We start from the raw sequence: 193,049 nt of genomic DNA, 5'->3' as shown, positions 1-193,049 counted from the left end.
CGAAAGCGAGTCTGAACAGGGCGTTCAGTTCGTCGCATTAGACCCGAAACCGAGTGATCTAGCCATGAGCAGGTTGAAGGTAAGGTAACACTTACTGGAGGACCGAACCCATAACTGTTGCAATAGTTCGGGATGACTTGTGGCTAGGGGTGAAAGGCCAATCAAACTCGGAAATAGCTGGTTCTCCGCGAAATCTATTTAGGTAGAGCGTCGACCGAATACCCCAGGGGGTAGAGCACTGGATGGGCTAGGGGTCCTCACCGGATTACCAAACCTAACCAAACTCCGAATACCTGGGAGTACTAGTCGGCAGACACACGGCGGGTGCTAACGTCCGTCGTGAAAAGGGAAACAACCCTGACCTACAGCTAAGGTCCCCAAGTTATGGCTAAGTGGGAAAGGATGTGAGGATCCCAAAACAACCAGGATGTTGGCTTAGAAGCAGCCATCATTTAAAGAAAGCGTAACAGCTCACTGGTCTAAATAAGGGTCTTTGCGCCGAAAATGTAACGGGGCTAAAGCCATGCACCGAAGCTTAGGGTTTGGTCCGCAAGGGCCAAGCGGTAGCGGAGCGTTCTGTAAGCTGACGAAGCCATACCCGTGAGGGGTGGTGGAGGTATCAGAAGTGCGAATGCTGACATGAGTAACGTAAGGGGAGTGAGAGACTCCCCCGCCGAAAGACCAAGGGTTCCTGCTTAAAGCTAATCTGAGCAGGGTTAGCCGGCCCCTAAGACGAGGCGGAAACGCGTAGTCGATGGGAACCACGTTAATATTCGTGGGCTTGGAGGTAGTGACGGATCGCACAAGTTGTCCAATCTTATCGGATTGAACGGGCAGCGGAGCGGTTCCAGGAAATAGCTCCTCCTTATAAACCGTACCCGAAACCGACACTGGTGGTCAGGTAGAGTATACCAAGGCGCTTGAGAGAACTATGCTGAAGGAACTCGGCAAATTGCACGCGTAACTTCGGAAGAAGCGTGACCCTTTTCTACGCAAGTAGAGGAGGGTGGCACAGACCAGGGGGTAGCGACTGTTTATCAAAAACACAGGGCTCTGCGAAGTCGCAAGACGACGTATAGGGTCTGACGCCTGCCCGGTGCTGGAAGGTTAAGAGGAGGGGTGCAAGCTCTGAATCGAAGCCCCAGTAAACGGCGGCCGTAACTATAACGGTCCTAAGGTAGCGAAATTCCTTGTCGGGTAAGTTCCGACCTGCACGAATGGCGTAACGACTTCCCCGCTGTCTCCAGCATAGACTCAGTGAAATTGAATTCCCCGTGAAGATGCGGGGTTCCTGCGGTTAGACGGAAAGACCCCGTGCACCTTTACTATAGCTTTACATTGGCATTCGTAGTGGCATGTGTAGGATAGGTGGTAGGCTTTGAAACCTGGGCGCCAGCTCAGGTGGAGCCACCCTTGAAATACCACCCTTATTACTATGGATGTCTAACCGCGGCCCGTTATCCGGGTCCGGGACAATGTATGGTGGGTAGTTTGACTGGGGCGGTCGCCTCCTAAAGAGTAACGGAGGCGCGCGATGGTGGGCTCAGAACGGTCGGAAATCGTTCGCTGAGTGCAATGGCATAAGCCTGCCTGACTGCGAGACTGACAAGTCGAGCAGAGACGAAAGTCGGTCATAGTGATCCGGTGGTCCCGCGTGGAAGGGCCATCGCTCAACGGATAAAAGGTACGCCGGGGATAACAGGCTGATGACCCCCAAGAGTCCATATCGACGGGGTTGTTTGGCACCTCGATGTCGACTCATCGCATCCTGGGGCTGGAGCAGGTCCCAAGGGTATGGCTGTTCGCCATTTAAAGCGGTACGTGAGTTGGGTTCAGAACGTCGTGAGACAGTTCGGTCCCTATCTGCCGTGGGTGTAGGAATATTGAAAGGATCTGTCCCTAGTACGAGAGGACCGGGATGGACGGATCTCTGGTGGACCTGTTGTGGCGCCAGCCGCATAGCAGGGTAGCTATATCCGGACGGGATAACCGCTGAAGGCATCTAAGCGGGAAACCCACCTTAAAACGAGTATTCCCTGAGAACCGTGGAAGACGACCACGTTGATAGGCCGGGTGTGGAAGAGCGGCAACGCTTGAAGCTTACCGGTACTAATAGTTCGATCGGCTTGATCGTTCTCATTCCTTATGCTCATCGTGAACACGATGATCTGACCAGCGCTCACGCATGAGCGGCCCTTAACAGGGCCTATGCTCCGCGAGGGCGCCGGAAAACCGGCGACGCGCAGTCGCGCTTGCGGACTTTGTCCGTTAGCTAGACACAAACGTCGCCTTGGCACGAAAAAACAGCTTCTCGATATAACGTGCGTTTTGCCGACCTGGTGGTTATGGCGGAGCGGCTGCACCCGATCCCATTCCGAACTCGGCCGTGAAACGCTCCAGCGCTGATGGTACTTCGTCTCAAGACGCGGGAGAGTAGGTCGCTGCCAGGTCTGCAAAACGCACGTTGAACTCTCATCCGCAAACCGGATGAAACTGAATCTTCTCTCTACGAAAAGGCCCGCCAAGGGATCACGGGCCGCGCAAGCGGCCCTTTCATTTGGTCAGCCATATACCTATCTGTAAGCCATCCTGTTCATAGGCCCAGGCTTACGTCCAGATAAGCAAGCAAACGCTTGCTTCAGATCCGGAGCAGGCAAGAGCTTGCCCTGGAGAGTCCGGAGCAAGCAAGAGCTTGCCCTGGAGGTGACGCGGGGTGGAGCAGCCCGGTAGCTCGTCAGGCTCATAACCTGAAGGTCACAGGTTCAAATCCTGTCCCCGCAACCAACAAAAAAAGCCCGCTTCACGCGGGCTTTTTGCGTTCGGACCGTGATCGATGGCGACGACCGGCTATTCAACGATCGAGGAGGGCAGCAAGGCTGGCGTGCTCGACTTTATTGACAGGTCCGCGAACCGGGGGGTGATGCCGCCTCGGCGCATTTCGGCGAGAGCTACACGTCGAGCATTGGGAGTTCGCCAGCCCGTCATGGCAAGCGATCTGCACGACAACAGCATGATTCGAGCCGCGGAGAGATCGTCGTGCGAAGGCGCGAACCGTTGATTTAAACAACCCGCGCCTTGCCGAAGCTTTTCGTCGCGGGCCGCGTCAGCCAGCTCGCCGCAATGACGCCTGGAAGGCCAGCGAGGTCCAGCTGTTGCTCGAGGCGAGATGGCAATAGAGCAGCGCAAGCGCGCCGGATTTCCTGAGATCAAGAAACGCCTCGTCGCTCAATTTGTTGAAGGCCGGCTCGTCGATCACCTGAAAGTCGGTGAGGTTGAGGGTCTCGCCGCCCTCCAGCGTCACCTTGCTCTGCCGCGGCGCGAACAGGCCGTGCGCGTCGATCTTGTCGATCATGGCGCGAGTCGCATTGAAGTCGGTCTGGAACTGGCTGCAGAAGGCGAGCGCCTGCTTCGAGGCCTCGGCCGGCTCGTTGCCGTCGAAGAAGGCCGCGGTCTCGTCGCTGTCCTTGGACGAAGGCATCTGCTCGACGACGCGTTCGCTGGCACGGTCGATGCACAACGTCAGGCGGCCGGTCGTTTTCGATTCATCGGCGAGGATGAAGGGGTAACGGCGGACATAGGCGGGAATGTAATGCGGCTCCGCCCATTTGCCGTCGGCGCCTACGAACAGGTTCTGGTCCTGGCGCAGACCGGTGATGATGACAGGCGCCTTGGCGTCGCCAATGAAAACGATCGGATAGGAGCGCATCGCCGCGGGCATTTCCGATGCGACGACGGGGATGGCGTGCGCGGTGCGGGCAAAGGAGAAATCGGCCCGCGCCGTAAGGCCGAGTGAGCCGTGCCGCAGCGGATTGAGCGCCTCGGGTTTTTTGTAGAACAGCGGCAGCGCGTTGGTCGCGGTGCTTCCGGCCGGGGCCGTGTCTGTTTTCGCGTCAGTCATCCCTAGTGTTCTCCTCTTATACCATTCCGGTTTAGGCCAGTGGCTGCCGGTGCGCAACGCGTTGACGGCTGCTTCACCCTACGTGGCCAAGATAAATCTATCTGTTTGTTTGATCGTGCTCTTTTGTACTTCTGGAGATCGAGCTCTATAGACAGCACGCCATGAAGCGGCGAGATTGGCTGACGGGATAGACATCTCAAGAGAGCCGTCTGAAAGACAGACGAACCAGGGCAGGCGCATGGCATCGCTTTCGGATTTCGAGCAGGGGCAGAGCTTTTCCGTCGAAGCCGGCGGTCAGACGCTCACGATGGAACTGAGCGCGGTGCAGCCCATTGCCAACAGCCCGCGCGACGGCGGTGGCTTCACGCTGCTGTTCAGGGGGCCGCGCGACGCGGCGCTGCCGCAGGCTATCTATCGGTTCAACGGCAAAAGCGGCGCCCATGAGATCTTCATCGTGCCGATCGCTGCCGATGAGGCAGGGCGGCTTTACGAGGCGGTATTCAACTGATTTTTTTCGACCGGATCGGCCACGGGGACGCTCCGGCCATCAGGGCGATTTGGCAGCGCGGCGGCTCGACATATGATCGACTATATCGAGATTGCGGACGTATTTGACGGAGCGGCGTGTAGCGCACTGTGCGCGGAAATTCGGGCGGCCGTGGGCCGTCCGGCCGGCCTGCTGGGGCGTGCCGACCAGAAGATGGCATGGCCGGAGATCCGAAAGACCGTGCGCGCCGATGTTTCGCAGGCCACTGAAGAGCGAGTGAGTGCCCTGTTGGCGCAGCAGAAGGCGGCTCTGGAGCGGCATTTCGGGCTGCTGCTCGGCCAGGTCGAGAAACCTCAGTTCCTTCACTATCGGCAAGGCGATTTCTTTGTGCCGCACCAGGATGGCAACACGCCGCTCATTCACGACGAGTCGCGGTTCCGAAAGATCTCGGCGGTGATCTTTCTCAACCGTCAATCGGACAACCCTTCGCCAAAAAGCTATGCAGGCGGCTCGCTGGTCCTGCATGGGCCTTACAGCGGCCCGGGCCTGCGCGTTGCCATGCCCGCGTTGCCGGGCTCTCTCGTCGCCTTTCGTTCGGAAACGACGCATGAAGTCACCCCGGTCACGCGCAACGAACGTTTCACCATCGTCTCCTGGTATCGCGGCACGTGACGACCGGCACGGCCCTTACGGCGAACGGATCATCAGGTCGTAGAGGCCCTTGTCCTCGGCAACGGTGAAGCCGAGGCGTTTGTAGAGCCGCCGCGCTGGATTGTTCTTCTCGACATGGATCGAGACCGACTTGCCGACGGCGGCGGCCTCATCGATGAGATCGGCGAGCAACGCACCGCCAGACCCCTTGCCGCGATGCGCCGGCAGGAAGGCGATATCTATGATGCAATGCTCGCTCGCCGAGCGCTCGATATACAGGCGACCGATATCTTGCCTTGCCTGCTCGATCACCAGCCAGTCGGCGTTGGGATAGTATTTCTGGTAATGCGCGTGCTGCGCTTGAAACTGCATGTCGAGGAACGCCGTTTTCTGCGCATCGCTCCACGGCGTGACGGCAAGTTCTTCGGCGCGGGTCGAGGCGTAGAGCGCCGACAGGAACGGCAGATCGGCGTCCGCCATCGGGCGGAACGTCAGATCAATCCGCGCCGCGCGCACCCAGCAAAATATAACAGGCCCGTTGTCCACAATCGGAAGCTGGATCATGGAGTGGCGCTTACGGACGCGCCGGATAAACGCCTTGCATGGCAATGATGAACGTCATCGCCAGATAGGGAGGCAGGTTGTTGTGAGGCAACGTACTGCCCGCCATGCTCAGTGCCTGGGGGTCCATCTGGACCAGATTTTGCGAAGTGTTGTTCTGATACAGCGTTCCGCCCCCCGACTTCCCCAGAACAACCGCATCGGTAAGAGTTCCCTGGGCGCCACTCTCGGTGGACATCGCGACAAAATGATTATGTTGCGGCATTTCCGTTTGCAGAAGGGTGATGGACGTTTCGCCACCCGTCTCGCCGAGAAACCGCTCCGACAAGCCATTGCCCTGTCCTTGCCCCATGGGCGCGGAGCCAGCCATATTCGGCAACGCGAAGGTCGACTTGCCGTCGCCGCCGTAAACTGTGCCCAGCAGCGAAAACAGCGCCGTATTCTGCGAGATTGGCAGGAGCTGGCCATCGCAGGTCGCCCACCCCGTCGGGGCGAAATCTCCGGCAAAAATTCGAATTTCGGCGACGAACGGATTGGTCATGGCAAGTCTCTAGCTTTGCTGGGGGAAGATGCCAAATAGCGAGATGATGAAACTGACGGCGAGGAACGGCACCATATTGTCGTGAGGCTGGCTGCCGCCGGCCGGCGAAATGGCTCCGGCGGCCATGTTGCCATCAGGTGCGATACCCACATAGGGCGTCAGCAGGCTCGATGTCGCCAGGACACCGCCGGACGGACCCGGATTCTTGGCGATATTCGACGAACCGGTCCAGGTATGGGAATGGTTCGGCATTTGTTGGGTTGAAACAGTGACGGATTCGACCCCGCCCAGTTCTCCGATGATATAGGTCTGGCTGACCAGCGGGCCCTTGCCAGCATGGACGGGGATGCGGGATGCGAGGTTGGGCAGGGCGAATGTTTCCTCCCCGTCGCCGCCATAGGTCGTACCGATCAGATTGAACAAGGTTTCGTTCTCGGAGATCGGCATCAACTGGCCTTGGCAGAACGCCCAGCCATTCGGAGGGAAATTGCCACCGAACATCCTGATCTCGCCGACAAAAGGTTGGCTCATCGAAGCGTCCTCTTAATTTCGCGACGGGAATATGCCTTGCAGGGCAATGATGAAATTCAAGACGAGATAGGGCGATCTGTTCTCATGCGGCTGGCCGCCACCGACGAAAGTGATGTTTTCCTTCGCCATAGCCACCGCGCTGCCAGGCGGCTGATAGATCGGGCTGGCGTTCGCCCCCAACAGCGCGCCGGATGGATTGTTGACGTTGCCGGCAGTGTTCGATGCGTTGACGAAATGGTTGTGTGTCGGCATTTCGCCGAGCGTGAGCGTGTGAAACTCTTCGCCGCCCTGGCCGCCGACAATTGCACCAATAGGGCCGCCCGTATGAACCGGCGCACGTCCCCTCATATCCGGAAGGGCAAAATTTGTCTGGCCGTTGCCGCCGTACCTGGTGCCAAGAAGTGAGAACAATGGCTGGTTCTGGTTAAGCGGCAACAACTGGCCGTTACAAAATGCCCAGCCGCGCGGTGCATAGTTCCAGGAAATGATCTTGACTTCACCTAAATAAGGCTCACTCATCCCCGTTCCCTCCGTTGGCCGCTTACTGTCTGAATTCTTGTATTATGCCTAAGTAAGACAACAAGTCGATATCAAATTCATAAAATATATTTGCTAGGACGAAATCCAAGGTTGCTGACTACGGTGTCGCGGCAGGCAGCAGTGGCAGCGGCTGGTTGAAGAACGTCCGGGTGTCCGTCAGTGCCGTTGCCCCGCCATTGACGGTTTCGATACCGGCCTCGCTCGCCTGCGGTACGTTGATCGTGCCGTCGGCGCCGCCGAGGCCGTCCGCGAGGAAGCGGATGGCATTGGCGTTGTTGACGTTGGTGATGGTGTTGGCATGAACGTCGGCATTGATGATAGCGCCGGCAAATGTGGCGGTGACCGTGATGCCGCGGCTGTCGGCATTGTCGCGAATGGTGTTGTTGGTGACCGTCGCGTGCACGGTGCCCGGCTGCACGAGCTGCGTGATCGAGACGCTGTCGCCACCGCTTATGCCGTTGACGCCGATGCTCTGGATAATGTTGTTGTCGATCAGCACCTTGGCGACGCCGAGGCTTTCATGCCCAACCCTGATGCCGTTGCCGGTTCGCGATCCCGAGGTTGCTACGCCTTGCGTACCGATGACGTTGTTGGCGATTGTGCCGTCAAGCGTCCGTGCGAGGTCGCCGCTGCTGAACACGTTGATGGCCGTCGAGTCGCTGTTGGTGACGGTGTTGTTCCGGACGGTGAAATTCAGATTGCCGCCCGTGCCGGCGCCGGAATTGCTGCTCTGGGTAAGGTTGATGCCGTTGTTCAGATTGTTGAATAGATTTCCCGTGGTCTCGCCGATGTGAGCGTTGACGGTGCCGTCATTGGCAATGACGAACAGACCGGTTCCAGGGATGACTCCCGGTCCGGGATAGGCGTTGTTGCCGGTGAAGGTTGCGCCGTCGACGGTCAGCGTCATCGTCGGCGCGCCGGCGACACCGGCGCCGTCCGCCTCGAAGATGAAGTCGCTGCCGGCATTGTTCGAGGCGCCGTTGTTCGAGAACGTGCCGCCGCTCACCACCAGGTTCGCCAACGTGCCGCCGGAATTGATGACCTGCACGTTATGGGTGAATGAGTTGGAGACCGTGAGGTTGGTGAACGTGGTGACGTGCGAGGCGTTGCCGGTAAGTTCGTTGAACAGGATTCCGGACTCGGTGTTGGCATCGGCATTGCTGTTCAGGGTCAGACCGTTGAGCACCACACCGTTGACGCGCAGGCCCTTTATGCCGTTGCCCGCATTGTCGCTGATAATCATGTTGCTCAGGCTGACATCCTGAGTGTCGGTCAGGCTGACGCCATCGCCGGTCGAGTTCTGGATCGTGCCGCCGCTGCCCCCCGTCGCGCCGGTGCCGGTCACCACCAGATTGCCGCTGGTGCCGGTGTTGTTGAGCACGATGCCGTTGGCTGCACCATTGGACGCAATGCTCCTGAACGTCACGTCGCCGGCGCCGATCGTCGTGTTGGCGACATTAAGCGCCGTGCCCGTGCCGGACGCGATGGTGTTGCCGGTGCCCTGCACCGTCACCGTGCCGCCGCCGGTGGCATTGAAACCGGCGCCGCTGGTGGTGGCGATGACCAGCCCGCCATTGGTGAAGTTGATCGTCGCACCGGTATTGTCGCTCAGGCTGACGCCAGCCGCCGTGGTCGAGGTGATCGACTTCGACGCGCCGGAGAAGGTGATGATGCCGGCGACATTGTCGTCCAGCAGGAGGCCGATCTGGCCCGCCGCATTATGCGTGATGTTGCCCGACAGGGTGATGTTGCCGGCGGTCAGGGCGCGATCCTGGATGTTGACCGCCTGGCCGGTGCTGCCGCTGGTGATCGCGCCGGCATAGGTGAAGGCCGCCGTGCCGCCGCTGTTGGCGGTGCCTAGGCCATCGCCGATACGGATCACGGCGCTTGTTCCGCCCACCAGCGCGCCGGTGCCGAGGTCGATCGCTCCCGAACCGGTGACGGTATCGAGGATGACGGCGCTGGTGCCGCCGGCGCCTTTGTTCGTGGAAGCGAAGGTCACGCCGCCCGCCGCGATGGCAACGCTGTCAAGGTTGACCGCGACGCCGCTGCCGGTCGAAATCGTGTTGCCCGAGCCGATAACGGTCACGGTGCCAGTACCGTTGCTCGTGGCGTTGAAGCCGGTGCCGGAGGTGGTGGTGATGGCTAGGCCGCCGCCGGTGAAGTTGACCGCGGTGTTGGTGTTCGCCGTCAGGTCGACGGCATTGTTGGCTCCGGTGGTCAGTATCTTGCTGGCGCCGGAGAAGTTGATCGTGCCGCCGGTGTTGGCGTTGACGAGGATCCCGTTGGCCACGCCGCCGGTGGCGCTGAGAGTGCCCGACAATGTCGTGGTGCCGGCGGTGCGGGTGGAGATGCTGACGACGTTTCCGGCCGTGGTCTTGGTGACCGAGCCGGCATAGCTGACATTGGCCGAGCCGCCGGTGACCAGGAAGGCCGCGCCGGTCGCGCCGCCGAGCGCACCGGAGCCGAGGCTGACAGTGCCGGCGCCGGTGACATTGGTCAGCGACACGTTGTTGGTTCCGCCGGTCGAATTGGTCGAGGTGAAATTGATGCCGGTGGTGGTGGCGATGCCGTTGAGGTTGACCGCCTGCGCGGAAGTGGAGCTCACCGTGCCGGTCGTCACATTGACCGTGCCGCCATTGATGGCGCTGAATCCGGTGGTGCCGTTGGTGACGATGTCGAGGTTTGCGAAGCTGACGGTCGAGGCCGTGGCGCCGTTGTTGATTGCGACTGCGGTGCCGGTCATCGGCGTCGTGGTGCCGAGATCGACCGTACCGGTGAAGCTCACCGTATTGGCCGCCGTCGCGCCGGAAATACTAATGCCGCTGGCAGCGCCATTGGCGATCACCGAGCCGGCGAAGGTGAAACTGCCGCCAGCGCGGGTCGAGATCGTGGCCGCCGCGCCCGACGTGCTGATGATAGAGCTGGCGCCGTCGAAGCTGATCACCGCGTTGCCGCCGGTCACCGAAAGGCCGCTGCCGCCCGATATGTCGACATTGGTACCGGCAATCGTGCCGCCAGCGCCCGACGCGCCACCGAAGGCGATGCCGGTTCCGGTCGCCGCCGTGGTGATGTTGACGTTGGTCAGCGTCGTCGTGCCGGTGGTGTTGTCGAGTTTGAAAGCAATGCCGGTGGCGCCGGTGCTGGTGACGTTGGTGATGGTGGTGTTGGACGCGTTCAGCCACACATCGCTGGCGTTGCCGGAGAAAGTAACGTTGTTGATCGTCGTGCTGTTTGACGGCGTGATCTCGATACCCTGCGTGGCGAAATTGCTGATGGTCATGTTGCTGATGACGGTATTCGCAGCACCCGCGCCATTGTCCTTGACGCCACGCGCGGCACCCGCCGGGCTGCCATTCAGGATGAAGCCGTCGATGATGTTGCCGCTGGCGCCGAGCGTGATGACATTGTTGCCGGCGCTCGTCGTCAGCGTCGCGGCGCCATTGGGCGTCTGGTCGATGATCGAGATGCTGTTGCTGGCGAGCTGGATGGTGGAGGGCACCGTCAGCGCCAGATTGATGTTGCCGTTGCCGAAGCCGCGCACCTGCTCGCCGGTGGCGAGAGCCAGCGTGTCGTTGCCATTGCTGCCTGCCGCGGTGATGGTGCCGCCATCGTTGACGAGAACCAGAATGTCCGTCGCCACGGCTGCTGCTTCGGCGGTGGCCAGCGTCGCGAGATTGTTCTGGTCGCGACCGCTGCCGTCACCGGTCGCGGACGCGCCGACGAAATAGACCTTGCCGACTCCGAAGCCCAGGCCGGGAGCCGACTGGAAGTTCACATCCTGGAAATTGTAGGTGCCGGCAACCGGCGCACTGGATGCGTCGATGCCTACATTGGCGCCGATGGTCGAGAGCTGGTCGGTCGCCGATTCGCCGTCGCCATAGGTGAAAGCGAGGTTGGTGGCGCTGTTGAGGAACACGCCGGTGTTGACGCCGGCAATGCTGGAGCTGGCGCCGCCGACAACGGCATCGCCGAGGCGTACCGTCTGGCCGCCAGTGGTGCCACGCAGGTCGACGCCCATCGAGGTGCCGGCGGCGGCGGCATTGGTGACATCGAAGTCATTGGCCGTCACCGCCGCATTGATGGTGGCACCGTTGAGGTCGAAGGCCACGCCCGTGGTGCTGTTCAGGCCGATGTCGAGATCGTTGAAGGACAGCGCCGCGCCAAGCGTGCCGGAAACATCGACACCACGCGTGGTGATGCCTTGCAGGTTGACCGTGCCGAGAATGATGGCCCCGCCGCCGGACGAGGCGATATTGGTCAGCGAGATGCCGGTTGCGGCGGCAGTGGCCGAAACACTGTCGAAATTCATGCCCGCAGCGCCAATCGTAACGCCATTGAGGTTCAACGCGGTGCCGCCGGCCGTCGTGGTGATGCTGTTGTCGCTGAGGAGCGCGCCGACGCTGACCGTGCCACCGCCGCTGGCGTTGAAGCCCGTGCCGGAGGTGGTGGTAATCACCAGGCCACCCGTATCGAAGTTGATCGTCGCGCCGGTGTTGGTCGTCAAGTCGACCGCCGTATTGGCGCCAGTGGTCAGCGTCTTCGTGCCACCGCTGAGAGTGATGGTCCCGCCGGAGTTGCCGTGGACATAGATACCATTGTCGAAACCGCCGGTGGCGCTGAGCGCGCCGGACAGTGTGACCGAACCGCCGGTGACGCCGGAGATGTCGACGATCTTGCCGGCGGTGGTCTTGGTGACGGAGCCGCCATAGCTGAGGGTCGCAGCACTGCCATTGAGCAGGAATGCGACGCCCGAAGCGCCGCTCAATGCGCCGGATCCGAGGCTGACTGTTCCGGTGACATTGGCCAGGCCAACATTGTTGGTGCCGCCGCCCGACGAGGTCGAGTCAAGCGCAATGGTGGCGGCGACGTTGGTGAGGCTGATCGACTGACCGCTGGTCGAATTTACCGTCTGGGCTGCAGCGGAAGCGGTGATGCCCATCGTGCCGCCGGTGCCCACGATGGCCGTGCCGGTCGTGGTGTCGATGGTCACACCGCCGGTGAAGCTTGTCGTGCCGCCGCTCTGCGACAGGCCGACGCCGCTCGTCGTATCGATGTTGGCGAGGCCGGTGACGTTGACCGTGCCTGATACCACATGGATGCCGTCGCCGGCCGTGGCGGTGTTGTTGACCGTCACCGCGCCGAAGGTGAACGTACCGGTGTTGGCGCCGGTGACGTCTATGCCGAAGCTGCTGGTGCCGGTGATGGTGGTGGCGCCGCTGACCGTGACGGTGGCGTCAACGCCATTGAAGGCGATGCCGTTGACGCCACCGTAGGCGGTGATGCTGTCGAACTGGATATCGCCGGATACACCGGATAGCGTCAGGCCATAACCGCCGACGCCATTGGTGCTTGTGCCGGCGACGAAGGCGCCGCCGTCGACCTGGTCGATGCCGACAGTCGCTGGAACGGCATCGAAGGTTACACCGCTCACCCCAAAGCCGCCGGTTTCGCCATTGTTGCCCAGAAGCGTGATGTCGGAGAAGGCGCTGACCTTCATCAGCCCGGCGCCGACCGTGCCGTCAACCTTGGCAATGTCGCCGCCGGTTGCCGACAGGATCAGGTTCGACAGTGCGATCTGGCTGGCAGCGGCGCCGTCGGTAAGCGACAGGGCGCCACCGGTGCCGCCGGCGATCGTGGCGCGGCGCAGGATAAGATCGGTGATGTTGGTGCCGGAGATGCCAAGGCCCGCACCGGTGTTCTGCACGATGACGTTTTCGATGCCGGCCTTGCCGGAGAAATCGATAGTGTTGCCGCTCGCGGTCGTCAGCGTCGCCAGCACGCTATCGACATTGGACCCTGCCGTGATGACGGTCGAGGCATTGATGCCGCTGAAGCTGAAATTGCCGCCGAGGCCGCCGCCGACGGCGCCCAGCGGCGCGGTATCGATGGAATCGCCGGCCTTGAGGCCGATCAGGATCTGGCCGTCGGCAAGGTTGAGCGTGTTGTTGCCGCCGCCATTCTGCTGAGCCTGCATCATGTCGATGAGGTTGCTGGTGCCGTTCTGCGACGTGTCGACAAGGATGACAACCGAGGCGCCCGACGCTTCCGCGCCGGCAATCGAGCCCGGATTGGCGGCGGTGCCGTCGCCGTCGCCGTCCTGGTCGACATAATAGGTGGTCGGTCCCTGGGCCTCGGAGAGGTCGCCGATGAAACCGCCGTTGGCGCCGTCGACATCCTGGAAATTATAGGTGCCGCCGACCGGGAAAACGCCGGTGGAACTGAGGATGTCGATTGCCTTGACCGTCGACAGCTTGTCGACCGCGCTTTCGCCGTCGCCATAGATCAAGTTGATCGCCGTCGTCGGGGTGAACTGGAAGCCGATGCCGGGTCCGGCGCCGGCGCCGCCGATGGTGGAGGATGCGCCGGCCGTGTTCGGATCGCCGAGCTGGATGGTGCCGGTGCCGGTGGTGTTGGACAGGTTGACGGCGGTGGTGCCGGTCGAGGAAGCACTGGTGAGCGTGAAACCGCCAGTCGTGAAGATGCTGTTGACGACTGCATCGGCGAAGGTGATGCCGGTCGAATTGTCGCCGGGCATGGCGATGGTCAGGCTGGCGAAGTTTACCGTCGAGCCGAGCGTGCCGGAAATGTCGACGCCGGTCGAGGTGATGCCTTGCAGGTTCACCGTGCCGAGATTGAGCGTGCCGCCGCTGACATTGTTGAGCGAAACGCCGGTCGCCGCTCCATTGACCGAGATGGAGCTGAAATTGATGCCGCCGGCGCCGACCGTCGCGTTGTCGAGGTTGAGCGCGGTGCCTGTCGTCGTGGTTATCGAGTTGCCCGTGCCGCTGACGCTGACCGTGCCGGCGCCGAAAGTGCTGGCGGTGAAGCCGGCGCCGCTCGAGGTGGTGATGACCAGGCCGCCATTGGTGAAGTTGAGCGTGCCCATGCCCTGGGTCGGGCTGATGCTGGGCAACTTGACGATCGCGTCGTTGGTGCCGCTGCTGGTGTTGAAGATCTTCGACGCACCGGAGAAGGTGGCCGTCCCGTTAGACGATCCGTCAAACCGCACGCCGATGCCCGTGCCGGTATGATCGATCGTGCTTGAAATATTGTAGACGCCGTTGGCGTTGCCGGTGAAGACGAAGGCCGCCGTACCAATGCCAGTTGCTGCCGTAGTCGAAACGACCGAACCGCTCATGTTGAGCTCGCTCCAGTCGGCCACGGCCTGCACGACCATGCCGGTGTCGACCTTGATCGAGCCGTTGTAGTTCAGCGTGGCGTGAATGAGGTCGTTACCGCCGCTGACGGCGATAGCCGCACCGGTGGTGCTTGTCGTCGCGCCGATGCTGGCGACGCCGCCATTGCCGCCAACGTTGATGATTCCTGCCTGCAGGCCGTTCGTGACAATGCCGGCTTCCCCACCGTCGATGGTCAGGGTGGAGCCGGCGACGTTGGCGATGTTTATGGTGCCCACTTGCGGGCCGCCGATATCAAACCCTCGGTAGCTGACGTCGAGATCGGTCGTGCCGGTGAAATTCACCGCACCGGTGCCGAGCAGGGCGTTCAGCGAGGCGCCCATGTAGCCGGTATCTTTCAGGCCGCCAATGTTGACGTCGCCCGCCAGATTGGACCCTGTCAGCAAGACGCCGGCAGCGTCCGATGTCGATACGGCCGAGACGCTGTCGAAGGTGACGCCGGCGACGCCGACGTCGGCGAAGACAATGAACAGACCATTGCCGCCGGAGGCGATCTTGTTGCCGGTGCCGGACACGCTGACGGTGCCGCCGAAGGCGGCGCCGAAGCCTTCTCCGGTCGTTGTCGTTATATCCAGGCCGCCATTGGTGAAGTTGATCGTGCCGTCCGTGTTGTCATACGGGACGATGGCGGAGAGGGGGCCTGTGTAGCCGATCTGTACAGCTGTCGTCGCGCCAGAGCTTATCTTCTTGCTGCTTCCCGAGAAGGTGACGGTCGCCGCCGTGCCGTTGGCGATGCCACCGATGAAGATCTGGCCGCCATCGGCTGCGTTGCCGTCGGTCAGATTGCCCGACACCGTCACCGAGCCGCCGGTCAGTTCCTGGATCGAGACGGCGGCACCGGTGCCGTTGCTGGCGATGGTGCCGGCATAGGAGATGATTGCATTGCCGCCGCTCTGATCGGCCGCCGAGCCGACATTGAAGGCTGTACCCGAACCGGTGTTGGTCAGCGTGCCGGTGCCGAGCGCGACCGTACCGGTCAGATGCTGCAGGTCGACACCGCTGCCGGAATTGAAGCTGGCGCTTGTCGAGGCGAAATTGATGTTGGCCGCAATGCCGTCGAGCGCCACCGCTCCCGCATTGGTGGCATTGATCGTTCCGGTCGTGACGTTGACCGAGCCGCCTCCGGTTGCAGTGAACGCCGTTGCGGCGTCCGTGGTGATGTCGACATCGGCGAAGGTGATTGTGGCGCCGGTGTTGTTGGTCAGCGATACGCCGCTGCCGCCGATCGTCGCCTTGTCCGTGAAGTTGACCAAGCCGCCGGTGCGGTTGGCGATTGCGATGCCGCCACCGGTCAGCGTGCCGGGCGTCGCGCTGTTGGGCAAGGTGCCGCGGGTGACCGTAATGTTGCCGTTGCCGCCGTCGACATCGAGCAGCGTGCCGGCAACGTTGATATTGTTGTTGATAATCGACAGGTTGCCGGTGAGGCCGTCGACGTTGAACGCCGTCTGGCCGGCAGCGACATTGCTGACGGTGACGCCTTCGATAACGATGCCGCCGGAATTGTTGAAGCCACCCACGCTCTGGTCGATGGCGAACACCGAGCCGCTGCCGCCGCTGTAGTCGAAGGCGGTGTTGCGCACCTGATTGCTGCCGAGCAGATGAAGGGTGTCGCCCGTGCTCTTGACCACGCCCTCATCGCCGGTGACATTGCCGCCGGTGGCGCCGAGATTGCCCTGCACATTGACCGGCTGGAACGTACCGGAGGTGAGGATGGAATTGCCGTTGCCGAAACCGGTGATCGACTGTCCCGAATCGAGCGTGAACGGCGTCGCGCTGAGGTCGACGATGCCGACAAAGGCGAAGGTCTGCGTGCCAACCATGGCATCGGCCTGGGCGGCCGTCACGGTGGTGACATCGGCGCTCAGCCCGTTCGTGCCCGCGTGAATAGTGCCGCCTGTCTGCGAGATCATGACGACCCCGCCGACAGTTACCGCCAGTTGGGCATCGCCGGTGAAGACGACATCGTCGAAGTCGTAGTTGCCGAGCGCCGGATCCAGCCCGATCGTATTGACAGTGTAGCCGCCGGTTGCGGCGGTGATGAAGGATTCCAGCCCATCGGCGGAATTGCCGTCGCCGAAGGTGAAGTTGGCGTTGGCCGACGTGGCCGTGGTGCCGCCTGACGACAATTCGACACCGACGCCGACATTGTCGATCTTGGAGCCCTGCAGGAAGGTGATCGTCTTGTTGCCGGTCGTCGACGACAGGTCGATGCCGCGCGAGGTCAGGTCGCCGGTGCCGGTAATGCTGGTCAGCCCGAAATCGGCTGTCGTTGACGAGCCGCTGAAGTCAATGCCCGTCCGGTTCAGCCCTTCGCCGAGCAACACCGTCGTCGTACCGAAACTGACGTCGTTGTTTGTGCCGCTGAAGTTGATGCCCGCGCTGCCATCGGCAGAACCGATGACAACGATGGTGGGGCCAGAGAATGTGACTGACCCGGTATTCCCCCCAATATCGATGCCGTTGAGGCCCGGCGCACCGATTTCCGCATAGCCGAAGCTGACGGCGCCGGTGTTGCCGTTGAGCGCGATGCCATTGCCAAGCACCTGGCTGATGAGCACGTCGCCGCTGAAGCCGACCGTTGCCGTGCTGCCGCTGATCGAGATGCCGTCGCCGGTGGTGCTGCCGATCGTCGTCGGGCCGGTAACGCTGACGCTGCCGCTGACGCCCGAAAGGCTGACGCCGGTTGTGCCGCCGACGTGGCCGATGTTGGAGAGCGTGACACCGAGCCCGATATTCGACGCCGTAAAGGCGGATGTGGTGTTGTTGTTGACGGTACCGCCGTCGATCGAAAGCGAGCCGGTGCCAGTTGACGTGGCCTGGACGCCGCTGCCGCCATTGCTGGTCGCGTTGAGCGTCTGGAAGCTGGTGATGGCATTGCTGTTGATCAGCAAGCCGTCGCCGGCATTATCCGACACCGTCGTCGTGCCGGTGAAATTGTAGGTGCCGTCGCCCTGGATCGACAGCCCAGCGCCGCCATTACCGGTCGAGCTCAGATTGCTGCCGGAAACGTCGTTGGCGCCATCGAACAGCACGCCATTGAGGGCGGTCCCCGACACGTTCATGCCGGTCAGCACGACGCCGGTAATGCCGCTGCCATGGATGCCGTTGGCGGTACCGCCGGAGATGTTGAAGTCCTGGAGCGAGGTATTGTTGGCCAGCGTGACGACGTCGCCGCTGCCCGAAGCGGTCAGCGTTGCGGCACCGGCCGCATCCGAGATGGTGCTGCCGTGATCGACGTTGTCGCCGGTCACATTGATCGGCAGGCCGCCGAGCGAGAAGGTGCGGCCGTTGCCGAAAGAGGCCAGGGTCTGCCCCGCTTCGAGCGTAAAGCCGTCGGTGTCGTCGATGACACCGCGATTGACCAGCACGAAAATCGCGGTGCCGTCGGTATTGTTGTCGGCGTCGGTGATCGAAGCCAGGTCCGAAAGCGAGGTACCGTCGCCTGTGCCGCCTGCGGCGACAAAGATCAGCTGCGTCTGGTCGAACAGTTGCGGCCCGTTGAACGTCGCCGTGCCGAATGCGTATTGGCCCGAACCGGAATTGAGGCCGCGTGCGTCGAGCGAGGCGAGGTTGCCGCCGATCGAGCCGCCACCGAAGGTGAATTGGGCGTTGGCGGTGTCGGCCGGCGAGCCGGCAATGCCGAGCCGCATGCCGGTGCCGACATTGGCGATGATGCCGCCATTGGTAATGATGATCGTGCCGCCGTTGGTCTGGACAAGGTCGATGCCGATGGACGTCGTGCCGCCGGTGCCGTTTATGTTCAGCGACTGCGCCGTGAAATTGGTCTGGCTGTTCGAGAAGTCGAGGCCGATGCCGGAGCCGAGCCCGGAGATGATGATGTTGCCGGCGATGACGGACGCATTGACGCCGGTAAACACCATGCCGTCGGTGCCGGGATTGATGATGTCGATGTCGCCGAAGCGGATCGCGGCCGGCGAATCCGTGATCGCGATGGCCGGTCCGGTCGTGTTCGAGATCGTCGTCGCGCCGTTGACGGTGAAGCTGCCCGAAAGATTCTCGAGCACGACGCCCGATGCGCCGCCGGTCTGGGTGATCGAATCCAGCACGATATGGGCGGTGATCGGATCGATGAAGACACCGACCCCGTCGTCGCCGAGCGCCTTGTTGCCCGACACCTGGCCGCCGGTGATGGTGATCGAGCCGGCGATCCCGGTGCCCTTCACGGTAATGCCGGCATCGTTGTTGTCGAGCGCGTTGAGGGTGGCGAAAGTGTAGGTGCCGTGGCCGGTTATATCCAGGCCGTCGTCGCCATTGCCCTGCAGCAGCGTCGTGCCGGTGAAGTTATAGGTGCCGTCGCCTTCGATATGCAGTCCGTCGAGGCCGTTGCCGGTCGCGGTGAAGTTCGAGCCATTGACGCCGGTCGATGTGCCGGTGAAGTCGGCGCCGTGGCCGCCGGTGCCGGTGACCTTGACGTTGGTCAGCGTGGCGCCGGCGATGTTGTTGCCGAAGATGCCGTCCTTGCCGCCGGTGATGGTGATACCGCTCAGCGTGTTGCCATTGGCGAGCGTCAGGACGTTGTTGGCGGGGTTAGTGCCCTGGATGGTGCCGTTGGAGCCGCCGAAATTGTAGGTGCCGATGCTGCCGTCGGCGAGCCGCGCCTGGACACCGCCGCCACCGCCGATAACGGTCTGTCCGTTGGCGAGCGTCACGCCGGCTGTCGTAATGTTGCCCTTGCCGCCCAGCGCGACGACGACGCCGTTAGCGCCGGCGCCGGCGACTGCATTGTCGAGCGTGGTCGGGTCGCCGATCGTGCCGAGGCCGAGCGCGTCGTTGTCACCATCGGCAAAGAAGAACTGGCCGAATGCCGTGTTGGTGGCGGCATTGATCGCCACCCGCGTCGACGTGCCGGTAACTTTGTCCTGGCTCTCGATGCGAACGCCGATGTCGCCGCGTACGCGCTCGTTGACGCGTTTGCGCAGGCCGGGGCTGACCGGATAGACCGGCTCGGCGCCGTCATCGGCCGAAGACGAGCCCTTGTCGAAAGCGTTGAGCGGCACCGTCAGCCGGATGCTGCCGGCGAACTGGGTGTCATCGCGGTTGTCGTTGCGCACCTCGCCGGTGAAGGTCAGCGACGTGCCTTTGCCGATGACGTCGCCGATCGAATATTCCAGGCCGGCCTTGGCGCCGGTGATGCTGCCGTCGTCGCCGTCGGGATCGCCGAAATGGTAGGCGCCGACATCGAAACGCAGTGAATGGTTCTCGGGCAGGTTGAGCGGCACCTGAACGCCGACCTCGCCCTCGATGCCCCAGGCCGCGTAATCGCGGTGGGCGATGGCCGATATCTGCTCGATCAGCTGATGACCGACCAGCGACAGGCTCGACTCTTGCCCGGCCGTGCTGCGGTCGCCGCTGATCGGCAGATAGACGTTTACGTGCGCATCGTATTTTGAGGTGATGGCCTCGAGGCCGAGCCTCGAGGCGACGAACTGGTGACTGTCGTGGTTCTGGATGTTGAGATAGGCGTAGCCGCCGATCATCAGATCCGGATTCACGATGCGGCGAACGCCGAGGCCGACGTCCTGGCCGAAGCCGTCGTCGAAATCGTATTTCGAGCGCACATCGAGAAAGAGAACGGATTCGAGGTTCTGCTTCAGCGGCAGGAAACCCTCGATCGCCGTGTTGCCGCCATTGTTGTTGGCGCCGATGATGGCGCGGACCTGCGGCTGCCACAGTCCGGTGTCGCCGGCATGGGCGGCTATGCCGGAAAGGGCAAGTGCCAGAGTGGACAACGCAGTCGTCTTCCAGAGATGCCTGGAGAAACCTGACCGGCGATACTTGCTATTCGCCCGGAAGCTTCTTCCGTGCGTCGCCATGTCATTGATCTGCCGAGTTTTCTCGGTCGTCTCCATCCCTTGCGAACCCCGACGAGTACACGCTCCGTCGCTAATACTATCCGAATCCCAGTGTATAGCGAGCATGATTGTTTGCTTTACACGTACAAGATTTCAAAGTTGTTTATTGTGACAATTCAGCAACAGTAATTTAGCCCGAGCTCATGTACCGTATTGGCTTCCCCGCCAGGCTCGGCTGTTGTATCAACGCGCTCGGCGAAACCCTGACACGACGAGGATCGGGTGGCTTCATTGCTGAGAACCGTTTGTGGCCGGGCCGCCTGGGTCGGCGCGCTATGGCTGGTCGTGACGGCAGGGTCGGCGCTTGCCGAAGAGCCGAAGTCAACCACATCTGCCGAGACCAAGCCTGCAGAAGGCAATCCGTGGGCGCTAAACTGCGCCAGCGGATCGGCCGGCATCGAGCTTCAATGCCAGGTCTCCCAAAACCTTACCGAGGCCAAGACGGGGCAGCGCGTTCTTACCGTTACGGTTCGCCGCGACAACGGCAATGGCAACCTCGCCATGCTGCTGGCCTTGCCGCACGGGCTGTTCCTGCCTTCCGGCGCCTCGTACCAGATCGACCAGGGGCAGAAGACGACCATTGCCATCCAGACCAGCGACCAGAACGGCGCCTATGCCGCGACCCCTTTGTCGGCGGACCTCGTCAAGGCGATGAAATCGGGAACCAACCTGAACATCGGCATGGAGTCGGTGACGCGCAAGCCGGTGACCATTCCGGTCTCGCTTGCCGGATTCACTGCCGCGATCGACAAGCTTCAAGCGTTGAAATAGCCGGCCTATCTCGGCAGATGCGTAAGCATCAGCTTACGTTTTGGACTGGCCGGACTCACACGTGCTTGCGGCCGCCTGTCTCGCGGAACCAGCTGTCGGGGTAAGGATACCACCAGTCCTGGATCGCCGGTCTGTGGTCGATGATGACCATCTTGGAGCGTCGGAAGGCGTCGAGTCCCTGGCGTCCCAGCTCGCGGCCAAGGCCTGATGCCTTCCAGCCGCCGAAGGGCAAGGCGTCATTGTCGATCAGCGGGTTGTTGACCCAGACCATGCCGGCCTCGAGCCGCTCGGCCGCCTCATGCGCCTCGGCGAGGTCGGTGGTGAACACCGAGGCGCCGAGGCCGAACGGGCTGTCATTGGCAAGCCGGATCGCCTCGTCGAAATCCTTGACGCGGCAGATCGCGGCGACCGGTCCGAAACACTCTTCGCGCACGATCGCCATATCGGGGGTGACGCCGGTCAGGATCGTTGGCTCGTAGAACCAGCCAGTGTTGTGCGCCGGCGGAATGCGCCCGCCGGCAACGGCTATAGCGCCGTTGCTGATAGCGTCATCGACCAGCCGCATCACTTTCGCCCGGGCGGCTTCGCTGACCAGCGGGCCGATCTCGGTCTTGTCCATGCCATTGCCGATGCGCAGCGCCCGCGTCTTCTCGGCGAACAGCTCGACGAAGCGATCGTGAACCGAGTCGACGACAAAGAAGCGTTCGGCCGAGGTGCAGACCTGGCCGGTCAGGTGGAAGGCGGCGGTGACGCTGCCGGCAGCCGCCACGTCGAGCGGCGCGTGCTCGCTGATGATCAGCGGATCGCTGCCGCCGGCTTCGATGACGCAAGGCTTCATGCGCTCGGCGCAGGCGACTGCCACGGCTTTGCCGGCGGCGACCGAGCCGGTGAAGGCGACAGCGTGGATGCGTTCGGAGGCGATCAGCGCCTGCGCGGTGGCGGCCGTGCCAGGCAGGCAGGCGACCAGCCCTTCCGGCAGTGAACGGAACATCGTCATGTAGTCCAGCGTCGACAGCGTCGTCGCTTCGGCCGGCTTGATGACGCAGCCGTTGCCGGCGGCAAGCGAGGCCGCGACGGTCCAGCACATCAGCAGGATCGGGAAGTTGTAAGGCATGATGTGCACGGAGACGCCATACGGCTCGTACCGCGCATACTGGAACGACCCGGCCTGCGTCGTACCGGCGATCTTGCCGGCGTCGTCGCGCGCCATCTCGGCATAGTAGCGGAAGATCGGCGCGCAATTGGCGATCTCGCCGATCGCTTCGGGATAGGGCTTGCCCATCTCGCGCACCATCAGCTCGGCGCAGCGCGTGAAGTCCGCCGCCTCGATGGCGTTGGCGACCGCATGCAGATGCTTTGCCCGGCTCTTGGCATCGAGCTGCTTCCAGGCGGCTTGTGCCGTGGTTGCGGCACACAGCACCGCATCGACCTCACCGTCCGTTGCGGCGGAGATCGAGCCGACGGTCTCCAGCGTCGCCGGATCGATCACCGGTTTTGCCGTGCCGGTCATCGGCCGGTAGTCCGGATTGACGAAGAAAGCCGGCCGTTCAGCGGAGAATTGCATGGTCGTCCTTTCAGGTCCGCTCAGCGGATCATGTAGACCTTCTTGATGGTCTCATGGACGGTGCAGACGCCTTTCCAATTCTGAGGAAAGAACGCCGCCGTGTCCGGCTCGATCTGGATGACCTCGCCCGATTCGTGCACATAGGTGCAGCGGCCCTCGAGGAAGTGGCAGAACTCGTCGCGGGTGACATGGCAGTGCCATTTGCCGGGGGTGCAGACCCACAGGCCGCATTCCGAACGGCCCTCCGGCCCCTTGTAGAGCAGCTTGCCCGAGGTGTGGGACACGCCCTCGATCATGGTCGGGATGACGCCCCAGTCGACGAGGTCGGTGATGGCAAGCGGGGATTGCATGATGGGCGTGGTCATGGCGATTTCCTTTAAAAAAGTGCTCAGCGGCACATGAAGGCCTTGGTCAGTGTTTGCGTGATGGTGGAGGTGCCGGCCCAGCCGGCGGGGAAGAACACCAGCATGCCGGCCTCGACCGGGATCTCTTCGCCATTCTCGCGGACATAGGTCCCGCGGCCCGACAGGAAATGGCAGAACTCGTCGGCGGCAAAGGTAACCTTGCGGCTGCCTGGCGTGCACGACCACAGGCCGCATTCGCTTGAGCCGTCCGGGTTCTGCGAGAGGATCCTGCCCGAGGCGCGCGGCGAGCCGGCAAGCGTGTTGCTGCCCCCGCCCCAGTCCTCCAGTTTCACGGTCGAGGCCTTTGGCCAGTGCGGTGTCGGCATATTGGGAAGCTCCGTTGCTGTTCAAGCCAGCATGTAGACGTTGCGCATGGTCTCATGCACGGTGCATTCGCCTGTCCAGCCGGCAGGGAACATGACCACGGTCCCGGCTGCGACTTCTACCACCTCCCCGGCATCCGACCGGTACGTCGCGCGGCCGGCGACGAAATGGCACAATTCGTCGCGCGGAATCGAGAGCCGCCAGCGGCCGGGCGTGCAGACCCAGATGCCGGATTCCGGCTGGTTGTTGGGTCCTTTGTGGACAAGCCTGCCGGTCGAGTGCGACGCGCCGTCCAGCGCGTCGGACTGGGCGCCCCAGTCGACGAGGTCGGTGCGGGTGGAGGCTTGGTAGAGATGCGGGGCGGAGGAGGTCACAGCAGCGCCTCCAGCAGCCCGGCTGCCTTCTCAGGCCCGTTCTGGGCCTGCATCTGCGCCGAGGTCTTCGCCAGCCTGATCTTCATCTTGGGGTCAGTCAGGCAGGCTTCGATCCTGCTGATCAGCTGGGCGTCGCTCCAGTCATAGCGCGGCATGCCGAAGCCGTGGCCGGTTTCCTGGACGCGGGTGGCGTTGTCGTGGCCGTCCCAGACATAGGGCATGATGATGGCCGGCTTGCCGAAATAGAGGCACTCTGTGAACGAGTTGTTGCCGCCATGGTGGATTACGGCATCGACCTGCGGGATGACTGAAGGCTGCGGAAACCAGCTCTCGACGACGACGTTGTCCGGCACATCCGTGTACAGGTCCTTGTAGCCGCCGACATTGACCAGCGCGCGGTAACAGGTCTTGCCCAGTGTTGCGATTATGCGCTTCAACAAATCGACATCGCCGGCGCCGAGGCTGCCGAAGGAGACATAGAGCAGCGGCCCGTCATTGTTCTCGGCGAAGGTCGGCACGGCGTATGGCTTTTCCTGCCGCACGCAGCCTTCGAGATACTGGAATTTCGTCGTATCAAGCGGATGGCGGCGTTTGAACTTTGCCGCTTCGGGATAGAGCAGCAGATTGAGATAGGGCGATGTCTCGAAGAACTGACCGACCGGGTATGGCGCTTCATTGTTTGCGGTGAGGAAGGCGTTGAAGTCGTCGTGGATGGGCTTGATCACCGCATTGAAATGATCGCGATAGCGCTGGTGGCCCACATGGTCGTTCTCGCCGCAACCGGAGAGATGCGGCGGGATGTCCTCATCCTCGATCTCGTTTTCCGAGCAGGAGATGACGCGCACCCAAGGCTTGCCGAACTGTTTGATGGCCGGAAACAGGATGACATTGTCGACGCAAATGACATCAGGCTTGATGGCGGCCAGGACTCGCGGCAAATCCTTCTGCGCCCATTTGGCGCTGTCGACGATCGCGGTCCAGCAATCCTTCACGTAATTGTCGACCTGATCGTAGGGCGATTTGCGGAAGTTCGGGATGTGGCCGTTGATGAAGTCTTCCCAGAATTTCGCCATCTGCTCGGGCGGCATCGGCTCCGACAGGTTCACCGGATGCGCTTCGAAGCCGTAACCCTTGTAGACATCGACAAAGCCGGGGTCGGACAGGAACACTGCCTTATGGCCGCGCGCCTCGACGGCTTGCGCGATGCCGACCGAATTGAGCGCCGGGCCGTAGGCCGCTTCGGGAAAAAACGCGATCGTCTTCTGCGCCATCAAGCTCTCCTATTCCTGAAAAATTCTGACATCGGCGGCGTCCCAGCCGAGTTCGACCTGGTCGCCCGACGAGACCGGCCGGCGGTCGGCGGCATCGGCGGTGACGCGCACCAGGAACGGTTTTGGCGACAGAGGCGTGCGGATATGCAGCTGCAGGTCCAGCCCGTGATAGGCCAGCGCCTCGACCGTGCCGGCGGTGTGGTTGGCGGTCTCGGGTGACGGGAACAGCCGGATGCGCTCGGGTCGCACCGAAGCGACAGCGGAAGCGCCGGGTGTGAGCTTGGCGGGAACCTTGCCGGTGATGCGCGCGCCGTTCGCGGCGATCACGCCATCCGCAGACACCTTGCCCGGTACGAAATTCATCACGCCGATGAAGTCGGCGACGAAACGGTCGGTGGGATGCTCGTAGATCGCGTGCGGCGTGTCGCATTGCAGCAGCTGGCCGTCCTTGAGCACCGCCATGCGGTCGGCCATGACGAGTGACTCTTCCTGGTCGTGGGTGACGATGACGAAGGTGATGCCGACTTCGTGCTGCAGGCGCTTCAGCTCCATCTGCATGGCGCCGCGCAGTTTCTTGTCCAGCGCGCCCAGCGGTTCGTCGAGCAGCAGCAACCGAGGCCGTTTGACCAGCGCGCGGGCGAGCGCGACGCGCTGCTTCTGGCCACCCGACAATTGCTCAGGCTTACGGTCGGCGAAGGGGACAAGCTCGGTGGTGGCCAGAATGGCCTCGACGCGGGAACGGATTTCAGCTTTCGGCAAGCGCTCCATCTCCAACCCGTAGGAGACATTGGCGCGCACGCTCATATGCGGGAACAGCGCGTAGGACTGGAACATCAGATTGACCGGCCGCTTGTTGGGCGGGGTCCGGGCGATGTCCTTGCCATCGAGCAGTATGCGGCCGTCGGTTGGCGTCTCGAAGCCGGCCAGCATGCGCAGCAGCGTGGTCTTGCCGCAGCCGGAGGGTCCAAGCAGCGCGAAGAACTCGTTTTCGCGGATGTCGAGCGAGATGCCGTCGACGGCGGTGACCCGGCCGAACTTCTTCGAAACGTTATCAATGGCCAGCAGCGTGCGCGGTTCGCTCATTGGCCGATGATCCCACGGTTGAGCCGCTGCGACAGGGTCAGCGCGGTGATGGATACCGCCATGACGATGGTCGCCAGCGCGTTGATCTCCGGCGTGATGCCGAAGCGGATCATGGCGTAGATCTGCATCGGCAGCGTCGTCGAGGCGCGGCCGGCACCGGCGGTGAAGAAGGCGATGATGAACTCGTCGACCGAGAGCGTGAAGGCAAGCAGAGCGCCGGCAATCACTGCCGGCGCGATGACCGGCAATGTCACACGCCGGAAGGTGGTCAGAGCCGAGGCGCCGAGGTCGGCGGAGGCCTCGACGATCGACCAGTCGAAACTCTTTAGCCTTGCGCGCACCACCGAGCAGACGAAGGCGAGGTTGAAGACGACATGGGCGAGGATGATGGTGTGCAGGCCCATGGTCAGGTTTAGCATGGAGAAGAACGACAGCAGAGCGATCGCCAGGACGATGTCGGGGATGATCATCGGTGCGAAGATCAGCGCCTCGAGACCCCTGCCGTATTGCCGGCGCATCTCGATGCCGATGGCCAGCAGCGTGCCGAGCAGCGTGGCGATGGCCGTGGAGACCAACGCCACGATCAGCGTGTTGAGCGCAGCGGAAAGGATGGCGGAATTGCCGGCCAGCGAGGCATACCATTTCAGCGAAAAGCCCGACCATGCCGTCGGCAATCCGCCTTCGTTGAAGGACAGCGCCACCAGCACGGCGATCGGGATGTAGAGGAAGGCGAAGACGAGGGTGAGGATCGTACGCATGCCGAGCGTACGGGTGAAGGAATGGGTCATCGCCGGCCTCCGACAATTGGAGGGCAAGCGAACGACCAGAGTCCTTCTCCCTGTTCGCGGGTAGAAGCTACCGGCAGGCAGACGGGGGGCAGCGTTGAGCGTCGCAAAGGTTGACGCCGCCCCTCATCCGCCCCTTCGGGGCACCTTCTCCCGGTGAACGGGGAGAAGGCAAGAATTGCGCGGCGCTCAGCCATAGGCGTCACCCCTTGCCTCAGCCGCACGCCCCGCGGCGCGGTCGGCGGCGAGCGCCTGCGCCATCAGCACCAGAAGCATGATGGCGATCAGCGCCATGGCGAGCGCTGCGCCGAACGGCCAGTCATTAGCAGTCAGGAACTGGTCGTAGACGAGGTTGCCGATCATCTGGAAGCGGCCGCCACCGAGCAGCGCCGGGGTGACAAAATTGCCGATCGACAGCACAAAGACGAAGACAGCACCCGCAGCGATGCCGGGCACGGTCAGCGGCAGGATGACACGTCGGAAGGTGGTGGCAGCGGAGGCGCCGAGATCGCGTGAGGCCTCGGCCAGTTCCGGGTTGAGGCGTGACAGCGGCGCGTAGCAGGCGAGGATGACGAAGGGCAGATAGTTGTAGACGAGGCCTGCGATGACCGAGCCTTCGGTATAGAGCATCGAGGGCGGTTCGCCGGTGTAGCCGAACCAGCGCAAGAGCTGGGTGATCAGGCCTTCGCGGTTCAGCAGCACGATCCAGGCATAGGTGCGGATCAGGTAGTTGGACCAGAACGGCAGCACGGCGAAAAACAGGAACACCGGCTGCCACCGGCGCGGGGCGGCCGCGATCGCATAGGCGGCGGCATAGCCGATCACCACCGCGATCAGGGTCGCGGTGCCGGCGATACGCGCCGATTTGAGTAAGATGCCGGCATAGAGCGGGTCGAAGACCAACCCGAAATTTTCCAGCGTCAAAGTGTAGTCGATGCCGCCATAGACGCCGCGCCGGAAGAAGGCGAGCGCCAGCACCAGGGCGCATGGGATAACCATCAGCGCGGTCAGCCAGACCAGCGCCGGGGCCATCAGCAGAGAGGAACGAAGTCGGGTCTGGGACAATTTCTCGGGTACCGCTCAGGGCCGGCGGCAGAAGTGCTGCCGGCCGTGAAGTCTGCGCCGCTTACTGCGCGGCCTTGATCTCGCTGACGATCTTGGAATAGTCGCGCTGGGCTTCGCCGACGTCACGCAACTGCTCGAACTTGACGAGATCGGCCACCGGCATCGCCATGTTGGGGAATTTGGCCAGGAAGTCGGCCGGCAGGCTTTCCATCGCCGGCTTGTTCGGCACCTTGTAGTCGATGTTCTGCGCCGCCCAGGCGTGGTTCTTGGCGTCGAGCATGAAGTTGATGAACTTGAAGGCGTCGTCCTTGTGCTCGGACGCCTTCATCACCACCATCGTGTCGACCCACAGGTCCGAACCTTCTTTAGGGATGACGTATTTGATCTCCGGCTTGTCGGCGATGCCGTAATTGCACCAGCCGTCCCAGGCCTGCACCATCAGCGCCTCGCCGGAAACCAGCTTGGAATAGAAGGTGGTGTCGTCATAGGCGAGCAGGGTCTTCTTGGCGGAGATCAGGAGGTCCTTGACCTCGGCCATCTTGGCCGGGTCGGTCTCGTTGACCGAATAGCCCTTGTCGAGCTGCCCGGCGGCCAGCAGCCAGCGATCAGTCGCCAGCATGGTGGTCTTGCCCTTCATCTCGTCGGAAGGGGCGAGCAGGTCGCTCCAGCTCGTGGGCGCCGTCTTGACAAGGTCAGAGCGGTAGCAGAGGCCCGTCGTGCCCCAGGTGTAAGGCACGGAGAAAGCGTTGCCGGCATCGTGCGGCAGCTTGGTCGCTTCGGGATAGAGGTTGGCGAGGTTGGGGATCTTGGCATGGTCGATCGGCTCGGTCAGGCCAAGCTTGTTTAATACTTCGGCGAAGGGCGAGGAGACGAAGACCACGTCATAGCCCTTGCCGCCGGCGGCAATCAGCTTGCCCATGATCTCTTCATTGGTGGCGTGCACCACCACTTCGCCGGCAACGCCGGTGGCGGTCTTGAAAGCGGCCATGGCGTCGGGTGCCATGTACCCATCCCAGTTCGAAATAACGAGGTCGGCTGCGGCGGCCGGCCCCGAGAGCGTCAGGGCGAGACCGAGAGCGATTGAGGATGTATTGAGCGCACGGCGCCGCAGGCTGGTAGCGGTCATGGCAGTCTCCCATTCGGTTTGATCGTCGAAATCATTTGCCGGACCAAGGCCGGCGACGCGCGCGCCTGCCTCGATCCTGTTCCCTCGGTCTTTTCTCGCCGATTGTGCCGACAGTACTATTGCAGAAAAAAGTACGTCAATCCATAATCTGTCAACCGACGGAGGAATTTGGCCGATTGTCCCTGTTCCGGCGATCAGCCAGACCAATGCGCCACATTCGCATTCGAGAAAAGTCATGCAAGCCGTAGCCAGACGACCTCGCACCAACCATCTCGATCTGGCGCAGCGCATCCTGGATGTGGCGCGGCAGCGTGGCTTCGAGCCTGGCGCCCGCCTGCCCGAACAGCAGATCGCCTCGCTGTGCAATGTCTCGCGCACGCCCGTACGCGCCGCACTCGGCCTGCTCGCGGAACGGGGCGTGGTGCGCTGGGAGGCCGACAGCGGTTATCATCTGACGGTCGACCTCGCCGCCCAGCCCGCCATTGCCGCCGAACTACCCAGTGCGGAGGAAGACGAGCTCGCCGAAGCCATCCTGCGCGACCGCTCGGCGCGACGGTTGGACCAGACGGTGACCATCGCGGGGCTGATGCGACGCTACGACGCTGATCGCAAGACGGTACTAAAAGCACTTAACAAACTGACCGACGAGAATCTTCTGGATCGTGCGCCTGGGCAATCCTGGTTGTTTCGCCGCGCGCCGGACGATCCGGAGGCGCAAGGCGAAAGCTACGAGTTCCGCCTGGTGCTGGAGCCGGCGGCCATCCTGACGCCAGGCTTTCGGCTGGACGGGGCGCGGGCAGCAATGTTGCGGCAAGGCATGGAAGCGCTTGCAGCGCTGCCGGACGAGACATTCGACACGCGCGAGTTCCAGCGGCTGGACATGGATTTTCATGGCATGATCGCCGAGGGCTGCGCCAACCGTTTTGTGTCGGATGCATTGGCCGATCATCTCCGCCTGCGCCGGCTGCCGGGCATCTATTCCGGCGTCAACGTGTTTCGGCTGCGGCAATCGTTGCGCGAACACTCGGGCATACTCGACTATCTTGAAAGCCGGCAGTATGGGGTGGCTGCCGATCTGCTTCGCATCCACCTGCGGCTCTCCCGCAGCCAGCGACCGCAAGCAGCCAGCCGCGGAGCTCCCGCACTGTTCAGCATGATCAGCCGGCCGGATTGAAGAGGAATAATTGACGCGTAAAGCCAGCCCGACCATCGCGCTGTTTCCCGAAGCCAGTTTCGGCGCCGCGTTGAATTGCGTCGGTATCGCACAGGCATTGCGCGCACGGGGCGCTCGCCCCGTCTTCATCTGCCATGCCGGCTTCTCCGGCGTCTTTACCGACTATGGCTTCCAGGAATACCATCTGCCGACGGATGAGCCGCTGAGCGACAGCGACCGCCAGAGCTATTGGCAGGCCTTCGTGCGCCGGCACCTGCCGCATTTCCGGCTGAGCCCGATCGACCAGCTCGAGACCTATGTCGCGCCGACCTGGCAAGCGATCGTCGACACCGCCGTCAACGCCGAGGCGCCGCTGCGCCAATTGCTGGCGCGGCTGAAGCCGGACGCGGTGGTGCTCGACAACGTCATCATGTTCCCGGCGATCGCCGCCGCCGGCTGCCCGTGGGTGCGCGTCGTCTCCTGTGCCGAGACGGAACTGCCGGATGCCGAGGTGCCGCCCTATCTCTCGGGGATGGGTGCCGACGACCCGCAACGTGCGGCGTTCGAAGCGCGCTATCTCGCGGCCTCCGCACCCGCGCATGAGCGCTTCAACCGTTTTCGTGCGGATGCCGGCCTGGCGCCGTTGCCCAAGGGCCTGTTCCTCGAGACATCACCCGACCTCAATCTGCTGCTGACGCCAGCGATCGTACGGCGTGAGCGGGCCGAGCCGCTCGACCCCAAACGCTTTGTCTATCTCGAAGGCTGCGTGCGTTCGGAAGGGCCATTCGAGGTGCCGGTGTTTCCGCGCAATGGCGGCCCGCTGGTCTATGTCAGCTTCGGCAGCCTCGGCGCGATGGATGTCGGGCTGATCGAGCGCATGCTCGCCGTCTTCGACAGGCTGCCGGCGCGCTTCATCGTCAATGCCGGCGGCCTGCGCGACGCCTATCGCGCGGTGCCGGACAATGTCTATCTCGACGCCTGGTTTCCGCAGCCTTCGGTGGTGGCGAAGTCGGACCTGTTCATCCACCATGGCGGCAACAACAGCTTTTGCGAGGCGCTGCGCTTCGGCGTGCCGTCGCTGATCATGCCCTATTGCTGGGACGGTCACGACAATGCGCAACGCGCGGGAGAGACAGGTGTCGGCGACCATATCGGCCGCGACGCCTGGACGGAAGGGGGATTGGAGAGAGCCATTCTCGGCCTGCTGGCCGACGATGCGATGCGCGCCCGCCTCAGGGACAATGCTGCCAAGATGGCGCTGACCCCTGGAACGGATGTGGCCGCGCAAGCCATACTCTCTCTCATAGGTACGTGAACCAAAATGCAGGACAAAAATACCAACACCGCTCTCTTCACCGGCAACGATCCCAAGGCCTGGCTCGCCCAGCACGGCATCACGGAGGTCGAGTGCCTGGTGCCCGACATGAATGGCGTGCTGCGCGGCAAGGCGCTGCCGACGGTGAAATTCCTCAAGGCGCTGGAAGACCGCGCACTCTACCTGCCGAGCAGCGCTTTCCTGGTCAGCATCGATGGCCGCTACTCCGGTTCCATCGACGAAGGCTTTGCCTATCAAGACCCGGATATGCGCATGGTGCCTGATATGTCGACGCTGTGCCTGGCGCCGGGCGGTGGCGTCGGCAAAGCCTATGTCTTCGCCGACGCCTTCCACATGCAAGGCAAGCCCTGGATGGCCTCGCCACGACATGTGCTGCGCGCCGTGCTCGATCTCTACCGGAAGCGCGGTTGGCGCGCGGTGGTGGCGCCGGAAATCGAATTCTATCTGACCGCGCCCAATCCGAATCCCGACCAGCCGCTGACGGCACCGGTTGGCGCCAATGGCCGCGCCGAGGGCTCGCAGCATCCCTATGACATGGTGGCGCTGGAAGAATTCGAGCCGGTGATAAGGCGCGTCTATGATTATGCCGCAGCCGCCGGCCTGCCGCTCGACACGCTGATCCATGAGTCCGGCACCGCGCAGCTGGAGATCAATCTCTTGCACGGCGACGCGGTGCCGCTCGCCGACCAGGTGCTGCTGTTCAAGCGGCTGACTCGCCAAGCGGCGCAACAGAGCGGCATGCACGCGACCTTCATGGCCAAGCCGATCGCGGCGCAGGCGGGAAGCTCGATGCATCTGCACATGTCTGTCGTCGATGAAACGACAGGCGCCGCGCTGTTTGCCGACAGAGATGATGCAGACACCGAAATGTTCGGCCATTTCATCGGCGGCCTGCAGAGATATGTGCCCGAGATCATGCCGCTGTTCGCACCCAACGTGAACTCGTTCCGCCGCATCCGGCCGAACCACAGCGCACCGGCCAACATCGAATGGTCGCATGACAACCGCTCTTGCGGCCTGCGCGTGCCGGCAGGTGGCCGCGCCGCCCGGCGGGTAGAGAACCGCTTGCCGGGAGCGGATTGCAATCCCTATCTGGCGATCGCCGGTTCGCTGCTTGCCGGCTATCTCGGCGTCGAGCAGAAGCTGGCGCGCTCGGCTGAGGCCTCGGGCAATGCCTACAAGATCAAAAGCACGCTGCCGAAAACGATGGAGGAGGCGCTTGATCGTTTCATTGCTTGCGAGCCGGTGCGGGCATTGCTCGGCGAGGATTTTTTCCAGACCTATCTGCGCGTCAAGAGCGTCGAACTCGACCTGTTCCAAAGCGTGGTGACGAGTTGGGAACGCGACCATTTGCTGCTGAAGGTGTGATCATGGCCTCCGGCTCAACGGGTTTCAATTCGGGCCTCGATATCGGCAAATCCTACTATGTCGCCACCGCCAATCCGGCGCCGGACCATCCGGCGCTGGTGGGAGATGTCGGCGCCGATCTGGTGGTGGTCGGCGGCGGCTGCACCGGCCTGTCGGCCGCCCTTCATGCCGCCGAGCGCGGCCTGAAGGTGGTGCTGCTCGAAGGCGGCAAGATCGGCTGGGGCGCGTCGGGCCGCAATGGCGGCCAGATGATCCCCGGCCTGCGCAAAGGCGCCAAGGGGCTGGTCAAGCTCTACGGCCCCGAGCGGGCGAAGGCGCTGTTCGACCTCGCCTTCGAGGCGCGGGGCCTGGTGCTCGACATCATCGAGCGCCACACCATCGACTGCGATCTGCGGCTGACCGGCCATCTCGTCGGTGCCGTTAATGGCTCCGACCTCAGGGATCTCGAAGACGAGGCCAAATGCCTCGAGAGCGTGATGAAGTTCCACGACGTCGAGATCCTGTCGGCGGCGCAGGCACGCGGCAAGGTGGACACGCCCTATCATGGCGCCATGTATGAGCCGCTTGGCGGCCATATGCATCCGCTGAACTACACGCTCGGGCTTGCCCGAGCAGCCGTGGCCGCCGGCGTCACCATTCATGAGAATTCGGTGGCGGTGAAGCTGGAGCTGGAACCATCGATCCGGGTCTCGACATCGAAGGGTTCGGTACGGGCCAAGCATGTCGTATTGGCGGGCGATGCGCTGCTCAATGGGCTGGAGCCACGCGTCAACAGCCGTATCATGCCGGTCGGCAACTACATCGTCGCCACCGAGCCGTTGGAGGGTAAACGCAATGTCATCCCGGCCAATGTGGCGGTGTCCGACACACGCTTCGTCGTCAACTACTACCGCATGTCGGCGGACGGACGCCTGCTGTTCGGTGGCGGCGAGCGTTACACGCCGTCGCCGCCGGCCGACATCGCCGGCTTCGTGCGGCCGCATATGGAAGCCACTTTCCCGCAATTGAAGGGCTGCCGTATCGACCATGCCTGGGGCGGGCTGGTGTCGGTGACGACATCGCGGCTGCCGCATGTCGGGCACTATGGCGAGGTCTATTTCGCGCATGGCTATTCCGGCAAGGGCGTCATCCTGTCGACGCTGTCGGGCAAACTGCTCGCCGAAGCGATCACCGGTGATGCCTCACGGCTCGATCTGTTCTCGACGCTGATGCCGATGCCGTTCCCGGGTGGAACCGCGCTACGCGGTCCGCTCTATGTGCTGGGGATGTTGTGGTACGCGATGCGCGACCGCATCAAGCATTGAAGGCTGCGGCCGGCGGGCGCGAAATCATTGGAGGCGATTGCATGCGTGATTTTCAGTTCCCCGGCCGCTCGCCGGTTCGCGCGACAGAAGCGATGGGGGCGACATCGCATCCGCTGGCGACGCTGGCCGCCATCGACATGCTGCGCTCCGGCGGCAATGCCATGGATGCCGCTGTCTGCGCTGCGGCGGTGCAAGGCGTCGTCGAGCCGCAATCGACCGGCATCGGCGGCGACTGTTTTGTGCTCTACAGTCCCAAAGGCGAGGGCGATGTTCTCGCTTTCAACGGCTCGGGGCGTTCGCCCGCTGCGGCAACCGCCGAATGGTATCTGGAGCGGGGGCATAGCGAACTGCCTGCGGCCGGACCGCATGCCGTCACCATACCAGGCGCCATCGATGCATGGTGCCGGCTACTCGAGGACCACGGAAAAAAGGGCATCGACGCCGCGCTGGCGCCAGCCATTCGCTATGCCGAACAAGGCTATGTCGTTTATGATCGCGTCGCCTTCGACTGGGCCGACGAGGTCGCCCTGCTCTCAGCCGATGAACATGCCGCGCGCATCTTCCTGCCGGAGGGCAGGGCGCCGCAGGCGGGCGATCTGCACCGCCAACCGCAACTGGCGGAAACCTTGCGCGTCGTCTCGAGCCAAGGTCGCGCCGGCTTCTATGAAGGCGCGGTCGCCGAGGACCTGGTAGCGCGTCTTCGCGCGCTGGGCGGGCTGCATGCATTGGAGGATTTCGCCGAGACCCAAGGCGACTACGTCAAGTCAGTGAAGACATCCTATCGCGGCCACGACATCCACCAGATGCCGCCGAACAATCAGGGCATGACGGCGCTGATCATGCTCAATGTGCTTTCCGGCTTTGCGCTTAACTCGCTGGAGCCGAACAGCGCCGAGCGGCTGCATCTCGAGATCGAAGCCGGCCGGCTTGCCTATCAGGACCGCGACACTTTCATCGGCGACCAGGATTTCGTTGATGTCCCCGTCGAGAAACTGTTGTCGGCAGCGTATGCGGAGCGGCTGCGCGCCGCCATCGATCCGGCCCTCGCCATGACGCATCTGCCGCGGCTTGAGCTGTCGCGCAGCGACACCGTCTATATCTCCGTGGTCGACCGCGACCGCAATTCGGTCAGCTTCATCAACTCGACCTTCGGTTCCTTCGGCAGCGGCGTCGTCGGTCCCAAGACAGGCGTCGTGCTGCAGAATCGCGGCAGCAGTTTTCGCCTCACGGAAGGCCATCCAAATCGTATCGCGCCGCGAAAGCGACCGATGCACACCATCATGCCTGGCATGGCGACGCGAGGGGGTAAGGTGGTGATGCCGTTCGGGGTGATGGGCGGCGGCTACCAGCCGTTCGGCCATGTCCATCTGCTGACCAACATGATCGATTTCGGGATGGACCCGCAGCAGGCACTGGATGCGCCACGGGTGTTCTACAAGGACAATGCCGTGCTGGCCGAGCGCGGGATTCCGGCTGAGGCGATCGCCGGCCTGCGTCAGCGCGGCCATCAGGTTTCGATCGCCGAGGAGCCGCATGGCGGCGGCCAGTTGGTGCTGATCGATTGGGAAAAGGGCACGCTCACCGGTGCCTCCGATCCGCGCAAGGACGGTTGTGCGCTGGGCTACTGATCTGCGTTGCTGGAATGCGCATTCAGAACCAGATCAGCCAGACAAGCTGCAGGATTACCAGTGCAATGGCGTCCCAGAAGATGAGTTCGCCCATCGAGAACCAGCGCCGCGACCGGTTGAAGCTGTAGAACAGCCACCCGACCAAGGCTGCGGCGGCCAGCGGCACCAAAGCGAGCAGCGTGCTCACGGCAGTCGCGCTCCCGACACCGCATCGAAGGTGTGCAGCGCCGCCGGCGGAAAGTGTAGATAAAGCGGCTGGCCGGGATCGAAAGCGCGATCGACATTCACGGTCCTGACGATCAGCGCGTTGGCCTCGCTCGTGGCGAAGATCAGCACGTCCGGCTCGACCGGTTCGACGACGTCGACGGCAAACAGGATGGCATCGCCGGCAGTCGCGTCGACAAGCTGGATCTGCTCGGGGCGAATGCCGAGCACGATGGGACCATCAGGCTTTCCCGGAAGCGGGCAAGTGAAACCTCTGGCGTGGAAGACGCCGGCGCGGACATCGCCATCGAACGTGTTCATCGCTGGACGGCCGATGAATTCAGCGATGAAGCGATTGGCAGGCCGCCGATAAATCTCGCGCGGGTCGTCGTACTGGATCAGTGCGCCTTCGCGCAACACCGCGACCCTGGTCGCCAGCGTCATCGCCTCTTCCTGGTCGTGTGTGACGAAGACGAAGGTCTTTTTCAGCTCGCGATGCAGACGCTTCAGCTCGGTGCGCATGTGGAGCCGCAACAAGGCGTCGAGATTGGACAGCGGCTCATCCATCAGACAGAGGCTAGGTTGCCAGACCAGGGCGCGGGCCACAGCGACGCGCTGCGCCTGGCCGCCCGACAATTGCGAAGGGCGGCGGTCGAGGTAACGGGTGATTTCGAGCAGCTCGGCCATGGCGCGGACGCAGCGGTCGAGCTCGGCAGCCGGCATCTTTCGGATGCGCAAGGGATAGGCGATGTTCTCGTAGACGCTCTTATGGCTGTAGAGCGCATAGTTCTGGAACACCATGCCCATGCCGCGCAGGCGCGGCGGCAGGTCGGTGACATCGAGGCCCTCGACCATGATGCGCCCGGCCGTGGGACGTTCAAGGCCGGCAAGCAGCCGGCAGGCTGTCGTCTTGCCGGAACCAGAGGGCCCGAGCAGAACCAGGAATTCGCCGGGCTCGAAAGCAAGGTCGAGCGCCTGCAGCGCCACCGTCCCGTCCGGGAAGGCCTTGGTGACGCCGTCGAAAACAATTGCCATGCAAGGATCCCTTCAACCCTTGACCGCGCCGAAGGTGAGGCCGCGCACGAGCTGTTTCTGGACAAGGAAAGTGAAAAGCACGATCGGCAGCGTCGCCACGATGGCGACCGCCGCGACTTGGCCCCATAGCGTGCCATGCGGCGTCACCAGTCCGGGTATGCCGACGGTCAGCGGCCGCCCGTCGAAAGCGACGAGGATGAAGGCATAGAGGAACTCGTTCCACGACAGGATGAAGCAGAGCACGGCCGTCGCGCCGATGCCGGGCGCGGCCAGCGGCGCGACGACGAAAAAGAATGCGCCGAGCCGCGAGCGGCCGTCCATCATCGCGGCTTCGTCGATCTCCCTGGGGATTTCGGCGAAGAAGCCGCGCATCATCCAGACGACGAGCGACAGGTTGAAGGAGGTGTGGGCGATCACCACGGCGTAGATGGTGTCGATCAGGCCGAGCGAGGTGAAGAACAGGAACAGCGGCACGGCGATCGAGATCGGCGGTGCCATGCGCGTCGTCAGGAAGAAGAAGAACAGGTCTTCCCTGCCGGGAAAATCCGAGCGGGCAAAGCCATAGGCCGCTGGCGCGCCGATGACGATGCAGAGTATGGTCGACGACACCGAGATCAGCACCGAGTTGATTGCCAGCGGCCAGTATTCCTTGTCGATGAAGACGGCGGGATAGTTGGCAAGCGTCGGCGAAAAAATCCATTTCGGCACAGAAGACAGAAGATCGACGCGGTTCTTGAACGACGCCAGCACCATCCAGACATAAGGCGTCAGCGCCACCACGACGGCGACGAGCAACACCGCCCAGGCAAAGCTTTTCCAGGCGCGGTTGGTGGATTGATCGATCATCGCCGCGCCCTCAAAACGCCGCCGCCTGCTTGCGGCTCGACCAGTAGACGGCCTTGTAAAAGACGGAGCACAGGATCAGCACGACGAGATAGATCATGAAGGCGACCGCGGCGCCGTAGCCGAGGTCCCAGTTGCGGAAGTTGACGCGGTAGGCGTAGATCGACACCAGTTCGGTCAGCGTTCCCGGACCGCCGCCGGTCATCAGGAAAACCTTGTCGAACTCCTTGAAGGCATCGATGCCGCGCAGCAATAGCACCAGCGCGATGACGGGCCGCAGCAGCGGCAGCATGACATCGCAAAAGATCTGAAACGGTTTTGCGCCATCCATCATCGCCGCCTCGAACGGCGCGCGCGGCAGGCTCATCATCCCGGCGAGCATGATCAGGGTGACGAAAGGCGTCCACTGCCAGACATCGATGGCGACGATGGTCGGAAACACCAGGTCGGGTGCCGAAAGCACCGCCGAATTCTGCGCCAGCAGGCCAACCTTGCGCATGTAGAAGGTGAGCATGCCGAAATCGCCCTGCAACAGCAGCCGCCAGATCAGCCCGACGGCGACCGGCGCGATCATCATCGGGATGAGCAGCAGTGTGGTGAGAAGCCGCTGGCTGGCGACGAAGCGGAAGATCAGGAAGGCCAGCGCCAAGCCGAGCAGGAATTCGAGGCCGACGGCGATGATGACGAATTTCAGCGTCAGCAGGAACGATGCCCAGAAGAATGGGTCGTTGCGCATCAGCTTGCGGAAATTGTCGAAACCGACGAAGGCGCCCGCATGGCTGGCGTCGGCGAAGCTGAGGTCGGTCAGCGCGGTGTAGACCATGTAGTAGAACGGGCCGACCAGGAAGACGACGACGAGCAGCGTCGCGGGCAGCATCAAGAGCGGTCCCACCCCACGGTCGAGAAGCGGCATTCCGCGCAGCGATGGAGTGCGGTTCGTCACGGGCGTTTCCTGCGGACAAGAACGGCTACCCGCTTGTGCGGGTAGCCTCTGCGCGACATCTCAAGGCCTATCGTGCCGGATAGGTCATTGGTGCGCAAGAACCGAGCAATGTCGAGATGTCGGTGGCGGCGGTGTCGAGGGCGGCCTGAGCCTCCTTCTCGCCGGCGAGGTAGGACGACAGTTCCCGCACCAGTATGTCGGTCATCTCGGCCGATTGCGGCAGCGTCGCCTTCGGCACCGCATGCTCGTTGGCCTCCATGGAAGCCTTGGCATAGGGCAGCTTCTGCACCTCCGCCGAAGCATAGACATCGGGACGGCCTGAAGCGCCGCCATTGAGATGCTGCTCGAGCTGGCGGTCATAGCCCATCATCCACTGGACGAAGAGGAAGGCGGCCTGTGGGTTCTTCGAATAGATAGGGATGAGATAGGTCCAGCCTTCGACCTGGCCGATCTTGCCGCCTTCGCCTTGCGGCACGAGATCGAAGCCGACCTTGCCGACGACGGTGGAGGCGGTTGTGTCGACCGACACGGCATAGGTGGCGTCGTTCCACATGATCAGCTCGGCGACCTTGGCTTGCTGCATCAGCGCCATGACATCGTCCCAGAAATAGTTGAGGCTGTCCGGCGGGGAGAATTGCAACAGGCTCTTGTAATATTCGAGCGAGGCGACGGCCTTGGGGCTGTTGACGATGACCGGGCCGCAGGCCGAGCCGCTCTTCACGTCGAGCACGTCGCCGCCGAAGGAATAAAGGAAATTGAGCCACTCATACCACAGTGCCTCATGGCGCTTGCCCTGCAGGGCGGTGCCGTAAAAACCCTGGTCGGGGCGATAGAACCATTCGGCGATATCGCGGTATTGCTTCCAGTCCTTGGCGGGAGCGAGGTCGTAGCCATACTTGGCCTTGAAGCCTGCCTGCTCCTTGGGATCGGCGAGCAGGTCCGAGCGATACCACATGAACATGTTGAGCACTGTGAAGGGGAAGCCGTACTCCTTGCCGTCATACCAGGAGATTTCGTGCCAGGCGGTCTGGTAGAGCTGCTTCTCCGGCTCGAAGCTCGGATCGCGCAAAGCCGGGTCGGCCATCATCTTGGCGATTTCGACCAGATGGTTGTTGGTGGCGAACTTGCCGAGTTCGCGATGCGGCTGGATGATGACGTCGTAGCGGCCGCGGTGCGAGTTGAGATCGAGCTGCACCTTGTTGACGGCTTCCGAGTGCTCGTACATCTCGACTTCGACATGGATGCCGGTCTGTTTTTCAAACTCCGGCGCCATCTTCTTCAGCGCTTCGAGCGGCGGCAGCGCCTCGCCGACCATGCGGATGGTCTGGCCTCTATAGGGTTTCGACGCCTCTTTCAGATCCCACGCGGCCGCTTGTGTCACTTGCCACGTCAGGGGCCACACAAATACGGCTGCGACGAGCAGTCTGGACGCGGTACGTCTCAGCGGCTTGAGCATTCTTCCCTCTCCCTAGAAGTCGTGCCTGGCGGGCCGGCGCCCGTTCTGTCATAAAATGTGTGGTACTGCAAATCAAAATGTGGCACCTTGCAACAAATGGTTGGGAGGTGTTAACAGACCGGCAGCAAACCGGCTTTCCCGACCAGGCGAGGGACCTTTCGAATGGACTTCATCTTCATGCTGACGCGCCACGATCGCACGGTCGAGGACTGTCTCGACCTGGTCGATTTGATTGAGCCGGTCGGCCTGAAGCATGTCGGCTTCAAGGATATTGGCGTCGCGCCGGATGTGCTGCGCAAGCTCGCTGTCGCCATTGGGCGGACAGGCGCCACTACTTACATGGAAGTTGTCTCGACGACGGCGGAGGCCTGCCTCAATTCTGCACGCGTCGCCAGGGATCTCGGCATCCAGCGCCTGCTCGGTGGAACCCAGGTCGACGAGATCATGGCGCTGCTGGAGGGGAGCGGCACGGAATACTACCCTTTTCCGGGCCGGCCGGTCGGCCATCCAACCAAGCTCGGCGGCTCGGCCGAGGACGTCGAGGCCGACTGCCGGGCCTTCGCCGAGAAGGGTTGTGCAGGATGCGACATCCTCGCCTATCGCGCCACCGAGGCCGACCCGGCCGAACTGGTACGCGCAGCCCGGCGCGGGCTTGGTCCGTCGCGGCATCTGATCGTCGCCGGCGCCGTGGCATCAGCCGATCGGATCAAGGCGATCAAGCTGGCCGGCGCCAACGCTTTTACCATTGGCACAGCGGTGTTCGACGGTTCCTATTCGCCGACGAAAGGTTCTATCCTCTCGCAACTGCGGGATGTTCTCGCGGATTGCGAGCGTGTCTAATGCCAGTCATCGGCATCGATCTCGGCACACAAAGCCTCAAGGCGATCGTTGTCGACGACGAATTGCGGCTGCGTGGCGAGGCCGCTGTGTTGTACCAGCCGGCCTTCCCGGCGCCCGGCTGGGCCGAACAGAATCCGGCGCTGTGGCTCGCCGCGCTCAAGCCGGCCATTGCCGGCGCGCTCGACAAGGCTGGGCTTGCACCGTCCGATATCAAGGGCATTGCCATTGCCGGCCAGCTCGACGGCTGCGTCGCGGTCGACGACAGCGGTGAGGCGCTGGCTCCCTGCATCATCTGGATGGACCGGCGGGCGGCAGGAGAGATCGCCGGCATCGATCCGGACTTCATCCGTGAGCGCACCGGTCTCGTTCTGGACGCCACTCATATGGCGGCGAAAATCCGCTGGGCCGCGCGCAACCTGCCCGAAGCGCGCCGGGTGGCGCTCTGGCATCAACCGGTATCGTTCGTGGTCGCGGCGCTGTGCGGTCGTGCCGTCATCGATCACGCGCTGGCCTCGACGACCATGCTCTATGGGCTGAAGGAGCACAACTATGCCGGCGATCTGCTGGCGGCCTTCGACATCGATGCAGATAAATTGCCCGGCATCGACGATGCATCTGAGATCGCCGGCGCCTTGACCCACGCCGGCGCCGAGCTCACCGGTCTGCCTGTGGGCACGCCGCTGGCGGTCGGCACCGGCGATGATTTTTCGGCCGCCATAGGCGCCGGGGTTGTCGTGCCCGGTGTCGTCGCCTGCAATCTCGGCACGGCCGAAGTGGTCGGCGCGGTGTCCGGCACGCTTCGCCTCGACCCCGGCGGCCTGGTCGAGACCCATGGCTTTCTCGGCAACGGCTATTTCATCTCCAATCCCGGATGGCTCTCGGGCGGCGCGGTGACGTGGTTTCTAACAACCTTCGGCGTCGATTCGCCGGCGGCGATGTCGGAACTGGCGGCGACGGTGGTTGCCGGCAGCGACGATTTGCTGTTCTTGCCCGCGTTGTCCGGTGCCATGGCGCCGCGCTGGATCGCCGAAGCGCGTGCCGCTTTCTACGGCCTGACATCCTTCCACGGCAAAGCCGCTTGTGCTCGTGCCGTGCTGGAGGGCTGTGCCTTTGCCATGCGCGACGTGGTCGACCGGCTGGACGATCTCGATATCGCGACGGATCGCATCCGGCTCTCAGGCGGTGGCGCGCGCAGCCGGGTGTGGGGGCAAATCCGGGCCGATGTCAGCGGCAGGCCGGTCGAGATCGCGGGTGCGGCCGATGCCTCGCCGATCGGTGCGGCAATCCTTGCCGCCGCGGCCGTCGGCCTTACCTCCTCAGTGCAGCAGGCGGCTGAAAGGCTGGCCGGCCACGTCGAGACGATCGACCCTGATCCTTCCGCCAAGGCCGCCTACGACAGAAGTTACCGCCGGTATCGCACCTTGTTCGATGCCCTGACCCCGCTTCATGCTGACTGACCGGACTGCATCCTATGTCCAGACAAATGCTCGATCGCCTTATTGCCGGCACGCTGCCTGACCCGGACAGCCAGGGAATGCTGTCGGTGCCGCTGAAGACCATCGTCATAGGGCGCGGTCTCGGCGACGAAGCCGATGCGCTGGTCGAGCCACTGCCGCTCGGCCGCAGGCTCGCCGTTGTCATGGATCCCGACACAAGGCTGGCGCTCGGCGAGAGAGTGTCGATTGCGCTGCGCGGCTCCAGCGATGTCGACAAGATCATCCTGCCGCGCCATCCGCATCCCGACATGGACGCCGTGCGATCGGTGATCGCCCGCACGAAAGACGCCAGCGGCCTAGTCGCGGTCGGATCGGGCTCGATCAATGACATCACCAAATATGCCGCCCATCTGACCCAAAAGCCCTATGCGGTGTTCGGCACCGCGCCGTCGATGAACGGCTACACCTCGGTGTCTGCGGCAATCACAGAGGACGGCCTGAAGAAATCGCTGACGGCGAGCCTGCCGGTCGGTGTCTTCCTCGATCTCGATGTCATGGCGCGGGCGCCGCACCGGCTGATCGCTGCCGGCTTCGGCGATTCGATGGCGCGGTCGACCGCGCAGACCGATTGGCTGATGGCGCATCTGTTGCTCGGCACGCCCTACCGGGAGGCGCCGTTCATGCTTCTGGCCGAGGACGAGGAGGCGCTTATCGCCAAAGCCGGCGAACTCGGGACCGGCGACCTTGAGGCGATGGAAGTGCTGGTGCGCACGCTGGTCATGTCAGGCCTTGGCATGACTTTGTGCGGCGGCTCCTATCCGGCCAGTCAGGGCGAACATCTCATCGCCCACTATATCGACATGCGGGGCCAGGGATTGCCCGAGGCGCATCACGGCGAGCACATAGCGGTGACGACGTTGACGATGGCGCGGCTGCAGGAACGCGTGCTGGCGCTGCGGGAGCTGCAGCTCGCGCCGTCCGCCGATACGCCAGACCGCTTCATCGAAATCTTCGGCGAAACGCTCGGACGTTCCTGCTGGGCGGCATTCAAGCCCAAGCTGCTGGACCGCGAACAGGCGGACGCTGTCAATACCATGCTGGCCAGGCAGTGGCGCTCGCATCGCGAAAGGCTGCTGCGGGTGGCACGCCCGGCTCGCGAGATCGCGGCAGCACTGCGTGCCGCCGGCGCCCCAACCACGCCGCAAGAGGTCGCCATACCGGCTGGCTTCTACGACGAGGCGGTCGCCAATGCGCGGCTGATCCGCGACAGGTTCACCATGCTCGACGTCGCTGCTGCCTCGCTCGAAACGGTTGCGGCGGGAGCCTGAGCGGGTGCTGCGTCCGCTTGCCGACTTCACCGCGCTAGACCGGCGCAACATCGCCGTCGTTCTGACCGATATCGACGACACCTTGACCGACAAGGGACGGCTGCCGGCAAAAGCCTATGCGGCGCTCGAGCGGCTGAAGCAGGCCGGATTCATTGTCGCGCCGGTTACCGGCCGCCCTGCCGGCTGGTGCGACCTGATCGCCCGGCAATGGCCGGTGGACGGCGTGATCGGCGAGAACGGCGCCTTCTATTTCCGCTACGACGACGCCAAAAAGCGGATTGTTCGCCACTACGCCAAGAGCGCTGCCGAACGGCAGGCCGATGCCGCGCGCCTCAAGGAGATCGAGCAAACCGTTCTGCGCGAAGTTCCGGGTGCGGCGGTCGCGGCCGACCAGGCCTATCGCGAGGCCGATCTGGCGATCGATTTTTGCGAGGACGTGGCGCCGCTGCCCAAAACCGAGGTTCTGAAGATCGTCGGCATCTTCCAGCGCTACGGCGCGACGGCGAAAATCTCGTCCATCCACGTCAATGGCTGGTTCGGCAAATACGACAAACTGTCGACAAGCCGGCTATTCTTGCGGGACTGTTTCGGTATAGATATCGACCACGACAAGGACAGCATTGTCTTCGTCGGCGATAGTCCAAACGATGCGCCAATGTTCGGCTTCTTCCCCAACAGCGTCGGCGTCGCTAATGTGCTGGACTTCGCCGGCGAGCTTCCGGCGTCTCCCGCCTTCGTCACAAGCGGGCGCGGCGCGAAGGGATTTGCCGAGTTTGGCGACGCGCTGATTGCTGCAAAGGGAATGGAATAGTCATGGACCAAGGCCGACTGACGAAGAAGGAGCGGCACGCGCTTATCCTTTCGGAAGTGCGCCGGTCGGCGTCGATACGCATCTCCAAGCTCGCACGGCGCATCGGCGTCGCCGGCGAGACCATCCGCCGCGATCTCATCGAACTCGGCGATGCCGGGCTGATCAACCGCACCTATGGCGGTGCGACGATCTCGCTGGTGACATCAGAACCGGTGATTTCGGAGCGTGGCCTGACCCTGATCGAGGAGCGCGCCCGCATCGGCCGCGGCGCGGCAAGCCTTGTCGAGAAGGGCCAGATCGTGATGATCGATGGCGGTTCGACCACCTATGAGGTGGCGCGCAACCTTTCGCAGCTGAAGCGCGACCTGACTATCATCACCAATTCCACCGGCGTGGCCTCGGTGGCGGGCGCCAATCCGACCTTTCGGGTGCTGCTCTGCCCCGGGACCTATGATAGCCGGGAAGGCAGCGTGTTGGGCGAAGACACCGTCGAGTTCCTGCGCCGCTACAATGCCGACGTCGCCATTATCGGCGCATCGGGGATAAGCGCCGATGGTCCGAGCGACATGATCTCGGGCGCCGCGGCCGTTAAACGCGCAATGATATCGCGTTCACTGTCGGCGGTGCTGGTGGTGACCCACGACAAGTTTGGCCGCAGCAGTCTGGAACGCATCTGCGGGCTCGGTGACATTGCCGATATCGTCACCGACAGCGAACCGAAGGCCGACCTGCGCACTGCTGCCGAACAGGCGGGCACGGAGCTGCATGTGTTTGCCGCCGACTGATCAGCATTGGCTATCCGGCGGCATCCCGGTTGGTCAGCGCGATGTGGCAGCAGCCGGGGCCGTGGCCCGGCGTCCAGGTGACATTGTCGAAGCGCACGCCCGTTGCCTCGAACAGACCACGGTCGAAAGCGCCGGCGATGCGGCAGAGCGTGGCGAGTTTTTCATCACCGACACCGGCCTCGACCCAGGCGTCCTTCAGCGGACAACGCTTCACCTTGAAGGCGATGTGGTCCGGCCCGCGCTCGACATCGGTCGGATACATCAGGCCGCGATCCGGGCTGACGGCCAAAAATGCCTCGCCGATGGCCGGCGCGTCGTTAGGTCCGAAACGGGCGAAGGCGGCCGCCGCCACCTCCTTGCCGCGCTGCTCGATGGTGCGGATCATGATCGCCTCGGCCTTTTCCGCGCCGAGTTCGCCGGTCAGCTCGTCGAGAAACAGACGGTAGAGATCGGCGCGGTTACGGAAGGCGGAATCGAGTTCGAGCGACAGTTTTTCGGCTCTGGCTTCTGGTTCGGTCATGGTACCTGCCTGCTGCTTTTGTTCAATCTTGGCGCCGCCGCAACCAGCGCCTTGCCGATTGCCGATTGCGGCGCGTCGATTACGTTGCGGGCGTCGCCGCTCTCGGCGATCCGCCCGGCGTCGAGAAGAACGACGCGGTGGGCGATGGCCCGCACCACGCCGAGGTCATGGGAAATAAAGAGATAGGCGATCCGTTCCCTGACCTGCAGGTCGAGCAGCAACTCAAGGATCTGTCCGCGGACCGAAACGTCGAGCGCCGACACCGCCTCGTCGAGCACGATCAGCGACGGTTTGGTCGCGATGGCTCGGGCGATGGCGACGCGCTGGCGCTGGCCGCCGGAGATTTCGTGAATGGCGCGCGGGGCGAGATCGGCTGCCAGCCCGACGCGATCCAGCAAGGCAGCAATGCGGGCCGGCCTCTCGGCGCGGGAAGCGATGGCATGGATGCGCAAGGGATCGTCAAGCACGCGAGCCACCGTGGCGCGCGGGTTGAACGCGGCGAGCGGATCCTGGAACACCATTTGCAGGCGCGCGCGCTTGGTGCGCAGGGCCGCACCCTTCAAGAGCAGAAAGTCATCGCCTTCGAATTGGACGGTGCCGGCGTCGGGCTCGATCAACCTAAGCACCAGCCGCGCGATCGTCGACTTGCCGCTGCCGGAGGGCCCGGCCAGCGCCAGCGTCTCGCCGGGTTCGATGGCGAAGGAGACACCGTCGACGGCCGCGATGGCCTTGCCGCCACGACGGTATCGCTTGGTAAGACCGGAGACGGTGAGCAAGTTCATGCCGGCGCCCGTCGTAGCAGCGGATCGGCGTCGAGGCCGAGATGGGCGTCGAGCAGCGTTCGCGTATAGGCATGGCGCGGGGCGTTTATGATTTGCTCCGTCGGGCCGAGTTCGATCAGTTCGGCGTTCCGGAATACAGCGATACGCTCTGCGAGTTCGGCGGCCAGCGCGATGTCGTGGCTGATGAACAGCAGCGTCATGCCGTCCTCCGCCACCAGTTGCCGAATGAGGCTGACGATTTCGGCTTGCACAATGGTGTCCAGCGCGCTGGTCGCCTCATCGGCGATCAGCAGTTTCGGACCGGCTGCAATGGCCGCGGCAACAGCAACGCGCTGCTTCTGGCCGCCGGAGAGCTGGTGCGGGAAAGCACGCATGGCGGTTTGTGGGTCGGGCAGCCGGACACGTTGGAGCAGGGTTTTGGCTTTGGCGTAAGCTTGTGGCCAGTCGAGGCCGAGGTGGGTGCGGGCGACTTCGGCGATCTGTTTGCCGACGGTCATGACGGGGTCGAGGCTGGCGGAGGGGTCCTGGAAGACGAAACCAATGTCGCGACCGGGAAGGGGGAGCGTACTGGGTTCGGCTAATTTGAGAGGTCGGCGTTCCGTCACACCCCCCTCTGTCCTGCCGGACATCTCCCCCGCAAGGGGGAGATTGCTCTCTCATCTCCGCCTTCGCCAACCACGAACGTTGCCGAAGGGAAGCCGTCGGCAAAGCTGCTGATCTCCCCCCTTGCGGGGGAGATGTCCGGCAGGACAGAGGGGGGTGGGAAGGATCGCGGCGCCTGAAATTGCCACTTGACATGCCCTTCAATCTTGGCGCTCGCCGGCAGCAGTCCAGCCACCGCCAGCGCCAGCGTGCTCTTGCCCGAACCGCTTTCGCCAATGATCGCCAGCCGCTCGCCGGCAATAACATCCAGGCTGACCCCCTTCAGCGCCGTCACCTCGCTGCCATCTCGCCGATAGCGCACTGACAGATCGCGTATCTCAGCCAGTGCGGTCACGACAGGCTCCTCCGCACCGCCGTCGTTTCGACCACGCCTTCGCCGGTGAGATAGACGCCAAGCACGGTCAGCACCAAGGCGATGCCCGGAACGATCGACAGAAAGGGCGCGGTGCGCAGCACAGTGCGGCCCTCGGCGATCATGCCGCCCCAAGTGACGCGATTGGGGTCGCCGAGACCGAGGAAGGACAGCGCTGCCTCGGTGAGGATCGCGGCGGCCACGATCACCGAGGACAAGGCCAGCACCGGCGGCAACGCGTTGGGCAACACCTCGCGAAAAGCGATCTCAAGCGGATGCATGCCGATGACGCGGGCGCCGGCGACGTAATCGCGCTCGCGGATCGACAGCACTTCGGCGCGCGCTACACGCGCCGGTCCGGTCCAGGCGCCAAGCGCTATTGCCGTGACGACGACGCCGAGCGACGGCCCGACGACGCTGACGAAGGCCAGCGCCAGGAGAAAACTCGGCACGGTCTGGAAGGCATCGGTGATGCGCATCAGCCCCTCGTCCACAAGGCCGCCGGCAAAGCCGGCCAGCGTGCCGACGACCGCGCCGATGAAGAGTGCCGCCGCTGCCGCCGCCAGGCCGACCGCCAGCGAGGTGCGGGCGCCGTGGAACAATTCGGCCAGCACGTCACGGCCGAGCCGGTCGGTGCCGAGCGGCAGCGACCAGTCCTGGAAGGGCGGCAGCAGTGCTGGTCCGGCAATGGCCTGCGGGTCGCCGGGGAAGAGCAGCGACGCAAACAGCGCCATGGCGAACAGAAGCGCCAGGATGATCGCGCCGGCGACCGCTTCCGGCCGGCGCAGGAACCGCGGCAGCGCGCTCACGCGCTGGCCTCGCCGGCGCCGACGCGCGGGTCGAGGAAGGCGTAGGCGATGTCGACGGCAAGGTTGACGGCAATGACGAGGACGGCGCTGGTGAGGATGATGCCGAGCAGCAGCGGCGTGTCGCGCGAAGCGACCGCTTCCTGCGCCAGCCGGCCGAGCCCGGGCACGGCAAAGACGCTTTCGATGACGACGCTGCCGCCCAGCATCTGCGCCGATTGCAGGCCGAGCATGGTGACCAGCGGCAAGAGCGCGTTGCGGGCGACATGGGCGAGCACGATGCGGCGGCGTGACAGCCCCCTGGCGCGGGCGGCGAGCACAAAATCCTGCCGCCACGCCTCGGCCATGCCGGCGCGCATCATGCGCAGATAGAGCGCGAGATAGATGAAGCCGAGCGCGGAAACCGGCAGGACGAGGTGGACGGCGATATCGGTGGCGCGGGCAAGCCCGGTCTTGTCCGAGGCGAGCGTCTCGATGCCGCCGATCGGCAGCCAGCGCAGGTCGACGGCAAAGACGACGATCAGCACCAGGCCAAGCCAGAAACCCGGCACGGCATAAAGCGCCAGCGAGCCGATCGACAGGAAGCGGTCGCGAAAGCTGCCGGGTCTGGCGCCGGCGTAGATGCCGAGCGCCGAGCCCAAACCGAAGGAGAGCGCGGTGGCGGTCACCATCAGGAGCAGTGTCGTCGGCAGGCGTTCCAGGATAACATCGCGAATTGGCCGCGAGAAGGTAACGGACTGGCCGAGGTCGAAATGCAGCAGCGCCCAGAGATAGTTCGCGAGCCGTGTCAGCTCGGACTGGTCGAGGCCCCAGCGATGACGCAGCAATTCGATCATGCCGGCGTCGCCGCCGGTCGAGACGATGTAGGCGTCGACCGCGTCACCGGGGGCAGCTTCCAGGAGGAGGAATGTGCCGATGATGACGATCAGCAGCACGAAGATGCTGCCGACGAGGCGACGGCGGATGAGGGTGAGGGCGCGGGTCATGGCTGCCTTACCCTCCCCCTTGTGGGGAGGGTCGATCCGCGAAGCGGAGCGGGGTGGGGGTTCTCGTAGGGCGCTACCCCCACCCCGTCGAGCGGCTGCCGCTGCGCAGCAACCGCTCGCCGACCCTCCCCACAAGGGGGAGGGTGAAGGTTGGCGCTATCCGGCAGGACAGAACAGAGGCGTGAAGGAACTCTCATCCCTGATGATGAGCATTCGTCCAACCGATGCGCAAGCATGCCGGGCTGATCGCTAGCCAGCCAGATAGGTGTCCGCCCAGTTCGACACCGCCCATCGCGGGTTGTTGGCGATGTTGCCCACGGTATCGCGCGCGACGCTGATGAAGCTCCATTCGGCGACGTTGATCAGCGGCAGGTCCGCCGCGACCTGTTTCTGGAATTCCTTGTAGAGGTCGGTGCGCGCTGACGTATCCAGCGTCTCCGAAGCCTTGGCGATCAGCGCGTCGAGCGCGGCGTTCTTGTAGCCGCCCTGGTTGGAGAACGGCACGCCGTCGGGAATGCCGCTCTGCACCAGGATGGTGGTCGAGATCGCCGGGTCGCCGCGGAACACCGGCGGGCCGACGGCGAGGTCGAAGGCGTGGTCGGTGTAGACGGCCTTGATGTGCGCGGCCGAGTCGTTGTTGACGATCACGGCGTCGATGCCGATTGCCGCCAGCGCCTGGCGCAGATAGTCGCCGAACTGTTTTGTTTCGTTGAAATAGGGTGCCGGCAAAAGCTTGAGCGCAAACCGCTTGCCATCATCGGCCTTGGTGTAGCCGGCCTCATCGAGCAGGGCGTTGGCCTTGGCGACGTCGAAGGGATAGGTCGGCACGTCGGCGGTGTAGAATTGCGGGTCGTTCTTCGGCACCGGACCGGTAGCGGTGGCGGCATAGCCGAGGAACACCGTCTTGACGACGAAATCCTTGTCGATGGCATGCGCGATCGCCTGGCGCACCTTCACGTCGGCCAGTTCCTTGCGGCGATGGTTGATCTCGACGACGAGTTGATAGGTCAGCCCCTCATAGCCCTTGGAGATGACCTTCAGGCCCGGCACTTTCGAGATGCGGTCGAGGTCGGCCAGTGGCACGGCGGAGAAGGCGGCGAGCTGGATCTCTTCGGCCTCGAGTGCGGCCGCGGCGGACGTGCGGTCCGGCAGCACCTGATAGATGATCTCGTCGAGATAGGGCTCGTCCTTGCCCCAATAGTTCGCATTCCTTGTCAGCTTGTAATATTGGCCGGCCTTGTACTCGCCGAACTTGAACGGGCCGGTGCCGATGGGGGCATTGTTGGCCGGGTTGTCCTCGATCTTGCCGACTTCGTAGATATGTTTCGGCACCACGCTGCTCAGCGCCGGCAAGGCATTGCGTATCAGCTGGAACGGGGTCGGTTTGGCGAATTTGAACACGGCGGTGAGATCGTCGGGGGTGTCGACGCTGGCCAGATCCTTGAACACGGTGCGGCCGAGATTCTGCAGCGGCTTCCATATCTGCAGCGCCGAGAAGGCGACGTCGGCCGAGGTGAACGGCTTGCCGTCATGCCATTTGACGCCATCGCGCAGTTTGAAGGTTACCGAGAGCCCGTCGGCAGCACCTTCCCAGGAGAGCGCCAAGCGGGGCTCGAGCCCGTCCTTGCCGTCGAACGAGGCTTCGGCCAGCGTCTCGACAATCTTGCTGGAGATGAAGAAAACGCCGTTGGAGGCGACGATTGCCGGGTTGAGATTGCGCGGCTCGGAATCGGCGGCGAGCACCAGCCGGCCACCTTTCTTCGGCGTCTGCGCCCAGCTGAATGTGGGCAGGGCGGTGGAGGCCAGCAGCAAAGCTGAGCCGCCAAGCAGCGTGCGTCTGGAAATATCTGACATGACCGAACTCCGTCCTCTCCGCGACCAGATGGGCGCACCCCTCGAAGCTGGCGGCACCCGCATCCTCGCGGCGATTATGGCCCTTGCCAAGGGTTTCGCCAGAGACGGAATTGGCGCATCCTTGCTTGGCTTTGAAATTTTCGTCCTCTGGACCAGTTTTAGAGGTGGCCCTTTCATTCTGGTATTCTGGTAGGACCAGATTGCCTAAATGTGCAGCAATGACGAGTGGTGACAGCCTGCCGAAGCAATCTAACCTGTTTCTGGCTGGACCAGAGTTAACGAAATGGTGCAGATTTGATCGAAGCCAAGGGATTGGACGCAGTACGGCCGGCGATCCCACTGATATCAGGGAGAGAAAGATGAACATCGCCCCGGGCAAGAGCGCCGTCAGCAATATCCCGTTCGACCAGGCAAGGGTCGACCGGCTGATGGAGGAAGCCGGCATCGATGTGCTGCTGGCGACGTCCAAGCACAACACGCAGTATCTGCTTGGCGGCTATAGGTTCATCTTCTTTGCCGCCATGGATGCGATCGGCCATAGCCGTTACCTGCCTATCGTCCTCTATGAAAAGGGCGGGCCCGATCATGCCGCCTATATCGGCAACCGCATGGAAGGCGCCGAGCACCAGAACAACCCGTTCTGGACGCCGACGCTGCATGCCGCCTGCTGGGGCACGCTCGATGGTGCCAATCTTGCGGTCGAGCACATCAGCAAGATCGGCAAGGCCGGCGCCCGCCTCGGCATCGAGCCGGCCTTCCTGCCGTCGGACGCCTATGCGCTGATCCGCAAGGCGTTGCCGGATGCCAGGCTGATCGACGCGACCGGCATGCTGGAGAGCATGCGCGCCATCAAGACGGACGCCGAGCTGGAAAAGCTGCGTATTGCCTCCGAGCTGATCACGGATTCCATGCTGGCGACCATCCAGTGGGCGCATGAAGGCACGACCAAGGCGGAGATCATCGAGCATCTGCGGCGCGAAGAAACCAATCGCGGCGCGCATTTCGAATATTGCCTGCTGACGTTGGGCGCCAGCCACAACCGCGCGGCGTCACCGCAGGCGTGGAAAAAGGGCGAGGTGCTGTCGATCGATTCCGGCGGCAATTATCACGGCTATATTGGCGACCTCTGCCGCATGGGCATTTTGGGCGAGCCGGATGCCGAGCTGGAAGATCTGTTGGCCGAGGTCGAGACGGTGCAGCAGGCGGCGTTCTCGAAGGTGAGGGCAGGCACCATCGGCGGCGATATGATTTCGCACGCGGAGGGCGTGCTGAAGGCGTCGAAGGTCGCGCCCTATACGGATTTCTTCGCCCATGGCATGGGGCTGATCACGCATGAGGCTCCGTTCCTGATGACCAACCATCCGGTGACCTATGAAGGCACCTATGCCGCCAAGCCGCTGGAGACAAGCATGGTGCTGTCGGTGGAGACGACCATGCTTCACCCGACGCGGGGGTTCATCAAGCTGGAGGATACGCTGGCGGTGACGGATGCGGGGTATGTGATGTTTGGGGATCGGGCACGGGGGTGGAATAGAGGTGGGATAGCCTAGCTCGGCGCTACCCCCTCACCCGGATTGCCATCCGAATTGCGAAGGGCAATTCGGGGCTATCCGACCTCTCCCCGAGGGGAGAGGAGTTTGCGCCGGCGCTGGCTTCTGCCTCTTCTCCCCTCGGGCAGAAGGTGGCCGCGAAGCGGCCGGATGAAGGGGGCCTTTCGCGATTACTTCCCCGCCGGGATCAACCTGAAATCCGGCAACTCCCGCAGCACCAGTTCGGGTCCGGCCGGCGAATAGACGACGAAGAGCTGCATCGGCCCATCGCCCGTGTTCAGTGTCGAATGGAAACGGCTTTCCGGCACATAGATGGTGCAGCCGGGGCCGACCTTGGCGACGACCGGATTGCCCTCCTCGTCCTCCACCATCTGCTCGCCATTGCCTGAGATGACGAAGATGATCTCTTCCGCGCCGGGATGGTTGTGGCGCGTGTGGCCCTTGCCTGACGGCAGGTCGACGACGCCGCCGGAAAAGCGCGTCGCGCCATTTACTTCCGGCGCGACTGTCAGCGACAGCTTGCCCCAGTCAAAGCCGAAGGCGCTCACGTCCTTCGGGTATACGAACACCTTGCTCTTGTCGGCCATGATCTCATCCCTTCTTTTTCTTCTGGTCGTGCAGCGTGACGGCCTTGAAATCCGCCGTCTGCCTGGCGATCGCGGCTTCAGCCGGCAGCCGTTCCATCGAACTCGCGCCATAAAAGCCATGCAGGCCCTTGCAGCGGTCGAGGATGTATCTCGCGTCGTCCGGCATGGAGATCGGTCCGCCATGGCAAAGCAGGATGACATCCTTGCGCACCGATCGCGCCGCGTTGGCGATGGCGTCGATCTCGACCACGCAGTCGTCGAGCGACTTGGCCGACGTGGCTCCGATCGAGCCGCCGGTCGTCACCCCCATATGGGCAACGACGATGTCGGCGCCGGCTTTTGTCATGGCGCGCGCCTCGTCGGGGTTGAAGACATAGGGCGTGGTCAGAAGATCGAGCTTGTGCGCCTCGGCGATCATGTCGACCTCCAGCCCGAAGTCCATGCCGGTTTCCTCAAAACTCTGGCGCATGCTGCCATCGAACAGGCCGATGGTCGGGAAATTCTGCACGCCGGAAAAGCCCATCGTCTTCAGCTCGGCAAGCAGCAGCGGCATGATGACGAAGGGATCGGTGCCGTTGACGCCGGCCAGCACCGGCGTCTTTTTGACCACCGGCAGCACCTCATAGGCCATTTCCTTGACGATCTCGTTGGCGTTGCCATAGGCGAGCAGGCCGGCAGCCGAGCCGCGCCCGGCCATGCGGTAGCGGCCGGAATTGTAGATGATGATGAGGTCGATGCCGCCGGCTTCCTCGGCCTTGGCCGACAGGCCGGTGCCGGCGCCGCCCCCGACGATGGGCACGCCGTCGGCGATCATCGCCTTGAACTTCTTCAATATGTCTTTGCGCGGTATTGCGGGCATTTGTTGGCTCTCACTATCTGGCGATGTCGAGGAAGGCCGCGGTTGCGGCTTTGGCAAATTCCGGATCGTTGATGTGCAACGGCAGGCGTGTGACGCGGCGCGCGGCGTTCGGCTTGATGGTGCGCTCGACGGCATCGAACAGCACGGCGTCGGCTTCGGGGTCGAAGAAGGCGCCGCCCTCGATGTCGAGTGCCGAGACGCCTTTTTCGGGGATCAGGAAATGCACAGGGCCCTCGCAGCGAGCGAGCCTGGTGCCGATCCACTCGCCTATACCGCGGCATTCGTCCACCGTGGTGCGCATCAGTGTGACGTTGGGATTGTGTTCGTAGAACAGCCGGCCCCTAAACTTCTCGGGAATGGTCGGCGGCGCCCAGAAATTGACCATGTCCAGCGCGCCGACCGAGCCTACATAGGGCAGCTTGGTGCGGGCGATGGCGCCGAAGCGGTCCTCCGTCGCAGGCAGCACGCCGCCGAACAGCAGGTCGCAGACTTCCGTCGTGGTGATGTCGATGACGCCGGCGAGCAGGCCCGAGTCCGCGAGCTTCTCCATCGAGCGGCCGCCGGTGCCGGTGGCGTGGAAAACCATGCAGTCATAGTTGGCGCGCAACTGATCCGCGATGGCGGTCACGCAAGGCGTGGTGACGCCGAACATGGTGAGCCCGAGTGCCGGCTTGCCGGTGGCAGTCGGCGCCGGCTTTGTGGCCATGCCGGCGATCGCTTGCGCCGCGTTGTGCAGCACCGTGCGGGAGAGCCGGTTCAGTCCCGCCATATCGGTGACCGATGGCATCATGATGATGTCGGAGACGTCGACATAGGGCGCGGTGTCGCCGGAGGCGAGCGTCGAGACCATGATCTTGGGCAGCCCAAGCGGCAGGGCGCGCATGCCAGCAGTGATGATCGACGTGCCGCCGCCGCCCCCAATGCCGATCACGCCTGATATGTCGTCGCGCGACTGAATGAAACCGGTGAAGGCGGCGCCCATGCCGGCCACTGCCGTGCCGCGATCATCGATGCCGAGCACGCCACTGGCTCCACCCGGATGATGCGCCGCGACCTCGCTGGCCGGGATATCGACCGGCACGGTGGCACCGCGCGTTCCGATGTCGACGCGGGCAACCGAACTGCCGGTGGCGGCAATAGCATCGGCCAGGAAGGCAAGTTCCTCGCCCTTGGTGTCGGCTGTGCCCACCACGTAGATGCGCTTCATCGCGTTTCTCCCGTCACCGGCCGACCGGCGCCGGACCGCCTGTCGCCCTTTGCCGGCCTTTCGGTGGGCAAAGGTCATTGCAATTTTTTGAGACGCGCGTATCGTATTGACATGGATGTCTCACGTCAACAAGCCGCTGGGAGCGACGACGCCAACGAGGCTGCCGAACGCGGCCCACGGGCCCGCACAAAACGGCTGATGCTGAAGACGGCGACGCGGCTGATGCAGGCGGGCGTCACCCCGTCGGTCAGCGAAGTCGCGGAGGCGGCGCAAGTGTCGCGCGCCACCGCCTATCGCTATTTCCCCAGCCAGGCAGCCCTGGTGCAGGCGGTGGTTGACGAGGGGCTTGGGCCGATCCTGACCTGGCAATCGACGTCCATCGATGCCGGGCGGCGCGTTGCCGAATTGTTCGATACCGCCATGCCGCGCATCGAAGCTTTCGAGGCAACTTTCAAGGCAGCGCTGAAACTGTCGCTCGACCAATGGGCGCAGCGGCAGGCGGGCACGCTGGGCGGCGAGCCGCAATTCACGCGCGGACATCGCGTCCAGCTGCTGAAGGATGCCATCGCACCGCTCAAGGGCCGGCTGCCGCCGCGCGAGTTCAAGCGCCTGGCCCAGGCGCTGTCGATGATGTTCGGCGTCGAAGTGCTGATCGTGCTGAAGGATATATGGGGGCTCGATAGCCGCGGCATGCGGTCGGTCGCGCAATGGGCGGCGGGCGCCCTTGTGCGCGCCGCGGTGGCGGAATCAACGGCTGAAACCGATGCGGTCCGGCCAGAGGCGTTGGCGAAATAGCGCCAATCTGGTTCGACCAGATTTGGATGCGCACTATTGATGTTAACCGGGATGGCGGTGCCGAAACAAGGCTCTCCTATATCAACGAGTAGGAAAATTCAGGGAAAACAGTCGGATACATGAAGAATCCGGTTATGCAAGGTCCGGTGGTGGTCCAAGAAAGAGCTTGACGGCTATCCAAAATTGGTAATACCAGATCAGGACAGAAAAAGCGGATCGAAAGTGAGAGCTGCGATCCAGTTTCCGGCAAAGCGAGGAGGCTTGGAACCGGAAAGGTGCGATCTCGGGAGGAACTACCAGGCCGGCTTCACCGCCGGCTAGCATGACAAGGTAGAATGCGCACAAGGGAGGAAATCATTATGCGCAAGACAATGACCAGCCTGCTTGCTGGTATCGGCTTAGTACTTGCCTGCGGAACGTCCGTCTACGCGCAGGACAAGGAGCTCACCATCTTTTGGGCGGAATGGGATCCGGCCAATTATCTGCAGGAACTCGGCAACGAGTACGAGAAGGAAACCGGCGTCAAGATCACGGTGGAAACCACGCCCTGGTCCGACTTCCAGACCAAGGCTTTCACCGAGTTCAACGCCCATGGCGACGCCTATGATATGGTCGTCGGCGACTCGCAATGGCTCGGCGCCGGCTCGACCGGCGGCCACTATGTCGACCTGACCGACTTCTTCAACAAGCACAAGCTTGGCGAAGTGATGGCGCCGGCAACGGTGAAATATTACGCCGAGTATCCGGGCGGCAGCAGCAAGTACTGGGCGATCCCGCTCGAAGGCGACGCTGTCGGCTGGTCCTATCGCAAGGACTGGTTCGAGGACCCGAAGGAAAAGGAAGCCTTCAAGGCCAAGTACGGCTACGATCTCGACGTGCCGAAGGATTTCAAGGCGCTGCGCGACATCGCGGAGTTCTTCTACCGGCCGGATCAGAAGCGATACGGCATCGCCATCTACACCGACAATTCCTATGACGCGATGGCGATGGGCTTCGAAAACGCGCTGTTCTCCTTCGGCGGCGAACTGGGTGACTACAAGACCTACAAGGTCGACGGCTTCATCAACTCCGACAAGGCAATCGCCGCACTCGACGCCTACAAGGAACTCTACACGTTCACGCCTCCGGGCTGGGCCAAGTCGTTCTTCGTGGAGGACAATCAGGCGATCACCGAAAACCTGGCCGCGATGAGCATGAACTACTTCGCGTTCTTCCCCTCGCTGATCAACGAGGCGTCGAACCCGAACGCCAAGAACACCGGCTTCTTCGCCAATCCTCCAGGCCCGAACGGCGATCAGTTCGCCGCACTCGGCGGTCAGGGCATCTCGATCGTTTCCTACTCCAAGAAGCAGGAAGAGGCGACGAAGTTCCTTGAATGGTTCATCAAGGACGAGACCCAGAAGAAGTGGGCGGCGCTCGGCGGCTACACCTGCAGCGCCGCCGTGCTCAAGTCGGAGGAGTTCCAGAACGCCACGCCGTACAACAAGGCCTTCTACGAGACCATGTTCAAGGTGAAGGACTTCTGGGCGGTGCCGGAATATGCCGAGCTGCTGCAGCAGCTCAACCAGCGCGTCTATCCCTACATGATCGGCGGCGAAGGCACCGCCAAGGAAACGCTGGACGCCCTCGCAGGCGACTGGAACGCGACGTTCAAGAAATACGGCCGCGGCCAATAAGCAGCTTTTCTCGCGGAGGAGGCATCCGTGCCTCCTCCGTTCTTTTTTCCGAAACGGGAGCAGGGTCTTGGCGACCACGATGATCACCACGCTGGACACTTCCTCGCGGGCCGCTGCACGCGGCTTGAGCGACATGTCGATCCGCAACCTCTTCATAATCCCGACGATCCTGTTCCTGATCGTCTTCAACATTTTCCCGCTGATCTATTCGCTGGGCTATTCCTTCACCGATTTCCGCGCGTCGACCAACGCGCCGGCGAATTTCGTCGGGCTGCAGAATTATCGCGACCTGCTCAACGACCCTTATGTCTGGTCCAACTTCGCCATCACCGCGAAGTACGTCATCATCTCGGTCGCGGGTCAGCTGCTCGTCGGCTTCGGCGTGGCCATGCTGCTCAACCGGGATATTCCCCTCAAGGGTCTCATCACAACGCTGCTGCTGCTGCCGATGATGCTGTCGATGGCCGTCGTCGGTCTGTTCTGGAAACTGCTCTATGATCCGTCATGGGGGGTCATCAACTATGCGCTTGGCCTCGGCAATTTCGAGTGGCTGGCCGACCCCAAGATGGCGCTCTATGCGGTTGCGCTAACCGACATCTGGATGTGGTCGCCCTTCGTCATGCTGTTGTCGCTGGCCGGTCTTTCAGCGGTGCCGAAGCATCTCTACGAAGCAGCGGCGATCGACCGCGCCGGACCGTTCTACACCTTCTTCCGCATCACGCTGCCGCTGGTCGCGCCGATCCTGATGATCGCGGTCATCTTCCGCACCATGGAAGCGTTCAAGACCTTCGACCTCGCCTATATCCTGACCAGCCAGCCGACGGCCGAGCTGATCTCGATCCGGCTGTACAAGATGGCGTTCCAGGAATGGCAGACCGGGCGCTCCTGCGCGCTCGCCTACATCGTGCTGATCATGGTGCTGGCCATCACCAACATCTACGTCAAGTACCTCAACAAGGTGAAGGAGCGCTGAGATGGCCGCCGTCCGCACTTCTTCCGAAATAGGCTTCAATCGCGTCGCCATCGTCGCCGTCCTTTTGGTGACGATCATCTTCCTGGCGCCGATCTACTGGATCGCCTCGACGGCGTTCAAGCCGCGCAACCTTGCCACGACCATCCCGCCGACGGTGGTGTTCCAGCCCGAGATATCGCCGTTCGTCAAGCTGTTCACCAAGCGCTCGCAGATGCGCAACCCGCCGTCGCCGGAAGAGTATGCGGCGGCACCCTGGTGGGAACGTGTCGTCTTCGATGGCGGTGAAAAGATCGTGCGCGACGGCAAGGGCCAGGTGCAATGGTCGGGCTATCCGAGCCGCTTCATGAACTCGCTGATCATTGCCATCACCTCGACGGTGCTGGCTGTCGGCATGGGTACCTTCACCGCCTACGGCTTCTCGCGCTTCAAGGTGAAGGGGGAGGCGGATCTGCTCTTCTTCATCCTGTCGACGCGCATGCTGCCGCCGGTGGTGGTCGCGATCCCGATGTTCCTGATGTACCGGGCCGTCGGCCTCAACGATTCCCATATCGGGCTGATCATCCTTTATACCGCCTTCAACCTGTCCTTTTCGGTGTGGCTGATGAAGGGGTTCATGGACGAGATCCCGAAGGAGTATGAAGAGGCAGCGCTGGTCGACGGCTACACCCGCATGGAAGCCTTCTTCAAGATCGTGCTGCCGGAGGCCGCCACCGGCATTGCCGCGACCGCGGTTTTCTGCTTCATCACGGCGTGGAACGAGTATGCCTTCGCGCTGATCATGACCAACCGCCGCGCCCAGACGGCGCCGCCCTTCATCCCCAGCCAGGTCGGCGCCGGCCTGCCCGACTGGACGGTGATCGCCGCCGGAACCTTCCTGTTCCTGCTGCCGGTCGCAATCTTCACCTTCCTGCTCCGCAACCATTTGCTGCGCGGCATGTCCTTCGGAGCGATCCGCAAATGAGCTTTCGAGCCACCAACCAGAAATATCTCGAACCGGGGTCTCAGGTGCTGATGGTCCTCGGCATCATCGCGCTTTGCCAGCCGTGGAACCTGCTGCTGCACAGCTATGGCGTGACCATCATCCTGATCGGCCTGATCGGCTTCAACATCACCTCGAAGATCGCGCCGGCGGAGAAGGCCGGTACCGGCCAGGTGCGCAATCCGGGAGCAGAGCATTGACCCAGATTGAGCTTCGCGGCGTCCAGAAATTCTTCGGTGCGGTCCAGGTCATCAAGGACCTCAACCTCAAGATCGACGACAACGAGTTCATCGTGCTGCTCGGTCAGTCGGGTTGCGGCAAGACGACGACATTGAGGGCGGTTGCCGGGCTGGAGACGATCGACGGCGGTGACATCCTCATCGACGGCAAGCCGGTGCAACACCTCAAGGCCGCCGACCGCGACATCGCCATGGTGTTCCAGTCGTTCTCGCTCTACCCGCATATGAGCGTCTATGAGAACATTGCTTTTCCCTTGCGCGCGACGCGCAAGAGCAAGGCCGAGATCGATAGCGAGGTGCGCTCGGTCGCCAAGACGCTGCAGATCACGGAACTGCTGGCCAAGAAGCCGTCGGCGCTGTCGGGCGGCGACATGCAGCGTGTGGCCATCGGCCGGGCTCTGGTGCGGCGGCCGAAGGCGATGCTGATGGACGAGCCGATCGGCGCCCTCGACGCCAAGCTGCGCGAAGAGATGCGGGCCGAGATCAAGCGGCTGCACATCAAACAGGGCTCGACCACCATCTATGTCACGCACGACCAGATCGAGGCGATGAGCCTCGCCGACCGCATCGTGATCATGCATGAGGGCGTGCTGCAGCAGGTCGGTTCGCCTGACGAGGTCTATTCGCATCCGGCCAATCTGTTCGTGGCGCAGTTCGTCGGCAGCCCGGTGATGAACGTCGCCGATGCGGCGATCGCCGAGACCGCATCGGCGGCCTCGGTCACCGTCGGTGGCGCTGCCGCCGGCTTCGAATTTCCGCGCACGCTTTTGTCCAAGCTCAACGGCCATGCCGGCGGCCAGCTGGCGCTCGGCATCCGGCCCGAAGGCGTGCTGGTGCGCCATGAAGCAGCGGAGGGTTTCTTGCCGGTCGAGACACAGATCGTCGAGCCGCTCGGCTCGTTCGACATTGTCGATCTCAAGGTCGGCTCCAAGATGCTGCGCGCGCGCACCAAGAGCGGCTTCGTCGGCGGCCCGGGCGAAAAGGTCTTCGCCAGGATCGATCCGACGCAAGCACATTTCTTCGACACGGCAAGCGGCAAGTCGCTTGAGGTGAGGCTCTGATGGCTCATATCCAGCTCAAGAATATTTCCAAGAGCTTCGGCAACCACACCGCACTGACCGGGCTCGATCTCGAGATCGCCGATGGCGAGTTCTTCGTGCTGCTCGGCGAGACCGGCGCCGGCAAGACGACGACGCTGCGCATGATCGCGGGTCTGGAAAAGCCGACCGAGGGTCAGGTGTTCATCAACGGCGTCGACGTCGCCGACTGGGGTGCGGCCGAGCGCGACGTGGCGCTGGTGCTTCAGCAATATTCGCTCTATCCGCGCTATACGGTCCGCGAAAATCTCGAATTCCCGCTGAAGCCGAAGATCCGTCGGCTGCCGGATGCCGAGATCAAGGACCGTGTTGCACGAGCGGCCAAGACACTGCGGATCGAACATCTGCTCGACCGCAAGACCGACCGCCTTTCAGGCGGCGAAATGCAGCGCGTCTCTATCGGGCGCGCCATCGTGCGCAAGCCGCGCGTGTTCCTGATGGACGAACCGCTGTCGGCGCTCGACGCCAAGCTGCGCGAGGCGCTGCGCACGGAACTGAAGAACCTGCAGATCCAGCTCGGCGCCACCTTTCTGTTCGTCACTCACGACCAGATCGAGGCGATGTCGATGGGCGACAAGGTGGGCGTGCTCAACCATGGCCGCATCATCCAGACCGGCACGCCGCACGAGATCTACAACAATCCGCGCGATACCTATGTGGCCAGCTTCGTCGGCTCGCCGCCGATGAACCTGATCGATGGCAAGCTGGTCAACGGCCGCGCGGTGATGGCGCCGCTGAATTTCGAACTGCCTTTCTCTGGGGGTGCCAAGGCGGGCGGTGCGACCGACGGTCGCCCGCTCGTCTTCGGTATTCGACCTGAGGATGTGTATCTTGAAAGCGGTGCGCCGGTCGAGGCACGCGTCCACGATGTCGAGAACCATGGCGTGGAAAAGATCCTGACTCTGCGGGTCGGCGACACGACGCTGCGCGCCACGGTGCCGGCCAGAACCGATGTCCAGATCGAGCAGCCGGTGCGCTTTGCCTGGAATCAGGACAAGGTGGTGCTGTTCGACAAGGGCAGCGGCGTGAGCTTGCGGCACGCCAGCTAGTTGCGGTCGAACGACGGCGCCGCCTGACTATTTCTGGAAGTAGGTCTCGTAAGGCGTATCGTTGATCAGAAGGATCACGCACTCCGTCTCCGAGAGGCAGGCGTCGTCGTGCATCTCGTTGGCCTTCTGGGTCCAGTAGGATCCCGGCGGCAATTTGACCTTCGTCGCTTCGCCGCCGTCCATTTGCCAATGCGCCCACAGTCCCTTGATGACCACCGCGCGATAGTCGGCGGTGTGCGCATGAACCGGCGCGCGCCAGTTGCCGGGAACTTTCAGCAAGGTGCCCGCCGGGCCTTTGGCCCGGTCACCCCACAACGGGCCAAGGCGATGCGGCTGGTCTGGCACTTCGGCGACATAGGGGAACTTGTCGGCCGGGAGATAGCTGTCCTCGAGGGCAAAGGCGCGAGCGGGAAAGACGCAAGAAACGGCGAGCGCCAGAAACGCGCCGTCTTCGGCGGCCTGGTGGTCGACAATGCCGGTGTGGCCAGCGCCTTCGCCTCCTTGTGGCGCTGCGACCTTGCTGGCGGCGATCGTTGTGTTCGCGCGCGGCCCTAAGCGCGTCGAATAGCCGATAGCCATCCTTGGCTAAAGCAGCGGGCCCGAGAACTATCAAGGTTTTCGGGGCGTTGCTTTTGTGGTGAGAGGCCACCGTAGGGTCAGACCGCGCGGCCGTCGAAGTCGAAGACCGGCAGGCCGGTGGGATCGAAATCGGCGACGCAGTTGAGGTTGATGTAGGCGCTGCGTTCGTTGCCCTGACTGACATCCTCGGCGAAGGGATGGATGCCGCAGGTCCGGCAGAAGCGATGCGCCAACACGTGATTGTTGAACGTATAGGTGCCGAGATCATCGCCCCATGCGAGCACCTTCAGGCTGTCATGCGGGATGGCGCATAACAGCACGCCCTTGCGCCTGCACATCGAACAATTGCACCGCACGGCGCCGGTCAGTTCGGCTTTGAATTCGAACGCTACCTTGCCGCAGTGGCAGCTGCCTTTGTACAGCATCAGTCTCTTCCTATCGTTGGCAGGTGCAAAGGCACGCTGTCCGGGTTATTCCTTCCGCTGACCTAGCGGCCCATATGCCTTAAAGACGCTCCACCTTGACGGAATCCGACATCGACATGCAATCAATCCGCGATCGTCTCGAGATCATCCTGTCACGTCTTGCCAATTGCGCGGCAGGCGAGAAGGTGTTCACCAAACTCTATGCCGAGGCGGCGCGCGCAGCGGCCGAGGCCACCGATGCGCGCAAGAAGGCCGGCGTATCGCTCGGGCCGCTCGACGGCGCCATCATCTCGATCAAGGATCTGTTCGATGTCGCCGGTGAATCGACCACGGCCGGTTCGCTGATGTTGAGGGACACCGCGCCCCGTCGGCACGACGCTGCGGTCGTCAACCGTCTGCGCCAGGCCGGCGCCGTCATCATCGGCAAGACCAACATGACCGAATTCGCCTTCACCGCCATCGGCGACAACATGCACTACGGCACACCGGGCAATGCCGCCGACACCAGCCGCATTCCGGGCGGTTCGTCGTCGGGCGCCGCCGTGTCCGTTGGCGAGGGGACGAGCGACATTTCCATCGGCTCCGACACCGGCGGTTCGGTGCGCATCCCGGCATCGCTGAACGGCGTCGTCGGTTTCAAGCCGACGGCGCGGCGCGTGCCGCTGACTGGTGCCTATCCCCTTTCCGCGACGCTGGATTCGATCGGGCCGCTGGCGCTGAGTGTTGCTGCGTGTGCCCTGGCTGACGCCGCGATGACGGGCGAGCAGATGCCGCAACTGCCCCTGCCGTTAGCGCTTGCCGGGCTTCGTGTCGGCATTCCGCGCGGCCTGCTTTTCGAAGACACGGAAACGGAGATTGCCGCCGCGTTCGATCGCAGCCTTGCCGGGATCGAGCAGGCAGGCGCGTGGCTCACGGACATTTCGATCGACGACCTCATTGCCGATCTGCGCCTGGCCACCAAACGCGGCTCGATCGCGGCCATGGAAGGTGCTGAAATCCATGCCGACTGGCTGGCGACGGGCGCATCGGTGCCGGTCGATCCCCATGTCAGCGGGCCGCTGTCGCGGGCGGCGGCCATACCGACGCCGGTTTATATCAGGGCAATGCGTCGTCGCGCGGCACTGTGCATAGCCATGGACGAGCGGTTGGGTTCGGTCGATGTGCTGGCTCTGCCGACCACGCCGGTGACAGCGCCGACTATCGTTTCGATGGCCGAGGATACGGCTCTGCGTGAACGCACCGAAGGTCTGCTGCTGCGCAATACCCAGGTCGCCAACCAGTTCGACCTCTGCGCGATCTCGCTGCCGATGCCCGGCATGACGCTGCCGGCCGGACTGATGCTGGTGGCGCGCAATGGCCACGACCACCATCTGCTGCGCATCGCGGCTGAAGTCGAGCGGCTGCTCCGATAGGCAGCGAGCCGTAGGTCGGCAGTCAACGTGCCGCGCAGCGCTTGCGCTCGCTTTTCTTGGAGGAGCGTTCGATTTTGGTAACGACCAGCATCGGCGGATCGTTCGGCTGGCCGCGATGCTGGATCGATCCTCGGACGACGAGTTTTCCAGCATAAAGCTTGTCGGAGAGGTCAGGTGCCGATCTGTCCAGCGGCGGCAATTCCGTAGTGTTGAGCTCCACGCCTTTAACGACATTGCCGGTGGTCAGATCCAGCGCATTGCCTGACGGGCAGGGCGCCATCATGCAGACGATCCCATTGCTGCAATAGACATAATCGCTGCTTTGTGCCGCCGCGAGCGAAGGTAAGGCCACGATCGACGACACTGCGAGAACCAGAGATGCGAAGCGAAAACCGGACATGGTTCACGCGTCCGCCGGGAACCGTCTGCGGTAATGCTCGACCACGTCGGGATTGCGCAGATTGACAGGCAGCCGGTTGGCCAGCACCAGCAAGGTCTCGCCGGCCGCGCCCACGCCCATGCGCATCATCGATTGCTCGGTGATCCCCGCCATATGCGGGGTGACGATGACATTGTCGAAACCGAAATAGGGATGGTTTGCCGGCAGCGGCTGGGTGGCAAAGACGTCGAGTGCGGCGCCGCCGATCCGGTCTTGGCGCAAGGCCTCGATCAGCGCCTCGTCATCGATCACCGGCCCGCGCGAAATGTTGATCAAAAGCGCTTCCGGCTTCATGCGGGCAATGCGTTCGCGGCTGATCAGTCCGCGCGTTTCCGGCGTCAGCGGGCAGCAGAGCACGATGATGTCGCTCTGTTCGACCAGCGCATCGATCGACAGGAAGCCGATCCTGTCGGGTGCCGGCTGCATGCTGCGGGTCGTCGCCACGACGTCGAGGCCGAAGCCGTGCGCGGCGATATGGGCGACCGCCTGACCGATGGCGCCGAAGCCGATGATGCCGATGGTCTTGCCGGCAAGCTCGCTGGCATGGCTGGCGTGGTCGCGGCCGGCATTCCAGCCCTTGGCGCGCAAGTCGCGGTCGACCGAACGGAAGCGCCGAAGCAGGGCAAGGGCCGCGAACATCACATATTCGGCGACCGAACGCGCATTGACCGCCGGCACGTTGGCGACCAGCACGCCGGCCGCGGCCGCGGCCTCCATGGGCACCATGTCGAGCCCGGCACCGTGGCGGACCGCTGCTCTGAGTTTCGTGGCGTTTTCGAACAGCGACGGCGGCAGCGGTGCGCGAACGATGATGACGTCGGCATGCTTCGCCTCGGCGGTCAGCGTTGCCGCATCGAGCGCTGAGGCGACGACGAGTTCGCCGGCGCCCGCCAGCATGGCGGAGGCACGCGGGTGCAGCGTGTGCGTCGACAGGATTCTGGGCATGGGGCTCTCGCTAGTCGCAATTCTCAAAGGAAAGCGCCGCGCGCTTTTCCCAGAAAAACCGTTTCACACCTTTCCTGGAATTGCACTAGACCTTCTCAAGTGCCAGGCTTTGCGCTTGCGCCTCCCGGCCCTCGATGATCCCCTTCCAGTAGCTTTCCGCGCCTTGCAGGTGGGCGCTCATCAGCGCCTGGGCGAGATTGCCGTCGCGACGCAGCAGCGCCTCGTAGATCTGGATATGCTCGGCATGCGAGCGCACTGAGCGCTCGGGATCGTTGAAGTAGATCGGCAGCCGCTGCTCGCCCATCAGGTAATAGACACTGCAGATATTGTGGAAGACGCCGTTCTTGGTCGCCCGCACGATTTCGAGGTGGAATTCGCGGTCTTCCTTGGCGAGGCCTTCGCCGGCGGCGATGCACTCCTCCGAGGCTTTCAGGATCTCCCGCAGGCGTTCGAAATTCTCTTCGGTGGCACGCGAACAGGCAAGTTCGGCGGCCTTGATCTCGTGGATCTTGCGCAGTTCGACGGTTTCGTAGATCTGCACCGGATCGAGCGGCAGGCCCGCGCGGGCGAAAAGAGCCAAGGCTTCTACACTGGCCTGCCTGGTGTCGACATAGATGCCGGATTTGGCGCGGCGCTCGACGATGCGCATGGCCTCCAGAATGGCCAGCGCTTCGCGGATCTGGCCGCGGCTGACGACGAAATGCTCCGCCAGTTCGCGCTCCGAAGGCGTGCGGCCGGTCTCCTTGTCCGAATGGGCGAAGAGATAGGCGGCGAGCTCGGCGAGAAGGTTCTTTTCTTTCATCGTCAACCGCGTTGCGCGTGCGCCTCCAGGAACCGCTCCGAAATGGTGAATCCCAGACCCGGCTTTTCAGGGATCGCTATCATACCGTCCCTTGCTTCGACAGTCTCTTCGATAAGATCGTGGATCATCGGGTTGGCGCCGAGCGAATATTCGACGGTAAAACTGGCAGGCGAGGCCGCACAAACATGCAGGCCGGCGAAGAAGCATGGCGCGCCGGCCCACAGATGCGGGGCAAAGCGCAGATTGAAGGCACTGGCGATGGTGCCGATCTTCATCGCCTCGCTGATACCGCCGCAAAAGGCCGGATCCGGCTGGAAGATGTCGGCGGATTTCAGCACCGCGAGATCGCGGAAGGCGTAGCGCGTCGCTTCGCTTTCGCCGGTGGCGATCGGGATCGAGCCCGAGGCGCGCACCTCGGCCATACCAGCCTTGTCGTCGGCGATAACAGGCTCCTCGAACCAGGCGAGGTCGAGATCGCTGGCCAGGCTGATGAAGCGCTTGGCCTCGGCCACCGTATAGGTGCCATGCGCGTCGACCATCAACTCGACGTCAGGACCGAGCGCCTGCCGTGCGGCGCGGACGCGGGCGGCGGAAATGTGCGGGGCGCCGTCCATGGCGCCGACGCGCATCTTCAGCGCCTTGAAGCCGCCTTTGGCGATGTAGGATTTGAGCTGCTCGCCGATAGCCTCGGCGGCAGCCCAGCCGCCGGAGGCGTAGGCCGGCATGCGGTCGAGCTTGCGGCCGCCGATGAGCCGCCACACCGGCTGTCCCAACGACTTGCCCAGAATATCCCAGAGCGCGATATCGACGGCGCTGATTGCCGCAATGCTCATGCCGCGCCGCGCCAGCTGCGGCATGGCATGGCCGGCGCGCGCGGCACTGTCATGGCGCACGCCGTTGTAGAGCATCTCCCAGATCATGCCGATGTCGGCGGGGTCGCGGCCGATCAGCTGCGGCCCGACCTCGTGATTCAGCATGTAGACCAGCGCACCATAGCTGCCGGCGCTGCCGGCGGCGTTCTTGCCCTCGCCCCAGCCGATCAGCCCGTCGTCAGTCTCAATGCGCAGGATGGCGGCGTCGAACGTCGTCACCTGGCCAAAGTCGCTGCGATGCTGCTTCGCGGCCTCAATCGGCACGCGGACCCACCACGCCTGGACCGTTTTGATGCGCATCCCGATCGGCTACTTGATCAGCGGCAGCAGCGTTTCGGCCGTGATGCGCATCTGGTCGGTGTAGAATTTCTCCGTCAGCACGCTGGAGCCGTGATCCTGGATGAACTTCAGCTGTTCGGGAGAAATGTCGACCGGATTCCGGTCGACCATGTCGGGATAGGGCGCGGCGGGTGTGCGGTCGACGGGCGCGACGAATTCGTTGGTCAGCGCGCCGTCATAGCCGACTTCCTTCAGCGTCTGCACGATCCGTGGCCAATCGATCTGGCCAAGGCCGGCGGCAAAGCGGTTGTTGTCGGCGACGTGGAAGTCGAACAGCCGTTTGCCGACCTGACGGATCGCGTCATGGACGTTAAATTCTTCCATATGGATGTGATAGGCGTCGAGGCAGACGCCGCATTCGGGGCTCACCGCATCGGCCAGGGCCAACGCCTGCGCGCCGCGGTTGAACAAATAGGTCTCGAAGCGGTTGAGCGGCTCGACCGCGATCTTGACGCCGACCTTCTTGGCATGGGTGAAGCATTCGCGGGTGGCGTCGACCACCCACTTCCATTCCTCTTCCTCGGTGCCGTCCGGCACCACTTTGCCGACGGTCGCGGGCACCAGCGTTATGATCTCGCCATCAAGTTCGCTGACCATGGTCAGCACGTCCTTGACGTACTGCACCGAGCGTTCGCGCTGGCCCTGGTCCCTGGCGGCAAGGTTGCGTTCGCCCAGCATCAGCGTCACCGACCCCCAGCAGCGGATGCCGTATTCTTTCAGCAGCGCGCGGGTCTCCTTGGTCTTGTATTGCTCGGGCTCGCCGGAAATCTCGATCGACTCGTAGCCGAATTTCTTGATGCGCTTCAGCGTCACCTCCAACGGTTCCGCGCGCATCCAGTTGTGCGTCGAAAGATGCATGGTCTATCCTTCCCAGAATTCGTCTGTGCCAGTTCGCCTGCGATGCGCCCCACAAGGCGCGTCGCGTGTTTCCTCCCCAAGGCGCTCCAGCGTTTTTGCGCAACTGGTTCGACCAATTGGGCCCTAATGGAGGTCTACAGCAATTTTTGTCGCGCGGCAAGAACCGCCGCCATGCGATATCGGCATCTGTGTACCGTATTGATTATGCTGGTATATATCGCCAAAAATGGAATGCCCTGGCAGCTTTGCGCGTGAGTCAAATGGCTTGACCCATTTTCGGTATTTGGTAATACCAGAATGCCGATACGAGAATGCACATCACGAGAGACCAAAGAGGCTGGCCCTGCTTTCATCAGACGCTATGCTTGGTCCTTGGAAAAATGAATTGGGAGGATGCCGATGCCGTCGACAATGAAGGGTCCGGGGCTGTTTCTGGCGCAGTTCGCGGGGGATACCGCGCCGTTCAATTCGCTGGCCTCGATCACCAAATGGGCGGCCGGTCTCGGTTACAAGGGCGTGCAGATCCCGACCTGGGATGCACGCCTGTTCGACCTCAAGAAGGCGGCATCTTCCAAGACCTATTGCGACGAGGTGAAAGGCATCTGCGCGGATGCCGGCGTCGAGATCACCGAACTGTCGACGCATCTTCAAGGGCAGCTGGTGGCGGTGCACCCGGCCTATGATGCCCAGTTCGACGGCTTTGCACCGCCTGCGGTGCACAACAACCCCAAGGCCAGGCAGAAATGGGCGGTCGAACAGATGGAGTTCGGCGCCAAGGCCTCGAAGAATCTTGGCCTGAAAGCCTCGGTGACGTTTTCCGGCGCCCTAGCTTTCCCGTACCTCTATCCCTGGCCACAGCGGCCGGCCGGGCTGATCGAGGAGGCCTTCGCCGAGCTCGGCACACGCTGGAAGCCGATCCTGGACGTCTATGACGAAAACGGCGTCGATGTCGGCTATGAGATCCATCCTGGCGAGGACATCTTCGACGGCGCAACCTTCGAGATGTTCCTGGATGCGGTTGGCGGTCACAAGCGCTGCAACATCAACTACGACCCGTCGCATTTCCTTTTGCAGCAGCTCGACTATCTCGAATTCATCGACATCTATCACGAGCGGATCAAGGCCTTCCATGCCAAGGATGCCGAGTTCAATCCGACGGGGCGGCAAGGCGTCTATTCCGGCTATCAGAGCTGGACCAATCGCGCGGGGCGATTCCGCTCGCTTGGCGACGGGCAGGTCGATTTCGGCGGCATCTTCTCCAAGCTTACCCAGTATGGCTACGATTCCTGGGCGGTGCTCGAGTGGGAGTGTTGCCTCAAGCATCCGGAGGACGGCGCGGCCGAAGGCGCGCCCTTCATCCAGCACCACATTATCCGGGTGACGGAAAAGGCCTTTGATGATTTCGCCGGCGGCACCACCGACAAGAAGATGCTGCGCGCCATGATGGGTATTTGACACAAGCAGGAGAAAGACATGGTCGGCGCATCGAAGTCGGAAGCGGGGGGCGGCCCGATCCGCTATGGTATGGTCGGCGGCGGCCAAGGCGCCTTCATCGGCGCGGTGCACCGGATCGCGGCGCGCATGGACAATGACTTCGTGCTGGTGGCCGGCGCCCTGTCGGCCAATCCCGAGCGCGCCAAGGCTTCCGCCGCCGAACTCGGTCTCGACCCGGCGCGCAGCTACGCCTCCTATGCCGAGATGGCCAAGGCCGAGGCCAAGCGCCCGGACGGCATCGAGGCGGTGGCGATCGTCACCCCCAACAATGTGCACGTGCCGGCGGCCAAGGTCTTCCTCGAGGCGGGCATCCACGTCATCTGCGACAAGCCGCTGGCGACGACTTTGGCCGAGGCCAAGAAGCTCGCGGCGATAGTCGAGAAGACCGGCAAGGTGTTCGTGCTGACGCACAATTACACGGCCTATCCGATGGTCCGCCAGGCGCGCGAGATGGTGGCCAAGGGCCAGCTTGGCGACATCCGCATCGTGCAATCCGAGTACCCGCAGGATTGGCTGACCGAAGACCTTGCCGCCACCGGCCAGAAGCAGGCGGCGTGGCGCTCCGACCCCAAGCAGGCGGGCGCGGGCGGCGCGCTCGGCGACATCGGCACCCATGCCTACAATCTGGCGCGGTTCGTCTCGGGTCTGGAACTCGATTCCCTGTCGGCCGATCTCGACGCTTTCGTGCCGGGGCGGCTGCTCGACGACAATGTCAATGTCATGCTGCGCTTCAAGCCGGTCGGCAAGGTGCATCCGGCCAAGGGCATGATCTGGGCAAGCCAGGTGGCGCCCGGCCACGAGAACGGGCTGAAGCTGCGCATCTATGGCTCGAAAGGCGGGCTGGAATGGGTGCAGGCCGATCCGAACTATCTCTGGTACACGCCGTTCGGCCAGCCCAAGCAGCTGCTCACCCGCAACGGCGCCGGCGCGCTGCCGGTTGCGGCACGCGTCAGCCGCGTTCCGTCTGGCCATCCGGAAGGCTATCTCGAAGGCTTCGCCAACATCTACCAGGAGGCGGCGCGCGCGATCCGCGCGGCACGCAAGAAGGGCGGCAGACCGGGCAAGGACGTGGTGTTCCCGACCTTCCAGGACGGCGTCGAAGGTATGGCGTTCATCGAGGCCTGCGTGAAGTCGTCGAAGAAGAACGGGGCGTGGACGAAACTTTAGGGAGCGCCGGCGCCAAGTCTCTTCTCCCTTCGGGGAGAAGGTGGCCGCGAAGCGGCCGAATGAGGGCGCATGGTGCGAGGTGCGAAAGAAACCAGCGCGCCGTCAAATGGGGAGGGGCTGTCGATGAAAATCGGCATGTGCATGTTTTTGTGGACGACTTCCGTGTCTAAGAAACACGAGCCGTTGCTGCGCGACATCAAGGCGACCGGCTTCGACGGCGTCGAGATACCGATCTTCTCAGGCACGCCAGAGGACTACAAGAAGCTTGGCGATCTGCTCGACCGCATCGGGTTGGAGCGCACGGCTGTTACGGCGATGGGCGACCCGGCGATGAATCTGATTTCGCCGGATGCCGTGACCCGCAAGGCCGGCATCGGCTACATGAAATGGGCGATCGATTGCGCCCAGGCGCTCGGCGCGAGTACGCTGAGCGGGCCGCTGCATTCGACGCTCGGCGCCTTCTCCGGCAGCGGGCCGACCGCTGCCGAGAAGAAGCGCTCGATCGCCTCGCAGCGCGCCATTGGCGATCATGCCGGCAAGCGGAACGTTACCATCGGGTTGGAGGCGCTCAACCGTTTCGAGTGCTATCTGCTGAACACGATGGCCGATCTGTCCGAGCACGTCGATGCCATCGACCGGCCGCACATCAAGGCGATGTACGACACCTTCCACGCCAATATCGAGGAAGCCGACCCGATCGGCGCCTATACGAAGCACCGCAGGAATGTCGTGCACATCCACCTTTCGGAGAACGATCGCGGCGTGCCGGGACGCGGGAACATTCCGTGGAAAGAGACTTTCGCGGCCATCCGCAAGAGCGGCTATGACGACTGGCTGACGATCGAGGCGTTTGGCAGGTCGCTGAAGGATCTGGCGGCGGCGACCAAGGTGTGGCGGGATTTTTCCGAGACGCCGGAGGCAGTTTATCGCGAGGGATACAGGCATATCAGGGATGGGTGGAAGCGGGCGGCTTAGCCGCGCCGCCCAAGGAGTGCTGCGTTCCTTCACACCCCCCTCTGTCCGGCAGGACAGAGGGGGGTGCTGTCCCTCGCACGTCACCCCTCCTCGGCCTGCATCCTGTTGTAATCAGGTCCGGCTGAGCCGGCGTCTCAGGAAATTCGAGATGTTGTCGAACACAAACACGACGAGCAGGATCAGCAGCACCATGTAGAAGACGTTGGCCCAGTTGGAATTGGTGCGCATGGCTTCCCAGAGTTTCAGGCCGATGCCGCCAGCGCCGACGGCGCCGATGATGGTGGCGCCTCTTGTGTTGGATTCCCACTGGTAGAGCGTCTGGCTGATGAAGACCGGGATCACTTCCGGCATGACCCCATAGCGCTGCACCAGCAGGCCGTTGGCGCCGGTCGACTTGATGCCCTCGCGCGGTTTGTCGTCGATGTTTTCCAGGCTTTCCGAATAGATTTTGCCGAGCGTGCCTATTTCGGTGAAGAAGATCGCGGCGCTGCCGGCGAGCGGTCCCGGGCCGAAGGCGCGGGTGAAGAACAGCGCCCAGATCAGCATGTCGACCGATCGCATGAAATCGAAGAAGCGCTTGAGCACCTGGCCGAACAATCCGCTCGGCGTGATGTTGCGGGCGGCGAAGAAGGCGAGCGGGAAGGCGACGAGGCCGCCGAGCAACGTGCCGAGAAAGGCCATGACGATGGTCTGCAGCAGTTTCGTCCAGACGTCGCCATGCTGCCACTCCGCATTGTTCCAGATGTTGTCGCCGGCGAGCGCGAGGTTCGAGGTGCCAGGCTTAAGTTCCGGTCCGGACCAGATCAGCGAGATCACTTCACTGGCCGATTTGCCGAAGAAGGGCGAGCGCGTGTCGAAGACGAAATTTGCCCAGCCGAGGAAGCGCTTGCGGACCTTGACGCGATCGACGGTGACGCGCACTTCGCCGACAAAGCCCATCCTGGCGACGATCTCGTCGTCATGCGCGGTGATCCAGCCAGGCACCGGACCTGTAATTACCGGCTTACCGCTGGTCAGCGCCACCGGCACCGTCTCGCCATTGGCGACGATCGTCGCTTTGGTCTTGTCGAAGGTGACGGACCTGGCCGCGCCATCGATCAGGACGGTGAAGGTGCCATCCGCGTTCTTGACAACCCAGTCGGGATCTGGGTTCTCGCCGAGTGCTGAAAACCGCGGGTATTTCGGCGTGATTTCGGGCTGGTCGAGGCGGAATTCAGGCTGCAGATCGTTGCTGATCCATTGCGTCAGGAAGAGCGGCAGGCGCTCCCAATGCGAGTCGCGCATCACCTGCGGCAGGTTGAAAAACCACAAGGCGTAAACGAGGTAGAGCAGGATGCCGCCGAACAGGAACAGCGGCGCGAAGCGCTTGTAGGCCGGCCGCCGAAAGATTTGCGGATAGCGTTCCTCGATCGACTGGACCTGATCAGTGGTCAAAGCGGTCATTTAAGCGCTCATCAGAAAAGCTTGCTCGCCGACCAGCTTGCGGCGCAGCCAGGCGGAGAACTGGTCGACGATGAAGATCGTCGTGAACAACAGCAGCACCAACGCCACCGTCTTGGCGCCGAAGCCGCGCGAGATCGACAGCTTCAATTCCTCGCCGATGCCGCCGCCGCCGACGGCGCCGATGATGGTCGACGCCCGCACGTTGATCTCGACGCGCAGCAATGTGTAGGACATGAAGTTGGGCAGCACCTGCGGCAGGTCGGCGAAGCGCACGCGCTCGAACCAGTTGCCGCCGACCGCCCTCAGGCCTTCCTCGGCGCGCATGTCGATGTTCTCGTTGATCTCGTAGAACAGCTTGCCCAGCGCGCCGATCGAATGCAGTCCGATGGCGATGATGGCGGCAATCGGGCCGGTCGAGACGATGGCCGCGAACAGGCCGGCAATGACGATCTCGGGAAAGGCGCGCAGCAATTCCATGAAGCGCTTGACGACGAGCCGCAGCACCGGATGCGGCGTCAGGTTGCGCGCGGCGATGAAGGAAAACGGCACGGCGAAGATGAAGCCGATGAAGGTCGAGACCAGCGCCACGTTGAGTGTGGTCAGCATCAGCTCGAAATATTCGGGGATGTAGAAGCCGCCCCAGACATAGACGCGGCCGAGCGGGAAGTTGAACTCCTGGGTGCCGGTGTCATGCGGCGAGGCGATGTCGAACAGCGCCCGCCAGACGTCGTTCCAGTCCTTCGGGATCAGCCAGCTGAGGAAGTCGAATATATGCGGCAGCCGGTCCCAGAAGTGACCGGCATTGGCCTCGTCGGCGAACCACATGCTCGACAGCGTCGCCGCCAGCAGCAGGCCGATGCCGAGGATGGTATAAAGCCGCCGCAACGATATCTGGCGCTGCCAGGCGTTGGCTACCTGCAGGGTCGCGTTGGAGCGGGCTGTTGCTGAGATGGTCATGATCGGGACATGCAAAAAGGGCGGCGTTTTTCACGTCGCCCTTTCTGATTTTGCCGTCAGCCGCCGATGGCTGCCTTACGGGCTTCGACGATGACGTTGTAGAAGTCAGGCTTGACCGGGACGTAACCGGTGAAGTCGCCGCCTTCGACGCCTTCGAAACAGGCCTTGTCCTTCTTCGGCAGGTCGGTGAAGAAGGCGGCAAGCTTGGCGGTCATGTCGTCGCCGAGCGCGGTGCGCACGACCAGCGGGCCGTTCGGGATCAGGCCCGAGCGCCAGACTTCGACGAAGTCGTTGGGGTCGACGGCGCCCTTGGCGGTGACCTTGTGGAAGGTGCCGGAGGTGTAGCCGTTCTTGAAGTCGCCGATGCCGGAGGAATCGTCAACCGCAACGTCGACCTTGCCGTCGCGAACGGCGAGGATGTTGTTTTCATGGCCGCCATTGAACTGGGTCGAGGCGAAGTAGGCGTCGTTCGAGGCGCCGGTGTCCTTCGGGATCTGGGTCAGCGGGATCAGGTAGCCCGAGGTCGAGTCCGGATCGGCGTAGCCGAGCTTCTTGCCCTTGGCCGACTTGATGTCGGTAATGCCCGAAGACTTCAGCGCCAGGCCGATGGAATAATAGCCGGTGGCGCCGTCGGTCTGCTGGGTGGTGAGGATCGGGGTGACCGCCTTCGGGTCCTTGATGTAGACGCTGGCGTAGCCGGAAGCGCCGAGTTCGGCGAAGTCGAGCGTGCCGCCGAGCAGGCCCTGGATGACGCCGTCATAGTCGGCGGCGGGGAACAGCGAGACCTTTTCGAAGCCGAATTCGGTCTTCAGGTGATCGGCCAGGCACTGATAGTTGCGCAGGCGGTCGGTTTCGTTCTCTCCGCCGAGGATGCCGACGCGGAATTCCTTGAGGTCGGCCGCATGCGCGGCGCTGGTTGTCATGGCGAGGGCCGAAACGGCGCCGAATACCATCTTCCTGAACATTTGATGTCTCTCCTGTAAGTTCCGGCCCCGCGCCGGCAGCGTTCTTGATTTTTGCAAGTGCCCTTGACGCGGGCGGTCGATCCAGTGCGGCTCAGTTTTGGTCCATGATCTTTTCCGAAAACCGGTATCCACTTTTCGGGATCATGGATCAGTACCCGGGGAATGCGGGCTCGAGCGGGCTGGCGGATGCGGCGATCTTTTGCTTGTAGGCGATGCTGGTCGAGGTGATGGCCTCGGAGATATCGACGCCGTTGCCGTCGGCGCCATAGACCAGGCGCACGGCCTCGCGGTTGAGCGCTTCCGGCGGACCGTCGAAGACGATCTTGCCGGCAGCCATGCCGATGATGCGGTTGCAATAGGTGCGGGCGGTGTCCAGCGTGTGCAGATTGGTGACGACGGTGATGCCTTCGCGCAGGTTGATGTCCTGCAGCGAGTCCATCACCACCTTGGCGTTGAGCGGGTCGAGCGAAGCGATCGGCTCATCGGCGAGCAGCACCTTGGGCTGCTGCATCATGGCGCGGGCAATGGCGACGCGCTGCTGCTGGCCGCCAGACAGCGTGCCGGCTGGCTGCAGTGCGGTGCGGGCGATGTCGAGGCGCTCGAGTGCTGCAATCGCCTCGGCGCATTCGGCGCGGGTAAACATGCCGAGCAGGTTGGAAAAGGTCGAGCGATGATTGAGACGGCCGAGCAGCACATTGGTCAGCACATCGAGGCGCGGCACCAGGTTGAACTGCTGGAAGATCATGGCGCAGTCGCGCTGCCAGCGTCGCAGCGGCGAGCCACGCAGCCGCGAGACCTCGGCACCGTCAAAAAAAATCGATCCCTGGCTGGGGTCGATGAGACGGTTGATCATGCGAAGGAGGGTGGATTTGCCGGCGCCGGAACGACCGATGATGCCGACCATCTGGCCCTGCGGGATCGACAGGTCGATGGCGCTGACGGCGGTGTTCTTGCCAAATCGGCGCGAGACGCCGCGGATTTCGAGCGTGGCAGGGGTCGACAACATCGAAGAGTTCCAGACCTGAATTGATCGCCTGGTTCTCGCCTAGCGCAGCGACATGAACCTGCCATGTCATCAAGATGTCAGTTTTGTTACGCTCCACAGCCGTGCGCCAAGTGGGGGTGATCGCACCCGATCAGGCGCCGTATTTCTCGAGGAACGCTTCTGCCTCGAGTACGCGAAAATCGTCGAGCGCGGCGCGCAGCCTGGCGTGGTCCCAGTCCCACCAGGCGAGCGCCTGGTAGCGTTCGGCCGTGCGGCGATCGAAACGCTCGCGGATCGGCTTGGCTGGCACCCCGCCAACGATGGTGTAGGGCGCGACATCCTTCGACACCACAGCGCCGGCGCCTACGGCAGCACCATCGCCGACGGTGACGCCGGGCAGGATGGTCGAGCCGTGGCCGAGCCAGGTGTCGTGGCCGATGGAGACGCGTTTGGCGCGGCGCTGGGCGAAGAATTCTGTTTCGTGCTCGGCGTCGTCCCAATAGTCGGAGGCGCGATAGGTGAAGTGATGCAGCGTCGGCCGCCAGGTCGGGTGGTTTGTGGCGTTGATGCGCACGGCGGCGGCTATGTTGGAGAACTTGCCGATGGTCGCGCACCAGACGACGCAGTCCTGCATGATGTAGGAATAGTCGCCGAGGATGCTTTCGGACACGCGGCTGCGGTCGGCGATCTCTGTCCAGCGCCCCAATGTCGAGTTCTCGACCTGCGCCGTGGCGTGGACCAACGGCGCTTCCGATAGTTTCCTGCTCATGCAGCGATTTTTCCGGCGGCGAAAGAGGTCACGTCGATGATGCGATCGGCGACGGCGTCACGCACATCCGGGTCATGGAAGATGCCGAGCAAGGCGACACCGCCGGCCTTCTTGGCGGCGATCAACGCAACCACAACGTCGCGGTTTTTCGAATCGAGCGAAGCTGTCGGCTCGTCGAGCAGCAAGACCGGATGCTCGGTGATGAAGCCGCGCGCGATATTGACGCGCTGCTGCTCACCGCCCGAGAAAGTCGCCGGCGGCAGCGCCCAGAGCTTTTCCGGCAAATTGAGCTGCCCCAGCAAGGTGCGTGCTTTTTTCCGCGCGCTCTCGCGGTCCTCGCCGCGTTCGACCAGCGGCTCGGCGACCACGTCGAGCGCGGAGACGCGCGGCACGGTGCGCAGGAACTGGCTGACATAGCCGATCGTCTGGCGGCGCACGGAAAGCACCGTGCGCGGGCTGGCGATGGCGAGATCGATCAGGCCACCCTCATGCTGAACGATGATCTGGCCTTCATCGACGGCATAATTGCCATAGAGCATTTTCAGGATCGAGCTTTTGCCGGCGCCGGAAGGCCCGCCGAGCACGGCGCATTCACCGGCCCGGATCGAGAATGAGACGCCGGCGACAACCGGCAATCTGATGCCGTCGCGCAGATGCATGGTGAAGCTTTTGGCGACGCCGGAAACAACGAGGGGCGTCGGCATCAGAAGGTTCTCCAATCGTTGTTCGTCCGCGGGCCAACACCCCCCTCTGCCTTGCCAGGCGTCTCCCCCTCAAGGGGGGAGATTGGCTGTCGCGTTCGACTTCGCCATTCTTCTGCATCGTAGAAGGGGCGGGACATAAAAGCTGCTGATCTCCCCCCTTGAGGGGGAGATGGCCGGCAGGCCAGAGGGGGGTGCCTTGGCGCCATCTTCACACCTGTAGAATCGAGGAAACAAGCAATTGCGTGTAAGGCGCGCGGGGATCGTCGAGCACGCGATCCGTCAGGCCGCTTTCGACGACACGGCCGTCTTTCATCACCATCATACGCTGCGACAGAAGCCGGGCGACGGCGAGATCGTGGGTGACGACGATGGCCGCCAGGCCGAGATCGGTGACCAACCCGCGCAGCAAATCGAGCAGGCGCGCCTGCACCGAGACGTCGAGGCCGCCGGTCGGCTCGTCCATGAACACCAGCCTCGGTCCGGTGACGAGGTTGCGGGCGATTTGCAGGCGCTGGCGCATGCCGCCGGAAAAGGCGCGCGGCTCGTCGTCGATGCGGTCCTCGTCGATCTCGACGCGCGACAGCCAGTCGACGGCAGTGGCGCGGATCTTGCCGTAATGGCGGTCACCGACCGCCATTAGCCGCTCGCCGACATTGGCGCCGGCAGACACCGTCATGCGCAAGCCGTCGGCGGGGTTCTGATGAACAAAGCCCCATTCGGTGCGCATCAGGAAGCGGCACTCGGCCTCGCTCATACGGTAGAGTTCGCGGAACTGGCCGTCGCGCATGCGGTAGCTGGCGGTGCCAGAAGATGGTAGCAGCCGCGTCGACAGGCAGTTGAGCAGCGTCGTCTTGCCGGAGCCGGATTCGCCGACGACGGCCAGAACCTCACCCGGCCACAGGTCGAAGGTGACATTCTCGCAGCCGACGCGCGAGCCGTAGAATTTGGACAGTTCGGAGACGCGCAGCAGTGGGTCGCCGGTCATTCTGCTGGCCTCATCTTTCCTGCGGTAACATGGCTTTCAGCCGCAAGGTGGCCGCGATGTCCTTCGGCGCGCCGCTTCTCGCAATGGTCGGTGTCGGAGCAGACGAACATGTGGTCGCCATGGTCGTCGAGGATGACCTCGTCGAGATAGACATTTTCCGCCGCGCACAGCGCACAGGGCAGGTCGAAGGTCTGGACCTCGAAGGGATGATCCTCGAAGTCGAGGCTGACGACATCGGTGAAGGGCGGCACGGCATAGATGCGCTTTTCGCGCCCGGCTCCGAACAGTTGCAGGGCCGGCGAACGGTGCATTTTGGGGTTGTCGAATTTCGGCGTCGGCGAGGGGTCCATGACATAGCGGCCCTCGACCTTGACCGGATAGGCATAGGTGGTGGCGATGCGGCCGTGTTTGGCAATGTCCTCGTAGAGCTTCACATGCATCAGGCCGTATTCCTCGAGCGCATGCATTTTGCGCGTTTCGGTTTCGCGCGGCTCGAGGAAGCGCAACGGCTCGGGTATCGGCACTTGGTAGACTAGAACTTGGCCGGCGCTCAGCGGGTGTTCCGGGACGCGATGGCGGGTCTGGATGATGGTGGCGCTGGCGGTATCGGTCGTCACCGCGACGTTGGCTACCTTCTTGAAGAAGGCGCGGATCGAGACGGCATTGGTGGTGTCGTCGGCGCCCTGGTCGATGACTTTCAGCACATCGTCCGGCCCGATAATCGAGGCGGTGACCTGCACGCCGCCAGTGCCCCAGCCATAGGGCATCGGCATTTCGCGCGAAGCGAAGGGAACCTGATAGCCAGGGATGGCGATGCCCTTGAGGATCGCCCGGCGGATCATCCTTTTGGTCTGCTCGTCGAGATAGGCGAAGTTGTAGGTGGCGATGTCGGTCATGGCGATCAAATCCACTCCCTGCTATTGCATTGACGCCCAGAAAACGGAAATAAAGGCGAAGTCGAATGACTCAGACCGGTTGGATCCAGATTGCAATTCTGCTTCTGGCGTTTGTCTGCGTGGTCGGTTTTGTACCTCGGCGCTTGTTTCTGCCTGCTTCCAGAGATGGCGCGCATGTCACAGGCGGAAACGGCAGCTACGTCGGCGGGCATAGCAGCCATTCCCATGACGGCGGCAACGGGGATGGCGGCAACGGGGGTGGCGGCAATGGCGGGGGCGATTAGGCTCATTCGGCCGCCTCCCGCTTCTCTTCCACCTTTGCAGGGTTCTCTCGAGCTTCGTATTCGGCGCGCATGCGGCGCACCAAATCGAGCTCGGCCTGGAAGTCGACATAGTGCGGCAGCTTCAAATGCTCCACGAAGCCGGTCGCCTGAACATTGTCGGAGTGCGAGATGACGAACTCCTCGTCCTGCGCGGCGGCGACGACATCTTCGCCGAGTTCCGTTGCGCGCAGCGCGCGGTCGCACAGCGCCATGGCCATCGCCTTGCGCTCGCTTTGGCCGAAGACCAGTCCGTAGCCGCGGGTGAATTGCGGCGGCGCCTTGGCCGAGCCCTTGAACTGGTTGACCATCTGGCATTCGGTGACGCGGACCTTGCCGAGCAGCACGGCGAAGGGCAGTTCCGGCACGTCGAGTTCCAGCTCGACCTCGCCGATACGCACCTCGCCGACAAAGGGGTGGTTGCGGGCATAGCCGCGCTGGGTGGAATAGCCGAGCGCCAGCAGAAACCCTTCATCGCCGCGTGACAGCGCCTGCAGGCGGATGTCGCGCGCCATCGGAAACTCAAGCGGCTCGCGGGTGATGTCGCCGGGGACATGGTCCTGCGGCATGTCGCCATCCGGCTCAATCAGCCCTTCGCGGGCGAGGATCGTCGAAACGCGCGGCATGGCCTGCGTTTCCGTCTCGCGCTGGAGCGGTTCGGCGACATCGGCGCCGGCGGCGAGTTCCGGGTCGAGCAGGCGGTGGGTGTAGTCGAAGGTAGGCCCAAGCAGCTGGCCGCCGGGCAAATCCTTGTAGGTCGCCGACACGCGCCGCTCGACCAGCATGGCGCCGGTGTCGATGGCGTTGGTGTAGCCGAAGCGCGGCAGTGTGGTGCGGTAGGCGCGCACCAGGAAGATCGCCTCGATCATGTCGCCGCGCGCCTGGACTATGGCGAGCGCCGCCAGTTCCCGGTCGTAGAGCGATCCTTCGCTCATCACCCGGTCGACGCCGAGCGCCAGCTGTTCCACGATCTGGTCGAGGCGCAGCGCCGGCACCGAACGGTCGCCGCGACGGCGGTCCGCAAGCAGGCTGTGGGCATTGGCGATTGCGACTTCGCCGCCTTTTGCCGCGACATACATTTATGCCTCCATCGTATTGATTCGCGTCGTGCGCGGCAGGCAGGCGATACCGTCGGGCGCCGCCAGGAGGATGTCGACGCCGCGCGGAAAGCGCTGGCTGTTCTGCTTCCACTGTTCGACGAAATGACGCGGCATCTGTGCCGGCGCGATCGCGGCAGAGACTTCGATGCCAGGACCTTCGAGCAACAGCGGCGCGCCCGAGACGAGATTGCTGACCTGCAGGATCAGTGTCGTCGAGCGGTCGGGATAGTCCTGCGTGCCTTGCGAAAAGCCGTCGAGAGCAGCCATCTCGGCCGGGTTGGCGATCAAGGCGAAATGCGCATCGGCCGGCGTGTTGGCAAGTGGCGCGCCGGTGCGGAAACCGAGCCAGGATTTGACTGCCGCGGACGCCTGCAAGGCAGGGTCGAGCCAGAGCGGGGTGTCGTTGTCGCATAGCGAAAGCGCGATGGCGCCGGCGGTTGCCGACAGCGGCGCCGGCGGCCGGGCGAAGGCCGGCAGAGGCTGCACGCTGCCCGGCCGCGCCATGGCGTCCATGATTGCGCGGAAGACGGTCTGGGCGTTGAACACCGGATCGGCGAAACCGCCGTCGATCGATTGAGCTGCGATGTCCATCAGTCTTCTCCGCGCACCATGGTGAAGAAATCCACTTTCGTTGCCGCCGTCTCGGCGCGGCGCTTTTCGCGCGCTTCGCCTTGGGCGGCACGCAGCGGCGCCACCAGCGCGGTTTCGACCGTCCTGCGCTGCGCCGGGTCCTGCCAGAGCGCGTCGGCGATTGCGGCCAGCCTGGCCTTCTTCCTGTCGCGGCCAAGCATGTAGCTGTGGCCGACCTGTCCGGAAGGGAGCCGAACTGTGGCGCGGGTGACCGTCGCTTCACCGACATTGAAGGGTGCGCCGCCGCCGCCGATGCGACCACGCACGGTGACCAGACCGGTTTCCGGGCCACGCAGAAGCTCGGCCTCGGAGGTCAGGCCGGCCTCGTTCCAGAGCCGGGCGATGTCGTCGCCGTTAGCCTGCGCCAGCGTTGCCATGACGTCTTTGCGCTCGGCCTGTTCCCGCGCTTCCTGTCCTCGCATTGGGTTACTCCCTGACCATATAAAATTTGTCTAGTGATATAGACAACTATACAAATTATACCTATTATCTAACCCGTGTCCATGACGGGTGGATGACAGGGGCTGGAGCGGGGGGGAAATGGTGGCTCAAAAGAGCGCGAGCAGCATCGAACGCCGCAGTGGCGTCTCGCTCTGGCGGCAGATCGCCGACCAGATCCTGCATTCGATTGCGTCCGGCGATTTCGCCGAGAATGCCGCGCTGCCGCCGGAGATGGCGCTGGCCGAACGCTACGGCGTCAACCGCCACACGGTGCGCAGCGCCATATCGGCCCTGGTACAGGACGGTGTGCTGCGGGCCGAGCAGGGACGCGGCACTTTCGTGTTGTCGCGCAAGCGGCTGTCCTATCCGATCGGCGCGCGCACGCGTTTTTCGACGGGCCTGCAGGGACAGACTTCGGAACGGCATATCGTGCTGCTCTCGTCCGTAGTTGAATCGGCCAGCCAGCGCGTCGCCGACGGCCTCGGCCTTGCCAGGGGCACCGAGGTGATCCGGCTGGAGACGCGCGGCGAAGCCGATGGACGGCCGGTGTCCCGCGCCGCCAGCTGGTACGAAGCAAAGCGCTTCGCCGGCATCGATGCCGTGATGGCGGAGACCGGTTCGATAACCGCCTCGCTCCGGCGTTTCGGCATCGACGATTATCTCCGGCAATCGACGGTTCTGTCGGCGCGTCACGCCGACGCCGCCGACCTTGCCGATCTCGATTTGCAGCCCGGCGCCATCGTGCTGGTCGCGGTCGCCGTCAACGTCACACCGGACGGCCAGCCGATCCAGTTCGCCGAAACGCGGTTTCCGGCGGAGCGGGTGGAGCTGAAGCTGTCGGCGCTGTAGGGAGCGTCGAGACTCATGCGACATCAGACCAACTCGGTCGCGCTCACTTGTCAGCGGCTTGACGTTTGAGGACCGCCTTCCCCCACTCCGTCTCGGCTTCGCCGAGCCACCTCTCCCCCCTCCGGAGGGAGAGGAAGGGCTGTCCGAACCGGATAGATAGGTAACAGAATGGACCGATAGCATGGGTGACAGTTTTCTTGTCCGCCGGAGGACCGGCGATGGTTTGGCGAGAGACTGGCATCATGGACGAGCGGCTACGGTTTGTTGTGGAGTGTCTTTCTGGGGATGAGACGATGGTTGCGCTTTGTGCGGCCTACGGGATCTCACGCAAGAACGGCTACAAATGGCTAGGACGCTATCGGACGTTTGGGCCTGAGGGTTTGCACGACCTGCCGCGAGCCCCGCTCAATCATGGCCGGGCGACAGCTCAGGATCTGGTTGAGCGGATTGTGGCGGCCAAGGAGCTGCATCCGCTCTGGGGTCCAAAGAAGATCGTGGCACGGCTCAGGCGCACGGCTCCCGAGTTCATGTGGCCTTCAGCCTCGACGGTCGGCGCGATCCTTGCGCGGCATGGGCTTGTCCGCGCCCGCAAGCGACCCCGCCTGCGGGCCTGCGGCAATGGACCCTGGCCACAGCCGCAAGAACCGAACGCGGTGTGGACTGGCGATCACAAGGGCTGGTTCCGGACCCGCGACGGCTGGCGTTGCGAACCCTTGACGGTGATGGATGCGTCGAGCCGCTTCTTCTGGCGCTCGAAGCGACGGGGTCGACGGCCGATAGCGAAGCCTGGCCGGTGTTCGAACGGCTGTTTGAAGAGCATGGCCTGCCGGATCGCTTCAAAAGCGACAATGGCCCGCCCTTCGCATCGGCCGGCGTCACCGGGCTGACGCCGCTTGTCGTGCGCTTCATCAAGCTCGGCATCACGCTGGAGCGGATCGCACCCGGCAGGCCACAGCAGAACGGACGTCACGAGCGCTTTCACCTGACCATGCTGCCGATGGCCGAGGCACCGGAAGCCGACCGAACGGCACAGGGCCAGGCCTTCGAGACCTTCCGCCACAGCTACAATGAGGAACGTCCCCATGAGGCGCTGGGCATGGATACGCCCGCCCAGCACTACCGGTCCTCACAGCGCGCCATGCCCAGGACACCACCCGAGCCCGTCTATCCGGCCGAGGCCTCGGTCCGCCGCGTGCGCCACAATGGCGAGATCCGATGGAATGGCGGCTTCATATATGTCTCGCAAGCGCTGGCGGGCGAACCGGTCGCTGCGTTGGAGACCGAAGACGGACAATGGACACTCTCATTCCATGCCCACCCGCTCGGCATCATCGACACACGGCATATGAAGCTTGTCCGCCGCAGCGCCGCGCCAACCAATCCGCTTGGCGCTGCGGCCGACGCATAGGGGGAGAGAAGTGTCATCTATGTATCCGGTTCAAAGTGTTACCCATCTATCGGCTGGACAAGCCGCCTTGCCAAGCTCGCGCCTTTCCTCTCCCCCGTCGATCGGGGGAGAGGTGTCGAGCGAAGCTCGACGGAGTGGGGGTCGACCTGCGCAGGGCATGGTCAATTCCGGCCGGGTTCACCGCCTGCCATGTTAAGAACCCACCTCGATCACCGCCTTGATCAGCCCGGATTTCTCATGCGCCCATCTTGCGAGATCGCGCGGCGTTCCGGCCAGTGTCGTGCGGTGGGTGACAAGTTTCGCCAGCGGCACCGCGCCGTTGCGGATGGAGGCGGCGACGTGGTCGAAATCGACTTTCAGCGCGTTGCGGCTGCCGATCAATGTCATTTCGCGCTTGTGGAATTCCGGATCGGAAAAGACGATGTCGTCCTTGACGACGCTGACCAGCACGAGCGTGCCACCATGCGCGACATGGGCGAAGGCCGACTGCACCGAGGCGGTGTTGCCGGTGGCGTCGAAGACGACGTCGAACCCTTCGCCGCCGGTTGCGTCGCGCACCAGTTCGGCTGCCGCTTTTTGTGAACCGTCGAGCGTGGCGAAGCCGAGTTCGCCTTTTGCAAAATCCAGCCGCTCCGTGCTCATGTCGAGCAGGCTGACATCGAGCCCGGCGATGCGCGCAAACAGCGCTGCGCCAAGGCCGATCGGCCCGGCGCCGATGACCAGCGTGCGGGCGCCTGGTTCGGCGCGAGCGCGCCGCACGGCATGCGCGCCGATGGCGAGGAATTCCACCGCCGCCGCATCGGCCAGCGATAAGCCGTTTGCCGGATAAAGATTCCGTGCCGGCACCAGGATCTGCTCGGCCATGGCGCCGTCGCGATGCACGCCAAGCACTTCGATCCTGACGCAGCAATTCGGCTTGCCGTGTCGGCAGGCGATGCATTTTCCGCAAGCGAGATAGGGATTGATGATGACGGGCTCGCCCACGGCAAGGTCGACATCTTCGCCGGTCTCGACGACGGTGCCCGACACTTCGTGGCCCATGATGCGGGGATAGGCGAGGAACGGGTGCTTGCCTTCGAAGATGTGGTAGTCGGTGCCGCAGATGCCGACATGGCTGACGGCGACCAGCGCCCAGCCGGCAGGCGGCGCTCCTGGCGCCGGCCGGTCTTCCAGGACAAGCTCGCCGGGCGAGCGGCAGACAACAGCTTTCATTCGGCAATTCCAGTGTTCAAAAAGGCGCCGGTCCGTTGTTGAGCGGACCGACACGGAAGGTCAGGGAGAATTACTTGCCGCGACGGCGCAGCCCGTCGAAATAGACGATGATTATGATCAGCGCGCCGGTGATGATGCGCTGCCAGAACGAGTTGACGTTGAGCAGATTGGCGCCGTTGTTGATGGTGGCCAGGATGAAGGCGCCGAGCAGCGGGCCATGCACCGAGCCGACGGCGCCGAACAGCGAAGTGCCGCCGATCACCGATGAGGCGATCGCCTGCAACTCCCAACCTTCCGCCTGGGTAGGGTTGCCGATGCCGATGCGCGCCGCCAGCAGCACGCCGACGAAGGCCGCGCATAGGCCCGACAGCGTGTAGGCCATGTAGATGGTGCGCTGGACATTGACGCCCGAGAGGCGCGAGGCCTCGGCATTGGATCCCACAGAGAAGAGATAGCGGCCCCAGCGGCTGTGGTGCAGGAAGATGTAGGCCGGGATACCGACCAGGATCACCATCCAGAACAGATTGGGGATGCCGACAAAGGAACTGCGCGAGAACGCGGTGAAGCTGTCGCTGTTGATGTTGATCGAATTGCCGTTGGTCATCAACAGGCCGATGCCGCGCAACGAGGTCAGCGTCGCCAGCGTGATGATGAAGGGCGGCAGGCCCATCTTGACGATGCCGAAGCCATGGAACAGTCCGATGGCAACGCCGACCAGCAGCGTCACCAGAATGCCGACCCAGATCGGGAAGCCGGCATTGATCATCATGGCGACAATGACGGTGGCGAAGCCGACCACGGCGCCGACCGAGAGGTCGATGCCGCCGGTGATGATGACGAAGGTCTGGCCGACCGCCATGATGGCGATCATCGAGCCCTGCCGCAAAAGATTGGCGATGTTGTTGGAGGAGGCGAAGCTCGGCGTCGCCACCGACAGCACGATCCAGAGCAGAACCAGCAACGCCAGAAGCGTCAGCCCGAACAGGACGTTGTAGTTCCGTTTCGGTTTTTCGATCGCGACGGTTTCGATGCTCATGGTTCCTCCCGTTTCTTGTTTTGTCAGCCGATCGCCTGCGTCAGCACGTCTTCGTGGCTGGCGGCGCGAAAGCCATGGCTGGCGACCAGTTTGCCGCGCCGGAACACGTGCAGCGTATCGGCGAGCTCGTAAACCTCGGGCAGATAGGACGAGATCAGGATGATGCCGGCGCCCTTGGACAACAGTTCCCCGAACAGGCGGTAGATCTCGGCCTTGGTGCCGACATCGACGCCGACCGTAGGCTCGTCGAAGATGAACAGCTTAGCGCCGTGCGCCAGCCATTTGCCGATAACGATCTTCTGCTGGTTGCCGCCGGACAGGCTGGAGGCCAGGGCGCCGCGTGTTGGCGTTTTGATGCGGAGGCCGGCGATCTGGCGATCGGCTTCAGCCTTTTCCTTCGTGTTCGAAATCAGCAGGTTGTTGGAGATGCGCTTGTAGATCGGCAGGTTGAGGTTGAGGCCGACCGGCAGGTTCAGGCACAGGCCCTGGTCGCGGCGGCTTTCCGGCGCCAGCGCCATGCCGAGCTTGATCGCGTCGTGCTCGGAATTGATCAGCACCGGTTTGCCTTGCCAGCGGATCTGGCCGGCCGACTTCTTGTGGCGGCCATAGAGCGTGGTGACAAACTCGCTGCGGCCGGCGCCGATCAGGCCATAGAGCCCGACGATCTCGCCGGCACGCACTGTTATCGAGACGTCTTCGAAGCCCTTGCCCGACAGGTTTTTCGCTTCAACGATCACGGCACCGGGGGTGAAATGCTCCTTGTGGTAGACTTGCTCGATCGAGCGGTTGATCATCATCTTGACCAGCTCGGCGTCATTGGTCTCGGCAATGTTGCGGGTGCCGACCAGCGTGCCGTCGCGCAGCACCGAGACGCGATCGGCGAGTTCGAACACCTCTTCCATGCGATGGCTGATGTAGATGATGGTGACGCCTTCGCCCTTGAGCCTGCGGATCAGCGTGAACAGCTGGTCGGCTTCCTTGCGGGTGAGATAGGCGGTCGGCTCGTCGAAAATCAGGAACTTGGTGCCGCGCACGGTGGCGCGGGCGGCGGCGATCAGCTGCTGCTGGCCGATGGTGAGGTCACCCAGCATGACATGCGCCGGCAGGTCGAAGCCGAGACCGTCGATGATCTTCTGCGCTTCCTTGACCATGGCGCGCTGCTGCAGGATGCCGAAGCGCGAATTCTCCTCGCCGAGGAACATGTTGGCGGCGACGGTGAGATGGCGGCAGAGCACGACCTCCTGATGCACGGCGTTGATGCCCAGCGCCATCGCCTCGTGCGGGGTTGCCAGTGCTGCCGGTTTGCCCTCCCAGATGACATCGCCGGAGGTGCGCGGCATGACGCCGGTCAGAAGCTTGATCAAGGTGGATTTGCCGGCGCCGTTCTCGCCGACGATGGCGTGGATCTCACCTGCCTTGAAGGCAAGGTGAACGGGCTTCAACGCATGCGTGCCGGGATAGCGCTTTTCCAGTCCGTGCAGTTCGAGGATCGTCCTGCCGGGCGCTAGCGTTGGGGCCGGGTGCAGTTCCTGCGCCGTGGGCGTCATGACAATCCTCCCAGGTTGGCCTTACGGTTGGCACGTCGCGATGCAGTCAGCCACATCGCCGAGGTAATTCAAGCCGGTGGATATTCAAGCCGGTATCGAATGTTTCCGGGGCGCGAGGCCCCGGAAACGATTTTTGCCTGACGGGCTCAGAGCTTCGGGTTGAGCAGGGCGTCGATCTTGGGGTCTTTCATGTTTGCCTTGGTCACCAGGTTGGCGCCGGTGTCGACATTGGCCTCGACCTTCTCGCCCTTCGAGGCGGCGAGCGCGGTCTTGATGCCGTCATAGCCCATCCGGTACGGATCCTGGACGACGAGCGCGGAAATGACGCCGTCATTGAGGAACTTGATCAGCTTCTCATCGCTGTCGAAGCCGACCAGCGCCAGCTTGCCGCCAAGGTTGTTCTCGGCGACTGCCTGACCGACGCCCTGCGCCATGATCAGGTTGGACGCGAAGATGCCCTTGAGGTTCGGGTTGGCGGTGATCAGGTCGGTGGCGATGTTGAGACCGGTCGTTGCCTGGCCGTCGGCATATTTGTCCGCGACGAGCTTGAGCCCCGGATATTTCGCGGCCAGCTGCTCGGTGAAGCCCTGCTTGCGCTGCTCCAGCGAACCGGCGCCCGGCGCGTTGGTGATCAGGGCGACGTCGCCCTCGATCTTGCCGCCATTGGCTTCGCCGATGGCTGCTGCAAGACCGTCAGCGGCGACGCGTCCGCCCTGCACATTGTCGGTGGTCAGGAACGAGGTGAACGCCTTGGAGTCGGCGCCGGAGTCGATGCCGATGACCTTGACCTTGCTGGCCGCTTCATCGATCGGCTTGCCAAGCGCCTTGAATTCGGTCGGCGCGATGACGATCGCGGCCGGGTTGCCGGCGACGGCATTCTCGAGGATCGAGACCTGGCCGTTGACGTCGGTTTCAGCCTGGGCGCCGAGTTCGGGTACGTTGACGCCGAGATCCTTGCCGGCCTTGCGGGCGCCGGCCAGGACGATCTGCCAATAGAAGGACGTGGTGTCCTTGACGATGATCGGAATGGTCACGTCCGCCGCCGAAGCCGGCGCCGTGTGCAGCGTGCCGGCAAGCATCGAGGCGGCAGCTAGTGCCATCAGTGAGCGGCGGTTGAGAATGCTGGTCACGAATTTCATTAGGAATCCTCCCTAGATCGCCCGGTGAAGGTTACGGAAGCTCCATTTGGATAGGCGCGGCCCAAACAGAACTTTATCAATAAAAAACAGTTGCCGCTTTTTGATAGTGCATCGGTCCGGCCGACGCAAGCGGTGTTTCATATCGGCCTGCGCATGGCTTGGCGGGGAAACCTCCCTGCCGATCCTCAGTGCCACGTCCAGACGCTCCCGATCCTCCTTGATCATCATGGAATATTAATTCCACCGTCGAGTCAATATGGAATATTCATTCCTTCTTGAGAACCGTGATTGTGGCGTTTCGTCAGCCGAGCTCCTGCACGATGGTGTAGGGAGCGTAGCGGGCGAATTCCGCTTGCGGCACCTGGACGTCGAACAGGTCGAGGTTGCGCGTCAGGTTGGCAGGCTTGGCCGTTCCGGTCAGCACGCTGGCCACGACAGGCTCCTGCAGCGGAAACTGCAATGCAGCCGCCGCCAGCGGATATCCGCCCTCATCAGCGATTTTCTCCATCGCGCCGACACGCTCGAGTATGTCCTGCGTCGCCGGCAGATAGTCGAAATGCGCACCGTGCACCGGTCCGGTCGCCAGGATGCCGGAGTTGAAGACGCCGCCGATGATCAGCGAAGTCTGTCGCTCACGACACAGCGGCAGCAACTCGGCTTCAGCCGAGCGGTCGAGCAGCGAATAGCGGCTGGCCAGCAGGATGCAGTCGAGCGGTGCTTCGCGCAGCACGTCGAGGCAGATCTGCACCTCGTTGACGCCGAGCCCATAGGCGGAAATTACACCCGACGTTTTAAGCTCGTCCAGCGCCTTCAAGCCGCCGTCCATCAGCTGGCGAAAGTGCAGCTTCGTCTTCTCGACGCCATGTGTGTAGGTGCCGATGTCGTGCACAAACAGGATGTCTATCCGGTTCAGCCCGAGCCGGGCATAGGAGAACTCGACCGAGCGCATGATGCCGTCATACGAGTAGTCGTAGTCGAGCGCGAAGGGCAGCGGGTCGACATAGGAATGATCGGGAACCTGGTCTTCCGGCACCGGGCGGAACAGCCGTCCGACCTTGGTCGACAGCACATAGGAATCCCGCGGCTTGTAGCGCAGGAAGTCGCCGGTCCGCCGCTCCGACAGGCCGAAGCCATAGAAGGGCGCGGTGTCGAAATAGCGCAGGCCGGCATCCCAGGCTGTCTGCAGCGTCTCCATCGCCGCTTCGCGCGGACAGGCCCGGTAGAGCCCGCCGATCGCCGCCCCGCCGAAGCTTATCTCGGTTACCTCGAGCGCAGTCGTGCCGATGCGGCGTTTGTCCATCCAAAGCCTCCCCTTGTGAGCCGTCGTTGCAGCCCGTTTTTTTTCGTCGGTGGTTAGAGCGTCGCGCCGAGGTGCCACGGCACGAACTCGTTGTCGCCGTAGCCGAACGCCTCGCTCTTGGTCTTGCGGCCCGATGCCGTCTCGACGATGAGTTCGAAGAGTTCCCGGCCCATGCCGGCGATGGTCTTCTCACCCGAAGCGATGACGCCGCAATTGACGTCCATGTCCTCTTCCATCTGGTGGTACATGGTCGAGTTGGTGGCGACCTTGATCGACGGCGTGGGCCGGCAGCCGAAGCAGGAGCCGCGGCCGGTGGTGAAGACGATGATGTTGGCGCCGCCCGCCACCTGACCGGTCGCCGAGACCGGGTCGTAACCGGGCGTGTCCATGAACACCAGGCCACTGCCGGTGACCTTTTCGGCATAACCGAAGACGCCGTTGAGCGGAGTCTGGCCGCCTTTGGCCACGGCGCCCAGCGACTTTTCCAGGATGGTGGTCAGGCCACCGCGCTTGTTGCCGGGCGAGGGGTTGTTGTCGATCGAGGCGCCGTGCTTGGCGACATGGTCCTCCCACCATTTGACGAAACCGTCGAGCTTCTTGGCGATCTCCGGCGTTGCCGCGCGATAGGCGAGCAGATGTTCGGCGCCATAGATCTCCGTCGTCTCCGACAGGATGCCGATGCCGCCGACGCCGGCCAGGATGTCGACCGCCGCTCCCAGCGCGGGATTGGCGGTGATGCCCGACATGCCGTCGGAACCGCCGCATTGCAGGCCGACGACGATCTCCGAGACCGGGATCGGCTCGCGCTGATACTGGCCGACTTCCTCGGCGATTTCGGCGAGCACGCCCATCGCCTTTGCGACCGATTTGCGCGAACCGCCGGCGTCCTGGATGTTGAAATGGCGTTTTCCCGCCGCCGCACCCTTCTGGCCGTAAAGGGTGAGCTGGTTGACCTCGCAGCCGAGGCCGACCATCAACGCGCCGCCGAAATTCGGATGGCGGGTGTAACCGGCGAGCGTGCGGTGTAGCACCATCATGCCGTCGCCGGTGCCGCTCATGCCGCAGCCCTGGCCATGGACGATCGGGACGAAGCCGTCGATCCCCGGATATTTCGGCAACAGCACGCGGTTGGCCTCGTCGGCAATGGCGTGGCAGACGGTGGCCGAGCAATTGACGCTGGCGATGATGCCGATGAAGTTGCGCGTGCCGGCACGGCCATCGGCGCGACGATAGCCCATGAATGTCCGGGCGCGGTCAGCTTCGGTGGCATGCTCCGCTTCGCTCGGCGGCACGACCGGCAGACGGCCGGACTCGAAGACCAGATTGTGCGAATGGACGTGGTCGCCGGGCGCGATGTCCTGGGTGGCGCGGCCGATGGCCTGGGCATACTTGACCACCGCCTCGCCGGCGGCGATAGGCTTGATCGCCACCTTGTGGCCGGGCTCGATCAAGGCCGTGGCGACGGCGCCGCCGGGCAGAGGGGTGCCGATCTCGATGCGGCCATTGGCGACCGCGACATTGTCGGCGGGGGACAGAAGAATGCTGTTCGAGGCGTTCACGGGCAGTTTCCTGGGTCTGTTCCTGGGGATGCGCGGATTGACACGCGTCTGTTTACATATAATGTCTTTTATCGTGAAAAAACATTTGTGCGTCAATTGTTTTTTCAGGAGGAGACCATGCGTCCGATGGACGCTTGGCTTGTGGGGACGGCGTCTTACACGCAGAGCGTTTTGCTTTGCCGGGTGAGCGCCAGGACATATGTGATATCGCGCTTCAAGCCAGCCACAGCAAGCGCCGGCGCGCAACGGGGCAGGGATGTCGAAGAGCAACAACGTCTACAAGGACGCTTACAACAGGGGTCTGCGGCTGCTCGATGAGACGCAGAGCCTGCCGTCGGAGCCGGAGCTGGGCACTTTGCTTGGCGTCAGCCGTACCACCGTGCGCACCATTCTGGCGCGCATGGAAGAGACCGGGCTGATCGCGTGGAACAAACGCAGCAAGACAGTGCTCAGGACGCCGAAGCCGGATGATTTCTTCCCCGAGGAGGAGACAGACACACTGGCCCAGATCATCGAGCGGTCGTTTATGCGCAGGTTGCTGGCCGGCGGTGCAGAGGCCGGCATGCAGATCAACGAGCTCGAACTGGCGCGCGAGATCGGCGTCGGGACCACCAGCGTGCGCGAGTTCCTGATCCGCTTCTCCCGCTTCGGCCTGATCGAGAAGCGGCGCAACAGCCACTGGGTGCTGAAAGGATTTACGCGAGCCTTCGCGCTCGAACTCACTGAAATCCGCGAGATGTTCGAGATACGCTCGGCGGCGGCCTTTGCCGCCTTGCCCGGGGATAGTCCGGTCTGGGCGGATCTCGACCGGCTGGAAGACGAGCACCGGCTTCTGGCCAGCGAAATCGCCATCCGCTTCAACGAATTCTCGGAGCTAGACGAGCGCTTCCACCGGCTGATCCACCGGGCGTCGCACAACCGCTTCATCGTCGATTTCTACGACGTCATCGCCATGATCTTTCACTACCACTACCAGTGGAACAAGGCGCAGGAGCGCGAGCGCAACGAAGTCGCGGTGAGCGAGCATCTCGCCTACATCGCGGCGCTGAAATCGCGCGATCTCGGCAAGGTCGACGCCGCCTGCCGCAAGCATCTGAAGTCGGCACGCCACACGCTGTTGACGTCGATCCCGGAAATCGGTCGGATTGCTTCTTAACGCGCCGCGTTGCCGCAGCGATGATTTGGCGATTTTCCGGCCGCGTGACGCATGCTAGGTATCCGCCGTTGCTGCGTGAAGAGGCAGATCCTTGAACTTCGGGCGTAAGAGATGGAGCATGATGGCCGCGTTTGTCGCGACCTGTGTGCTGCTGCTCCAGTCGACGCTCGGCGTGTTTGCCTTCGGCATTGCGCCGGATGCCTCGCAACTCGACGCTTTCGGCAATGTCATCTGCAGCCATGAGGGAGCGGTCAAGCTTCCCGGCGGCGATCCGCACCAGCAGCATATGCCGGCGTGCTGCATGCTCGGCTGCAGCATGGCCTCCGTCGCCTATGCGCCGCCGGCAGGCGTCGGCCTGGCGCCGGTCAGCCAGTCCTTGGAAACAGTCGCTTTTGCCCCGCCGGCAGTCAGGTATCCCGTCGTCACGCGCGAGCGCTCTCCGGCCAATCCGCGCGCGCCGCCGCTTGCGGGCTGAAAACCGCCGCTCGCTTTGCGTAACCTGCGCAGGCGATAATCATCCAATGACAAACACGTTCGCAGCCCGACAACGGCGCGACCTCATATTCATGGAGCCTACCCATGTCCCGTTTTCGTCATGCCGGCGCGTTGCACCGCAGCACCCGTTTATTCAGCACTATCGAGCAGCGTCTCGGCAGCGCCCTGTTCGCCTTTGCACTGTTGTTCGTCGGCTCCCATTCCGTCCTTGCGCATGAATTCAAGGCCGGTGACATCGAGATCGAGCATCCCTGGTCGCGCGCCACGCCGGCCGGCGCCAAGGTTGCCGGCGGCTATTTCACCATCGTCAACAAGGGCAGCGCGCCAGACCGGCTGCTATCGATTTCCTCCGACATTTCGGGCAAGGCCGAACTGCATGAAATGGGGGTGAAGGATGGCGTCATGACCATGCGCCCGGTCAGTGGTGGCCTGGATATCCCGGCGGGCGGCAAGGTCACGCTGGGTCCCGGCGCCTATCACGTGATGTTCATGGATCTGAAGCAGCCCCCTAAAGAAGGCCAGATGTTTGCCGCTACGCTGACTTTCGAGAGGGCCGGAACCGTGACCGTCGAGTTTGCCGTGCAAGCCATAGGCAGCGCGCCACCCCTGGAAGACAACGACTGACCAATTATTACCAATCAATTTTTTCGAGAGGGACCCATCATGAACAAGCATCATTTGCCGGCCGCTGCATTCCTCGTCCTGGGGACAAGTGCCGCCTTCGCCCATATCACGCTCGAAACACAGGAGGTTGCGGTCGGTTCGACCTACAAGGCCGTGCTGCGCGTGCCGCATGGCTGCGACGGCAAGGCGACGATTGCCGTGCGCGTGCAGATCCCGGAAGGGGTGATCGGGGTGAAGCCGATGCCCAAGCCCGGCTGGACGCTGCAGGTCAAGAAAGGCAAGTACGAGAAATCCTACCAGCTCTATGGCGAAGCGGTGACCTCGGGCGTCAAGGAAGTCGACTGGAGCGGCGGCAGCCTGCCGGATGAATTTTATGACGAGTTCGTCTTCCGCGGCACGTTGGCCGCCGATCTGCCGGCCGGGCAAAAACTCTATTTTCCGGTGGTGCAGGAATGCGATGGCGCCACCACGCGTTGGATAGAGATTCCGGCGGCTGGTCAGGATGAGGATGCGCTGGAAGATCCGGCGCCCGGCCTCAACCTGCTGCCGAAGAAATGATGCATTGGCGGCGCGCTGCTTCGAAGCGGCGCGCCACTGTTTTGGTGGATGGCATGAACGTGGCCTGTTTTCAGCGGATAGAACGGACAGCCGGCAGGTGCTTCGGCCTGCTGGCCGCGATCCTGCTGCTTGCCGTCCTTGCCACGCCAAACCAGGCCTTTGCCCATGCGGCGCTGATCAAGGCCGAGCCTGCCGACGGCGCGGTTCTGGAGCGAGCGCCGACGCAATTTTCGCTGACCTTCAGCGAGCCTGTGTCGCCGCTGGTGCTGACCTTGGTGCGGCCCGACGGTACGCCTGTCGCTTTGACCTCGTTTCGGTTGAGCGACCAAACGGTTGAGATCGACAATCCACAAAAGCTCGGGCCGGGCACCCATGTCTTGAGCTGGCGGGTGATTTCCGCTGATGGCCATCCGGTCGGCGGCTCGGTGCTGTTTTCCGTTGGCGCGCCAAGTGCGGCGCCGGCGGTGGGGGAAGCTGTCGATATAGATTTGCGGTCAGCGATCTGGACCGGCAAGGTTCTTCTCTACATCGGGCTTTTCCTCGGCATTGGCGGCGCCTTCGCGCTGACATGGCTGGCGCAAGGCCAGCGCTCAGGCCAGCGCTTCGTCATTGCCGCCATCCTGTGCGGGCTGGTCGCAGCACCCCTGTCGCTCGGGTTCCAGGGGCTGGACGCGCTGGGCGCGCCACTCGCCCGGCTGGCGCAACCGGTGGTCTGGCGGACGGCGCTTGGCACCAGCTTCGGCTGGACGGTGCTGATTTCGCTGGCGGCGCTCGGGCTTGGCCTGCTGTCGTTGGTCGGATCGCGTGCTGGCGCCAGGCCGTTGGCGCTCGCCGGGCTGGCCGGTGTGGGTGCAGCCCTTGCCGCCAGCGGCCATGCCAGTGCAGCCGAACCGCAATGGCTGACGCGGCCTATGGTGTTCCTGCATGGCGCCGGCATCGCTTTCTGGGCTGGAGCATTGCTGCCGCTCGGCCTGGCGTTGAGCAGCCAATCGGTGGAAACCGGGGCGTTCCTGCGGCGGTTTTCGCGCGCGATCATGCCCGTGGTGGTAGTGCTTGCCGCCGCCGGTGTGGTGCTCGCCATCATCCAGGTGCAGACACCGGCGGCACTGGTCAACACCGCCTATGGCCGGCTGCTGCTGATCAAGCTGGCGCTGCTGGTGTTTCTGTTCACGCTGGCGGCGGTCAATCGATGGCGGCTCACCGCCTTGGCCGAGGCCGGAGCGACGGAAGTGCGGCGACGGCTTAGCCGCTCGATCTCAGTCGAAATGCTGATCGTGCTCCTGATCTTCGGCGTTGCCGCCGGCTGGCGCTTCACGCCGCCGCCACGGGCCCTGGCAATCGCCGCGGCACAACCGACGTCGACCCATATCCACACTATGAAGGCGATGGCCGACATCGACATCACGCCCGGCCATACCGGGGAGGTCACCGCCTCCATCGTCATCATGACCGGCGATTTCGGCCCGCTCGACGCCAAGGAAGTGACGCTGGTGCTGTCCAAGCCCGATTCGGGGATCGAGCCGATCAAGCGTCCGGCGACCAAGCCAGGCGACGGCACCTGGCGCGTCGATAATCTCGTCATTCCGATTCCAGGCCGCTGGACGGCGCGGCTCGATATTCTGGTTTCGGATTTCGAAGTGGTAAAGATCGAAGCGCCGATCGATATCCGCGCCGAGTGATATTCAGCCCGCCTGCGAAGGGCGCTCAGCCGAGTTCCTGGGCTAACCCGATGAGATGCCCTTCCGGCCCGCGGATGTAGCAGAGCCGATACACGTCCTGGTAACGGACGACTTCACCGGCCAGCTGCGCGCCACGCTTGCGGAGCCTTTCCAGCGTGTCGTCGATGTCGTCCACGGTAAACATGACGCGCAGGTAGCCCAGGGCGTTGACCGGGGCGTTGCGGTGATCGGCGACGACAGTCGGCGTGAGGAAGCGGGAGAGCTCGAGCCGGCTATAGCCATCCGGTGAGCGCATCATGGCAATCTCGACGTGCTGATCGCCGAGCCCGGTGACACGTCCGGCCCACTCGCCTTCGATCGTCGCCCGCCCTTCCAGTTCGAGGCCGAGCTCGCAAAAGAAAGCAATCGTCTCGTCAAGGTCATCGACGACGATTCCGACATTGTCCATCCGTTTGACTGCCATAAGTTCAACCTAACGTCATATGTTCGATCGGCAAGGCGTCGCCTGGTCACCAACTGACCCTTCCTGACTCGGTCTGACACAACGCAGACGCAACACAATTCGGCGAGGCGGTTGACGTGGCGCGAAAGGCCCGTCAATCATCTCGCCGAAAAATGGGCATCCCGAAAAACGCGGCCTCAACAAAATCCGAAAGCAGGGAAGAAACGATGGAAAAAGCCGAAATAGGCCTGATCGGCCTTGGCACAATGGGCTCCAACCTCGCGCTCAACATTGCCGAGCACGGGCACCGCATCGCCGTCTTCAACCGCACCAAGGCGCGCACCGATGCCTTCCTCGAAGGCGCCGGTTCGCTCAGGGACATGGTGGTGCCCTGCTACAGCCTGGAGGAACTGGCAGCTGCGATCAAGCCGCCGCGCCCGGTCATCATCATGGTGCTGGCCGGCAAGCCGGTCGACGAACAGATCGAAGCGCTGCGCGGCGTGTTGTCTGACAACGATATCGTCATCGATGCCGGCAACGCCAATTTCCGCGATACGATGCGGCGCTTTTCGGAACTGTCGGGCTCAGGTCTCACCTTCATCGGCATGGGCGTATCCGGCGGCGAGGAAGGCGCGCGCCATGGACCGTCGATCATGGTCGGCGGCACCGAAGACTCGTGGAAGCGCGTCGAACGCGTGCTGACCGCGATCTCGGCCAAGTTCAAGGATGAACCGTGCGCTGCCTGGCTCGGCACAGACGGCGCCGGGCATTTCGTGAAAACCATCCACAACGGCATCGAATATGCCGACATGCAGATGATCGCCGAGATCTACGGTATCCTGCGTGACGGTCTCGGCATGGGGCCGAAGGAGATCGGCAAGGTCTTTGAGAACTGGAACAAGGGCCGGCTCGATTCGTATCTGATCGAGATCACCGCCAGGGTGCTGGCCGCCGACGATGCAAAGACCGGCAAGCCGGTGGTCGACATCATCCTCGACCGTGCCGGCCAGAAGGGCACCGGCAAATGGTCTGTCATCGAGGCGCAGCAGCTCGGCATTCCGGCGACGGCCATCGAGGCGGCGGTGGCGGCCCGCGTGCTGTCCTCGATCAAGGATGAGCGGCAGGCGGCCGAAAAAGCCTATGGCAATATCGGCGTCACCAAGATCTCCGGCGACAAGGCGGCATTTCTGAAAGATCTGGAGCTGGCGCTGCTCGCCGGCAAGATCGCCGCCTATGCACAAGGTTTCGCGGTGATGAGCGCCGCCTCGAAGGAGTTCAACTGGAACTTGCCGATGCCGACCATCGCCAAGATTTGGCGTGCCGGCTGTATCATCCGCTCGCAGATGCTCGACACCATGGCGGAAGCCTTCGGCTCGGGCGGCGCGTCCACCAACCTTTTGATGGCGCCGGCTTTCACCACCATGATGCAGGAGGCGCATCCGTCGCTTAGGCGCACCGTTGCCAAGGCATCGGAAGCAGGCTCGCCGGTGCCTGCACTGGCGTCGGCACTTGCCTATTTCGACAGCTACCGCCAGGGCCGCGGCACCTCGAACCTGATCCAGGCGCAGCGCGACTTCTTCGGCGCGCATGGCTTCGAGCGCATCGGCGAGCAGGGCGCTTTCCATGGGCCATGGGGCAGCGGCGCTGCCGGCTAGGGTCAGGTGAGGCGGACCTCTCAGGTCGTGCCAGTCAGCCCTGATACGCGACGACGTCGCCTGGCTTGACCACAGTCTGCAAAGAGCCAGGTGCCGCGCCGCCTATCCAGCCCAGCACGGCGCGGGCAAGCTCGGTGCCGGCGAGGCGGAAATCTTCGTTGACGATCAGCAACTCCCGGCGGAACAGATGCAGCAGTTCCGACGATTGCTTGGACACGACATCGACGTCGCGGCCGAGTTTCAGGCCGGCATCCTCGATGCCGGCGACGATGGCCAGCGTTGCTGCGGCGGCGCTGCTGACGAAACCGTCCGGCCTGACGTCGCGGCGCATCAACTGCGCGGTCCGCGTCCTGATCTGATCGATCGACTGGTCGATCGAAACAGCGTTGAACGGCACTTCGCTGGCGTCGACCTCGCTCAGTGCGTCGGCAAAGCCATTGACCGTGTGGTCGTAATAGGTGAGCCCGACCGGCGGCGCTACCAGCGCCAGCCGGCGCCGGCCGACGCTGGCCAGATGGCGCACCGCTTCGGCGGCGAAGGCGTAATTGTCGAAGTCGTGATAGGGGTGGACAAGCCCCATATCGGTGCGGCCATGCGTGGCAAAGGGTATGCCACGCTCCAGCATGTAGCGGGCGCGCGGATCGTTGGGCTGCGTGCGTGAGATGATGACGCCATCGGCCGAGCCGGACTCGACCAGATACTTTACCGGGTCCAGCGGATCCTGCGAGCGCGAGTAGGGCGTGACGATCAGGTGATAGGGTGTGTCGGCAATGACCTCCGAGACGCCGTAGATGATGTCCGAGACAAAGCTCATGATCTCGCGCTCGGTATTGAGCACGAGGCTGATAACATTGGTCTTGCCGGTCCGCAGGCGCACGCCGGCGCGGTTCGGCCGGTAGCCGATCTGCCTGGCGACGAGTTGAACCCGCCGCCTGGTCTCGGCGCCGATCTCGGGTGCATCCTTGAGCGCGCGCGAGACGGTGGTGACGCCGAGCCCGGTCATGAAGGCAAGCGTTTTCAGCGTCGGCCGCTCATGCGCCGACGCCTCGTCGTCCTTCTCCGTCTGGTCCCTGTCCATTCGTCCCGCCCCGTCAGGCGCATAGCAGCCGCCGGACCAGCCGACAATCGCTTCGATGACGATGTGGCACGGTTCTTCGCAGTCAGGCCTCAATATACTGAAACGTTACAGATTTCCAACATCGCAGCGCGTGGGTCTCTCAAGCCATGGTTTTGGCAGGGTTTTGGCGGCTAGAAACGTTGCGCGACAATCAGGTTCGAGACGGTTTTCTTGCGCTGCAGCATGATTTTGCAGCGCAGCACCCGGTTTTGCGCGGAGTTTGCCGGTTTGCACGCAACGAATTTGTTCGCGCCTCGAAAAAACATTCGAGCGCGTTTATCTCAGGGGTTGCACGCACCGCATAATTGCCGTATCGAAAATCTGTAACGTTTCAGATTCTGGGAGGAACCGAAATGCGCTATAGACTTTTGACCGCTGCCCTTGCCGCGACGGCCGCGCTTCAGCTTGCCGGCCCGGCGGCCGCCACCGACCTGGAAGTCACCCATTGGTGGACGTCGGGCGGCGAGGCGGCGGCGGTTGCGGAATTCGCGAAGGCTTTTGACGCGACCGGCAATCACTGGGTCGACGGCGCCATTGCCGGATCCGGCGGCACGGCACGGCCGATCATGATCAGCCGCATCACCGGCGGCGATCCGATGGGCGCCACCCAGTTCAATCACGGCCGGCAGGCCGAAGAACTGGTGCAGGCCGGCCTGATGCGCGACCTCACCGATGTCGCCACCAAGGGCAAGTGGACGGAAATCGTGCGGCCGAAGAGCCTGCTCGACAGCTGCACCATCGACGGCAAGATCTATTGCGTGCCGGTCAACATCCACTCCTGGCAGTGGTTGTGGCTGTCGAACGAAGCCTTCGAGAAGGCCGGCGTGCCGCTGCCGAAGGACTGGAATGAATTCGTGGCGGCAGCGCCCGCCCTGGAAAAGGCGGGCATCATCCCGCTCGCTGTCGGCGGACAGGCCTGGCAATCTTCCGGCGCCTTCGACGTGCTGCTGGCGGCGGTCGGCGGCACCGACGCGTTCCTCAAGGTCTACAAGGACAAGGATGCCAAGTTCGCCGCCGGGCCCGAGATCGCCAAGGTCTTCAAGGCCGCCGACGATGCCCGCAAGATGGCGAAGAACACCAATGTGCAGGACTGGAACCAGGCAACCAATCTCGTCATCACCGGCAAGGCCGGCGGCCAGATCATGGGTGACTGGGCGCAAGGCGAGTTCCAGGTTGCCGGCAAGGTCGCCGGCAAGGACTATGCCTGCCTGCCGGGCCTCGGTCTGAACGAAGTTATCGCCACCGGCGGCGACGCCTTCTATTTCCCGCTGCTCAAGGATGCCGACAAGTCCAAGGCGCAGGAGGTGTTGGCAGAGACGCTGCTCGACCCCAAGACTCAGGTCGCCTTCAATCTCAAGAAGGGCTCGCTGCCGGTGCGCGGTGACGTCGATCTCAATGCGGCGAACGACTGCATGAAGAAGGGTCTGGCCATCCTCGCCAAGGGCGCCGTCATCCCGTGGACGGACCAACTGCTTTCGCAGGATACCCAGAAGCAGAAGGAAGATCTCTTCGCCGAATTCTTCGCCAAGCCGGACCTGACCATCGAAGACGCGCAGAAGCGCTTCGCCGACCTCATCGCTTCGGCAGACTGACGTTGGAGGCAATACACCTCGCTCCCGGCCTTGCGAAAGCAGGGCCGGGATCGCACCGCCCTTACCCAGCCGGCTGACGAGATGAGCAAGAGCGAACGCCCCAACCCGCTGTTCCGCAACATCAATGCGAAGGTCGCCTCGATCCCGATGATCCTCACCGCGTCGGTGGTTTTCGTCGGCGGCACCGTCTGGACGGTGTTCTATTCCTTTACCAATTCGAAGCTGCTGCCACGGCTGAATTTCGCCGGGCTCGACCAGTATTACCGGCTGTGGGCGACGCCGCGCTGGCTGATCTCGATCGAGAACCTTTTGATCTACGGCGCGATCTCGCTCGTGTTCTCACTGGTCATCGGCTTCCTGCTTGCAGCGCTTCTCGACCAGAAGATCCGTTTCGAGGACACGTTCCGCACCATCTTCCTCTATCCGTTCGCGCTTTCCTTCATCGTCACCGGCCTGGTCTGGCAGTGGCTGCTCAATCCGGATTTCGGCATCCAGCATGTGGTGCGGGACCTCGGCTGGACGAGCTTCAACTTCGACCCGCTCTACAATTCCAGCATCGTCATCTACGGCATTTCGATTGCGGCGCTGTGGCAAGGCACCGGGCTCATCATGTGCCTGATGCTGGCCGGCCTGCGCGGCATCGACGAGGACATCTGGAAGGCAGCGCGGGTAGACGGGATCCCGATGTGGAAGACCTATCTGTTCATCGTCATCCCGATGATGCGGCCGGTTTTCATCACCACGCTGGTCATCATCGCGTCGGGCATCGTCAAGGTCTACGACCTCGTTGTCGCCCAGACCAGCGGCGGCCCCGGAATCGCCTCCGAAGTGCCGGCCAAATATGTCTATGACTACATGTTCTTCGCACAGAATCTTGGCCAGGGCTTTGCCGCCTCGACCATGATGCTGCTCTCGGTGGTGATCGTCGTCGTGCCGTGGGCCTACCTTGAATTTGGAGGCAGGAAGCGTGGCTGACCCGGCCGTCCCTTTGCCCGCCAGCGCGGGTGCCGCCGAGCGCGAAGCCTCCGGGCCGCGCGGGCCGAAGCCGCGGCATGTCTTCTCGCGCCGCAATATCTTCCTCTATGGCACGCTGATCGTGGTGGCGGTCTACTATCTGCTGCCGCTCTACGTGATGGTCGTAACCTCGCTCAAGGGCATGCCCGAGATACGGATGGGCAATATCTTCTCGCCGCCGCTCGAAATCACGTTCGAACCGTGGGTGAAGGCGTGGGCGACCGCCTGCACCGGCCTCAATTGCGACGGGCTTTCGCGCGGCTTCTGGAATTCGGTGCGCATCACCGTGCCGTCGGTGCTGCTGTCGATCGCGATCGCCTCGGTGAACGGCTATGCGCTCGCCAACTGGCGCTTCAAGGGCGCCGACACATTCTTCGTCATCCTGATCGTCGGCGCCTTCATCCCCTATCAGGTGATGATCTATCCGATCGTCATCATCCTGCGCGAGATCGGCCTCTACGGCAGCCTCAGCGGCCTGGTGATCGTCCATTCCATCTTCGGCATGCCGATCCTCACGCTTTTGTTCCGCAACTATTTTGCCTCGATGCCGGAAGAGCTGTTCAGGGCGGCACGGGTCGACGGCGCCGGCTTCTGGGGCATCTTCCTGCGGATCATGGCGCCGATGTCGCTGCCGATCTTCGTCGTCGCCATCATCCTGCAGGTGACCGGCATCTGGAACGACTTCCTGTTCGGCGTCGTCTACACCCGCCCCGACACCTATCCGATGACGGTGCAGCTCAACAACATCGTCAATTCGGTGCAAGGCGTGAAGGAGTACAACGTCAACATGGCCGCCACCATCCTGACCGGGCTCGTGCCGCTCATCGTCTACTTCATTTCCGGCAAGCTTTTCGTGCGCGGCATCGCCGCCGGTGCGGTGAAAGGGTGATGGCGATGATGGCAGCCAACGGCACCAGCGTTTCGATCCAGGACCTGTCCCTGAATTTCGGCTCTGTATCGGTGCTGCAGACCCTCAATCTCGAGGTCGCCGAGGGCGAGTTCATCGTGCTGCTCGGTCCTTCGGGCTGCGGCAAGTCGACCTTGCTCAACTGCATCGCCGGGCTGCTCGATATTTCCGAAGGCCGCATCTTCATCAAGGGCAAGAACGTCACCTGGGAAGAGCCCAAGGATCGCGGCATCGGCATGGTGTTCCAGTCCTATGCGCTCTATCCGCAAATGACGGTGGAGAAGAACCTGTCGTTCGGCCTGCGCGTTGCCGGCGTGCCTAGGGACGAGATCGCCAAGCGCATCGCCCGCGCCGCCGAGATCCTGCAGATCGAGCCGCTTTTGCAGCGCAAGCCCGCGGCCTTGTCCGGCGGCCAACGCCAGCGCGTGGCGATCGGGCGGGCGCTGGTGCGCGACGTCGACGTCTTCCTGTTCGACGAGCCACTATCCAATCTCGACGCCAAGCTGCGCTCGGAACTGCGCGTCGAAATCAAGCTTCTGCATCGCAAGCTGCAGAACACCATGATCTACGTCACCCACGACCAGATCGAGGCGATGACACTGGCCGATCGTATCGCGGTCATGCGCGGCGGCGTCATCCAGCAGCTCGACGCGCCGCAGACGATCTACAACCGGCCGGTCAACCGGTTTGTCGCCGGCTTCCTCGGCTCGCCGGCGATGAATTTCCTCGAAGGGGAGCTGGAAGCCGGTGCTGCTCCAGTGTTCAGGACCGACGGTGTTTCGGTGCCGCTCGACCGCTACACCTTTGACGGCACGGAGCGCCCGGCCGGCGCTTGCGTGCTGGGCATCCGGCCTGAACATATCGCTTTCGGTGACGCGGCGAAGTCGATGCCGTTTTCCGCCGGCGGTTCGGTCGAGATCGTCGAGCCGATGGGTTCCGACACGCTGGTGTGGACGAAGCTTGCCGGCCGCAACCTCTCCTTCCGCGTCGAGGCGGAACGGACGCTGCGCAGCGGCGATCCGATCCAGTTCGGTTTCGACCCGGCGCGCGCCTCGCTGTTCGACGCTGCGACCGGCAATCGCCTGTGACCCTCTAGAATCATCCGCAAACCATCCTCCCAAGAACGACCGAAACGATCCCCCGAAAACATCCCCAAGCCTTAACCACCCAAGAAACGGACAGAGACGATGAACTGGTCATTCCAACTCTACAGCGCCCGCAATTTCCAGCCGTGGGACGGCATCCTGAAAATGCTCGGCAAGCTCGGCTACAAGGAAGTCGAAGGTTTCGGCGGCGTCTATGACGACCCCACGGCGTTCCGCGCCGAACTCGACAAGAACGGGCTTTCGATGCCGACCGGACATTTCTCGATCGATGCGCTGGAGAATGATTTCGACGGGGTACGCAAAACAGCCGACGCACTCGGCATCACGCTCGTCATCTGTCCCTATCTGCTGGCCGAGCAGCGGCCGGCCGACGCTGCCGGCTGGCGCGGCTTTGGCGAGCGTCTGGCCAAGGTCGGCGAGACCGCAAAAAAAGCCGGCTACGGCTTTGCCTGGCACAACCATGATTTCGAGTTCAAGACACTCGCCGACGGCTCGGTGCCGCAGGATCACATCCTGTCGGCTGCGCCCGACATCGGCTGGGAGATGGACGTCGCCTGGGTAGTCCGCGGTGGCGTTGATCCGCTGCCGTGGATCGAAAAGCACGGCAAGCGCATCAGCGCCGTCCATGTCAAGGACATGGCCAAGTCAGGCGAAGGCCTTGACGAGGACGGCTGGGCGGATGTCGGCCACGGCACCATCGACTGGGCCGGCCTGATCAAGACACTTCGGGCGAAGAGCGCGGCCAAATATTACGTCATGGAACAGGACAACCCCAACGATATCGAGCGCTTCGCCAGCCGCTCGCTCGCATCCGTCAAGGCTTACTAGGAACAATCATCATGGCAAAGAAACTGGGTATCGGCGTCATCGGCTGCGGCAACATCTCGAAAGCGTATTTCTCGCTGGCGCCGCTGTTTCGCGGCATTGAGATGCGCGCCTGCGCCGACATCAACATGGACGCGGCCAAGGCACGGGCGAAGGAGTTCAAGCTGCGCGCCGAGACCGTCGAAGAACTGCTCAAGGATGACGAGATCGACATCGTCGTCAACCTCACCATCCCGGCGGTGCACTACGGGGTGTCGAAGCAGATCCTCGATGCCGGCAAGCACGTCTATTCGGAAAAGCCGTTCGTGCTGTCGGTCAAGGAAGGCCTCGACCTCAAGAGCCGGGCCGAGAAGAAAGGGCTGCGCATCGGTTCGGCTCCGGACACTTTCCTCGGCGGCGCGCACCAGCTGGTGCGCAACCTCATCGACACCGGCGCGCTCGGCAAGATCACCAGCGGCACCTGTCATGTGATGGGCCACGGCATGGAGCACTGGCACCCCAATCCCGATTTCTTCTTCCAGCCGGGCGCCGGGCCGGTGCTCGACATCGGGCCCTACTACATCACCAACCTGATCCAGCTGATCGGGCCGGTGAAGCAGGTGGCGGCCTTCGCGACGACGCCTGCCAAGGAACGCACGATCTCGTCGAAACCGCGCGCGGGCGAAAAAATCCCGGTGAACACGCCGACGACGATCCACGGCCTGCTGGAGTTCGAGAACGGCGCCGTGATCACGCTCAACACCAGCTGGGACGTCTGGGCGCATGGTCACGCGCCGATGGAACTCTATGGCGAGACGGGCACGGTGTTCGTGCCGGATCCGAATTTCTTCGGTGGCGACGTGCGCATAACCAAGGCGGCAAAACCGGTGAAGAAACTGCCGAAATGGCAGCATCCGTTCGGCGTGCCCAACGAAATGCACGGCCAGGGCATGATGGCCAACTACCGCACCGCAGGCCTTGCCGACATGGCGCTGGCGATCGCCGAGGGCCGGCCGCATCGTTGCTCGATGGAGCTCGCGCTGCATGCCGTCGATGTCATGACCGGCCTGTTGCGGTCGGGCGAGACCGGCAAGTTCGTCGCCATGCAGACCAGCTGCGAGCGGCCGGCTGCACTCGGCGTCAAGGACGCAAAAGGACTGTTGGCGAAGCAGAAATGAGGTAGAAGGGTGTCGGCGCGCTCGCGCCGACACCCATACAATCCAGGATCTGTACCCATGCGCTGGCAGCCGGCTGAACACCGCTATGAGAAAATGCTCTACAACAGATGTGGGCGATCCGGCCTGAAACTGCCGGCGATCTCGCTCGGCCTGTGGCACAATTTCGGCAACGACACGCCGCACAAGACCAAGCAGGCGATCGCGCGCAAGGCCTTCGATCTCGGCATCACCCATTTCGATCTCGCCAACAATTACGGCCCGCCGCCCGGCTCGGCCGAGATCGCCTTCGGCGAGATATTGCGCACCGACTTCGCCGGCTATCGGGACGAGCTGATCATCTCGACCAAGGCGGGCTATGAGATGTGGGCAGGGCCTTATGGCGAATGGGGCAGCCGCAAATATGTGCTGGCGAGCCTCGACCAGAGCCTGAAGCGGATGGGGCTCGACTATGTCGACATCTTCTATTCGCACCGCTTCGATCCGGATACGCCGCTTGAGGAAACGATGGGCGCTCTCGACCATGCGGTGCGTTCCGGCAAGGCGCTCTATGCCGGCATCTCGTCCTACAATTCGCAGCGCACGCGCGAGGCCGCCGACATATTGAAGCAGCTCGGTACGCCCTGCATCATCCATCAGCCGAGCTATTCGATGCTCAACCGCTGGGTCGAAGAGGACGGACTGCTCGATACGCTGGAAGGGCTCGGTGTCGGATCGATCGTGTTCTCGCCGCTGGCGCAAGGCATGCTGACCGACAAATATCTCGGCGGCATCCCCGAGGGTAGCCGCGCCAGCCAAGGCAAGTCGCTGCGGCCCGCCTTCATCAACGAAAAGACCATCGCTAACATCCAGGCGCTGAACGCGATCGCCGGCAAGCGTGGCCAGACGCTGGCGCAGATGGCGCTAGCCTGGGTGCTGCGCAAGGGCCGGGTCACCTCGGCGCTGATCGGCGCCAGCCGGCCCGAACAGGTCGAGGACTGCGTCGGCGCGCTCAAGGTGCTCGAGTTCAGCGATGCCGAGCTCGCCGAAATCGACACTTACGCACGCGAGTCCGACATCAATCTGTGGGCGGCGTCGGCCGAGCGCAAAGGCCCGCCGCGGAAGTAAGCGGAACAGCCGGCACCGGACATGAATCAAAACGGCGGGAAAGATCCCGCCGTTTTGCGTTTATCAAGCTTCGGGCCCGTTCAGGGCTTCTTGGCCGTGCCGAGACCGGCCTTGGGCGCCGCCGCGGCTGCGGGAGCCGGGGTCTTCATCTTGGCTTCGATCCAACCCGTATAGTTGGCCAATCGCGTGTAGATGCCATAGGCATTCTTGTGGCCGCAAGCGGCGGTGCCGTCGGACGGACCTTCGCCCCAGGAGACGACGCCGACCTGGACCGGACCGTTGGCGCCGGTCATGAACAGCGGACCGCCGCTGTCGCCGTTGCAGGCGTCGCGTTCGCCGCTGTCGGTGCCGGCGCAGATCATGTTCTTGGTCAGCGGATCCGACATATCGGCGGCGATCGCATTGGCGGCGGCATCGATGCCCTTTTCCGAATAACGCATCCGATGCGAGAGATCGCCAAGTGCCGCCTTCAGGTCATGCGCATAGATCGACTTGATGCCGCTGTTGCAGGCAGCGCTCGGCTCGAGATCGAGATCGGCCACCATCAGCGCGGTCGGGAAGGTGCCGTCCTGCATCTTGCCCCAGCCGATGACCGTGGTCTTGCCGCTGTCTGGCGTCGGCTCATTGGTGATCTTGATGACCGGCGCATCGGCGGGCTCCGCCAGCCGGAGCAGGCCGAGATCATTGTCCAGCGTCTGTTCGCTGTAGCCCTCGTTGACGATGACCTCGACCACCTTGTAGCGCTTGCCTTCGGTAAGATCGGTGGCGCCGGTCAGCACGGTCACCGTGTCGGGCGAAATCGGCCGGCCCTTGTCGTTGAGGCAGTGCGCCGCCGTCAGCACCCATTGCGGAGCAATCAGGCTGCCGCCGCAGAATTGCGCGTTCGGCTGCGAGGCCGGGCTGGGGTCCAGCCGGGCGCTGGTCAGCAGCGCCACCTGGAACGGATAGGCCCCTTTGTCGGCTTCCTTGCCGCCATAGACGCGGTCGGCCCCGTCGGGATTCTCGGCCTTGGCCTTGTCCCGGGATTCGGCGACGCGCTGCATCGGCGAGACCGCCGCTTCCGGCCTGGCGGCGTCGTCGGCTGCATAGAGCGCGTTGACGGCGGGGAAAGCGGCCGCGATCCCCAGCAGCGATGCAGCGGCAAGCGGCCTGAACCGATGGATAATGTTCACCTTGAAACCCTCCTGAGATGAAAAATGCCGAGCCATGCCGCCATGACGCATAACCAACAGAAGCGGTACCGGTACCTCGATCGCCTTCTGCCAGAACGAACGACATCCGCGCGGTCATAAAACCGAAATACGACTTTTGCTAATCGTGCCCCATCGGGCAGAGCCCACCCAAACCCTATAGCCCCCCACGGGCTACGTGGAAGCGATTTGTCATTGCCAATGTTGGATTATTTTAGGCAGTATATCGACGCGGGTGCGTTTGGCGGAGGGCTTTAACGAGGCCGCCCGGACCGATGATCCGATACGGGCGGGTAACCAAACTAATTTTTTAACTCCACCACGATCTCGACAATATTTCTGTATTTTGCTCCACTCCTTGCTGACTTTTGGGAGAGTCTCACCATGACGAAACTGACAAGCACTATCATTGCGTCCGCACTGCTATCCACCGCACTGTGGACGATGCCTGCCTTCGCCGCCGATCCCGGCTCAGCGAATGCCGGCAATGGCGAAAGCATGCGCGATCTCGGAACGGGCGACTACCAGCCCGGCCGTGCAAAGCCGATCGCGCCGCCGAAACTGACCGAAGATGAAGCCAGCCGGGCAGCGCCGCTGACCGACGAGGGCACGGCGGTCAAATCCTATGGCATCGTCGGACGTTCCGCCGATGGCAAGGACATCAAGATCGATGCCGGCGAGACGCTGAAGGACCTTGTCATCAAGGAACTGAATGCGCCCGCTAACGCACCAGCGGCCAACAAGACCGGGCTGACGGGCGGCGACGAAGCCGGCCGCCAGGTGTTCGGGGCCGACGACCGCGAGCAGATCAAGAACACCAAGACGTACCCGTTCACCGCGATCGGCTATATCGAAGGCAAAGCCAAGAGCGGTTACGGCAGCTGCTCGGGAACCCTGATCGGTCCGCGCACGGTGCTCACCGCGGCGCATTGCCTCTACAGCAATGAAGACAAGGCTTGGCTCGACGACGTCATCTTCGTGCCGTCGCTCAACGGCAACACCGCCGACGATGCACCGTTTGGCGCTTTCAGCTACGAGAGCGTCTATATCCTGCAGGGCTTCATCGACAATTATCAGGGTTACTACGGCTCGGTCATTCCGTGGGATCTCGGCATCATCACGCTGAAGCAGGATGTCGGCACCAATCTCGGCTGGCTGGGTTATGCCAACTATGAGAACCTCGGCGATTTCACCGCAAACATCGTTGGCTACCCCGGCGACAAGCCGATGGGAACGATGTGGAAGGCGACCTGCGAAGTGAAAGCCGAAAACGTCGGCGCGGAGTATTTCCAGTACGACTGCGACACCTATCCGGGATCGAGCGGCAGCTCGGTCTACGCCTATGATAATGGCGCCAAGCAGCGCGTCGTCACCGGCGTGAACGTGGCCGAAAGCCCCAACGCCAACACTGCGGTGCGCCTGAACGCCGCCAACGTGGCGTGGATCAACAGCCTGTACAAATAAGGCTGAATGATCTTTCGCCGGCAAACAGCGGCGATAACCAGCACTACCAAACCGGCGGCGGGACGTTCCTGCCGCCGGTTTTTTTTGTATCGAAACACCTCTCTTGCACTGTATTGCAGCGGTGCTTACGCTAGGCGATCCAAGGGGTTGGGTAAGATGGCGCGGGCAAGAATGATCTTCGGGGTCAAAGCGATGGCGGCTGCATCCATGCTGGCCGCACTGACATGCTTTTCCGCTATGGCCGATCAAGGCGGTGCCGCACCCGATGGCGCCTGGGCCGAGCGGGTGCAAATCCTCTATCAAAGCGAAACACGTTCGGTGCTGCGCAAGAATGTACGGGTCTGGGATTCCCACCCGGAATTGGGTCTTGATTTCACCTGGGAGCCGGCAGCCGGCGTGTCGCCGGACCGCACCGTCGCAGCCGACGGCACCGTCAACGGCAAGGGCAGGCTGGTCTGGCGCGTACGCGGCTCGGCGAGCTACGACCCCAAGACGATCTATTCCAGCTATTTCGGCGAGATCAGGAATGGCCGCCCCGAAGGACAAGGCCGGCTGGAGCTGCGTTCGGGCGAGATTCTCGACGGCCATTGGGTCGCCGGCCAGCTCGACGGCCATGCGATCCATGTCGATGCCGACGGCAATCGCTATGAAGGGCAATTCAGGGCCGGTGTGCCGAATGGCGAGGGCAGGCTGGAGACGAAGACAGGCAAGATATTCGTCGGCTCTTTTGCCGATGGGCTGAAGGATGGCAAGGGCCGCACCCGGTTGCCCGGCGGCACCGTCTACTGGTCGCAATGGGCGATGGGCAAGGAGATCGGCGGTGCGCGCCCCGACGTGCTGGCCGATGCCAGAGTGGGCGGGTTGCTCAAGGCGCAGACCGGCGGCGGTTCCGCCGACAAGGTCGAGATCGGCATTGCCGTCGACCAGCGCATGACGCAGCAGGCCGACATGCAGTACCAGCATCTGGTGCGCGACGAAGACATCGCGATCTATCCGGTGTCGGACCAGTACAATGATGCCTGGAACGGCACCGGAGAGATTCGTACCGGCAATGTCTATGAAGGCATGGACTGGGAGACGGCGCCGGCCTTCGCCGAAGTCGACCTCAAGACCACCGACCAGTCGAGGGTCAAGATCGACAGCCTGGAAATGAAGGTGGCCGCGAGCGAGGCCTACCGCAAGCCGATGCTGTCGATCAGCGAGCATTATGGCTGCGTCGGCTTCCGCCCCGACTTCTCGATCGTCAACAATGGCTGGGGCGACGTGAAAGACATGAAGATGTCGATCCAGTTCACCAGGACCGACGAGGAGGACAACGCGACCGGCGAGCCGAGCCGCACGTTCACGAAGGACATCGGCACTTTCGGCGACGGCGTCGACGTCTCGATCAAGAACGTGCTGATTGAAGCCGGCGTCGACACAACCACGCTCGAGACCGAGCGCTTCACTTGCCCGTCAAGGGACAGCCTGGATGTCTGCCGCGCCCAGGTGGCCAACAAGGTCAAGTTCGGCGACGTTGCCGATTACATCAGCGGCAGCGTCGAGAAAATGAGCGTGACCGGGATTGGCAAGCTCGATTATTCCTGGGCGGACGAACAGGGCGCTATCTACCAACAGAGCGAGCCGTTTCGCGTCATCGTCTCGCTGGTCAGCATCGAGGTTCCAGAATCGCTCGCCGAATGCGGCGATGGCGGCGGCGCGTCGCCCGAAGCGCTGCGCTACCAGAACATCGAATTTCCGATCGGCAAGACCGATTACAGCATCCCCATGCCGGTGCGCGGCAATAAGCATCTCAGCGCCTACACGGCACGGCTGAAAATGTGGTCGTCAATGTCGTCGATCCATCGCTTCAGCATCGCCGCCCATTTCGCCGATGGCAGCACACGGGAGAGCAAGCCGGCCACGTTCTTCTATTTCAGGCCGAAGCAGTCGCTGTTTGAAACCAGCACCAAGCCGGCGGTCTGCTATCTGCCGGAAGATATGCAAGGCTGTTGAGGTCCTGTCACGTCCTTTCGGGAATCGCGTTATTTCGAGCCCATCTCGAAATAATTGGGCAGCGGGATCAGCCTGGCAAAGATCGTGCCCTGGCTGAACACCCTGAGTTCCAGCATCGACCCGGACGATCGTTCGGCCTTCTGGTCGAACAGGAAATTGCCGAGCGAATAGATCTCCGCAACATCGCCGCCGCCGAGCGGAAGGATCGCCTCGCTCGATACATGCGGATGGCCGCCGACGATTGCCGTGACGCCGCGCAGCCGCATCTGGTCGGCAAGCATCTCCTCGCGCGGCGACGGCTCCGTCTTGTACTCGCGGCCCCAATGGACGAAGGCAATCACCGGCCGCTCGGCATTGTCGTGCAGCAGCCGGTCGAGCAAAGCAGGCGTCAGAAGGTCGGTGTTCCTGGAGCCGTTGGTATCAATGTCGGTCAGCCCGACCAGGTCGAGATCGGCAAGCGCCAGCGTCTCGCCCTGGCCGAAATGGGCGATGCCGGCGGCGTCCAGAGCGGCCAGCGTCTCGGCATAGCCTGACGGGCCGAGGTCATAGGCGTGATTGTTGGCAAGGCTGACAGCGGCGACATGCAATTTCTTCAGCATGCCGATGGCGAGATCGGTTGGCATCGCCAGCGTCATGTCGTCGATCGCTTCAGGGACGTTGGGCAGGATGACGCCTTCGAGATTGACGATCAGCGGCCGCGAGCGGGTCAGGGCCAGCACGCTGTCGACGATCTTCTCGGCAACACCGTCGCGGACCAGGATCCTCATCATGGCGCGACCGAAATTCACGTCGCCGGCGAAATAATAGAGCTTGTCGTCGGGACGGGCAGGATTGTTCAAGCCGGGGCCGAAGGCGCCGAACAGCGCCACGACATAGCTGGTGGTGCGCTCGACATAGTCGCCCGAATGCGCCTGCGAGTTCTCGTTGGCGACGACCAGGGGCGCAGCACCGAACAGTTCGCGCTGCAGCCTGGTCTGGATATAGAGCGCACCGACCGAATCGGCGTGATCCGGCTGGCGCAGCGCCGCGATGCCGTCGAGCGAACCGGCGGCGAGCATGTTCAGCGTCTGCTGGTCGAAACGCCTGGCTTCGTGCTGCGGCAGATAATGCGAGAAATCGGTGGATTCGATGATCAGCGTGTCCTTGTCGACGATCGCTTTCAGCGCCTGCGCCAGCCGGTCCCAGTCGCCGCGCTTCGCCTTGACCGACATCGCCACCGGCACGATGGTTGCCTCGGGAAAATAATGGTGCAGGAAGGGCAGCATGGCTTGAACGCCGTGCTCCTTGGCGAAGAGGCAGGAGTCCTCGACCATGTCGCTGTTCGCCTGGAGAAGGTGCAGGGCTGCCGTGTCGGCCAGGACCGGGCCAAGCACGGTGTCGAAGCCGCGCGTCGTGGTGGCGAAGAGTTTCTGCGTCTCGTGGAAATGGTCCGGTGACAGGATGACGATGCGCTTGTAGCGGAAGCCGGACGCGGCGTGGAAACCGAGTGCGACGAGATCTGCGACGAGCAGGTGGTGGGGGACTGTGATGCCGGTGAGGCGTTGGTTGGACGGCTCGATTCTGGCGACGGCGGCGATGGCGTCGGTGAAGAGTGTGGGGTCGGAGTAGAAGGACGGGAAGTTTGTGTCGCCGGGCGGGCAGGTGATGGGGGCGGCAGACGCTTGAAGCACTGAGAGGATAAGCAAGGCGGTGGCAAAGACCAGAATGCTGGTCCGTGCCCAGGCACCCCCCGCTGTCCTGCCGGACATCTCCCCCGCAAGGGGGGAGATTGGATGTCGCCTCGACTTTCGCCAATCATCAACCTTGAAAATAGATCTCCAACAATGAAGAGACCGATCTCCCCCCTTGAGGGGGAGATGTCCGGCAGGCGAGAGGGGGGTGCCTGGGTGCCGACCTCTCACGGCTCAGCCAGCACAATGTTCTCCACGCCGCCGACATAGTAGAACGGCTTCTGCTTGGACGCGGTCAGCCGCAGTACTTCGCGCGATATGTAGTCGGCGAGGCCGAACAGCGTCACGCCGCCGTCGGAGGTCTTGGCCCGGCCGCGCAGGCCTTCGAGGATCGAATAGGTGAAGACGCCATGGCCGAGGTCGGGCAGTTCGGCGGCGGTGTTGTTGGCAGCGGTGGCCGAGAAGACGACGATGCGTGCGTCCTGCGCGTCTTTTTCCAAGCGCGGGTTGAAGGCGTTGGCGGCGTGGCAGGTGTCGAGCAGCATGAAGCGCATGCCCTTGGCCCGCTCAACCGATTTCTGGATGTCGCCCCAGTCGACCAGCGAGGAGCGCTTCCAGCGGTCGGGATCCTGTTTGCGGCCGTCCGTGGGGATGAAATAATAGTCTTCGTCGATGTTGATGCCGTGACCGGCGACGAAAATGATGGTGGTGTCGTTCTCGCCGGGTTTGTCGAGGAAATCGGCGAGCTGGTCGTCGATCGTGTCGGAATCCGGCTCCAGGATGCTGTCGGCGCTGGCGACCTTGAACACGTCCTTGCCGGCATCGGGCGCCTCATCCAGCGCTTCGCGGTTGACCAGAACCAGCGTCTCCATCGCCGAGAACAAGGGCGCGGATTTCTGCGAGATCACCTTGAGGAATTCGGTAGCGTCGTCGACGGGATAGCGCAGATCGCAGGCGTGGCCGGCGCATGCATCGGTGAGGAAGGGATATTTGTCGACGCCGATCACGGCGACGTAGAGCTTGCCCTTGTTGGCGGGCTTTTCGGTTTTCCTGCCAAGTGCTGTGACACTGCGCTCGGTCAGATAGCCGAACTCGTTGGTGCCGGTGATGCGAATGGTATTTTCGCCATTCTCGACCGGCACTTCGACGATGATGCTCTTGCCGCCATCGGCCGAGCGTGCGGTGACATCGCCGACATTGCGGCTGTTCGACAGGATCGAAAATCCGGCGACATCGGCGCCGGCTTCCTGCACGCCCGAAATCTCGACGGCGACATAGCCCTCGCGGACGTTGCTCTGGTCGGCGGCAAGCTTGATGCCGAATTCCGGCGATTTGCGCTCGAGCAGCTTTTCCAGCTCGCGGTCGACGCCGGGGCGCATTTCCTGGACCGCCTGTTCGGCGCTGCGCAGGATGATGGCCCGGCGCACCATTTCCGGGCTCCAGAGATATTTCTTCAGCTGGCCGGCGCTGATGAAACGCCCTTCGTGGTCGCGACCCTGATTGACGTGCCAGCCTATCAACTTGTCGCCGTCGGCGGAGGAATAATAGTAGCCCTGCGGCATCCAGGCGATCCATTCGGAACCGGCGAAGAACATCGACACGATCAGTTTGTGGCTCTTCAAATTCCACAACCGCACGGTCTGGTCGGCGCTGCCGGTGACCAACAGCCCTTCCTTCTCGGCGGCAACCATGGCGTTGATCTCGCCGGTGTGGCCGGTGAATTCACCCGATACATCGGCGGCCGCGGTTTTGTATTCCAACAGCGTGCCGTCGCTGCCGCCGGTGATCAGGCCAAGCCCATTGCCGATCAGCGTGTAAGCCGAATGGACGAAGCCATCGGTGGCGGCATTCTCGATGCTGTGCATCACCTTTCCGCCGCTCGCGATTTCGAGCACGGCATTCTCCAGGCCGTCCTTGCCGCCGGGGGCAGCACGGAGCGACCACTCACCCTGTGCGAGTGCCGCGCGGGCATAGGCGCCCTGTTCCGCCAACGCCACCGGGTCTTCGAAGAACCGCTCGGCCGTCGGTAGTGCCAGTACCTTGTCCAGCGTGCCCTGCAGCTCGGGACAGGACACGCGTTCAGGGCAGGGGTTGGTGTTGCCCCAAGCGATGGAGCTGCTCGCCGCATCGATCCCGATCGCCGTCACCGGTTCGCCGACCCCTTGCAGCAGCGCCTTGCGCTCGCCGGTCATGGGGTTCCAGACCTGGATGGCGTTGCGGGTGCCGCCGGCTGTCGCCACCAGCGAGCCGTCGGCATTGCCGGCGCCAGCAAAGACCGTGCCGTCATGGCCGTTATAGTCGAGCAGTTGCTCGCCGCTGTCGGTATTCCAGACCACCGAGCGATGCTTGTCGGCGCAGTGGTAGCTGCAGGCCGCGACAAGCCGCGAACCCGTGGCGAAGCTCAGAGCGCCGATCTGGAAATCCTGCTTCGGCATGGCGCGGACGAATTTGCCCGTGCTGGCCTGCCAGAGCTGGACGTCGCCGTCCTTGCTGCCGGTGGCAAACAGGCTGCCATCCAATGACACGGCGAGTGCGGCGACGCCGACATCGCGCAGCGGTTCGGCCTCGGCGGGCAAGGCGATCTCCTCAGCCTTGGCGACATCCCAGAGCCTTATGCCATTGTCGGTGGTCGCTGCCGCCAGCCGGGTTCCCGCAGCGGCGAAGGCGAGCTTTTCCACACGCCAGGAATCGGCATCGAGTTTTTCCGCCAGCGTCCAGCCCGACGCGGATTTGTCGTCCGCCCGCCAGAGGTAGACGAAACCATCGCCACCGCCGGCGGCGAGCATGTTTCCGTGGGGTGAAAAGGCGACATCATAGATGGCATAGTCGGCGGCCTTGAGCACGGTTTTGATCTTGCCGGTGGCGAAATCGAACAGCCTGATATCGCCATAAGGGGGCTTGTCGCCGATGCCGGCGCCGAAATAACCGCCGGCGGCGATCGTCTTGCCGTCCGGCGACACGGCAATCGCAAAGACCTTGCCGTCATTGCCATTGCCAAGATAGCCGCGAATGGTGCGGAGCGTCACCCCGCTCTGCCAGTCCCAGATGCGGATGGTCTTGTCGTCAGATGCGGAGACCAGTTCCTCGCCGTCCGGCGTGAAGGCAAGGTCGGTGACCCTGGCGCTGTGGCCGCCGGTGTTGAGATCGAGATGGAAATCGAGGTCCTCGGCACGGGCGACCGACGCCAGCGCCAGAAGACCGAGCATGACCAGCCACCGGAAAGCACGCAGGGCATGGGAGCTGACCGGCACCTTGTTGCGCCGCTATTTGGAGTCGGCGGACGGCGGCGACCCGTGACGCACATAATTCTCGATCGCCTGGGCATAATTGGCGGAACCGGCCTTGCGTTCTTTTTCGATGTAGCCGGCAAAATAGCTCCAGAACGACACCGCATAGTCGCGGAAATAGGCATCGGCGACATCGCGCGAACAGAGCTTGCCCTCGACGCAGATGGAGAGACGATTGAGGAAATAGACGATGCGGTCGAAATTGTCGTTGAAATCGGCGATCGGCATGGTGCCGCCGCCGGCAGTCATCGCCTCGATGCCGATGCGTTGCCGGAAAACCTGTTCCTCGGTTGGCGACGGCGTGGCGCTGAGCAGATTGTCGTATTTGGCGTTGAGCGACGAGAGGCGCTCCTTGAGCGCGCGCTGCGCCTGCTGAAAATCCTTGCTTTCCCAAAGCTCGACCAGCGACATCGTCTGCTCGACGCGCTTCTGTTCCTGGTTTGCCAGAAACTGGAAGACCGAGAAGCCCAAGGTGAAGACGATCGCCAGGCGCACGGCGAGACCCGACCAGGCATAGATCAGCATGCGCCAGTCGCGGTCGGTGAACGGGTTGGCTTCCTTCTTGATCTCGTGACTGCTCGGCCACGGAAAGCCTTCGGTGGTTTCGGGCAAGGTCGCCGGCTTCTTGGCCGGTGCCGGCGCCGATGTGGCTGGCGATTTTTGCGTTGCAGTGCCCCCCGGCTTTTTCATCCGCAGCTGTCCAGTTGGATAATGGCGGTGGGATCGAGCACGATGCCGGGTGTCTCCAGCTTCTTTTTCAGGCAATCGAGCTGCGTGCGCGAAATCATGAACTGCACGTCCGGTTCGGCAGCCGCCTTGCTGGGTGACGGCAAGGGCTCGACCACGCCGCGCGAGGCGCAGCTGGAGAGATCGACGACAACGGCCGTGTTGCCGGTCTTGGCGATCTGGTCGTACTGGTCGAGAAAGCAGGTGGCGAGCTCGGAGTTGGTGACGATCTGCTTGGCGCACAGGCCGCAATTCTCGTCCGCCGAGGCGCTGGCAACCAGCAACAGGCTTCCGGCAAGGCCGGCCGTCGCTGCACGCCAGGAGAGCACGGGGATAGTCACTGATGTCCTCATCTGTTGCATTCAGCCGCGGCGCATAGAAGTGTCGCGAGCCGGGAATGTTCATATATCACGCCGGCAAGAGCCGGCGAAGCGATGTCAGGTCAGGCGCGGGGCACCGTCTCCATCGGGAAGATCATCACCGCGCCTTTGGGACCGCTCTTGTCGGCAAGCCGCATCACCGAGCGCGTCGCCGGCGCCATGCCGATGTCGGCCAGCATGTCGGAAAAACCAGGCGTTCCCGATGCGGCACGCGTCACGGCGCGCACGCCTTCCTGGGCAAGAAAGCTCAGATCCTCTTTCTCGCTCTGCGGCGGCGCCTCGGTCAGCACGGCAATCATGCGCTCCATGCCGAAGCTGGTGTCGGTGAAGGCGAGCAGCCCTTCCTTCAGGCCCTGATCGGCCTGCTGGTTGATCGGCGCCAGCCGCTCGGCGACGATATGGGTGATCGAATAGTCGCTGCCGATGTAGAGCACGTTGATGTCGACGAACTCGTCGGACCCGTTCTTGGCCGCAATGTGTACCTGATCGCCCGGCGAAACGCGCGGCACCGTCGAGGATTCGATCGGCTCCAGCACATCGCTGTCCTGGCGCTTGATCAGGAACTGGACGCTGACCTCGTCCGGCCGGTAGTCGGACGCCGCGGCGAGCCGCGACAGGCCGGTGGCGCGGAAGATCGTGGTCAGGTTCTTGGCTGTGTTTTCCGCAAGCTTGTCGCGGCCATCCTGATGGATGACGATGCGCGGCGGCTTGCTGCCGTCCTTCAAGCTGATGTCGCCGGACGCCGGCAGGAACCACAGCGCCGGTTCGTCGCTGGCGTTGGCGGCAGCGCCGTCCATGGATTTTTCGCGCAGCACCGCAAGCCGCAGATCGGCGCTCTTGCCGGGCTCGACCAGCGCGATGTGGAAGCCGGACTTCGGCTTCGCCACCAATTCGTCCAGAACCGAATTGACCAGCTCGGTTTCTTTATCGAGCCCTGCGGTCGGCGCCGGCTTTGCCACCAGCAGCTTGTAGTCGACTGCGAGTTCGGCAACGCGCGCATAGGCGCCGGCGGGCACCGCCGTCGGCGCAAGCGCCGGCTTGCCGTCGAATTCGACCGGTGCGAGCTGGCTTTCGAGGTTTTTTGCCAATTTCACTTCGAGATAGCCGACGGCGTCGGAGAGCTTCGACAGCGCCGAAGGCAAAATGGCGAGCTTGCTGCCGGGGGTCAGACCCTGCAGCAGCCCGGCGCCGATCGCGACATCGCCGTCCTTGACGGCAATCGGCCATTGCATGACGGCGTCGGTCTTGTCGGTGCCGAACACGCGGGCGTCCAGTTCGCCCTCGAACAGGGGCGTCGGCCTTGTGCGGCCGTCGGCCGAATATTGCTGCAGCACGGCCTGGCCGAGCTGGCGATAGGTGACGTTGGGGTTCTCGGCCAATATCGACAGGATGGTGAAGGTGAACAGGCCGAAGCGCGGCGCGTCGGGCGTGCCCTTGGGCAGCGGCATTTCCGGCGTCGTCTCGACCGTCTGCGCGGCATAGAAGGCGACCAGCTTGCCCCTGGCGATCGGCTCTGCGCCGGTCGGCGTCAGGTTGAAGGCCGGCTTGCGGCCGCCATTCTCGTCGAAACCGCGCGATGCGCTTGCCGAGATGTCGTCATAGGTCTTCACCGCCGCTGCTCTCGCCGCGTTGTCGCCGCCGACGAGGTCGGCGAACTCGACCTTGCGCTCCAGTTCGTCATCGACTTCCGCGGCGCGCGTCGCGGTGCCCGAATGGCAGCAGTCGAACACCACCCAGACAAAGGCGCCCTTGTCGCGGATGGCGTCGAGTGCGGCGCCGACCTCGTTGTCGACCAGCGCGTTCGGCACGCCCTCTTCGCGGTTGATCCATTTGTCGATATCGGACGGCAGGAAAATCTCGTCGAGGCCGTCGGTCTCGTCACCGGCCTTGGCTTGCGGCTGCTGGGCGCCGTGGCCCGACAGATGCAGATAGACGAAATCGTCGCGTTGCACCTTGCCGGCGAGGTCGGCAAGGGCGGCCTTGATCGCCGCATGCGTCGGCGGGCCGTTGGCGCCTTCGACGTCCTTGGCGAGCAGGATCACATTCTCGGCCGAGAACTTCACCGGATCGGGCGTGTTCTTCAGGAGATAGTCGCGCACCAGGCCGGCATCGTTCTTCGGCCCGATCAGCCAGTTCTTCTGCGGCAGGTTCGGATAGTCGGTGCAGGCAACCAGCAGCGCGTGATAGGTGCGCGAGGCGGCGAGAGCGCGGAACGAAACCGTACCGGCAGCCACAAGCGCCGACGTGCCGACGAGCAGCGTCCGTCGTGTCAGTTTGATCATAATTGCTTCCCCAAGCCCGATCGAATTTGCAAGTGCGGCACCTTTCGTCGCGAATTTTGTCAGTATTTTGAATGTGGTCGGTGCCGTCAATCGGCGGTGGTGGTCATGGTGTCGATGGCGATAACGGAAACAGTGGCAAAAAGCCTGCTTCATCGCTATCTCAAGAGAATTGAGACCGTCGCATGGCAGAAATGATTTGCGAGCGGCGCTGGATCAAACAGATGGAACGATGTCGTCCGAGAACCGCTCCACACTTTTCGGCATCATGCTCTAAACGATCGGAAAACGGGATCATGGCGGCAAGGGATGTGCTGACGAAGAATCAGCTGAGCGTGCTCGAAAAGCTCGAGGCCGCCAGCGGACCGCTCAGCGCCTATACGCTTCTCGACCAGCTGCGCGAGCGCGGTTTCCGCGCGCCGCTACAGGTTTACCGGGCGCTCGACAGCCTGGTGAAGTCAGGCTTCGTGCACCGGTTGGAAAGCCTCAACTCCTTCGTCGCCTGCGCCGAACCGCACGACCATACGCATTCGATGACAGCCTTCGCTATCTGCGACACATGCGGGCAGGTGATGGAGATGTCCGACCATGACGTCGACCATCGGCTGGACGAATGGGTGCGCTCGACCGGGTTTGCTGCGAAGAAGGCGGTGATCGAGTTTCGAGGGACGTGTGCCAAGTGCCTGGCTGAGGCTGCCTAACGTTTCGACGCTGGCGGGACAGCACCCCCTCTGTCCTGCCGGACATCTCCCCCGCAAGGGGGGAGATTGGCAGTTCAAGCGCTGCGCCCATTGCAGCAACGTCGGAGATTGGCGAAACCGGAAGTGGCGGCTGATCTCCCCCCTTGCGGGGGAGATGCCCGGCAGGGCAGAGGGGGGTGTGAAGGATCGCGGCGTATCCGGCGCTAATGCGCCTCGTCCCAGTTGTTCGCTGCGCGGGCATCGACATGCAGCGGCACCGACATCGAGATGGCCGGCATCGGCGCGTTCTCCATCACCCTGCGCACCACGGGGATCGTCGCCTCGACTTCCGCTTCAACCGTCTCGAAGATCAATTCGTCATGCACCTGCAAGAGCATGCGGGCGGACAGGCCGGCCTTTTCCAGCGCCTCGTCCATATGCACCATGGCGCGGCGGATGATATCGGCAGCGGTGCCTTGCAGCCTGGCGTTGATCGAGGCGCGCTCGTTGAAGGCACGGATCGACGGGTTTGACGACCGGATCTCAGGATAGTGGATGCGGCGGCCGAAGATGGTTTCGACGAAGCCATGCTCGCGGGCATAGGCTTTTGTTGCCTCGATATAGTCGCGGATGCCGGGGAAACGCTCGAAGTATTTCTTGATGTAGGCGCCGGCCTCCTCGCGCGGGATCGACAGCTGGTTGGCCAGCCCAAAGGCCGAGATGCCGTAGATGATGCCGAAATTGATCGCCTTGGCGCGGCGGCGCACTTCGGAAGGCATGCCTTCGACCGGCACGTTGAACATTTCCGAGGCGGTGATGGCGTGGATGTCGGCGCCATTGGCGAAGGCCTGCTTCAACTGCGGGATCTCGGCGACGTGGGCAAGCACGCGCAGTTCGATCTGGCTGTAGTCGGCCGAGACCAGTTTCTGGCCCTTGTCGGCGATGAAGGCCGTCCTGATCTTGCGTCCCTCCGCGGTGCGCACCGGGATGTTCTGCAGATTGGGATCGGAGGAGGACAGCCGGCCCGTCGTCGTTGCGGCCAGCGCATACGATGTGTGCACGCGCCTGGTGTCGGGATGGATGAAGCCGGGCAGCGCGTCGGTGTAGGTCGATTTCAGCTTGGTCAGCTGGCGCCAGTCGACGATCTTGCGCGGCAGTTCGTGGCCTTCGGCGGCGAGGTCTTCCAGAAGCTGCGCGGAGGTCGACCATTGCCCGGTCTTGGTCTTGGAGCCGCCGGGCAGGCCCATGCGGCCGAACAGGATGTCGCCGAGTTGCTTTGGCGACCCGATGTTGATGCGCTCGCCGACAAGGCCGTAGATCTCCTCCTCCAGCCGTGCAGCGCCTTGCGCCAGCTCGCCGGAGAGCCGCGACAGGATCTGGCGGTCGACCGAGATGCCGCGCTGTTCCATCCGCGCCAGCACCGGCACCAGCGGCCGTTCCAGCCGCTCATAGACCGAAACCAGGCCCTTGGCGGCAAGTCGCGGCTTCAGCACCTGCCATAGCCGCAGCGCTACGTCGGCATGGCCGGCGGCGTAGGCGGTCGCCCGGTCGATGTCGACCTGCTCGAACCCGACCGAGCTTCTGCCGGAACCGGCGAGATCCTTGAGCGGCGTCGTGGCATGGCCGAGCCATTTGTCGGCAAGCGAGGACAAAGTGTGGTGGCCGGTGCCGGCGTCGAGCACATAGGAAATCAACATCGTGTCGTCGAAGGGTGCGATATCGATGCCGTGGCGGCTCATGACGACGATGTCGTATTTGGCGTCCTGGGCGATCTTGAGCACCGATTTGTCTTCCAGCAACGGCTTCAGCAGCGCCAGCGCCTCGCGGACCGGAATCTGGTTCTCCAGCGTGCCGCCGCCGAGCAGGTCGCCAGCGCCGCTCTTGTGGGCGAGCGGCACATAGGCGGCGCGGCCGGGGCCGATCGCCAGGGAGAAACCGATGAGGTCGGCCAGCATCGGATCGGAAGACGTGGTTTCGGTGTCGAAGGCGACGGTTCCGGTCTCCTTGGCTTGGGCCAGCCAGGTCTTGAGCGTTGCCGTGTCGCGGATGGCGACATAGGCGGCAGGATCGATTTTGGCCGCGGCGGCCGTTTCCAGGCGAAGTGCGGCAAGCAGCGAAGGCGCGTCCCCGGCCCTTGCGGTTTCGGATTTGGCTTCATCCTGTGTTGCCGCAGGCACCGGTGTGCCGGAGCCGACATCGGGGCCGTGCGCGGTGTCGGCGCGCTCGACGGTGACGGCGACAGCCTGCACATCGCCGGCTTCGGTGCTGGTCGCCTCGGCCACACGGCGGGTCAGCGAGGTGAATTCCATGGTTTTGAGAAAGCCGATCAGCTTCGGCCCATCCGGCGCATGCAGCACGAAATCGTCGAGCCCGTCGGTCACCGGCACGTCGTTCTTCAGCGTCACCAGCTGGCGCGATATGCGCGCCTTGTCGGCATTGGCGATGATGGATTCGCGCCTCTTGTCCTGCTTGATCTCGCTGGCCCGGGCGAGCAGCCCGTCAAGGTCGCCGAACTGTTCCAGAAGCTGCGCCGCCGTTTTCGGCCCGATGCCGGGTACGCCCGGCACATTGTCGACGGAGTCGCCGGTCAGCGCCTGCAGGTCTATCATCTTTTCCGGCGGCACGCCCCATTTCTCGATGACTTCGGGGATGCCGATCTGGCGGTCCTTCATCGGGTCGTACATGCCGACCGTGGGTCCGACCAGCTGCATCAGATCCTTGTCAGAGGAGATGATAGTGGTGTCGCCGCCGGCCTCGCACGCCAGCCTGGCATAAGTGGCGATGAGGTCGTCGGCCTCGTAGCCTTCGATCTCGATGCAAGGCAGGTTGAAGGCCACGGTTGCCTGGCGGATCAGACCGAATTGCGGGATCAGGTCTTCGGGCGGTGCGTTGCGGTTGGCCTTGTATTCCGGGTAAAGATCGTTGCGGAAGGTTTTCGACGAATAATCGAAAATGACCGCTAAATGCGTCGGCACGATGCCTACATCGGTGTTGCGGGCGTCCTGCATCAGCTTCCACAACATGTTGCAGAAGCCGGAGACCGCGCCGACCGGCAGCCCATCGGATTTGCGGGTCAGCGGCGGCAGCGCATGATAGGCGCGAAAGATGTAGCCGGAGCCGTCGATAAGGAAGAGATGGTCGCCTTTTTTCATGCCGGCAGGGATAGCGCGGCAGGACGGCGCGGTCCATGGCAAAGGCGGGCTTCCAACAGGTGTTGCGGCGACATGCTGACAGAGCCTGCCTGCCGATAGGTCCTGCTGCTGTTTGCCTCGGCGCTCACGGCTATGTTACAAAAGTGTAATTTTTGTGCCCTTGAAACGCCACGATCCGAGACACAAATAAAGGTCATCGGCAGTTTTCGCCGAGTCCGGAGCAAGGCCCGTCCCCCGCCTATCCCGGACAATTGCGGCAGCCTATCCCCCCTCTCCGGGCTGCCGCATCGTTTCGAGTAAAAGACCGCCGTGGTTCCCCTCCACCACGGCGGTTCTTTTTTGCCTTCTGACAAGTGTTTACGGTCCGTGGTCCAACGATCGCGGGCTTTTCGTTTTGATGCGCTGCCTTTACGGTCCCGGCACCGAAAAGAAAGGCCCGCAGTAATGTCCACCATTTCCTCCGTCCTCGACCGTCTCGACAAAAATCTCGACCAGAGCCTGGAGCGCCTGTTCGGCCTGCTCCGCATCAAGTCGATCTCCACCGATTCAGACTATGCCGCCGACTGCCGCAAGGCCGCCGAATGGCTGGTGGCGGACCTCAAGCTGATCGGCTTCGACGCTTCGGTGCGCGACACGCCGGGACACCCGATGGTGGTTGCGCACCATGAAGGCCCCGCCGGTTCGCCGCATGTGCTGTTTTATGGCCATTACGACGTGCAGCCGGTCGATCCGATCGAGCTTTGGGAGAACGACCCGTTTGCGCCGGCGGTCAAGGAGATCGAGCCCGGTCACAAGGTAATCACCGGCCGTGGCTCGGCCGACGACAAGGGGCAGCTGATGACCTTCGTCGAGGCCTGCCGCGCCTGGAAGCAGGTGCATGGCAATCTGCCCTGCCGCATCACCATCCTGTTCGAGGGCGAGGAGGAGTCCGGTTCGCCGTCGCTGAAGCCGTTCCTCGAGGCCAATGCCGATGAGCTCAAGGCCGATTTCGCTCTGGTCTGCGACACCGGCATGTGGGACCGCGAAACGCCGTCGATCTGCGTTTCGCTGCGCGGAATGGTCGGCGAGGAGGTCACCGTCAAGGCCGCCGATCGCGACCTGCATTCGGGCCTCTATGGCGGCGCCGCCGCCAACCCGATCCGCATCCTGGCGAAAATCCTCGCCGACATCCATGACGAGAACGGCCACATCACCATTCCCGGCTTCTATGACGGGGTCGAGGAAACGCCGTCGCAGATCCTGAAATCATGGGAAACTCTGGGCGAGACCGCCGAAACCTTCCTCGGACCGATCGGCCTCTCGATCCCGTCGGGCGAAAAAGGCCGCTCGGTGATGGAACTGACCTGGGCGCGGCCGACGGCCGAGTTCAACGGCATCATCGGCGGCTACACCGGCAAGGGGTTCAAGACGGTGATCGCGGCGGAAGCGTCGTCGAAAATCTCCTTCCGCCTCGTCCACAAGCAGGACCCCGAGAAGATCCGCGCCGCGTTCCGGGAATTCGTCAAGGCGCGCATTCCCAGGGACTGTTCGGTCGAATTCCACCCGCATGGCGGCGGGCCGGCAATTCAGCTTTCCTACGACTCGCCATTCCTGGCCAAGGCCAAGACTGCGCTGTCGGATGAATGGCCGAAGCCAGCGGTGACGACCGGCAGCGGAGGCTCGATACCGGTGGTCGGCGACTTCCAGACCTATCTCGGCATGGAATCGCTGCTGGTCGGGTTCGGGCTCGACGACGACCGCATCCACTCGCCCAACGAGAAATACGAGCTGACCTCCTTCCACAAGGGCCAGCGCTCCTGGGCGCGCATTCTCGATGCGCTGACGCGCTGAGGAGGCTGGGAAGTTTTCTTGTTGATTTTTCAGCGGATCGCGGCGAGGACGAGTTACGCCGCGATCCGGAGACAACTATGCCCGACATCCGCTTCCACAAGAACGATCTGCCCGACCTCGCCCACTACAATGTCGACGCGGTGGCCATCGATACCGAGACGCTGGGGTTGAACCCGCACCGCGACCGGCTTTGCGTGGTGCAGATCTCGCCCGGCGATGGCTCGGCCGACGTGATCCAGATCGCGCCCGGCCAGAAGAAAGCGCCGAACCTCGTCAGCCTGCTCCGCAACCGCGGCATATCGAAACTGTTCCACTACGGCCGTTTCGACCTCGCCGTGCTGTACAATGCCTTCGGCGTCATGCCGGAGCCGGTGTTCTGCACCAAGATCGCCTCGCGGCTGACCCGCACCTATACCGACCGGCACGGCTTGAAGGACATCTGCTTCGAACTGCTTGGCGTCGGCCTGTCGAAGGCGCAGCAATCGTCGGACTGGGCGGCCGAGACCCTGTCGCCCGAACAGCTCGAATATGCCGCTTCCGACGTTCTCTATCTGCACCGTCTGCGCGAGGTGCTGGCTGGACGCCTGGCGCGGGACGGGCGCACCAAGGAAGCCGACGCCTGCTTCCGCTTCCTGCCGACGCGTGCCAAGCTCGATTTGATGGGTTGGGACGAAGAGGATATTTTTGCCCACAGCTGATGGCCTTCGGATAACGCTTCCGGCAGCCTTGCAACCAGACACGCGTCGTGGCGTTCTGTCGACTCAATGAGGGGGATGACGTGGCAGACCGCAAACCGATAGCGACCGCCCCGACGGATGGATCCAAGGTCACTGTTCTGTGGAAGGACGGCGCCGGCGTCGTCAGCGAATCCGTCGGGCAATATCGCGACGGCGCCTGGTGGGTCTACACCGACAGCGATACCCAGAAAAAGGTCGACCCGACCAGCTGGCGGCCAGTCTCCAGCGACGATGACGACGATCAATGAGCGCCGCTGGCGGGTGCAACTGCTTTCGCATAGCCTGAAGTCGTTGATATCGAGGCCGATTCGGGGCCTTCCGCTCCGTAGCCTCTCTTCCTGGAGGAACGCGTCATGGGCATCGAAAGCCTTCTCATCTTCATCATAATCGGCGCCATTGCCGGCTGGCTCGCCGGCCTCATCGTCTCGGGCTTCGGCTTCGGCCTCATCGGCAACATCGTCGTCGGCATTATCGGCGCCCTGATCGCCGGCTGGCTGTTTCCAAGGCTGGGCTTCGCAATCGGCGGCGGCATTCTGGCTGCCATCATCAACGCCACGATCGGCGCTGTCATCCTGCTGGTGCTGGTCAAGGTCTTGAAGCGAGCGTGACGCTCGATACGAAACGGAGCGCGCCATGAAACAGAACACCCTCTATCTCCTCATCGGCGCGCTCTTGGTCGTGGTCATTGCGCTAGGTATCTATGTCTATCACGAGCAGACCAAGCCAAAGGGCGTGGAGCTGAAGATCGACGACAAAGGCATTTCGATCCAGCAGAATTGATGATGTCCGCCTGCGGGTGGCGCTGATTTGTCATCCAGGCATTTTACGGCGATTTGGGAGTTGCCTTGTGCGAATATTTGCACATCGTGATTGACTTTCGTTTCCACTATGTGCAAAAATTTGCACATAGATTTGAGCCGAGAAATGAACGAAACCAACACCGCCAAAGTCAAGGGCCGGCTCGAGAGGGAGGGCTGGAAGAACGTCGGCGGCACGAAGCATGACAAGTACAAAAAGGACGGAATGCCGACGATCATGGTTCCTCGCCACAGGACTCTGACGCCGTTGGTAGCTCGGTCTATCGCCCAGGCGGCAGGTTGGGCCTAACGGCTTACAAAATCGGAATAAGGAAAGTTCTTAGATATGTCTCGCTATGTCGCACTCGTGGATGCTGCCGACGGCTTTGTCGGCGTCTCGTTTCCCGATGCTCCTGGCTGCGTCGCGCAGTCGGAAAGCCGGGACGAGGCTGTAAAGGACGCTATGGCCGCGTTGGCCGAATGGGTGGCTGAAGAAATCGCGGACGGCCGTAAAATCCCCACTCCTCGCAAAGTCGAGGCGCTTTTAGAAGATGCTGAGGTTCGAGCAGCGCTCGCCGCTGGCGCTATCTTGATGTCCGTGCCCTTGATCCGAGATGCCGGCCGTCCGGCCCGGGCCAATATCTCGTTGGATGCCGGTTTGCTCGCCGAGGCTGACGAAACAGCCAATCGGTTGGGGGTCACCCGATCGGCCTTTGTCGCCGCCGCGTTGCGAGACAAGATCCGTCAAACTGTTTGAACAGTGATCTCGGGCACCCGCCAAAGTACCGCGTTGCCGACGCCTGTTAGCCAGCGGCAGCGGATTTTAGAAATTCTTAAGGAATTTCAGAAGGGTGCATAAACCCTGCTTTAACGCGCCCTTAAACCGCCGCATCTACCCTCCAACCCGAGCGCCATTGATACCGGGAAGACAGCGCAACGCATGGCGAACCGCAGAGACAGTCGCGTCGAACCCAGCTTCGAGGGATCGCCAAAGGCGAAATCCGCGGCCGGTTTTTCGGTGAACGAGGAGGATCGGGTCGTGCCGGCCAATCGCAAATCATCTTCGGCGCGCAAAACCTCCAAGGCAAAATCATCGTCACGCGGCAAGCGCGGCAAACCCCGGCGCGGGCTGTTCGGCGTGATGGCCCGGATGTTCTACTGGTGCTTCGTGCTCTGCATCTGGGGCGGCATCGCGGTGGCCGGCATCGTCGTCTATTACGGCGCCAAGATGCCGGCGGCGACCACCTGGTCGATCCCCGACCGTGCGCCCAACATCAAGATCGTCTCGGTCGACGGGCAACTGCTTGCCAACCGCGGCATGAGCGGCGGCGAGGCGGTCGGCCTGCACGAAATGTCGCCCTACATTCCGGAAGCCGTCATCGCCATCGAGGACCGCCGCTTCTATTCGCATTTCGGCATCGACCCGATCGGCCTGTCACGCGCCATGGTGACCAATGTTCTGGGCCGGCGTTTCTCGCAGGGCGGCTCGACGCTGACCCAGCAACTGGCCAAGAACCTGTTCCTGAAGCCCGACCGCACGCTGGAGCGCAAGGTGCAGGAAGTGCTGCTGGCGCTGTGGCTGGAGCACAAGCATACCAAGGACCAGATCCTCGAAATGTACCTCAACCGGGTCTATTTCGGCTCCGGCGCCTATGGCGTCGAGGCGGCCTCGCGCCGCTATTTCGGCAAGAGCGCGCGCGACGTCACTCTGTCGGAGGCGGCCCTTCTCGCCGGCCTCTTGAAGGCGCCGTCGCGACTGTCGCCGGCGCGGGATCCGAAGGCGGCGGAGGAGCGTTCGCAGCTGGTGCTCGCCGCCATGCGCGACGAAGGCAAGATCAGCGCCAAGGAACTGGCCTCGGCGATGAGCGCGCCGGCAACGCGCGCGCCATCCTACTGGACCGGTTCGGAAAACTACGTCGCCGACACCATCATGGAAGAGCTGCCCGATTTGATCGGCGACGTGCGCAGCGACATCGTCGTCGACACCACCGTCGACCTCAACCTGCAGAAGCTCGCCGAAGAGTCGATCCGCCGGCTGATCGACGAGAGCGGCAAGAAGCTCAATGTCAGCCAGGGCGCGCTGGTCTCGATCGACAATTCCGGCGCCGTGCGCGCCATGGTCGGCGGCTACGACTATTCGACCAGCCAGTTCGACCGCGCCTCCGAAGCACGCCGTCAACCGGGCTCGGCCTTCAAGCCGTTCGTCTATATGGCCGCGCTGGAAGCTGGTCGCACGCCCGACAGCGTGCGCAACGACGCACCGATCAAGATCGGCAAGTGGACACCGGACAATTACGGCGGCAAGTATTTCGGCAAGGTGACGTTGGCGACCGCTTTGGCGAAGTCGCTGAATTCCGTCGCGGCACAGCTAACCATGGAGGTCGGCCCCGACGCGGTGGTCGAGGCGGCGCATCGCATGGGCATCCAATCCGATCTGATCGCCAACACCTCAATCGCGCTCGGCACCTCGGAAGTGACGCCGCTGGAGCTGACATCGGCCTATGTGCCGTTCGCCAATGGCGGCTACAAGCCCGACATCCATTTCATCCGCCGCATCACCACGACCGAAGGCAAGGTGCTCTATGACGACAATGGCGGCAGCGCGCCGCGCGTCGTCAAGCCGAACATTGTCGGCATGATGAACTCGATGATGACCGGCACGGTCGAGATCGGCACGGCGAAGAAGGCGGCCTTCGCCTGGCCGTCTGCCGGCAAGACCGGAACCAGCCAGAATTCGCGCGACGCCTGGTTCGTCGGTTACACCGCAAACCTCACCACCGGCGTGTGGTTCGGCAACGATGACGGCACGCCGATGAAGAAGGTCACCGGTGGCGCGCTGCCGGCACAGGCCTGGCACGAGTTCATGGTGGCCGCGCATGAAGGCGTGCCGGTCCGGCCGCTGCCCGGCACCTGGAAGTCGACGCCGCCCGACACCATCGTGCCCGACGATATTCCGTCAGTCGATAACAATCAGGCGGCGCCGTTGCCTGCCGTGGCCGTCAGCCGTTCTGAGCCTGCTGCCGCACCGGCACCTGCTGCTGTACCCGCACAAGCACCGGTCCGCCGTCCGGCCGAAACCGTCGATGCCGACGGTTTCAACATGCCGGGCGACGGCGGCACCACGGCCTCGATCAAGCATCCGGTACCGCCGGGCAGCGTCGGCGGCCCGACCAAGAAGCGGAAAACCTCAATCCTGGATATTCTCGGCGGCGGCTGAGCGGCTCGTCATTCTAGCTTCGAACCAAATGCGAGCTGGCAATCCGTTCCTCATATGAGAGCTGCGGTGACAATTCGGCCTCTCGCCACCTTCGCGGCATTCGGCTACATCTCCGGCCGGAGTGACAGACATGGCTGAGACCGACACCAGAAAAACCATCGTGCTGACCGGAGCCAGCCGCGGCATCGGACATGCCACGGTCAAGCGCTTTTCGCGTGAGGGCTGGCGGGTCATCACCTGTTCGCGCCAGGCTTTTGCCGAGGATTGCCCGTGGCCAGCCGGCCCAGAGGACCACATCAAGGTCGATCTCGCCGACCAGGAGGATGTCGGCATCGCCGTCTCGGAGATCCGTCACCGGCTGGAAGCGCATGGCGGGCAATTGCACGCGCTGGTCAACAATGCCGGCATTTCGCCGAAGCTCAAGGACGGCAACAGCCGCATGGATTCGATCGACACGCCGATGCATGTCTGGCGCGACGTGTTCCAGGTCAATTTCTTCGCGCCGATCATGCTCGCGCGGGGCCTCTTCAAGGAGCTTGCTGCAGCAAAAGGCTCGATCGTCAACGTCACCTCGATCGCCGGCACGCGCGTGCATCCTTTCGCCGGCACCGCCTATGCGACCTCGAAGGCGGCGCTCGGCTCGCTGACGCGCGAGATGGCGCATGATTTCGGCCCGCACGGCATCCGCGTCAATGCGATTGCGCCGGGCGAGATCGACACCGCGATTCTGTCGCCTGGCACCGACAAGATCGTCGAGACGATCCCACTCAGGCGCCTTGGCGCCACCTCGGAAGTCGCCGACATCATCTTCTTCCTGTGCTCGCAGCAGGCGTCCTATGTGACGGGCTCGGAAATCCACATCAATGGCGGCCAGCACGTCTGAGCGCTGACAGACTGCTCATTCGGCGATGGTGAGAACAGCCTTGCCGCTGAAGCTGCGCTGCCGCAAGGCGTCCAGGGCCTGGGCGATGTCTGTCCACGGCACGGTCATGGACACGCGGGTTTCCAGCTGGCCGGCCGCGACCAGAGCGAGCAGCGAGGCGATGTCCGCGCCAATGGCTGGACCGGATGTGTAGTAGGCGAAAGTCTGAAGCCCCGCTCCCTCATGGCCCGGAACGAATTGTCTGAAGCCAACCGGCGTGAGTTCGCCGCTGCTCGAACCGAACATGACGATGGTGCCGCGGGGGGCGACGCGTTCGATGGCATGGGCGAGGCTTTGGCCGCCGACCGACTCGGTGATCAGAGAGAATGGCCCTTCGGCCAGTTCGATCGACTCGACGACCTCGTGAGCACCAAGACCGCGGAGATCCTCGGCGTGCCGGGCGGCGGCGATTGCAGTCACCGCGGCGCCTTGCTCGCGGGCGAGCTGGATCTGGAAACGGCCGACCGCACCGCTCGCGCCGGTGATCAGGACCTGCTGTCCCGCGAGGTCGCCGCCATGGCGCAAGACCCTTAGGGCCGTCGTGCCCGCCACGGGAAGCGTGGCGGCGGAAACGAAGCTGACCTCGTCCGGGATGACGGCGAGGCGGTCGGTCGGAACGGCGACCCGTTGCGCCCAGCCGGCCTCGTCGACCAAAGCCACAACCCGGGCGCCGACGGCAGGCCCGGAGCCATCGGCTGCCGCCCGTTCGACAATCCCTGCGATGTCCTGGCCGGGTATCCAGCCTTTTGGGCGTATGGTGAGCAGGCGCAGTTCGCCGCGGTTCAACGAGGTTGCGTGGACGCAGACAAGCGCTTCGTTGGCGAGGGGTTGAGGTTCGTTGGCCTCGGCAAACGTCAGTCCGGTGGGGCTGTCGGGAGAGATGACGAGGGCGCGCATGGGAAGCCTTCCTGCCGGTTTGTGAAATGCCAGCCACGAACCAGAGCCTATCGACTTCCCGGATCAAAGAATTTAGCTATCATGGCGAATAGTCGCTAAAAGCCGTCAATCATGAGACAGCCTCTCCGCTACCCCTGGGCCAATTTCGACGTCGATGATGTGATCGCTCCTGCAATTGCGGTTCGCGTCGATGTCACCGAAACCAAAGCGGAAGTGGCGACCCATTGGCATCGGAAGGGCCAGCTCGTCTTCGCGCTCGGCGGTGGCGTCACCTGCCGCGTGCCCAGCGGTCTGTGGATGGTGCCGCCGCATTGCGGGGTGTGGATTCCCGGTGGCATGGGACACAGCAATATCGCCACCGCCAATGCGCGGATTTTCTTCGTCTATATCGAGCCGGGAGCCGCCGATCTGCCGGACCGCTGCTGCACGCTGTCGATCTCGCCATTGTTGCGCGAACTGATCATCGAGCTGGCCGATCGCGTGGAGGAGGATGAGGCGAGGGACGTGCTCCTGACCACGATCCTGCTCTCCGAACTGCCGCGCATGCCGGTTCAGCTATTGCATCTGCCGATCTCCGCCGAGCCGCGCTTGCGGCGGATCGCCGAGGCGCTGGCGCAAGACCCGGCCGACCGCAGCACGCTTGCCGAGTGGGCCAATCGCGTCGCGCTGAGTGAAAGCAGTCTTGCCCGTCTGGTGGTGAAGGAAACCGGCCTGAGCTTCGGCCGCTGGCGCCAGCAATTGCATCTGATCGTCGCCATAAGGGAGCTGGCCTCCGGTGCGAGTGTCCAGCAGGTTTCGGGCGATCTCGGCTACGCCTCCGTCACCGCCTTCATCACCATGTTCAAGAAGGCGCTTGGCAAGCCGCCGGCAAAGTATCTCGCCAGCGTCGCGCACAATGGCGGCTCCGCCTTCGTTGGATGATCGATGCGCCTGTGGCAAGCCTCAGGCCGGGGAGGGCTCAATGGCTTCGGGGCGCGGCATCGGCTTTTGCTCCAGCACTTCTTGCACGATGCCGCGGGCGATCTCGCGTTCGCCCATGATGACGGTGTCGGCGCCGAGGCCTTTGAGATGCTCGACCTCGGCATCGGAATGGGCCCTCGCTATGACGTTGATGCCGGGATTCGCGGCGCGTGCCCTGAGCACGATCTGCCCGGCCTCGAACGCGTTGGGGATGGCAAGGATCAATCGCCTGGCGCCCTGCGGATTGGCGGCGGCGAATACACCTGCATTGGCCGCGTTGCCGGAGACGATTTCGACGCCGTCGTCTCTCAGCCTCGCCAGCGTCTTGTCGGCGTCCTCGATGACCAGGAAGGACAGCGATGCCTGTTTCAGCGCCGCGCCGACCAGGCTGCCGACGCGGCCGTAGCCGATCAGGATGGTGTGGCCCGAAAGCGTTGTGCGTGGCGGTGGGCCATCCTCTTTTGCCGCGGCGGCCACCGAGGCCACTTGTCCGGGCTGCGTCGCCGGGCCGACCGGCTTGGCCTCTTCCGGTGGTGCTGCCTTGGCGCGCGCGTCCAGCCATGGCTTCATCCAGTCGAGGGCGAGGAACATCAGCGGATTGGCCAGGATCGACAGGATGGCGCCTGCCAGGATCAGGTCGCGTCCCTGTTGCGGCAACAGCTTCAGCCCGACGCCGAGCTCCGCCAGGATGAAGGAGAATTCGCCGATCTGCGCGAGGCTGGCCGAGATCATCAAGGCGGTTCCCAGCGGATAGCGGAAGGCGACGACGATGACGAAGGCGGCCAGCGACTTGCCGATGACGATGATGGCCAGCGTCGCCAGGATCGGCCAGCCATTGCTCATCAGGCTGAACGGATCGAACAGCATGCCGACCGAGACGAAGAACAGCACCGAGAAGGCGTCGCGCAGCGGCAGTGATTCCTCCGCCGCGCGGTGGCTGAGCTCGGATTCGCTCATGATCATGCCGGCGAAGAAGGCACCGAGCGCCAGCGAGACGCCGAACAGTTTGGCGGCGCCGAAGGCGACGCCGAGCGCGATCGCCAGCACCGCCAGCCGGAACAGTTCGCGCGAGCCGGTATGGGCGACGTAATGCAGGATCCACGGAATGACGCGGCGGCCAACCACCAGCATGACGATGACGAAGGCGACGACCTTGGCCAGCGTGAGGCCGACGACGCCCCAGATGCCGAAGCTGGCCGGCAGCGACAAAAGGCTCGCATGGTCATCGACCTGCGGCTGGCCGCCGAGCACGCCGGCCAACGCCGGCAAAAGCACCAGCGCCAGCACCATGGCGAGGTCCTCGACGATCAGCCAGCCGACGGCGATGCGGCCGCGCTCGGTCTCGATCAGCCGTCGCTCCTGCAACGCGCGCAACAGCACCACTGTGGACGCGACGGAAAGCGCTAGGCCGAAGACGAGGCCTGCGCCCATCGACCAGCCGAGCATCCAGGCAAGGCCGGCGCCCAGCGCGGTGGCAAAGCCGATCTGGACGATGGCGCCGGGTACGGCGATGGCGCGGACGGAGAGAAGATCCTTCAGCGAGAAATGCAGGCCGACGCCGAACATGAGCAGGATGACGCCGATTTCGGCCAGCTCATTGGCAAGACCGGCATCGGCGACGAAACCCGGCGTGTTCGGTCCAACCAGCACGCCGGCGACGAGATAGCCGACCAGCGGCGGGATGCGAAAACGGTTGGCGAGCGCCCCGAAGATGAATGCCAGCCCCAGACCGGCGACGATGGTGGCGATAAGGGGCGTGTCATGCGGCATTGTCTGTGGAGCGCCTTTCGGGAAATGTGGGGTGTGCGCCGCCCGCAGCCGCCGCCTTTGCAATATGGTGGAGGGGGTGCGGGCCACGCAACCCGCGAGACGTAAATTGGTGGCCAGAGGCGCCGAAAAACGAAAGGCGCGCGCAGCGAAAACGCTGCGCGCGCGAATGATCTATGAGATAGCGTCAGGCTGCCTGCTGCAGCATGGCCTCGATGTCGATCAGCGGGCGGTTGGTCAGTGTCTTTGGGATCTCCGCCTGCACCTTGTCGGTGACTTCCTTGTGCAATTTCTTGCGCATGGTGCCGAGCACCAGCGGCGGCGCGACCAGCACGATGTCGTCGAAGATGCCGTGATGGGCGAGCTTGTAGAGCCGGTCCGCGATCTCTTCGGCAAAGCGTTCCTTGCCCTGCCGGTGCCAGTCGGTTTCCTCAACCGCGCTGCGATGCACGGAGGGGCCGTCATTGTAGCGGCCGGGACTGTCGCTGCCTTGTTCGCGCGTTGCCGGATTGTCCTGGTTCATCTCCTGGAAGAGCTGCAGGTGCGGATAGAGATTGTCGCCCTCGTTCTTCAGGAACAGCGCTTTCTCGCCATCGGCCACCATGACCAGAAGGCCATGTTTCAGGTTGATCTTGCTCATTTGCGGGCTCCTGCTTGAAGGTTCAAATCCAGCCGACGATTGTCTGTTACGGCAGGGGCAGAACGCGTGGCGAAGCGGGAACGTTCCACTTCGTTCGCCGAGATCGCACGCAGCCATATCCAGCCCGATCTAACGTCCATCGGAGCAATGTCCGAGGTGACGGCTTTAATCTACTAAATTAGTAGAATTTAGAAAAAACAATTTTGCAGCTTGGCCGCCTGCCGGATAAAAGAGCCGCAGAACAAGGCCTGCGGCAGCAGCTTGAATCCGCCTGATATGCGGATGTGGAATATTTTTCTCTTGGCCCTTTGGCTTGCGGAAAACCGATTGCCTCCCGTCAGGGGATGCGCGAGTGGGTTCCTTCAGCTTTTTCGCGTCCGCGCCTAAAACTGCCGAATTGTTCCGGAATCTGTTCGTCATGCCGCACACCAATCCCAAGCTCACCGCGTTCCCGGTCTTCATGCGGGTCGAAGGCGAAGCCGTGGCCATCGTCGGCGGCGGAGGCGAAGCGTTGGCCAAGGCGCGGCTACTTGATCAGTCGAGTGCTGTGCTTCGCATCATTGCCGATGTTGCCGACGCCGAATTGCTGAGCTTCATCGCCACGACCGGCGCCATCCGTATCGACGCCCCCTACGACGCCGCGCATCTCGAAGGCGCGGTCCTGGTGTTTGCCGCCAGCGGCGACGAGACGCTCGACCGCCGCGTCGCCCACGATGCGCGCCGCCTTGGCATTCCGGTCAATGCCGTCGACCGGCCGGAGCTATGCGATTTCTTCACCCCGGCGCTGGTCAACCGCGCCCCGGTCGCCATCGCCATCGGCACGGAAGGCGCGGGTCCGGTGCTGGCGCAGATGCTGCGCAGCCGCATCGACCGCATGCTGTCGCCGTCGCTCGGGCCGCTGGCAGCGCTTGCCGCCTCGTTCCGGGGTGCCGCCGAAAAGCTGCTGCCGAAAGGCAACGCCCGCCGCCAGTTCTGGAGCAGTTTTTTCCAGGGTGCACCGGCGCGCGCCGTCGAAGCCGGCGAGCTTTCGCAGGCGCATGACGCCGCCGCCGATCTGTTGCTGTCGAAGGCTCCGGCTTCGGGCCATATCGCGTTGGTTGGCGCCGGGCCAGGTGCTGAGGATCTTCTGACGCTGCGCGCGCATCGGCTTTTGATGGAAGCCGACGTCATCGTCTATGACGCGCTGGTGCCGGAGGCGATCGTCGCCATGGGCCGCCGCGACGCCGAGCGGCTGCCGGTCGGAAAACGCAAGGGATGCCACACCAAGAGCCAGGCCGAGATCAATGCGCTGCTGGTCGATCTCGGCAGGCAGGGCAAGCGCGTCGTGCGGCTGAAGTCGGGCGACCCGCTCGTGTTCGGCCGCGCCGGCGAGGAGATGGCCGCACTGCGCGATGCCGGCATCGCCTATGATGTCGTCCCCGGCGTCACCGCCGCCTTTGCCGCCGCCGCCGACTTCGAGCTGCCGCTGACGCTGCGCGGCGTCTCCTCGTCGATGGTGTTCACCACCGGCCATGATCTGAAGGGCAATTCGCTGCCGGATTGGGCCAAGCTCGCCATTTCCGGCGCCACCGTCGCCGTCTATATGGGCCGCTCGGTCGCCGCCGAAGTCGCCGGACGACTGATCGAGGCCGGCCTGTCGCCGGACACGGCGGTTGCCGTGGTCGAGAATGCCAGCTTGCAGAACCGCCGCCGTTTCCACGGCACACTGGCCGATTTGCCGTCGCTGGAAGAGCGCGCCGATCTGGCCGGTCCGGTGATGACCATCATCGGCGACGCGGTTGCCGGCGCCAACTTTGAACGTTCCGAGCCGCTCGCGGCCCATAACTATGAGGGCGCCGCCAACGCGGCCGACGCAGAGGTCGAGCCATGAAGATACTGACCGCAAACCGCCTCTCCGACGGCATCGCCGTCTGGTACGCCGATGGCGGCTGGGCCGAGACGGTCGACCATGCCGACCTTGCCCATGACCAAGCGGCAGAGGACAGGCTGGAAGCAATCGGCGCCAAGGCCAACGCCAACAATCAGGTTGTCGACGTCAATCTGATCGACGTTGAAGTCATCAATGGCGTCGTCGTGCCGGTACGCTTGCGCGAAAAGATCCGCGCCGCCGGCCCGACCATCCGGGAAGATCTGGGCAAGCAGGCTGCGCGGGCAGCGTAACAAAATACGGGCGGACGCGCCCTGAAAGACGAAACATGTACCGCTACGATGAGTTCGACCACGATTTTGTCCAGGCCCGCGTCGCCGAGTTCAGCGACCAGGTCGAACGCCGGCTGTCCGGCGAGATCACCGAGGATCAGTTCCGGCCGCTGCGGCTGATGAACGGCGTCTACCTGCAGCTGCACGCCTACATGCTGCGCATCGCGGTGCCCTATGGCACGCTGAACAGCGCGCAACTGCGCATGCTCGGCCACATCGCGCGCAAATACGACAAGGGCTACGGCCACTTCACCACGCGCCAGAACATCCAGTTCAACTGGCCGGCGCTGTCCGACATTCCGGCGATCCTGGCCGATCTCGCCAGCGTCGAGATGCATGCCATCCAGACCAGCGGCAATTGCATCCGCAACGTCACCGCCGATCACTTTGCCGGCGCCGCCGCCGACGAGGTCGCTGATCCGCGCCCCTATGCCGAGATCCTGCGGCAATGGTCGTCTGTGCATCCGGAATTCTCGTTCCTGCCGCGCAAGTTCAAGATCGCGGTGACCGGGGCCGAGCGCGACCGCGCCGCCATCCAGACGCATGATATCGGTCTGCATCTGAAGAAGAACGCCGCCGGCGAGCTCGGCTTTGCCGTCTATGTCGGTGGCGGCCAGGGCCGCACGCCGATGGTGGCGCGCAAGATCCGCGACTTCCTGCCGGAAGCCGACCTGCTGTCCTACTGCACGGCGATCCTGCGCGTGTACAACCTCTATGGCCGCCGCGACAACAAGTACAAGGCGCGCATCAAGATCCTCGTCCACGAGACCGGCGTCGAGGAAATCACCCGCCAGGTCGAGGCCGAATGGCAGGAGCTGAAGGACGCCGAGCTGAAGCTGCCGGAAGCCGACATCCGTGCCATCGACGCCTATTTCGCGCCGCCGGCACTGACCGCCCGGCCGGAAGGCGACGCGGCGATCAAGCTGGCGCGGCTCGATTCCAAAAGCTTCTCGGATTGGCTCGACCAGAATGTCGTGACGCATCGCCATCCCGACTATGCCGCGGTGACGATTTCGCTGAAAGGTATCGGCGAAGTGCCGGGCGATGCCACCGACAGCCAGATGGAAGCGGTCGCCGACATAGCCGAGAAATACGCGTTCGACGAACTGCGCGTCAGCCATGAGCAGAACCTGATCCTGCCGCATGTGGCGCGCGCCGATTTGAAAGCGGTCTACGACGCTTTGGTCGACATTGGCCTCGCGACGGCCAATTCCAACCTGATCAGCGACATCATCGCGTGCCCTGGCCTCGATTATTGCGCGCTGGCGACAGCGCGCTCGATCCCGATCGCGCAGGAGATTTCGCTTCGCTTCGCCTCGCTGGAGCGGCAGCGCGAGATCGGCGAATTGAAGCTGAAGATTTCCGGCTGCATCAATGCCTGCGGACATCACCATGTCGGCCATATCGGTATCCTCGGCGTCGAGAAGAAAGGCTCCGAACTCTACCAGGTGACGCTTGGCGGATCGGCCGACGAGAACACCTCGGTTGGCGAAATCATCGGCCGCGGCTTCTCTTCGGAAGAGATCACGGACGCCATCGAGCAGATCGTCGACACCTATCTCGGCCTTCGGCTCGGTCCCAGTGAACGTTTTATCGACGCCTACCGCCGTGTCGGTCCCGCGCCGTTCAAGGAGGCGCTCTATGCTGGCGAAACCAAGGCCGCTTGACCGCATCGTCGACGTCGACGACAGCATCGCCGCCAAAGCGGCGGGCTTCGACGCGCTGTATGGACATCTGAGCCCGCTCGACATCATCGAACGCGCGGCGAGCGAATTGTTTCATGACGAGATCGCCGCCGTGTCGTCCTTCGGCGCGGATTCCGCCGTCCTGCTGCATATGATCGCCAAGGTCGACCGCACGCTGCCGGTCATCTTCCTGGACACCGGCAAGCATTTCGGAGAGACGCTGGGCTATCGCGATGCGCTGGTCGCCGATTTCGGGCTGACCAACATCAGGGTGATCAAGCCCGAAGACGCGGCGCTCGAGCGGGTCGATCCGACCGGCAATCTGCACCAGAGCAATACCGATGCCTGCTGCGACGTGCGCAAGGTCGAGCCGCTGGCGCGCGGCGTCGCCCCCTTCCGCGCCTGGCTGACCGGCCGGAAGCGCTTCCAGGCGGCGACGCGAGCCGCGCTGCCGGTGTTCGAGGCGGTCGGCCCGCGCGTACGCGTCAATCCGCTGGCGCACTGGACGACATCCGACCAGGCTGACTACATGCGCGCGCATGCGCTGCGCGAAAATCCGCTGGTTGCGTACGGCTATCTGTCGATCGGCTGCTTCCCATGCACGCAGCCGGTGCAGCCGGGCGAGGATGCGCGAAGCGGACGCTGGGCCGGTCATGCCAAGACCGAGTGCGGCATCCATCTGTCGGGACTGGAAGTGTCGCTGACCGACGCATCCCTTTAAGCTATGGTGATATTCAGGTGAGGCTGGCCTGCAACGGCGGCTTCCGCTCGGAGGCCGCCGGTTTCGTGTGGACCGGCTTTCGCGGACTTTCGATTTTTAGGGCTTTAGGAATTTTCTATGACTGAACAGACCACAGCGGAGACCCGCCTCTGGACCCGGACGGGTTTTCGCGAAGACGAGTGGACACATGCCGAAAGTGCGGATGCACTGGCGGGCAATGGCCGCTTCATCCTGCCGTTGCAGGCATTTCTCGGCCTCGATGCCGAGGTGCGGCGCTCGGCCAAGGAGCGGCTGGGCGTCGCATTGCTGCCGGGCGACCAGCTGGAAAAGATCGTGGATCTGCTCGACCAGCTGTCGCTGGTGGCGCTGGCCTTTCCGGCCTTCAGCGACGGCCGCTCGTTTTCCAAGGGCGAATTGCTGCGCAGCCGCTACGATTTCGAGGGCGCGGTCCGCGCCACGGGCCAGGTGCTCGTCGACCAGCTGCCGCATATGCTGCGCCTCGGCTTCGACGAGTTCGAGATCTCCAACCCGGTTCTGCTGAAGCGCCTCGAAGAAGGCCGCACAGGCGGGCTGGGCCTTTACTATCAGCCGACCGAAGCGTCGGAGCCGAAGGGGCCGAAATACTCCTGGCGGCGCGTTCGCAACAGCTGACGCGACGGTAATTCCGCCTGTCTTTACAAAGACTGTGATCGGGCCTTCTCCTGGCTGTCCGGACGGAAATATCCGCGGGGCGCGAGGGAGGAATCGGCGCTCATCGGCGGCAACACCAATGCACCGTCCATCATGATCGCCGAAAAGGCGCCTGACATGATCAGGGCTGCAAGGTCTGGATGCGCGAGGAGCGCAAGGCTGCCTGAGCCGGTTTTTGGGAGATGCCGCCGCGCCTTCGGTGCGGCGGTTTTTTTCTTTGTCTTACGGAATTCCCAAGCGAAAGCCCGGAAAACCGCCTCACACTTTGCTGGAATTGCTTTTAGGCCAAGGCCCGCGCTTCGCGAAACGAGATCAGCTTGCGGCGGTTCTCGTCCCACAACGCCAGCTTGACGCAGCGCAGGCTGTCGAGGAGCGTGACGCGGCCGATGCCGCGCAGTTCGGGATAGTCGCGCAGCACTTCCTGCAGCCGGTAGCCCGGCACCTTGGCCGAGAGATGGTGCACGTGATGGACGCCGATATTGCCGGTGAACCAGTTCAGCACCGGCGGCAAATCATAATAGGACGAGCCGTGCAGGGCGGCACGCTGGAATTCCCACTCTTCGTCCTTCGCCCATTCCGTCTCCTCGAACTGGTGCTGGACGTAGAACAGCCAGATTCCGGCCGATCCGGCCAGGATCACGATCGGCAAATGGACGATCAGGAAAGCGCCGGGGCCGACCAGCCAGATAAGCAGCGCTGCCGCGACCGCGATGCCGAGATTGGTGGTCATCGACGACACCCAGGGCGTCAGGCCGCCGCGCATCATGCCGACCGGCAGCCTCTGCTCGAAGATGAACAGCCAGATCGGGCCAAGGCCGAACATCACCAGGGGATGGCGGTAGAGACGATAGGCAAGGCGTCCCCGCCAAGACAGCTGCCGGTATTCAGCAACCGTCAACGTCCTGATATCGCCCATGCCGCGCTCGTCAAGATTGCCGGCGCTGGCGTGATGGGTGGCGTGCGCGCGCCGCCAGCAATCGTAAGGGGTCAGCGTCAGCACGCCGAGCGCGCGGCCGATCCAGTCGTCGGCAGTGCGGTTGGCGAAGAAGGAGCCGTGGCCGCAATCGTGCTGGATCATAAAGATCCGCACCAGAAAACCGGCGGCCGGAAGGATCAGGATCAAGCCCCACCAGTGGCCATAGGAATAGGCTGCCGAAGACAGCGCCCACAGCGTAACGAAAGGAATAAGGGTGATGGCGAGTTCAAGAGTGCTGCGTCGCCGGTCGGGCTTCTTGTAGCGCGCCAGGATCTTCAACCAGGCGCGCTTGCTGTTGGCGGCCGTCTCGGGGGAAATCATGTTCATCAGGAAGCATAGGCGGGGCGTCCCGCTGCCGCAAGGAAAAGCTCACGCAAAATTACTGCGCGTAATTGTCGCGCGATAGCATCGCTATTGACGGCGTCGGCCGCCGGCCATGCTGGCTTCTATGCCGTCCAGCCGGTCGAGCAGGTCCCGGAAACGGGCGGGAATGTCGGCCTCGGTGCGGAAGGCCGGCAAGGTGCGCAAGAAGCGCGTCGTCGCCTCGGTGCCGAACTGGCGCCTGATGTCGGCGGCGAGCTCTTCGCTTCTGTTGCCAGTATTGCGGTCCATTGTCTCAAATCCTGTGTCGGTTTCAAAACTCCTCCAAGCTTTGAATGGTTCCCCATAGCGGGGTATTGGCAAGCAAAGGCTGCCGTTACGGTAAAGTTTGAATTAATTTTGAACGTCTTTGCGTCCCGCACCAAGTCCGACGGGCAGCCCGCAACATTGCCTGCTGTTGGGCGTCCTCCTGGGCTTGCCCCTTGATTTTTGGCCGCCAAACCTCGATATCGGGCGCGAATCCAAACCATTCGAATGACGGGAAATGGCGATGAGCGACCAGACAAAAGACGAACGCGCGCCCGAGGATATCGAAACGGCCGAGGCCGAGCGCACGCAAGGCGGCATCGACGGCGACTATGAAGCGCTGGTGCGGCTGCTGAAGGAAAACGAGGAGCTGAAGGACCGCGCGCTGCGCGTCGCGGCCGAGATGGAGAATCTGCGCCGCCGCACCGCCCGCGACGTGCATGATGCGCGCGCCTATGCGGTGGCCAATTTCGCCCGCGACATGCTGTCGGTGTCGGACAATCTGCGCCGCGCGCTCGATGCTATCCCCGCCGAGGCGAAAGCGGCCGGAGATGCCGGCTTCAAGGCGCTGATCGACGGCGTCGAGATCACCGAGCGCGCCATGCTGTCGACGCTGGAACGGCATGGGGTGAAGAAGCTTGAGCCAGAAGGTGAGAAGTTTGACCCGAATTTCCACCAGGCGATGTTCGAAGTGCCCAATCCCGATGTGCCGGCCAACACCGTCGTCCAGGTCGTGCAGCCGGGCTATTCGATCGGCGAGCGCGTGCTGCGGCCGGCCATGGTCGGGGTCGCCAAGGGCGGCCCCAAGATCGCGGCCACCGAAGCGCCGGTCGAGCCGGGGCCGGTGAACGAGCAGGCCGAGAAGGATGCGTGAATAGGGAAAAGGGAATAGGAATATGGAATAGGGAATAGGGAATAGGGAATAGGGAATAGGCAGGCGTATCAATCGCGCGGCTTCGTGTTATTCATACTTTCCCTAATTCCTAATCCCTACTGCCCAATCCCTACTGCCTCATGTCCCTGACGCCCATCGACCTCCTCGACTATGCCGGCGTCGCCGTCTTTGCCGCGACCGGGGCGTTGGCGGCTTCGCGCAAGCAGCTCGACATTATCGGCTTCCTGTTTCTGGCCAGCGTCACCGGCATTGGCGGCGGCACGCTTCGCGACGTCATCCTCAACCTGCCCGTCTTTTGGGTCGCCAACTCCGGCTATGTGCTGGTTTGCGCGGCGGTTGCGGTGCTGGTCTTCTTCATCGCTCACCGCGTCGAATCCCGCTGGAAATGGCTGCTTTGGCTCGACGCCATCGGATTGGCGGCCTTTTCGGTAATGGGCGCGGCCAAGGGGCTGGCCATCACCGGCTCGCCGGTCGTCTCCGTTGTTATGGGCGTGCTGACCGCTACGTTCGGCGGCATCCTGCGCGATCTGCTGGCCGGCGAGCCATCGGTGCTGCTCAGGCCCGAAATCTACGTCACCGCCGCACTCGCGGGCGCCGGCCTCTACACACTTGGCGATCTTGCCGGCCTGCCGCCGCTCGCCTCGGATATCACCGGCTTCGTCGCGGCTTTCCTGGTGCGCGGCGGCGCGCTGAAATTCGGCTGGACCTTTCCGTCCTACAAGAGCCGCCCGGGACGGCGACCGGAGGATATTCCATAGGGAGAGGGATTAGGGAATAGGGAATAGGGAATAGGGAATAGGGAATAGGGAATAGGGAATAGTCAGCAATTCGCGGCAGCCTTCACTACTGCCTACTGGCTACTGCCTACTGCCTCACGCCGCAAAGCGCTGCGCTTCCCCGCCATAATAGTTGACGTAGCGAGCGCCGATTTCCTTGACCGGCATCACCACGAACACATCGACGGTGGAGAACTCACGGTCGATGACGCAGCCGTCGCCGATGCGGGCGCCGACGCGCAGATAGCCCTTGACCAACGGCGGCATGGCCGCAATCGCCGCCTTGGCGTTGACCGCCTCGATCGGCATCAGGTCCATCGAGCAATAGCGCCCGGAGACCGCCCGCACATCCCAGGCGGAGTTGGTCCGGCAGTGATGGGCAAGGTAGGTGAGCGCCTCGGCATGCGCAGCCGGCACCGTGCCAGGGAACGAGGCACAACCGGTCATCACGCCGATCTCATAGTGGTTGATGTAGGCCCAGATGCCTTGCCACAGCGCCTCGATGGTGCGCTTCGAGCGGTATTCCGGCAGCACGCAGGAGCGGCCGAGCTCAAGGAAGCGCTGGCCAGGATGGCGGGCGATCAGCTTGGTCAGTTCGAACTCGCCTTCGGAATAGAAGCCGCCGGCGGTCGCGGCAATCTCTTGCCGCAGCAGGCGGTAAGTGCCGACGATGCGGCGATGCTCGGGGCCGGAGATCGAAGTGTCCAGCACGAGGAGATGGTCGCACAGCGGGTCGAAGCGGTCGGCGTCGCGCCGGTCCTGCGCCTGGAACAGGTCCTTCCTGGCGCCAAGCTCGTCATAAAACACCCGGTAGCGCACTTCCTGGGCGGCGGCGATCTCGGCCTCATTGCGGGCAAGCCGCACTTCGAGATTGCCGATACGGCCCAGCGGTGCGCCTGTTGCGACGGCATCGGCGTTCCGCGCGGCGAGCAAAGCGCCGCCTGCGCTGGGCCGAGTGTCACATTCCGGCATAACTGTATGCACGAGTGATTCTCCTTCGAGCCATCCCTCTTGGCACGGGGATACGGTGTAGGTGCAACAGGATTGTGACAGTACCGTGATACGGCGCGACGGGCAATACTTCGTCGGCTGGCGAAAACCCTCATTCGGCTACCTACGTGACGCGAGGATTGCGCCAGCGTCGCCTTGAAGCGCGTCGCGCTGGGACGATTCACGCGACGCGCTTCAAGTCTTTGTTTTGTGCATGTCGTCTTCTCAAAACCGGGGCCACTTTTGAGCGACATGAATTCAGGCGGCCACCTGGCCCTCGACGGCATGGACCAGCGCGTCGGGATCGAGCGGCTTGGTGACAAAGCCGCTGGCGCCATGGGCGAGCACGGTGTGGCGGGTCTTTTCCTGGCTGTCGGCCGAAAGCACCATGATCGGAACCGGCGGCACAGCCATTTCCTCCTCGTGGCGGCGGATGGCGGCGATCGCGTCCAGCCCGTCCATAACCGGCATGTGCAAATCCATCAGCACCACATCGAAGCGATTTTTCAGCCCGGCTTCGGTCACCGCCTCGACCGCGGCCTTGCCATTGCCGACCACTTTCACGCGGTGTCCCGCCTTCAAAAGCGTGGCGCGGGCAAGCATGGCGTTGATGTCGTTGTCTTCGGCGATCAGCACCGACAAACCTTGCTGGCGCCCGCCATGGGCACGAAGCGAGGACGCGCCGGTCTTTTCCGGCTTGGGCGGCGGCAAGGCAGGGGCATGACTGGTCAGCAGCACGCGCAGCAGGGTTTCGCCGCGCACCGGCCTCGCCAGGAAGGTGGCGTAGCCGTTGGTGCGGAATTCGCCAAGCATGCCGCGGTCGGTCGGCGCGATCAGCGTGATCGCCTCGCAATCGGCAAAGCCACTCTGGCGCAGGCGCTTGAGCAGTCTGCCGTCGCCGTCCTCCAGGGCCGCGTCGATCAACAGCACATCGCAATGTTCGGCGAAGGGCGTCGCCTGGGAAGCGGTTGCGGCGACGTCGACGGCGCCGCCATGGGCGCGGATGGTGCGGGCGATGGCGTCCGCCTCGACGGCGTTCTTCGACACGATCACGGCGCGCCGGCCGGCCAGGATGTTCTGCCGGTTCTGCGGTGCTTCGGTTGCTCCTGCGGCCGGGATCTCGAAGACGAATTCCGATCCCTCGCCAAGCCGGCTCGACACCGAAATGGCACCGCCCATGGCGGCGACCAGGCGCCTCGATATGGCCAGACCGAGGCCGGCGCCGCCATGGGTGCGGGTCGAGGTGCCGTCGGACTGTTCGAACTCCTCGAAGATGCGCTCCATATCCTCTTCGCGCAGGCCAGGGCCGGTGTCGGCGACGGTGAAGCAGATGCGGTCGCTGGTTTCGGTGCGGGCCCGTGCAACCGAAACCAGCACGCCGCCGGTGTCGGTGAACTTGATCGCATTGCCGATCAGGTTGAGCAGCACCTGCCTGACTCTTCCCGGATCGGCCATGATCATCTGTGGCACGTCGGGCTCGACATGACAGCCGAGGCCGATGTTCTTGGCGAAGGCTTTCGCCGCCATCAGTTCGATGATGTTGTCGGCAATTTCACGCAACGATGTCGGCTGCGGTTCCGGGTCGAAGCGGCCGGCCTCGATCTTGGAATAGTCGAGCAGGTCTTCGATGAGCGCCAAAAGCGCGCTGGCCGAGGTCGAGACGGCGCCGACATAGGTGCGCTGCTCGGGCGACAGATTGGTGTCGGCCAGTAGCTTGGCCATGCCCATGATGCCGTTCATCGGCGTGCGGATCTCATGGCTGACGGTGGCGAGGAAGCGCGACTTGGCCTGGCTGGCATATTCGGCGCGCTCGCGCGCGGTGATCAACGAGGATTCGGCGCGCTTGCGGGCGGTGATGTCACGGGCAATCGCCCGGTGCGAGACGGCGCCGCTATCCTTGTCGCGCACCGACAGTTCGATCCACGAGAACCAGCGCGGACCGTTCGGCGTGCGGATGGAGACGTCGGTGGAACTCAGGCATTCGTGATCCGAAAAGGCGGCGTCGGGAACGATACCGACATCGATGCCGAGGTCGGCCAGAGTCCTGCCGGCAAGGTCGCGCTGATCGGTTCCGACGAGGCCGGCGAAAACCATGTTGGCATAGACGATGTGGCCGTCGCGGTCGCGGTGGACGACGAGATCGCCGAGCGCATCGATCAGCCCGCGAAAACGCTCCTCGCTCTCCTGCATCTCCCACATGCGGTCGGCCAGCGTCTCGATCTCGGCGCGGCTGCGCGCGGCGGTTTCGTCGAGCAAGGCCGTCGCGCGGTGGACGGTGCGGCGGTTGCGCAGGTGCATGGCGACGCCGGCAACGCCTGTCGCCAGCAGGCCGAGGGTGATGAAGATCGGCGCACCGGTGAGGTGGGAGAGGCCCGCCAGCACGACACTGGCGACCACCGTCAGGAACGGCAGGCCCTCGGACGTGGGGCGCGGCAAATCCGGCGCCAGCGGCGGCGCGGCAACATGCTGCCGCTTGGGCGTCGCCGGGTTCGGCCCGTCGATGCTTTCGGCGCGGCTCTTCTCTTTCCTGGCGGACTCCGCGATCATGCGGAACTCCTTGCCAGATAGAGATTATGGAAAAGCGCGGCGGATCGTTCGAATTTTAGCGGTCATGCATTTTTGGCGGTTTTCCGCATCGCCTGATCTTTTCCGAAACCTGATTCCCTTTCGGGATCATGCTTCGGGAGCCTCACATATCGACAACCACGCGGCCCCTGATCTTGCCCTCGACGATGTCATGGGCGGCGGTGATGATGCCGTCGAAGCCGATGGTCGTCGACAGGCCGGCGAGCTTCTTGAGATCAAGATCGCTGCCGATGCGGCGCCAGGCTTCCAGCCGCACAGCCTTTGGCGCCATCACTGAATCGATGCCGAGCAGCGAGACGCCGCGCAGGATGAACGGGGCGACGCTCGACGGCAGATCCATGCCACTCGCCAGGCCGCAGGCGGCGACCGCGCCGCCATAGGCGGTCATCGACAGCACATTGGCCAGCGTGTGGCTGCCGACGGCATCGATGCCGCCGGCCCAGCGCTCCTTGGCCAGCGGCTTGGCCGGCTGGGAGAGTTCCTCGCGCGAAATCACTTCGGCGGCACCGAGGCCGATCAGATAGGAGCTTTCGGCGTTGCGGCCGGTCGAGGCGATGACGTGATAGCCAAGGCTGGACAGGATCGAGACCGCGACCGACCCAACGCCGCCGGCTGCACCCGTCACCACCACCGGGCCGCGATCCGGCAGGATGCCGTGCCGCTCCAGCGCCATGACGCTGAGCATGGCCGTATAGCCGGCGGTGCCGACCGCCATCGCATCGTGCGCGCTGATGCCGTCGGGCAACGGCACCAGCCAGTCGCCGTTGACGCGCGCGCGCCCGGCATAGGCGCCGAAATGCGTCTCGCCGACGCCCCAGCCATTGAGGATGACCTTGTCGCCCTTGCGCCAGTCGGCATGCGATGAGGAGAGGACGGTTCCGGCGAAATCGATGCCCGGCACCAGCGGCCAGCGGCGGATCACTGGCGCTTTCCCAGTGATGGCCAGCCCGTCCTTGTAGTTGACCGTCGTCGCCTCGACCGCGACAGTTACGTCGCCTTCCATCAGATCGGCTTCGCTGAAATCGACGATCTCGACCGATTGCTTCTTTTCGGCGTCGCGCGAAACGAGGATGGCTTTGAAGGTTTCAGGCATCTCTTCTCCTCGGCTTCGCAAAGGCTGGCGGTCGGCATTGGCTGGCTCTGGCCGAACTGTGCGGCGACCGTCCGGCGAGGTCAATTGGTCAAAAGAGTCGGGCCGTCAGGCTTCTGGGCCTTGCGGCTTGGCCTCGCGCCGCCAGCCGATGAACTCGTCGAAGACGACCAGCGCCGCGCCGACCGAAATGAAGGCATCGGCAAGGTTGAAGACGGCGAAGGACCATACCGGCGTGTGGAATAATATATAGTCGATGACGTGGCCGTAGACGGCGCGGTCGATCAGATTGCCGATCGCGCCGCCGATGATCAGGGCAAAGCCGATGCGGGCCAGCACATGGCCGGAGGGCGTGCGCGTCGCCAGATAAAGCACGAAGGCAACGACCACGACCGCGATGACGACCAGGCCGGTGTCGCCGAAGGACGAGAACATCGAGAAGGCGATGCCGGTATTGTAGGTGCGAAACAGCGCCAGGAATGGCACCAGGTCGAGCTTTTCCTGGAAGACGAGGCCGGTCTCGATCAGATGCTTTATCCACTGGTCGAGCGCGATTGCCACCATCACCAGCAGCGCATAGGGAGACCATGATTTCACGATGTGGCGTCCTCGGGGGCAAGTTTCAGCGCGCCGCGGCGGATCTCGAACAGCATGATTCCGGTGGCGACCGCCAAATTGAGTGAATCGGCGCGGCCGGCCTGCGGAATCCGCAGCAGCCGGTCGCAGCTTTCCGCCAGATTGTCGGGCAGGCCCTGCTGCTCATTGCCCATCATCAAGAGCACCGGTCCTCGGGAGAAATCGACCGAGCGGTAGTCGACCGCACCCTTCAGATGGGTGCCGACCACCAGGCCCGAGAAGCTGTTTCGCCAAGCCAGAAATGCTTCCGGCGTCGCCTTGGTCACCGGCACGGCGAAGATCGAGCCCATGGTGGCGCGCACGGTTTCGACCGAAAACGGATCGGTGGTTTCGCCGACCAGGATGACGCCCTTGGCGCCGACGGCATCGACGGTGCGGATGACGGTGCCGAGATTGCCGGGATCGCGCACCCGGTCGAGCGCCACCCAGACATCGCCGTCGTGAGTGCGGATGTCTCTTAACGGCAGCAGTTTCTGCCGGAAGACGCCGACCACCATTTGCGGATTGTCGCGGCGGGTGATGGCGACCAGCACTTTTTCGGACACTTCCAGCACCGTGCCGCCGGCTGCGACCGTGCGCGCCGCCACCTTTTCGACCGCCGCATTGCCGCGTCCCGCCTTGGCGAAGACCAGCGTCCTGATCGACCAGCCGAGGTCGAGGGCGTCGATGACCAGCTTCAGCCCTTCGGCCATGAAGGCGTTCTGCTGGTCGCGGAATTTCTTCTGGGCGAGCGCCTTGATGTCCTTGATCAGCGGATTGGCAAGGCTGGTGACTTCCTTGACTTGCCCCGGCGCGCCGATGTGCCGTTCGTTCATTCAAATCCCCACGGCATTTCAGGCCACCCAGCGCGAAAACAGCGATGTCGACAGCGCCCGGCCGGCGGATTGCTCGCGGATGATCAGTTCGCCTGATTCAACGGTGCCGCCCATGCCGGCAAAGGTGTCGCGCATCAAGGCATGGATGGCGAAGAAGGAGGCGCGGATGGAATAGGCGGTCAGCACCACGGTGAGCGGTTTCGGCGTCAGGATCGCGCGGCAAAGATCGGTCAGGCCGGGCAGGTCCTCGAACAACTGCCAGACCTCGCCCTTGGGGCCGCGGCCATAGGCGGGCGGGTCGAACAGGATGATGTCGTAGCGGCTGCCGCGGCGCTCTTCGCGCTCGGCGAATTTCACAGCATCGTCGACGATCCAGCGGATCGGCTTGCTGCCGAGACCGGCCATTTCCTGGTTTTCGCGCGCCCAGCCGACCGCCTTCTTGGAGGCATCGACATGGGTGACCTCGGCACCGGCGCGGGCGGCTACGAGAGACGCGAGCCCGGTATAGCCGAACAGGTTCAGCACCTTGACCGGGCGGTTGGCCGCCGCGATCAGGCTGGCCATATGGTCCCAGTGCGAAGCCTGCTCGGGGAAGACGCCGACATGGCGAAACGAGGTGAAGCGGCCGAGATAGTCGATGCCGTCATGCTTCATCGGCCAGGTCTCGCCCAGCGGTACCTTCGGGAACCGCCAGCGGCCGATGCCTTCCTCGTCGGTGTCGCCGGTGAAGATGGCGTCGGCTCGGTCCCAGGCCCTGGCGGGCAAGGCCTTTTGCCAGATCGCCTGTCCCTCGGGCCGCACGATGCGGTAGGGGCCGTATTGTTCGAGCTTCTCGCCGGCACCGCTGTCGAGCAGTGCATAATCCTGATTGGGCGCCACTTCGAGGATCACCGGCAGGCGCTCAGTGGGCAGGATGCCTTCGCGACGCGCCAGGATACGGGGGGCGGGCTTCGGATCAGACCGGTCGTCCGGTTTTGTTTCGTGGCGTTGCTGTCTGGCTTCGGGTCGGATTGGTACGGTCTCCGGCTGCGGCCGCGCATGTTCGGTCCTGCCTTTTGCGGGCGGACGGTTGTCGCGGCGTTTGTCGCGAAAAGACTTCAAGCAGGAGCGTCTCCGGAGGCGGCAGGCCGCTTTTGGCATAGGGTTACCGGCTGCGCAAACAAAATGGTCCAGCGTGCGAATGTCTGAGGTGGTGGACCTCGCTGAGGAAACAGGCAAATCTCGAATCATGTCCCGTTCCGAACGCCTGCTCGACCTGATCCAGATCCTGCGCCGGCATCGCCGGCCGGTGAGCGGTCGCACGCTTGCCGGCGAGATGGACGTTTCGATCCGAACGCTCTACCGCGACATTGCCACGCTGCAGGGGCAAGGCGCGCCGATCGAGGGCGAGGCTGGGCTGGGCTATGTGCTGAAACCCGGCTTCATGCTGCCGCCACTGATGTTCACCGACGAGGAGATCGAGGCCATCGTTCTGGGATCGCGTTGGGTTGCCAGACAACCGGACAAGCGGCTGTCGGCCGCCGCCACCGACGCGCTGGCCAAGATCGCCGCTGTGCTGCCGGATGATCTGCGCGAGGACCTCGATGCGACCGCGCTTTTGGTCGGGCCGCACGGCGATGCTGTCGAAAGCATCGACCTTGGCCTGGTGCGCCAGGCGATCCGCAACGAGAGAAAACTCGGCTTTCTTTACCGCGATGCCGGCGGCGCCGCCTCCGAGCGCTTGATCTGGCCATTCGCGCTCGGCTTTTTCGACAAGGTGCGGGTGGTGGTGGCCTGGTGCGAGACGCGGCAGGATTTCAGACATTTTCGCTCCGACCGGATGTCGGGGCTCAACACCACGGATATCCGCTATCCGCGTCGTCGGCAGGCGCTGCTGAAGGAATGGCGCGCGACGCTGGACGCACCGAAGCGCCAGCCTGGCGCTTAATGCTCCTTTCCACGCGCCCACAAGACGCTGCTGCCAGAATCTGACAGTGGGGTCACCTATGCTCCTCCAATCGAAACCCTGGAGAGCAGACATGAACACCCCCAATTTCGTCATCCTTTATGTCGACAGCCCGGAGCGGAGCGGCGCCTTCTACGGTGCGCTGCTGGGACGCCAGCCGGTGGAGACGTCGCCGACCTTCGTGCTGTTCGTGCTCGACAATGGCTTCAAGCTCGGCCTGTGGTCGCGCCACACGGTGGAGCCGTCGGCCGCGGCCGCGGGCGGCGGTGCGGAGCTCGTCTTCGCGTTGGACCGGCCTGATGCGGTGGACGCCGCCTACACGGACTGGGCAGGACGCGGCTTGACCATTCTGCAGACGCCGACCGACATGGACTTCGGCCGCACCTTCGTTGCGCTCGATCCCGACAAGCACCGGCTGCGCGTCTACTGGCTGAACGACGGAGAACAGGCCAATGGGGAACAGGCCAATGGAGAACAGAAATGAGTGCGCACTGGATCGCGGTCGCTTCCGCCGAACATGTCCGGCGCGGCCGCGAGGCCGGCTTCATGCAGGTCAACCACGGCAAGGCGGCACCTTTGCGCCGCATCAAGCCGGCGACGGCATCATCTACTACTCGCCGACCACAATTCTGCGCGAGAAGGACGGCCTGCAGGCCTTCACGGCAATCGGCACCGTGCGCGAAGGCGAGCCTTACCAGGGCGACATGGGCGGTGGCTTCACGCCGTTCCGCAGGGATGTCGAATGGGCCAAGGCCGAGGAGGCGCCGATCAAGCCGCTGCTCGAGCAGCTCGACTTCACCGCGGGCAAATCGAACTGGGGTTATCAACTGCGCTTTGGGCTGTTCGAAATTACGGCGCATGATTTCGCGCTGATCGCCGAGGCGATGGGCGCTGCCATGAAGGCCGACTGACCGGCCATTCCTACCATGGTAGCGGCAGCTTCCGAGACATTCGAGATGCTCTGCCGTTGCCCCAAAGCGGCGGATCGCCGGGAACTTTAGCCGACGTTGCCTGAACGCGCTCCGGCAGGCGCGCTGCTCCGATTTATCAGCGCCGCACCCATTCTGGTTCTGATCGAATTGGCCTTCGGCTTTGCCGATATTGCTGCGATTTCAGGCATGGCGGTCTACTTCGTTCGCGTCGGCCACTCCGAAGCTTTCGCAGCATACGCCATTACCGTGCTGTCACTTCCCACCGCGTTTGCCCAGCCTCTGGTCGGATGGTTGCTGGACAAGACATCGCGTGCCGGTGTGACGATCTGCTGCGGCCTTTTAGGAGCGGTCGCGTTCCTGGCAATCCCGTTTTTGCAATCCGAGGCCGCTATCCTGGGGGTGTTCGCTATAATCGGCGTTGCAACATTCGCCTTGAGCACTTGTGCCCTCACAATCTTGGGCGAGCGCTTCGAGGGCGGGATGTTAGTAGCCGGAACTGCCAGCTTTTCTTTGGCCTACTCCATAGGCAGCGTTATGGGATCGACTGGAACCGGGTCACTCATGGACTGGATTTCGCCAAGAGCCGTACCAATAAGCGTTGGCTTGGGTCTCCTCGCTTTCACAATTCTAGTTTCTTTCAAACGCCCGTAGATTTGTCGGTCACCACTGACGTACGCGAAGCGGCGATTTGGCCCGAAAGCCGCCGTTCCGCTTCCCCACGCTTCTCAGTCGCTTGGTCTTCTACGCCTAATGTTTGGATGGGACCAAGGCGCGGGCAGCGCGGAGGCGGTCAGGAAGTTTGGTCTCAGGAACGGCGCCGGCGCCGGTGCAGGCAGACGCTACTGCTTGAGCGCGTTGTAGACGGCAATGCCGGTGGCAAGGTCTTCGAGGGCGGCGCCGACCGACTTGAACAGCGTGACCTCAGTGGGGCTCTGCCGGCCCTGTTTTTCCCCGCGCGCCAGCTCATGCAGATCGGCGACGATGGCTTCCGGCTTCAGCACGCCGGAGGCGAGCGGCTGGACGATGTCGCCGGCTTCCTTGGTGGCGCCGGCGCGGGTGTCGACATAGACGCGGGCGCGCGCGATCGCGTCGTCGTCGCTCTCGCGCATGGTCGGCGTGAAGCCGCCGACCAGATCGACATGCGCGCCCCGCTTGAGCAGCGCACCCTTGACCAGCGGCGTCGTCGTGATCGTCGCCGATGAGACGATGTCGGCCTCGGCGAGTTCGGCGTCGAGATCGCTTGCGGCCTCGGCGTTGAAACCGTCCGCGCGCAAATCAGCCGCGACCTTTTCGGCATTGGCGGGCGTGCGGTTCCAGATGCGGATGGTCTTGATCGGCCGCACCGCGGAGTGCGCCTTGGCGAGGAACGGCGACAGCGCGCCGGCGCCGACCACCAGAAGCCGCGATGCGTCCTCGCGGGCGAGATAGGAGACGGCCAGCGCCGAGGCGCAAGCGGTGCGCCACTGTGTCAGCCGTTGGCCGTCGATCAGCGCTTCGGGCTCACCGGTGGCGCCGTTGAGCAGGAGATAGAGCCCCATCACCGCCGGTTTGCCGATGGCGTTGTTGTCGGGCGATACGGTGACGATCTTGACGCCGATATGACCGCCGACCGACGTGCCGGCCGCATGGAAGTCGGTCCACGCCGGCATCAACAGCAGCGTGGAAGTGGCACCGTCGGGCCGTTCGACTCCGTGATGATGGCGGACGGGTTGCACAGCACCCTCGCGGAAGGCCGCGCGCAATGTCTCGACCAGCCCGGGAAAGGTCAGCGCCTGGTCGACAGCGTCGGCCGAAATGGTCAGCATGCAAAACTCCGCGAAGACAAAAGCTTCGGCTTCAGGCCGTTGGCTTCGGCAGCGCCGGACCCTGGCCCGAGCCTTGCGGTGCGGCGGGTACCCGGCTGACCGCCTGGCGCAAATTCTCGGCCTCGACCCCGCGCTGGCGCGCCAGCTTGCGGTAGCGGCCCTGCTTGACCCAGGTCGCCAGGCTGCCGACGACCATGCCGATGGCGAGCGCCACGAACAGGAAGATGAACAGCGGCAAGGTCAGCGTCAGTTTCGGATTGCCGGGGTTGAACGGGTCGAGCGTGAAGGCGACCAGCTCGCGGTTGGCGACGGCCAGCGCAATCAGGATGACGGCGAGCGGCACGAAGACCACGATAAGTATGAAGCGGTTCAACATAGAGATTCCCTGGAGAAGGCAGGCCTTGATAAGGTCGGCGCGTGGTCCGCGCCTACTTGCCGCCATTCAGCCTTTCACGCAATTCCTTTCCGGTCTTGAAGAACGGCACCCACTTCTCCTCGACCTCGACGGATTCGCCGGTGCGCGGGTTGCGGCCGGTGCGGGCAGGGCGATTCTTCACCGAAAAAGCGCCGAAGCCACGCAACTCGACCCGATTGCCTTCCGCCAGGGCATCGGTGATCTCGTCGAAGATCGCTCCCACGATGTTTTCGACGTCGCGCAGGAAAAGATGCGGGTTGCGCGTGGCAATGATCTGCACAAGCTCGGATTTGATCATCAGAAAGGTCCCCGTGAAAGCGCTGCGGTCAAATTATCAGGATGATTTTATTTGCTTTTTTACTCGCCCCAACCGGCAGATCAAGGGTGCCAGACGGAAACGAGACCGTCAAGAAACAAGCGATCCGCGCCAATTTCGTGAAGCACGTCGCTGCCGGCCTCCGACAGGCCGAGCGCGCTGCCGACGCTGCGCGCTATTGCTTTCGAGAACAGGAAGCCGCCACGCCGCTCGGTGTCCTTCCATTCCACCACCTTGAGCTTGGCGTCGACACCCTTGGTCGCCAGCCAGTCGATCGCCACGCTCTCGCCGCCGACAGCGTCGATCAGACCGTTGGCAAGGCCCTGGCGGCCGGTGAAGATCGAGCCGTCGGCAAGGGCCAGTGCCTGATCGCGGGTCATTTTGCGGCGCTCGGCGACGATGCCGACGAACCAGTCATAGCTGTCGAGGATGAGCTTGCGGACCATGGCTCGCTCGTCTTCATTGGTCGGCTTGAAGGGCGAGGGCGATGCCTTCAGCGGCGAGGATTTCACTTCCTCGAGCTTGATGCCGACCTTGTCCATCAGACCGCTGACATCGGGATACTGGATGAGCACACCGATCGAGCCGACGATCGACGTCTTGCGGGCAACGATATGGTCGCTGGCACTGGCGATCATGTAGCCGGCCGATGCGGCCAGCGTGCCGACCTCGGCCACCACCGGCTTGTCGGCGGCAAGCTTGCGCACCTCCTCGTAGATCGATTCGCCGCCGACCGTGGTGCCGCCGGGCGAATCGATCGCCAGGATGACGCCCTTGACCTGCGGGGATGTGCGGATGGTTTCCAGCCGCTTGATCAGTTCCTCGTCCTCGGCGATGGTGCCTTCGATCCTGACCTTGGCGATGTGGTCGACGGAAGAACCGCCGAGGTCGCCCCCATAGAACCAGCTTGCAAGCGCAATCACCCCAAGGGCCACGATGGCAATGGCGGCGCCGCGCCAGAAGGTCAGCTTGCGCCGCAAGCGGCGGCGGTCGATCAGGTCGTCGGCTCTCAGTGCCATGGTCTGCCTCACAGTCGGTGGGAAGCGATGCTTTTAAAGCAAGCGTCCGCGCCCGGCTACCTCTTCCTCAAGAGCCTGCGACGAAGCGACCTTCGCGACGGAGGCATTTCACGAAAAAATGACGCGGCGCGTTCGTTTCTGCTATGACGTGACGAAATTGTGTCGCCTGAGTTCCGTCTGTAAAACAGCGGCCGTCACATTTTTGCGGTTTTCCTCCGCTTGTGCTTGCTTGCGGGGGCCGGCAACCCACCTATAGCAGGTGTTTTGGCGGACAAGGGTTTATTAGAAGTCAGTCATGCTTGCGCGATCGAACGAACCGACCAACGCCGATGCGGCCTTGGCGCCCACGGCGCCAGCGGGCACGCGCGGCGACGCCTTCGACCGCGCCCAGCGCCACTCGCGCCGCGTGCGCGTGCTTAAGTTTGCCGTGCCGGTGCTTGCCGCCGGGATCGCGGTTGCGTTTCCGGTCTATTCCTATCTGGCGGCGCCGATCAACATTTCGATACAGGCAGACGGCACCGCTTTCGCGGATGGCAAGCTGGTGATGGCCAATCCGAAGCTCAACGGCTTCACCAAGGACAAGCTGCCCTATTCGCTGACGGCCTTGCGCGCCATCCAGGATGTCGGCAAGCAGGACATCATCGAACTCGAAGGCATCCATGCCAAATTGCCGCTGACGGCCGACAATGTGGCGACCGTCGACGCCAAGCGCGGGATCTACAACAGAAACGCCAACACGATGGACATGACCAGCGACGTTACCGTCACCACCACCGACGGCGTCGCTGCCATCTTCAAATCGGTCTTCCTCGATATGGGCAAAGGCTCTATGAAGACAGGTGATGCGGTCGATGTCAGCCGTAACGGCTCGCGGATCACCGCGGGTTCAATGTCGGTCGAAGACAATGGCAAGGTCATCGTTTTCGAGAACAAGGTAAGCGTTCACATCGATCCGGCCACTATGAAGGCGGCAGAGGCAAAGAGCGGAGAAACGAATGCGTCCCAGTAATTCGGCACGGCTTGTCGCCGCAGCTTCGGCCTTGCTGTTGCTGGGTATGGCGCCGTCCTGGGCTCAGTCCAGCGCCAGCAGCCAATCCGGGCTCAAACTGTCGGGCGACCAGCCGATCCAGATCGAGAGCGACAAACTTGAGGTCCGCCAGGCCGACAGCATGGCGCTGTTCAGCGGCAACGTCACCGTCACGCAAGGGCCGACGCTGCTCAAGGCCGGCAGCATGGAGGTCTACTACGTCAAGGACCCCAACGCCGCCAAAGGTGCTGCCGCCGGCGCTTCGGCGATGACCGGTTCGGCCAATATCGACCATCTGGTGGTCAAGAACAAAGTCTACATCAAGTCGAATGACCAGATCGCCACCGGCGACAACGCCACGTTCGACATGAAGACGCAGGTGCTTGTTCTGTCGGGCAAGGAGGTCGTCTTGTCCCAAGGACCCAACGTCCTCAAGGGCTGCAAGCTCACCGTGCAGATGAAAAGCGGCCTTGCTCAGGTCGATGGCTGCGGCGGGCGCGTCATCATGTCGATGACGCCGCCACCGAAATCCGAGGCCCCGAAGCCCGAATGACTGGCGTGTCTTCGCTGCTGACCCGCCTTCCGGGACGGGCGGCCAGTAAACTTGCAGCACCGGCCACAGTCACCGTTGATTCCTCGAAGTTCAAGGGCACCCTGATCGCCAAGGGTCTGACCAAGAGCTACAAGGGCCGCAAGGTGGTCAGCGGTGTCACCATCGGCGTGCGCGCCGGCGAGGCTGTCGGGCTGCTCGGGCCGAACGGCGCCGGCAAGACCACCTGTTTCTACATGGTCACCGGCTTGGTGCCGGTCGATGAGGGCACGATCGAGATCGACGGTTTCGACGTCACCTCGATGCCGATGTACCGCCGCGCCCGCCTCGGCATCGGCTATTTGCCGCAGGAAGCCTCGATCTTCCGCGGCCTGAATGTCGAGCAGAACATCCGCGCCGTGCTCGAAGTGGTTGAGAAGGACCGCAAGGTGCGCGAGCGCAATCTCGACGAACTGCTCGAGGAATTTCACATCAGCCATCTGCGGAAGTCGCCGTCCATGTCGCTGTCGGGTGGCGAGCGGCGGCGTCTTGAGATCGCCCGAGCTTTGGCGACGCGCCCGGCCTACATGCTGCTCGACGAGCCGTTCGCCGGCATCGACCCGATTGCCGTCGCCGACATCCAGCAGCTGGTTCGTCATCTAACGGCGCGCGGCATCGGCGTGCTGATTACCGACCACAATGTGCGCGAAACGCTCGGCCTCATCGACCGCGCCTACATCATCCATGCCGGCCAGGTGCTGACGCATGGCCGTGCCGACGAGGTGGTGGCGAACCCCGATGTGCGCCGGCTCTACCTCGGCGAAGGTTTCACGCTCTGAGCGTGAAATTTGTTTCCTGACGTGATTTTTGCCGCCCCGCCGGGCTTTTTTCTCCGATTTTGCGTGAGATAATGCTTCGGTAGGGGCCTTTTGCCATCGTTCGCCTTGACAAGCAAAAGCCGGGCCAGTTTCTATGGAAGGTCGGAAAAATTCATTTTGCGGCAGCTTCTGATGTGTAGGCTTCCGGGTGCAGAAGGGCGTTTGAAACCGAACCATGGCGTTGGCGGCGAAACTACAGCTACGACAATCCCAGTCGCTGGTGATGACGCCGCAGCTGATGCAGTCGATCAGGCTGTTGCAGCTCACCCATGTCGAGCTCGACCACTTCATCGACGACGAGATCGAGCGCAATCCGCTGCTGGAGCGCGCCGAGCCCCAGGATGACGCCGCAAGCGACCAGGTGCAGAAGGGCGATGCCGCTCCTGAGCCTGCCGCCGATGGCGACTGGTTCGAAAACGAGACGGCGTGGAGCGCCGAAGCGATCTCCGACAAGCTCGACAGCTCGCTGGAAAATCTGTTCCCCGACGATCCCGGCACCAGCGAGCGGCTCGGCCCGGACCTGACGGCGCAGTGGAAGTCGGCCACCGGCAATAGTTCGTCCGGTTCTTCCGAAGGCTTCGACGTCGGCGACATGGCCGCCGCGGCGATCACGCTGCGCCAGCATGTCGGCGAGCAGATCGCGCTTGCCTTTGCCGATCCGGCCGCAAGGCTGATCGCAGCCGAACTGGCCGACGGCCTGGACGAGGCCGGCTATCTGCGCGCCGATCCCGCCGAGATCGCCAAACGGCTCGGCGCCGATCAGGCGGTGGTGGCCAAGGTGCTGGCAGCCTGCCACACATTCGAGCCGGTCGGCCTGTTTGCGCGCGACCTTGCCGAATGCCTGTCGCTGCAACTTGCCATGCGCGATCGTCTCGATCCGGCGATGAAAACGCTGATCGGCAACCTCGAACTCCTGGCGCGGCGCGATTTCCAGACGCTGAAGCGGCTTTGCGGGGTTGACGAGGAGGATCTTCTCGACATGCTGGCCGAAATCCGCGCGCTCGATCCGCGTCCGGGCACGGCATTTTCAGGCGGCGCCAGCGATGCCATCGTCGCCGATGTCGAAGTCCGTGCCGCCAATGACGGTAGCTGGACGGTCGAGCTCAATGCCGAGACGCTGCCGCGCGTGCTGGTCGATCACATCTATTTCGCCCAGGTCTCGCCGCATGCGAAGAATCAGGCGGAGAAGGATTTCCTGGCCGAATGCCTGCAGAATGCCAACTGGCTGACGCGGAGCCTCGACCAGCGGGCAAAGACGATCCTGAAAGTGGCGTCGGAAATCGTGCGCCAGCAGGACGCTTTTCTCGTCCATGGCGTGCGCCAGCTCAGGCCGCTCAACCTGCGCACGGTGGCCGATGCCATCGGCATGCATGAATCGACCGTCAGCCGGGTGACGGCCAACAAATACATGCTGACGCCGCGTGGCGTGTTTGAGCTGCGTTATTTCTTCACGGCTTCGATCGCGGCGTCGGGCGGCGGTGATGCGCATTCCTCGGAAGCGGTGCGCGACCGCATCAAGCAGCTGATCGACGAGGAAAAGCCCGCCGATGTGCTGTCCGATGACGCAATCGTCGATATGTTGAAGGAAAGCGGCGTCGATATTGCCCGGCGCACGGTGGCCAAGTACCGGGAGGGTATGAATATTCCCTCGTCGGTGCAGCGGCGGCGTGAAAAGCGCGCTCTGGCGAGCGCGGGGCGCTAGGTCTGCTTGCCCGGCAAGGCTTTTGCTATGGCTGGATTCCACAACTTTCCGACCTTAAAGCGCATCGCGCTGAAACGGATTCATACGACGCGCTTTAAGTCTTTGTTTTGATGCATGTCGTTGTCCCAGAACCGCAGCGCACTTCTGGGCGACATGCATTAATTGACAAGCTGCAATGAAGTGTCTAGAAGCCCGCCCGCATGAGACGGGCTCGCGGCCCGCATGCGGATGGTCCGTCACGATGAAGGCCACGGGACGGCCAAGAAGGCGGATTGTGATCAACCGGAAAGTTCGGATCTAAAATCGGCGCGAGTTGACGCCGCAAAGCTTGTGCGCACGGATCACGAGTATAAACTCTGGCCAGTTTGAAGCCTGAGCAAGGAAGGTCAGTTTTCAGATGAAATTGCGCATATCGGGTAAACACATGGATATCGGCGATGCGTTGCGTACGCGCATTACCGATCGTGTCGGCGAGGCGATTGGAAAATATTTCGATCGCGGTTTTTCAGGGCACGTCACGGTCATCAAATCGGGGTCGCGTTACTCGGCCGATTGCATGATCAGGCTGGATTCCGGCGCTTCGCTGCAGGCAACCGGCGATTCCCAGGATCCGACACTTGCCTTCGAGGCGGCCGCGGACCGCCTCGAAACCAGGCTGCGGCGCTACAAACGCCGTCTGAAATCGCACAATTCAGGCACTGGAAATGGTGAAATCACCGACATCGCCTATACGGTGATGGCGCCGCTGACCGATGACGATGAGGACATTCCGGAGGACTACGCCCCGGCCATCGTCGCCGAATCAACCATGACGCTGCAGACCATGTCGGTGGCGTCGGCGGTTATCGAACTCGACACCAAGGACAGCCCGGTTTTCGTCTTCCGCAACGCCGGAAACGACCACCTCAACATCGTCTATCGGCGGCCGGACGGAAATATCGGCTGGATCGACCCGTCGACGACCAAAGTCGCACAGGCGTGACGACAACGACAATGGTCGCACAGGTGACGACAATGGTCGCACAGGGATAATAGCCAGCCGCGCGAGGGGCGAGGACTGGCGACGGCAGGCGAATAAGGGATTTCAAATATGGATCTGAGCGATCTTCTCAACGTTCCGGCGATATTGCCGGCGTTGAAGGCGAACTCCAAAAAGCAGCTTCTGCAGTTGCTGTCCGAGAGAGCGGCGGCGATTTCCGGCATTCCGGAGCGCGAAGTGTTCGACACCATCCTGCAGCGCGAACGGCTGGGCTCCACCGGCGTCGGCAACGGCATCGCCATTCCGCACGGCAAGCTCGCCGGGGTGAAGCGCATCGCCGGCGTCTTTGCCCGTCTGGAGACGCCGGTCGATTTCGAGGCCTTGGATGACCAGCCGGTCGATCTGGTGTTTTTGCTGCTGGCCCCGGAAGGCGCCGGCGCCGATCACCTCAAGGCACTGTCGCGCATCGCCAGGGTTTTGCGCGACGCCGACACGGTGGCCAAGATCAGAGGCACGCGCGACGCGGTCGCCATCCACGCACTGCTTTCGGACACGCAGGCCTCGCACGCCGCCTGAAGTTCTTCGGATTTAAGTCTTCCAGGGGCCGCCGAAGGCGGCCCTCTCCATTTCAACCGCCAGCAGTCGCCTTAGTGAATGGCGACAGTGGTCAGGTCGTTTTCCATGGCGCCGGCCAAAGCCCGGTCTTTCGCATCCGAAAGCAGGATCGGCTGGCCGTTGGCGGCAAACAGGGCCCACAGGACCATACCAGGCGCTATTTCGCCGAGGTTGGGGAAGCGCCCGAGCAGCTCGTCGCTCGAGACCTTGCGGAGATAAGCGACCGAGCCTTCGCCGAGATGGGCGAATTCGCCGCTGGTCATGGTGATGGTTTCGTCAGTTCTGGTCATTTCAAGCCTCCTTGGCGCGAGGACGCCGCTCAAGGCCATCCCGCATGAGAGCCATCGGTAAAGATCAGTCTTTCACCGATATATTTATTTTCCGTACCAGCCGTTCGGTATCCGGCCGATCGAGATCGATCGACAAAAGGCCGTTCTTCAGTTCCGCTGCGATCACCCGCATGCCGTCTGCCAGCACGAAACAGCGCTGGAACTGGCGCGCGGCGATGCCGCGGTGGAGGAATTCGCGCTCGGTGTCGTCGGTTTGACGGCCGCGCACGACCAACTGGTTTTCCTCCGTGGTGACATCGAGATCGCTTTCGGCGAAACCCGCGACAGCCAGCGTAATGCGCAGCCTTTCGGCCTTGCCGTCAGCACCGCTGAGGCGCTCGATGTTGTAGGGAGGATAACTGTCACCGGATTTCGCCAGTCGTTCCAGGGTCTTTTCCATGGCATCGAAACCAAGGAGAAGCGGGCTGGAGAAGGGCGTCATTCGGCTCATGTTACACTGTCCTCTTTGGAGCGACATAAACTGGAAAAACCCGGATGGCATTTTTCCCGATGGTCTTGATATGGTCCGCGCCGCGGCCAAGTTCAAGCCGCCGAACACCCCCGCCAAAAAGACTCCCCCGCATAAGGAAATGAAATGCCCCAGACCCGCAAGATCATCATCGACACGGATCCCGGCCAGGACGATGCCGTCGCCATATTGCTGGCGCTCGGCAGCGCCGAGCTGGAGATCGTCGGCATCTCTGCTGTTGCCGGCAACGTGCCGCTGAAATTGACCGAAAAGAACGCCAGGAAAATCTGCGAACTGGCCGGACGGCCCGATATCAAGGTCTATGCAGGCGCCATCCGCCCGTTGGCGCGCGAACTGGTCACCGCCGAGGAAGTGCATGGCAAGACCGGCCTCAACGGCCCGCAACTGCCAGATCCGAAGATGAAGCTGCAGGGCCAGTATGCGGTCGACTTCATCGTCGAGACCCTGATGAAGGAAGAGGCCGGTACGATCACCCTGTGCGCGCTCGGCCCGCTCACCAATGTCGCGCTGGCGCTGATCCGTGAGCCGAAGATCGCGCCGCGCATCAAGGAAATCGTACTGATGGGCGGCGGTTTCTTCGAAGGCGGCAATGTCACGCCGACCGCAGAATTCAACATCTATGTCGATCCGCAAGCCGCCGACCTGGTGTTCAAATCCGGCATTCCGATCGTCATGATGCCGCTCGACGTCACCCACAAGGCGCTGACCACGGCCAAGCGCACGCAGGCCATCCGCCAGCTCGGCACCAGGGTCGGCACCGCGACGGCCGAGATGCTGGAGTTCTTCGAGCGCTTCGACGAGGAGAAATACGGCACCGATGGCGGCCCGCTGCACGACCCCTGCGTCATCGCCTATCTGTTGAAGCCGGAGCTGTTCAAGGGCCGCAACTGCAACGTCACCGTCGAAACCACCTCCGAACTCACCATGGGCATGACCGTGATCGACTGGTGGGGCGTGACCAAGCGGCCGAAGAACGCCATGGTGATGCGCGACATCGACCATGACGCCTTTTTCGCGCTGCTGGTGGAGCGGTTGGCTCGGCTTTAGCTCTGTCTTTCCTTTCTCCCCATTGTGGGTTCCGAAGGGACGGGGCGAGACAAGTGGCTCGCCCCCGGGCGGTGTCGCCGAAGGCGACGGATGTGGGGTGTTCCAGGGAACGCCCACGTCTCACTCCGCTGGAACACCCCTCATCCGTCTCGGCGCTATCGCGCCGATCCACCTTCTCCCACAGGGGAGAAGGAAGGCGCCGCCGCCGTTCACTTTGCAAATCGATAGAAGACCATTCCATTCTCGCGCGTGACGCGCTCCAATCTTGCCGGCGCGCCGATCAGGTGCGGGAGGTCGTCTTCGACAAGAATGGACGAACCGGTTTCGAGTGCAACCAGATAAAGCGTGCGGCCGTTGTCTGAATGGGTACTTTTGACCGTTGCGTCGATTGGCTCGACCGACCGGATGGGGCTCGCATCATTCGTCCATTTGTAGAGAGCCGAAGGAACCATCACCGCAAACAGGACGACGATCAGGACCACGCCAGGCGCGTCCCTTTTTATGCCAGCGTAAGTCCATGACATCGACGTGAATCCCCCACGCCGATTCATGTGGTGGCGTAAAGGCAGACTTTCAATCAGCCTTTCTATTCCGGCTCATACTGCATCGGGGATACCCGTCCACGGTTGTTACTTCGCCTTCGAAAAAGCCAGCCACAGGCCGCCGCCGACCAGAAAGCTGCCGCTGATCCTGGACATCAGCTTGATGCGGCTGGCCGAGAGCAGGCGTCCGGCGCGGCTGGCGGCGAGCGCATAGGTGGAATCCGAGACGGCGGCGAAGATCATGGCGGTAAGGCCCATGACGACGATCTGCAGGGTGTAATTGCCCTGCGGGGCGATGAATTGCGGGAAGAAGGCGCCGAAGAACACCAGGGTCTTGGGGTTGCTCAGCGCTACGAGCAGGCCCTGCAGGAAGAAGCCGCCGCGCGGCTTTCTCGCGGTGCCGTCGGCATTCAGCGCGCCCTTGGAACGGAACATCTGCACCCCCATCCAGATCAGATAGGCGGCGCCGATCAGGCGCACCCATTCGAACCAGTGGCCCATGCCCGATATCAGCGTGTTGAGGCCGATGCCGACAATGGCGATCATCACGGCGAGCCCAGCCTGCGTGCCGGCGACATTGGCAAGGCCGGCGCGGTAGCCATGGCGGATGCTGTTGGCGATGATCAGCGTGACAGTCGGACCGGGCACCAGGATGATGACGATGCAGGCAAGGACATAGGCGGCGTAGAGTTCCAGCGACATGGGGATTTCCTCGAGGATGCGCTTAGGCGGCTGGCTGCAATCAATGCATGGCGGCGGGGCTGGTGCAAGCCGGTCGCAGACCGTGCCGCCCCTCGCGTCAGGACGCCCCCGCCTGCCAAGGCAAGGTCGCCTCATAGGCCGCGCCGGCCCTGAGCACGGCGAGGTCGCCGCGCGGGCGTCCGATCAACTGCATGCCCATGGGACGGCCTTTGTCGTCGAAGCCGACCGGCACATTGAGCGCAGGACAGCCGCCGAGCGTGGCGAAGGCCGAAACCTGCATCCAGCGATGGTAGCTGTCCATCGTCCGTCCGGCGACCTCACTTGGCCAATGCGTGCCGACTTCGAAAGGAAACACCTGCGCCGTCGGCAGCGCGATGAGATCGAAGTGCTCGAACAGCGACAGCAGCGTCCGGTGCCAGGAGGTGCGGATGACCGAGGCCGCGCGGATCTGCGGCGCCGTCAGCCGCATGGCGTTCTCCACCTCCCAGACGGCTTCCGGCTTCAGCAGGGCGCGCTTGTGCGGGTCGTCATAATGGACTTTCAGCGCCGAGCCGCTGCTCGCCTGCCGCAGCGTCACGAAGGCTTGCCACAGTGCCTCGAAATCGAAATCCGGCAGCAAGGGCTCGGTCAGGAAGGATGCCTCCGCGAAGCGGCCGAGTGCGGCCTCGCACAGGTCGAGGATGCCAGGCTCTACCGGCAGGTGACCGCCGAGATCACCGAGCCAGCCGACGCGGCCGCCGCTTGCCGGCGTTGCCAGCCCTTCGAGGAACGAACCAGGCTTTTCCCAGGACAAGGGCGCATGCGGATGGTAGCCCGCCTGCACATCGAGCAGCAGCGCCATGTCGCTGATGCTGCGGCCCATCGGTCCGTCTATGCCCATCTGGGCATGAAAGACTTCAAGATCCGGCCCGCCGGGGACAAGGCCCTGCGACGGGCGGAAGCCATAGACATTGTTCCACGCCGCCGGGTTGCGCAGCGAGCCGCCGAAATCGCTGCCGTCGGCGACCGGAACCATGTCGAGTGCAAGGGCGACCGCAGCGCCGCCGCTCGACCCGCCTGCGGTGAGCGCCGGATCGAAGGCGTTCAGCGTCGGGCCGAACACGTTGTTGTAGGTGTTGGATCCCAGCCCGAATTCGGGAACATTGGTCTTGCCGATGATGATGGCGCCGGCCTTGCGGATGCGCTCGACGAAGAAATCGTCCTCCTGCGGCACGAAATCGGCAAAGATCGGCGAGCCGAAACTGGTCCTCAAGCCGCGCGTCATGGCGAGGTCTTTTATCGCCATCGGCAGGCCAAACAGCGAGCCGGCCGGCCCGCCTTGCGCTAGATGCGCGTCCGCCGCGTCGGCCTCGCGCAGGATGTCGGAGCGCTCGCGCAACGAGACGATGGCGTTGACCAGCGGGTTTACGGCGTCGATGCGGTCGAGGAATGCGGCGACCAACTCGCGCACGGACAGGCGGCGCAGCCGGATCGCCTCGGCCAGGTCGACAGCGGACATCCGGCAGATGTCGCCGGCGGGGGGCACGGCGTGCTTCGTTGTAGGGCGCAGGGCAGTCATCCGGCGTTGTTGCGCAGGGCGGTGTCCACATCCGCGGCCAGCGGGATGGCCGGCTGGGCGCCGGGCTTCAGGCAGGCGAGTGAGCCGGCGGCTGCGGCGCGGGTGAGAGCCTGCTCCAGCGGCAGGTTGGACGCCAGCCCGGCAGCGAGATAACCGCAAAAAGTATCGCCGGCCCCGACCGTGTCGACCGGCGTGATTTTCAGCGCCGGCACGGTCAGGAAATCCCCCGGGGTCGCCGCCAGCACGCCGTCGCCGCCGAGCGTGACGACGATGGTGCGGCCGGTTTTGCCGGCGAAGTCGCGCATGCGCGCCGGGCGGTCGCGGCCTTTCAGCGACAGCGCCTCGCCGTAAAGGTCGAATTCGGTTTCGTTGGCGACGGCGTAGTCGGCCTTGCCGAGCAACGCTGCCGCCTCGCTACGGAACGGCGCGGTGTTGAGCACGGTGACGGCGCCGGCGGCGCGTGCGGCGTCAAGCGCTGCATCGACGGTCTGCAGCGGGATCTCGTGCTGCAGCAGGACGACGTCGCCCTTCGCAAGGAAAGCCTTGGCGAGATCGCCGGGCAGCACCGAATCATTGGCGCCCGGCACGACGGCGATGACATTCTCGCCGTCGGCACCGACGAGGATCAGCGCCGTGCCGGTGGAGGCGAAGCTCTGGCCGACGCCGGAGAGATCGACCTTGCCGGCCACGAGCAAAGCGAGGGCTTCGGTTGCGAAATTGTCCTTGCCGACGGCGCCGACCATGCGCACCTTGGCGCCGGCGCGCGCCGCAGCCAGCGCCTGGTTGGCGCCCTTGCCGCCGGGCGCGGTGGCGAAGCCGGAGCCGCGGACCGTCTCGCCCGGCGAAGGCAGGCGGTCGACATTGGCGATAAGGTCGAGGTTGATCGAGCCGACAACGATGATCAAGAAAGCCTCCTGCGGAATGCGCGGGAAGCTAACCTGTAAGCCGGCGGCTTGCCAGAGCGTGCGGATGTTTTGCGCCGGGAGCTCGCAAAAAGAACAACACCGGCGAAGGGATTTCGCCGGTGTTGTTTGATGCGGGCAGCTTCAGGACGCGGTCTGGCCCGCTTCCCAACCGAGCATGGCGCGTTTGCGGGTCAGGCCCCAGTGGTAGCCGGTGAGTGCGCCGGACTTGCCCAGCGCCCGATGGCAAGGGACGACGAAGGACAATGGGTTGGCGCCGACCGCCGCCCCCACCGCCCGGCTGGCGTTTGGCGCGCCGATCCTGGAGGCGATCGAAGAATAAGTGCAGGCCTTGCCCATCGGGATCCTGAGCAGCGCGTCCCAGACGCGCAGCTGGAAGTCGGAGCCGATCATCACCACGCGCAGCGGCTGGTCGGCGCGCCACAATGTCGGATCGAAGATGCGCGCCGCATAGGGCTGGGTGGCGCTCATGTCCTCGACATAGGTGGCGTTCGGCCAGCGGCCCGACATGTCGGCGAAAGCCGCCCGCTCGCCGCCCGGATCGTTGAAGGCGAGCCCCGCAAGGCCACGGTCGGTGACCATGATCAGGGCGATGCCGAAGGGCGAGATGTGGTAGCCGTAGCGGATGGTCAGGCCGGCGCCGCGCGTCTTGTAGTCGCCCGGCGACATCGCCTCGTGGGTGACGAACAAATCGTGCAGCCGGCCGGGGCCGGACATGCCGAGTTCGAACGATGTTTCGAGGAGCGGCATGCCGGAATCGAGCAGTTTGCGGGCATGGTCGAGGGTGACCGCCTGCAGGAAGGCTTTTGGCGACAGGCCGGCCCAGCGGGTGAACAGTTTTTGCAGGCCCGTGGGTGTCTCGCCGACATCGGCTGCCAGGGCTTCCAGCGAGGGCTGGTCGCGATAGTCGAGGCTGATCTTCTCGATGGCGCGGCGCACGACCTCGTAGTCGCTGCCCTCGGGGGTGATGTCGTGCTGCAGGATCGCTGTCGGTTTCATCTGCGTATTCATGGTCATCTGGGCGTTCATGGCAATATCTCCTTGACCGCGAATATCGGTCTTTCCGCCCCTTGCAACCACCCGAAACTTGCCTTGTTGCCGCCTGTTACCAGATAAAAACTGGATTGCGCCCCGGGAGATGCCAATGGCCGGCGAAAGGGTGAATCTGAGCGGAGCAAGGGAGACCTTGCTGATGACGCTTTATGGCAAGGCACTGGAAAGCCGGCTGCCGCATTCGCTGCTCGGGGATCGCTTCGCCGACGAGGCCGTGCGCAAGATCGACTATGATTTCTCGCGCCTCAAGGTCGACACCAATCTCGGCATCGGCCTGGCGATCCGGGCCAAGACGTATGATGTCCGCGTTCAGGACTTCATCGCCAGAAATCCCGGCGCCATCGTGCTGCATCTCGGCTGCGGGCTCGATACGCGCATTTTCCGTGTCGATCCACCCGAAGGCGTGGAGTGGTTCGATGTCGATTTTCCGGATGTCATCGCGCTCCGGCGCAAGCTTTACCCGTCCCGGGACCATTACCACCTCGTCGGCTCTTCGGTAACCGACCCAGACTGGCTGGCAGAAGTGCCGCGCAATCGTCCGGCCGTCGTGGTGATGGAGGGGTTGACGCCTTATCTCCCGGTAGAGGAGGGGCCACGGCTGCTGTCACGCCTTGTCGCGCATCTTGCCGGCGGCGAGCTGATGTTCGACGCCTACAGCCACTTCGGCCTGAAGATGCTGCGCCTCAATCCGACCATCAGGGCGACGGGCGCCGAGGTTCACTGGGCGATCGACGACCCGCAGGTACTGGAGCGTGCCGTTCCGAAGCTGCGCTTTGTCGACGATATCTCGGCCTACAGCGCGGAACGCACAGCGCATATGAGCTGGTCCGCAAAACTGTTCATCGGGCTCTGGAGACACATTCCCGCATTGCGCAAGGTCGGCAGGATTTTACGCTACCGGTTCTGACGCGCCGACTCTAACGCGTCCTGGCTTTTGTCAGAGCACGTGAAAATGCAGTGGCAAAACTCTCGCGGGAGTCAGGGTCCAGGAATGACCCGATCGGCACATTCTGTCCTTGTGCTTCCACCGTCATCCTGGTGATGCCGATCTCGGCATGGCGAGCGACGGAAAAGCGCGCCCAGAACGGGTTGAAGCGATGCGCTTCCGACTTTCCCGAGGGCGCCGTCTTGCGGATGTCGAGGCTGGTGCGCGACACCGACACTTCCTCGCGGGCACGGGCGGCACGATAGTTGGCGCGGAAGGCGATGTAGACGGCGATGACGTCGAGGCCGAAGAAGCCGAACACCGGCCAGGCGCCGCGCGACAGGAAAAACGCCCCGGTCACCACCCAGCCGAACAGCAGCGCGCCCATCAGCACGGCAAAGCCGGTGCGGCCCAGCGAGCGGTGCGGTGTCAGCAGCGCCTGGAAGAATGGCTCGTCGGCCTGAAACGAGGCGTTTGTGTCGCTCATCCCAGGATATTATAGGAGGGAAATGGCCAGCCCCAAGTCCAAAAATCTTTCCCTATCCAAAAGTGAACTGCCGCCCGGGCGGCGCGACGGCTCGAATGCCAAGCCGCGACCGCGGCCGGCGCGGCTCCGTTCGCTCTACAGCGCCGCCGAGGTGCATGAGATCTTCCGGCGGTTTTCGGTGCAGCGGCCCGAGCCGAAGGGCGAGCTCGAGCACGTCAACGCCTTCACGCTGCTGGTGGCCGTGGTGCTGTCGGCGCAGGCGACCGATGCCGGCGTCAACAAGGCGACGCGGGCGTTGTTCAAGGTCGCCGACACACCTGAAAAGATGCTGGCGCTGGGCGGAGCCAGGGTTGGCGAGTACATCCGCACCATCGGACTCTGGCGCAACAAGGCCAAGAATGTCGTGGCGCTCTCGGAGGCGCTGATACGCGATTACGGCGGCGAGGTGCCCAGCGAGCGCGATGAGTTGGTCAAGCTGCCGGGGGTCGGGCGCAAGACCGCCAATGTCGTGCTCAACATGGCGTTCGGCCAGCACACGATGGCGGTCGACACCCATATTTTCCGCATCGGCAACCGCCTCGGCCTGGCGCCAGGCAAGACGCCCGAACAGGTCGAGCAAGGGCTGCTGCGGATCATCCCGGACGAGTATATGCGCCATGCGCATCACTGGCTGATCCTGCATGGCCGCTATGTCTGCAAGGCGCGCAAGCCCGATTGCCCGGCCTGCGTCATCGCCGATCTCTGCAAGGCCGAGGTGAAGACGACAGACGTGCCGGCGCCGCTCGTGGAAATCGCGGCGCCCGGCGTCCCGACAACTAGCTTTCCTCCACGAACACCTCTTCGCGCTTCTTCTTGACCGACGGCAGGAAGACGACGACGAGCACGGCCAGTGCGACGAGCAGCAGGCCGGCGCTGATCGGCCGCGTCACGAAGGTCGAGGGGTCGCCGCGCGACAGGATCATGGCGCGGCGCAGGTTTTCCTCGAGCAGCGGGCCGAGCACGAAGCCGAGCAGCAGGGGTGCGGGTTCGCAGCGCAGCTTGGTCAGGATGTAGCCGAGCAGGCCGAAGAATGCGACCGCGTAGAGATCGAAGGCGTTGGTGTTGACGCTGTAAACGCCGATCGAGCAGAACGCCATGATGATCGGGAAGAGCACATAATAGGGGATCGTCAGCAGCTTCACCCACAGCCCGATCAGCGGCAGGTTCAGCACGATCAGCATCAGATTGCCGATCCACATCGAGGCGATGATGCCCCAGAACAGCGCCGGCTGCTCGATCGCGACATTGGGGCCGGGCACGATGCCCTGGATTATCATGGCGCCGATCATCAGCGCCATGACCGGATTGGCCGGAATGCCCAGCGTCAGCATCGGAATGAAGGAGGTCTGGGCGCCGGCATTGTTGGCCGATTCCGGTCCGGCGACGCCGGCGATGGCGCCCTTGCCGAACTCCTCCGGGTGTTTCGACACGCGCTTTTCGACCGTGTAGGAGGCAAAGGCGGCAAGCACCGCGCCGCCGCCGGGCAGGATGCCGAGCGCCGAACCGATGATCGTGCCGCGCACGATGGGTGCTGCCATCGCCTTGAAGTCGTCGCGGGTCGGCATCAGGCCGGAGACTTTTTTGATCATCACCGAGCGCTCGTGCTCGTTTTCGAGATTGCGCAGGATCTCGGCGACGCCGAAGACGCCGACCGCCACCGCCACGAAGTTCAGCCCGTCGGCATATTCGCGGATGCCGAGCGTGAAGCGCGGCGTGCCGGTGTAGATGTCGGTGCCGACAATGCCGAGCAGCAGGCCGAGCACGACCATCGCCAGCGCCTTGACGATCGAGCCATGGGCGAGCGCGATGGACGAGACGAGGCCGACGATCATCAGCGAAAAATATTCGGCCGCGCCGAATTGCAGGGCTATTGCCGTCAGCGGCGGGGCAAAGACGGCGACCAGGAAGGTCGACACCGTGCCGGCGAAGAACGAGCCGATCGCGGCAATCGCCAGAGCCGCCCCGGCGCGACCGTTCCTGGCCATCTGGTAGCCGTCGATGGCGGTCACGGCCGAGGAGGATTCGCCGGGCATGTTGATGAGAATGGCGGTGGTCGAACCGCCATACTGGGCGCCGTAGTAGATGCCGGCCAGCATGATGAGGGACGAGACCGGGTCGCCGATCTGGAAGGTGATCGGCAGCAGCATGGCGATGGTTGCGGTGGCGCCGATGCCGGGCAGGACGCCGATCAGCGTGCCGAGCAGAACGCCGATGAGGCAAAAACCCAGATTGGCCGGCGTGGTGGCCGTCGAAAAGCCGAGTTCGAGGTTCCTGAGGAGGTCCATCTCAGCGCCTCACAATGCCAGCCATTGGGGCAACCAGGGGCCGAAGCGCTGGAATGGCAGCCCGAGCGCGTAGCTGAAGACCAGCACCGAAAACAGCGTCAGGCCGGCCGACAGCAGAAGTGCCGTCAGCGGCTTCATGCGGGCGCCGGCAAAAGAGGCGATCAGCGCCGTCAGGAAGATCGACGGGACGAAGCCGAGGCCGCGCACGGTCATGCCGAAAAAGATCGGCGCCGGCAGGATGAAGAGCATGCCGCGCCAGGCAATGGGGCCGATCGGCTCGCCCTCGACGCGCACCGCCTGGACGAGGATGATGGCGCCGAGCACGATCAGCACGATCGCCAGCACCAGCGGGAAATAGCCCGGTCCCATGCGGAAGGCGGTGCCGATTTCGAGGCCGAGCGATTGTATCGCGAAAAAGGCGCCGAAAAAGATGAACAGCGCGGCGCACAGGCCGTTTGCCCTGTCGATGGCGAAAGGTTTCATGGCGGTCCTCCCCTGACCCTTGCAACGGGCTTGCCGTTGCAAATGTGAAAACGGACGTCGAAGCGAAAACGGGGCGCCGGCAGCGCCCCGTTCAAGCCTCAGTCGGCGTATTGGCCGGCGGCTTCGATGATCGGCTTCCAGCGCATGATCTCGCCTTCCAGCTTGGCCTTCAGCGCTGCCGGCGTCGCGTCGGCCTCGGACGACGGCTTGGTGCCGAGTTCGGCGAAGCGGGCGATGACGTTGGGGTCCTTCAGCGCGACCTGGAGCGATTTCGACAGTCGGCCGGTGATCTCGGCCGGCGTGCCCTTCGGCGCATAGAGGCCGTGCCAGATGCCGACCTGCACCGCGGGCAGGCCGGCTTCGATGGTCGTCGGCACGTCCTTCAGCACGTCGAGGCGCTCCGGCGTGGTGACGGCATAGGCCTTGATCGTGCCGCCCTGGATCTGCTTGGTGGTGTTGGTGGTCTGGTCGCACATAATGTCGACCTGGCCGCCGAGAAGGTCGGTCATGGCCGGACCGGTGCCCTTGTAGGGCACGGTGACCAGCGGCGTGCCGATGGCGCTCATGAACAGCATGCCGCACAGATGCGAGGCAGCGCCGATGCCGGCATTGGCGACGGTGATGGTGTCCTTGTTGGTCTTGGCGTATTCGACCAGCCCTTTCAGGTCGGCCGGCTCCAGGTCCTTGCGGGCGACGATGGCCATCGGCACCTCGGTGACGAGGCCGACATACTCGAAGGCGTTCAGCGTGTCGTAGGCGAGTTTTCTGTAGAGGGTCGCGCTGGTCGCCATGCCGATGTGATGGAGGAGCAGCGTGTAGCCATCCGGGTCGGCGTTGGCGACGCGGCCGGCGCCCAGCGTGCCGCCGGCGCCGCCGACATTTTCGACGATGATCTGCTGGCCGAGATCCTTCGACATGGCTTCGGCGACGAGCCGCGTAACCGTGTCGGTCGGACCGCCGGCCGCAAACGGCACGACGACGGTGATGGTGCGCTCGGGATAGGTCTGTGCGCTGGCGGTGAACGAATAAAGCGTGACGGCCGCGGCGGCGGCCAGGGCGGCTACAATTTTCCTCATCGTAATTCTCCTCCCAGGATATCAATCTCCGATCGCTGTGCAGGTCAGGCAGCGAGGGTGCAACAAAGGCAAGCTAACAGATTGTCGCCTGACGCAAACTGCAAAATACAGTCGTGCGCAACCATGGCGATCAGTGGGGAGTATGCCCGGAGGAGATGGGTTTGGTGTTGGCGTTGCTTCAATAACCGTAGCCGCGCGCCATCGCCGCCGCGAAGATCGGGATCAGCAGGAAGATGAAGGCTTCGGCGCGCACATAGGTCTTCACCGAGGCGAGTTCCGCAACCGGCACCTGAAAGCCGGGATTTGCACTGGCTTGCCGGTTCCAGGAGATGAAGCGGATGGTCGGGATGATCGACAGCAGGCCAACGATGCCGAATGCCGCCATCTTGGCCCAGAACACCCAGTTGTAGACGTAGAATTCCCAGCCCTTCAGGCCGTAGATGACGCGGCAGATGCCGATGATGATGATCAGCATGGCGATGATGCCGTAGTGGCGGTCGATGCCGGCAAGCCGCTTGAGCGTGGCGGCGGAGAGGTCGCCGCGGATCAGGACAAATTCGGCGCCGATGATGCCGGCCAGCGACAACACCAGCAGATGATGGAAAATGGCAAGCACGAGATCGGTGGTGTCCATGGCGTTCTCCTCCCATTGGCGGTATCGAGACCGGCCCTTGCCGGACCGGTTGCGAAAGGTAGCATCGTTCGGCAGAATTCCCAGAGGCGGACCTGGGTTGGACCATCGGCGTCGCCATCCTGACAGCTGGGGTTTTCTGAATGACCGGACTGAAGCGCGCCCTGAACCCGATGCCGGACGACATCCGCATCGCCCTGACCGAAAAAGGACTGACAGCGGCCTACGAGGCGCGGCCGGACTACCAGAAGAACGATTATCTCGGCTGGGTCGCCCGCGCCAAACGCAGCGACACCAGGCAGAAGCGGCTCGACCAGATGCTGGACGAATTGCGGCGCGGTGGGCTCTACATGAAGATGGTCTGGCACGGCTGAAAGTAAGCCGACGCTGTTCGCTTCGACCGCCTGGTCGCGCCGGGCCGTTCGGAAGCTTCCCTGGCTGAATGATGATCCGGCTTGGCCCTTGTCCGGGCGCGCTGGTTTGCTAAGCGCTGACCGTCAACGGAGGCAGAGTTTCATGGGCAGTCCAAAAACAGCCGGCGTCCCGGTTCTCGAAACGGAACGGACCATCATGCGGGCGCACCGGATCGAAGATTTCGACGACTATGCCGTCATGTGGGCCGACCCCGTCACCACCCGTTTCATAGGCGGCAAGCCGCGGACGCGGGAGGAAAGCTGGATGCGGTTCCTGCGGCATGCCGGCCTGTGGTCGCTGCTCGGCTACGGCTTCTGGGCGGTCGAGGACAAGGCCAGCGGTCGCTTCATCGGCGAAGCGGGATTCCACGACCTGAAGCGCGACATCGAGCCGTCGCTCGAGGGCATTCCGGAAGCCGGCTGGGCGCTGGCGCCGCAAGCGCATGGCAAGGGTCTTGCCAGCGAAGTCGTCAGAAGGGCCCTGGCCTGGGGCGACGAAACCTTTGCCGGCGCGAGAACCGTCTGCATCATCGATCCGGAAAACACCGGCTCGTTGAACGTTGCGGCAAAGTGCGGCTACACCAAGGTCCTGGAAACCACCTATCACGACGGGCTGACGATCCTGCTCGAACGGCGGGTGTGAAGCGCTTCATCGACGCAATTGCCTCGCGCTGCTAGGATTGGCTATTCTAATCTAGCTACGCAATTCCTGTGGGAAAACCGCTCACACTTTTCCTGGAATTGCTCTTTGGGGGAGCCGACCATGCGTGCGATCAATGCGATATTTCTGAAGCTTTTCTGGGCGGGGCTGCTGCTCCTGGCGGCCGTGCAACTGGCGGGCGCCGATGCGACGGTGCCGACCGCCGACATTGAGGGCGGTGCCGACAATCATCTGGCCAAGCGCTACGAGGGGTCGTTCATCGTCTCCTACGAAAAATTCGCCTATACCGATTTTACAGTGCCGCTGTCGCCGCTGAAGCCGAGCGCCGATCCGGATGCCCGTGACACGATGAACAACCGTGTGTTCGCGCCGGACAAGAAGGCTGAGGTCGAAGGCGCGCTGACCCGCATCGCCTATGTGCTGCCGGCCGAGCGCTCCCCGCTCGAAGTGCTGCGCAACTACCAGGATGTGATCGCGGCCGCCGGCGGCGAAGTCCTGTTCGAATGCAAGAAGGAAGAGTGCGGCGGCGCCGCCGACCGGTCGTCGAGCGGTGGCGGCGGCGACATGAGCCTGATGATGTATTTCTTCCATGAAAGCGACGTCAAGGACGCGGCCTTTTCCAATGGCGCCTGTGCGGTAACCACCGGTATCAACGACCAGCGCTTCTTCGCTGCCAAGGTGCCGCAGGATGGCGGCGACGCCTATGTCACTGTTCAGGCCTATTCGCTGATCGACGACCTCTACTGCAAGGAACTCAACGGCCGCACCATCGCCGTCGTTCAGGTGCTGGAGCCCAAGGCGCGCGACAAGAAGATGGTGGTGGTCGAAGCGGCCAAGATGGCGGATTCGCTGTCGGCCACCGGCTCCATCTCGCTCTACGGCATCTTCTTCGACACCGACAAGGCCGACATCAAGCCGGAATCGGAACCGACGCTGAAGGAGATCTCGACGCTTCTGACCAACGAGCCCGGTATGGCGGTGATCGTCGTCGGTCATACCGACAACCAGGGCGCCTTCGACTACAATATCGATCTGTCCTCGCGGCGGGCGCAGTCGGTGAAGGCGGCGCTGGTCTCGAAATACGGCATCGATGGCGGCCGGCTGACCGCCGCCGGCGCCGGCATGATGGCGCCCGTCGCCAGCAATGACGGCGAAACCGGCCGCGCCAAGAACCGCCGTGTGGTGCTGGTCAAGGCGAACTGAGGCCGATCACGGTTTCAGCGCCGGCTAGGCGCGCTGCCTGCTCCAGCATCGAGGCATCCTCGCCGAAGGCGCGGGTGGCGCGAGCGGCGGCCTCCAGCAGGTCCGGTGTCATGCGGCGCAGGAACGCCGTGTCGACGCGTGTCGACGGGCCGGCGAGCGTCAAGGCGCCGAGCAGAACGCGGCCCGGTCCGAACACCGGCACCGAGACGCCCGCCGTCTCAGGGTCGCGGTCGCCGATCGACAGATAGTGGCAGGCGTTGCGGATGGTCTCGTATGGTTCGCCCGGCTGGCCTGAAAACGCTGCCAGCACGCGGCCGCCAGAGCCGGTGAGCAACGGCAGCAGGTCGCCTTCCCGGATCGTGTAGCGGATCGGGTGCTTGGATTCGACGCGGTAGAGACAGGTGCGGGCGTCGCCCGAGCGGACATAGAACGCCACGCTTTCCCAGCTGCGTTCGGCAAGATCGCGCATGATCGGCAGCAAGATGTCGACCGCCACGACCGAGCGCTGGTAAAGCGCGCCAAGCCGGAAGGTGGCGGGTCCGATGCGGTAGCGGCCATCGTCGAGCCGCTCCAGCAACTGCCCACGCAGCAATGAGTTCGCTAGCCTCAAAATGGTGCTTTTGTAGAGCCCGGTGCGCGCCGCGATCTCGGCCAGGCTGAGCGAGCGGTCGGCGGTCGCGAACGCGTCGAGAATGGCGATCGCGCGGTCGAGCGCGGCAACACCATCGGCCGGCAACGGCTGGGATCGCGCTTCGGTCATCTCACGAACAGTTTCATTCCAGTTTACCTGCTCGGACAAAGGCCGGCCGAAGCGATTGTGCCGCACATCCATGGTTCTGTCTAGTAGAACAGCGTTCCTGTTGACAGAACGTACCGAAATCGGCATGAATTTTTGCCGAGCGGGTCTGTTTTCAGGCTACGTTTCTGGCAGGCACCGGAGGAGGTGTCGTGATTTGGAGGAATCCCATGCTGAACAGACGCAGATTTTTGATGAGCACCGCGGCCGCAGGCGCTGCCGGATTCGTTGCAACGCATTTGACGCCCGCCCTCGCTCAGGATGCACCGCAGATCCAGATCTTCGTGCCGGCCGCGCCCGGCGGCGGCTGGGACCAGACGGGGCGCACCATCGACCAGGTGCTGCGCAGTGAAAAACTGATCTCCGGCTCGCAGATCACCAATGTCGGCGGCGCCGGCGGCACGGTCGGCCTGCCGCAGTTCATCAGCCAATGGAAGGGCAAGGGCAATTCGCTGATGGTGGCCGGCATGGTCATGGTCGGCGCCATCATCGCCAACAAATCGGCCAACAACCTCTCCGAAGTGACGCCCATCGCTCGCCTCACCGGCGAGTTCGAGGCGCTGGTGGTGCCGGCGGATTCGCCGTTCAAGACGGCCGGCGATTTCGTCGCCGCGCTCAAAGCGGATCCGACCAAGGTTCCGGTGGCCGGCGGCTCGGCCGGTGGCTCCGACCACATCCTGTTCGGGCTGATCGCCAAGACGGTCGGCGTTCCGGCAACCAACCTCTCCTATGTGCCTTTCGCCGGCGGCGGCGAGGCGCTGTCGGCGCTGCTCGGCAACCAGGTGGCGGCCGGCATTTCCGGCTTCGGCGAGTTCTCCGAGCAGGTCAAGGCGGGCGCGCTTCGGCTGTTGGCGATCTCCGCCGACAAGCGCCAGGACGGCATCGACGCACCGACGATGAAGGAAGCCGGCATCGACGTCGAACTGTTCAACTGGCGCGGCGTATTCGCACCGCCAGGCGTCTCCGACGCCGACAAGGCGGCGATGGTCACGATGATCGAGACCATGGCCAAGAGCGATGCCTGGGCAGCCGAATGCAAGAACCGCAACTGGACCCCCATCCTTCTGACCGGCGACGATTATGCGAAATTCCTCGTCGACGACACCGCCCGCATCACCGCGATCCTCAAGGATCTCGGCCTCGCCTGATGTCTTCAGGGGCGGCCACGGCCGCCCCTTCCGACATTAGCCTGCGAGATGGACATATCATGCGCTGGGAGTGAAACTGCGGATGCGGCCGGCGGCAGGATGCCGGCCATCTCGGGAGGACATCGATGAGCACCAGCGACCAGCAGCCGGCGCCCCCGCGCCTTGCCATGCCCGAATTGTTGATCGGCATCGGGCTTCTCGCCTGTGCCGCGGCCGTGGCGTGGCAGACCCTGGCGATCCCGGTTTCGCCGCTCTATTCCAAGGTCGGGCCGACCGTCTTTCCCTACATCACCATGACCGGCATGATCGTGCTTTCGCTGCTGCTCATCGTCGCCGCGCTGCGCGGCGGCTGGCAGCCGCAGGAAGAAAAGGAGACGCCGACCGACTGGAAGGCGATGGGCATCGTCGTTGCCGGCCTGGTCGCCAATCTGGTGCTGATCCAGCCGCTCGGCTTCACCGCCGCCTCGGTCATCATGTTCGTGCTCGTCTGTTATGGCTTCGGCAGCAAGCACACGCTGCGCGATGCGCTGACCGGCCTTATCCTGGCGCTGGCCGCCTATTTCGGATTCGCCAGGGCGCTCGGCGTCAACATTGGCGCCGGCTTTATCGAAAACCAGCTGAACACGGTGATCGACGCGATCATCGCCACGGTAAGGGGCTGACGCCATGGAGACGCTCGGCCATCTCGCCCACGGATTTTCCGTCGCTTTCTCGCCGATGAACCTGCTGTGGTGCCTGGTCGGCACCACGCTCGGCACCGCCATCGGCGTGCTGCCCGGTCTCGGGCCGGCGCTGACCATCGCGCTTCTGTTGCCGATCACCTATCAGGTGGCGCCGGAGGCGTCCTTCATCCTGTTCGCCGGCATCTATTACGGCGCCATGTATGGCGGCTCGACGACCTCGATCCTGCTCAACACGCCGGGCGAAAGCGCCACCATCGTCACCGCGCTGGAAGGCAACAGGATGGCCCGCTCGGGTCGCGGCGGCGCGGCACTGGCGACCTCGGCGATCGGCTCCTTCGTCGCCGGCACCATCGGCACGATGGGCGTCGCCTTCCTGGCGCCGGTGGTGGTGAAGTTCGCGCTGGCCTTCGGTCCGGCCGAATATTTCTCGCTGATGGTGCTTGCCTTCATCACGGTGTCGGCGGTGCTCGGCTCGTCATCGGTGCGCGGCCTCACCAGCCTGTTTCTCGGCTTCGTCATCGGCATGATCGGCGTCGACCTGCAGACGGGACAGCCGCGCTTCACCTTCGGCATGAACGAACTGCTCGATGGCGTCGATGTCATCATTGCCGCGGTCGGCCTGTTTGCCGTCGGCGAGACGCTCTACATGGCCTCGCGCCGCTATGCCGGCAAGGACGAGATCGTGCCGCTCAAGGGCTCGCTCTACATGACCGCGGCCGAATGGGGGCGCTCGTGGAAGCCATGGCTGCGCGGCGCTTTCATCGGCTTCCCGATCGGCGCCATGCCTGCGGGCGGCGCCGAGATCCCGACCTTCCTGTCTTACGCCATCGAAAAGAAGCTGTCGAAGCACAAGGAGGAGTTCGGCACGGTCGGCGCCATCGAGGGCGTTGCCGGACCGGAAGCCGCCAACAATGCGTCTGCCGCCGGCGTGCTGGTGCCGATGCTCACCCTTGGCCTGCCGACCTCGGCGACCGCCGCAATCATGCTGTCGGCCTTCCAGAGCTACGGCATCAATCCGGGACCGCTGCTGTTGACGACGCAGGCCGATCTGGTCTGGGGCCTGATCGCCAGCCTGTTCATCGCCAACGTCATCCTGGTCATCCTCAACCTGCCGCTGATCGGGCTGTGGGTACGGCTGTTGAAAATCCCGGCGCCGCAGCTCTATGCCGGCATCCTGGTGTTCGCCACCGTCGGCACCTACGGCATCTCGCAATCGCCGATCGACCTCGTCATCCTCTATCTCCTGGGGGCCGCCGGCTTCCTGATGCGGCGCTTCGATTTCCCGACCGCGCCGGTCATCATCGGCATGATCCTGGGGCCGCTCGCCGAAACGCAGTTCCGCCGGGCGATGACGATCTCGAACGGCGACTGGTCGGTGTTCTACACCCACAAGCTGTCGCTGGTGCTGCTGATCCTTGCCTTCATCGGGCTCGCCGGTCCGCATATCTGGGCCTTCATCGAGCATCGGCGCCGGCGCGGGCTGGAGCATGTGCCGGGCGATGCCTGAGCAACCTGGAGCATCATGACCGATCTGCTTGCCGGCATCCGCATCCTCGACCTGACCAATGTGCTGGCGGGCCCTTATTGTGCCTACCAGCTGGCGCTGCTCGGCGCCGATGTCATCAAGGTCGAGACGCCGCAAGGCGGCGATCTGGCGCGCCAGCTCGGCGCCTCGCCGGCGCTCAACAATGCGGGCATGGGCGCGTCGTTCCTGGCGCAGAATGCCGGCAAGCGATCGGTGGTGCTGGATCTCAAGAGCGAAGCCGACCGCGAACGCTTCCTCGATCTCGTCGCCTCGGCCGACGCGCTGGTCGAGAATTTTCGACCGGGCGTGATGGGGCGGCTGGGTCTCGGCTATGAGGTGCTGAAAGCGGTCCGCCCCGGTCTCGTCTATTGCGCCATATCCGGTTTCGGCCAGAGCGGGCCGATGCGCGACAATCCGGCCTACGACCAGATCATCCAGGGGCTGTCCGGCATCATGAGCATCACCGGCACGCCGGAGACCGCACCCTTGCGGGTCGGCTATCCCGTCGCCGACACGCTGGGCGGGCTGGTCGGGGCCTTCGCCATCGCCGCGGCGCTGGTCAAGCAGAAGACCTCGGGCGAGGGCGCGTTTCTCGATGTCTCGATGCTCGAATGCACGCTGTCGGCGCTGGGCTGGCCGGTGTCCAACTATTTGACCGCCGGTGTCGAGCCGCAGCCGATGGGCAATGAGAACATGACGGCTGCGCCCTCCGGCGCGTTTCGCACCGGCGACGGCCTGCTCAACATCGCCGCCAACAAGCAGGAGCAGTTCGTCACGCTTTGCCGGCTGATCGGCCAGCCGGAACTGGCCGACGATCCGCGCTTTGCCGAGCGCGAGACGCGCAAGCAGAACCGCGCCTCCTTGAAAGGGCTGATCGAGACAGCGCTTGCGAGCGCCTCGGCGGCTGCCTGGGAAGAAAAGTTCAACCGCGCCGGCGTTCCGGCGGGCCGGGTGCTGACGATCCCGCAGGTGCTTGGCGAGCGCCAGGTGGTCGAGCGCGACATGACCGCGCGTTTCCAGGGTCTGCCCGGCATGGCGCAGCCGCTGACCGTGGTGCGCGGCGGCTTCATGGTCGATGGCGCGGCACCCTTGCCGGTCCTGCCGCCGCCTGTGCTGGGCGAGCATATGGACGAGGTTTTTTCCACCCTGCCGCCGCGCGCCAGGAGAAGCGCGTGAGCGAGAGAAAAACCGGCCGCGAACGCGGCGAGGAATGGTGGCAGACCGGCATCATCGAGATGAGCCCCGGCATCATCCGGCTGCGCGGCTATGAAATCCAGGAGCTGATCGGCCGCGTCAGCTTTCCGGCCACGATCTGGCTGATGCTGCGCGGCGAATTGCCGAGCGAGGAGCAGGCGGCGCTGCTCGGCATTGCGCTGGGGGCGGCCGTCGACCACGGGCCGCAGGCGCCGTCGATCGCCATTGCCCGCATGGCCATCACCTGCGGCGTCGGCATCAACAGCGCCATGGCGTCCGCCGTCAACGTGCTGGGTGACGTGCATGGCGGCGCCGGCGAACAGGCGCTGTCCTTCTATGGCGACATTGCCGTGGCACTTGACCAAGGTGTTGCGCTGGACCAAGCCGTAGCCGCACGGCTCGACCGTTTCTTCGCCGAGGAGAAAGGCTATGTGCCGGGATTTGGCCATCGCTTCCACCCGGTCGATCCGCGCGCGCCGCGCCTGATCGCAGTGACGCGCGAGTTTGCCGCGCGCGGCGTCGTCAGCGGACGCTTTGCCGACATCGCCGAGGCCGTCGAATCAGAGGTGGCACGGCGCAAGGGGAAGAAAATACCGCTCAACATCGACGGCGCCACCGCCGTCATCTATGGCGAGCTCGGCTTTCCGCCGCCGTTGACGCGCGGCCTGTTCGTGCTCTCGCGCTCGGTGGGCATCCTGGCGCATGCATGGGAACAGTCGCAGCAAAGCGAGCGCAACAAAGGGCCGCTGCCGCGCGAATGGCTGTGGGCCTATACGGGCACGCCGCTGCGGCCATTTCCCGCTGAGGGGGATGAGGGTCCCGCTGAAGGGGACGAGGGCAAGTGAGGTTGGTCAGGCCGGGTCCGGCACTGCCGGCTGAGGCGGCGCCAGGTTGGCCATCAGCGTCGAGAGATCCGGCTCATCGATGAGCAACGCCGCGTCCTGCGGCTTGAGCCATGCCCGCTGGCGGCTCTTGGCCTCCTGCCAGTTGGCCAGTTCCTCGGACACCTCCAACAGATAGACGACGACGTCGACGCGCACGAAATTGTGCTCCAGCCGTTTCCAATAGGAATAGCTGCCGGCCGGCGCCTTGCGGGTCTTGCCGAGCACGCCGGCTTCTTCGCGCGCCTCGATGGTGGCGGCCTTGCGCCCGCTCTTGCCTTTCATGGGCCAGCCCTTGGGCACGATGAACCGCTTCGTCGCTCGCGACGTCACCAGCATCACTTCGAAATTGCCTGAAACGTCCAGGCGAAAGGGAATGGCGGCGACCTGGCGAATGCGTTCGCCTCGCCTTGCCTTGCGTACCGCCTTTTTCTTGGTCGTCGCCATGTGCTGAAAATCCGGTCGGCGGGCGCACCGCCGCACGCCGCCTGCAAACCCCTGATATGCCCGCGAGGCAATGAGGCATTTTTAGTAAATAAGTCGACTAAGTAAATCGCAAGCGACCGATATCAACGGCAAACACGCACAATCTGGTTGTTGACGATCTGAATCGGACAAGCTTGCCGGACGACGGGCACTTCGGGGCGCGGCTGCGGCACGATCCGACGGTCCTGCTCGCGATATTGCTGCTGCTGTTGCTGGAACTGCTGCCGCTGCAGGCTGTTGCGCAATTGCTGCAGCTGGTTCTGCTGGATCAGCCGGTTGGCGCTGGGATTGACGGACTGGGCCGCAGCAGATTGCATGATGCCGGCGAGCGTTGCCGCCGCCAGCATTGCCGACATGAGAACTGTCGATAGGCGAAGCGTCGACATCAGTTCATTCCCGTACAGATATAACCTCCTCTCTATATAGGGCGTTCGTCTCGATCTGCCATGGGCCGGTCTGCCATGGGCCGATCTGCCACGGGTTGGCGAAATCCCTGAGGAAGCGGCCCGGCCGCACTTGACAGAAAAGATCGATTGACCGCTCTATCGGGCGCGGATCTCGGGCTCAATCGCGGCTGACTCGAGGCACAATCGGGAGCATATTGATGAAAAGCCGGCAAGTATATTTCGCGGCGCTACTGGGCAGCATCTGTATTCTTGGCCCGGTGGCAGTCGCGGCGCAAACCAAGACCGACAAGGCGGCGCCTGCCGCCGCAGCGCCCGCCCCTGCTGCCGGCCCGACATTGCCTGGCGGCGCCTCGGCGCTGTCCGAGACACATGGCGACTGGACGGTCAATTGCCAGGTAACCGGCACGGCCAAGGTTTGCAGCCTGTCGCATCAGCAGTTCAACAAGCAGTCCAACCAGCGCCTGCTGGCGATCGAGCTGTCGAGCAAGAGCGGCGAGGATGCCGCCGGAACGCTGGCGCTGCCGTTCGGCCTGGCGCTCGCCAAAGGAGTCAGCCTGACCATCGACGACCAGAAGCTGGAAGGCAGCCTGCCGTTCAACACCTGCCAGGCCGTCGGCTGCCTGGTGCCGGTGGCGTTCGATGCCAGCGTCACGCCGCTGCTCAAGGCAGCCACCACGCTGAAGATCGACGCCTTCGCGGCCGACACCGGTCAAGCGGTGAGTTTCACCATCCCGCTCAACGGGTTCGGCGGCGCACTGGCACGGACCGCGGAACTCTCGGCGGACTGAGCGGAAAACGTCCGGTCACTCAACCTCGCGCAGCCGGTACCCAACGCCGGTCTCGGTGGTGATGTAGCGCGGCTGGTCGGGCGACTTTTCGATCTTCTGCCGGAGCTGGCGGACATAGACCCTGAGATACTGCACGTCGGTCGAATCGCCCCACACCTGCTTCAGCAGGAAATGGTGGGTCAGCACCTTGCCGGCATGCTGCACCATAATACGCAATATGTCGTATTCCTTGGGGGAGAGCTTTATCTCCTTGCCTTCGACCTTGACGATGCGCTTGACCAGGTCGACCGAGAGATCGCCGGTCTGAAACACCGGCTTTTCGCCCTGCTGCTGGAATCGGTGGCGCAGCGCGACGCGGATGCGGGCGACCAGTTCGTTCATGCCGAACGGCTTGGTGATGTAGTCGTCAGCGCCGAGTTCCAGCGCCGCGACGATGCCGGCTTCGTCGGTGCGGCTGGACAGGATGACCACGGGCACGTCGAGGCCGTCGCCGCGCCATTTGCGCAGGAGATCGAGGCCACCCATGCTGGGCAGGCCGAGGTCGAGCAGGATCAGATCCGGCTTTTGTGCATCGACGAGTTCGATCGCAGCCTTGGCGTTGGGCGCTTCGCTGACCGCATAGCCCTGGCTGCCGAGGCCGACGCGCAGCAGTTTGCGGATCGGCGGCTCGTCGTCGACGACCAGTATGCTGACGTTGGAATTTGTCATGCCGGATCACCAGAGTTTTGCCCGTCCGCGTTCCGTTCGTCCAGGCCGGGCGATCGTGCCGGCTTCGGCATGCGGATTGTGAAGACTGCGCCCGGGCGATCGCTGCGGTTCGCCGCCATGATCGTGCCGCCCATCGCCTCGATGAAGCCCCGGCAGATCGACAGGCCGAGCCCGGTGCCGGCCTGGACCTGATCGCGCTTGCGCACCCGGTAAAAGCTGTCGAAGACGCGCTCCAGGTCGGCGGGCGGAATGCCCGGTCCCTCATCCATGATCTGCAGCGCGACGGAGCCATTGTCGGCCCAGCCCTGCAGCCGGATTGTCGATCCCTGTGGCGCGTATTTCGCGGCATTGTCGAGCAGATTGAACAGCATTTGTTCGAACAGCACGGGATCAAGCTTCAGCATCGGCAGGTCGGCCGGAATATCAACCTCGGTCTTGTGCCCGGCAGTGATCTTGCGTGCCCGCTGCAAGGCCGAGCCAACGACATCGCCGACATAGTGCAGGGCGAAATTCGGTTCCATGGCGCCCGATTCAATCTTGGTCATGTCGAGCAGATTGGCGATGAAGCGGTTCAGCCGTTCGGACTCGTCGAGCACGGTGGTCAGCAGCTCGGCCCGATCGTCCTCGGGCAGTGCCGGCGCAAATTCCCTGAGCGTGCCGGCCGCGCCCATGATGGCCGCCAGCGGCGTCTTCAGATCATGCGAGATCGACGTCAGCAGTGCCGAGCGCAAGCGGTCGGCCTCGGCCGCCAGCCTGGCGCGATCGACATCGGCGACCAGCTGGATGCGCTCGATGGCAACCGCCGCCTGGTCGGCCAGCGCGTCGAGCAGGCGCTGTTGCTCGGGCGTCAACAGCGGCCCCTGCTTGTCATTGTCGAGGCCGACGACGCCGATGGCGGTACGGCCGGTCCGCAAGGGCAGGTAGAGCCGTTTTGCCCCGGGCAGGGTATCGGCGCCACGGCCGGCAGCCCGGTTGTGTTCCCAAGCCCAGCGTGCAGCCGCGATGTCGGCCTCGGCCAGCGTGTCGTCGGGGGGATAACCGGCCTTGACGGTGATCGTGCCTTCTTCCGGCAAAAGCAGCACCACGCGCAGCTTCAGCATCGAGGCGATCTGGAACGCGGTGGCCCACAAAACGTCGTCGAGCGTGCCCGCGCCGGCGAGTTTCTTGGAAAAGAGGTAGATGTCCTCGGTCGCCCGGGCGCGTGAACGGGCGGCGGCTGCCTGACGCTGCACACGCGCCGTCAGATTGCTGGCGATGACGGCAACGACGAGGAAGACGGCGAAGGCAACGATGCTCTCCGGATCGCGGATCGTCATCGTGTAGCGCGGCTCGAGAAAGAAGAAGTTGAAGGCAATGGCGCTGAGGAAACAGGCGTACAGCGCCGGCCACAGGCCAAAGGTCACTGCCGATGTCAGCACCGCCAGCAGCAGCACGCTGGCAAGGTTGCGAACGTCGAGGAACTGATCGAGGACGGCGCTGACGGCAAGCGCGCCGGCGACATAGACGGTCGAGAAAAGATAAGGCCAGATTTGAAATGGCGTCTGCTCGGCCGCCGCCTTGACCCTCGACGTGGCCTCGTTGTCGCGCTCCGTTCCTGAAATGACATGGACGCTGATATCGCCGGCATTGCGGATCAGATCGTAGGTGAGCGAACCCTCGATCAGTTCGCGCCAGCGCGAGCGGGTCGGCCTGCCGACGACGATATGGGTGAAATTGTTCACTGTGGCGTGGCGGACGATGTCCTGGGCGACGTTCTGGCCCGGAATGGTCGTCACCTCGGCGCCGAGCTGCTCGGCCAGGCGCAAGAGCGTGGCCAGCCGGTCCTTGTCTTCCTCCGACATGGCGGCCGAACGCGGCGTGTCGACATGCAGCGCCGTCCACGGTGCGCGCAGCCGGTCGGCCAGCCGGCGCGCATAGCGGACACGAGACGCTCCGCCCGGACGCGCATCGACGCAGACGAGCACCCTTTCGCCCGCCGCCCAAGGGCCGGGAATCGCGTGCGACTGCATGTGGTTGAGCAACTGCTCGTCGACGCGCTGGGCGGTGCGGCGCAGCGCCAATTCCCGAAGCGCGGTCAGATTGCCCGGCGAGAAATAGTTTTCGACTGCGCGCTGGGCAGTGTTGGGGAAATAGACCTTGCCCTCTTTCAGCCGCTTGATCAGGTCGTCGGGCGTGAGGTCGATGATCTCGATGTCATCGGCCTGGTCGATGATGGAGTCCGGGACCGTTTCGCGCACCCTGACCCGGGTGATCTGCGCCACCACGTCATTCAGGCTCTCGACATGCTGGATGTTGAGCGTGGTGTAGACATCGATGCCGCGCGTCAGGATTTCCTGGACGTCGAGATAGCGCTTGGGGTGGCGGCTGCCGGGCGCATTGGTGTGGGCGAGTTCGTCGACGAGCACCAGCGCCGGCCGGCGGGCGAGAATGGCATCGATGTCCATCTCGTCCAGCACGCGGCCTCTGTAGTCGACCTTCTGGCGCGGGATCACCTCGTAGCCTTCGACCAGCGCCAGTGTTTCCTTGCGGCCGTGGGTCTCCACGACGCCGACCACTACGTCGACGCCGTCAGCCAGCCTGGCGCGGCCGGCCATCAGCATTTCATAGGTCTTGCCGACGCCGGGGGCAGCGCCGAGAAATATCCGCAGACGGCCGCGCTCTTCCCGTTCCGCATGCTCGAGCAGCGCGTCCGGAGAGGGTCTGGTATCGTTGCTTCTGGCGTCCGGCATCAGGCTCGATCATGAACGGCGCCGAGGATCGTGTCGATCCCCGGCCCCTGGCTTCAGAGATTGTCTCTCACTGCTTGGTATCGTCCAGTGCCAGGTTGAGCGCCAGCACATTGACGACCGGCTCGCCGAGGAAGCCGAGTTCGCGGCCTTCGACATGGCTGTCGACAAGCGCCTTGACCTTGGCTTCGTCGAAGCCCCTGGCCTTAGCCACCCGAGCGACCTGGAAATAGGCGGCGTCCGGGCTGATGGCGGGATCGAGGCCGCTGCCGGACGTCGTCACCAGATCCATCGGCACCGGCCGGTTCGGGTTCTCCGCCTTCAGCTTTGCAACATCGCCCTTGATGCGGTCGATCAGCTTGGGGTTGGTTGGACCGAGATTGGAGCCGCTGGACGCTGCGGCGTTGTATCCGTCGCCGGCAGCCGAGGGGCGGCCATGGAAATACTTGTCGTCGGCAAAGCCCTGGCCGATCAGTTCGGAGCCGATGACCGTGCCGTTTTTCTCGATCAAGCTGCCATTGGCCTGGTGCGGAAACAGCGCCTGGGCGATGCCGGTCATGCCCAGGGGATAGATCAGGCCGGTCAAAACGGTGAAAAAGACGATCATGATAACAGCGGGTCTTATCTGAGTGAGCATGGACGTATTTCCTTAAGCGAGGCCGAGGCCGGTGACGATCATGTCGATCGCCTTGATGCCGGCGAAGGGAACGATGATGCCGCCGAGGCCGTAGACCAGCAGGTTGCGGCTGAGCAGCGCGCCGGCGCCGATGGCGCGGTATTTGACGCCTTTAAGCGACAGCGGGATCAGAGCGATGATGATCAGCGCGTTGAAGATGATGGCCGACAGGATGGCGCTCTGCGGCGTCGCCAGATGCATGATGTTGAGCGCTTGCAGGGGGCCGATTGTATGTCCCGGCGCAACGTAGAAGACGGCAAACATGGCCGGGATGATGGCGAAGTATTTGGCGACGTCGTTGGCGATCGAGAAGGTCGTCAGCGAGCCGCGCGTCATCAGCAGCGCCTTGCCGATCTCGACGATCTCGATCAGCTTGGTCGGGTCACTATCGAGGTCGATCATGTTGCCGGCCTCGCGGGCGGCAACCGTGCCGGTGTTCATGGCGACGCCGACATCGGCCTGCGCCAAGGCCGGCGCGTCGTTGGTGCCGTCACCGCACATGGCGACCAGCTTGCCCTTGGCCTGTTCGTCGCGGATCAGCTTCAGCTTGTCCTCGGGCGTGGCCTGGGCGAGGAAATCGTCGACGCCGGCTTCGGCTGCGATCGCCGCCGCAGTCATCGGATTGTCGCCGGTGATCATCACGGTGCGGATGCCCATTTTGCGCAGTTCGGCAAAGCGCTCGCGGATACCACCCTTGACGATGTCCTTGAGGTGGACGACGCCGAGCAGGCGGCCGTCACGCTCGACGGCCAGCGGCGTGCCGCCCGACTTGGCGATCTCGTCGGCGATCGCCTGGAGATCCTTGACGGTGTCGCTGCCGGGGCGCGTGCCGTGAGTGGCCGATGTCGACTGGCTGACATAGGCGAGAACCGTATCGACGGCGCCCTTGCGCACCGACGAGCCATCGATGTCGACGCCGCTCATCCGGGTCTGCGCGGTGAAGGGCACGAAGCTGGCATGCAAGGTTGCCATGTCACGGGCGCGGATGGCGTATTTCTCCTTGGCCAGCACGACGATCGAGCGTCCCTCAGGCGTCTCGTCGGCGAGCGAGGCGAGCTGCGCGGCATCGGCCAGTTCCTGTTCGGTGACGCCCTTGACCGGGCGGAATTCGGTGGCCTGGCGGTTGCCGAGCGTGATGGTGCCGGTCTTGTCGAGCAAAAGCGTATCGACGTCGCCTGCCGCTTCGACGGCACGGCCGGACATGGCCAGCACGTTGAAGCGCACCAGGCGGTCCATGCCGGCAATGCCGATGGCCGACAGCAGGGCGCCGATGGTGGTCGGGATCAAGGTGACGAACAGCGCGACCAGCACCGTCACCGGGATATAGCCGCCGGAATAGGAGGCAAAGCTAGGGATCGTGGCGGTGGCCAGCACGAAGATCAGCGTCATGCCGACGAGCAGGATGTTGAGCGCGATCTCGTTGGGCGTCTTCTGGCGCGAGGCACCCTCGACCAGCGAGATCATGCGGTCGAGGAAGGTGTGGCCGGAGGCGGCTGATATGCGCACGCGAATCCAGTCGGACAGAACCTGCGTGCCGCCGGTGACCGCCGAACGGTCGCCGCCGGATTCGCGAATGACGGGTGCGGACTCGCCGGTGATTGCCGCCTCGTTGACCGAGGCCACGCCTTCGATCACTTCACCGTCGGACGGGATGATGTCGCCGGCTTCGACCAGCACGATGTCGCCAACCTTCAGGCTGGTGCCGGGCACCAGCTTGAACCTGGAGCGGTCTTCGCCGGCAAGCAGCTTGGCCTGGGTTTCGGTGCGCGCCTTGCGCAGCGAATCGGCCTGCGCCTTGCCGCGGCCTTCGGCGACGGCCTCGGCGAAGTTGGCGAACAGCACGGTGAACCACAGCCAGATGATGATCTGCAGCGTAAAGCCGAAATCGCCGCCGCCGGTGGCGAGATCCTTGACGAACAGGACCGTGGTAAGAAGCGAGACGATGGCGACGACGAACATCACCGGGTTCCTGACCAGCGTGCGGGGGTCGAGTTTCCTGAAGGCGCCGCCGATGGCCGGCCACAGGATGCGGGCATCCATGATGCTCGCGGATTTGGACTGGCTCATTTGGTGGCTCCAGTATCTGAACTGTTGGCCGGCACCGACCGATCGGATGCCGAAAAGAGGGGCGGCGGACCATAGGCCAGCAGCCAGATCACGATCATGACTGCCGCGAGGCCGAGGAAGGTAGATACGCTGGGGAAGGGAGGGGGCGTTTCCTCCCCCTCATTGCCGGCTCGTGGGCCGGCTCGCGGCCGGGCCTTCATGCGT

The 193,049-nt window shown here is 63.5% G+C and carries 179 protein-coding genes, 1 tRNA gene, 2 rRNA genes and 3 pseudogenes (1 of these 185 running past the window's edge); 87 read left to right on the top strand and 98 right to left on the bottom strand.

Going from position 1 to position 193,049, the window contains the following annotated elements; translation table 11 throughout:
* The 3 genes from NLY36_RS11370 to NLY36_RS11360 form a co-directional block, all read left to right on the top strand.
* Positions 1-2,134 (top strand): 23S ribosomal RNA (locus NLY36_RS11370); it begins 668 nt to the left of the window's first position.
* A gap of 201 nt (positions 2,135-2,335) precedes the next feature.
* Positions 2,336-2,450: ribosomal RNA gene (gene rrf / locus NLY36_RS11365) — 5S ribosomal RNA — on the top strand.
* Between the two features lie 257 nt (positions 2,451-2,707).
* Positions 2,708-2,784: transfer RNA gene (locus tag NLY36_RS11360), tRNA-Met, on the top strand.
* A gap of 319 nt (positions 2,785-3,103) precedes the next feature.
* On the opposite strand, the gene NLY36_RS11355 is transcribed toward NLY36_RS11360, so the two are convergent.
* Entirely contained in the window at positions 3,104-3,898 is a 795-nt protein-coding gene (locus NLY36_RS11355; RefSeq protein ID WP_023735162.1) for a SapC family protein, read from the bottom strand.
* A gap of 238 nt (positions 3,899-4,136) precedes the next feature.
* On the opposite strand from NLY36_RS11355, the gene NLY36_RS11350 reads away from it, so the two are divergent.
* Positions 4,137-4,406: a DUF6916 family protein gene (locus NLY36_RS11350; protein WP_023672960.1), complete on the top strand. Its 270-nt coding sequence runs from the start codon at positions 4,137-4,139 to the stop codon at positions 4,404-4,406.
* A 72-nt stretch (positions 4,407-4,478) separates the two neighbouring features.
* Positions 4,479-5,057: a 2OG-Fe(II) oxygenase gene (locus NLY36_RS11345; RefSeq protein WP_023733650.1), complete on the top strand. Its 579-nt coding sequence runs from the start codon at positions 4,479-4,481 to the stop codon at positions 5,055-5,057.
* Between the two features lie 15 nt (positions 5,058-5,072).
* Here NLY36_RS11345 and NLY36_RS11340 read toward each other — a convergent pair whose 3' ends face one another.
* From NLY36_RS11340 to NLY36_RS11320, 5 genes are all read right to left on the bottom strand, one after another.
* Positions 5,073-5,516, bottom strand: a complete 444-nt coding sequence (locus tag NLY36_RS11340; RefSeq protein ID WP_081726212.1) for a GNAT family N-acetyltransferase — start codon at positions 5,514-5,516, stop codon at positions 5,073-5,075.
* Between the two features lie 94 nt (positions 5,517-5,610).
* A complete protein-coding gene (locus NLY36_RS11335; RefSeq protein ID WP_023685706.1) occupies positions 5,611-6,138 on the bottom strand; it encodes a phage tail protein in 528 nt (175 codons plus the stop codon).
* Between the two features lie 9 nt (positions 6,139-6,147).
* Entirely contained in the window at positions 6,148-6,669 is a 522-nt protein-coding gene (locus NLY36_RS11330; RefSeq protein ID WP_023672956.1) for a phage tail protein, read from the bottom strand.
* A 12-nt stretch (positions 6,670-6,681) separates the two neighbouring features.
* Positions 6,682-7,188, bottom strand: coding sequence for a phage tail protein (locus NLY36_RS11325; protein ID WP_023672955.1), 507 nt, complete (start codon positions 7,186-7,188; stop codon positions 6,682-6,684).
* 118 nt (positions 7,189-7,306) lie between these two features.
* On the bottom strand, positions 7,307-20,158 hold the full coding sequence (locus NLY36_RS11320; RefSeq protein ID WP_023735161.1) for a beta strand repeat-containing protein: 12,852 nt from the start codon (positions 20,156-20,158) through the stop codon (positions 7,307-7,309).
* 354 nt (positions 20,159-20,512) lie between these two features.
* Here NLY36_RS11320 and NLY36_RS11315 point away from each other — a divergent pair, with 354 nt between their 5' ends.
* Complete coding sequence (locus NLY36_RS11315) at positions 20,513-21,052, top strand: invasion associated locus B family protein (protein WP_023672953.1); 540 nt, start codon at positions 20,513-20,515, stop codon at positions 21,050-21,052.
* A 55-nt stretch (positions 21,053-21,107) separates the two neighbouring features.
* Here the strand turns inward: NLY36_RS11315 and NLY36_RS11310 are convergent, their stop codons facing one another.
* The 9 genes from NLY36_RS11310 to NLY36_RS11270 all read right to left on the bottom strand — a co-directional run bounded on the left by NLY36_RS11310 (position 21,108) and on the right by NLY36_RS11270 (position 29,048).
* Entirely contained in the window at positions 21,108-22,616 is a 1,509-nt protein-coding gene (locus NLY36_RS11310) for an aldehyde dehydrogenase family protein (protein ID WP_023735160.1), read from the bottom strand.
* A gap of 20 nt (positions 22,617-22,636) precedes the next feature.
* Positions 22,637-22,981 carry a cupin domain-containing protein gene (locus NLY36_RS11305; RefSeq protein ID WP_023672951.1) on the bottom strand — a complete coding sequence of 115 codons (345 nt, stop codon included), beginning with the start codon at positions 22,979-22,981 and terminating at the stop codon, positions 22,637-22,639.
* 23 nt (positions 22,982-23,004) lie between these two features.
* A complete protein-coding gene (locus NLY36_RS11300) occupies positions 23,005-23,346 on the bottom strand; it encodes a cupin domain-containing protein (RefSeq protein WP_023672950.1) in 342 nt (113 codons plus the stop codon).
* A 21-nt stretch (positions 23,347-23,367) separates the two neighbouring features.
* Positions 23,368-23,718, bottom strand: a complete 351-nt coding sequence (locus NLY36_RS11295) for a cupin domain-containing protein (protein WP_023672949.1) — start codon at positions 23,716-23,718, stop codon at positions 23,368-23,370.
* Positions 23,715-24,989: a glycosyltransferase gene (locus tag NLY36_RS11290; protein WP_023712265.1), complete on the bottom strand. Its 1,275-nt coding sequence runs from the start codon at positions 24,987-24,989 to the stop codon at positions 23,715-23,717. Before NLY36_RS11290 ends, NLY36_RS11295 begins: the two co-directional genes overlap by 4 nt.
* A gap of 9 nt (positions 24,990-24,998) precedes the next feature.
* On the bottom strand, positions 24,999-26,072 hold the full coding sequence (locus tag NLY36_RS11285; protein WP_023701452.1) for an ABC transporter ATP-binding protein: 1,074 nt from the start codon (positions 26,070-26,072) through the stop codon (positions 24,999-25,001).
* Positions 26,069-26,860: an ABC transporter permease gene (locus NLY36_RS11280; protein ID WP_023672946.1), complete on the bottom strand. Its 792-nt coding sequence runs from the start codon at positions 26,858-26,860 to the stop codon at positions 26,069-26,071. Before NLY36_RS11280 ends, NLY36_RS11285 begins: the two co-directional genes overlap by 4 nt.
* Positions 26,861-27,046: 186 nt before the next feature.
* A complete protein-coding gene (locus tag NLY36_RS11275) occupies positions 27,047-27,889 on the bottom strand; it encodes an ABC transporter permease (protein ID WP_023712268.1) in 843 nt (280 codons plus the stop codon).
* Between the two features lie 94 nt (positions 27,890-27,983).
* Positions 27,984-29,048: a polyamine ABC transporter substrate-binding protein gene (locus tag NLY36_RS11270; RefSeq protein WP_023698839.1), complete on the bottom strand. Its 1,065-nt coding sequence runs from the start codon at positions 29,046-29,048 to the stop codon at positions 27,984-27,986.
* A 235-nt stretch (positions 29,049-29,283) separates the two neighbouring features.
* Between NLY36_RS11270 and NLY36_RS11265 the strand changes: the two genes are divergently transcribed.
* Genes NLY36_RS11265 through ggt form a run of 5 tightly spaced genes read left to right on the top strand, consistent with a single transcriptional unit; the run spans position 29,284 to position 35,837 of the window.
* On the top strand, positions 29,284-30,222 hold the full coding sequence (locus NLY36_RS11265) for a GntR family transcriptional regulator (protein ID WP_023735159.1): 939 nt from the start codon (positions 29,284-29,286) through the stop codon (positions 30,220-30,222).
* Positions 30,223-30,232: 10 nt separating this feature from the next.
* The gene (locus tag NLY36_RS11260; protein WP_023698837.1) at positions 30,233-31,516 is read left to right on the top strand and encodes a glycosyltransferase; all 1,284 of its coding nucleotides are present in this window, start codon (positions 30,233-30,235) and stop codon (positions 31,514-31,516) included.
* A gap of 6 nt (positions 31,517-31,522) precedes the next feature.
* A complete protein-coding gene (locus NLY36_RS11255; RefSeq protein WP_023698836.1) occupies positions 31,523-32,905 on the top strand; it encodes a glutamine synthetase family protein in 1,383 nt (460 codons plus the stop codon).
* A 2-nt stretch (positions 32,906-32,907) separates the two neighbouring features.
* The gene (locus tag NLY36_RS11250; protein WP_023698835.1) at positions 32,908-34,209 is read left to right on the top strand and encodes an NAD(P)/FAD-dependent oxidoreductase; all 1,302 of its coding nucleotides are present in this window, start codon (positions 32,908-32,910) and stop codon (positions 34,207-34,209) included.
* A gap of 41 nt (positions 34,210-34,250) precedes the next feature.
* The gene (gene ggt, locus NLY36_RS11245) at positions 34,251-35,837 is read left to right on the top strand and encodes a gamma-glutamyltransferase (protein ID WP_023698834.1); all 1,587 of its coding nucleotides are present in this window, start codon (positions 34,251-34,253) and stop codon (positions 35,835-35,837) included.
* A 22-nt stretch (positions 35,838-35,859) separates the two neighbouring features.
* Here ggt and NLY36_RS11240 read toward each other — a convergent pair whose 3' ends face one another.
* The 5 genes from NLY36_RS11240 to NLY36_RS11220 form a co-directional block, all read right to left on the bottom strand.
* Positions 35,860-36,024, bottom strand: coding sequence for a hypothetical protein (locus NLY36_RS11240; RefSeq protein ID WP_023698833.1), 165 nt, complete (start codon positions 36,022-36,024; stop codon positions 35,860-35,862).
* Positions 36,021-37,076, bottom strand: coding sequence for an ABC transporter ATP-binding protein (locus NLY36_RS11235; RefSeq protein ID WP_023698832.1), 1,056 nt, complete (start codon positions 37,074-37,076; stop codon positions 36,021-36,023). The genes NLY36_RS11240 and NLY36_RS11235 overlap by 4 nt, the downstream gene beginning before the upstream one ends.
* Positions 37,077-37,088: 12 nt before the next feature.
* The gene (locus NLY36_RS11230; protein WP_023712275.1) at positions 37,089-37,922 is read right to left on the bottom strand and encodes a carbohydrate ABC transporter permease; all 834 of its coding nucleotides are present in this window, start codon (positions 37,920-37,922) and stop codon (positions 37,089-37,091) included.
* A 10-nt stretch (positions 37,923-37,932) separates the two neighbouring features.
* Positions 37,933-38,862, bottom strand: a complete 930-nt coding sequence (locus NLY36_RS11225) for a carbohydrate ABC transporter permease (protein ID WP_156933162.1) — start codon at positions 38,860-38,862, stop codon at positions 37,933-37,935.
* A 67-nt stretch (positions 38,863-38,929) separates the two neighbouring features.
* A complete protein-coding gene (locus NLY36_RS11220; RefSeq protein ID WP_023713455.1) occupies positions 38,930-40,243 on the bottom strand; it encodes an ABC transporter substrate-binding protein in 1,314 nt (437 codons plus the stop codon).
* A gap of 237 nt (positions 40,244-40,480) precedes the next feature.
* Between NLY36_RS11220 and NLY36_RS11215 the strand changes: the two genes are divergently transcribed.
* Genes NLY36_RS11215 through NLY36_RS11195 form a run of 5 tightly spaced genes read left to right on the top strand, consistent with a single transcriptional unit; the run spans position 40,481 to position 45,518 of the window.
* A complete protein-coding gene (locus tag NLY36_RS11215; protein WP_023698828.1) occupies positions 40,481-41,158 on the top strand; it encodes a beta/alpha barrel domain-containing protein in 678 nt (225 codons plus the stop codon).
* Positions 41,158-42,615 (top strand): xylulokinase, encoded by a 1,458-nt coding sequence (locus NLY36_RS11210; protein ID WP_023698827.1) that lies wholly within the window; start codon positions 41,158-41,160, stop codon positions 42,613-42,615. Before NLY36_RS11215 ends, NLY36_RS11210 begins: the two co-directional genes overlap by 1 nt.
* A 14-nt stretch (positions 42,616-42,629) precedes the next feature.
* Positions 42,630-43,922, top strand: coding sequence for an iron-containing alcohol dehydrogenase (locus tag NLY36_RS11205; RefSeq protein ID WP_084026154.1), 1,293 nt, complete (start codon positions 42,630-42,632; stop codon positions 43,920-43,922).
* Positions 43,923-43,929: 7 nt separating this feature from the next.
* Positions 43,930-44,733: an HAD-IIB family hydrolase gene (locus NLY36_RS11200; RefSeq protein WP_023735158.1), complete on the top strand. Its 804-nt coding sequence runs from the start codon at positions 43,930-43,932 to the stop codon at positions 44,731-44,733.
* A 2-nt stretch (positions 44,734-44,735) separates the two neighbouring features.
* Positions 44,736-45,518 (top strand): DeoR/GlpR family DNA-binding transcription regulator, encoded by a 783-nt coding sequence (locus NLY36_RS11195; protein ID WP_023735157.1) that lies wholly within the window; start codon positions 44,736-44,738, stop codon positions 45,516-45,518.
* 10 nt (positions 45,519-45,528) lie between these two features.
* Here NLY36_RS11195 and NLY36_RS11190 read toward each other — a convergent pair whose 3' ends face one another.
* The 6 genes and pseudogenes from NLY36_RS11190 to NLY36_RS11160 form a co-directional block, all read right to left on the bottom strand.
* Positions 45,529-46,038, bottom strand: a complete 510-nt coding sequence (locus NLY36_RS11190; protein ID WP_023698823.1) for an L-2-amino-thiazoline-4-carboxylic acid hydrolase — start codon at positions 46,036-46,038, stop codon at positions 45,529-45,531.
* Positions 46,035-46,820, bottom strand: a complete 786-nt coding sequence (locus NLY36_RS11185; RefSeq protein ID WP_023735156.1) for an ATP-binding cassette domain-containing protein — start codon at positions 46,818-46,820, stop codon at positions 46,035-46,037. The genes NLY36_RS11190 and NLY36_RS11185 overlap by 4 nt, the downstream gene beginning before the upstream one ends.
* Positions 46,817-47,817 (bottom strand): annotated as a pseudogene (locus NLY36_RS31535) (ABC transporter ATP-binding protein). The gene NLY36_RS11185 and the pseudogene NLY36_RS31535 overlap by 4 nt, the downstream one beginning before the upstream one ends.
* Complete coding sequence (locus tag NLY36_RS11170; protein WP_023735154.1) at positions 47,814-48,644, bottom strand: ABC transporter permease; 831 nt, start codon at positions 48,642-48,644, stop codon at positions 47,814-47,816. Before NLY36_RS11170 ends, NLY36_RS31535 begins: the two are co-directional and overlap by 4 nt.
* On the bottom strand, positions 48,641-49,627 hold the full coding sequence (locus tag NLY36_RS11165) for an ABC transporter permease (RefSeq protein WP_023698979.1): 987 nt from the start codon (positions 49,625-49,627) through the stop codon (positions 48,641-48,643). Before NLY36_RS11165 ends, NLY36_RS11170 begins: the two co-directional genes overlap by 4 nt.
* Positions 49,628-49,876: 249 nt before the next feature.
* Positions 49,877-51,481 (bottom strand): ABC transporter substrate-binding protein, encoded by a 1,605-nt coding sequence (locus tag NLY36_RS11160; protein WP_023698980.1) that lies wholly within the window; start codon positions 51,479-51,481, stop codon positions 49,877-49,879.
* Between NLY36_RS11160 and NLY36_RS11155 the strand changes: the two genes are divergently transcribed.
* Entirely contained in the window at positions 51,480-51,674 is a 195-nt protein-coding gene (locus tag NLY36_RS11155; RefSeq protein ID WP_023698981.1) for a hypothetical protein, read from the top strand. The genes NLY36_RS11160 and NLY36_RS11155 overlap by 2 nt on opposite strands.
* A gap of 166 nt (positions 51,675-51,840) precedes the next feature.
* Positions 51,841-53,031 carry a M24 family metallopeptidase gene (locus NLY36_RS11150; protein ID WP_023698982.1) on the top strand — a complete coding sequence of 397 codons (1,191 nt, stop codon included), beginning with the start codon at positions 51,841-51,843 and terminating at the stop codon, positions 53,029-53,031.
* Positions 53,032-53,201: 170 nt separating this feature from the next.
* On the opposite strand, the gene NLY36_RS11145 is transcribed toward NLY36_RS11150, so the two are convergent.
* The 3 genes from NLY36_RS11145 to NLY36_RS11135 are packed head-to-tail and all read right to left on the bottom strand — an operon-like array spanning position 53,202 to position 55,684.
* Positions 53,202-53,618: a cupin domain-containing protein gene (locus NLY36_RS11145; RefSeq protein WP_023735153.1), complete on the bottom strand. Its 417-nt coding sequence runs from the start codon at positions 53,616-53,618 to the stop codon at positions 53,202-53,204.
* Positions 53,619-53,622: 4 nt separating this feature from the next.
* Positions 53,623-54,477 carry a phosphoenolpyruvate hydrolase family protein gene (locus NLY36_RS11140; protein ID WP_023698984.1) on the bottom strand — a complete coding sequence of 285 codons (855 nt, stop codon included), beginning with the start codon at positions 54,475-54,477 and terminating at the stop codon, positions 53,623-53,625.
* A gap of 13 nt (positions 54,478-54,490) precedes the next feature.
* The gene (locus NLY36_RS11135) at positions 54,491-55,684 is read right to left on the bottom strand and encodes a Tm-1-like ATP-binding domain-containing protein (RefSeq protein ID WP_023735152.1); all 1,194 of its coding nucleotides are present in this window, start codon (positions 55,682-55,684) and stop codon (positions 54,491-54,493) included.
* Between the two features lie 111 nt (positions 55,685-55,795).
* Here NLY36_RS11135 and NLY36_RS11130 point away from each other — a divergent pair, with 111 nt between their 5' ends.
* The 7 genes from NLY36_RS11130 to NLY36_RS11100 all read left to right on the top strand — a co-directional run bounded on the left by NLY36_RS11130 (position 55,796) and on the right by NLY36_RS11100 (position 62,492).
* Positions 55,796-56,479 carry a TetR/AcrR family transcriptional regulator gene (locus NLY36_RS11130; RefSeq protein ID WP_023698986.1) on the top strand — a complete coding sequence of 228 codons (684 nt, stop codon included), beginning with the start codon at positions 55,796-55,798 and terminating at the stop codon, positions 56,477-56,479.
* Between the two features lie 359 nt (positions 56,480-56,838).
* Entirely contained in the window at positions 56,839-58,155 is a 1,317-nt protein-coding gene (locus tag NLY36_RS11125; RefSeq protein WP_023669849.1) for an ABC transporter substrate-binding protein, read from the top strand.
* A gap of 67 nt (positions 58,156-58,222) precedes the next feature.
* Positions 58,223-59,128 carry a carbohydrate ABC transporter permease gene (locus tag NLY36_RS11120; protein WP_023682997.1) on the top strand — a complete coding sequence of 302 codons (906 nt, stop codon included), beginning with the start codon at positions 58,223-58,225 and terminating at the stop codon, positions 59,126-59,128.
* A 1-nt stretch (position 59,129) separates the two neighbouring features.
* Positions 59,130-60,089 carry a carbohydrate ABC transporter permease gene (locus tag NLY36_RS11115; protein ID WP_023682998.1) on the top strand — a complete coding sequence of 320 codons (960 nt, stop codon included), beginning with the start codon at positions 59,130-59,132 and terminating at the stop codon, positions 60,087-60,089.
* Positions 60,086-60,307 (top strand): hypothetical protein, encoded by a 222-nt coding sequence (locus NLY36_RS11110; RefSeq protein WP_023698988.1) that lies wholly within the window; start codon positions 60,086-60,088, stop codon positions 60,305-60,307. The genes NLY36_RS11115 and NLY36_RS11110 overlap by 4 nt, the downstream gene beginning before the upstream one ends.
* Positions 60,304-61,407, top strand: coding sequence for an ABC transporter ATP-binding protein (locus tag NLY36_RS11105; protein ID WP_023683000.1), 1,104 nt, complete (start codon positions 60,304-60,306; stop codon positions 61,405-61,407). Before NLY36_RS11110 ends, NLY36_RS11105 begins: the two co-directional genes overlap by 4 nt.
* Positions 61,407-62,492 (top strand): ABC transporter ATP-binding protein, encoded by a 1,086-nt coding sequence (locus tag NLY36_RS11100; protein ID WP_023686632.1) that lies wholly within the window; start codon positions 61,407-61,409, stop codon positions 62,490-62,492. Before NLY36_RS11105 ends, NLY36_RS11100 begins: the two co-directional genes overlap by 1 nt.
* Positions 62,493-62,519: 27 nt before the next feature.
* Here NLY36_RS11100 and NLY36_RS11095 read toward each other — a convergent pair whose 3' ends face one another.
* The gene (locus NLY36_RS11095; protein WP_031249035.1) at positions 62,520-62,930 is read right to left on the bottom strand and encodes a DUF4437 domain-containing protein; all 411 of its coding nucleotides are present in this window, start codon (positions 62,928-62,930) and stop codon (positions 62,520-62,522) included.
* A 218-nt stretch (positions 62,931-63,148) separates the two neighbouring features.
* Positions 63,149-63,496: a GFA family protein gene (locus NLY36_RS11090; protein ID WP_023735150.1), complete on the bottom strand. Its 348-nt coding sequence runs from the start codon at positions 63,494-63,496 to the stop codon at positions 63,149-63,151.
* A 116-nt stretch (positions 63,497-63,612) separates the two neighbouring features.
* On the opposite strand from NLY36_RS11090, the gene NLY36_RS11085 reads away from it, so the two are divergent.
* Entirely contained in the window at positions 63,613-64,908 is a 1,296-nt protein-coding gene (locus NLY36_RS11085) for an amidase (protein WP_023735149.1), read from the top strand.
* Positions 64,909-64,930: 22 nt separating this feature from the next.
* Here NLY36_RS11085 and NLY36_RS11080 read toward each other — a convergent pair whose 3' ends face one another.
* The 5 genes from NLY36_RS11080 to NLY36_RS11060 all read right to left on the bottom strand — a co-directional run bounded on the left by NLY36_RS11080 (position 64,931) and on the right by NLY36_RS11060 (position 69,163).
* On the bottom strand, positions 64,931-65,308 hold the full coding sequence (locus tag NLY36_RS11080) for a hypothetical protein (protein ID WP_023692018.1): 378 nt from the start codon (positions 65,306-65,308) through the stop codon (positions 64,931-64,933).
* A gap of 3 nt (positions 65,309-65,311) precedes the next feature.
* Positions 65,312-66,292: an NAD(P)-dependent oxidoreductase gene (locus NLY36_RS11075; RefSeq protein ID WP_023735148.1), complete on the bottom strand. Its 981-nt coding sequence runs from the start codon at positions 66,290-66,292 to the stop codon at positions 65,312-65,314.
* Between the two features lie 85 nt (positions 66,293-66,377).
* Positions 66,378-67,094, bottom strand: coding sequence for a FadR/GntR family transcriptional regulator (locus tag NLY36_RS11070; protein ID WP_023686625.1), 717 nt, complete (start codon positions 67,092-67,094; stop codon positions 66,378-66,380).
* Between the two features lie 2 nt (positions 67,095-67,096).
* A complete protein-coding gene (locus NLY36_RS11065) occupies positions 67,097-68,266 on the bottom strand; it encodes a mandelate racemase/muconate lactonizing enzyme family protein (RefSeq protein ID WP_023686624.1) in 1,170 nt (389 codons plus the stop codon).
* Positions 68,267-68,275: 9 nt separating this feature from the next.
* A complete protein-coding gene (locus tag NLY36_RS11060; protein ID WP_023669836.1) occupies positions 68,276-69,163 on the bottom strand; it encodes a sugar phosphate isomerase/epimerase family protein in 888 nt (295 codons plus the stop codon).
* 399 nt (positions 69,164-69,562) lie between these two features.
* Here NLY36_RS11060 and NLY36_RS11055 point away from each other — a divergent pair, with 399 nt between their 5' ends.
* From NLY36_RS11055 to NLY36_RS11045, 3 genes are all read left to right on the top strand, one after another.
* Positions 69,563-70,618, top strand: coding sequence for a sugar phosphate isomerase/epimerase family protein (locus tag NLY36_RS11055; RefSeq protein WP_023726430.1), 1,056 nt, complete (start codon positions 69,563-69,565; stop codon positions 70,616-70,618).
* A gap of 18 nt (positions 70,619-70,636) precedes the next feature.
* Positions 70,637-71,824, top strand: coding sequence for a Gfo/Idh/MocA family protein (locus NLY36_RS11050; RefSeq protein WP_023735147.1), 1,188 nt, complete (start codon positions 70,637-70,639; stop codon positions 71,822-71,824).
* Between the two features lie 123 nt (positions 71,825-71,947).
* Positions 71,948-72,799 (top strand): sugar phosphate isomerase/epimerase family protein, encoded by an 852-nt coding sequence (locus NLY36_RS11045; RefSeq protein WP_023735146.1) that lies wholly within the window; start codon positions 71,948-71,950, stop codon positions 72,797-72,799.
* Positions 72,800-72,910: 111 nt separating this feature from the next.
* On the opposite strand, the gene phnE (NLY36_RS11040) is transcribed toward NLY36_RS11045, so the two are convergent.
* From phnE (NLY36_RS11040) to NLY36_RS11005, 8 genes are all read right to left on the bottom strand, one after another.
* Complete coding sequence (gene phnE / locus NLY36_RS11040) at positions 72,911-74,242, bottom strand: phosphonate ABC transporter, permease protein PhnE (RefSeq protein WP_031249034.1); 1,332 nt, start codon at positions 74,240-74,242, stop codon at positions 72,911-72,913.
* Positions 74,243-75,199, bottom strand: coding sequence for a phosphonate ABC transporter, permease protein PhnE (phnE, locus tag NLY36_RS11035; RefSeq protein ID WP_023735145.1), 957 nt, complete (start codon positions 75,197-75,199; stop codon positions 74,243-74,245).
* 56 nt (positions 75,200-75,255) lie between these two features.
* Entirely contained in the window at positions 75,256-76,164 is a 909-nt protein-coding gene (phnD, locus tag NLY36_RS11030) for a phosphonate ABC transporter substrate-binding protein (RefSeq protein ID WP_023735144.1), read from the bottom strand.
* Positions 76,165-76,312: 148 nt separating this feature from the next.
* Positions 76,313-77,170, bottom strand: coding sequence for a phosphonate ABC transporter ATP-binding protein (phnC, locus tag NLY36_RS11025; protein WP_023669829.1), 858 nt, complete (start codon positions 77,168-77,170; stop codon positions 76,313-76,315).
* 130 nt (positions 77,171-77,300) lie between these two features.
* On the bottom strand, positions 77,301-77,918 hold the full coding sequence (locus NLY36_RS11020; RefSeq protein WP_023735143.1) for a DapH/DapD/GlmU-related protein: 618 nt from the start codon (positions 77,916-77,918) through the stop codon (positions 77,301-77,303).
* Positions 77,915-78,622, bottom strand: coding sequence for a phosphonate C-P lyase system protein PhnL (gene phnL / locus NLY36_RS11015; protein WP_023669827.1), 708 nt, complete (start codon positions 78,620-78,622; stop codon positions 77,915-77,917). The genes NLY36_RS11020 and phnL overlap by 4 nt, the downstream gene beginning before the upstream one ends.
* 208 nt (positions 78,623-78,830) lie before the next feature.
* Positions 78,831-79,607 carry a phosphonate C-P lyase system protein PhnK gene (gene phnK / locus NLY36_RS11010; RefSeq protein ID WP_023735142.1) on the bottom strand — a complete coding sequence of 259 codons (777 nt, stop codon included), beginning with the start codon at positions 79,605-79,607 and terminating at the stop codon, positions 78,831-78,833.
* A complete protein-coding gene (locus tag NLY36_RS11005) occupies positions 79,604-80,503 on the bottom strand; it encodes an alpha-D-ribose 1-methylphosphonate 5-phosphate C-P-lyase PhnJ (protein ID WP_023726432.1) in 900 nt (299 codons plus the stop codon). Before NLY36_RS11005 ends, phnK begins: the two co-directional genes overlap by 4 nt.
* Before the next feature lie 65 nt (positions 80,504-80,568).
* On the opposite strand from NLY36_RS11005, the gene NLY36_RS11000 reads away from it, so the two are divergent.
* Entirely contained in the window at positions 80,569-80,787 is a 219-nt protein-coding gene (locus NLY36_RS11000) for a hypothetical protein (RefSeq protein WP_023699000.1), read from the top strand.
* A 2-nt stretch (positions 80,788-80,789) separates the two neighbouring features.
* Here NLY36_RS11000 and NLY36_RS10995 read toward each other — a convergent pair whose 3' ends face one another.
* The 3 genes from NLY36_RS10995 to phnG are packed head-to-tail and all read right to left on the bottom strand — an operon-like array spanning position 80,790 to position 82,975.
* A complete protein-coding gene (locus tag NLY36_RS10995) occupies positions 80,790-81,902 on the bottom strand; it encodes a carbon-phosphorus lyase complex subunit (protein ID WP_023699001.1) in 1,113 nt (370 codons plus the stop codon).
* Positions 81,903-82,514 carry a phosphonate C-P lyase system protein PhnH gene (gene phnH / locus NLY36_RS10990; protein ID WP_023699002.1) on the bottom strand — a complete coding sequence of 204 codons (612 nt, stop codon included), beginning with the start codon at positions 82,512-82,514 and terminating at the stop codon, positions 81,903-81,905. It lies immediately after the preceding gene.
* On the bottom strand, positions 82,514-82,975 hold the full coding sequence (gene phnG / locus NLY36_RS10985) for a phosphonate C-P lyase system protein PhnG (protein WP_023700148.1): 462 nt from the start codon (positions 82,973-82,975) through the stop codon (positions 82,514-82,516). Before phnG ends, phnH begins: the two co-directional genes overlap by 1 nt.
* Positions 82,976-83,093: 118 nt before the next feature.
* On the opposite strand from phnG, the gene phnF reads away from it, so the two are divergent.
* Complete coding sequence (phnF, locus tag NLY36_RS10980) at positions 83,094-83,843, top strand: phosphonate metabolism transcriptional regulator PhnF (protein WP_023735141.1); 750 nt, start codon at positions 83,094-83,096, stop codon at positions 83,841-83,843.
* A 218-nt stretch (positions 83,844-84,061) separates the two neighbouring features.
* Positions 84,062-85,251: pseudogene (locus NLY36_RS31730) on the top strand (integrase core domain-containing protein).
* 192 nt (positions 85,252-85,443) lie between these two features.
* On the opposite strand, the gene NLY36_RS10965 reads toward NLY36_RS31730, so the two are convergent.
* The 7 genes from NLY36_RS10965 to NLY36_RS10935 form a co-directional block, all read right to left on the bottom strand.
* Positions 85,444-86,463, bottom strand: a complete 1,020-nt coding sequence (locus NLY36_RS10965) for a zinc-binding alcohol dehydrogenase family protein (protein WP_023735137.1) — start codon at positions 86,461-86,463, stop codon at positions 85,444-85,446.
* A gap of 70 nt (positions 86,464-86,533) precedes the next feature.
* Positions 86,534-87,499, bottom strand: a complete 966-nt coding sequence (locus tag NLY36_RS10960) for an ABC transporter permease (RefSeq protein WP_023735136.1) — start codon at positions 87,497-87,499, stop codon at positions 86,534-86,536.
* 23 nt (positions 87,500-87,522) lie between these two features.
* Entirely contained in the window at positions 87,523-89,046 is a 1,524-nt protein-coding gene (locus NLY36_RS10955; protein ID WP_031196896.1) for a sugar ABC transporter ATP-binding protein, read from the bottom strand.
* Between the two features lie 146 nt (positions 89,047-89,192).
* Positions 89,193-90,185 carry an ABC transporter substrate-binding protein gene (locus NLY36_RS10950; protein ID WP_023669816.1) on the bottom strand — a complete coding sequence of 331 codons (993 nt, stop codon included), beginning with the start codon at positions 90,183-90,185 and terminating at the stop codon, positions 89,193-89,195.
* Positions 90,186-90,197: 12 nt separating this feature from the next.
* Positions 90,198-90,413: a hypothetical protein gene (locus NLY36_RS10945; protein WP_023669815.1), complete on the bottom strand. Its 216-nt coding sequence runs from the start codon at positions 90,411-90,413 to the stop codon at positions 90,198-90,200.
* 73 nt (positions 90,414-90,486) lie between these two features.
* Positions 90,487-91,485 (bottom strand): aldo/keto reductase, encoded by a 999-nt coding sequence (locus NLY36_RS10940; protein ID WP_023735134.1) that lies wholly within the window; start codon positions 91,483-91,485, stop codon positions 90,487-90,489.
* A gap of 53 nt (positions 91,486-91,538) precedes the next feature.
* Positions 91,539-93,044 (bottom strand): UxaA family hydrolase, encoded by a 1,506-nt coding sequence (locus NLY36_RS10935; protein ID WP_023728563.1) that lies wholly within the window; start codon positions 93,042-93,044, stop codon positions 91,539-91,541.
* Positions 93,045-93,300: 256 nt separating this feature from the next.
* Here NLY36_RS10935 and NLY36_RS10930 point away from each other — a divergent pair, with 256 nt between their 5' ends.
* The 5 genes from NLY36_RS10930 to NLY36_RS10910 all read left to right on the top strand — a co-directional run bounded on the left by NLY36_RS10930 (position 93,301) and on the right by NLY36_RS10910 (position 97,556).
* The gene (locus tag NLY36_RS10930) at positions 93,301-94,200 is read left to right on the top strand and encodes a GntR family transcriptional regulator (RefSeq protein WP_023735133.1); all 900 of its coding nucleotides are present in this window, start codon (positions 93,301-93,303) and stop codon (positions 94,198-94,200) included.
* Positions 94,201-94,318: 118 nt separating this feature from the next.
* On the top strand, positions 94,319-94,675 hold the full coding sequence (locus NLY36_RS10925) for a DUF2946 family protein (protein WP_023735132.1): 357 nt from the start codon (positions 94,319-94,321) through the stop codon (positions 94,673-94,675).
* A 104-nt stretch (positions 94,676-94,779) separates the two neighbouring features.
* Positions 94,780-95,319, top strand: coding sequence for a copper chaperone PCu(A)C (locus tag NLY36_RS10920; protein ID WP_023700139.1), 540 nt, complete (start codon positions 94,780-94,782; stop codon positions 95,317-95,319).
* A 39-nt stretch (positions 95,320-95,358) separates the two neighbouring features.
* The gene (locus NLY36_RS10915) at positions 95,359-95,877 is read left to right on the top strand and encodes a YcnI family copper-binding membrane protein (protein ID WP_023686612.1); all 519 of its coding nucleotides are present in this window, start codon (positions 95,359-95,361) and stop codon (positions 95,875-95,877) included.
* 53 nt (positions 95,878-95,930) lie between these two features.
* On the top strand, positions 95,931-97,556 hold the full coding sequence (locus NLY36_RS10910) for a copper resistance CopC/CopD family protein (protein ID WP_023735131.1): 1,626 nt from the start codon (positions 95,931-95,933) through the stop codon (positions 97,554-97,556).
* A 25-nt stretch (positions 97,557-97,581) separates the two neighbouring features.
* Here the strand turns inward: NLY36_RS10910 and NLY36_RS10905 are convergent, their stop codons facing one another.
* The gene (locus NLY36_RS10905) at positions 97,582-98,019 is read right to left on the bottom strand and encodes a VOC family protein (RefSeq protein WP_023735130.1); all 438 of its coding nucleotides are present in this window, start codon (positions 98,017-98,019) and stop codon (positions 97,582-97,584) included.
* A gap of 206 nt (positions 98,020-98,225) precedes the next feature.
* Between NLY36_RS10905 and gnd the strand changes: the two genes are divergently transcribed.
* Complete coding sequence (gene gnd / locus NLY36_RS10900) at positions 98,226-99,653, top strand: NADP-dependent phosphogluconate dehydrogenase (protein ID WP_023735129.1); 1,428 nt, start codon at positions 98,226-98,228, stop codon at positions 99,651-99,653.
* Positions 99,654-99,687: 34 nt separating this feature from the next.
* On the opposite strand, the gene NLY36_RS10895 is transcribed toward gnd, so the two are convergent.
* Positions 99,688-100,731 carry a LacI family transcriptional regulator gene (locus tag NLY36_RS10895; protein WP_023683027.1) on the bottom strand — a complete coding sequence of 348 codons (1,044 nt, stop codon included), beginning with the start codon at positions 100,729-100,731 and terminating at the stop codon, positions 99,688-99,690.
* 392 nt (positions 100,732-101,123) lie between these two features.
* Between NLY36_RS10895 and NLY36_RS10890 the strand changes: the two genes are divergently transcribed.
* The 7 genes from NLY36_RS10890 to mgrA all read left to right on the top strand — a co-directional run bounded on the left by NLY36_RS10890 (position 101,124) and on the right by mgrA (position 108,475).
* Positions 101,124-102,362: an ABC transporter substrate-binding protein gene (locus NLY36_RS10890; protein ID WP_023683028.1), complete on the top strand. Its 1,239-nt coding sequence runs from the start codon at positions 101,124-101,126 to the stop codon at positions 102,360-102,362.
* 81 nt (positions 102,363-102,443) lie between these two features.
* A complete protein-coding gene (locus NLY36_RS10885; RefSeq protein WP_023683029.1) occupies positions 102,444-103,337 on the top strand; it encodes a carbohydrate ABC transporter permease in 894 nt (297 codons plus the stop codon).
* The gene (locus NLY36_RS10880; protein WP_023669802.1) at positions 103,330-104,265 is read left to right on the top strand and encodes a carbohydrate ABC transporter permease; all 936 of its coding nucleotides are present in this window, start codon (positions 103,330-103,332) and stop codon (positions 104,263-104,265) included. Before NLY36_RS10885 ends, NLY36_RS10880 begins: the two co-directional genes overlap by 8 nt.
* A 5-nt stretch (positions 104,266-104,270) precedes the next feature.
* Positions 104,271-105,371 (top strand): ABC transporter ATP-binding protein, encoded by a 1,101-nt coding sequence (locus NLY36_RS10875; protein WP_023735127.1) that lies wholly within the window; start codon positions 104,271-104,273, stop codon positions 105,369-105,371.
* Positions 105,372-105,470: 99 nt separating this feature from the next.
* Positions 105,471-106,217, top strand: coding sequence for a sugar phosphate isomerase/epimerase family protein (locus tag NLY36_RS10870; RefSeq protein WP_023669800.1), 747 nt, complete (start codon positions 105,471-105,473; stop codon positions 106,215-106,217).
* Between the two features lie 11 nt (positions 106,218-106,228).
* Positions 106,229-107,371 carry a Gfo/Idh/MocA family protein gene (locus tag NLY36_RS10865; RefSeq protein ID WP_023669799.1) on the top strand — a complete coding sequence of 381 codons (1,143 nt, stop codon included), beginning with the start codon at positions 106,229-106,231 and terminating at the stop codon, positions 107,369-107,371.
* 57 nt (positions 107,372-107,428) lie between these two features.
* Positions 107,429-108,475 (top strand): L-glyceraldehyde 3-phosphate reductase, encoded by a 1,047-nt coding sequence (mgrA, locus tag NLY36_RS10860; protein ID WP_023686605.1) that lies wholly within the window; start codon positions 107,429-107,431, stop codon positions 108,473-108,475.
* Positions 108,476-108,555: 80 nt separating this feature from the next.
* Here the strand turns inward: mgrA and NLY36_RS10855 are convergent, their stop codons facing one another.
* Positions 108,556-109,647, bottom strand: a complete 1,092-nt coding sequence (locus NLY36_RS10855; RefSeq protein ID WP_023713445.1) for a S1 family serine peptidase — start codon at positions 109,645-109,647, stop codon at positions 108,556-108,558.
* A gap of 402 nt (positions 109,648-110,049) precedes the next feature.
* Here NLY36_RS10855 and NLY36_RS10850 point away from each other — a divergent pair, with 402 nt between their 5' ends.
* Positions 110,050-111,129 (top strand): trypsin-like serine peptidase, encoded by a 1,080-nt coding sequence (locus NLY36_RS10850; RefSeq protein WP_023686603.1) that lies wholly within the window; start codon positions 110,050-110,052, stop codon positions 111,127-111,129.
* Positions 111,130-111,321: 192 nt separating this feature from the next.
* Complete coding sequence (locus tag NLY36_RS10845; protein WP_245260182.1) at positions 111,322-113,124, top strand: MORN repeat-containing protein; 1,803 nt, start codon at positions 111,322-111,324, stop codon at positions 113,122-113,124.
* 29 nt (positions 113,125-113,153) lie between these two features.
* Here NLY36_RS10845 and amrB read toward each other — a convergent pair whose 3' ends face one another.
* The 5 genes from amrB to NLY36_RS10820 all read right to left on the bottom strand — a co-directional run bounded on the left by amrB (position 113,154) and on the right by NLY36_RS10820 (position 121,469).
* Positions 113,154-114,872 carry an AmmeMemoRadiSam system protein B gene (amrB, locus tag NLY36_RS10840; protein ID WP_023735125.1) on the bottom strand — a complete coding sequence of 573 codons (1,719 nt, stop codon included), beginning with the start codon at positions 114,870-114,872 and terminating at the stop codon, positions 113,154-113,156.
* A gap of 149 nt (positions 114,873-115,021) precedes the next feature.
* Entirely contained in the window at positions 115,022-118,000 is a 2,979-nt protein-coding gene (locus tag NLY36_RS10835; protein ID WP_050591488.1) for a caspase family protein, read from the bottom strand.
* Between the two features lie 57 nt (positions 118,001-118,057).
* Positions 118,058-118,771, bottom strand: coding sequence for a DUF4760 domain-containing protein (locus NLY36_RS10830; RefSeq protein ID WP_023735123.1), 714 nt, complete (start codon positions 118,769-118,771; stop codon positions 118,058-118,060).
* Positions 118,768-119,148 carry a hypothetical protein gene (locus tag NLY36_RS10825; protein ID WP_245260181.1) on the bottom strand — a complete coding sequence of 127 codons (381 nt, stop codon included), beginning with the start codon at positions 119,146-119,148 and terminating at the stop codon, positions 118,768-118,770. The genes NLY36_RS10830 and NLY36_RS10825 overlap by 4 nt, the downstream gene beginning before the upstream one ends.
* A 101-nt stretch (positions 119,149-119,249) precedes the next feature.
* Positions 119,250-121,469, bottom strand: coding sequence for a caspase family protein (locus tag NLY36_RS10820; protein ID WP_023735122.1), 2,220 nt, complete (start codon positions 121,467-121,469; stop codon positions 119,250-119,252).
* A 293-nt stretch (positions 121,470-121,762) separates the two neighbouring features.
* Here NLY36_RS10820 and NLY36_RS10815 point away from each other — a divergent pair, with 293 nt between their 5' ends.
* Positions 121,763-122,167, top strand: a complete 405-nt coding sequence (locus NLY36_RS10815; protein WP_023669789.1) for a Fur family transcriptional regulator — start codon at positions 121,763-121,765, stop codon at positions 122,165-122,167.
* Positions 122,168-122,370: 203 nt separating this feature from the next.
* Here NLY36_RS10815 and polA read toward each other — a convergent pair whose 3' ends face one another.
* Complete coding sequence (gene polA, locus NLY36_RS10810) at positions 122,371-125,298, bottom strand: DNA polymerase I (RefSeq protein ID WP_023700122.1); 2,928 nt, start codon at positions 125,296-125,298, stop codon at positions 122,371-122,373.
* A 444-nt stretch (positions 125,299-125,742) separates the two neighbouring features.
* Here polA and NLY36_RS10805 point away from each other — a divergent pair, with 444 nt between their 5' ends.
* The 9 genes from NLY36_RS10805 (at position 125,743) to NLY36_RS10765 (ending at position 132,762) form a co-directional block, all read left to right on the top strand.
* On the top strand, positions 125,743-127,128 hold the full coding sequence (locus NLY36_RS10805; protein WP_023686593.1) for a M20/M25/M40 family metallo-hydrolase: 1,386 nt from the start codon (positions 125,743-125,745) through the stop codon (positions 127,126-127,128).
* A gap of 77 nt (positions 127,129-127,205) precedes the next feature.
* Positions 127,206-127,826 (top strand): ribonuclease D, encoded by a 621-nt coding sequence (locus NLY36_RS10800; RefSeq protein ID WP_023698188.1) that lies wholly within the window; start codon positions 127,206-127,208, stop codon positions 127,824-127,826.
* An 80-nt stretch (positions 127,827-127,906) separates the two neighbouring features.
* Entirely contained in the window at positions 127,907-128,113 is a 207-nt protein-coding gene (locus tag NLY36_RS10795) for a hypothetical protein (protein ID WP_023683046.1), read from the top strand.
* Positions 128,114-128,218: 105 nt separating this feature from the next.
* Positions 128,219-128,473 (top strand): GlsB/YeaQ/YmgE family stress response membrane protein, encoded by a 255-nt coding sequence (locus NLY36_RS10790; protein ID WP_023683047.1) that lies wholly within the window; start codon positions 128,219-128,221, stop codon positions 128,471-128,473.
* Between the two features lie 25 nt (positions 128,474-128,498).
* Positions 128,499-128,645, top strand: a complete 147-nt coding sequence (locus tag NLY36_RS10785) for a hypothetical protein (RefSeq protein ID WP_023683048.1) — start codon at positions 128,499-128,501, stop codon at positions 128,643-128,645.
* 144 nt (positions 128,646-128,789) lie between these two features.
* Positions 128,790-128,972: a hypothetical protein gene (locus NLY36_RS10780; protein ID WP_023733598.1), complete on the top strand. Its 183-nt coding sequence runs from the start codon at positions 128,790-128,792 to the stop codon at positions 128,970-128,972.
* Positions 128,973-129,008: 36 nt separating this feature from the next.
* The gene (locus NLY36_RS10775; protein WP_023669779.1) at positions 129,009-129,419 is read left to right on the top strand and encodes a type II toxin-antitoxin system HicB family antitoxin; all 411 of its coding nucleotides are present in this window, start codon (positions 129,009-129,011) and stop codon (positions 129,417-129,419) included.
* 183 nt (positions 129,420-129,602) lie between these two features.
* On the top strand, positions 129,603-131,879 hold the full coding sequence (locus tag NLY36_RS10770; protein WP_023669778.1) for a transglycosylase domain-containing protein: 2,277 nt from the start codon (positions 129,603-129,605) through the stop codon (positions 131,877-131,879).
* 130 nt (positions 131,880-132,009) lie between these two features.
* Complete coding sequence (locus NLY36_RS10765) at positions 132,010-132,762, top strand: SDR family NAD(P)-dependent oxidoreductase (RefSeq protein ID WP_023669777.1); 753 nt, start codon at positions 132,010-132,012, stop codon at positions 132,760-132,762.
* A gap of 15 nt (positions 132,763-132,777) precedes the next feature.
* Here the strand turns inward: NLY36_RS10765 and NLY36_RS10760 are convergent, their stop codons facing one another.
* On the bottom strand, positions 132,778-133,698 hold the full coding sequence (locus NLY36_RS10760; RefSeq protein WP_023735121.1) for a zinc-binding dehydrogenase: 921 nt from the start codon (positions 133,696-133,698) through the stop codon (positions 132,778-132,780).
* Positions 133,699-133,809: 111 nt separating this feature from the next.
* Between NLY36_RS10760 and NLY36_RS10755 the strand changes: the two genes are divergently transcribed.
* Positions 133,810-134,619, top strand: coding sequence for an AraC family transcriptional regulator (locus tag NLY36_RS10755; RefSeq protein WP_023686588.1), 810 nt, complete (start codon positions 133,810-133,812; stop codon positions 134,617-134,619).
* A 21-nt stretch (positions 134,620-134,640) separates the two neighbouring features.
* On the opposite strand, the gene NLY36_RS10750 is transcribed toward NLY36_RS10755, so the two are convergent.
* The 3 genes from NLY36_RS10750 to NLY36_RS10740 form a co-directional block, all read right to left on the bottom strand.
* Positions 134,641-136,428: a cation:proton antiporter domain-containing protein gene (locus NLY36_RS10750; RefSeq protein ID WP_023735120.1), complete on the bottom strand. Its 1,788-nt coding sequence runs from the start codon at positions 136,426-136,428 to the stop codon at positions 134,641-134,643.
* 184 nt (positions 136,429-136,612) lie between these two features.
* Positions 136,613-137,065 carry a baeRF12 domain-containing protein gene (locus NLY36_RS10745; protein WP_023686586.1) on the bottom strand — a complete coding sequence of 151 codons (453 nt, stop codon included), beginning with the start codon at positions 137,063-137,065 and terminating at the stop codon, positions 136,613-136,615.
* 165 nt (positions 137,066-137,230) lie between these two features.
* Positions 137,231-137,485 (bottom strand): hypothetical protein, encoded by a 255-nt coding sequence (locus NLY36_RS10740; protein ID WP_155923307.1) that lies wholly within the window; start codon positions 137,483-137,485, stop codon positions 137,231-137,233.
* Between NLY36_RS10740 and cysG the strand changes: the two genes are divergently transcribed.
* The 5 genes from cysG to NLY36_RS10715 all read left to right on the top strand — a co-directional run bounded on the left by cysG (position 137,484) and on the right by NLY36_RS10715 (position 142,321).
* A complete protein-coding gene (gene cysG / locus NLY36_RS10735) occupies positions 137,484-138,935 on the top strand; it encodes a siroheme synthase CysG (protein WP_023704213.1) in 1,452 nt (483 codons plus the stop codon). The genes NLY36_RS10740 and cysG overlap by 2 nt on opposite strands.
* Positions 138,932-139,225 carry a DUF2849 domain-containing protein gene (locus NLY36_RS10730; RefSeq protein ID WP_023669771.1) on the top strand — a complete coding sequence of 98 codons (294 nt, stop codon included), beginning with the start codon at positions 138,932-138,934 and terminating at the stop codon, positions 139,223-139,225. Before cysG ends, NLY36_RS10730 begins: the two co-directional genes overlap by 4 nt.
* Positions 139,226-139,260: 35 nt before the next feature.
* Positions 139,261-140,931: a nitrite/sulfite reductase gene (locus NLY36_RS10725; protein ID WP_023683051.1), complete on the top strand. Its 1,671-nt coding sequence runs from the start codon at positions 139,261-139,263 to the stop codon at positions 140,929-140,931.
* Positions 140,906-141,670, top strand: coding sequence for a phosphoadenylyl-sulfate reductase (locus NLY36_RS10720; RefSeq protein WP_023669769.1), 765 nt, complete (start codon positions 140,906-140,908; stop codon positions 141,668-141,670). The genes NLY36_RS10725 and NLY36_RS10720 overlap by 26 nt, the downstream gene beginning before the upstream one ends.
* A 117-nt stretch (positions 141,671-141,787) precedes the next feature.
* On the top strand, positions 141,788-142,321 hold the full coding sequence (locus NLY36_RS10715) for a DUF934 domain-containing protein (RefSeq protein ID WP_023669768.1): 534 nt from the start codon (positions 141,788-141,790) through the stop codon (positions 142,319-142,321).
* A gap of 319 nt (positions 142,322-142,640) precedes the next feature.
* Here NLY36_RS10715 and NLY36_RS10710 read toward each other — a convergent pair whose 3' ends face one another.
* Together NLY36_RS10710 and NLY36_RS10705 are read right to left on the bottom strand one after the other, a co-directional pair.
* Positions 142,641-143,663: a fatty acid desaturase gene (locus NLY36_RS10710; protein WP_023691976.1), complete on the bottom strand. Its 1,023-nt coding sequence runs from the start codon at positions 143,661-143,663 to the stop codon at positions 142,641-142,643.
* An 84-nt stretch (positions 143,664-143,747) separates the two neighbouring features.
* A complete protein-coding gene (locus tag NLY36_RS10705; protein ID WP_023683054.1) occupies positions 143,748-143,948 on the bottom strand; it encodes a hypothetical protein in 201 nt (66 codons plus the stop codon).
* Between the two features lie 259 nt (positions 143,949-144,207).
* Between NLY36_RS10705 and grpE the strand changes: the two genes are divergently transcribed.
* Positions 144,208-144,837 (top strand): nucleotide exchange factor GrpE, encoded by a 630-nt coding sequence (gene grpE / locus NLY36_RS10700; RefSeq protein WP_023691975.1) that lies wholly within the window; start codon positions 144,208-144,210, stop codon positions 144,835-144,837.
* A 146-nt stretch (positions 144,838-144,983) separates the two neighbouring features.
* Entirely contained in the window at positions 144,984-145,616 is a 633-nt protein-coding gene (locus NLY36_RS10695; protein ID WP_023735119.1) for a trimeric intracellular cation channel family protein, read from the top strand.
* 114 nt (positions 145,617-145,730) lie between these two features.
* Here the strand turns inward: NLY36_RS10695 and olsB are convergent, their stop codons facing one another.
* The 6 genes from olsB to NLY36_RS10665 form a co-directional block, all read right to left on the bottom strand.
* Positions 145,731-146,606: a l-ornithine N(alpha)-acyltransferase gene (gene olsB / locus NLY36_RS10690; protein WP_023683057.1), complete on the bottom strand. Its 876-nt coding sequence runs from the start codon at positions 146,604-146,606 to the stop codon at positions 145,731-145,733.
* 276 nt (positions 146,607-146,882) lie between these two features.
* Positions 146,883-149,171 (bottom strand): response regulator, encoded by a 2,289-nt coding sequence (locus tag NLY36_RS10685; protein WP_023698195.1) that lies wholly within the window; start codon positions 149,169-149,171, stop codon positions 146,883-146,885.
* Positions 149,172-149,313: 142 nt separating this feature from the next.
* Positions 149,314-150,303 (bottom strand): acrylyl-CoA reductase (NADPH), encoded by a 990-nt coding sequence (gene acuI / locus NLY36_RS10680; RefSeq protein WP_023698196.1) that lies wholly within the window; start codon positions 150,301-150,303, stop codon positions 149,314-149,316.
* Positions 150,304-150,408: 105 nt separating this feature from the next.
* The gene (lspA, locus tag NLY36_RS10675; RefSeq protein WP_023683060.1) at positions 150,409-150,897 is read right to left on the bottom strand and encodes a signal peptidase II; all 489 of its coding nucleotides are present in this window, start codon (positions 150,895-150,897) and stop codon (positions 150,409-150,411) included.
* The gene (locus tag NLY36_RS10670) at positions 150,894-151,751 is read right to left on the bottom strand and encodes a TrmH family RNA methyltransferase (protein ID WP_023698197.1); all 858 of its coding nucleotides are present in this window, start codon (positions 151,749-151,751) and stop codon (positions 150,894-150,896) included. The genes lspA and NLY36_RS10670 overlap by 4 nt, the downstream gene beginning before the upstream one ends.
* Before the next feature lie 18 nt (positions 151,752-151,769).
* The gene (locus tag NLY36_RS10665) at positions 151,770-152,852 is read right to left on the bottom strand and encodes an RsmD family RNA methyltransferase (RefSeq protein ID WP_023698198.1); all 1,083 of its coding nucleotides are present in this window, start codon (positions 152,850-152,852) and stop codon (positions 151,770-151,772) included.
* A gap of 127 nt (positions 152,853-152,979) precedes the next feature.
* Here NLY36_RS10665 and NLY36_RS10660 point away from each other — a divergent pair, with 127 nt between their 5' ends.
* The 4 genes and pseudogenes from NLY36_RS10660 to NLY36_RS10645 all read left to right on the top strand — a co-directional run bounded on the left by NLY36_RS10660 (position 152,980) and on the right by NLY36_RS10645 (position 155,279).
* Positions 152,980-153,678: a helix-turn-helix transcriptional regulator gene (locus tag NLY36_RS10660; RefSeq protein ID WP_023698199.1), complete on the top strand. Its 699-nt coding sequence runs from the start codon at positions 152,980-152,982 to the stop codon at positions 153,676-153,678.
* Positions 153,679-153,769: 91 nt separating this feature from the next.
* On the top strand, positions 153,770-154,180 hold the full coding sequence (locus NLY36_RS10655) for a VOC family protein (protein ID WP_023698200.1): 411 nt from the start codon (positions 153,770-153,772) through the stop codon (positions 154,178-154,180).
* Positions 154,177-154,607, top strand: a pseudogene (locus tag NLY36_RS10650) (EVE domain-containing protein). The gene NLY36_RS10655 and the pseudogene NLY36_RS10650 overlap by 4 nt, the downstream one beginning before the upstream one ends.
* A gap of 96 nt (positions 154,608-154,703) precedes the next feature.
* Positions 154,704-155,279: an MFS transporter gene (locus tag NLY36_RS10645; protein ID WP_023735118.1), complete on the top strand. Its 576-nt coding sequence runs from the start codon at positions 154,704-154,706 to the stop codon at positions 155,277-155,279.
* A gap of 188 nt (positions 155,280-155,467) precedes the next feature.
* Here the strand turns inward: NLY36_RS10645 and lhpI are convergent, their stop codons facing one another.
* The 4 genes from lhpI to sppA all read right to left on the bottom strand — a co-directional run bounded on the left by lhpI (position 155,468) and on the right by sppA (position 158,183).
* The gene (gene lhpI, locus NLY36_RS10640) at positions 155,468-156,433 is read right to left on the bottom strand and encodes a bifunctional Delta(1)-pyrroline-2-carboxylate/Delta(1)-piperideine-2-carboxylate reductase (protein ID WP_023669751.1); all 966 of its coding nucleotides are present in this window, start codon (positions 156,431-156,433) and stop codon (positions 155,468-155,470) included.
* 31 nt (positions 156,434-156,464) lie between these two features.
* Positions 156,465-156,809, bottom strand: coding sequence for a lipopolysaccharide assembly protein LapA domain-containing protein (locus NLY36_RS10635; protein WP_023698203.1), 345 nt, complete (start codon positions 156,807-156,809; stop codon positions 156,465-156,467).
* Between the two features lie 52 nt (positions 156,810-156,861).
* Positions 156,862-157,146 (bottom strand): integration host factor subunit beta, encoded by a 285-nt coding sequence (locus NLY36_RS10630; protein WP_006200394.1) that lies wholly within the window; start codon positions 157,144-157,146, stop codon positions 156,862-156,864.
* An 80-nt stretch (positions 157,147-157,226) separates the two neighbouring features.
* Positions 157,227-158,183 carry a signal peptide peptidase SppA gene (gene sppA, locus NLY36_RS10625; RefSeq protein ID WP_023700101.1) on the bottom strand — a complete coding sequence of 319 codons (957 nt, stop codon included), beginning with the start codon at positions 158,181-158,183 and terminating at the stop codon, positions 157,227-157,229.
* Positions 158,184-158,478: 295 nt separating this feature from the next.
* Between sppA and lptC the strand changes: the two genes are divergently transcribed.
* From lptC to ptsN, 6 genes are all read left to right on the top strand, one after another.
* Positions 158,479-159,192: an LPS export ABC transporter periplasmic protein LptC gene (gene lptC, locus NLY36_RS10620; protein WP_023669748.1), complete on the top strand. Its 714-nt coding sequence runs from the start codon at positions 158,479-158,481 to the stop codon at positions 159,190-159,192.
* Complete coding sequence (locus tag NLY36_RS10615; protein WP_023683069.1) at positions 159,179-159,763, top strand: LptA/OstA family protein; 585 nt, start codon at positions 159,179-159,181, stop codon at positions 159,761-159,763. Before lptC ends, NLY36_RS10615 begins: the two co-directional genes overlap by 14 nt.
* Positions 159,760-160,578 (top strand): LPS export ABC transporter ATP-binding protein, encoded by an 819-nt coding sequence (lptB, locus tag NLY36_RS10610; protein WP_023669746.1) that lies wholly within the window; start codon positions 159,760-159,762, stop codon positions 160,576-160,578. Before NLY36_RS10615 ends, lptB begins: the two co-directional genes overlap by 4 nt.
* Positions 160,579-160,792: 214 nt before the next feature.
* Positions 160,793-162,319: an RNA polymerase factor sigma-54 gene (gene rpoN, locus NLY36_RS10605; protein WP_023735117.1), complete on the top strand. Its 1,527-nt coding sequence runs from the start codon at positions 160,793-160,795 to the stop codon at positions 162,317-162,319.
* A 397-nt stretch (positions 162,320-162,716) separates the two neighbouring features.
* On the top strand, positions 162,717-163,301 hold the full coding sequence (hpf, locus tag NLY36_RS10600; protein ID WP_023683071.1) for a ribosome hibernation-promoting factor, HPF/YfiA family: 585 nt from the start codon (positions 162,717-162,719) through the stop codon (positions 163,299-163,301).
* A 108-nt stretch (positions 163,302-163,409) separates the two neighbouring features.
* The gene (gene ptsN / locus NLY36_RS10595; RefSeq protein WP_023669743.1) at positions 163,410-163,874 is read left to right on the top strand and encodes a PTS IIA-like nitrogen regulatory protein PtsN; all 465 of its coding nucleotides are present in this window, start codon (positions 163,410-163,412) and stop codon (positions 163,872-163,874) included.
* 71 nt (positions 163,875-163,945) lie between these two features.
* On the opposite strand, the gene NLY36_RS10590 is transcribed toward ptsN, so the two are convergent.
* Both NLY36_RS10590 and NLY36_RS10585 read right to left on the bottom strand, forming a co-directional pair.
* A complete protein-coding gene (locus tag NLY36_RS10590) occupies positions 163,946-164,203 on the bottom strand; it encodes a BQ00720 family protein (protein WP_023683072.1) in 258 nt (85 codons plus the stop codon).
* 64 nt (positions 164,204-164,267) lie between these two features.
* Entirely contained in the window at positions 164,268-164,693 is a 426-nt protein-coding gene (locus tag NLY36_RS10585; RefSeq protein WP_023669741.1) for an Hsp20 family protein, read from the bottom strand.
* Between the two features lie 144 nt (positions 164,694-164,837).
* On the opposite strand from NLY36_RS10585, the gene NLY36_RS10580 reads away from it, so the two are divergent.
* Positions 164,838-165,779 carry a nucleoside hydrolase gene (locus NLY36_RS10580; RefSeq protein ID WP_023698210.1) on the top strand — a complete coding sequence of 314 codons (942 nt, stop codon included), beginning with the start codon at positions 164,838-164,840 and terminating at the stop codon, positions 165,777-165,779.
* A gap of 209 nt (positions 165,780-165,988) precedes the next feature.
* Here NLY36_RS10580 and NLY36_RS10575 read toward each other — a convergent pair whose 3' ends face one another.
* The 5 genes from NLY36_RS10575 to NLY36_RS10555 form a co-directional block, all read right to left on the bottom strand.
* Complete coding sequence (locus tag NLY36_RS10575; RefSeq protein ID WP_023698211.1) at positions 165,989-166,261, bottom strand: hypothetical protein; 273 nt, start codon at positions 166,259-166,261, stop codon at positions 165,989-165,991.
* Between the two features lie 147 nt (positions 166,262-166,408).
* Positions 166,409-167,023, bottom strand: coding sequence for a LysE family translocator (locus tag NLY36_RS10570; protein WP_023669737.1), 615 nt, complete (start codon positions 167,021-167,023; stop codon positions 166,409-166,411).
* A 97-nt stretch (positions 167,024-167,120) separates the two neighbouring features.
* Complete coding sequence (locus tag NLY36_RS10565) at positions 167,121-168,581, bottom strand: amidase (RefSeq protein WP_031249030.1); 1,461 nt, start codon at positions 168,579-168,581, stop codon at positions 167,121-167,123.
* Positions 168,578-169,486, bottom strand: a complete 909-nt coding sequence (locus NLY36_RS10560) for a ribokinase (RefSeq protein WP_023735114.1) — start codon at positions 169,484-169,486, stop codon at positions 168,578-168,580. Before NLY36_RS10560 ends, NLY36_RS10565 begins: the two co-directional genes overlap by 4 nt.
* 141 nt (positions 169,487-169,627) lie before the next feature.
* The gene (locus NLY36_RS10555) at positions 169,628-170,533 is read right to left on the bottom strand and encodes a methylated-DNA--[protein]-cysteine S-methyltransferase (protein WP_027049741.1); all 906 of its coding nucleotides are present in this window, start codon (positions 170,531-170,533) and stop codon (positions 169,628-169,630) included.
* A 115-nt stretch (positions 170,534-170,648) separates the two neighbouring features.
* On the opposite strand from NLY36_RS10555, the gene NLY36_RS10550 reads away from it, so the two are divergent.
* The gene (locus NLY36_RS10550; protein WP_023704196.1) at positions 170,649-171,464 is read left to right on the top strand and encodes a class I SAM-dependent methyltransferase; all 816 of its coding nucleotides are present in this window, start codon (positions 170,649-170,651) and stop codon (positions 171,462-171,464) included.
* A 10-nt stretch (positions 171,465-171,474) separates the two neighbouring features.
* On the opposite strand, the gene NLY36_RS10545 is transcribed toward NLY36_RS10550, so the two are convergent.
* A complete protein-coding gene (locus tag NLY36_RS10545; protein WP_023669732.1) occupies positions 171,475-171,969 on the bottom strand; it encodes a DUF2244 domain-containing protein in 495 nt (164 codons plus the stop codon).
* Between the two features lie 22 nt (positions 171,970-171,991).
* On the opposite strand from NLY36_RS10545, the gene nth reads away from it, so the two are divergent.
* Complete coding sequence (gene nth / locus NLY36_RS10540; RefSeq protein ID WP_023683078.1) at positions 171,992-172,825, top strand: endonuclease III; 834 nt, start codon at positions 171,992-171,994, stop codon at positions 172,823-172,825.
* Here nth and NLY36_RS10535 read toward each other — a convergent pair.
* The 4 genes from NLY36_RS10535 to NLY36_RS10520 form a co-directional block, all read right to left on the bottom strand.
* Positions 172,785-174,293 (bottom strand): tripartite tricarboxylate transporter permease, encoded by a 1,509-nt coding sequence (locus NLY36_RS10535; protein ID WP_023683079.1) that lies wholly within the window; start codon positions 174,291-174,293, stop codon positions 172,785-172,787. The genes nth and NLY36_RS10535 overlap by 41 nt on opposite strands.
* Before the next feature lie 9 nt (positions 174,294-174,302).
* Complete coding sequence (locus tag NLY36_RS10530) at positions 174,303-174,776, bottom strand: tripartite tricarboxylate transporter TctB family protein (protein WP_023735113.1); 474 nt, start codon at positions 174,774-174,776, stop codon at positions 174,303-174,305.
* A gap of 98 nt (positions 174,777-174,874) precedes the next feature.
* On the bottom strand, positions 174,875-175,852 hold the full coding sequence (locus tag NLY36_RS10525) for a tripartite tricarboxylate transporter substrate-binding protein (RefSeq protein ID WP_023683081.1): 978 nt from the start codon (positions 175,850-175,852) through the stop codon (positions 174,875-174,877).
* Positions 175,853-176,030: 178 nt separating this feature from the next.
* Positions 176,031-176,486, bottom strand: coding sequence for a DUF2214 family protein (locus NLY36_RS10520; RefSeq protein ID WP_023735112.1), 456 nt, complete (start codon positions 176,484-176,486; stop codon positions 176,031-176,033).
* Positions 176,487-176,626: 140 nt separating this feature from the next.
* Here NLY36_RS10520 and NLY36_RS10515 point away from each other — a divergent pair, with 140 nt between their 5' ends.
* The 3 genes from NLY36_RS10515 to NLY36_RS10505 all read left to right on the top strand — a co-directional run bounded on the left by NLY36_RS10515 (position 176,627) and on the right by NLY36_RS10505 (position 178,760).
* Complete coding sequence (locus NLY36_RS10515) at positions 176,627-176,857, top strand: YdeI/OmpD-associated family protein (protein ID WP_023683083.1); 231 nt, start codon at positions 176,627-176,629, stop codon at positions 176,855-176,857.
* Positions 176,858-176,999: 142 nt separating this feature from the next.
* A complete protein-coding gene (locus NLY36_RS10510) occupies positions 177,000-177,539 on the top strand; it encodes a GNAT family N-acetyltransferase (RefSeq protein WP_023686555.1) in 540 nt (179 codons plus the stop codon).
* Between the two features lie 120 nt (positions 177,540-177,659).
* A complete protein-coding gene (locus NLY36_RS10505) occupies positions 177,660-178,760 on the top strand; it encodes an OmpA family protein (protein WP_023735111.1) in 1,101 nt (366 codons plus the stop codon).
* On the opposite strand, the gene NLY36_RS10500 is transcribed toward NLY36_RS10505, so the two are convergent.
* The gene (locus tag NLY36_RS10500; protein WP_023686553.1) at positions 178,747-179,520 is read right to left on the bottom strand and encodes an IclR family transcriptional regulator; all 774 of its coding nucleotides are present in this window, start codon (positions 179,518-179,520) and stop codon (positions 178,747-178,749) included. The genes NLY36_RS10505 and NLY36_RS10500 overlap by 14 nt on opposite strands.
* Positions 179,521-179,726: 206 nt before the next feature.
* On the opposite strand from NLY36_RS10500, the gene NLY36_RS10495 reads away from it, so the two are divergent.
* From NLY36_RS10495 to NLY36_RS10475, 5 genes are all read left to right on the top strand, one after another.
* A complete protein-coding gene (locus NLY36_RS10495; RefSeq protein WP_023686552.1) occupies positions 179,727-180,704 on the top strand; it encodes a Bug family tripartite tricarboxylate transporter substrate binding protein in 978 nt (325 codons plus the stop codon).
* A 125-nt stretch (positions 180,705-180,829) separates the two neighbouring features.
* Positions 180,830-181,366, top strand: coding sequence for a tripartite tricarboxylate transporter TctB family protein (locus NLY36_RS10490; RefSeq protein ID WP_023700086.1), 537 nt, complete (start codon positions 180,830-180,832; stop codon positions 181,364-181,366).
* A gap of 4 nt (positions 181,367-181,370) precedes the next feature.
* Positions 181,371-182,894 carry a tripartite tricarboxylate transporter permease gene (locus NLY36_RS10485; protein WP_023735110.1) on the top strand — a complete coding sequence of 508 codons (1,524 nt, stop codon included), beginning with the start codon at positions 181,371-181,373 and terminating at the stop codon, positions 182,892-182,894.
* 15 nt (positions 182,895-182,909) lie between these two features.
* The gene (locus NLY36_RS10480; protein ID WP_031249029.1) at positions 182,910-184,088 is read left to right on the top strand and encodes a CaiB/BaiF CoA transferase family protein; all 1,179 of its coding nucleotides are present in this window, start codon (positions 182,910-182,912) and stop codon (positions 184,086-184,088) included.
* A 59-nt stretch (positions 184,089-184,147) separates the two neighbouring features.
* Positions 184,148-184,951 carry a citryl-CoA lyase gene (locus NLY36_RS10475; protein WP_245260201.1) on the top strand — a complete coding sequence of 268 codons (804 nt, stop codon included), beginning with the start codon at positions 184,148-184,150 and terminating at the stop codon, positions 184,949-184,951.
* 6 nt (positions 184,952-184,957) lie between these two features.
* On the opposite strand, the gene NLY36_RS10470 is transcribed toward NLY36_RS10475, so the two are convergent.
* Both NLY36_RS10470 and NLY36_RS10465 read right to left on the bottom strand, forming a co-directional pair.
* Complete coding sequence (locus NLY36_RS10470; RefSeq protein WP_023669717.1) at positions 184,958-185,434, bottom strand: NUDIX hydrolase; 477 nt, start codon at positions 185,432-185,434, stop codon at positions 184,958-184,960.
* Between the two features lie 122 nt (positions 185,435-185,556).
* Positions 185,557-185,859 (bottom strand): hypothetical protein, encoded by a 303-nt coding sequence (locus NLY36_RS10465; RefSeq protein ID WP_023683090.1) that lies wholly within the window; start codon positions 185,857-185,859, stop codon positions 185,557-185,559.
* A gap of 218 nt (positions 185,860-186,077) precedes the next feature.
* On the opposite strand from NLY36_RS10465, the gene NLY36_RS10460 reads away from it, so the two are divergent.
* Positions 186,078-186,668 (top strand): invasion associated locus B family protein, encoded by a 591-nt coding sequence (locus tag NLY36_RS10460; protein WP_023669715.1) that lies wholly within the window; start codon positions 186,078-186,080, stop codon positions 186,666-186,668.
* Between the two features lie 15 nt (positions 186,669-186,683).
* On the opposite strand, the gene NLY36_RS10455 is transcribed toward NLY36_RS10460, so the two are convergent.
* The 4 genes from NLY36_RS10455 to kdpB all read right to left on the bottom strand — a co-directional run bounded on the left by NLY36_RS10455 (position 186,684) and on the right by kdpB (position 192,845).
* Positions 186,684-187,376 carry a response regulator transcription factor gene (locus NLY36_RS10455; protein WP_023735108.1) on the bottom strand — a complete coding sequence of 231 codons (693 nt, stop codon included), beginning with the start codon at positions 187,374-187,376 and terminating at the stop codon, positions 186,684-186,686.
* A complete protein-coding gene (locus NLY36_RS10450) occupies positions 187,373-190,105 on the bottom strand; it encodes a DUF4118 domain-containing protein (RefSeq protein WP_286461865.1) in 2,733 nt (910 codons plus the stop codon). The genes NLY36_RS10455 and NLY36_RS10450 overlap by 4 nt, the downstream gene beginning before the upstream one ends.
* Positions 190,106-190,172: 67 nt before the next feature.
* Positions 190,173-190,739 carry a potassium-transporting ATPase subunit KdpC gene (gene kdpC / locus NLY36_RS10445; RefSeq protein ID WP_023735106.1) on the bottom strand — a complete coding sequence of 189 codons (567 nt, stop codon included), beginning with the start codon at positions 190,737-190,739 and terminating at the stop codon, positions 190,173-190,175.
* Between the two features lie 12 nt (positions 190,740-190,751).
* Positions 190,752-192,845 carry a potassium-transporting ATPase subunit KdpB gene (gene kdpB, locus NLY36_RS10440; RefSeq protein WP_023735105.1) on the bottom strand — a complete coding sequence of 698 codons (2,094 nt, stop codon included), beginning with the start codon at positions 192,843-192,845 and terminating at the stop codon, positions 190,752-190,754.
* Positions 192,846-193,049 lie beyond the last annotated feature (204 nt).

Origin of the sequence: Mesorhizobium sp. C399B (assembly GCF_030323185.1) — a bacterium.
In the GTDB taxonomy this organism is placed as follows: domain Bacteria; phylum Pseudomonadota; class Alphaproteobacteria; order Rhizobiales; family Rhizobiaceae; genus Mesorhizobium.
Note: the sequence above shows the minus strand (reverse complement) of the source record. Positions and strands in the feature narration are given on the sequence as shown.

Bases quoted from the DNA above. Each gene is read 5' to 3' on its own strand.
- NLY36_RS11275 (WP_023712268.1), bottom strand. From the start codon at position 27,889: ATGGCCCCGGCGCTGGTCTGGCTGACCGCGCTGATGGTTATCCCATGC.
- NLY36_RS10780 (WP_023733598.1), top strand. From the start codon at position 128,790: ATGAACGAAACCAACACCGCCAAAGTCAAGGGCCGGCTCGAGAGGGAG.
- NLY36_RS10765 (WP_023669777.1), top strand. From the start codon at position 132,010: ATGGCTGAGACCGACACCAGAAAAACCATCGTGCTGACCGGAGCCAGC.
- NLY36_RS10555 (WP_027049741.1), bottom strand. From the start codon at position 170,533: ATGAACGCCCAGATGACCATGAATACGCAGATGAAACCGACAGCGATC.
- NLY36_RS10480 (WP_031249029.1), top strand. From the start codon at position 182,910: ATGACCGATCTGCTTGCCGGCATCCGCATCCTCGACCTGACCAATGTG.
- NLY36_RS10790 (WP_023683047.1), top strand. From the start codon at position 128,219: ATGGGCATCGAAAGCCTTCTCATCTTCATCATAATCGGCGCCATTGCC.
- NLY36_RS10940 (WP_023735134.1), bottom strand. From the start codon at position 91,485: ATGGACAAACGCCGCATCGGCACGACTGCGCTCGAGGTAACCGAGATA.
- NLY36_RS10770 (WP_023669778.1), top strand. From the start codon at position 129,603: ATGGCGAACCGCAGAGACAGTCGCGTCGAACCCAGCTTCGAGGGATCG.
- phnH (WP_023699002.1), bottom strand. From the start codon at position 82,514: ATGGACATCGCAGCTCAATCGATCGACGGCGGTTTCGCCGATCCGGTG.
- NLY36_RS11185 (WP_023735156.1), bottom strand. From the start codon at position 46,820: ATGAACTTGCTCACCGTCTCCGGTCTTACCAAGCGATACCGTCGTGGC.
- NLY36_RS11190 (WP_023698823.1), bottom strand. From the start codon at position 46,038: ATGACCGAACCAGAAGCCAGAGCCGAAAAACTGTCGCTCGAACTCGAT.
- ggt (WP_023698834.1), top strand. From the start codon at position 34,251: ATGCGTGATTTTCAGTTCCCCGGCCGCTCGCCGGTTCGCGCGACAGAA.
- NLY36_RS11130 (WP_023698986.1), top strand. From the start codon at position 55,796: ATGGATGTCTCACGTCAACAAGCCGCTGGGAGCGACGACGCCAACGAG.
- NLY36_RS11155 (WP_023698981.1), top strand. From the start codon at position 51,480: ATGACCGAACTCCGTCCTCTCCGCGACCAGATGGGCGCACCCCTCGAA.
- NLY36_RS11065 (WP_023686624.1), bottom strand. From the start codon at position 68,266: ATGCGCATCAAAACGGTCCAGGCGTGGTGGGTCCGCGTGCCGATTGAG.
- NLY36_RS10850 (WP_023686603.1), top strand. From the start codon at position 110,050: ATGACGAAACTGACAAGCACTATCATTGCGTCCGCACTGCTATCCACC.
- NLY36_RS11205 (WP_084026154.1), top strand. From the start codon at position 42,630: ATGTCCAGACAAATGCTCGATCGCCTTATTGCCGGCACGCTGCCTGAC.
- NLY36_RS10570 (WP_023669737.1), bottom strand. From the start codon at position 167,023: ATGTCGCTGGAACTCTACGCCGCCTATGTCCTTGCCTGCATCGTCATC.
- NLY36_RS11115 (WP_023682998.1), top strand. From the start codon at position 59,130: ATGGCCGCCGTCCGCACTTCTTCCGAAATAGGCTTCAATCGCGTCGCC.
- NLY36_RS10520 (WP_023735112.1), bottom strand. From the start codon at position 176,486: ATGGACACCACCGATCTCGTGCTTGCCATTTTCCATCATCTGCTGGTG.
- NLY36_RS10485 (WP_023735110.1), top strand. From the start codon at position 181,371: ATGGAGACGCTCGGCCATCTCGCCCACGGATTTTCCGTCGCTTTCTCG.
- NLY36_RS10660 (WP_023698199.1), top strand. From the start codon at position 152,980: ATGTCCCGTTCCGAACGCCTGCTCGACCTGATCCAGATCCTGCGCCGG.
- NLY36_RS11280 (WP_023672946.1), bottom strand. From the start codon at position 26,860: ATGACCCATTCCTTCACCCGTACGCTCGGCATGCGTACGATCCTCACC.
- NLY36_RS11255 (WP_023698836.1), top strand. From the start codon at position 31,523: ATGCAGGACAAAAATACCAACACCGCTCTCTTCACCGGCAACGATCCC.
- NLY36_RS10785 (WP_023683048.1), top strand. From the start codon at position 128,499: ATGAAACAGAACACCCTCTATCTCCTCATCGGCGCGCTCTTGGTCGTG.
- NLY36_RS10655 (WP_023698200.1), top strand. From the start codon at position 153,770: ATGAACACCCCCAATTTCGTCATCCTTTATGTCGACAGCCCGGAGCGG.
- NLY36_RS10710 (WP_023691976.1), bottom strand. From the start codon at position 143,663: ATGAACATGATTTCCCCCGAGACGGCCGCCAACAGCAAGCGCGCCTGG.
- NLY36_RS11325 (WP_023672955.1), bottom strand. From the start codon at position 7,188: ATGAGTGAGCCTTATTTAGGTGAAGTCAAGATCATTTCCTGGAACTAT.
- NLY36_RS11135 (WP_023735152.1), bottom strand. From the start codon at position 55,684: ATGAAGCGCATCTACGTGGTGGGCACAGCCGACACCAAGGGCGAGGAA.
- phnL (WP_023669827.1), bottom strand. From the start codon at position 78,622: ATGCCGACGCCCCTCGTTGTTTCCGGCGTCGCCAAAAGCTTCACCATG.
- NLY36_RS10905 (WP_023735130.1), bottom strand. From the start codon at position 98,019: ATGGCAGTCAAACGGATGGACAATGTCGGAATCGTCGTCGATGACCTT.
- NLY36_RS10960 (WP_023735136.1), bottom strand. From the start codon at position 87,499: ATGAGCATCGAAACCGTCGCGATCGAAAAACCGAAACGGAACTACAAC.
- phnK (WP_023735142.1), bottom strand. From the start codon at position 79,607: ATGACCGGCGACCCACTGCTGCGCGTCTCCGAACTGTCCAAATTCTAC.
- kdpC (WP_023735106.1), bottom strand. From the start codon at position 190,739: ATGCTCACTCAGATAAGACCCGCTGTTATCATGATCGTCTTTTTCACC.
- NLY36_RS11210 (WP_023698827.1), top strand. From the start codon at position 41,158: ATGCCAGTCATCGGCATCGATCTCGGCACACAAAGCCTCAAGGCGATC.
- phnF (WP_023735141.1), top strand. From the start codon at position 83,094: ATGGTGGCTCAAAAGAGCGCGAGCAGCATCGAACGCCGCAGTGGCGTC.
- NLY36_RS10525 (WP_023683081.1), bottom strand. From the start codon at position 175,852: ATGAGGAAAATTGTAGCCGCCCTGGCCGCCGCCGCGGCCGTCACGCTT.
- NLY36_RS11290 (WP_023712265.1), bottom strand. From the start codon at position 24,989: ATGGCGCAGAAGACGATCGCGTTTTTTCCCGAAGCGGCCTACGGCCCG.
- NLY36_RS10890 (WP_023683028.1), top strand. From the start codon at position 101,124: ATGCGCTATAGACTTTTGACCGCTGCCCTTGCCGCGACGGCCGCGCTT.
- NLY36_RS11345 (WP_023733650.1), top strand. From the start codon at position 4,479: ATGATCGACTATATCGAGATTGCGGACGTATTTGACGGAGCGGCGTGT.
- NLY36_RS11160 (WP_023698980.1), bottom strand. From the start codon at position 51,481: ATGTCAGATATTTCCAGACGCACGCTGCTTGGCGGCTCAGCTTTGCTG.
- NLY36_RS10720 (WP_023669769.1), top strand. From the start codon at position 140,906: ATGCTGGCGAAACCAAGGCCGCTTGACCGCATCGTCGACGTCGACGAC.
- NLY36_RS11215 (WP_023698828.1), top strand. From the start codon at position 40,481: ATGGACTTCATCTTCATGCTGACGCGCCACGATCGCACGGTCGAGGAC.
- NLY36_RS11055 (WP_023726430.1), top strand. From the start codon at position 69,563: ATGCCGTCGACAATGAAGGGTCCGGGGCTGTTTCTGGCGCAGTTCGCG.
- NLY36_RS10685 (WP_023698195.1), bottom strand. From the start codon at position 149,171: ATGATCGCGGAGTCCGCCAGGAAAGAGAAGAGCCGCGCCGAAAGCATC.
- NLY36_RS11070 (WP_023686625.1), bottom strand. From the start codon at position 67,094: ATGAAAGAAAAGAACCTTCTCGCCGAGCTCGCCGCCTATCTCTTCGCC.
- NLY36_RS10510 (WP_023686555.1), top strand. From the start codon at position 177,000: ATGGGCAGTCCAAAAACAGCCGGCGTCCCGGTTCTCGAAACGGAACGG.
- cysG (WP_023704213.1), top strand. From the start codon at position 137,484: ATGCCGCACACCAATCCCAAGCTCACCGCGTTCCCGGTCTTCATGCGG.
- grpE (WP_023691975.1), top strand. From the start codon at position 144,208: ATGAGCGACCAGACAAAAGACGAACGCGCGCCCGAGGATATCGAAACG.
- NLY36_RS10590 (WP_023683072.1), bottom strand. From the start codon at position 164,203: ATGACCAGAACTGACGAAACCATCACCATGACCAGCGGCGAATTCGCC.
- NLY36_RS10910 (WP_023735131.1), top strand. From the start codon at position 95,931: ATGAACGTGGCCTGTTTTCAGCGGATAGAACGGACAGCCGGCAGGTGC.
- NLY36_RS11230 (WP_023712275.1), bottom strand. From the start codon at position 37,922: ATGATCGATCAATCCACCAACCGCGCCTGGAAAAGCTTTGCCTGGGCG.
- NLY36_RS10915 (WP_023686612.1), top strand. From the start codon at position 95,359: ATGAACAAGCATCATTTGCCGGCCGCTGCATTCCTCGTCCTGGGGACA.
- NLY36_RS10465 (WP_023683090.1), bottom strand. From the start codon at position 185,859: ATGTCGACGCTTCGCCTATCGACAGTTCTCATGTCGGCAATGCTGGCG.
- polA (WP_023700122.1), bottom strand. From the start codon at position 125,298: ATGAAAAAAGGCGACCATCTCTTCCTTATCGACGGCTCCGGCTACATC.
- NLY36_RS11060 (WP_023669836.1), bottom strand. From the start codon at position 69,163: ATGCATCTTTCGACGCACAACTGGATGCGCGCGGAACCGTTGGAGGTG.
- NLY36_RS10460 (WP_023669715.1), top strand. From the start codon at position 186,078: ATGAAAAGCCGGCAAGTATATTTCGCGGCGCTACTGGGCAGCATCTGT.
- NLY36_RS10920 (WP_023700139.1), top strand. From the start codon at position 94,780: ATGTCCCGTTTTCGTCATGCCGGCGCGTTGCACCGCAGCACCCGTTTA.
- NLY36_RS10450 (WP_286461865.1), bottom strand. From the start codon at position 190,105: ATGCCGGACGCCAGAAGCAACGATACCAGACCCTCTCCGGACGCGCTG.
- NLY36_RS10535 (WP_023683079.1), bottom strand. From the start codon at position 174,293: ATGGACCTCCTCAGGAACCTCGAACTCGGCTTTTCGACGGCCACCACG.
- NLY36_RS10835 (WP_050591488.1), bottom strand. From the start codon at position 118,000: ATGCTCGGTCTTCTGGCGCTGGCGTCGGTCGCCCGTGCCGAGGACCTC.
- NLY36_RS11005 (WP_023726432.1), bottom strand. From the start codon at position 80,503: ATGACCGACATCGCCACCTACAACTTCGCCTATCTCGACGAGCAGACC.
- nth (WP_023683078.1), top strand. From the start codon at position 171,992: ATGGCCAGCCCCAAGTCCAAAAATCTTTCCCTATCCAAAAGTGAACTG.
- lhpI (WP_023669751.1), bottom strand. From the start codon at position 156,433: ATGCTGACCATTTCGGCCGACGCTGTCGACCAGGCGCTGACCTTTCCC.
- NLY36_RS11100 (WP_023686632.1), top strand. From the start codon at position 61,407: ATGGCTCATATCCAGCTCAAGAATATTTCCAAGAGCTTCGGCAACCAC.
- NLY36_RS10475 (WP_245260201.1), top strand. From the start codon at position 184,148: ATGAGCCCCGGCATCATCCGGCTGCGCGGCTATGAAATCCAGGAGCTG.
- kdpB (WP_023735105.1), bottom strand. From the start codon at position 192,845: ATGAGCCAGTCCAAATCCGCGAGCATCATGGATGCCCGCATCCTGTGG.
- NLY36_RS11355 (WP_023735162.1), bottom strand. From the start codon at position 3,898: ATGACTGACGCGAAAACAGACACGGCCCCGGCCGGAAGCACCGCGACC.
- NLY36_RS10635 (WP_023698203.1), bottom strand. From the start codon at position 156,809: ATGTTGAACCGCTTCATACTTATCGTGGTCTTCGTGCCGCTCGCCGTC.
- NLY36_RS11305 (WP_023672951.1), bottom strand. From the start codon at position 22,981: ATGACCACGCCCATCATGCAATCCCCGCTTGCCATCACCGACCTCGTC.
- NLY36_RS10550 (WP_023704196.1), top strand. From the start codon at position 170,649: ATGGCCGGCGAAAGGGTGAATCTGAGCGGAGCAAGGGAGACCTTGCTG.
- NLY36_RS10775 (WP_023669779.1), top strand. From the start codon at position 129,009: ATGTCTCGCTATGTCGCACTCGTGGATGCTGCCGACGGCTTTGTCGGC.
- olsB (WP_023683057.1), bottom strand. From the start codon at position 146,606: ATGCCGGAATGTGACACTCGGCCCAGCGCAGGCGGCGCTTTGCTCGCC.
- hpf (WP_023683071.1), top strand. From the start codon at position 162,717: ATGAAATTGCGCATATCGGGTAAACACATGGATATCGGCGATGCGTTG.
- NLY36_RS11050 (WP_023735147.1), top strand. From the start codon at position 70,637: ATGGTCGGCGCATCGAAGTCGGAAGCGGGGGGCGGCCCGATCCGCTAT.
- NLY36_RS10580 (WP_023698210.1), top strand. From the start codon at position 164,838: ATGCCCCAGACCCGCAAGATCATCATCGACACGGATCCCGGCCAGGAC.
- NLY36_RS11285 (WP_023701452.1), bottom strand. From the start codon at position 26,072: ATGAGCGAACCGCGCACGCTGCTGGCCATTGATAACGTTTCGAAGAAG.
- NLY36_RS11300 (WP_023672950.1), bottom strand. From the start codon at position 23,346: ATGCCGACACCGCACTGGCCAAAGGCCTCGACCGTGAAACTGGAGGAC.
- NLY36_RS11000 (WP_023699000.1), top strand. From the start codon at position 80,569: ATGACTCAGACCGGTTGGATCCAGATTGCAATTCTGCTTCTGGCGTTT.
- NLY36_RS10530 (WP_023735113.1), bottom strand. From the start codon at position 174,776: ATGAAACCTTTCGCCATCGACAGGGCAAACGGCCTGTGCGCCGCGCTG.
- acuI (WP_023698196.1), bottom strand. From the start codon at position 150,303: ATGCCTGAAACCTTCAAAGCCATCCTCGTTTCGCGCGACGCCGAAAAG.
- NLY36_RS10725 (WP_023683051.1), top strand. From the start codon at position 139,261: ATGTACCGCTACGATGAGTTCGACCACGATTTTGTCCAGGCCCGCGTC.
- NLY36_RS10490 (WP_023700086.1), top strand. From the start codon at position 180,830: ATGAGCACCAGCGACCAGCAGCCGGCGCCCCCGCGCCTTGCCATGCCC.
- NLY36_RS10995 (WP_023699001.1), bottom strand. From the start codon at position 81,902: ATGTATGTCGCGGCAAAAGGCGGCGAAGTCGCAATCGCCAATGCCCAC.
- NLY36_RS11045 (WP_023735146.1), top strand. From the start codon at position 71,948: ATGAAAATCGGCATGTGCATGTTTTTGTGGACGACTTCCGTGTCTAAG.
- NLY36_RS10615 (WP_023683069.1), top strand. From the start codon at position 159,179: ATGCGTCCCAGTAATTCGGCACGGCTTGTCGCCGCAGCTTCGGCCTTG.
- ptsN (WP_023669743.1), top strand. From the start codon at position 163,410: ATGGATCTGAGCGATCTTCTCAACGTTCCGGCGATATTGCCGGCGTTG.
- NLY36_RS11265 (WP_023735159.1), top strand. From the start codon at position 29,284: ATGCAAGCCGTAGCCAGACGACCTCGCACCAACCATCTCGATCTGGCG.
- NLY36_RS10630 (WP_006200394.1), bottom strand. From the start codon at position 157,146: ATGATCAAATCCGAGCTTGTGCAGATCATTGCCACGCGCAACCCGCAT.
- NLY36_RS10930 (WP_023735133.1), top strand. From the start codon at position 93,301: ATGTCGAAGAGCAACAACGTCTACAAGGACGCTTACAACAGGGGTCTG.
- NLY36_RS10545 (WP_023669732.1), bottom strand. From the start codon at position 171,969: ATGAGCGACACAAACGCCTCGTTTCAGGCCGACGAGCCATTCTTCCAG.
- NLY36_RS10565 (WP_031249030.1), bottom strand. From the start codon at position 168,581: ATGACTGCCCTGCGCCCTACAACGAAGCACGCCGTGCCCCCCGCCGGC.
- phnE (WP_023735145.1), bottom strand. From the start codon at position 75,199: ATGACCATCTCAGCAACAGCCCGCTCCAACGCGACCCTGCAGGTAGCC.
- rpoN (WP_023735117.1), top strand. From the start codon at position 160,793: ATGGCGTTGGCGGCGAAACTACAGCTACGACAATCCCAGTCGCTGGTG.
- NLY36_RS10805 (WP_023686593.1), top strand. From the start codon at position 125,743: ATGTCCACCATTTCCTCCGTCCTCGACCGTCTCGACAAAAATCTCGAC.
- NLY36_RS11235 (WP_023698832.1), bottom strand. From the start codon at position 37,076: ATGGCAATTGTTTTCGACGGCGTCACCAAGGCCTTCCCGGACGGGACG.
- NLY36_RS10505 (WP_023735111.1), top strand. From the start codon at position 177,660: ATGCGTGCGATCAATGCGATATTTCTGAAGCTTTTCTGGGCGGGGCTG.
- NLY36_RS10495 (WP_023686552.1), top strand. From the start codon at position 179,727: ATGCTGAACAGACGCAGATTTTTGATGAGCACCGCGGCCGCAGGCGCT.
- NLY36_RS11080 (WP_023692018.1), bottom strand. From the start codon at position 65,308: ATGTCCGGTTTTCGCTTCGCATCTCTGGTTCTCGCAGTGTCGTCGATC.
- NLY36_RS10950 (WP_023669816.1), bottom strand. From the start codon at position 90,185: ATGAAATTCGTGACCAGCATTCTCAACCGCCGCTCACTGATGGCACTA.
- NLY36_RS10670 (WP_023698197.1), bottom strand. From the start codon at position 151,751: ATGAACGAACGGCACATCGGCGCGCCGGGGCAAGTCAAGGAAGTCACC.
- NLY36_RS10885 (WP_023683029.1), top strand. From the start codon at position 102,444: ATGAGCAAGAGCGAACGCCCCAACCCGCTGTTCCGCAACATCAATGCG.
- gnd (WP_023735129.1), top strand. From the start codon at position 98,226: ATGGAAAAAGCCGAAATAGGCCTGATCGGCCTTGGCACAATGGGCTCC.
- NLY36_RS11145 (WP_023735153.1), bottom strand. From the start codon at position 53,618: ATGGCCGACAAGAGCAAGGTGTTCGTATACCCGAAGGACGTGAGCGCC.
- NLY36_RS10965 (WP_023735137.1), bottom strand. From the start codon at position 86,463: ATGAAAGCTGTTGTCTGCCGCTCGCCCGGCGAGCTTGTCCTGGAAGAC.
- NLY36_RS11350 (WP_023672960.1), top strand. From the start codon at position 4,137: ATGGCATCGCTTTCGGATTTCGAGCAGGGGCAGAGCTTTTCCGTCGAA.
- NLY36_RS11020 (WP_023735143.1), bottom strand. From the start codon at position 77,918: ATGAGCAGGAAACTATCGGAAGCGCCGTTGGTCCACGCCACGGCGCAG.
- NLY36_RS10760 (WP_023735121.1), bottom strand. From the start codon at position 133,698: ATGCGCGCCCTCGTCATCTCTCCCGACAGCCCCACCGGACTGACGTTT.
- NLY36_RS10745 (WP_023686586.1), bottom strand. From the start codon at position 137,065: ATGAGCAAGATCAACCTGAAACATGGCCTTCTGGTCATGGTGGCCGAT.
- NLY36_RS10945 (WP_023669815.1), bottom strand. From the start codon at position 90,413: ATGATGATCAAGGAGGATCGGGAGCGTCTGGACGTGGCACTGAGGATC.
- NLY36_RS10750 (WP_023735120.1), bottom strand. From the start codon at position 136,428: ATGCCGCATGACACGCCCCTTATCGCCACCATCGTCGCCGGTCTGGGG.
- NLY36_RS10955 (WP_031196896.1), bottom strand. From the start codon at position 89,046: ATGACGCCCACGGCGCAGGAACTGCACCCGGCCCCAACGCTAGCGCCC.
- NLY36_RS10470 (WP_023669717.1), bottom strand. From the start codon at position 185,434: ATGGCGACGACCAAGAAAAAGGCGGTACGCAAGGCAAGGCGAGGCGAA.
- amrB (WP_023735125.1), bottom strand. From the start codon at position 114,872: ATGTCCGGCAGGACAGCGGGGGGTGCCTGGGCACGGACCAGCATTCTG.
- NLY36_RS10845 (WP_245260182.1), top strand. From the start codon at position 111,322: ATGGCGGCTGCATCCATGCTGGCCGCACTGACATGCTTTTCCGCTATG.
- NLY36_RS11250 (WP_023698835.1), top strand. From the start codon at position 32,908: ATGGCCTCCGGCTCAACGGGTTTCAATTCGGGCCTCGATATCGGCAAA.
- NLY36_RS10815 (WP_023669789.1), top strand. From the start codon at position 121,763: ATGGCGGCAAGGGATGTGCTGACGAAGAATCAGCTGAGCGTGCTCGAA.
- NLY36_RS10585 (WP_023669741.1), bottom strand. From the start codon at position 164,693: ATGAGCCGAATGACGCCCTTCTCCAGCCCGCTTCTCCTTGGTTTCGAT.
- NLY36_RS10715 (WP_023669768.1), top strand. From the start codon at position 141,788: ATGACTGAACAGACCACAGCGGAGACCCGCCTCTGGACCCGGACGGGT.
- NLY36_RS11330 (WP_023672956.1), bottom strand. From the start codon at position 6,669: ATGAGCCAACCTTTTGTCGGCGAGATCAGGATGTTCGGTGGCAATTTC.
- NLY36_RS10455 (WP_023735108.1), bottom strand. From the start codon at position 187,376: ATGACAAATTCCAACGTCAGCATACTGGTCGTCGACGACGAGCCGCCG.
- NLY36_RS11340 (WP_081726212.1), bottom strand. From the start codon at position 5,516: ATGGCGGACGCCGATCTGCCGTTCCTGTCGGCGCTCTACGCCTCGACC.
- phnC (WP_023669829.1), bottom strand. From the start codon at position 77,170: ATGTTGTCGACCCCTGCCACGCTCGAAATCCGCGGCGTCTCGCGCCGA.
- NLY36_RS11075 (WP_023735148.1), bottom strand. From the start codon at position 66,292: ATGCCCAGAATCCTGTCGACGCACACGCTGCACCCGCGTGCCTCCGCC.
- phnG (WP_023700148.1), bottom strand. From the start codon at position 82,975: ATGCGAGGACAGGAAGCGCGGGAACAGGCCGAGCGCAAAGACGTCATG.
- NLY36_RS10515 (WP_023683083.1), top strand. From the start codon at position 176,627: ATGACCGGACTGAAGCGCGCCCTGAACCCGATGCCGGACGACATCCGC.
- NLY36_RS10820 (WP_023735122.1), bottom strand. From the start codon at position 121,469: ATGATCAAACTGACACGACGGACGCTGCTCGTCGGCACGTCGGCGCTT.
- NLY36_RS11110 (WP_023698988.1), top strand. From the start codon at position 60,086: ATGAGCTTTCGAGCCACCAACCAGAAATATCTCGAACCGGGGTCTCAG.
- phnE (WP_031249034.1), bottom strand. From the start codon at position 74,242: ATGACCGCTTTGACCACTGATCAGGTCCAGTCGATCGAGGAACGCTAT.
- NLY36_RS11335 (WP_023685706.1), bottom strand. From the start codon at position 6,138: ATGACCAATCCGTTCGTCGCCGAAATTCGAATTTTTGCCGGAGATTTC.
- lptC (WP_023669748.1), top strand. From the start codon at position 158,479: ATGCTTGCGCGATCGAACGAACCGACCAACGCCGATGCGGCCTTGGCG.
- NLY36_RS10705 (WP_023683054.1), bottom strand. From the start codon at position 143,948: ATGGACCGCAATACTGGCAACAGAAGCGAAGAGCTCGCCGCCGACATC.
- NLY36_RS11085 (WP_023735149.1), top strand. From the start codon at position 63,613: ATGCAATCAATCCGCGATCGTCTCGAGATCATCCTGTCACGTCTTGCC.
- NLY36_RS10755 (WP_023686588.1), top strand. From the start codon at position 133,810: ATGAGACAGCCTCTCCGCTACCCCTGGGCCAATTTCGACGTCGATGAT.
- NLY36_RS10830 (WP_023735123.1), bottom strand. From the start codon at position 118,771: ATGAAAAAGCCGGGGGGCACTGCAACGCAAAAATCGCCAGCCACATCG.
- NLY36_RS11090 (WP_023735150.1), bottom strand. From the start codon at position 63,496: ATGCTGTACAAAGGCAGCTGCCACTGCGGCAAGGTAGCGTTCGAATTC.
- phnD (WP_023735144.1), bottom strand. From the start codon at position 76,164: ATGTTCAGGAAGATGGTATTCGGCGCCGTTTCGGCCCTCGCCATGACA.
- NLY36_RS11270 (WP_023698839.1), bottom strand. From the start codon at position 29,048: ATGACCGCTACCAGCCTGCGGCGCCGTGCGCTCAATACATCCTCAATC.
- NLY36_RS10925 (WP_023735132.1), top strand. From the start codon at position 94,319: ATGATGGCCGCGTTTGTCGCGACCTGTGTGCTGCTGCTCCAGTCGACG.
- NLY36_RS10500 (WP_023686553.1), bottom strand. From the start codon at position 179,520: ATGACCGAAGCGCGATCCCAGCCGTTGCCGGCCGATGGTGTTGCCGCG.
- sppA (WP_023700101.1), bottom strand. From the start codon at position 158,183: ATGGCACTGAGAGCCGACGACCTGATCGACCGCCGCCGCTTGCGGCGC.
- NLY36_RS11310 (WP_023735160.1), bottom strand. From the start codon at position 22,616: ATGCAATTCTCCGCTGAACGGCCGGCTTTCTTCGTCAATCCGGACTAC.
- NLY36_RS10865 (WP_023669799.1), top strand. From the start codon at position 106,229: ATGGCAAAGAAACTGGGTATCGGCGTCATCGGCTGCGGCAACATCTCG.
- NLY36_RS11125 (WP_023669849.1), top strand. From the start codon at position 56,839: ATGCGCAAGACAATGACCAGCCTGCTTGCTGGTATCGGCTTAGTACTT.
- mgrA (WP_023686605.1), top strand. From the start codon at position 107,429: ATGCGCTGGCAGCCGGCTGAACACCGCTATGAGAAAATGCTCTACAAC.
- NLY36_RS11165 (WP_023698979.1), bottom strand. From the start codon at position 49,627: ATGACCCGCGCCCTCACCCTCATCCGCCGTCGCCTCGTCGGCAGCATC.
- NLY36_RS10875 (WP_023735127.1), top strand. From the start codon at position 104,271: ATGATGGCAGCCAACGGCACCAGCGTTTCGATCCAGGACCTGTCCCTG.
- NLY36_RS10895 (WP_023683027.1), bottom strand. From the start codon at position 100,731: ATGGACAGGGACCAGACGGAGAAGGACGACGAGGCGTCGGCGCATGAG.
- lptB (WP_023669746.1), top strand. From the start codon at position 159,760: ATGACTGGCGTGTCTTCGCTGCTGACCCGCCTTCCGGGACGGGCGGCC.
- NLY36_RS11150 (WP_023698982.1), top strand. From the start codon at position 51,841: ATGAACATCGCCCCGGGCAAGAGCGCCGTCAGCAATATCCCGTTCGAC.
- NLY36_RS11195 (WP_023735157.1), top strand. From the start codon at position 44,736: ATGGACCAAGGCCGACTGACGAAGAAGGAGCGGCACGCGCTTATCCTT.
- NLY36_RS10870 (WP_023669800.1), top strand. From the start codon at position 105,471: ATGAACTGGTCATTCCAACTCTACAGCGCCCGCAATTTCCAGCCGTGG.
- NLY36_RS10800 (WP_023698188.1), top strand. From the start codon at position 127,206: ATGCCCGACATCCGCTTCCACAAGAACGATCTGCCCGACCTCGCCCAC.
- NLY36_RS11140 (WP_023698984.1), bottom strand. From the start codon at position 54,477: ATGCCCGCAATACCGCGCAAAGACATATTGAAGAAGTTCAAGGCGATG.
- NLY36_RS10730 (WP_023669771.1), top strand. From the start codon at position 138,932: ATGAAGATACTGACCGCAAACCGCCTCTCCGACGGCATCGCCGTCTGG.
- NLY36_RS10740 (WP_155923307.1), bottom strand. From the start codon at position 137,485: ATGACGAACAGATTCCGGAACAATTCGGCAGTTTTAGGCGCGGACGCG.